The organism is Micromonospora lupini str. Lupac 08 (genome assembly GCF_000297395.2).
GTDB classification, from domain to species: domain Bacteria; phylum Actinomycetota; class Actinomycetes; order Mycobacteriales; family Micromonosporaceae; genus Micromonospora; species Micromonospora lupini.
Map to the genome: position 1 here is coordinate 4,424,481 of NZ_HF570108.1, position 230,686 is coordinate 4,655,166.

Annotated in this window: 184 protein-coding genes and 1 pseudogene (1 of these 185 running past the window's edge); 86 read left to right on the top strand and 99 right to left on the bottom strand. The window is 70.9% G+C overall.

Annotated features, from left to right (window positions below; all coding sequences use genetic code 11):
• Positions 1-264 precede the first annotated feature (264 nt).
• The 3 genes from MILUP08_RS21430 to MILUP08_RS21440 are packed head-to-tail and all read right to left on the bottom strand — an operon-like array spanning position 265 to position 10,189.
• Positions 265-1,530: a serine/threonine-protein kinase gene (locus MILUP08_RS21430; RefSeq protein WP_007461476.1), complete on the bottom strand. Its 1,266-nt coding sequence runs from the start codon at positions 1,528-1,530 to the stop codon at positions 265-267.
• Positions 1,531-1,580: 50 nt separating this feature from the next.
• Entirely contained in the window at positions 1,581-3,764 is a 2,184-nt protein-coding gene (locus tag MILUP08_RS21435) for a UvrD-helicase domain-containing protein (protein WP_007461478.1), read from the bottom strand.
• Positions 3,761-10,189 carry a DEAD/DEAH box helicase gene (locus MILUP08_RS21440; RefSeq protein ID WP_007461480.1) on the bottom strand — a complete coding sequence of 2,143 codons (6,429 nt, stop codon included), beginning with the start codon at positions 10,187-10,189 and terminating at the stop codon, positions 3,761-3,763. The genes MILUP08_RS21435 and MILUP08_RS21440 overlap by 4 nt, the downstream gene beginning before the upstream one ends.
• A gap of 250 nt (positions 10,190-10,439) precedes the next feature.
• On the opposite strand from MILUP08_RS21440, the gene MILUP08_RS21445 reads away from it, so the two are divergent.
• Entirely contained in the window at positions 10,440-10,859 is a 420-nt protein-coding gene (locus tag MILUP08_RS21445) for a hypothetical protein (RefSeq protein WP_007461482.1), read from the top strand.
• Positions 10,860-11,037: 178 nt separating this feature from the next.
• Complete coding sequence (locus MILUP08_RS21450) at positions 11,038-12,720, top strand: DUF262 domain-containing protein (protein ID WP_007461485.1); 1,683 nt, start codon at positions 11,038-11,040, stop codon at positions 12,718-12,720.
• Between the two features lie 286 nt (positions 12,721-13,006).
• On the opposite strand, the gene MILUP08_RS35450 is transcribed toward MILUP08_RS21450, so the two are convergent.
• Positions 13,007-13,648 carry a hypothetical protein gene (locus MILUP08_RS35450; RefSeq protein WP_144056982.1) on the bottom strand — a complete coding sequence of 214 codons (642 nt, stop codon included), beginning with the start codon at positions 13,646-13,648 and terminating at the stop codon, positions 13,007-13,009.
• A 590-nt stretch (positions 13,649-14,238) separates the two neighbouring features.
• Here MILUP08_RS35450 and MILUP08_RS21455 point away from each other — a divergent pair.
• From MILUP08_RS21455 to MILUP08_RS21465, 3 genes are all read left to right on the top strand, one after another.
• Entirely contained in the window at positions 14,239-14,508 is a 270-nt protein-coding gene (locus MILUP08_RS21455; RefSeq protein WP_039906398.1) for a hypothetical protein, read from the top strand.
• A gap of 217 nt (positions 14,509-14,725) precedes the next feature.
• Positions 14,726-15,607, top strand: coding sequence for a helix-turn-helix domain-containing protein (locus MILUP08_RS21460; protein WP_007461496.1), 882 nt, complete (start codon positions 14,726-14,728; stop codon positions 15,605-15,607).
• Complete coding sequence (locus tag MILUP08_RS21465) at positions 15,600-15,794, top strand: DUF397 domain-containing protein (RefSeq protein ID WP_007461497.1); 195 nt, start codon at positions 15,600-15,602, stop codon at positions 15,792-15,794. Before MILUP08_RS21460 ends, MILUP08_RS21465 begins: the two co-directional genes overlap by 8 nt.
• 63 nt (positions 15,795-15,857) lie before the next feature.
• On the opposite strand, the gene MILUP08_RS21470 is transcribed toward MILUP08_RS21465, so the two are convergent.
• From MILUP08_RS21470 to MILUP08_RS21490, 5 genes are all read right to left on the bottom strand, one after another.
• Complete coding sequence (locus MILUP08_RS21470) at positions 15,858-16,250, bottom strand: hypothetical protein (RefSeq protein WP_039906400.1); 393 nt, start codon at positions 16,248-16,250, stop codon at positions 15,858-15,860.
• Positions 16,251-16,315: 65 nt separating this feature from the next.
• Positions 16,316-21,235: a hypothetical protein gene (locus MILUP08_RS21475; RefSeq protein WP_007461502.1), complete on the bottom strand. Its 4,920-nt coding sequence runs from the start codon at positions 21,233-21,235 to the stop codon at positions 16,316-16,318.
• Positions 21,232-24,033, bottom strand: coding sequence for a helicase-related protein (locus tag MILUP08_RS21480; RefSeq protein ID WP_007461503.1), 2,802 nt, complete (start codon positions 24,031-24,033; stop codon positions 21,232-21,234). The genes MILUP08_RS21475 and MILUP08_RS21480 overlap by 4 nt, the downstream gene beginning before the upstream one ends.
• A gap of 13 nt (positions 24,034-24,046) precedes the next feature.
• Entirely contained in the window at positions 24,047-25,111 is a 1,065-nt protein-coding gene (locus MILUP08_RS21485; protein WP_007461505.1) for a serine/threonine-protein kinase, read from the bottom strand.
• Between the two features lie 183 nt (positions 25,112-25,294).
• Positions 25,295-27,199: an N-6 DNA methylase gene (locus MILUP08_RS21490; protein WP_007461507.1), complete on the bottom strand. Its 1,905-nt coding sequence runs from the start codon at positions 27,197-27,199 to the stop codon at positions 25,295-25,297.
• A 102-nt stretch (positions 27,200-27,301) separates the two neighbouring features.
• Between MILUP08_RS21490 and MILUP08_RS21495 the strand changes: the two genes are divergently transcribed.
• The 6 genes from MILUP08_RS21495 to MILUP08_RS21520 all read left to right on the top strand — a co-directional run bounded on the left by MILUP08_RS21495 (position 27,302) and on the right by MILUP08_RS21520 (position 33,782).
• The gene (locus MILUP08_RS21495; RefSeq protein ID WP_007461509.1) at positions 27,302-27,862 is read left to right on the top strand and encodes a DUF4352 domain-containing protein; all 561 of its coding nucleotides are present in this window, start codon (positions 27,302-27,304) and stop codon (positions 27,860-27,862) included.
• 82 nt (positions 27,863-27,944) lie between these two features.
• Positions 27,945-28,442 carry a hypothetical protein gene (locus tag MILUP08_RS36370; RefSeq protein WP_202805228.1) on the top strand — a complete coding sequence of 166 codons (498 nt, stop codon included), beginning with the start codon at positions 27,945-27,947 and terminating at the stop codon, positions 28,440-28,442.
• A 67-nt stretch (positions 28,443-28,509) separates the two neighbouring features.
• Complete coding sequence (locus MILUP08_RS33905) at positions 28,510-29,412, top strand: hypothetical protein (protein ID WP_007461513.1); 903 nt, start codon at positions 28,510-28,512, stop codon at positions 29,410-29,412.
• An 82-nt stretch (positions 29,413-29,494) separates the two neighbouring features.
• Entirely contained in the window at positions 29,495-31,948 is a 2,454-nt protein-coding gene (locus tag MILUP08_RS21510) for an AAA family ATPase (protein ID WP_007461515.1), read from the top strand.
• Positions 31,945-32,358, top strand: a complete 414-nt coding sequence (locus MILUP08_RS21515) for a hypothetical protein (RefSeq protein WP_007461517.1) — start codon at positions 31,945-31,947, stop codon at positions 32,356-32,358. Before MILUP08_RS21510 ends, MILUP08_RS21515 begins: the two co-directional genes overlap by 4 nt.
• A gap of 188 nt (positions 32,359-32,546) precedes the next feature.
• A complete protein-coding gene (locus MILUP08_RS21520) occupies positions 32,547-33,782 on the top strand; it encodes a chymotrypsin family serine protease (protein ID WP_007461522.1) in 1,236 nt (411 codons plus the stop codon).
• A gap of 63 nt (positions 33,783-33,845) precedes the next feature.
• Here the strand turns inward: MILUP08_RS21520 and MILUP08_RS21525 are convergent, their stop codons facing one another.
• On the bottom strand, positions 33,846-34,616 hold the full coding sequence (locus MILUP08_RS21525; protein WP_007461525.1) for a hypothetical protein: 771 nt from the start codon (positions 34,614-34,616) through the stop codon (positions 33,846-33,848).
• Entirely contained in the window at positions 34,603-35,115 is a 513-nt protein-coding gene (locus MILUP08_RS21530; RefSeq protein ID WP_007461527.1) for a sigma-70 family RNA polymerase sigma factor, read from the bottom strand. Before MILUP08_RS21530 ends, MILUP08_RS21525 begins: the two co-directional genes overlap by 14 nt.
• Before the next feature lie 158 nt (positions 35,116-35,273).
• Between MILUP08_RS21530 and MILUP08_RS21535 the strand changes: the two genes are divergently transcribed.
• A complete protein-coding gene (locus MILUP08_RS21535) occupies positions 35,274-35,768 on the top strand; it encodes a hypothetical protein (protein WP_007461529.1) in 495 nt (164 codons plus the stop codon).
• A 46-nt stretch (positions 35,769-35,814) separates the two neighbouring features.
• Positions 35,815-36,651, top strand: a complete 837-nt coding sequence (locus MILUP08_RS21540; RefSeq protein WP_007461531.1) for an aldo/keto reductase — start codon at positions 35,815-35,817, stop codon at positions 36,649-36,651.
• A gap of 198 nt (positions 36,652-36,849) precedes the next feature.
• Here the strand turns inward: MILUP08_RS21540 and MILUP08_RS21545 are convergent, their stop codons facing one another.
• Positions 36,850-38,919: a phosphocholine-specific phospholipase C gene (locus MILUP08_RS21545; RefSeq protein ID WP_007461534.1), complete on the bottom strand. Its 2,070-nt coding sequence runs from the start codon at positions 38,917-38,919 to the stop codon at positions 36,850-36,852.
• A gap of 117 nt (positions 38,920-39,036) precedes the next feature.
• Between MILUP08_RS21545 and MILUP08_RS21550 the strand changes: the two genes are divergently transcribed.
• Together MILUP08_RS21550 and MILUP08_RS21555 are read left to right on the top strand one after the other, a co-directional pair.
• Entirely contained in the window at positions 39,037-40,065 is a 1,029-nt protein-coding gene (locus tag MILUP08_RS21550) for an SEC-C domain-containing protein (protein WP_039906405.1), read from the top strand.
• An 85-nt stretch (positions 40,066-40,150) separates the two neighbouring features.
• The gene (locus MILUP08_RS21555; RefSeq protein ID WP_007461537.1) at positions 40,151-40,636 is read left to right on the top strand and encodes a DUF2231 domain-containing protein; all 486 of its coding nucleotides are present in this window, start codon (positions 40,151-40,153) and stop codon (positions 40,634-40,636) included.
• Positions 40,637-40,688: 52 nt separating this feature from the next.
• On the opposite strand, the gene MILUP08_RS21560 is transcribed toward MILUP08_RS21555, so the two are convergent.
• Positions 40,689-44,039, bottom strand: a complete 3,351-nt coding sequence (locus MILUP08_RS21560) for a S8 family peptidase (protein ID WP_007461539.1) — start codon at positions 44,037-44,039, stop codon at positions 40,689-40,691.
• A gap of 315 nt (positions 44,040-44,354) precedes the next feature.
• Between MILUP08_RS21560 and MILUP08_RS21565 the strand changes: the two genes are divergently transcribed.
• From MILUP08_RS21565 to MILUP08_RS21580, 4 genes are all read left to right on the top strand, one after another.
• Positions 44,355-46,238 carry a Xaa-Pro dipeptidyl-peptidase gene (locus MILUP08_RS21565; RefSeq protein ID WP_007461541.1) on the top strand — a complete coding sequence of 628 codons (1,884 nt, stop codon included), beginning with the start codon at positions 44,355-44,357 and terminating at the stop codon, positions 46,236-46,238.
• Positions 46,239-46,883: 645 nt separating this feature from the next.
• Complete coding sequence (locus tag MILUP08_RS21570; RefSeq protein ID WP_007461545.1) at positions 46,884-47,546, top strand: C39 family peptidase; 663 nt, start codon at positions 46,884-46,886, stop codon at positions 47,544-47,546.
• A gap of 246 nt (positions 47,547-47,792) precedes the next feature.
• Positions 47,793-48,686 carry a DUF1996 domain-containing protein gene (locus MILUP08_RS21575; protein ID WP_007461547.1) on the top strand — a complete coding sequence of 298 codons (894 nt, stop codon included), beginning with the start codon at positions 47,793-47,795 and terminating at the stop codon, positions 48,684-48,686.
• 72 nt (positions 48,687-48,758) lie between these two features.
• Complete coding sequence (locus MILUP08_RS21580) at positions 48,759-49,337, top strand: DUF305 domain-containing protein (RefSeq protein ID WP_007461548.1); 579 nt, start codon at positions 48,759-48,761, stop codon at positions 49,335-49,337.
• 75 nt (positions 49,338-49,412) lie between these two features.
• On the opposite strand, the gene MILUP08_RS21585 is transcribed toward MILUP08_RS21580, so the two are convergent.
• Positions 49,413-51,038, bottom strand: coding sequence for an ABC-F family ATP-binding cassette domain-containing protein (locus MILUP08_RS21585; protein WP_007461550.1), 1,626 nt, complete (start codon positions 51,036-51,038; stop codon positions 49,413-49,415).
• A 276-nt stretch (positions 51,039-51,314) separates the two neighbouring features.
• On the bottom strand, positions 51,315-51,920 hold the full coding sequence (locus MILUP08_RS21590; RefSeq protein ID WP_007461552.1) for a TetR/AcrR family transcriptional regulator: 606 nt from the start codon (positions 51,918-51,920) through the stop codon (positions 51,315-51,317).
• A gap of 108 nt (positions 51,921-52,028) precedes the next feature.
• On the opposite strand from MILUP08_RS21590, the gene MILUP08_RS21595 reads away from it, so the two are divergent.
• Positions 52,029-53,123 (top strand): aldo/keto reductase, encoded by a 1,095-nt coding sequence (locus MILUP08_RS21595; protein WP_007461554.1) that lies wholly within the window; start codon positions 52,029-52,031, stop codon positions 53,121-53,123.
• A 124-nt stretch (positions 53,124-53,247) separates the two neighbouring features.
• Here MILUP08_RS21595 and MILUP08_RS33910 read toward each other — a convergent pair whose 3' ends face one another.
• From MILUP08_RS33910 to MILUP08_RS21620, 5 genes are all read right to left on the bottom strand, one after another.
• Positions 53,248-54,234, bottom strand: coding sequence for an alpha/beta hydrolase (locus tag MILUP08_RS33910; protein ID WP_007461555.1), 987 nt, complete (start codon positions 54,232-54,234; stop codon positions 53,248-53,250).
• A gap of 80 nt (positions 54,235-54,314) precedes the next feature.
• Entirely contained in the window at positions 54,315-55,211 is an 897-nt protein-coding gene (locus tag MILUP08_RS21605; RefSeq protein ID WP_007461556.1) for a hypothetical protein, read from the bottom strand.
• Positions 55,212-55,376: 165 nt separating this feature from the next.
• The gene (locus tag MILUP08_RS21610; protein ID WP_007461558.1) at positions 55,377-56,576 is read right to left on the bottom strand and encodes a low temperature requirement protein A; all 1,200 of its coding nucleotides are present in this window, start codon (positions 56,574-56,576) and stop codon (positions 55,377-55,379) included.
• 79 nt (positions 56,577-56,655) lie between these two features.
• Entirely contained in the window at positions 56,656-58,059 is a 1,404-nt protein-coding gene (locus tag MILUP08_RS21615) for a hypothetical protein (protein WP_144056983.1), read from the bottom strand.
• A gap of 48 nt (positions 58,060-58,107) precedes the next feature.
• Positions 58,108-59,001 (bottom strand): NAD-dependent epimerase/dehydratase family protein, encoded by an 894-nt coding sequence (locus tag MILUP08_RS21620; protein WP_007461562.1) that lies wholly within the window; start codon positions 58,999-59,001, stop codon positions 58,108-58,110.
• Positions 59,002-59,121: 120 nt separating this feature from the next.
• On the opposite strand from MILUP08_RS21620, the gene MILUP08_RS21625 reads away from it, so the two are divergent.
• From MILUP08_RS21625 to MILUP08_RS21640, 4 genes are all read left to right on the top strand, one after another.
• The gene (locus MILUP08_RS21625; protein WP_039908518.1) at positions 59,122-59,532 is read left to right on the top strand and encodes a VOC family protein; all 411 of its coding nucleotides are present in this window, start codon (positions 59,122-59,124) and stop codon (positions 59,530-59,532) included.
• A 217-nt stretch (positions 59,533-59,749) separates the two neighbouring features.
• A complete protein-coding gene (locus MILUP08_RS21630; protein WP_237747155.1) occupies positions 59,750-60,136 on the top strand; it encodes a pyridoxamine 5'-phosphate oxidase family protein in 387 nt (128 codons plus the stop codon).
• A gap of 101 nt (positions 60,137-60,237) precedes the next feature.
• Positions 60,238-60,657: a PPOX class F420-dependent oxidoreductase gene (locus tag MILUP08_RS21635; protein WP_007461570.1), complete on the top strand. Its 420-nt coding sequence runs from the start codon at positions 60,238-60,240 to the stop codon at positions 60,655-60,657.
• A gap of 120 nt (positions 60,658-60,777) precedes the next feature.
• A complete protein-coding gene (locus MILUP08_RS21640; protein WP_007461573.1) occupies positions 60,778-62,103 on the top strand; it encodes a glycoside hydrolase family 18 protein in 1,326 nt (441 codons plus the stop codon).
• 32 nt (positions 62,104-62,135) lie between these two features.
• Here the strand turns inward: MILUP08_RS21640 and MILUP08_RS21645 are convergent, their stop codons facing one another.
• Positions 62,136-62,501 carry an effector-associated constant component EACC1 gene (locus tag MILUP08_RS21645; protein WP_237747279.1) on the bottom strand — a complete coding sequence of 122 codons (366 nt, stop codon included), beginning with the start codon at positions 62,499-62,501 and terminating at the stop codon, positions 62,136-62,138.
• A 202-nt stretch (positions 62,502-62,703) separates the two neighbouring features.
• Between MILUP08_RS21645 and MILUP08_RS21650 the strand changes: the two genes are divergently transcribed.
• The gene (locus MILUP08_RS21650) at positions 62,704-65,478 is read left to right on the top strand and encodes a M14 family zinc carboxypeptidase (RefSeq protein WP_039906413.1); all 2,775 of its coding nucleotides are present in this window, start codon (positions 62,704-62,706) and stop codon (positions 65,476-65,478) included.
• A gap of 72 nt (positions 65,479-65,550) precedes the next feature.
• Here the strand turns inward: MILUP08_RS21650 and MILUP08_RS21655 are convergent, their stop codons facing one another.
• Positions 65,551-65,742: a DUF397 domain-containing protein gene (locus tag MILUP08_RS21655; protein ID WP_007461580.1), complete on the bottom strand. Its 192-nt coding sequence runs from the start codon at positions 65,740-65,742 to the stop codon at positions 65,551-65,553.
• Positions 65,733-66,533: a helix-turn-helix domain-containing protein gene (locus tag MILUP08_RS21660; protein ID WP_007461582.1), complete on the bottom strand. Its 801-nt coding sequence runs from the start codon at positions 66,531-66,533 to the stop codon at positions 65,733-65,735. The genes MILUP08_RS21655 and MILUP08_RS21660 overlap by 10 nt, the downstream gene beginning before the upstream one ends.
• Before the next feature lie 240 nt (positions 66,534-66,773).
• Between MILUP08_RS21660 and MILUP08_RS21665 the strand changes: the two genes are divergently transcribed.
• On the top strand, positions 66,774-67,064 hold the full coding sequence (locus tag MILUP08_RS21665; protein WP_007461584.1) for a hypothetical protein: 291 nt from the start codon (positions 66,774-66,776) through the stop codon (positions 67,062-67,064).
• Positions 67,065-67,141: 77 nt separating this feature from the next.
• Here MILUP08_RS21665 and MILUP08_RS36020 read toward each other — a convergent pair whose 3' ends face one another.
• Positions 67,142-67,420: a hypothetical protein gene (locus MILUP08_RS36020; protein WP_007461586.1), complete on the bottom strand. Its 279-nt coding sequence runs from the start codon at positions 67,418-67,420 to the stop codon at positions 67,142-67,144.
• A gap of 355 nt (positions 67,421-67,775) precedes the next feature.
• On the bottom strand, positions 67,776-69,842 hold the full coding sequence (locus MILUP08_RS21675; protein ID WP_007461588.1) for a cellulose binding domain-containing protein: 2,067 nt from the start codon (positions 69,840-69,842) through the stop codon (positions 67,776-67,778).
• Positions 69,843-70,341: 499 nt separating this feature from the next.
• Here MILUP08_RS21675 and MILUP08_RS21680 point away from each other — a divergent pair, with 499 nt between their 5' ends.
• Together MILUP08_RS21680 and MILUP08_RS21685 are read left to right on the top strand one after the other, a co-directional pair.
• Positions 70,342-71,709 (top strand): extracellular catalytic domain type 1 short-chain-length polyhydroxyalkanoate depolymerase, encoded by a 1,368-nt coding sequence (locus tag MILUP08_RS21680; RefSeq protein WP_007461589.1) that lies wholly within the window; start codon positions 70,342-70,344, stop codon positions 71,707-71,709.
• Between the two features lie 170 nt (positions 71,710-71,879).
• Positions 71,880-72,587, top strand: a complete 708-nt coding sequence (locus tag MILUP08_RS21685; protein WP_007461590.1) for a SanA/YdcF family protein — start codon at positions 71,880-71,882, stop codon at positions 72,585-72,587.
• Between the two features lie 36 nt (positions 72,588-72,623).
• On the opposite strand, the gene MILUP08_RS21690 is transcribed toward MILUP08_RS21685, so the two are convergent.
• The 4 genes from MILUP08_RS21690 to MILUP08_RS21705 all read right to left on the bottom strand — a co-directional run bounded on the left by MILUP08_RS21690 (position 72,624) and on the right by MILUP08_RS21705 (position 76,877).
• Positions 72,624-73,604 (bottom strand): LacI family DNA-binding transcriptional regulator, encoded by a 981-nt coding sequence (locus MILUP08_RS21690; RefSeq protein WP_193376639.1) that lies wholly within the window; start codon positions 73,602-73,604, stop codon positions 72,624-72,626.
• Positions 73,605-73,694: 90 nt separating this feature from the next.
• Positions 73,695-74,534, bottom strand: coding sequence for a carbohydrate ABC transporter permease (locus MILUP08_RS21695; protein WP_007461592.1), 840 nt, complete (start codon positions 74,532-74,534; stop codon positions 73,695-73,697).
• Complete coding sequence (locus MILUP08_RS21700) at positions 74,531-75,529, bottom strand: carbohydrate ABC transporter permease (RefSeq protein WP_007461593.1); 999 nt, start codon at positions 75,527-75,529, stop codon at positions 74,531-74,533. Before MILUP08_RS21700 ends, MILUP08_RS21695 begins: the two co-directional genes overlap by 4 nt.
• A 52-nt stretch (positions 75,530-75,581) precedes the next feature.
• Positions 75,582-76,877: an extracellular solute-binding protein gene (locus MILUP08_RS21705; protein ID WP_007461594.1), complete on the bottom strand. Its 1,296-nt coding sequence runs from the start codon at positions 76,875-76,877 to the stop codon at positions 75,582-75,584.
• Between the two features lie 248 nt (positions 76,878-77,125).
• On the opposite strand from MILUP08_RS21705, the gene MILUP08_RS21710 reads away from it, so the two are divergent.
• Complete coding sequence (locus tag MILUP08_RS21710; protein WP_007461595.1) at positions 77,126-78,751, top strand: glycoside hydrolase family 43 protein; 1,626 nt, start codon at positions 77,126-77,128, stop codon at positions 78,749-78,751.
• A gap of 33 nt (positions 78,752-78,784) precedes the next feature.
• Here MILUP08_RS21710 and MILUP08_RS21715 read toward each other — a convergent pair whose 3' ends face one another.
• Entirely contained in the window at positions 78,785-79,663 is an 879-nt protein-coding gene (locus MILUP08_RS21715) for a dihydrodipicolinate synthase family protein (protein WP_007461596.1), read from the bottom strand.
• A 70-nt stretch (positions 79,664-79,733) separates the two neighbouring features.
• Between MILUP08_RS21715 and MILUP08_RS21720 the strand changes: the two genes are divergently transcribed.
• From MILUP08_RS21720 to MILUP08_RS21745, 6 genes are all read left to right on the top strand, one after another.
• A complete protein-coding gene (locus MILUP08_RS21720; RefSeq protein ID WP_007461597.1) occupies positions 79,734-80,648 on the top strand; it encodes a LysR family transcriptional regulator in 915 nt (304 codons plus the stop codon).
• Positions 80,649-80,792: 144 nt separating this feature from the next.
• Positions 80,793-81,254, top strand: coding sequence for an RICIN domain-containing protein (locus MILUP08_RS21725; protein ID WP_007461598.1), 462 nt, complete (start codon positions 80,793-80,795; stop codon positions 81,252-81,254).
• Positions 81,251-82,003, top strand: coding sequence for a chitosanase (locus tag MILUP08_RS21730; RefSeq protein ID WP_007461599.1), 753 nt, complete (start codon positions 81,251-81,253; stop codon positions 82,001-82,003). The genes MILUP08_RS21725 and MILUP08_RS21730 overlap by 4 nt, the downstream gene beginning before the upstream one ends.
• A gap of 130 nt (positions 82,004-82,133) precedes the next feature.
• Positions 82,134-82,526 carry a MerR family transcriptional regulator gene (locus tag MILUP08_RS21735; RefSeq protein ID WP_007461600.1) on the top strand — a complete coding sequence of 131 codons (393 nt, stop codon included), beginning with the start codon at positions 82,134-82,136 and terminating at the stop codon, positions 82,524-82,526.
• A complete protein-coding gene (gene trxA, locus MILUP08_RS21740) occupies positions 82,496-82,843 on the top strand; it encodes a thioredoxin (RefSeq protein WP_007461601.1) in 348 nt (115 codons plus the stop codon). The genes MILUP08_RS21735 and trxA overlap by 31 nt, the downstream gene beginning before the upstream one ends.
• A 632-nt stretch (positions 82,844-83,475) precedes the next feature.
• Positions 83,476-84,726 (top strand): HNH endonuclease signature motif containing protein, encoded by a 1,251-nt coding sequence (locus tag MILUP08_RS21745; protein ID WP_007461603.1) that lies wholly within the window; start codon positions 83,476-83,478, stop codon positions 84,724-84,726.
• A gap of 159 nt (positions 84,727-84,885) precedes the next feature.
• On the opposite strand, the gene MILUP08_RS21750 is transcribed toward MILUP08_RS21745, so the two are convergent.
• Entirely contained in the window at positions 84,886-86,034 is a 1,149-nt protein-coding gene (locus tag MILUP08_RS21750) for an MFS transporter (RefSeq protein WP_007461604.1), read from the bottom strand.
• A gap of 181 nt (positions 86,035-86,215) precedes the next feature.
• Entirely contained in the window at positions 86,216-87,082 is an 867-nt protein-coding gene (locus tag MILUP08_RS21755; protein ID WP_007461605.1) for an aldo/keto reductase, read from the bottom strand.
• Between the two features lie 341 nt (positions 87,083-87,423).
• Here MILUP08_RS21755 and MILUP08_RS33915 point away from each other — a divergent pair, with 341 nt between their 5' ends.
• Positions 87,424-88,053, top strand: a complete 630-nt coding sequence (locus MILUP08_RS33915; RefSeq protein WP_144056985.1) for a hypothetical protein — start codon at positions 87,424-87,426, stop codon at positions 88,051-88,053.
• A 51-nt stretch (positions 88,054-88,104) separates the two neighbouring features.
• On the top strand, positions 88,105-89,997 hold the full coding sequence (locus MILUP08_RS21765) for an ABC transporter ATP-binding protein (protein WP_007461607.1): 1,893 nt from the start codon (positions 88,105-88,107) through the stop codon (positions 89,995-89,997).
• A gap of 84 nt (positions 89,998-90,081) precedes the next feature.
• Here MILUP08_RS21765 and MILUP08_RS21770 read toward each other — a convergent pair whose 3' ends face one another.
• Both MILUP08_RS21770 and MILUP08_RS21775 read right to left on the bottom strand, forming a co-directional pair.
• A complete protein-coding gene (locus MILUP08_RS21770) occupies positions 90,082-90,600 on the bottom strand; it encodes a PepSY domain-containing protein (RefSeq protein ID WP_007461608.1) in 519 nt (172 codons plus the stop codon).
• Between the two features lie 130 nt (positions 90,601-90,730).
• Positions 90,731-91,180 carry a GNAT family N-acetyltransferase gene (locus MILUP08_RS21775; protein WP_202805229.1) on the bottom strand — a complete coding sequence of 150 codons (450 nt, stop codon included), beginning with the start codon at positions 91,178-91,180 and terminating at the stop codon, positions 90,731-90,733.
• Positions 91,181-91,280: 100 nt separating this feature from the next.
• Between MILUP08_RS21775 and MILUP08_RS21780 the strand changes: the two genes are divergently transcribed.
• A complete protein-coding gene (locus MILUP08_RS21780; RefSeq protein ID WP_007461610.1) occupies positions 91,281-92,162 on the top strand; it encodes a LysR substrate-binding domain-containing protein in 882 nt (293 codons plus the stop codon).
• 34 nt (positions 92,163-92,196) lie between these two features.
• Here MILUP08_RS21780 and MILUP08_RS21785 read toward each other — a convergent pair whose 3' ends face one another.
• The 3 genes from MILUP08_RS21785 to MILUP08_RS21795 are packed head-to-tail and all read right to left on the bottom strand — an operon-like array spanning position 92,197 to position 94,749.
• The gene (locus tag MILUP08_RS21785; protein ID WP_007461611.1) at positions 92,197-92,751 is read right to left on the bottom strand and encodes a DUF5872 domain-containing protein; all 555 of its coding nucleotides are present in this window, start codon (positions 92,749-92,751) and stop codon (positions 92,197-92,199) included.
• A 28-nt stretch (positions 92,752-92,779) separates the two neighbouring features.
• The gene (locus MILUP08_RS21790) at positions 92,780-94,069 is read right to left on the bottom strand and encodes a sensor histidine kinase (protein WP_007461612.1); all 1,290 of its coding nucleotides are present in this window, start codon (positions 94,067-94,069) and stop codon (positions 92,780-92,782) included.
• The gene (locus tag MILUP08_RS21795; protein ID WP_007461613.1) at positions 94,066-94,749 is read right to left on the bottom strand and encodes a response regulator transcription factor; all 684 of its coding nucleotides are present in this window, start codon (positions 94,747-94,749) and stop codon (positions 94,066-94,068) included. Before MILUP08_RS21795 ends, MILUP08_RS21790 begins: the two co-directional genes overlap by 4 nt.
• 102 nt (positions 94,750-94,851) lie before the next feature.
• Between MILUP08_RS21795 and MILUP08_RS21800 the strand changes: the two genes are divergently transcribed.
• Together MILUP08_RS21800 and MILUP08_RS35455 are read left to right on the top strand one after the other, a co-directional pair.
• The gene (locus tag MILUP08_RS21800) at positions 94,852-95,310 is read left to right on the top strand and encodes a hypothetical protein (RefSeq protein ID WP_039906425.1); all 459 of its coding nucleotides are present in this window, start codon (positions 94,852-94,854) and stop codon (positions 95,308-95,310) included.
• A gap of 112 nt (positions 95,311-95,422) precedes the next feature.
• Positions 95,423-95,836, top strand: a complete 414-nt coding sequence (locus MILUP08_RS35455; protein WP_007461614.1) for a hypothetical protein — start codon at positions 95,423-95,425, stop codon at positions 95,834-95,836.
• 54 nt (positions 95,837-95,890) lie between these two features.
• On the opposite strand, the gene MILUP08_RS21810 is transcribed toward MILUP08_RS35455, so the two are convergent.
• From MILUP08_RS21810 to MILUP08_RS21820, 3 genes are all read right to left on the bottom strand, one after another.
• The gene (locus tag MILUP08_RS21810; protein ID WP_007461616.1) at positions 95,891-99,820 is read right to left on the bottom strand and encodes a ThuA domain-containing protein; all 3,930 of its coding nucleotides are present in this window, start codon (positions 99,818-99,820) and stop codon (positions 95,891-95,893) included.
• Positions 99,821-99,978: 158 nt separating this feature from the next.
• Positions 99,979-100,572 (bottom strand): hypothetical protein, encoded by a 594-nt coding sequence (locus MILUP08_RS21815; RefSeq protein WP_051065776.1) that lies wholly within the window; start codon positions 100,570-100,572, stop codon positions 99,979-99,981.
• Positions 100,573-100,886: 314 nt separating this feature from the next.
• Positions 100,887-101,861 (bottom strand): LysR family transcriptional regulator, encoded by a 975-nt coding sequence (locus tag MILUP08_RS21820; RefSeq protein WP_272944011.1) that lies wholly within the window; start codon positions 101,859-101,861, stop codon positions 100,887-100,889.
• Between the two features lie 113 nt (positions 101,862-101,974).
• Here MILUP08_RS21820 and MILUP08_RS21825 point away from each other — a divergent pair, with 113 nt between their 5' ends.
• Entirely contained in the window at positions 101,975-102,268 is a 294-nt protein-coding gene (locus MILUP08_RS21825; RefSeq protein WP_007461621.1) for a DUF1330 domain-containing protein, read from the top strand.
• 13 nt (positions 102,269-102,281) lie between these two features.
• On the opposite strand, the gene MILUP08_RS21830 is transcribed toward MILUP08_RS21825, so the two are convergent.
• A complete protein-coding gene (locus MILUP08_RS21830; protein ID WP_007461623.1) occupies positions 102,282-103,541 on the bottom strand; it encodes a low temperature requirement protein A in 1,260 nt (419 codons plus the stop codon).
• Positions 103,542-103,626: 85 nt separating this feature from the next.
• Between MILUP08_RS21830 and MILUP08_RS21835 the strand changes: the two genes are divergently transcribed.
• Positions 103,627-104,235: a class I SAM-dependent DNA methyltransferase gene (locus tag MILUP08_RS21835; RefSeq protein ID WP_144056986.1), complete on the top strand. Its 609-nt coding sequence runs from the start codon at positions 103,627-103,629 to the stop codon at positions 104,233-104,235.
• 28 nt (positions 104,236-104,263) lie between these two features.
• On the opposite strand, the gene MILUP08_RS21840 is transcribed toward MILUP08_RS21835, so the two are convergent.
• Positions 104,264-104,875, bottom strand: a complete 612-nt coding sequence (locus MILUP08_RS21840; RefSeq protein ID WP_202805287.1) for a TetR/AcrR family transcriptional regulator — start codon at positions 104,873-104,875, stop codon at positions 104,264-104,266.
• Between the two features lie 65 nt (positions 104,876-104,940).
• Here MILUP08_RS21840 and MILUP08_RS21845 point away from each other — a divergent pair, with 65 nt between their 5' ends.
• From MILUP08_RS21845 to MILUP08_RS36030, 12 genes are all read left to right on the top strand, one after another.
• On the top strand, positions 104,941-105,882 hold the full coding sequence (locus MILUP08_RS21845) for an NmrA family NAD(P)-binding protein (RefSeq protein ID WP_007461628.1): 942 nt from the start codon (positions 104,941-104,943) through the stop codon (positions 105,880-105,882).
• A gap of 113 nt (positions 105,883-105,995) precedes the next feature.
• Complete coding sequence (locus tag MILUP08_RS21850) at positions 105,996-106,811, top strand: thioesterase II family protein (protein WP_007461630.1); 816 nt, start codon at positions 105,996-105,998, stop codon at positions 106,809-106,811.
• Positions 106,808-113,449, top strand: a complete 6,642-nt coding sequence (locus tag MILUP08_RS21855) for a condensation domain-containing protein (protein WP_007461632.1) — start codon at positions 106,808-106,810, stop codon at positions 113,447-113,449. The genes MILUP08_RS21850 and MILUP08_RS21855 overlap by 4 nt, the downstream gene beginning before the upstream one ends.
• A 12-nt stretch (positions 113,450-113,461) precedes the next feature.
• A complete protein-coding gene (locus MILUP08_RS21860; protein ID WP_007461634.1) occupies positions 113,462-114,850 on the top strand; it encodes an MFS transporter in 1,389 nt (462 codons plus the stop codon).
• Positions 114,847-115,077 carry an acyl carrier protein gene (locus MILUP08_RS21865; RefSeq protein ID WP_007461636.1) on the top strand — a complete coding sequence of 77 codons (231 nt, stop codon included), beginning with the start codon at positions 114,847-114,849 and terminating at the stop codon, positions 115,075-115,077. Before MILUP08_RS21860 ends, MILUP08_RS21865 begins: the two co-directional genes overlap by 4 nt.
• Positions 115,074-116,744: a hypothetical protein gene (locus MILUP08_RS21870; protein ID WP_007461638.1), complete on the top strand. Its 1,671-nt coding sequence runs from the start codon at positions 115,074-115,076 to the stop codon at positions 116,742-116,744. The genes MILUP08_RS21865 and MILUP08_RS21870 overlap by 4 nt, the downstream gene beginning before the upstream one ends.
• Positions 116,741-117,769 carry a 3-oxoacyl-ACP synthase III family protein gene (locus MILUP08_RS21875; RefSeq protein ID WP_007461640.1) on the top strand — a complete coding sequence of 343 codons (1,029 nt, stop codon included), beginning with the start codon at positions 116,741-116,743 and terminating at the stop codon, positions 117,767-117,769. Before MILUP08_RS21870 ends, MILUP08_RS21875 begins: the two co-directional genes overlap by 4 nt.
• Positions 117,770-117,849: 80 nt before the next feature.
• Positions 117,850-119,733, top strand: a complete 1,884-nt coding sequence (locus MILUP08_RS21880) for an HAD-IIIC family phosphatase (RefSeq protein WP_007461641.1) — start codon at positions 117,850-117,852, stop codon at positions 119,731-119,733.
• Positions 119,726-119,974 carry an acyl carrier protein gene (locus MILUP08_RS21885; protein WP_007461643.1) on the top strand — a complete coding sequence of 83 codons (249 nt, stop codon included), beginning with the start codon at positions 119,726-119,728 and terminating at the stop codon, positions 119,972-119,974. The genes MILUP08_RS21880 and MILUP08_RS21885 overlap by 8 nt, the downstream gene beginning before the upstream one ends.
• Entirely contained in the window at positions 119,971-120,909 is a 939-nt protein-coding gene (locus MILUP08_RS21890) for a thiamine pyrophosphate-dependent dehydrogenase E1 component subunit alpha (protein ID WP_007461644.1), read from the top strand. Before MILUP08_RS21885 ends, MILUP08_RS21890 begins: the two co-directional genes overlap by 4 nt.
• A complete protein-coding gene (locus MILUP08_RS36025; RefSeq protein ID WP_007461646.1) occupies positions 120,902-121,915 on the top strand; it encodes an alpha-ketoacid dehydrogenase subunit beta in 1,014 nt (337 codons plus the stop codon). Before MILUP08_RS21890 ends, MILUP08_RS36025 begins: the two co-directional genes overlap by 8 nt.
• Complete coding sequence (locus tag MILUP08_RS36030; RefSeq protein WP_039906431.1) at positions 121,908-123,113, top strand: 2-oxo acid dehydrogenase subunit E2; 1,206 nt, start codon at positions 121,908-121,910, stop codon at positions 123,111-123,113. The genes MILUP08_RS36025 and MILUP08_RS36030 overlap by 8 nt, the downstream gene beginning before the upstream one ends.
• Before the next feature lie 8 nt (positions 123,114-123,121).
• On the opposite strand, the gene MILUP08_RS21905 is transcribed toward MILUP08_RS36030, so the two are convergent.
• Positions 123,122-123,556 (bottom strand): hypothetical protein, encoded by a 435-nt coding sequence (locus tag MILUP08_RS21905; protein ID WP_144056987.1) that lies wholly within the window; start codon positions 123,554-123,556, stop codon positions 123,122-123,124.
• Between the two features lie 125 nt (positions 123,557-123,681).
• On the opposite strand from MILUP08_RS21905, the gene MILUP08_RS21910 reads away from it, so the two are divergent.
• On the top strand, positions 123,682-124,296 hold the full coding sequence (locus MILUP08_RS21910) for an HD domain-containing protein (protein WP_007461652.1): 615 nt from the start codon (positions 123,682-123,684) through the stop codon (positions 124,294-124,296).
• A 66-nt stretch (positions 124,297-124,362) separates the two neighbouring features.
• On the opposite strand, the gene MILUP08_RS21915 is transcribed toward MILUP08_RS21910, so the two are convergent.
• The 3 genes from MILUP08_RS21915 to MILUP08_RS21925 all read right to left on the bottom strand — a co-directional run bounded on the left by MILUP08_RS21915 (position 124,363) and on the right by MILUP08_RS21925 (position 126,896).
• Positions 124,363-125,553, bottom strand: coding sequence for an MFS transporter (locus MILUP08_RS21915; RefSeq protein WP_007461653.1), 1,191 nt, complete (start codon positions 125,551-125,553; stop codon positions 124,363-124,365).
• A gap of 75 nt (positions 125,554-125,628) precedes the next feature.
• Positions 125,629-126,108 (bottom strand): hypothetical protein, encoded by a 480-nt coding sequence (locus MILUP08_RS21920; protein ID WP_007461655.1) that lies wholly within the window; start codon positions 126,106-126,108, stop codon positions 125,629-125,631.
• 185 nt (positions 126,109-126,293) lie between these two features.
• Positions 126,294-126,896: a TetR/AcrR family transcriptional regulator gene (locus MILUP08_RS21925; protein ID WP_007461657.1), complete on the bottom strand. Its 603-nt coding sequence runs from the start codon at positions 126,894-126,896 to the stop codon at positions 126,294-126,296.
• 142 nt (positions 126,897-127,038) lie between these two features.
• Between MILUP08_RS21925 and MILUP08_RS21930 the strand changes: the two genes are divergently transcribed.
• A complete protein-coding gene (locus MILUP08_RS21930; RefSeq protein ID WP_007461659.1) occupies positions 127,039-128,058 on the top strand; it encodes an aldo/keto reductase in 1,020 nt (339 codons plus the stop codon).
• 123 nt (positions 128,059-128,181) lie between these two features.
• Here MILUP08_RS21930 and MILUP08_RS21935 read toward each other — a convergent pair whose 3' ends face one another.
• The 4 genes from MILUP08_RS21935 to MILUP08_RS33925 are packed head-to-tail and all read right to left on the bottom strand — an operon-like array spanning position 128,182 to position 137,300.
• Complete coding sequence (locus tag MILUP08_RS21935; RefSeq protein ID WP_007461660.1) at positions 128,182-128,373, bottom strand: MbtH family protein; 192 nt, start codon at positions 128,371-128,373, stop codon at positions 128,182-128,184.
• On the bottom strand, positions 128,366-131,485 hold the full coding sequence (locus tag MILUP08_RS21940) for a type I polyketide synthase (protein ID WP_007461662.1): 3,120 nt from the start codon (positions 131,483-131,485) through the stop codon (positions 128,366-128,368). Before MILUP08_RS21940 ends, MILUP08_RS21935 begins: the two co-directional genes overlap by 8 nt.
• Positions 131,482-134,769 carry a non-ribosomal peptide synthetase gene (locus MILUP08_RS33920; RefSeq protein WP_007461664.1) on the bottom strand — a complete coding sequence of 1,096 codons (3,288 nt, stop codon included), beginning with the start codon at positions 134,767-134,769 and terminating at the stop codon, positions 131,482-131,484. Before MILUP08_RS33920 ends, MILUP08_RS21940 begins: the two co-directional genes overlap by 4 nt.
• Positions 134,766-137,300, bottom strand: coding sequence for a non-ribosomal peptide synthetase (locus MILUP08_RS33925; protein ID WP_007461666.1), 2,535 nt, complete (start codon positions 137,298-137,300; stop codon positions 134,766-134,768). The genes MILUP08_RS33920 and MILUP08_RS33925 overlap by 4 nt, the downstream gene beginning before the upstream one ends.
• 301 nt (positions 137,301-137,601) lie before the next feature.
• On the opposite strand from MILUP08_RS33925, the gene MILUP08_RS33930 reads away from it, so the two are divergent.
• The gene (locus MILUP08_RS33930) at positions 137,602-139,914 is read left to right on the top strand and encodes an AfsR/SARP family transcriptional regulator (RefSeq protein WP_007461668.1); all 2,313 of its coding nucleotides are present in this window, start codon (positions 137,602-137,604) and stop codon (positions 139,912-139,914) included.
• Positions 139,915-140,021: 107 nt separating this feature from the next.
• On the opposite strand, the gene MILUP08_RS21955 is transcribed toward MILUP08_RS33930, so the two are convergent.
• Together MILUP08_RS21955 and MILUP08_RS21960 are read right to left on the bottom strand one after the other, a co-directional pair.
• On the bottom strand, positions 140,022-141,095 hold the full coding sequence (locus MILUP08_RS21955) for a glycerophosphodiester phosphodiesterase family protein (protein WP_007461671.1): 1,074 nt from the start codon (positions 141,093-141,095) through the stop codon (positions 140,022-140,024).
• A 197-nt stretch (positions 141,096-141,292) separates the two neighbouring features.
• Positions 141,293-143,359: a PQQ-dependent sugar dehydrogenase gene (locus MILUP08_RS21960; RefSeq protein ID WP_007461673.1), complete on the bottom strand. Its 2,067-nt coding sequence runs from the start codon at positions 143,357-143,359 to the stop codon at positions 141,293-141,295.
• An 882-nt stretch (positions 143,360-144,241) separates the two neighbouring features.
• On the opposite strand from MILUP08_RS21960, the gene MILUP08_RS21965 reads away from it, so the two are divergent.
• On the top strand, positions 144,242-145,288 hold the full coding sequence (locus MILUP08_RS21965) for a polysaccharide deacetylase family protein (RefSeq protein WP_007461678.1): 1,047 nt from the start codon (positions 144,242-144,244) through the stop codon (positions 145,286-145,288).
• 113 nt (positions 145,289-145,401) lie between these two features.
• On the opposite strand, the pseudogene MILUP08_RS21970 reads toward MILUP08_RS21965, so the two are convergent.
• The 3 genes and pseudogenes from MILUP08_RS21970 to MILUP08_RS21980 all read right to left on the bottom strand — a co-directional run bounded on the left by MILUP08_RS21970 (position 145,402) and on the right by MILUP08_RS21980 (position 147,563).
• Positions 145,402-146,186: pseudogene (locus MILUP08_RS21970) on the bottom strand (SigB/SigF/SigG family RNA polymerase sigma factor).
• Between the two features lie 9 nt (positions 146,187-146,195).
• On the bottom strand, positions 146,196-146,702 hold the full coding sequence (locus MILUP08_RS21975; protein WP_007461683.1) for an STAS domain-containing protein: 507 nt from the start codon (positions 146,700-146,702) through the stop codon (positions 146,196-146,198).
• 114 nt (positions 146,703-146,816) lie between these two features.
• Positions 146,817-147,563, bottom strand: a complete 747-nt coding sequence (locus MILUP08_RS21980) for a GAF and ANTAR domain-containing protein (protein WP_007461685.1) — start codon at positions 147,561-147,563, stop codon at positions 146,817-146,819.
• A 403-nt stretch (positions 147,564-147,966) separates the two neighbouring features.
• Between MILUP08_RS21980 and MILUP08_RS21985 the strand changes: the two genes are divergently transcribed.
• A complete protein-coding gene (locus MILUP08_RS21985; RefSeq protein ID WP_007461687.1) occupies positions 147,967-149,166 on the top strand; it encodes a zinc-dependent alcohol dehydrogenase in 1,200 nt (399 codons plus the stop codon).
• Between the two features lie 58 nt (positions 149,167-149,224).
• On the opposite strand, the gene MILUP08_RS21990 is transcribed toward MILUP08_RS21985, so the two are convergent.
• The 5 genes from MILUP08_RS21990 to MILUP08_RS22010 form a co-directional block, all read right to left on the bottom strand.
• Positions 149,225-149,632: a four-helix bundle copper-binding protein gene (locus MILUP08_RS21990; protein ID WP_007461689.1), complete on the bottom strand. Its 408-nt coding sequence runs from the start codon at positions 149,630-149,632 to the stop codon at positions 149,225-149,227.
• 93 nt (positions 149,633-149,725) lie between these two features.
• Positions 149,726-150,430 carry a GAF and ANTAR domain-containing protein gene (locus MILUP08_RS21995; protein ID WP_039906435.1) on the bottom strand — a complete coding sequence of 235 codons (705 nt, stop codon included), beginning with the start codon at positions 150,428-150,430 and terminating at the stop codon, positions 149,726-149,728.
• A 241-nt stretch (positions 150,431-150,671) separates the two neighbouring features.
• Positions 150,672-151,130 carry a hypothetical protein gene (locus tag MILUP08_RS22000; RefSeq protein WP_007461694.1) on the bottom strand — a complete coding sequence of 153 codons (459 nt, stop codon included), beginning with the start codon at positions 151,128-151,130 and terminating at the stop codon, positions 150,672-150,674.
• 3 nt (positions 151,131-151,133) lie between these two features.
• Entirely contained in the window at positions 151,134-153,569 is a 2,436-nt protein-coding gene (locus MILUP08_RS22005; RefSeq protein WP_007461696.1) for a molybdopterin oxidoreductase family protein, read from the bottom strand.
• Positions 153,570-153,675: 106 nt separating this feature from the next.
• Complete coding sequence (locus MILUP08_RS22010) at positions 153,676-155,469, bottom strand: thiamine pyrophosphate-requiring protein (RefSeq protein WP_007461698.1); 1,794 nt, start codon at positions 155,467-155,469, stop codon at positions 153,676-153,678.
• 170 nt (positions 155,470-155,639) lie between these two features.
• On the opposite strand from MILUP08_RS22010, the gene MILUP08_RS22015 reads away from it, so the two are divergent.
• Positions 155,640-156,044, top strand: coding sequence for a hypothetical protein (locus MILUP08_RS22015; protein WP_007461700.1), 405 nt, complete (start codon positions 155,640-155,642; stop codon positions 156,042-156,044).
• 83 nt (positions 156,045-156,127) lie between these two features.
• Positions 156,128-156,802, top strand: a complete 675-nt coding sequence (locus MILUP08_RS22020; protein WP_007461702.1) for a DUF6766 family protein — start codon at positions 156,128-156,130, stop codon at positions 156,800-156,802.
• Positions 156,803-156,812: 10 nt separating this feature from the next.
• Here MILUP08_RS22020 and MILUP08_RS22025 read toward each other — a convergent pair whose 3' ends face one another.
• Positions 156,813-157,370, bottom strand: coding sequence for a hypothetical protein (locus MILUP08_RS22025; protein ID WP_007461704.1), 558 nt, complete (start codon positions 157,368-157,370; stop codon positions 156,813-156,815).
• A gap of 217 nt (positions 157,371-157,587) precedes the next feature.
• Here MILUP08_RS22025 and MILUP08_RS22030 point away from each other — a divergent pair, with 217 nt between their 5' ends.
• The 3 genes from MILUP08_RS22030 (at position 157,588) to MILUP08_RS22040 (ending at position 161,811) form a co-directional block, all read left to right on the top strand.
• Positions 157,588-159,090, top strand: coding sequence for an FAD-binding oxidoreductase (locus MILUP08_RS22030; RefSeq protein ID WP_007461706.1), 1,503 nt, complete (start codon positions 157,588-157,590; stop codon positions 159,088-159,090).
• 165 nt (positions 159,091-159,255) lie between these two features.
• Entirely contained in the window at positions 159,256-161,313 is a 2,058-nt protein-coding gene (locus tag MILUP08_RS22035) for a copper resistance CopC family protein (protein WP_007461707.1), read from the top strand.
• Between the two features lie 126 nt (positions 161,314-161,439).
• Positions 161,440-161,811: an ArsR/SmtB family transcription factor gene (locus tag MILUP08_RS22040; RefSeq protein ID WP_007461709.1), complete on the top strand. Its 372-nt coding sequence runs from the start codon at positions 161,440-161,442 to the stop codon at positions 161,809-161,811.
• A 34-nt stretch (positions 161,812-161,845) separates the two neighbouring features.
• Here the strand turns inward: MILUP08_RS22040 and MILUP08_RS22045 are convergent, their stop codons facing one another.
• Both MILUP08_RS22045 and MILUP08_RS22050 read right to left on the bottom strand, forming a co-directional pair.
• Positions 161,846-162,664, bottom strand: a complete 819-nt coding sequence (locus MILUP08_RS22045; RefSeq protein WP_007461711.1) for an SAM-dependent methyltransferase — start codon at positions 162,662-162,664, stop codon at positions 161,846-161,848.
• Between the two features lie 76 nt (positions 162,665-162,740).
• The gene (locus tag MILUP08_RS22050; protein ID WP_007461713.1) at positions 162,741-163,754 is read right to left on the bottom strand and encodes a PaaX family transcriptional regulator; all 1,014 of its coding nucleotides are present in this window, start codon (positions 163,752-163,754) and stop codon (positions 162,741-162,743) included.
• A gap of 278 nt (positions 163,755-164,032) precedes the next feature.
• Here MILUP08_RS22050 and MILUP08_RS22055 point away from each other — a divergent pair, with 278 nt between their 5' ends.
• Positions 164,033-165,409, top strand: coding sequence for an extracellular catalytic domain type 1 short-chain-length polyhydroxyalkanoate depolymerase (locus tag MILUP08_RS22055; protein ID WP_007461719.1), 1,377 nt, complete (start codon positions 164,033-164,035; stop codon positions 165,407-165,409).
• A gap of 150 nt (positions 165,410-165,559) precedes the next feature.
• Here the strand turns inward: MILUP08_RS22055 and MILUP08_RS22060 are convergent, their stop codons facing one another.
• Entirely contained in the window at positions 165,560-166,174 is a 615-nt protein-coding gene (locus MILUP08_RS22060) for a dihydrofolate reductase family protein (protein WP_039908542.1), read from the bottom strand.
• Between the two features lie 157 nt (positions 166,175-166,331).
• Between MILUP08_RS22060 and MILUP08_RS22065 the strand changes: the two genes are divergently transcribed.
• Positions 166,332-167,042: a DNA alkylation repair protein gene (locus MILUP08_RS22065; protein ID WP_007461723.1), complete on the top strand. Its 711-nt coding sequence runs from the start codon at positions 166,332-166,334 to the stop codon at positions 167,040-167,042.
• A gap of 90 nt (positions 167,043-167,132) precedes the next feature.
• Here MILUP08_RS22065 and katG read toward each other — a convergent pair whose 3' ends face one another.
• The 5 genes from katG to MILUP08_RS36855 form a co-directional block, all read right to left on the bottom strand.
• The gene (katG, locus tag MILUP08_RS22070) at positions 167,133-169,409 is read right to left on the bottom strand and encodes a catalase/peroxidase HPI (protein WP_007461725.1); all 2,277 of its coding nucleotides are present in this window, start codon (positions 169,407-169,409) and stop codon (positions 167,133-167,135) included.
• 23 nt (positions 169,410-169,432) lie between these two features.
• Positions 169,433-169,861 (bottom strand): Fur family transcriptional regulator, encoded by a 429-nt coding sequence (locus MILUP08_RS22075; protein ID WP_007461728.1) that lies wholly within the window; start codon positions 169,859-169,861, stop codon positions 169,433-169,435.
• 194 nt (positions 169,862-170,055) lie between these two features.
• On the bottom strand, positions 170,056-172,539 hold the full coding sequence (locus MILUP08_RS22080) for an ABC transporter permease (RefSeq protein ID WP_007461730.1): 2,484 nt from the start codon (positions 172,537-172,539) through the stop codon (positions 170,056-170,058).
• Entirely contained in the window at positions 172,536-173,297 is a 762-nt protein-coding gene (locus MILUP08_RS22085; protein ID WP_007461732.1) for an ABC transporter ATP-binding protein, read from the bottom strand. The genes MILUP08_RS22080 and MILUP08_RS22085 overlap by 4 nt, the downstream gene beginning before the upstream one ends.
• Before the next feature lie 23 nt (positions 173,298-173,320).
• Positions 173,321-173,650 (bottom strand): sensor domain-containing protein, encoded by a 330-nt coding sequence (locus MILUP08_RS36855; protein WP_007461734.1) that lies wholly within the window; start codon positions 173,648-173,650, stop codon positions 173,321-173,323.
• 165 nt (positions 173,651-173,815) lie between these two features.
• On the opposite strand from MILUP08_RS36855, the gene MILUP08_RS22095 reads away from it, so the two are divergent.
• Both MILUP08_RS22095 and MILUP08_RS22100 read left to right on the top strand, forming a co-directional pair.
• Positions 173,816-174,034, top strand: coding sequence for a hypothetical protein (locus MILUP08_RS22095; protein WP_007461735.1), 219 nt, complete (start codon positions 173,816-173,818; stop codon positions 174,032-174,034).
• A gap of 334 nt (positions 174,035-174,368) precedes the next feature.
• Positions 174,369-175,412: a glycoside hydrolase family 11 protein gene (locus MILUP08_RS22100; RefSeq protein WP_007461738.1), complete on the top strand. Its 1,044-nt coding sequence runs from the start codon at positions 174,369-174,371 to the stop codon at positions 175,410-175,412.
• Between the two features lie 100 nt (positions 175,413-175,512).
• Here MILUP08_RS22100 and MILUP08_RS22105 read toward each other — a convergent pair whose 3' ends face one another.
• The 4 genes from MILUP08_RS22105 to MILUP08_RS22120 form a co-directional block, all read right to left on the bottom strand.
• The gene (locus tag MILUP08_RS22105; RefSeq protein WP_007461741.1) at positions 175,513-175,932 is read right to left on the bottom strand and encodes a VOC family protein; all 420 of its coding nucleotides are present in this window, start codon (positions 175,930-175,932) and stop codon (positions 175,513-175,515) included.
• 86 nt (positions 175,933-176,018) lie between these two features.
• Positions 176,019-177,758, bottom strand: coding sequence for a multicopper oxidase family protein (locus MILUP08_RS22110; protein ID WP_007461743.1), 1,740 nt, complete (start codon positions 177,756-177,758; stop codon positions 176,019-176,021).
• On the bottom strand, positions 177,755-178,207 hold the full coding sequence (locus tag MILUP08_RS37180) for a DUF6220 domain-containing protein (RefSeq protein ID WP_007461745.1): 453 nt from the start codon (positions 178,205-178,207) through the stop codon (positions 177,755-177,757). Before MILUP08_RS37180 ends, MILUP08_RS22110 begins: the two co-directional genes overlap by 4 nt.
• On the bottom strand, positions 178,200-179,207 hold the full coding sequence (locus MILUP08_RS22120; protein WP_007461747.1) for a carboxymuconolactone decarboxylase family protein: 1,008 nt from the start codon (positions 179,205-179,207) through the stop codon (positions 178,200-178,202). Before MILUP08_RS22120 ends, MILUP08_RS37180 begins: the two co-directional genes overlap by 8 nt.
• A gap of 143 nt (positions 179,208-179,350) precedes the next feature.
• Here MILUP08_RS22120 and MILUP08_RS22125 point away from each other — a divergent pair, with 143 nt between their 5' ends.
• Positions 179,351-180,478, top strand: coding sequence for a sensor histidine kinase (locus MILUP08_RS22125; protein ID WP_039908547.1), 1,128 nt, complete (start codon positions 179,351-179,353; stop codon positions 180,476-180,478).
• Positions 180,475-181,137, top strand: coding sequence for a response regulator (locus MILUP08_RS22130; RefSeq protein WP_007461751.1), 663 nt, complete (start codon positions 180,475-180,477; stop codon positions 181,135-181,137). The genes MILUP08_RS22125 and MILUP08_RS22130 overlap by 4 nt, the downstream gene beginning before the upstream one ends.
• 168 nt (positions 181,138-181,305) lie before the next feature.
• Here the strand turns inward: MILUP08_RS22130 and MILUP08_RS33935 are convergent, their stop codons facing one another.
• Positions 181,306-181,974 carry a class I SAM-dependent methyltransferase gene (locus MILUP08_RS33935; protein WP_007461753.1) on the bottom strand — a complete coding sequence of 223 codons (669 nt, stop codon included), beginning with the start codon at positions 181,972-181,974 and terminating at the stop codon, positions 181,306-181,308.
• Positions 181,975-182,035: 61 nt separating this feature from the next.
• Here MILUP08_RS33935 and MILUP08_RS22140 point away from each other — a divergent pair, with 61 nt between their 5' ends.
• Both MILUP08_RS22140 and MILUP08_RS22145 read left to right on the top strand, forming a co-directional pair.
• On the top strand, positions 182,036-182,674 hold the full coding sequence (locus tag MILUP08_RS22140; protein WP_007461757.1) for a TetR/AcrR family transcriptional regulator: 639 nt from the start codon (positions 182,036-182,038) through the stop codon (positions 182,672-182,674).
• Positions 182,675-182,845: 171 nt separating this feature from the next.
• Entirely contained in the window at positions 182,846-184,429 is a 1,584-nt protein-coding gene (locus tag MILUP08_RS22145) for a pentulose/hexulose kinase (RefSeq protein WP_007461759.1), read from the top strand.
• A gap of 19 nt (positions 184,430-184,448) precedes the next feature.
• Here MILUP08_RS22145 and MILUP08_RS22150 read toward each other — a convergent pair whose 3' ends face one another.
• From MILUP08_RS22150 to MILUP08_RS22165, 4 genes are read right to left on the bottom strand one after another with little or no spacing between them, the layout of a single operon-like run.
• The gene (locus tag MILUP08_RS22150) at positions 184,449-185,336 is read right to left on the bottom strand and encodes an ABC transporter permease (protein WP_007461762.1); all 888 of its coding nucleotides are present in this window, start codon (positions 185,334-185,336) and stop codon (positions 184,449-184,451) included.
• Positions 185,336-186,235 carry an ABC transporter permease gene (locus MILUP08_RS22155; RefSeq protein ID WP_007461764.1) on the bottom strand — a complete coding sequence of 300 codons (900 nt, stop codon included), beginning with the start codon at positions 186,233-186,235 and terminating at the stop codon, positions 185,336-185,338. The genes MILUP08_RS22150 and MILUP08_RS22155 overlap by 1 nt, the downstream gene beginning before the upstream one ends.
• Positions 186,232-187,344 carry an ABC transporter ATP-binding protein gene (locus MILUP08_RS22160; protein ID WP_007461766.1) on the bottom strand — a complete coding sequence of 371 codons (1,113 nt, stop codon included), beginning with the start codon at positions 187,342-187,344 and terminating at the stop codon, positions 186,232-186,234. The genes MILUP08_RS22155 and MILUP08_RS22160 overlap by 4 nt, the downstream gene beginning before the upstream one ends.
• Positions 187,341-188,561, bottom strand: coding sequence for an extracellular solute-binding protein (locus MILUP08_RS22165; RefSeq protein ID WP_007461768.1), 1,221 nt, complete (start codon positions 188,559-188,561; stop codon positions 187,341-187,343). Before MILUP08_RS22165 ends, MILUP08_RS22160 begins: the two co-directional genes overlap by 4 nt.
• A gap of 185 nt (positions 188,562-188,746) precedes the next feature.
• On the opposite strand from MILUP08_RS22165, the gene MILUP08_RS22170 reads away from it, so the two are divergent.
• Together MILUP08_RS22170 and MILUP08_RS22175 are read left to right on the top strand one after the other, a co-directional pair.
• Entirely contained in the window at positions 188,747-189,829 is a 1,083-nt protein-coding gene (locus MILUP08_RS22170) for a LacI family DNA-binding transcriptional regulator (RefSeq protein WP_007461770.1), read from the top strand.
• Positions 189,830-189,971: 142 nt separating this feature from the next.
• Entirely contained in the window at positions 189,972-193,430 is a 3,459-nt protein-coding gene (locus MILUP08_RS22175) for an alpha-glucuronidase family glycosyl hydrolase (protein ID WP_007461772.1), read from the top strand.
• Between the two features lie 33 nt (positions 193,431-193,463).
• Here the strand turns inward: MILUP08_RS22175 and MILUP08_RS22180 are convergent, their stop codons facing one another.
• Positions 193,464-194,453 (bottom strand): ArsR/SmtB family transcription factor, encoded by a 990-nt coding sequence (locus tag MILUP08_RS22180; protein WP_007461775.1) that lies wholly within the window; start codon positions 194,451-194,453, stop codon positions 193,464-193,466.
• A gap of 20 nt (positions 194,454-194,473) precedes the next feature.
• Between MILUP08_RS22180 and MILUP08_RS22185 the strand changes: the two genes are divergently transcribed.
• The 3 genes from MILUP08_RS22185 to MILUP08_RS22195 are packed head-to-tail and all read left to right on the top strand — an operon-like array spanning position 194,474 to position 197,098.
• Entirely contained in the window at positions 194,474-194,911 is a 438-nt protein-coding gene (locus tag MILUP08_RS22185; protein WP_272944012.1) for an SDR family oxidoreductase, read from the top strand.
• Positions 194,912-194,944: 33 nt separating this feature from the next.
• A complete protein-coding gene (locus tag MILUP08_RS22190) occupies positions 194,945-196,144 on the top strand; it encodes an MFS transporter (RefSeq protein ID WP_007461779.1) in 1,200 nt (399 codons plus the stop codon).
• Positions 196,145-196,204: 60 nt separating this feature from the next.
• On the top strand, positions 196,205-197,098 hold the full coding sequence (locus MILUP08_RS22195) for an aminoglycoside phosphotransferase family protein (protein ID WP_007461781.1): 894 nt from the start codon (positions 196,205-196,207) through the stop codon (positions 197,096-197,098).
• Between the two features lie 98 nt (positions 197,099-197,196).
• Here the strand turns inward: MILUP08_RS22195 and MILUP08_RS22200 are convergent, their stop codons facing one another.
• From MILUP08_RS22200 to MILUP08_RS22215, 4 genes are all read right to left on the bottom strand, one after another.
• On the bottom strand, positions 197,197-200,199 hold the full coding sequence (locus tag MILUP08_RS22200; protein ID WP_007461782.1) for a glycoside hydrolase family 95 protein: 3,003 nt from the start codon (positions 200,197-200,199) through the stop codon (positions 197,197-197,199).
• Between the two features lie 387 nt (positions 200,200-200,586).
• A complete protein-coding gene (locus MILUP08_RS22205; RefSeq protein ID WP_007461784.1) occupies positions 200,587-201,216 on the bottom strand; it encodes a VOC family protein in 630 nt (209 codons plus the stop codon).
• Between the two features lie 87 nt (positions 201,217-201,303).
• On the bottom strand, positions 201,304-202,494 hold the full coding sequence (locus tag MILUP08_RS22210; protein ID WP_007461787.1) for an MFS transporter: 1,191 nt from the start codon (positions 202,492-202,494) through the stop codon (positions 201,304-201,306).
• Positions 202,495-202,577: 83 nt separating this feature from the next.
• Positions 202,578-203,069 (bottom strand): MarR family winged helix-turn-helix transcriptional regulator, encoded by a 492-nt coding sequence (locus MILUP08_RS22215; RefSeq protein WP_007461789.1) that lies wholly within the window; start codon positions 203,067-203,069, stop codon positions 202,578-202,580.
• Positions 203,070-203,179: 110 nt separating this feature from the next.
• Between MILUP08_RS22215 and MILUP08_RS22220 the strand changes: the two genes are divergently transcribed.
• The 4 genes from MILUP08_RS22220 (at position 203,180) to MILUP08_RS22235 (ending at position 206,584) form a co-directional block, all read left to right on the top strand.
• The gene (locus tag MILUP08_RS22220; protein WP_007461792.1) at positions 203,180-204,229 is read left to right on the top strand and encodes an LLM class flavin-dependent oxidoreductase; all 1,050 of its coding nucleotides are present in this window, start codon (positions 203,180-203,182) and stop codon (positions 204,227-204,229) included.
• On the top strand, positions 204,222-205,253 hold the full coding sequence (locus MILUP08_RS22225) for an LLM class flavin-dependent oxidoreductase (RefSeq protein ID WP_007461794.1): 1,032 nt from the start codon (positions 204,222-204,224) through the stop codon (positions 205,251-205,253). Before MILUP08_RS22220 ends, MILUP08_RS22225 begins: the two co-directional genes overlap by 8 nt.
• 31 nt (positions 205,254-205,284) lie before the next feature.
• Positions 205,285-206,007 (top strand): NADPH-dependent F420 reductase, encoded by a 723-nt coding sequence (locus tag MILUP08_RS22230; protein ID WP_007461796.1) that lies wholly within the window; start codon positions 205,285-205,287, stop codon positions 206,005-206,007.
• A 175-nt stretch (positions 206,008-206,182) separates the two neighbouring features.
• A complete protein-coding gene (locus MILUP08_RS22235; protein WP_007461798.1) occupies positions 206,183-206,584 on the top strand; it encodes a nuclear transport factor 2 family protein in 402 nt (133 codons plus the stop codon).
• Between the two features lie 45 nt (positions 206,585-206,629).
• Here MILUP08_RS22235 and MILUP08_RS22240 read toward each other — a convergent pair whose 3' ends face one another.
• The 6 genes from MILUP08_RS22240 to MILUP08_RS22265 all read right to left on the bottom strand — a co-directional run bounded on the left by MILUP08_RS22240 (position 206,630) and on the right by MILUP08_RS22265 (position 213,384).
• Positions 206,630-207,349, bottom strand: a complete 720-nt coding sequence (locus tag MILUP08_RS22240) for a tetratricopeptide repeat protein (protein WP_007461800.1) — start codon at positions 207,347-207,349, stop codon at positions 206,630-206,632.
• An 83-nt stretch (positions 207,350-207,432) separates the two neighbouring features.
• Positions 207,433-208,191, bottom strand: a complete 759-nt coding sequence (locus MILUP08_RS33940) for a GNAT family N-acetyltransferase (RefSeq protein WP_007461802.1) — start codon at positions 208,189-208,191, stop codon at positions 207,433-207,435.
• 91 nt (positions 208,192-208,282) lie between these two features.
• Positions 208,283-208,972: a TMEM175 family protein gene (locus tag MILUP08_RS22250; protein WP_063827227.1), complete on the bottom strand. Its 690-nt coding sequence runs from the start codon at positions 208,970-208,972 to the stop codon at positions 208,283-208,285.
• 130 nt (positions 208,973-209,102) lie between these two features.
• A complete protein-coding gene (locus MILUP08_RS22255; RefSeq protein WP_007461806.1) occupies positions 209,103-210,656 on the bottom strand; it encodes a pectate lyase family protein in 1,554 nt (517 codons plus the stop codon).
• 511 nt (positions 210,657-211,167) lie between these two features.
• Positions 211,168-212,826 (bottom strand): peptidoglycan recognition protein family protein, encoded by a 1,659-nt coding sequence (locus MILUP08_RS36865; RefSeq protein ID WP_007461809.1) that lies wholly within the window; start codon positions 212,824-212,826, stop codon positions 211,168-211,170.
• 81 nt (positions 212,827-212,907) lie between these two features.
• The gene (locus MILUP08_RS22265; protein ID WP_007461813.1) at positions 212,908-213,384 is read right to left on the bottom strand and encodes a hypothetical protein; all 477 of its coding nucleotides are present in this window, start codon (positions 213,382-213,384) and stop codon (positions 212,908-212,910) included.
• A 904-nt stretch (positions 213,385-214,288) separates the two neighbouring features.
• Here MILUP08_RS22265 and MILUP08_RS22270 point away from each other — a divergent pair.
• Positions 214,289-216,037: a cellulose binding domain-containing protein gene (locus MILUP08_RS22270; RefSeq protein ID WP_007461816.1), complete on the top strand. Its 1,749-nt coding sequence runs from the start codon at positions 214,289-214,291 to the stop codon at positions 216,035-216,037.
• A 65-nt stretch (positions 216,038-216,102) separates the two neighbouring features.
• On the opposite strand, the gene MILUP08_RS22275 is transcribed toward MILUP08_RS22270, so the two are convergent.
• Entirely contained in the window at positions 216,103-217,059 is a 957-nt protein-coding gene (locus MILUP08_RS22275; RefSeq protein WP_007461818.1) for a DUF1731 domain-containing protein, read from the bottom strand.
• Positions 217,060-217,227: 168 nt separating this feature from the next.
• Between MILUP08_RS22275 and MILUP08_RS22280 the strand changes: the two genes are divergently transcribed.
• Positions 217,228-218,163 (top strand): hypothetical protein, encoded by a 936-nt coding sequence (locus MILUP08_RS22280; RefSeq protein ID WP_007461819.1) that lies wholly within the window; start codon positions 217,228-217,230, stop codon positions 218,161-218,163.
• Between the two features lie 48 nt (positions 218,164-218,211).
• On the opposite strand, the gene MILUP08_RS22285 is transcribed toward MILUP08_RS22280, so the two are convergent.
• The 3 genes from MILUP08_RS22285 to MILUP08_RS22295 all read right to left on the bottom strand — a co-directional run bounded on the left by MILUP08_RS22285 (position 218,212) and on the right by MILUP08_RS22295 (position 222,777).
• Positions 218,212-219,294, bottom strand: coding sequence for a glycosyltransferase family 2 protein (locus tag MILUP08_RS22285; protein ID WP_007461821.1), 1,083 nt, complete (start codon positions 219,292-219,294; stop codon positions 218,212-218,214).
• 60 nt (positions 219,295-219,354) lie between these two features.
• Positions 219,355-221,139 carry a hypothetical protein gene (locus tag MILUP08_RS22290; protein ID WP_007461823.1) on the bottom strand — a complete coding sequence of 595 codons (1,785 nt, stop codon included), beginning with the start codon at positions 221,137-221,139 and terminating at the stop codon, positions 219,355-219,357.
• A gap of 171 nt (positions 221,140-221,310) precedes the next feature.
• Positions 221,311-222,777, bottom strand: a complete 1,467-nt coding sequence (locus MILUP08_RS22295; protein WP_007461825.1) for an endo-1,4-beta-xylanase — start codon at positions 222,775-222,777, stop codon at positions 221,311-221,313.
• 605 nt (positions 222,778-223,382) lie between these two features.
• Between MILUP08_RS22295 and MILUP08_RS22300 the strand changes: the two genes are divergently transcribed.
• Both MILUP08_RS22300 and MILUP08_RS33945 read left to right on the top strand, forming a co-directional pair.
• Entirely contained in the window at positions 223,383-224,171 is a 789-nt protein-coding gene (locus MILUP08_RS22300; protein ID WP_007461828.1) for a hypothetical protein, read from the top strand.
• A gap of 12 nt (positions 224,172-224,183) precedes the next feature.
• Positions 224,184-224,465 (top strand): hypothetical protein, encoded by a 282-nt coding sequence (locus MILUP08_RS33945; RefSeq protein ID WP_007461831.1) that lies wholly within the window; start codon positions 224,184-224,186, stop codon positions 224,463-224,465.
• A 57-nt stretch (positions 224,466-224,522) separates the two neighbouring features.
• Here MILUP08_RS33945 and MILUP08_RS22305 read toward each other — a convergent pair whose 3' ends face one another.
• Together MILUP08_RS22305 and MILUP08_RS22310 are read right to left on the bottom strand one after the other, a co-directional pair.
• Complete coding sequence (locus MILUP08_RS22305; protein WP_007461833.1) at positions 224,523-225,125, bottom strand: histidine phosphatase family protein; 603 nt, start codon at positions 225,123-225,125, stop codon at positions 224,523-224,525.
• A 9-nt stretch (positions 225,126-225,134) separates the two neighbouring features.
• A complete protein-coding gene (locus tag MILUP08_RS22310) occupies positions 225,135-225,779 on the bottom strand; it encodes a helix-turn-helix domain-containing protein (RefSeq protein ID WP_039908563.1) in 645 nt (214 codons plus the stop codon).
• A gap of 94 nt (positions 225,780-225,873) precedes the next feature.
• Between MILUP08_RS22310 and MILUP08_RS22315 the strand changes: the two genes are divergently transcribed.
• Complete coding sequence (locus tag MILUP08_RS22315; protein WP_007461837.1) at positions 225,874-227,004, top strand: PEP/pyruvate-binding domain-containing protein; 1,131 nt, start codon at positions 225,874-225,876, stop codon at positions 227,002-227,004.
• Between the two features lie 64 nt (positions 227,005-227,068).
• Here MILUP08_RS22315 and MILUP08_RS34775 read toward each other — a convergent pair whose 3' ends face one another.
• The 4 genes from MILUP08_RS34775 to MILUP08_RS35465 form a co-directional block, all read right to left on the bottom strand.
• Entirely contained in the window at positions 227,069-227,992 is a 924-nt protein-coding gene (locus tag MILUP08_RS34775) for a peptidase inhibitor family I36 protein (RefSeq protein WP_007461839.1), read from the bottom strand.
• A gap of 6 nt (positions 227,993-227,998) precedes the next feature.
• A complete protein-coding gene (locus tag MILUP08_RS22325) occupies positions 227,999-228,883 on the bottom strand; it encodes a peptidase inhibitor family I36 protein (protein ID WP_007461843.1) in 885 nt (294 codons plus the stop codon).
• Between the two features lie 34 nt (positions 228,884-228,917).
• Positions 228,918-229,772 (bottom strand): peptidoglycan-binding domain-containing protein, encoded by an 855-nt coding sequence (locus tag MILUP08_RS22330; protein ID WP_007461845.1) that lies wholly within the window; start codon positions 229,770-229,772, stop codon positions 228,918-228,920.
• Positions 229,773-229,989: 217 nt separating this feature from the next.
• Positions 229,990-230,686, bottom strand: partial view of an NBR1-Ig-like domain-containing protein gene (locus MILUP08_RS35465; RefSeq protein ID WP_007461847.1) — the 3' portion only. The gene runs 347 nt beyond the window's last position; only the last 697 of its 1,044 coding nucleotides appear in the window; the start codon falls outside the window, past its right edge; its stop codon occupies positions 229,990-229,992.

Here is a 230,686-nt window from a genome sequence, read left to right on the forward strand (position 1 = left end):
GGGGGGACCGGCCGGCCGCCGTGCTGGGATCAGCCTGCGATGAGCAGCAGTGGAGACGCAATGTTTCGGGCGGCGATTTCGCCGATGCGCATTGACTTTCTTTGCTGCAATCTGGGTGAGTTGCAGGAGCGGCTGATGCAGTGTTGCGGGGTGGAACGAGGGAGCGCTCGGATACCCGAAGGCTTGGATCGATCGTGAGCTGTAGCGGTTTGGCGGACGGCCGCCAGGACGGGGGCGGAGACTGTTCCGGGTGAGTTAGCGGAATCAGAGCGGACCGGTGGCGTCGGCGGATTCGCCCATTTCAAGCTGGCAAACCATTGCCTGGTGCCGGCACTCCTCGACAAGATCCTGCTCCTCGTCCGACTGATCAAGGTCTCGGGCGAGCGCTGCGAACGCGTGATGGGCCTGCCGGAAGTCACCTGCGAGCATCAGGAGGTTCGCGAGATCCACTCGTAGCGCCACGATCTCGGTGCCGAGCCGCTCGCCACCTTGGGGCACCATGCGGAGGGCCCGCTCCACCATCTCGGCTGCCTGCACGAAACGCTCGTTCTCAGCGAGTTCCCTTGCCTGCGCCCGTAATTCCACCAGGTTCTGCGGGGATCTCTGCGGCGGAACCGGGGCGGGGGCGGCGTGCGGGGCAGTGCTGGAGAACGTGTTGTCCGCTCGGGCGGCTACCAGGCCCGGAGAGTCGCCGTCGTCGAGGAAAGGCTTCAGGAGCTGACGAACCTCGCCAGCCGATGCTGGCCTTTCCGCTGGGTCCTTGGCCAGCAGGCAGTAGACGAGGTGCGCCAGGTCATCGGGAACGTCCGATCGATACTCAGTAATGATGGGAATGGGCGCATCGATATGACGGCGCATCATGTCCGGGGCGTTTGCCGCCTCATACGGAGGGTTCCCACCAAGCATCTCGAAAAGGATGCAGCCCAAGGCGTACAGATCGGCAGCAGGCCCGACAGGGCCACCCTGGGCCTGCTCGGGTGCGATGTAGGCGGGGGTCCCGAGCGTCCGCCCGGTTGCGGTGAGGCGGGATGCTTCGGCCGGGCCGAGCAGCGCAGCCACACCGAAATCGAGCACCTTGACCACCCTCGACGGGGTGATCATGAGGTTCTGCGGCTTCAGGTCGCGGTGTACGAGGGAGGCGGCGTGGGCGGCCGCGAGCACCGAACAGACCTGCGCGGCAATGGAAGCCGCCTCGCCGACGGGCAGACGTTCCTGCTCGGCGATGTGGTCGGCGAGGACGATCCCCGGCACGAGCTGCATGACGAGGAAGAGGTCTTCACCGTGCACGCCCAGGTCGTGCACGGCCGGCACGCCGGGATGGTCGAGCCGGGCGGTTGCTCTCGCCTCCCGCCGGAAGCGCTTGCCCGCCGTCTCACGCTCGTCCTCCGGCACCTCCAACTGCCGGAGAAACTTGATCGCCACCGGCCGGTCGAGTCGCTCGTCGAAGCCGGCCCAGACCTGGCCCATTCCTCCGCGACCGACCGGATACGTCAACTCGTACCGATCACCGACACGATCCCCCGCCTGCACCTACAGCCTCCCCCGCATCCCACGCCGACCCCGCTGAGCAGGAGCGGCAATCAGGCTAGCTGTCGCTGCACGAGCCGCCCGGTCAGGAACGGACTGGGCGTGCCGTGCCAGAACACCGCAAGCTCGTCGCGCGCACGGGTGGCGGCGACGAAAAGCAACGACCGGTCACGCTGGCGTTCGCGCTGGTAGCGCTTCGGGTCGGTGTCCCGGTACCTGCTGATCATCTGCCGAGGCACCAGGCCGTCACTGACCCCAGCGATGATCATGCGCTGGTACTCGAGGCCCTTGAACCGGTGCATCGTGCCGATGTGCACGCCGTCAGGGCGCTTCGGGCCGTCCGGGCCGATCTCCACCACTTCCAGACCATCAGCCTCCAGCCGGGTGATGACGTCCGCCGCCAGGTCCTTGGTCGGTACGCAGATGGCAACCGAGCCGTCCGTCGGACTGCCCCAACTGCGCAACTGCTCGACGATCAGGTCTCGCTCCTGGGCCCACGTCCCGGCACCACGGAATACGGGTCGGCCACCACGCAGCAGCGACCGGTAACCGGCCAGATCCTCCTCACCGCCGTCAAGGTCGTCGTACACCTCCCCGGTCATGATCTGCAGGGCGTCGGCGAGGATCTGCCGGGTCGTGCGGTAGCTCAGGGTGAGCCGGGACGACCGACCACGGATGTTGACGCCGAGGCTGCTCAACGTGACGTGGTTGTCGTAGATGCGCTGGTGGGTGTCGCCGGTGAGGAACATGTCATCCGGGCCAGGAGCGACCATGGCGCGCAGCATCTTCCAGTGGGCCGCGCTGAGATCCTGCGCCTCGTCGACCACCACGTGGCGGTAGCGCGGCCGGTAGAACCCGCCGGACGATTCGCCGGCGACACCGGTGTTCTGGGCGGTGCGGTCCATCTCGAGGCGGGCAGCCCGTTGTGCCACCTGGCGCCACGTCCAGACGCCGCGGTTCTCCAGCCAGGTGGTGAAGCGCTCGGTCAGTTGCCAGATCTGGTCCCGCTCGATCCGCGAGAGACTGCGGCCGCGGTTGGGACGGCGCGCCTTGAAGTAGTCCGTCCGCGAGTTGAGCACCTGACCGAGGATCACCTGGGTCCACTCAGCGGCAAGGAACTCAGCCTCCCAGGCAGTCTCGCCGGTCTCGATAAGGAACTCGTCCCACAGCTCAAGGACTCGATTGTCGTCCACCACGCGGCGGCTGCCACCTGCCTTGGCTTCTGCCACCACCCTGCTGGCCAACCGGTCGATGTTGACGATGTCGACACGCGACACCAGCTCCTGCCCGCCCAACGCCATGAGCCGGGTCCGCAGGTCGGCCGCCAGATTCCGGTTGAAGGTGGTGAGCAGGATCGGCTTGTCCGCTCCGTCTGGCAACTGCCGGGCGAGGTGCGCCACGCGGTGCAGGGCGACGATCGTCTTGCCGGTGCCCGGGCCACCACCGACCCGTGCCGGGCCGTTGTAGCGGCGCTCGACCAGCTTGCGCTGAGTGGGGTGCAGGAAGATCTGCCACCGCTCGAAGGCCTCGCCGAGCATCGCCTGCAATGCCTCGTCGTCGGTGGTCACCTGCGTGGCGGGCCGTTCCACTGCCGCCTCGAAGTCCTCGGGGTCGACCGGCTCGTCGGCGCGGACCGGGTCCGTGACCTGTTGCAGCACGTCGTCGTAAGGGGTGCCGTCGAAGAGCGCGAAGAGCACGTCGGTGGTGAGCTGCGGCGCCCTGTCCAGCAGTTCCAGCAGCTCGGCCTCGATGGTCAGTTCCCGGATCTGTGGTAGCAGCGGCTCGGATACGCCGAGATCCAGCAGCTGGGAGTCGGTGTACGTGTCGAAGAGCGGTTTCTGCGCGGGCTCCGGTTCCACATCCGGCGGCACTACGCGACCGATGATGCTGTCACCAACGGGCGCCATGTCGATGACCTCGATGCCGCCGGTGATCCGGTTGATGCGGTACGCATACCGGGAGAGGTCGTCGTACACCTCACCGCGGTGCTTGACCGCGACGAGCAGGTAGTCGCGCTCGGAGATGTGCAGCAGGAGCGCGCGATAGTCCTTGTTGACCCGGGCAGACATCAGCCGGGAGTCGCTGTTCAGCGCCTTCAGGTTGAGCCCCGGGTTCTCCGGGTTGTGCCGGAACTTGTGCATGAACTCGTAGACCGCTCCGATGTCGGCGCGGGTGAGCTTCATGACCTCCTTGTCTGCGCGATCCAGCATCCGCAGGGTTGTTGCTCCGGTGCTCATCGACGTTCTCCCCCGCTCGTCGCCTTGATCTCTGCGGCCAACTCGTCGACCGACCACTCCCGAGCGGTACGGGCATGCCAGCCCGCTTCCGCATACGCCCGGTCGCGATCTTCCGTCTCCGGATCGTCGGACGGACCGGTGAGCACGATCGCGATCCGTCGGTCGGGCCAGGCCAACTCAGCCTGCCAGCCCTGGTCGCCCAGCTCGTAGCCGACGACCGGTGCGGGCAGATCCTGCCGTGCGAGCTGCTGAACCAGCTGATCCAAGGTGTTCTCGGCCGGGTCCAGGTAACGCAGGACTTCCCGCCACGGCGACTCCGTGTCGAGCGTTTCGGGCTCGGCGACCGCCGGCTGCGCCGCGACGCCAAGCCACGTTGCCGTCTCCTCGTCAAGCGGCAACGCGCGTTGAGCCAGCACGAACCCCGTGCCCTCAGTGACCGCCATTGAGGCCGGCTCGAAGGCTTCAAGTGTGGACACGGCGAGCTGACCCGCATCGCCGCCACCATTGCCGAGGAACTGGATGACGTTGCCCCAGGCAAGCCACGCGGCCCAGCGGTCCTTGTGGCCCTCATCTGTGACCGCGGCGGGCAGATCATCGATGACGGCGAGAGCTGACATCGTCGGTATCGGTTTGCTGCGCGCGTCGAGGACGATCGTCACCGGGCAGCCCGCATTGTCCTGAGATCGCGCGACCATGATGTGGCGCGCGGTCGACGGGGGCAGAGATTCTCCACGCAGAGCGGCGGTCAACCTCTCCGCGACGCCTACGGAGTCGGTGGTGCTGTTGTCCCGGGCCTGCTTGAGCATGCCCCACAGAGCGGCTTCCGCCCGTCGCTGCCAACGGGTGAGCTCAGGATCGGCAAGGAAGCGCATGAGCTGATCGATCGGATTGACCCAGATCGTCTCCTCAAGCTCTGCGGGATCCACGCCAGGAAGCATGCCGCGGAACTTGTCCCTGGCGGTCTGCTTGCTCAGTCCGCCATACGGCATCCACCGCCCCTGCCCCTCCGCGCTCCCCCAGGTCTTGACGTCGTCCCAGGTCGCGGCGAAAACCAGATAGCCGTGGGCGCGCAGCCGTCCACGTTTCTCCGCGTCGTCCGCGAGCCGGTTGTACTGCGACGACGCGTGATACTTGAAGCCGTCGAGGTAGACAGCCACCTCTGGCGACGGGGCGTCCAGGCGCTTGAAGTGGACGTCGGGCCGGGTGCCTCGAACGGTGTTCTGCAGTTTCATCTGCCAGTGGGTGACGCTCTGGCCGTTGTCCCGAACGAACCGAAGGTCGGCGATGCGGGCACCGTCATGATCGGTGCGCCGGTCGATCCGCAGGCCCGAATTGGGTGCCTCACCGAGCGCCAGCAACTTGGTGAGGAAACGTGCCTCCAACTCGCTCTCCACCTGGTGGATCAGCGAAATCTCGTCAGTGCGGGTGCCCTCCTGGACGTCCCAGTTGTCGAGGAGCTTGTCCAGCATGCCCAACGCCTCGTCACGGCTCATCAGGGCGAAGTGCTCGTTGCGCGCGTGACGGAGGAGACAGCGGTGACACACCGCCCTGCCTTCGTTTCGGCAGACGCAGTCGGCAATGCGCTGCCGCGCGAGCTCCAGGACCGCCCAGAACTCCTCCGGTTTGGCGAGACGGTGCAGATAGCCGGTGCCTTGCGGCTGGGTGTCGTAGACGACCACGAAGTTCCGCGTTCCGTCGCTCTGCCCGTCCGGCATCGTGGCCGACACAGCCTGAAGGTGTGCGGGATCCCCGCCGTACTGTGCGGCGATTCCGAGGCGGATAGCGGCGGCGAACGACGCGATGCGCTCCTGCACGACGGCGGTCGCAGCGGGGATCAGGATGCGCAGCGCCTCGGTCTCCAGCTCGTGGGCGAGGATCAGATCGACGTGGGCGTCCGCAGCGGCGGGCGAGCGGCGGTACGGGCACCAGGGCCGGTGGTGCTCGGCGCCCTTCACGACGGTCGACCCGGAGGCCTCTGCGGCGAGTTGTTGGCTCACCGCGGGGACACCGTCGACCGTGGTCCCGCCGCAGGAGGTGCAGGTGTGGAACCGGTTGATTCGCACCTCCTCGCCCGCGAAGAGTTCAGCCGCCCGGTCGTAGCGCTGCACCCCAAGGTTGAAGTGCCGGATCATCGCGTGCCGGCTGTAGTCGACGCCGAACGTGTCATGAGCGTGCCGCCAGGACGAATCGACCTTGGCGGGGTCCACGTCAACGGCGACAGTGGTGGCGTAGAACCGTCGGTCCCGGTCGTCGCTGTCGTCACGGATGCGGGCGTCGTCGCGCTTGTCGCGGCTCAGCACCCGGGTCGGTTGGAGAACCTGGAACAGCCGGCCGTGATCGGCGATGCCCGGGTCCGCGCATCGCGGGCAGGCGCTGGTGTCCTCCTTGGCGAGGTGGGTGCGGACGTAGCCGCACTGGGCACAGACCCGCCACTGCTCGTACGCCGGCCGGTCCGCTGGGCCGACGTCGAGCCCGGAGATCTCGTGTTTGTAGCCCCGGACGTAGTAGCTGTTGCCAGGGGCGATCTCAACCAGCGCCTGCCGGGCTGGGCGCGCGTACTCGCGAAGTTCGCTGTGGAACCGACGGTCGCCGTCGGTCTTGTCCTCCCAGGTGAGGGTGGCTTCCAGGTCGGTCCGGCTGTCGATGAGCGCATAGTTGGGCAGCAGACCGAACTCGACCAGGGTGCCGTGGGCGGCAGCCGCGCTGACCTCTCGCAGGCGGCGGCGGACCGCACCCTCCTCGGCCTTCAACATCTTGATCTCGCGGGCGTGGTCCGGGTCGCTGGGCACCAGCGTGCCCCGGGCGGTGGCAAGCTCCTGCATCCGTCGACGCAGGTCGGCCAACCGGAACTCCCAGACCTCGTCGGCTTCCTTGACCCGGTGGACGATGCCGTCCACCGCGAACTCACGCAGCTGGTCGGCGGCGGCCCGCAGGACCTTGTCGCCGAAGAGGGCCAGGAATTCCTCCACCAGCCGGCCGCCGTCGCGACGACCAGCCTCGGCGAGGCCCGTCAGCCATCCGGTCGGGCCGAACAGCACGTGCGCCCGCCGTGGCATTGGCAGCACTCCGGCCAGCCGCCCACGGGCGGCCAGGTCGATCAGGTGGGCGAGGTACTGGCGGCGCAGGATCTCCACGGCGGAGAGAAAGCAGCCGGGCGGGACGATCTGGCCGGCGATCATGTCGCGGGGATCGGTGAGGTAGTAGCGATCCCGCTCAGTTCGCCCGACCAGGGTCAGCACGAGCGCATTGCCGCTCTTGCGGCCGGCGCGTCCTGCCCGCTGGACGTAGTTGGCCGGGCCGTGCGGGAGCGACGCCAGCACCACCGCGGAGAGGGCGCCGATGTCGATGCCCATTTCCAGTGTGGGCGTGCAGGAGAGCACGTTGGGGTCGGTGTAGCGCTCGCCTTCGCGGAACTGCTTCTCCACCGTCTCCCGCTGGGCGCGGGTGAGCATGCCGGTGTGTTCGCCGGTGACCACCCGGAACACCGGGCTGTCCAGGTAGAGCCGCCGGTAGTAGTCGTCGGCAGCGGTGTCGTCGTGGGCGGCCTGGAGTTGGCCGCGGCAGCGATACTGTCGGCACGGCTGGCCGATCCAGTCGGCCACCCGGTCGGGGTGCTCGGTCTGCTGCCAGTGGCAGGTGTCGCAGCCGACCCCGGCATTCACGGCGGACGCGTCGTCGAGTCGGGTCACCCGCAGGTGGCCGGGCATCAGCCCGTACACCTTGTTGCCGTCCTCGGTATCGCCAACGGCGACCACGCCTTCTGCGGCGAGGGCCGGCAGCAGTTGGCTGAGGAAGCCGGCGGCGTCCCCGGAGTCGAGGCCAAGGCAGCGCGACGTCCAGTCCTGATACCAGTTGCCGCGCGCGGTGATCACGTCGAATTCCGAGCGAGACTTCGGCGTCGCGAGTAGGAACGCGGGCGCGGACAGGCCCTTCGGGAACGCTGGCATCCCGGCGGGCCGGCCGCCCCAGATCTGCCACCGGGTGCCGCCGCGCCTCAGGTACGGCACCAGCCACTCGTGGAACACCGCACCCCGGGTCCGTAGCCGTTCCAGCAGACCGCGGAGGAAGGCGAGGTAGCGGGCGTCGTCCGGCGCCATTCCGGCCAGGTGACCGGGGCCGGTGAGGTGGACATCGCGGCAGATCGCGGCGGCTCGCGCCGGATCGTCGAGGGCAACCTCAACGGCGACGCTGCGGGTCAACTCCAGGGTGCGGCCCTGCCGGGAACGCAGCCCGGTCTCCATAGCGGTGGCGAAGACAAGCCGCTCGCTGATCAGCTCCCAGGTTTCCCGGCTACCGCTGTGCTCACCGGCGAGCAGGCTGTCGACGCCGGGCTGATCGTGCAGATCCGGCGGCACGACCGTGGAGAGGATCTCCGGTTGCGCCGCCGCCTCTATCATCTTGGCGAACAGGTCGTCCAGCCCGACCGACTGTCCCGACTCCAGCCGGCTGGCGAGAAGGGAACGCAGCGAGAACGAGTAGGACCGGTTCGCGACGAAACCAGCCCGGTGCGCGGCATCCTGCACCGAGTCGTTGAAAAGCAGCGTCTTCTTCTCGGCCTCGTCAAGTTCCCCACCGGTGAAGAGTTGTGTGATCGCCACCGAGGCGAGGGTGGCCAGGCCAGCACCGAGGAAGCGGATGCCGTGGTCCAACTCGCAGGACGGGCAACGGTCCTTCTCGGCGCCGTCGATGTCGAGAACGTCGCCGAGCACGACGACGGCGTCGTCGGTGGGCTCCCGGTCCCGCTGTTCATCGAAGGGCCGCACCCGACGGCCGTACTCCAAGACCAGCAGGCCACGGGAGCGCTGGCGTACCTCGTCCTCGGACGCGGCGATCAGCGCACGGACCCGTCGCTTGTCCCGACCGACGCTGGCGCGGTAGATCTTGTCCGGGTCGGTCTCCAGCTCCTGCGGGTCCTTCTCCGGCGACAACGCCATCCAGCCCGAGCGACCGCAGTGCCGGCAGTAGATGGCCGGCAACCGTGGGTAGCGGTTGTCGGCGACAACCACGTCCGCGTCTGTGGCGTACGGGTCCAGCTCACGTGGCGCTTCGCCGTACCAGCCGAAGGCGGCCTGGTGGGAGGTGCCGCGCAGCAGGCGGGAGACGGCGCGTACCCACAGGTGGGTTTCGATGTTCAGCAGAGGGCGGCCGGGAGCCTCCGGGTTCTGCGCGACGGAGAGCAGGCCGACGAACCGCGCGAGAGCCTTCGCCGTAATCTCGGGCGGGGTCTTCATCACGCTGCCCCAGCCAGTGGCGTTCTTCCGGGGCAGCACGTCGATGATCTCGTCGAGGGTGCACGGCCGCGCTTGGAGCGAGTCGAGCACCGCCTTCGTCAACGGATGCTGACGGAGCAGGTCACCGAGGCGTGCCGGGTCATTGAGGCAGGGCTCGCCGAGGACCAGCTCGGTGACCTTGGCCATCATCTCCTCGGGGTCGCGGTCGTCGACGGCCGCGAGCTGCTCCGGGGTGGGCAGTGGCAGGCTGAAGTCCTGCCGGGCGATGAACTCGCCGGCCTCGTAGCGGTCCTCCCCCACCAGCGATCCCGCGTCGAAGGCGACGCCGAAGACCTGCTCGGCGACCTCACGGATCGCGGTACGACCGTCCCGCCCACCGCCCTCACCGAGCGTGGCGGAGGTGGCCACGGGACAGATCGGCCCGAGCGGCCGCTCCGGCTCGTCGAGGTTGAGCGCGGCGGCGAGCCGGCGCAGCAGCATCGCCACGTCCGTGCCCTGCGCGCCGTCGTAGGTGTGGAACTCGTCCAGCACCACGTACGCCGGCTCGGCGCCCTCCCAGAGCGGCAGGTCGTCGGCGCGCTGGAGCAGCAGGTCCAACATCTTGTAGTTGGTGATCAGGATGTCCGGCGGGGTGCGCCGCATCTCCGACCGCTTGGTGAACACATGCGGGTACTCGATGGCTGCGACATCGCCGATGTAGAGACCGGCCGTGACCTGGCTGAGCGCCGGGTCGGAGAGCAGCTCGTTGATGCGCTGCGTCTGGTCCGTCGCGAGGGCGTTCATCGGGTAGAGCAGGATCGCCTTGACGCCAGCTTTGCCCTGCTGCTTCTGCCGCCGGCAGTGGTCGAGCACCGGGATCAGGAACGACTCCGTCTTACCCGAGCCGGTGCCGGTGGTGATCAAGGTCGGCTGGGCCGCCCTGCCCTTCGTCGACAACCGGGCGAATGCGTTCGCCTGGTGCAGGTAAGGGGTGAAGCCGGCCGGCGCCCAGTCCAGGTCCGCCCGCCAGTCCCCCTCCGCCGGGCGGAAGGGGGTGCGGATCCGCAGGTAAGGGCCGCGGAAGATGCCCTGCTCCGGGTGGGAGAGGAAGCCCTCCAAGCCCTGGCGTACGCCGTCCTCGGTCAGGCCGAAGGTGGTGGTCAGGTACTGGGTGAGGGTCCGACGCAGGGTGTCGGCAGCGATGGTCGGCCTCATGAGCGGATCACTGCCGCATGCTACTTCACCCCTTACCGGGGTTGACCTGCCGAACCGGCCGAGTTCGCAGAGCGAGTCGGATTCGCGACACCGGACAAGGCCGCAGCCGGCGAGGCCCGCGGCGCGACCGGATCCAGGCGGCGGGTCGGCACGATGCGCGCATGAGCTCAGAGGCGGTTGGCAGGCACATGCCCAGGGTCGTGACGCTCGATGATCTCACCGCGATGATGGCCGCGGACGGACACCATCGGTGCGAGATCAGCCGCTAGGGAGTCCTCTCGATCATGCCGTCGCCGGATACGCCCATGCCAACATCCCGATCCGGCTCATGGTGTGGCTCGCTCAGGGCGGTGTCCCCGCGGACCGGCTCGCACAGACGGCCGGGCTCCGCATTCCGAGCGAGCAAGGCTCAATCCGACGCCTTGCGGCTCCCAGTCACCGACGTGCACTCGCCATCAAGATCATCCCGCCCGGCTCCGAGGGCGTGCACACCGCTACTAAGCGCAGCGAGGACGTCGCCGCCGGGATCCTGCAGTACTGGGTGGTCGATCAGGACCCAGCGCAGACCGTCACGACGCACCGCCTGGACGGCGAGCAACACCTGGTCCGCGCGACCATGCCGCTCGCCTGGATGCTCAACCCCGACCCGGCAGAGCACGACCTTGGCTGACTGGGGACCGGGAGCCCTACAGTGTCGGCCGACGCAGCGGCGTGAAGGCTGACTCAAGCCGATCCAGGTAGTCCGGATTTCGACACCGTTAGGCATGTCCGAAGAGGATTTGGTCTGGCAAACTCTCATGGCTCGGGACGGTAGGTTCTAGACGTAGTCGACGATAGGTGCGGACACGATGGCCAGAACGCGGATCCAGGCGGCGGAGCGACCAGTAGGTGAAATCTTCAGCGACGCTTACCGCTTCAGCGTCCCCCGTTACCAACGTCCCTACGCCTGGACGGTCGAACAGGCCGGCGAGATGTTGGACGACCTGCTCACCGCCGCCCGGTGCGCACACAAGCTTGAGGACTCGGACCCCTACTTCCTGGGCAGCGTCGTGCTGGTCAAGGAGGAAGGTGTAGCCGATGCCGAGGTAGTTGACGGTCAGCAGCGGCTGACCACGCTGATCATGCTGTTAAGCGTAGTCCGCCAGTTTCTGCCCGCATCGTTCGCCGCGTCACTTAACCGACGCATCTTTCAGGAAGGTGACCCCATCAAGGGCACCATGGACCAGCCTCGTCTCACCCTGAAGGACAGGGACCAGTCGTTCTTCGAGAAGCAGATTCTCGACGGTGAGGGCGTTAGCGCGCTGGAGAAGGTTGCGACTGCTGGACTCACCGACAGTCAGCGCAATCTAGTCCTCAACGCGCGGCTCTTCCGGGGCCGCTTCGCTCAGTTGTCTGCCGATGAATGCCGTCGGTTGGTGTCCTTCGTCGATGGCTACACATACCTGGTGGTGGTTGCCACGCAGGACTTCGACTCGGCCTATCGAATCTTCACCGTGCTCAACGAACGAGGACTCAACCTCACTCACAGCGACATCCTCAAGTCAGAAATCATCGGCCAGGTACCCAGCGACGCCCAGGACGCATACACCGCAACCTGGGAGGGTGAGGAGGAGGCTCTCGGCCGACGCGAGTTCGCCGAACTGTTCGCGCACATCCGGATGGTTTACGCCAAGACCAAGGCCAGGGAGACGATCCTCAAAGAGTTCCGCGCTGCCGTGCTGTCACGAGTACCCGATCCGCGGGAATTCGTCAGCAACGTCCTAGTCCCATACTCGGATGCCTTCAAGGCTGTCAGCCGGGCCTCGTATCAGGCGGAGGAGGACGCAGAGGCGGTGAATGATCTACTCCGGTCGCTGAATCTGCTCGACAATACCGACTGGATCCCGCCAGCGATCAGTTTCCTTAGCCGCCACGGCGGTGATCAGGCGACGACCCTCGCCTTTATCCGCAACCTTGACCGGCTTGCGTCCAGCATGCACATTCGCCGCGTCGATGTGACGCAACGGGTAGAACGGTACGGGCGGGTGCTGCGAGCCGTCGAGCGCGGGGAAGATCTCACGCACCCGGACAGCCCGTTGCAGCTTGACGACGATGAGCGGAGTCAGACCCTCAAGCTGCTCGACGGCGAGATCTACACCGTCGTCCGGCTGCGCCTCTACGTTCTGCTGCGGTTGGACAGCACCCTCTCCTCCGGAGGAGCCAACTACGAGCACCCGTTCATCACAGTGGAACACGTGCTCCCGCAGAACCCCAAGGCGGACAGCGACTGGCGAGCGCTCTTCACAGACGAGGAACGCGCCTACTGGGTGCACCGCCTTGCAAACCTGCTGCTGCTAACCCGCCGGAAGAACTCTGAAGCGAGCAACCGAAGCTTTGACGAGAAAAAGTCGGGCTATTTCACCGGCCGATCCGGCGCCTCGCCCTTCCCGCTTACCTCCCAGGTGCTGCATCAGCCTAAGTGGACGCCCGAAGTACTGCAGCAGCGGCAAGGGGAGCTGCTGTCTCACCTGAAGGACCTCTGGCGGCTCTGATCCGGGGCGGAGCTTGCAGGCTCGCCGAGCTCATTCCGGCCCCGCCGCTACGAGAGTCGACGACTGCATTGAATGCGCCGGCACGGCCGCCTCCCCGGTAGTCGGCATGTACGTCGTGATGGCGCGAAAAGTCGACCGCAGCCACTGCAGCCCTGTGGGCAGAGATTAGACCAAGATCACTGAGCGTTGGGCCCCTCACCCTCAATGTCCTTCGATATACGAGGTCCCCTTCCGTGCTCGCCGGTCTGATTGTTGAGGACGTGTATCGCTTCTTGCCGTCCTGATGCTACGGGCGCACCTTCCAAGAACCGTCGGGTTCACCATGGGAGTAGGCGCCTTCTGCAAAGTATTTTATTGACCCGACCTTGCTGGCGGCGTTAAAGGACAGTGCTCCGGAGCGCTTGGCGTGGATACCGAGGTTGTAGCCGGCGGGTGGCTCGCCGCAGCCGCTGTATGCACCTCCGTTCGTGTTGCCATCTTTGTCCTCCCACATGAACTGGGTTGAATGGACATTCCCCTTGCCTTCCGTCACCTCGACCGACACTTCGGCAACTATGAAATAGCCGCTGTCAGGGTTATCGACGTACTCGTTGCATGCCATCGTCCTCACCTGGACAGACTTGATCGTGATCTTCATTTTCCCCTGTCCGGTGCTTACGAGCAGGGTCTGCCCCACCTTCAGGGTGGTCGGCGCAGCGGACGACACCGACGGGCCCGATGAAGGGGTCGAAACGTCGGTGGCTGCTGTCGGCGCAGGCAGCGCAGTGGACCAAGGAGACGCAGGCGTCGATGAACTCGGCGGCATCTCGAACCAGCTCGGCTCGTCTTTGAAGCCGTGTAGGGCCCAGTTGATAAATCCGATTACGAGGCCGACTGGGATGGAGAGTATGAGAAGGCCGGTGAAGAAGCCCCCTTGGCGATTCGGCATTCAGGCCACCTGTGGTGGCGGAGGGGCCACGTAAGTCTTCACTGCGGAATTGTCCTTGCCAGCCGCCGCGCTTGCCCAACTACTGTCTGCAACCGGACAGCTAACGAGCAAGGCTGTAGGTGAACCTGTCCCTGCGAGCGAAGGAAAGGCCTTAACAGTTCACGGGCAGTTCGTCCGAGCCGCCGTACAGGTGGAGGCGCTGTCGGTGGGCGGCGACCACCCGCCGTCGCTGATGGTCGCCTCGCACCTCACCCAGGCCGGGATAACCGCGTACGTGCTCGACCCAACCCGGGGATGACGAGTTGTGGTCCGGTGACGACGAGAAGCTGGATGGCCTGTTGAGCACCAGTCCCGAGGACCAGTTCTGGCGACCGCCTCTACCGCGAGCTGGCCGACGGCCGGGTCGGCGCCTACCTGAGGGATGCGCCGATCTTCTTCGGTCGGCGAGCGGCGCTGCCGGGCGACGGCAGCGTGTACTCGTTCGGCCGGGACGGCACCGTCCTGGTCGTCCGGGTCCTCGACGGCGGCGGATGAGACGATATTCCTGCGCTCAACTGCTACCGCTTCAGGCACCACGGAATCCATCCTGGTTGGGGTGGAAACTCGCTACGCCGCTGATCGGGCTGAGCCTGCTGATGGCCGTCCCGGCGGTGTTCGGCACCGTGACCTGGTGGTCCTTCTACAGCGTCGGATACCGGGTGCTGAGTGTCGTCATCTGCCTCATCCTCACCGCCCAACTGGCGGTGGCGGTCTCCATCGGCGTCCGGCCGAACAGAGACGTGCCCTGGACGAGGGTCGTACTGGTCATTCTCGGCATCCTGCTCACCTGCGGCCTGGCCCGGATCCGCCACGAACTCTAAACCTCGCTCTACAACATTCCACCCCCGACAGTACGCCGATCAGACGCGCGTGGGAATTGCGCGTTCATGGCCACGGTCGGGGGTGTCTTGTATGGTCAGAGGCGTAATCGAATTGCGTAGCAGCACCCAATCACATTGATTCTCGGCGGCAACGACCGCGCGTTTCACCGATGGCGTCCGGATGTAACAAAATCCAACATGGAGAGGGCGGGAGCCGATGGCCGACGACATGGGATCGACAGTGCCGCGACGGCAGCTCGGGCGGGCGCTGCGCGAGCTGCGCACCGAGGCCCGGATGACGCTGGACGGCGCGGCCGAGGCGATGCAGTGCAGCCGGCAAAAGATGTGGCGCATCGAGACCGGCCTCGGCCCAGTCCGCGCCCTCGACGTCAAGGTCATGTGCGAGCTGTACGGGGCGACGCCCGACCTGGCCGGCGCCCTCACCGCCCTAGCCAACGAAACCAAGGCCAAGGGCTGGTGGCACTCGTACGGCGACGTCGTCCCCGACTGGTTCGAGCTCTACGTCGGCCTGGAATCCGCCGCGTCTTTTATCCGCCGCTTCGACGAAGCGCTGATCCCCGGACTGCTTCAATCACGCGCCTACGCCTTGGCGATCTATCAGCACCGCCACGAGGTGACGAAAGAAGAACGCGAGCGTTTGGTCGAAGCAAGACTGCAACGGCAGGCTCTTCTCCATCGGCGGCTACCTCGGGCACCCAAACTCGAGGTGATCCTGGCCGAGGCAGCGCTGCTCCGCAGGGTTGGCGACGTAGCGACCATGGCCGACCAGCTTCGTCACCTACTGGAGGTCGGGGAGACACCCAACGTCTCAGTCCGAGTGCTCCCGCTGACCGCCGGGATCCACCGAGGCGCGGAGGCGGGCACCTTCGTCATCCTCGATTTCCCGCCCGCGAAACGGACCACCCCCGAGCCGCCGGTGGTCTACTGCGAGTCGTGGACCGGAGCGCTCTACCTGGATCGGCCAGAGGAGTACGCAGCCTACGAGCAGGTGTGGGCGAGCCTCGATGACTTGACGCTCGATGAGGCACAATCGAGGCAGCTCATCAATAAGATCATCGGAGAGGTCCACCATGGCTGATTTGACTGACGCCCAGTGGCGCAAGAGCACTCGTAGTGGCAGCAACGGCGGCGATTGCGTGGAGGTCGCCGACAACCTGCCGGGCCTCGTCGCCGTACGCGACAGCAAGGAGCCGGCCGGACCCGCCCTCACCTTCTCCCCCACCGCCTGGGCCAGCTTTGTCCAGGCCACCAAGCCTGGGCACTGAGCCGCAAATAAGACGGGAGCGCAGCCGACGGTAACGCCGGAGGCGCTTCCGTCGCTCACCCGGTCAGGAGGCCGCGTCTCCACTCACGGGCTGGGCCACGTCCTCGAACAACGACCATCGGTTCCGCCATGCCTCCACGCTTCCCGGGTAGATCGCCGCATGCCGGCTGTCCGGGTTGCGCGGGCGAACGCCGCCGACGCTCGCCATGAAGTCGTCGTGCCGCTCGCACACCCCGGCACGCAGGTCCTCTCCAGGTACAACATAAAAGTCCTGGCGTCCGTCGGTCACGTCCACGAGGACGTAGAGGTCGGTCGACATCGCCGTCATCCTGTCGATGTCCGCGACCATCCACCCACCCTGCGCGACGACCTGAACGGCCGTCCTACTGTTGATCTTCACGAAGGTCTGCGGCCCGTGCAGGCTCGCCGAATAGCCCTGCAACAGGGCCTCGGCCACCGCGAGGTGCCGGCCAGCCTGGTGTTTCTGGTGGTTGCTCGGAGCGGTGGAAGAGGGGTGGCGGACTACGACGGCTGCCAGCCCGCGCCAATCGCATCCTGAAGCCGCTTACTGAAAACGGCATGCGCCTGCCGGTACTCGTTCTCCCGATCCGCCTTGTAGAACGGAACCTCGTATCCGACAGGCACCGGGTGCTGCTCCGGATCATCGAGGTACCCGATCAACTGCTCAAAAGCTTCGTTTGGCTGGTCGACGCCGCGCGAATAATAGTCCCTGGTGATTCTGCGCCCGCCCCTGTCAAACCACATCGCTGACTCATACTCGTTCAGCACTGGGAAACGGGCCCTATACATCGACAAGAGCTCCTCATCCCCTATTCCAAGCCATACCGCCACGAGCGCGTCCAATTCAACCAATGCAGACCGACGCGCACGCTCTGTCCGAAGAGGAACTTTGCCAGTCCAGGGGCGGTCGACATTGTTAAGTTTCTGCGCCTCTGGCAGTGCGAGCCATGGCACTGCCCAATCCTCCGCGTCTCGCCACCGGTCGTCGTAAACTTCCTGCCAGAGCGGGGCATACGCGCTGGTTAGGCAGTTCAGCCGCAGCACGCGCAGCAGGGCCGCAGCCGCAAGCGGATGGCTAGGGTCAGGCGCGGGCATCGCGCCCGCATTGTTCACATCTAAATGTCCACGGCCAGCGATCCGCAGCATGTAGTCCAGCGGCAACGATGTCCAGAACGCTGCGTGCAAGGCCGTCTCTCGCTCGCCACCCACCACCATCGATCGAACCGCATGGATATGCGCTGGCCCTGGCGGAATGATGGCCGCAAAGAGGCTTCTCTCCGTCGTGAGCGGCACCATCTCGCGCCACGCAAGACGGTAGTAAGCGGTGCATGGCCGTCCGTTCCACATGTCCTGCGCCCGCTGGTAGTCCGCGCGGTCGACTGCTCTGCAGTAGTTTGTCCGCGGAACCGCGTCCTCGGCGAGGGTCGTCAGATTCCACGCCTCGTAGTCTTTGTTGCTCCGGCACGGGATATTGGGCTGTTTGGCCAGTGGGTTCGCTACACCAAAGTGGGGCCCCTGCAAGATCACCTCAGACCAGTCCTCCGGCGCCGCACCCCGCCATACGATGATGCCCTCATCCTTGGCGCCTTTTTCGTTCAGTCCTGTCGAAATCATTGGTTGGAGATCGGCAAGCCGTCGACCCATCGACGCTAGCGCCGATATGGCCCTCTGCTCACCGACGGTTATAGGCTGCAAGAGGGCAGTCTGGCTCACTGGAACGTCAAGGTTGCCCGTTACCAGTCGCCATTCGGCCAGCACCGAATCATCTACGGTAATCAGCCGACCGCGGTGCGGCCGCAGATCCCACGTGCCGACGGCTTTCATGCCAGGCAGAGAACCTGCTCCATCGTGCACCAGGGAGCCGATCAGCGTCTCCGTAGCGTAAAGCCAGTTGACATGCGTGAAAGAGATGCGACCGCGCGGCGCCCCGTATACGTGTATCCCGAACTCCTGCCGCCAGTTGATCTCCCGAAAAAGTAGCCGCATGTTCTGGAAATGCCCGTGAAGCCTTAGGTGTTCGTAGGCCATGGAACGCAACCGGCCTTCTCGGGCCCCAGTGAAGTGGCTGTCGGGGTGCACCAGACCGGCAACTCCCAGCCGGGACACGTTCTGCCACACCCGACACATAAATGCTCGATACAAGTCCGGGCGCGTTCCCGAGAGCAAAGGATAGGTTGTGGCAGACGTATAGAATGCAACGTTGCCGGAGTTCGTAGTCAGCTCACGAAGGTAGAATCTGTCCCCAGCTGCGGTGATCCTCTTCCGGTCTCGCCAAGCCTGGCCGGCCGCATTTTCAGTCATCACGAACCACGGATCGCACTCGGCCAGCACGATGTCTTCGCGCCAGTCTGGCCGTACCCATGGCGGGTTGCCAACTTGGATGTCGAATCCACCCCTGGAGAAGGCTTGGGCGAAGGTGAGTTCCCAGTGGAAGAAGCCCTGCTGTTCGGCGATCTGGTCGGCGACAAGCAGCCAGGGGAACCGGTCGGAGAGGGTCCACGGCGAGTCGACCCCAATTACCCCGTCGAGCTTCCGCTCGAACTCGCTCATCTCGCTCAGGCTCGTGAGCGTCCGGCCGTAGAACCGCTCGGTGCTCTCGTCCGCGTCGCTCCGGCCTACGAGCGCTTCGGCGAACGTCAGCCAATCATCCAGGTTGGACAGCGACACCTGCTGGCGGAGCTGTTCGGCCACTGTCATCCGTCGCGTGCCCCCGGTCGGCTTCGTCGGGAGCTTCATCTGCTGCGGCTGCACGTTGCCGAAGATGTCCGGGGTCTCGTAGACGACCGACTCCTCGTACGCCGGCTCGTCTTTGATGTGTGAGACCTGGACGGGCGCGGCAGGATAGGCCGGGTCGGAGCCGTCGAGTAGCCCGACCTTGTCGAGCGGCCAGAACCACAGCGCACACCAGACGTCCATCAACGTCTTGAGCCGCCAGTACGGCGTGCCCGGCGCGGTCAGGTCGGCGAGGATTTCCTCCCGCGGCACAGCCTCCGTGACCTGCGGCAGGTCCTCGGCACCCCAGACAGCAATGTCGCGACGAATCTCCCGCTCGGAGATGTCGAGCCGCTGCTGCACCAGCCCCCACAGGAATTCAACCCGCCGAGCGAGGGCCTGCAACCGCTGGACCTGCGAGTTCTTCCCCTTGGCCGACGGCGTCCGTTTCATCGCCGTACGCCACGCCTTTAGTCTCGCGGTCTCGGCCGGCGCCAGCTCGCGGGCCTCCTTCTCGCCCGCTACCGCGCCCCAGCCGTCGGCGGGGAGCAGGAAGTGGTGGATGGTGCCCTCGTCGATCGGCCCGTCCCGGAAGGGCTGCTCCTTCGGGGCGGTGGTGAGCCACGACTTGTCGGCGAGCTGCTTCGGGCCGTAGGTCTTGCGGCCGGCGCCGATGAGGGAGTTGCCGCGTTGCAGGTGCAGGCCGAACCAGGGGGCCTGGAGGCCGGCGTGCATGACGTTGAGCCAGAGCGACACCTCGGCCAACTCGACGGCGGTGCGGTTGAGGTCGACGCCGTAGCTGTTGTGCAGGGCGATGTACGCCTTCACCCGTTGGAGTTCGAGGTGGTAGTCCTCCGGGTCGAGAGTGACGTCCAGTTCCTTCTGCCGGCGGCGTAGGTATTCGGCGGCGACCTGGTTGATGGCCTCGTTGAGGAAAGCGCCGGAGCCGAGCGCCGGCTCGCAGATGGTCCAGTCCAGCAGTTCGCGGGCCGGGGTGATCGTGTCGTCCTGGTCGAGCCGGTACTTGAGGGCGAGTTGGACGGTGACCTCGGTGAGCGACTGCGGCGTGTAGTACGAGGCGCTGGTCTGCCGGTCCCGGCCCGCGAGCCGGTAGACGAACTGGCCGGGCTGATAGCTGACCCGGCTGCGGACGCCGGTGTACGCGTCCTCCTTGTAGACGAAGACACCATCGTCGTACTCGTCGACCTTGGAGGCCGGGATCATCCACGAGCCGTCCTTCGGGTCGCCGTTCTTGGCGACCTCGTAGAGCTGCTCGGTCGCGACGAAACCGGTGTACGACATCAGGCCCTCGTAGACCGCGCCGAGCTGGTTGATGCCGAGCTGGGCGTACGAGATGAAGCCGCCGCGGCGCTTCTTGCCGCCCTTGGTGAGCATCAGCCGACGCAACACCTCGTAGAGGACCTTGTTGCGCAGCCGCGTATCGATCTTCGGGGCTTCGTCATCGTCGGGGTCGCTGCCCGGCTCGGCGATCAACCGACCAATGAGCTTGGTCTTCTCGGGCAGGAACAGGTCAGAGCGCATCGGCTCGAAGCGCAGCCCCTCCCCCTCGCTGGCCTTGTCGTCGACGTCCGCGCCGCCGCGCGGCCGGTGCCCCTCGTTGACCATGCGGAACAGCAGGTCGAGTGACTCGTACAGGTGGGTGCCGTCCTCGCCGGAGGGGGCGAGGCGGCGGGAGACGAGGTCACCGAGGCGGGCAAGGCTGTAGCCCTCGACGTACTGGGGGTCGTTGACCGGCAGCACGCCCAGTTCGGGGCGGGCCTCGGCGTAGAGCAGGAACAGGATTCGGTAGAGGTAGCGCAGCGACTCCCGGCCCAACTCCTTGGCCAGTTCGTCGAGGTCCATCACCTGCTGCGGCTGGTAGCCGGCCCGCCGGATCTGGTCCAGGACCTCGTTGGCGATGAGTTCGACGGAGACCTTCAGGCCCTCGCGGAGTTCGCTGGACACACCGACGGCGTGCTGGCGGGAGCCGGCGACCAGGTCGGCGAGGGGTTCGGTGCCGCCCTCGGCGGGTGGGCGCAGCGAGTCGGCACCGAAGAGCGCCGCGACGACGTCGAGTTCCTTGTCGTCGTTGCGGGCGTACGCGGTGTCGAGGCTGACAGCCAGGTAACGGCCCTCACCCCAGACGGTGCGGTCGGCGAGGGTGATCACGCCACCGCTGAGGATCAGCACGTAGCGGGGCTTCGGGCTGTCGGCGGCGAAGAGCAGGGAGGCGAGCTTGGCGCCCGTCTCGATGGTCTCGGTGCTCGACAGGGTGAGCGGATCGAGCAGCCGGCCGGCCCCGTCCGGGTCCTGCGCTGCCTCGGTGTCGACCGCCCAACCGCAGTCCAGCGCGACGATGCCGTGTGCGGTGGTCAGCTCGGCGTGGGCGACGCTTACCTCGTACTCCTGGCCGTTGCGTTCGACGGTGATGGTCTGCGGCTGCGGGTCGAAGCCCAGCGCCCGCAACACGTCCTGGTGCTGCTTACGCAGCCGCTCCGGGTCGAAGAAGTCGGCGTCGGTCAGCTCGGTCTTGGCGTCGAAGTACTGCCGGCGCATGCCACGAAGCCCGGCGCGTGGCGTGACCCGGCCGGACTTCTCGTCCTCGACCCACTGCTTGAGCAGGCCGCCCTTGAGGGTGGTGGGCAGGATCTCGGCGAGGTAGTGCGCGGAGAGATACTCGCCGCGGTTAGTCAGCGACTCGAAGCTCATGCGGCACTCTCCTGCGACGGTACGAGGACGGCGAGCACCCGCAGCAGCGGGTCGCCGGCGGTCTCCAGGCGGTCGAGCAGGTCGTGCTGCTCCTGGACGGTGGCGTCGACGCGTTGGCGTCGCTTCTCCCGATGCGCGCCGGGCAGCTCATCGAGGATGCTGGCCTGCTGGAAGGTCCTCAGCTGCTCGCGGTGCCGTTGCAACGGCTCGGCGTTGGCCTCGGCCCACTCGGCGCGCTTGCCCTCCAGATACTGCCGGGCAACCTGGACGGCGTCCGGCAGCAGGTTCTTGAGCGGGCCCATCGCGATGGCCTCGGCGCGGTTGACCATCGTGGGGCCGACATTGGCCTCGCGCAGGACCTCGTCCATCGGCCGGATGGTCGGCGACGTGGGCAGGTCGGAGACGGCCATCCACTGGACGACCGTGGGTTGGCCGAGGCGGTTGGCGTAGACGCCCTGGATCAGGAAGGTCAGCGCGGTCACGTCGGCGGTGAGCACCGGGGCCTGTTGGCGGCCGAGCCGGATCAGGACCTTGTCGACCAGCCAGTCGACCATCGGGTGCACGTCGCTGAGGAAGGCGATGTCCGGCCACATCGGGGTCTTGCTCTGCCGGGCCTGGTCGAGCTTGCGCTGGGCGAGCGCGCGGTCGAAGGTGACCTTGAGGCGCAGATCCTCGCCCTCCCGGTGTGCCCGCAGGTAGGTGCGGGGCAGGTCGGTGAGCCGGTGCACCAGGTCGTCGGGGGCGAGGAAGGTCAGCAGTTCGTCCTCCCGACGCAGGTCGATGTGGTCCTCGGGCCGGTCCTCGTAGATCTCATACAGGGCGGCGTCGACGAAGTCCTGCGTGGAGTCGAAGAGCTTCGGCACCTTCGCCTGGGGCACGTCCTCCGCTACGGGCGCGGTGCCGACCTCCCCGAAGAGGTCGGCCATCACGTCGACCTCGGCATGGGCAGCCTCGTAGGACTCGTCCACCGACTTGCCGGCGAGCAGGTCCCGGACCAGCCGGTCCTCCTCGGCCTTGGCGTCGTACTGGCCCGTCACGGCCTCGACACTGCCAAGGCTGCGGTGGGCGGTCTCCTCCCGGTTGAGGAGCTTCTCGGCGACCGTGCGGTCGTCCTTGGCGTCCTCGCGGTCGGAGGTGAGGATGAGCGCACGGAACTGCGGCTGGTACTTCTGCCCGTAGCGATCGATACGGCCATTGCGCTGCTCGATCCGGATCAGGCTCCACGGGATGTCGTAGTGGATCAGGTGGTGGCACTGCTGGTGCAGGTTGACACCCTCGGAGGCGACGTCGCCGGTGAAGAGCAACCGGACGTCACTGCCGGCCAGCTCGAACTCCTGAAGGATCGTCTGCTCATCCTTGTCGGCCACACCGCCATGCAGCACCCGGATCGCGTTCGGCTTGAGGCCGAGCATTCCGGGGACGACCTCGGCAAGCCACTTGATGGTCGGCACCCGCTCGGAGAAGACCACGGCCCGGGTGCTGCTGTTCTTGCCGACGCCGATCTTTCTCAGCTCGTCGACCAGTCCCTTGAGCTTGCTGGAGTCGGTGTCGGTCATAGCGGAGGTCAGCTCCGCGAGCCGGTCCAGGGCCGCCCGTTCGGTGCCGGTGGCCTTCTTGCGCCGGTTGGTCACCGTCTCGTGCAACGCCCGGTGCGAGGACAGAAACGACTTCAACAAGGTGTACGGGAACAGTCGGTGCTGCCCCGTGATTGGCTCGTCGGTCCACTTGCCGGCCAACCACACATCGGTCAGCTCGTCGAAGATCTGCTCCTCGATCGTGGTCGCCGTGCAGTGCAGGGCCTCAGACGGGCCGCGGTCGGCCCAGCGGTCGCCGATCTGGTCGCGCACCTCCGGGCTGATCTTCGTCCGGCGCAGGTAGAGGTGCGCGATGTCGCTGGCCTGGTAGTCCTTCTCGTTGGCGATCGCCGCCGGGTCGAGCAGCGAGATCAGCTGCGCGAAGGACTCCTTGTCGCCGTTGTGCGGCGTCGCGCTCGCCAAGAGCAACGCGTCGGTCTTCGCGGCCAGGCGGCGGGCCAGCTCGTTGCGCTGGGTGCCCTTGTTGATGAGGTTGTGCGACTCGTCGATGACGACCGCGTCCCAGGTGGTGGCGTCGAGGTGGTGGCCGAACTGGCCGGCGTCCTTGAGGGTGTCGACCGAGATGATGGCCCGTTTGAAGTAGGTGAACGGGTTACGCCCGGCGGGGATCTCCTGCTGAATGCGCTGGATACCGGTCGAATCGAGCCGGACCAGCGGGATCGCGAACCGGGTCCACAGCTCCCGCTGGAACTGTTCGAGCACCTGCTGCGGAGACACCACCAGGATGCGCTCCCCTCGGCCCCGGCGGATCAGCTCGGCGAGGATCAGCCCGATCTCCAGGGTCTTGCCCAGACCGACGACATCGGCGAGCAGGATCCGCGGCCGCAACCCGGACAGGGCCAGCTCGACCGGCCGCTGCTGGTAGGTCAGCGGGTCCAGCAGGAACCGGTCGGCGAGGGCCAGCCCGCGCTCGGTGCGCGGCAGCGGAGTACGCCGCAGCACGGCTTCCAGGAAGAGGCGGCTCTGCCGGAACCGCGACGAGGTGTCCTGAATGAGGTCGGTCTCCTCGGGCATCAGTGGCGTGATGTCCTCAAGGTCGGTGAAGAAGGTCGCCTCGACGTCCTGCACGAACTCGGAGACGCCGACCGCCTTCACCATCGTGCCGTCCGCGGTGCCGGTCTTGACGCTGCGGATCAGCCACTCCTCGTCGCGGACGACGATGCGGGAGCCCGGGGCGAAGGTCGCGGCCTGGGTGGTGGTCATCGGTGGTGCCTTCCTACAGGGTCGAGCGGCGGGCGTACTGGCGGCGCATCTTGTCGACGAGCCATGTCACATCGGCTGGCACCTTGGCGGGCCGCTCGGGGTCGCGCTTGTCGGGCTTTGGTGTCGGATCCGGAGGGGTCTCGTCCTCGGCGACCGTGGTGCCCTCCGGGTCCTGTCGCGGATCATCCAGGTCCTGAGGGACCAGCAGCTCCGTGCCACCGTCGTAGGTGAGTTCGGCGACTTCCTGGCGCAGGGCGTGGACGCTCTTGCCGCTGGCAGCGGTGGCGACCGCCAGCAGCCGGGCGCGAACGTCGGTCAGGCCGGGTCGGGCGGTGGGGTCGAAGGCGAGCATCGTGCCGAGTAACTGCACCAGCTCGGCCGGCACCTCGGAGAGGTCGGGAAGGTCGCTGGGCTCGCTGATGCGCAGCAGCAGGTTCCAGGAGTTGGTCGGTGGGTAGAGCCCATGCCCGGTCAGGGCGAAGACCAGCGTCGCGGCGAGGGCGTAGACATCGACCGCCGGCGTGAGGTCCCGCTCACCCTTGACCTGCTCGGGCGACATGTAGGCGGGCGTGCCGACCAGGGCGCCTGGCTCGGTCAGGTAGTCGTCCCGCTCGATCAGCACCGCCAGGCCGAAATCGATCAGCTTGGGGCCGTCGGGGCCGAGGATGATGTTCTGCGGCTTCAGGTCGCGGTGCAGCAGCTTGACCTGGTGCACCTTGGCCAGGCCCTCGGCGAGCATCGCTCCGGCCATGGCGGCCAACGGCAACGGAAGCGGCCCTCGTGCGTCGACATGCTGACGCAGCGTGGTGCCGGGAACATACTCCACGGCGAGCCAGGCCGGGTTCGCGTACGGGTCGGCGCCCTCAAGGCGGGCCACCCGGGAGCCGAAGACCAGCTTGAGGCTGTCGACCTCGGTGGCGAACCGCTCGCGCACGGTCGGCGCCTCAATCAGGTGTTGCTTGATCACCTTCACGGCGACCCGCTCGGCGGTCGGCGACACCGCGAAGAACACGTCGCCCATACCACCTGAGCCGAGCGGCCGGACCAACTCGTAGCCGCCGATTCTGCCCAGCGTCATTCGTCCCCCTCACGATGACACCCGCCAAAACTGCTCGTCTGCCCTGTCGGCTCGACGCATGGCGGACGCATGACCGTACAACGTTGAACTTTCGACGAGGAAGTGTCCGAATGGCGGTTTGCGCTGCGCCGACGTCGGATACCCGACGCCATCTATGCCGTCTTGCAGACGCCTTCCGTGACCTCACTGCGGGTTGTTCGGTCGGATTGACCCACGCGCCAGTCCGTCAGCGGTGAGTTGCGCGAGCTCCGCCCCCAGCGAGGCGGCCTGCCGGATCGCTGATTCGAAGGCGTCCAAACGCCGAAACGCGTCTCCATGCGCCCGCTGCTCGTCCAGCGACACCCGCCGCACCTGCGCCCGCCGAATGTCGAACCGCATCGTCCCCGAGAGACTGGACGACTGCTTCTCGTTCGCCGACGTGCGCAGCTGACCGGCCAGAAACCACGGATCCAACGCCGCCGGATTGGGTCGCAGCAGGTAGAGGTTGCGCCCCAACAACGCTCCCTCTTCGGTGATGACCCGTGGGATGAGCTGCCGCGCAATCATCGGCACCACCACGTCCCCCACCGCGAGGGGGATCTCCTGCCCGAACCGGTCGTCGACCCGTCCGGATGCCTCCACCCCGGCGAGCACGTCCTGGACGATAAGCACCGGTGGCCCATCCGGTGCGGGTGTGGACGTGCCGGCGCGGACCGGGCCGAGCAGTTGCAGAGCGCCGGTCTTCGCCAGCTCCCCGACCGTGAGGAAGAGGCCGTCCGCCCCGTCGGGCGCCGGCGTGACCTGCGGTAGCAGCGCCGGCAACTCGCCGACGATGGCGGCCAGCCGTTCTCTGGTGCGTACCAGATGCTCTCCCGATGCCTCGCCAACGACGGCGGGTTGCCGGCGCGCGGGGGTGAGGTCGACCTCCTCGTCGAGCAGTTCGATGACCGGGACCGCGCGGGCGAACCCGGCCTCCTCGACGTCGGCGTCCGGGACGGCGGCGAAGGCCCTCCATGCGGCCAGCACGCGCGGCGCGGTGTCGGCCAAGTCGCCGCCGGCGGCGTCGATCAGCAGCGCCCGCGCCGGTGGCGGCGCGTCGGTGGCGGCGCGTCGCAGCACCCACAGATGCAGGGGTACGCCGTGTGGCGCCGCCACGCCCGGTGGGAGGGCGATGACGGCGCGCAGGTGGCCTCGGCGCAGCAACTCGCTGCGGATTCGTTTGCCGGCGCGGCGGCTGGCGACCGTGGGTGGCATCAGCAGGACGGCGTGCCCGCCGACCCGCAGGTGGGCGAGGGCGTGTTGGGCCCAGGCCAGCTCCGGTTCGGTACGGGGTGTGGTGCCGACGATCCAGCGGGGGTCGTGGCCGAGTTCCTCGTCGCCCCAGTTGGTGGCGCCGAACGGTGGGTGACAGACGACGGCATCGACGGCGCGGCCGGCGAAGGCGTCGGCGCGCAGTGAGTCCCCCGCGTTCACCTCGCCGGACGCGTCGTGCAGGGCCAGCCACAGGCTCGCGAGTTTGGCCAGGTCAGGGTCGAGTTCCTGCCCGTACACCGAGGTGCTGCCGGCGCGGACGGCGGCTCGCAGAATGGCGCCGGACCCGGCGGCCGGGTCGAGCGTTGAGCCGCCGCCGACGCTGGCGAGCCCGATCATCAGGTCGGCGAGGTCGTCGGGAGTGGCGAAGGGGCGACCGGGGCCTGGTGCGGAGAACCGCTGCCACAGCTCGTCGAACGCGCCCTGCGCGCCCAGCTCGTCGGCGAGGGCGTCGACGTCGGGCAGGAGTGGCGCGAGTTGGGCGTCGACGCTGCCGCTGCGGGAGCCGCGTTGACGGGCCAGCAGCAGGGCGCCGACGGCGGCGAGGCCGGCGGCCGGGGAGTCGCTGGCTGCGGCGAGACGTCGCCAGAGCCGGTCGGCGGCGGCGAGCTCCGGGAGCTTGCCCTGGGTGCGTAACCACTGCTCGACCTGGATCAGGTCGAACTCGGGGCTCGCCGTCGACCCGCCCACCGGGGCCGGGAAGTCGGGGTGCCGTTTACGCCAGTTGCTGACCGCAGCGCGACCGACGCCGGCGAGCCGGGCGATCTCCGCTGCCGTGATGGTCGGGTTCTCCTGCACGCCGAAAGTTTCGCACGGCTGTCAAGCACGAGATTGTCCGTTGACAGTGTTGTCGGACGATGCTCTTATTGACCCCGCAACGCTCACTTCAGGAGGACAACGATGCGCAAGACCACGACTCTCGCTCTGCTCGCCACCGGCCTCATCGCCCTGGGCTGCGGCTCTGGCGCCGCCGACAAGGCGAGCGACTCCAGCAGCGACAACAAGTCGAGCAGCTCCAGCGGGGACGAAGGCGGCGCCAAGGCCGAGGGGAAGCCGGCGAAGACCGCCAAGATCGGGCAGCCGGCCCGGGACGGGAAGTTCGAGTTCACGGTGAAGTCGTCCAAGTGCGGCGTCGCCAAGATCGGCACCGACGTGATCGGCGCGAAGGCGCAGGGCCAGTTCTGCCTGGTCACGGTCAACGTGAAGAACATCGGCAAGGAAGCGCAGATGTTCGACGGCAGCAGCCAGAAGGCGTACGCGGCCGACGGCACCGAGTACTCCGCCGACACCGGCGCGGCGATCTACGCGAACAAGAACGCCGAGACGTTCCTCAACGACATCAACCCTGGCAATCAGGTCAGCGGCGTCGTCGTCTTCGACATCCCGAAGAACGTCAAGCTCACCAAGCTCGAGCTGCACGACTCGCCGTTCTCCGGCGGCGTCGACGTCACCCTCGGCTGACCTCTCCCCACCGCCCGGGGCGGGTCTGCACGATCCGCCCCGGCTGTTCACACCCTCCCTGTTCACAGAAGGAACCCCGGTGATGACCGACCTGACCACTCCAGATCCGAACGAGAGTCCCGAGGGTCCAGAGTCGACCGCTGGCGCCTCGGCCAACCCGGAGGTTGGCGCCTCCAGCGCGAGCACAGCGCCGATCGGCAGGCGTCGCTACCTGATCGTGGCGTCGGCAGTGGTGATTCTGGTGGCTGCGGCCATGAGCACCCTCTTCCTGATGCAGCGCGATTCGCCGTTGGAGGCGGCCCGACAAACCTGCGGCGCCGGCAGGGAGGACTGGGCGATGCTGGGCGACGACGGTAGGTCCCTCACGCTGCAGAGCGTCGGCGAGGAGCGAACCGGCCTCAAGCTGGAGCAGTTGCAGTGCTACTGGACCGAGCTGAAAGTGCCCGATGCCGTCATTGCGCAAATCGAAGGCACGCGTGCGCTGGACGGGCGACAGTCCGGCGAGTGGGAGGACATGCGCGCCTCCTGGATCTACCACCCGGACAGCGGCCTTCAAATGATCATCACCCTCTCGGACTGACTCCTTGCCCTTCACTGCGGTCCGGCACTCGGCCGTACCGCCGGCCTTCCGCGCCCTGGAGACGACCATGGCCCTCCCTGACCCGTACGCCACCCTCCGCTGCTCGGCGCGGGCCGTCCACCTGCGTCGAGCCGTCCGCACCACCGGCGCCCTGCTCACCACCGCCCTGCTAACGACGACGCTCACCGGCTGCGGTGACGAGCAGCGCCCGACCGCCACGCCGGCGTCCGCATCCCCGAGCGCGTCCGCCTCACCCAGCACGTCGCCGACACCGCCACCGCCCGACCCGGACGGCGACGGTATCGCCGACCCCAGTGACGCCTACCCCGACGACCCCAAGAACACCCCTCAGCAGCCCCAGGTCAACCTTGAGTGCGACACGGGAAACGACTGGGATGCACTGCTCACGGTGCGGCCCGGCAAGGACGGCCGGCCAGATTTCAGCGAGGTATGGGCGGCGAAGCCGACGGCCTGCGACGCCCAGGCGGAGATCTATCCCGTGACCGATACCGAGAAGGCCGCGCTGAAGACGTCGAAGTACGACGGTGGGAACATCACCACGCTGTACGAGATGTGCGCCGCCGTCGACCCTGAGCACCCGTACCTGGAGGCGGACTTTGCCGCCAGCAGCGAGCAGATCCCGGAGATCAACGCAGCCCTCCTCCTCTGTCCCACCTACCCGTACGCGAAGAAGTGGCGCGAGACGGTAAAGCGCGGGCAGGTCGACGCCGACCTGGCCGCCCAGGGTCGGATCTTCGGTGAGGGCACGTTCCGCGTCGGTAAGGAGATCAAGCCCGGCACGTACGTCACCACGGACGTCGACGGCTGCTACTGGGAGCGGCAGAACAGCGCTGGCGACACCATCGACAACTACTTCACCAACAGCGCCCGGCGCGTGCAGGTGACCATCCGCTCCTCCGACTACGCCTTCAGCTCCCAGAACTGCGGCGAGTGGCGCCCCGCGCGCTGAGCCGAAGCACCGACATCCACCGCTCACCCCGGGCGGGCCGACGAACCGTCGGTCCGCGGACCCCACACGCCTGGAGACGACAATGACCCAGCCTCCGCAGTCCACCGCGCCCCTGATCGAGCTGATCTTCGACCGGCTCGCCGCCGCCGCCGACGTACCGACCGAGACCGCCGAACTGGTCCTCGCCGCGCTCACCGGCGAGGCCGACCTGACCGCCGCCCTCGCCGGCACCCCGACCCGGCTCGACCCCCGCTCCCCCACCGGCGACGATCCAGCGGAACGGATCTGGTTGAAGTCGGTGACCGTGGCCGGGTTCCGCGGCGTCGGCCCGGAACGCACCCTGCAGATCGACCCCGGCCCGGGCCTCACCCTGCTCGTCGGCCGCAACGGCTCCGGCAAGTCCAGCTTCGCCGAGGCCGTCGAACTCGCCCTCACCGGCGACAGCGCCCGGTGGGCGGACAAGACAAGCGTCTGGCGTACGGGGTGGCGCAACCTGCACAACCCGGACCCGTGCTGGGTCGGCGTGGAGCTGCGCGTCGATGGCGTGGCCATGCCGACCCGGGTACACCGTGCCTGGCCGGTCGAGGCCGAGCTGGCCGACGCCGAGGTAACGGTAACCAGCGCTCGGGGGCGGCACGCCTGCCTCTCCGAACTGGGCCTGGCCCGGCCGCTGGAGCTGCACCGGCCGTTCCTCACCGCCGCCGAGTTGGGCAAGCTCGCCGCCGGCTCGCAGAGTCAGCTCTTCGACGCCCTCTTCGCGATCCTCGGGCTGGACGCGCTCACCGACGCCGATCAGCGTCTGCTGCGCGCCGCACGGCCACACGACACAGCCATCAAGGAGGTACGCGCACGGCGCGCGGCCCTGGTCGACATGCTCGACGGGATCGCCGACGAGCGGGCCCAGCGCACCGCGGCGCTGCTGCGCGGCCGGGGCACGGTCGATCTCGCGGCGGTGACGGCGATCCTCGATGAGCCGGACGAGGCGACCACCGACCAGGCGGTGCTGCTCTGCCGGGAACTCGCCGCCCTCGCTCCCCCACCGGCCGAGGAGGTGACTCGGTTGGCCGGTCAGCTACGGGCGGCGGCTGTCGAGGCCGAGCGATACGACGGCGGCCGGTCCCGGGCCGCGTTGCGTAGCGCCGAACTGCTCCGTCTCGCCCTCGAACACCACGAGGACGAGGGTGACGGCTCGTGCCCGGTTTGCGCCACCGGCACTCTCGACGGTGGGTGGCGTGCCGCCGCCGCGCAGACGCTCACCGATCTTCGGCAGCGCAGCGTTGCCGCCCAGACGGCGGGGACCCGGCTGACGGCCCTGCTCCGGCAGACGCACCACCTGATCGACGACCTCGCGGTGCCCGAGGGCTCCGGGGCGGAGCCACCTGTCGGTGCGCTGCGCGACGCCGTGGCCGCGCTGCGGCGCGTACCCGGAGAGCCGGCCGAGCTGGCCGACCACCTGGCAGCGTGGTACCCGGCCGTGGTGGCGGCGGCCGACGCGGCCCGCGCGTACGCCGAGGGTTTTCTGCGGCAGCGTGACACCGGCTGGCGCGCGGCGGCGGCGGACGTGCGGCGGTGGGTGGTCGCCGCCAACGGGCTGCGGGCGCGGGAGGCGACCCTGGCCCGGTTGAAGGCCGCGCGCGCCTGGCTGAAGAACGCTGGTACGGACATTCGCAACGAGCGGGTCGCGCCGTTCGCCGGGCACTCGCAGCGGATCTGGGCGCAACTACGCCAAGAGAGCAACATCGAGTTGGGGGCGATGACGCTGGAGGGCGCGAACACCAGGCGGCGGGTCTCCTTTCCGGTCAGCGTCGACGGCGCCGACAACGGCACTGCCCTCGGGGTGATGAGCCAGGGTGAGATGCAGGCACTCGGGTTGGCCACTTTCCTGCCGCGCAGTTGCGCGCCGGAGAGCCCGTTCCGCTTCATCGTGGTCGACGACCCGGTGCAGAGCATGGATCCGTCGAAGGTGGACGGTCTCGCGCGGGTGCTCGCCGCGCTGGCCGAGCAGCGGCAGGTGATCGTGTTCACCCACGACACGCGACTGCCCGACGCGGTCACTCGGCTCGGTGTCGGCGACGCCCGCGTCATCGAGGTGCACCGCGCGGAGAAGTCCGTGGTGACCCTGCGGCCCGGCTCCGATCCGGTGACCCGCTACCTGGACGACGCGCACGCGTTGTCGCGCAACGAGGAGATCCCGGGCGAGGTACGCGGTCCGGTGGTGGCGGAGCTGTGCCGCTCGGCCGTGGAGGCGGCCTGCCATCGGGTGGTCTGGCGAGTACGGGTGGCCCGGGGCGTCCCGCACGACGACATCGAGGCGGCCATCGAGGCGGCGTCGCGACGGCTGGCCACCATCGTCGCGTTGGCACTGTTCGACGACCCCGACCGGGGTGGTGCCGTGCGTAACGAGCTGCTGCGCCGACACGGGCGGCGAGCCGTGGACGCGTACCAGGCGTGCCGGAAAGGCGTGCACGGCGCGTACCTGGCGGACCTGCCCGGACTGGTCGCGGACGCCCGCCTCCTCGCAACGGCGCTGTGGTGACCGCGCCGACGCCGCAACGCTGCCTGGCGGCGGCCGACCAGCTACTGCGCGGGTCCGGCCTGCTGGGCAGCGCGGCAGTGACCGCGGGCTGGTGGCCTCGCGCGTGCGCCTGCCTGATCCGGCTCGCCCTCGAAGGTGGCATCGACGCGTACTGGAGGCGGGTGAAACCGGCCGTGGCGGCGTGCCGGCAGGGCCGCGCGAAGCAGTTGATGCTGCGTGGCCGGCTCGGACCGGGCACCGAAACCGCCCGGCGGGTGGCGTTCGCCTGGGCGACGCTCTCCACCGCCACGCACCACCACTGCTACGAGTTGGGACCCACGGCAGCGGAGCTGCGTCGCCTGCACAGCGAGGTCAGCGCCCTGCTCGAACGACTTCAGCCGACCGCCAGCACCACGACCCGGATGGGATGAGCCGCCTACCGCACGAGTGCGTGCTTGTCGCGCACGCAAGAACAGGAAGGAAGTCTCCGTTCATGGTCATGTGATACCCGCATTATTTGGTGCAGATCATCCTTTGTGCGGGTTGGCCCGACGGGGCATCAGTATCGATCACGGTCAAATAATGTCTGCCTCCTCAATTCAATACGAGGAGGACGTGGATGTCCACAATGCGGGGGGCTGCCGTCATCGCGGCGACCTTGATGGCAACGACTGGAATGCTGAGCAGCCCGGCCGCGGCCGATCCGCCTCGGTTGACGAACCAGCAGATTGCGGCCATGTCGCCAAGCGAGCAAGGCGTTCTGCTACAGCCACTGCGGGATATCGCGGATGCGGCCGCTTCGGTCGGTGCCGGGTCTCACAACGGCGTCTTCTCCGGGCTTGAGCTGGATGGGACGACCGGAACGGTCAAGATTTATCTGACGGATCCCGGCGCCGCGAAGAGCTTCCTTGCTGCGGTGAGGAAGACCGATCCGACGATCGAAGCCGACCGGATCGAGCTGAAGCAGGGGCGTCACACTCTGCGCGAGTTGAAGTCGGCGGGTGAACGACTCATCAACGAGCAGCAGCGTACGGACCTGTCGATCGAGAGCGTGGCGGTCCCCGCCGACGGCAGTGGTCTGACGGTTCGTGCCCGGGATGTCGTACGCGTTGCGGAGGCGTTGACACCGTCCGCCGTCGCTCGGCGGCCCGTCGCCGAACTCGTCGGCGTTCCTACCGTCGTCGAGCCGGCTCCCGCGACAGCCGACGTGTCGCGACGGCGGGACACCCCTCAGTGGATCTCCGGCGCAGCCCTGACCAGGCCCGGAACAACGCAGAGCCAGGGATACGACTGCTCGTCCGGGCTGCCTGCCCGCCGGAACTCCGACGGGCGGTCCTTCCTCATCACGGCTGCGCATTGCTTCGCCAACAGCGTGACGGTCTACACCGGGTGGGAGGGCGGTGGACGCAACAAGATCGGAGTTACCACCGCCCGATCCGACTACTACGACGCGGTGGCAATCGACACCTCCTCCACGGGCACGACAGCGAGCCGGACGTGGGACGGAAAGCCGGGCAACTACACGGTCAACGACGTGACCAGTTCTGCTCTCTCCTACGCTGGGGACTGGGTCTGCCACACGGGCTATGTCTCCGGTGTCGTGTGCGGCGTCCAGGTGACCAAGAGCTGGCTCACCTGGGTGGGGTCCAATGGCATCACTCACGGCGGCGTCGAGGGCCAGCAACGCGACGGCCTCCAGGCGGTTCGAGGCGGTGACAGTGGAGGACTTGTGTTCAACGTCAGTGCCAACGTTCGTCAGGCTCGCGGGATCGCGAGCGCGGGTAACGGCACGATGATGAGGTGGACGGAGGCGCCGGCCATCTTCAACGTCTTCGGAATGTCACTCGCGCCCTGACTCTGACATCGACGCACTCCCTGCGGGGCCCTGCAGTCGGGGCTGCGCGGGGAGAGCGTCGTTTCAGCCCGGCAGTGCCGCTTTCACCACCAGCGAGGCGGCAGGCGGCGGGAGCGGAACATTGATAACGAGGTCCTCCCCGCGGTCTTCGAGCGGGCCGAGCACCACGGCGACCTCGTAGCGATTGGGCTCGGCCCAGATCTCGGACCAGGTCAGGGATGGGCACAGCAGCTCTCGCGGACCGAGCTGCTGTTGGTGAGGTTTGCCGGGAGTGAGAACGAACCCATATCCGATCGCGTCGACGCTCTGGGCCCTGGTGTCGCCCGGATTGTTGACCATCGGCCCTCCGCCGACAATGACGCCGTCCTTCAGGTAGAGCACCTGAAGGAGTGACGGCGGACTGGAGATCACCTGGACCGCCCGCGTGGCGACGAATGTCACGGTTACCGCGGGACCCGAGTGGCTGTTCACCTTGGCTACCGAGGACACCTCTGCCGTGAGGATGCCTTCCGAAGGTGAACCGGGGTGGTCGTAGCGGTCGCCGCAGAGGTACACCCCAGGCTCCTCTTCGGTGGCGGCGGTAGACCCGGTGGGAGTCGACGGCCTCGGTGTGGCGCCCGTGTCGGTGATCGGGCCACCGCCACCGAAGATCCCGGCCGCGGCGACCGTCACCAGCGAGACCACCATGATCGAAGCCGCGCCGGCGCCGGCCGCCAGGACATTGCGCCGTCGTCGGACACGTGCACGCAGGCGATCGGTGGCGAACGACGGCGGAGCGGCGCGGTCTGCCAAGTTCGCAAGCCGCTCCCGGAAAAGACGATCATCGGACGGCACAGTCGTCCTCCCTGGTGTCGTCATCCAGCAGCCCGGCCAGGCGGCGTCTGCCGTCGTGCAGGTAGCGCTTCACCGAGCCGGCGGCGCAGCCGAGGTGCGCGGCGATTTCCGGAATGGGTAGATCAACGTGGTAGTAGAGGACGACACACGCCCGTTGTCGTGGGGTGAGGGCCAGGAGCGCCGCCCGTAGGTCATGTCGCGCATCGACGGAAGGCGAGTCGTCCTCGGTCCGGTCCGGTGCCACCGCGAACGGCATCACCCGCCGCCACACGTCGCGCCGGCGGACCCGGTCGAGGTAGAGGTTGAGGACGGCCTTGCGGACGTACTGCTCGGGGTTGTCGATCTCGTCGCGTCGGGGCCGGGTGAATGCCCGCACCAACGCGTCCTGCACCAGGTCTTCGGCGTCGCTGTCGTTGCCGCACAGCAGGTAGGCGTAGCGCTTCAGCGCCGCGCCTCTGGTGTTGACGAGATCCGTCAGCACCTGCTCCCAACCGGCCACAACAGGGTCCCCTCGGCGTTGTCCTCAGTATCTTGGACGAACCAGAGGCCGCTCCGGTTGGGGCACGACCGATACCATCGGCGAGTCACCGGGTGTCAGCGGCGGCGAAGGACCGCAGCGGCAGGCTCCCGGCCCGGACCGGAGGGGTGGACGTTCCGATGGTTGACCTACGCGCCGGGCTCCTGGCGACGACGCTCGTCATCGCCCTCGCGGGATGCTCCGACAGTGCCCCGGATGGGGGGCCGCCAGACCGGACCGCCAGCGCGAGCCCGGCACCGGTACGGACCGACAGGGACCCGATCGCCGAACGGTTTCCGCGCCTCGGCACCTTCATCGACGTCCACTGGCAGACGGCACCGGCCGGGGCTGACAGCCGCGTCACCGTGCCGGGCCCGACCGACACGCGCATCGAGGCACTTGTCGTGCTGCGACCCGACACCATTGCCACAACCATCAAGGGGTACGAGTGGCAGCCCGCTCCGCCCGGTTGGGAGGCGTCGGTGAGCACCGAGTTGCGTCCGTTCCTGCCCACCGGTGGGACCTGGCAGGTCAGCGAGAAGTACGCCGAGGACGTGCGGACGGCACAGTACGGCGGCACCGTCTATCTCGACGCCGGCAGCGGCACGGTCTTCCTGCGGGTCATCGACAGTTGACCCAGCCGACGGGTGACGCGCCACTCGTACGGGTAGGGTCCCGATCATGGCGATTCCCCACCTGACGGCCGCCGACGGCACCTCGCTGCCGGCGATCGGGCTCGGCACGTACCAACTGAACGGCGCGGCGGGCGTCGACGCGATCGGTCAGGCGATCCGGGCGGGTTACCGGCTGATCGACTCGGCGGTGAACTACGAGAACGAGGGCGCGGTCGGCCGGGCCGCCCGTGCGGCGGACGGCGTACGCGGCGAGCTGGTCGTCACCTCGAAGCTGCCGGGGCGGCACCACAGCTTCGACGAGGCACTGACCACCATCGAGGAGAGTGTCTACCGCACCGGTCTGAACCGGATCGACCTCTACCTGATCCACTGGCCGAACCCGAAGGTCGACAGGTACGTGCAGGCGTGGCGAGCGCTGATCGAGGCTCGGGAGCGCGGGCTGGTCCGACACATCGGCCTGTCCAACTTCCTGCCTGAGCACATCGACCGGCTGGTGGCCGAGACCGGGGTCGCCCCGGTGGTCAACCAGATCGAGGTGCACCCGTACTTCCCGCAGCAGGAGGCGATCGACTACCACCGGGAGCACGGGATCCTCGTGCAGGGCTGGAGCCCGCTGGGGCACGGCAACGACCTGCAACAGCACCCGACGCTCGTGGAGATCGCGGCTGCCCACGGCATCAGCCCGGCGCAGGCCATCCTCGCCTGGCACGTGGCCCGCCAGGTGATCCCGCTGCCCAAGGCCGCCTCCCCGCAGCGCCAGATCGAGAACCTGGACGTCTTCGGGGTCCAGCTCACCGACGCGGAGATCGAGGCCATCACCGCGCTGGGCCGCGCGGACGGGCGGCTCGCGGACCAGGATCCGGCGGTGTACGAGGAGTTCTGACGTACCCGCTGACGGCGGGTGGGGTGGGCGTCAGCGCCCGACGACGACCGCATGCCGTAGCCCGGTGTCGCGTTGCCGGCGGTGGCGGGCTGAGGGCCGCGCACCAACGGCCTGGGCGTCGCCGCCACGAAGCGTGACCTCCGGACGGGCGGACGTGCGTCACCCGGGCCGGACCGGCCCGGGTGACCGCGACGTCGTTCAGACGAGCCCGCCGAGCGACGGGTCGCTGATGCTGTCCTTGCCGTTCTCGACGTGGCCGGCGTACCGGCACGCGAAGCCGGCGTCACCCGCGACGGTGAGAGTCAGGTCGTACCAGCCGTGGGTGCGGGTGAGCGCCCACGTCGCCCGCTCGGTCTCGCCGGGCCGCAGCGACAGCGTGACCGGCCGGGAGTGGTACCCGTCCCGGACGGTCACCTCGACCCGCTTCGCGCCCCGGTTGCCCAGCGTGAGGACGATCTGGTGGTGGTGCTCGTCGTACGAGGCGGTGACGTCGACGTGCGACCGGCCGCCCGCGAAGCGGCGGTGGAAGCCGTTCGGCCCGTGCACCGACAGGTCGTAGGACGAGTCGACAGTCCAGGTGTCGGTGAGGCGCTTGCCCGGCTCGACCGTGTAGCTGCGCGGGGCCGCCGTGCTGCCGGCCTGACGGACCTGGAAGACCGCGGCAGCGCCGCCGGTGTTGCGGAAGTCGATCCGGTACGCGCCGTCGGCGACGTGGCCGTCGGCGTGCAGGGTGTACGGGATGGCCCGCGCCGGACGTACGCCGCGCTCCTGGCGAGGCAACCGCCCCTCGACCGGAGGCACCGGCACCTCGTCGGGGTGCCGAACAAGGTCGTCGGGCTTGAAGTCGTCGGTGTCCGGGAGCGTGACCTCACGCGACCGGTTCGGGTGCCGGAAGTCGAAGGCCGTGGTGAGGTCGCCGACGACGGCCCGTCGCCACGGGGTGATGTTCTTCTCGATCAGGTCCGGTCGGCCCTGCCCGAACCGCGTCTCCAGGAACTTGATCAGCGACGTGTGGTCGAAGACTTGGGAGTTCACGTAACCGCCGCGCGTCCACGGCGAAACGATGACCATCGGTACGCGGACGCCGAGGCCGTACGGGCCGGCCGGGTGGTCCGCGTCGCCGGGGAAGATCTCGTTGGTGGTCGGCACTGTCGACTGCCCGTGCTCGCGGGTCTGCGGAGGCGTCGGCGGGACCACGTGGTCGAAGAAGCCACCCTCCTCGTCGTACGTGATGAAGAGCGCCATCTTGCTCCACACCTCGGGGTGCGCGGCGAGGATGTCGATGACCTGCGAGATGTACCAGGCGCCGAACGCCGGTCCCCAGTTCGGGTGCTCGGTGAACGCCTCGGGCGCGGTGATCCAGGAGACCTCCGGCAGGCGTCCGGCCTCGACGTCGGCCCGGAAGTCGGCGAGCAGCGCCTCCGGGTCGCGACCCTGGGTGCGGATCTCCGTGCCGGTCTTGGCGCGATCCGCGAGGGGCGTCCCGGGCTGCGCGTTCTGGTACTTGTGGAAGTAGAGCAGCGAGTTGTCGCCGTAGTTGCCGATGTAGGGGTCGTTCGTCCAGCCCCAGGAGCCGGCGGCGTTCAGGCCGGTGCCGACGTCCTGGTAGATCTTCCAGGAGATGCCGTTGCGCTCCAGCCGCTCCGGGTACGTCGACCAGTCGTAGCCGGCCTCCGCGTTGGTGATGACCGGGCCGCCGCCCCTGCCGTCGTTGCCGACCCAGCCGCTCCACATGTGGTAGCGGTTCGGGTCGGTCGGGCCCATCAGCGAGCAGTGGTAGCTGTCGCAGACGGTGAACGCGTCGGCGAGCGCGTAGTGGTAGGGCAGGTCCTGGCGGGTGTGGTACGTCATCGCGGTGACGCCCTTGTTGGGCACCCACCCGTCGAACCGACCGTCGTTCCAGGCGGCGTGCCCGTCGTTCCAGCCGTGCGGCGGGTCCGGCAGGAAGGTCTGCCCGAGGTCCTTCACCTCGGGGCGGAACGGCAGCAACTCGTCCGTGCCGTTGGGCTGGTGCCACACGTCCTTGCCGGACGGCAGTGTCGCCGGATGCGGGTCACCGAAGCCGCGTACGCCCCGCATGCTGCCGAAGTAGTGGTCGAATGATCGATTCTCCTGCATAAGGATGATCACGTGCTCGACGTCGTCGATCGAGCCGGTCCGGTTGTTCGCCGGAATGGCGAGAGCCTTGCTGAGATCCAACGGAAGCGCCGCGCCGATCGCGGGAACTCCCATTGCCTTGAGGAACGTACGGCGATCCACCGTGCCCATAGCTCACCCTTTGTGCGGTCCGGTCGAGAAGCTGGCGATCTGACGCTAGCGAGGACTGGTTGACGGCAGATGGCCATAATTCGGCCGGGTGGAAGCACCCCGACGTACCGTGAGGTCGTGCCGACGAGAGACGTACTCACTAAGGCTGACCTCGCCGAACTCCGCCGCTCGGCGCTCGGGACGGCCGATCCGCTCGGTGTCGCCGCCGACATCGCCGAGGCGGTCGCGCAGGGCCGGCTGGAGGATCCGGACGACGCCGGTGACGCGCTGACCCTGGCCGCCGAGATCGCCCAGATCCGGGCCCGGCCCGACGCCGCGCTGCGGTACGCCGACCAGGCGCTGGCGGCGTACCCGTCCGCCGACGATCCCCGGGCCGGCGTCGCCCGCGCGCTGCGCGCCCGGGTGATGTTCCTAGCCGGCGACCGGGACGACGAGGCGATGGCGGAGCTGACCGCGTTGCGCCCGTTGCTGCTCACGCAGCCCGACGCGCCCGCGTACGTCAGCGCGGCGCTGGACGCCGCCGGCCGCTCGGCGATCGCCGAGCGCTGGCTCAGCGAGGCGGTCGACACCCTGCTCGGCGAGCGCGCCACCGCCGCCGGGCAGCCGCCGGCCGACCCGGAGGTCGGCCCGCCGGACGCGCCCGGTGTGCTCTTCCTCCTGCTGCAACAGCGCCATCGCGTACGCCGGGATCTCAACCTGCCGCACGACCGGCAGGACGATCTGGCCGACCGCCTGGAGAACCAGCTCGTCCGCCGGGCCGCGGAGCGGCAGGGCGGCGAGACGGATCTGCTGCTCTGGCCCCGACCCGAGTTCGACCGTCTGCTCGCCGAGCACCCCGAGCTGACCGACGTGTACGGGCCGGACTGGGACGCGCACCGGGCCCGGCTGGAGAAGGAGCTGGTCCGGCTGACGGGCGCCGGCCGGAGCGGGCTGGGTGTGTTCCGCGCGAGCGTGGCCGGTCTGGACGCGTTCGCCGGTCGACGCGACGGTGATCCGACCGACGCGGCGGTCCGGGCCGGCTACGCGGCCGAGGTGTCGGCGCGACCCGGCGCGCGGGTCCCGTGGCCACCCGAGCGCAACGACACGTGCTGGTGCGGCTCCGGCCTGAAGTACAAGAAGGACTGCCTGCCGCGCTCGCGCAGTTGAGCGTTGGCGCTGGGCACGCTCAGTCGGTACCGATAGCCTCCATGCCTGGATCATCGAGATCCGCCATGGCCGGAGGAGTCGCCGAATGTTCGAGGAGTTCATGGGCATCCCCGCCCACCCGCTCGTGCTGCACGCCGCGGTCGTGTTCGTGCCGCTGCTGGCTCTCCTGACGATCGCCTACGCGCTCGTCCCGCTGGTCCGACCGCACACCCGCTGGGTGTTGGGCCTGCTCGCCGTGGGCGCGCCGATCTGCGCGCTGCTGGCGAAGTTCTCCGGTGACGCCTTCTTCGAGCGCATGCGCTCGGCCAACCGGGTCACGCCGGAGTTTCTCCCGAAGCTGGAGGCGCACCAGCACTTCGGTGACCTCACCCTGTACGCGGCGATCGGGCTGGCGGTCGTGGCGCTGGCCCTGGTCTGGTTCGTCCCGCCGCGAACCGCCGAGGGCGTACGCCCCGGTCGGGCGCTGACCCTGGCGTTGCAGGTGTTGTCGCTGGTGGCCGCCGGCATCGCCGTCTACTACGTGGTCCGCACCGGCGACTCCGGGGCGAAGGCGGTCTGGGAGGGCCAGTGACGCACGCGGGTGCGGCCCGGCCGGAGCCTGACCGCACCCGCGCTTCGACACCTCAGCCGGCGTGGTACGCCCGGATGATGGTCTGGTCGATGCCGCTGCCGCCGTTGCCGGCGGCCCGCACGCGCAGCGAGACTGCCTGCCCGGACGCGGCCTTCGGCAGGTCGACCCGGTAGGCGTCGCCGCTGCCGGTGACCCGGGCGGCCTTCCAGGTGGCGCCGTCGTCGGTCGAGGTCCAGACCTGCATCGACGTCACCTTCTGCGCCTTGACACCGTGCGCCTGCCGGACGGCCAGCTCGGCCGTTCCGCCGACCGGGTGGTTGGTGGTGTCCATCGGCAGGGCGTAGTCGAGCGCGAGCAGCGGCAACGGCACGCTGCCGGTGCCGTCCGGCCCGGCGGACCGGAACGTCCACGAGGTGGTGACCCTGGTCGAGATCGGCAGGATCAGGCTCGTGTCGACGTCGAGGCTCACCCGGTAGTCGGCCATCGCCTGCCCGACGGTGAAGTCACCGAACGGGCCGCTGCGCTCGTCGAGCAGCGTGCCGTTGCGGTACAGCGACAGGGTGCGCTTCACGCCGATCGTCTCGCCGTACAGGCAGTCGGCACGCTGGTGCTGGTCGGTAAGCGTCACCAGGTCGATGTGCAGGTTGCCCCGGGTCCGCGAGGGCGGGGTGGCGCAGCTCCAGCCGTCGCCGGCCGGGTCGTCGTACCACCCGGAGTGCAGGGGCTGACGCGCCCAGACCTTGCTCTGCCGGCTACCCGGCCGGTAGCTGCGGGGCGCCTCGTCGGCGCCCAGGCCGCCGTAGACGCCCTGGTCGGCCCAGAGGATGTCGGGCGAGAGGTAGTCGGTCCGGTACGGCGGCAGGTTCCCCTCGTGGGTCTGGGTCACCGGCACACCGTCGCGGGTGAGGCCGGTGCGGACCAGCCCGGTGAACATCTCCGGCGAGTCCGTCTGGTGGAACCGCTCGTCGATCCGGGCCAGTGTGGCCTGCTCGGACCGACTCACCCGGTACGCCGGGTCGGCCGGCACGCCGCCGACGTACTCGTGCACGAGGTTGTAGCGGTACGGCGCGGCGGTGCCGGCCGGCGAGTCCAGGTTGGCCGCCGCCCAGGTGCGCAGCGATCCGATCCCGGGCTTCGGCAGCGCGGTGCTGCGGACCGTGGTGGCCCTCCCGTACCCGCTGATCTGGTGCCACCAGGACAGGCCGTTCACCGAGGTCTGCACGTTTGTGAAGTCGACCCGGGTGGGCGTGGTGGGCGCCCCGTCGACCGTGACCGTCACCGGCCTGGCCCCCGCCGGGTCGAGCGTCACGCTCCGGGCGCCGCGCACGTCCAGGTCGGTCTCGCCGGCGAGCGTCGTCTCCAGCACGTCGCTGTCGACGTAGTACGCGACGGAGGCGCCGAAGACCGCGTACCGGCCGGCCGGAACCCGCAGGGTGAAGGTGTCACCGGGCGTACCGCCGCCCCCCTCGCGGTAGACGAGGGGATCGGTGAGGTTGGTGACCGTGAGGTTGATCCAGCTCTCCGCGCCGTCGCGCAGGCCGGGCAGCGGCTTCGTGTGGATCGTCAGGTCGTAGCTGGGCTGCTCGACGTAGAAGCTCACCGGCGTGGTCGCGACCACCCTGTGCCCGGTGCGGGCGGTGACGGTGGCCAGGTAGAAGCCCGGGCGGCTGGCCAGCGCCGCGCGGTTGATCCGCAGCGTCGCGTCCGCCGTGGCGCCGCGCTTGAGCGTCAGCCGGCCCGTCGAGAGCGACGCCGCGCCGTGGGGCACCGGCTGACCGTCGTGGTTGACGAGCGACACGTCGAGGTCGAGGACCGTCGTGGCCGGGGTGGACCCGCCGGTCCAGCTCAGCGTCGTGTCGCTGTGCCCGGACTGCGGGTACGCGAAGGTGCCGAGGTTGACCACCGGCTGGTTGCTGGTCGGGCCGCCGAGGGCCCGGGCCGCGTTGAGCCGGCCGGCCCCGACGGCGTACGCGTCGACGCCGATCAGCGGGTCGGCGGCGCCGACGAGGGCGGCCTTGAGCCGGTCGCCGGTCCAGTCCGGATGCCGCTGGGCGAGCAGCGCCGCGGCGCCCGCCACGTGCGGGCTGGCCATCGAGGTGCCACTGAGGCCCTCGTAGTACCTGTCGATCGGGTCCTGGAGGTTGGTGCCGGCGGCACGGGCGGCGACGATGTCGACGCCGGGCGCGACCAGTTCCGGCTTGGCCACGTGGCTGGTGACCAGTGGGCCTCGGCTGGAGAAGTCAGCGAGTTTGTCGTCGCGGTCGACGGCGCCGACGGTGAGCGCGCTGCTGGCCGAGCCGGGCGAGGAGATCTCGGCGCCGCTGTTGCCGGCGGCGATGACGAAGAGCGCACCGGTGGACTTGCTCAGGCCGTCCACGGCGAGCGAGAGCGGGTCGCTGCCGTCGTCCGGGGCGCTCCCGCCGAGGCTCATGTTGATGACGTCGGCGCGGGCGGCGGCCCACTCCATGCCGGCGATGATGCCGGAGTCGGCGCCGGAGCCGTGGTCGTCGAGGACCTTGCCGATCACCAGCTTGGCGTCGGGCGCCACGCCACGACGCTGGCCGTGGGCGGCCGCCCCGGTTCCGGCGATGGTCGACGCGACGTGCGTACCGTGGCCGTTGTGGTCGACGGCGTCACCGCCCTCGGCGGTGAAGTCGGCCCGCTCGACGACCCGGCCGGCCAGGTCGGGGTGGGTGAAATCGGCGCCGGTGTCGAGCACCGCGACCCGCACGCCCGTGCCCGTGTAGCCGGCCTTCCACGCCTCCGGCGCGGCGATCTGGTCCAGGTTGGGGTCCAGTTTTCCGTGCTTGTCGGCCTCGGTCAGGGCGGTGGCGCGGACCTTGCGGTCGAGCCAGACCTTTTTGGCGCCGGCGAGCAGCGAGGTGGTCGCGAGCTTCGCGCCGGCCGGGCTCTTCTTGGGTACGTGGCCGGCCACCGCGCCGATGCTGGGCAGGGACCGCACGTCGCCGAGCGCGGCCACCCGGGCCGACGCGGTGGCGGGCTGCACGATGACCGGCAGGTCGGCGGTGGTCTCGTCGTCGTACCCGTCGGCTATCAGCGCGGTGACGTCGAAGAGGTCGGGGTCGAGGATCGAGCCGATCTGGGACTCGACGCGAGCGGGCAGGACGTGCAGGTGGCCGTCCGGGCCGCAGGTCTGGCGGATCACCGCGTTCGCGTCGACCGGCCGCACCGTGGCCTGCGGGCATCCCGAGCCGGTGCTCCGGACGGTCACCACGTCCCCGGTGAGCAGGGTGACGGTGTGGGTCTCGGGGCTGGCGGAGGCGCCGGGTGCGCCCGTCGGGGCTCCTCCGCTGGGACCGGCTGTGGCGGTGCCGCCGGGCACGGCGGTCAGCGCCGTGGCCGTGACGGCGACGGCCAGCAGCCAGCGCGTTTTCCTGAGCATCTGGTTTCCTGTCTCATGTGGACAAATGCGCCTCTTGGGCGACTTTTGCAAGATCATAAGGCCGTGTACGTGATCTTCAAGGGTTCGCGAGGGAGCAATTTCTCGCCGACCTGAACGGGATTTCCGCCGCGTGTCGACGCCGGTTCCCATTCGATGTCGGTTCGATTGCCGCAGCCTTCCTATGTGAACGAAAGCCGCATCCCCGTGCGAAGGGATCGACGCGACGCCCACTCACACCTAGCATGGCGACGAATGGATCTTCGTGATTGGCCCGTGCCGAGACCCGGCAACCAGCCCGACCGAAGGGAGACGCGCATGCGTCGACCCCGCCATCTGGCACTTCTCAGCGTCGGCGTGTCCGGCGCCCTGGTGCTGAGCGCCGCCCCGACCGCGGCGGCCGCCCCGCCCGCGCCCCCCACGCCCACCGGCATCGTGGTGGCCGACGGCATGACCCAGCCGGTGTTCTCGCTCGCGGACGCGATCGAGGAGCGGGTGTTCGTCCAGACCCCGGTGGACACCGACCACGACGGTCGGCTTGACCGGGTGGCGATCGACATCTCCCGCCCCCGGGAGACCGCCACGCAGGGCTTCAAGGTGCCTGTCATCTTCGAGCACAGCCCGTACCGCAAGGGCACCTGGGGCGACGTGCCGTACCCGAGCGTGCTCGTCGACGACCTGCCGCAGAACGGCCGGACCGACGGCGCCGGGCGTCGCGCACTCGACGTCGGCACGCAGCGGGCGCAGGCGAAGGCCAACCTGCCCGGCTCGTTGGACGACTACTACGTGCCGCGCGGGTACGCGGTGGTGCTCGGTCAGAGCGTCGGCACCGGCGACTCGGACGGCTGCCCGACAAGCGGCGACCAGGCCGAGACGCTCGGCACCAAGGCCGTCATCGACTGGCTCAACGGCCGGGCCAAGGGGTACGACGCCGGCGGCGCCCCGGTCACCGCCGGTTGGACCACCGGCGCGGTCGGCATGACCGGCGTCTCCTACAACGGGACGCTGCCCAACCAGGTGGCCACCACCGGGGTCAAGGGCCTGAAGACCATCGTGCCGGTCTCGGCGATCAGCAGCTGGTACGACTACTACCGGGCCAACGGCCTGGTGGTCGCGCCCGGGACGTTCCAGGGCGAGGACCTCGACATCCTGGCTCAGTACACGGCCGGTCAGGAGCGGGCCGAGGGGCCCTGCGCCGACGAGCTCGCACAGATCACCGCGAAGCAGGACCGGGTCACCGGCGACTACTCGACGTTCTGGCAGGACCGCGACTACCTGGACGCTCGCAACGTCAAGGCGAGCGTCTTCGTCGTGCACGGCCTCAACGACTGGAACGTGAAGACCGAGCACTTCGCCGGCTGGTGGGACGAGCTGGCGAAGCGCGACGTGCCGCGCAAGATCTGGCTGCACCAGGGCGGGCACGGCGGCCCGGGCAGCAGCGCCTCGGTGACCCTGCCGAGCGGCCAGACGTGGACGTACAAGCAGACCGAGAACCGCTGGTTCGACTTCTGGCTGTGGAACGTGCGCAACGGCATCATGGACGAGCCGACCGCGGTGCTCCAGCGCGAGGACCGGGCCTACACCACGTACGCCAACTGGCCCGACCCGGCCGCGCGCGAGGTCGGACTGCGCTTCGCCGCCACCGACGCCACCACCCCGGGCGCGCTCACCACGGGTAAGCCGCCGAAGGCCCGCGTCGAGCAGAGCTTCGTCGACGAGGGGCGGACCATCCATCCGGACACCCTGGTGGCCGACCCGGACACGGCAAGCGCCAACCGCCTCGCCTACCGCTCCCCCGCGCTGACCCGGAGCGTGCGCATCTCCGGTCGCCCGGAGATGCGGCTACGGATGGCTATCGACAACAAGCCGGACGCGAACCTCACCGCGTACCTGGTGGACTACGGCCCGGCCGGGTCGACCGCCGCGCCCACAGTCGTGACGCGCGGCTGGATGGACCCGCAGAACCGTAAGAGCGCCGCGCGCACCGCGCCGGTCAAGCAGGGCAAGCTGTACGACTACCGGTGGACCATGGAGCCGAAGGACTACATCTTCCCGGCGGGGCACCGGATCGGCGTGGTCGTCTTCTCCAGCGACCAGGAGTACACCCTGCTGCCGTTGGGCGGCACCGAGCTGCGGGTCGCCCCGAACGACAGTGAGCTGCGACTGCCCGTGGTCGGCGGGCGGGCCGTCCTCGGTTTCTGACCTCAGCGCGGCACAGGTGGGGCGGTCCGGCTCGTCGGGCCGCCCCACCCGCGTCATGTGCACCAACTGCACCGGGCACGCCGCCCCGGCCGGGATGATCGACTCGGGTTGCATGAAGTCGCGGTGTCCGACCCGCCCGGACACCCCGATATCACCGAACCCGAGTCGATCATCCCGGTCGGAGGTGGATGCCCGTTTCCGGCTGGGCGGTTTGGGTGGTTTCGGGGGTCGCCGTCCCGTGGCCGGCGGCACTCGGGTGGCGGAATCGTGGGTCCGGCGGGGTCGTTATACCTGACATGCCGCAGCGACCCCCGGGCCGCGGCGCACGGCAGCCGCCGGGAACACCCGACCGGCCGCCACGGTTACATCCCCCGCACGACCGGGCATCACGAGCGGCCGGCCCTGTGCGGCAGCCGCCGGGAACACCGGCCGGCACGGTTTATATCCCCCGCACGGCCGAGTACCACCGGCCGGCGTCCGGAAGCCCTCGGCGGAATGACTCGCCACCCGGACCGGTTACACCCCCGGACACCCGAGCAGGCCCCCCTGGGCCGCCGGGTAGATCCCCCGAAGACTTCCCGCCCGGCACACACCCCCGGTTTCGTGTGCCGGCGCGTATCCCCCGATGCAGAGGAGCACGCCATCATGCGTACCGATCTGATCCGTAAGACCGCTCTGACCGCTGCGGGCCTGGCCTTCACCGGCGGCGCCATCGCCGGCCCGGTGACGACCGCGTTCGCCGCGCCGAGCACCGACAAGCCCGCCGCCGCGAGCCAGGGTGACCGTAAGCCCTCGGGTGAGCGTCAGCTCGGGGTGCGCTACGAGGCGCAGCCGAACTTCTACTACTGCGGCCCGGCCGCCGCCCGCAACGCCCTGTCCGTGCAGGGCAAGGACATCAGCGTGGACGCCATGGCCAAGGAGATGGGCACCACCGAGGCCGGCACCAACAGCATCAACGACATCACCCCGGTGCTGAACAAGGAGACCGGCAAGGCCGACGCCTACCACTCCGTCGAGATCAGCAAGCCCGACGCCGACGCCAAGCAGACCGACCAGCTGCGCGCCGATGTCGTCAAGACCGTCGACAACGGCCGCGCCGTCGTCGCCAACATCGCCGGCACCACCACCGACACCGACGGCGGTATCCACTCGTTCGAGGGTGGGCACTACATCAGCGTCGTCGGCTACCGCGACAACGGTGCGGTCGTGCGGATCGCCGACTCGGCCGACCCGAACACCGCCTCCTACGAGGTCACCGTCGAGCACCTCGCCGACTGGATCGCCACCCGTGGCTACGCCACCAGCTGACCCCACATCACACCGAAAGGGCCGGACCCCACCACGGGGTCCGGCCCTTTTTCGTCATTTCCACCAACTGCGACATGCATTGACAAGCGTCGACATCGGGGTGAAGCTGGACCAGTGAGAGCGCTCTCTCGCGGCCGGGATCAGCAGTTGGGATCAACCGGCCACCCCTTCTGGCCAGGACACTCTCCGACGTCTTCGGCGGCGGCGTCGGAGCTGTCCCTGGCCCGTCCCGACAGGAGTCACGCGATGGACAGGGCCGCACCCCTCTCCCACCTCCCCCGCCGGCTACGCCTCGTCACGGCGATCGGCGCCCTGCTGGCGCTCCTCGGCACCTACCTGGTCTCCACCACCGACCGGGCCGACGCCGCCCCGGTCGCCAACGTCATCCGGGTCGCCGAGTTCCCCGCCGACTGCACGTACAGCCACCGGCTGCCCGACGACCCGATCGTCTTTCCCGGACTGCCCGGGGCCTCACACATGCACAGCTTCTTCGGCAGCACGGTGACGAACGGCAACACCACGCTCCCCGACCTGGTGAAATCCACAAGCACCTGCAACCCGGCGGTGGACGTCTCGTCGTACTGGGTGCCGACCCTCTACCGGGACAACGTCCCCGTGGAGCCGGCCATCGCGACGTTCTACTACCTCGGTGAGGGTGTCCGCTCCGACGTCGTCGCCAACACCCAACCGCTCCCGCAGGGCCTGCGCCTCGTCGCGGGCAACGCGAAGGCCACCGGGCCGAACGACAGCATCGCCCGCTGGTCCTGCCTGCACGCCGGGCAGGTGCCACCGTCGAAGGACTTCGTCAACTGTCCGGCCGGCACGATGCTGGAGTCGTACCTGGACTTCCCGCAGTGCTGGAACGGTCGGGACCTGGACTCCCCGGACCACAAGAGCCACCTCGCGTACCCGGTGAACCAGGCGTGCCCGAGCACCCACCCGGTGCACGTGCCGAAGCTCCGGCAGGTGCTGCGCTACCCGGTCAGCGGCGACCCGTCGCACTTCCGGCTGGCCTCCGGGCCGGGCTACACGATGCACGGTGACTTCTTCAACGCCTGGCCGACGGCCGAGATGGCCCGCCGCGTCCAGGACTGCATCCGTCCGGTCATCAAGTGCGGGCACGACGGCCGACCCATCTGAGTCGACACCGACGCACCCGAGGCGGCGGGCCCGGTCAATCGGGTCCGCCGCCGCGGGGCGGAAGGAGGCCGCATGCGCGCCCACGTCGCGCTGCTCACTGCGGTGGTGCTCGTCGCCGGCTGCGGCACCGGGTCACCGGGCGCCGCGCCACCCACCGCCGTGCCACCCACGGCCGCGCCGGTCGCGGCCACACCGTCGAACGCCTCATCGGCAGGCGCCTTCAGCCCCACCGACATCGCCTGGCTGCAACTGACGGCGGCGATGACGCAGCGGCTGCTACCGGTGCTGGACCTGGTGCCGACCCGGACCACCGACCCCACCTGGCGACGGCTGGCCGTCGAGGTGCGGGCCAGCAACCGTGCCGACCTGACCCGGTCCCGCCAGCTGCTGGGCGAGGCGGGAGCGCCGACGACAAACCCGCACGAGGGCCACGACATGCCGGGCATGGTCACCGCCGACGAGCTGGCCGCGCTGCGGTCGGCCAGCGGGAAGACGTTCCACCGCCTGCTCGCCGCGCACCTGCGCGCGTACCTCACGCAGACGACCCGGGTCGCCACCGCCGAACAGAAGAGCGGTGCGAACCCGGCCACCACCGCCCTGGCCACCACCGTGATCACAACAAACCAGACCCACCTGAACAACCTCCCCTGACCCCCACCCGCCCCGCCTCGGTGATCAAGAGGTTGGCGTCACGACACGCCGGTGGGGATGACGCAAACCTCTTGATCATCGGGGGCGGGGTCGGAGGGCGAGCTCGCGGCCCTTCCAGTTGGCGCGGAGCCGGCGGTCGTGGCTGGCGACCACTATCGCGCCCGGTCCCGTTCCGAGGGCCTCCTCCAACTCGTCGCAGAGGCGTGGGGAGAGATGGTTGGTCGGCTCGTCCAGCAGGAGCAGGTCCGGCGGATTCGCGACGAGCACCGCGAGACCGAGCCGACGGCGCTGGCCGACCGACAGCTCACCGGCCGGGCGGTCGAGGTCCGCCGGTGCCAGCAGTCCGAGCGACGACAGCGGCACGTTCTCGGCCCGCCGCGCTCCGACGGCTTCGGCGTACGTCTGACGGGCCGTCCGCCGTGGATCGTCGAGGACGGTGTCCTGAGTGAGCAGGCCGACGCGCAGGTCCGGTCGACGCCACATGGTTCCGGTGCCGGTGAGCCGGCCGGCGAGGACGGCGAGCAGAGTCGACTTGCCCGCACCGTTCGGGCCACTGACCACCAGCCGGTCGCCGGCCGTCAGCACGAGATGCTCCACCCACAGCCGGCCGGGGACCTCCACCTGGCACAGCGTGACGACGGGCTCGTCGCCGACACCGGCGGCGAGGGCGGGCGCGTGGAGACGCAACGGCTGCGGCGGCGCGGGCACCTGGTCGCGTTCGAGCTGCTCCAGCCGTCGGGCGGCATCGCGCACCCGACGGGAGATCTGGTTCTGCACGCGGCCCGCGGTGTGGCCGTACCCCATCTTCTCGCTGTCGCGCGGAGCACGGCCGTGCGCGACCCGATGCCCGGTCACGGCGGCGGCCTCGCGCAGGTCCGCGAGTTGCGCCTGCTCCTCGTCATAGCGCCGGCGCCATCGCTGCGCCTCGGCGCGCTTCGCGGCCAGGTACGCGGAGTAGCCGCCGCCGTGGCGGACCGGGCCCTCGACCGCCGGGTCCAGGTCGACGATGTCGGTGCACACCTCGTCCAGGAACGCCCGGTCGTGGCTGGCCGCTACGACCACCCCGGGCATGGTGCGCAGCTGGTCGGCGCAGAACGTCGCCGCCGCGTCGTCGAGGTGGTTGGTGGGCTCGTCGAGCAGCAGCGCTTCCGGTCGGCGGATCAACAGGGCGGCGAGGGCGAGGCGGCCGCGCTGTCCGCCGGACAGCTCGGCCAGCCTCCGGTCGTGCGGGATGCCGCCGAGCCCGAGGCCGTCGAGGACCGTTCGGGCGCGTCGGTCGGCATCCCAGGCGTCGCCGTCCTGCGCCCGCTCCAGAACCTCGGCGTACGCGACGAGCAGACCGGTGTGCCGCTCGGACTCCTCAGGCGTCTCGGCCAGGGTGGTGCCGAGCCGGTCCAGCTCGGCGAGATCGGCGCGGGCCTCGCGCAGCGCGTCGTCGAGGACCGCGGCGACTGTGGCCGACGGCGCGTGGGGCATCTCCTGGTGCAGGAGGCCGAGGCGGGGCGGGCGCGCGACGGTGCCGGCGTCGGGTTCGTCGACACCGGCGAGGACCCGCAACAGGGTCGTCTTGCCGGTGCCGTTCTCGCCGATCAGGCCGATCCGGTGGCCGGGCGCGGCGGTAAGCGAGACGCCGTCGAGCACCCGGCGGTCGCCTCGGACACGGACGAGGTCGTGGGCGATGAGAGCGGGTCGAACAGACATGGGAACCTCGGAGCAGGGAGGATCGGGCGCACGCGAGTGGCCCGGCGGGGGCAGGGCATGACGACGGTGGCCGCGACGACGGCGGCGCGATCACGCGCCCGTCGGCGGCCGGTCCGGGTGCTCACCCGGAGATGTCGTCGTCACCTGCCACGCCTGCTCCGATCTCCCGCTGATCGGGCGCAAGAATAGCCCGGGCTCGGCGGTTGTCCGACGAGGTGCCTGGTCGCCAGTCTCCGACCGCGACCGGTGCGGGAGGACGAGCAGGTGCGGACACCGTCAGGCCGTCCGCGCACCCGCGCGTAGGCGTTCGATGGTGAGGTCGAGGGCCGCTTCGAGGTGGTCGATCCTGCCGGTGGAGAGCAGCAGCAGTACGCCGCCCTGGATGCCGGCCAGCAGCGCCGCCGCGGCCCGGTCGGCGTCCACGTCGGCGGCGATGTCACCTGTCGACTGCATGTGCCGGATGCCCACGGCGATCTTCTCCTGCCACCGCCACATGAGCCCGGTCACGATGGCCTGCGCGCCGGGAGCGCGTCGGCCGGTCTGGCCGAGCAGACCGTTGAGCGGGCACTTCACGCCCTGCGCGAGGTAGCGCTCGACGAGCCGGTCACGCCACGCCTGCCAGGCCGGCCAGGACGTCAGGTTGCTGAGCATCGGCTCCTGGTCGACGAGCACCTGGTCGGCCTCGTGCTGGGCCACCGCGAGCAGCAACTCCTCCTTGCCGTCGGGGAAGTAGTGGAAGAGCTGGCCCTTGCTGGTGCGGGTGTGGGCCAGCACGTCCTCGAGGCGTACCTCGTCGACGCCGCGCTCGCGGATCTCGGCCGCGGCGCCGGCGACGATCCGCGCCCGGGTGGCCTCGCCCTTGCGGGTCAGCGCGCGTGTCATGGCCCCACCCTAGCCCGGGTTTTGGACTTGCGGGTCCAGATCTGCCGAGCAAGGGTCGGTGACGCGCGGTCCGCTCCGCGCCCCCACCACGATCGAGAGGGCACCACCATGAACCACTACTACCTGCTCGGACGTTCGGGTCTGCGGGTGAGCCGGCTGGCGCTGGGCACCATGAACTTCGGCGTCGACGGGTTCCACGCCGCGTACGGCAGGACCGAGGAGGAGGCCGAGCCGATCTTCCGGCAGTACCTGGAGGCGGGCGGGAACCTCATCGACACGGCGGACTTCTACACCGCCGGGGAGAGCGAGAGGATCCTCGGCCGCCTCATCGACCGGGCCGGCGCCCGCGAACGACTCGTGCTCACCAGCAAGGCCACCAACACCGTCGACCCGGCCGACCCGAACGCCAGCGGCAACGGCCGCAAGCACGTCATGCGGGCCGTGGAGGCGTCGCTGGGCCGGCTCGGCACCGACTACCTCGACCTGTACCTGCTGCACACCTGGGACCGGATCACCCCGGTCGAGGAGGTCGTGCACACCCTCGACGACCTGGTGCGCTCCGGCAAGATCCGCTACGCCGGCCTCTCCGACGTGCCGGCCTGGTACGCGGCCCGCGCGCAGAGCTACGCCGAGGCGCACGGACTGGCCCCGATGATCAACGTGCAGCTCCCGTACTCCCTGGTCACGCGGGACATCGAGGCGGAGTACGTGGCGATGGCCCAGACCCTGGGCATGGGCGTCACCGCGTTCAGCCCGATCGGCGGCGGCCTGCTCAGCGGCAAGTACCGACGGACCAGCGAGGGCCTGAGCGGAACCGGGAGGTTGACCACCCCCAACGCCGCCGGTCGGGAGATCAGCCCCAACGACTGGAAGGTCATCGACGCGCTGGAGAGCGTGGCCGCCGACCTGGGGCGCAGCATGGCGCAGGTCGCGATCAACTGGGTCGTCACCCAGCCCGCGGTCGGCTCGGTGATCATCGGGGCGAGCAGCCCGGAGCAGGTCGACAGCAACTTCGGCGCGCTCGACTTCGAGATCCCCGCCGACGCCCGCCGCCGGCTCGACGAGGCCAGCGCCCCGAACCTCGGATCGCCGTACGGCATGTTCACCCCGCAGTACCAGTCCTGGGTGGTGAGCCCCGGCCTCGGCATCGGCGACAAGCCGGCCGGTTACGCCCCGCCGGTGTTCAACGCGGCGGTGCGGTAGTCGCCACGTGGCGGCGGTGCGGTAGTCGCCACGTGGCGGCGGTGCGGTAGTCGCCACGTGGCGGCGGTGCGCCGCGGAGGCCCGTCGACGACTCCGCGGCGCGCCGCCGGGTCGGCGGTCGCGCTCAGCCGCCCACGGTGACGGTCTCGACGAGCCCGGACGTCGGGGCCGGGCCACCCTCGTAGAGGTCGACGTAGAGCCGGAGCAGCTCGTCGGCGTCGGTGCCGAGCGCGGTGAGGTCGAGGGTGTTGTGGCGGACGCCCCACGACTCCGGCAGCGCGCAGACCCGCAGTGCGATCCCGTTCGCCCGCGCGATCCGGCGCGGCACGGTCACCGCGGCGCCGGGGTGCACCACCGCGTCGAGCGGGCTGATCGCCACGGCCGCGCTCAGCAGGCCGGTCCGTCGGGGCGGACGCGGCAGCGTCCGTGCGATCGTCAGGTACTGCGTGACTGCGGAGAACGAGTATCCCCGCGAGTTGACACGGTCGCGCAGGAGGCGACGCCCGTACAGCGTGATGAGTGGTCGGACCGCGAAGGCCGGCGCCTGCCGGGGATCCGGGCCGAAGAACGGCGACAGCACCAGCAGCCGCCGCACGACGTCGCCACGGACCTGGGCCAGCCAGGCGGCCAGCACCGCGCCGCCGGAGATGCCCACGACACCCACCTCGTCCCCCAGGCCCGCCGCGACCGTCACGGCCTGGGCGGCGTACGTCGTCAGCTCGGCGGCCCCGACCCGGTGGTGGGCCCGCCTGTCGACGGTGCCGTGGTGCGGCGCCCGCGGTATCCACACGTTGTAGCCCCGGGCGAAGAACACCTCGGCCAACTCGTCGTACTGCTCCGGCGCGAGGGTGTACCCGTGCAGCAGCAGCACCGCCCTGCCGGTACGCGAGCCGTGGCTCAGCAGGCGGCTGCGCGACTCCGGTCGGACCTCCGGATCCGCTGCCTCCGCCGCCCGGATGGTCTCGGCGACACCGGTGGCGGCGTCGAAGTCCAGCGGGTCGGCCGGTGCGAGCCGCAGCGCACGGCGGCCCAGCGGCCAGAGGTAGAGCCCGGCGACCGCCGCCACGACGAGCGCCGATCCGCCGACGACGAGGGCGATGATCTCCGGCATGGGCACAGATCCTGACAGGACGCGGCGGTGCCGCCGGTGTGGGGTGCGCCCCGGGTGACGCGGGGCGCACCCCCGAACGGCTACGCCGTCTCGGCCGGCGGTTCGAACAGCACGCGCGAGCGGAGTTGCCGGAACCCGGTGCGTTCCAGCTCGGCGAGCACCGCGACGCGGTGGGCGTCCACGTCGGCGATCACCTCCCGGGCGCCTCCGGCGGCGAGCACCCGGACCGCCTCGGCGAGCAGCTCACCGCGGGCCGCGTCGTCGAGCAGGCCGAGGTACGCCAGGAGTGGGTAGCAGGCGTCGCCGGCCGTGCCGACCAGGCCCACCGGCTGCCCGTCCTGCACCCCGACGCGCCACTTGTCGGTCGACTCCCCCAGCCAGGCCAGCGGATCGGTGGCCAGGTCGACGCCGGCGACGGTACGCGCGATCTCCGCGCCGGTCAGCACGTCCGGCTGCGCGATGCGGGCGACCAGGGCGTTGATCTCCGCCGTGTCCACTGGTGGACGGAAGCTGTACCGCCCGGAGGTCGTCGGCAGTGGCGTGCCCGTCCACGAGCACCTCAGCCGCTCGCCCTGTTCGACGAGCCCGGCGAGCCGCGCCGCCTCCATCGGCGCGGCGACCACGGCCAGCACCTCGGGTCGGCGTCGCCAGTGCGCGGGCAGGGCGGCGTAGTAGGCAACGGGACCACCCAGCGCCTCGTGGGCGGCGTGCAGCAGCGCGGCGCCCACCTCCGGCTCGGCGGCCAGGTCGAAGCGTTCCAGCCAGGGGGCGCCCACCGCCCCGGGCGGGAGCAGCCAGGCGGCCCGGCCGACGACCTGGCCGGCGCGGAGGGCGATCCAGGTGTGCTCGGGTCGGTAGCCGCCGCCGGTGATGCCGTCGGCGTACGCGACCTGCCGCAGCTGGGGCAGCGGATCGATCATGGAGTCGAACAGGTTTTCCTCGCCCGCGACGAGCGGGCGGATGACGAGACTGGTCATTGGCGGACCTCCGGAAAGCGAGCGCCCCGGGTCAGATCCGCGTGGACGCCGGTGCGCGGAGGGGGCGCAGAACATCGGACATTGTTCTGACCTCCTCTCGGCTCGACGGCGTGCCCGCCACCTTACGCGACGCGCCGGCGGCGCTCAACGCCCAGCGGGCTCGGCTCACAACGTCGGGTTGGTCTCCGAGCCGCGTTGGTGGACCTGCCCGTCGGCGACGGCGATCCCGGCGAGGATCAACGCGGCCACGGCGGTCACGGCGACCGGTGGGAGGAAGACGCTGGGCAGCGCGGCCACCGCCAGCACCAGCGCGCCGACGAACAACATCCGGCAGCGCGGCGCGGACGGGTACTTGCGCTCCAGGTAGCTCCGGCCGAGCAGGAACAGCACCGGGCCGCCGAAGATGATGGCCACCAGAGCCCAGTCGATGGGCGGATCGGGATCCTCGATGACCTGCCCGAAGCCGACGGCGGTGCAGATGATCCCGCCGACGATCAACAGCAGGCTGTAGCTTGCCCACCGGGACAGCTCCAGGCCCTCCCCGCTGGCGCTGCCGGTGGCCTGTCGACCCGGCCCGACGTGGTAGAAGTAGATCCGCCAGAAGGCCACCACCGACACGAACGCCGCGACGAGGGTGACGGTCCGCCCGGTCGAGAAGCCCGGGAAGCTGACGGCGGCGCCGGCTTCGAGCACCACCTCGGCCAGCGCGATCATGAAGAACTGGTTGTACCGCTCGGCGAGGTGCACCTGGGAGACCTCGGCCATGCTGGTGAGCGGTCGTCGGCCGCGCCGGGGCACGGGCCAGTTGGTGGCGAGGCCGATCAGCTCGACGGCCAGCGCGAGGGTCCAGAAGACGCCCCGACCGAGGCCTCCGTCGATGCCGCCGCTGATCCAGAGAACGCCGGACACCGTGTGCCAGGTGAGCACCCGGATAGCGAACGCCTGGCTCGGATGGCCCCGCAGCGCGAACGTCAGGTAGAGCGGTCTGCCGATCTGGATGAGGACGTACGTGCAGGCGAAGATCACGCCGCGCTGGCCGAACGCCTGCGGCAGGGATACCGCCAGCACCAGCGTGCCGAACATCGTGGCGAGAAGGACGACCTGGAGGTCCACGCGGCGTGGGTCGTAGGTGCTCGCCAACTGGGCGTTGAGCGACCAGATCACCCACACCGCCGTGAAGAACAGCAGCGTCTGGCCCGCCTCGGACAGCAGCGTGTGCCGGACGATGGTCAGGTCGTCGGCCACCCGCCCGGCGAGGCGGGCGAGCGCGAAGACGTACACGATGTCGAAGAGCAGCTCCAGGACGGTCGCCGAGCGCGGGCTCCTGCTGTCGGCCAGCCCGCGCATCCAGGTGCGCGTCAGCATGGCCGCACCCCCTCGCCGACCGGTCCCGCCTCGTACCCGTTGAGGGGACTTTATCCCGGTCTGTCGGTACGCCCGGTGGTTATGCCGGATCGCCCGGTGGACGGTCGCCGACGCCGGCTCGCGCCCGGCGGACGCCGCGCCCCCACCGCCTCCCCCGCCTCGTCCGGGCCCGCCGCCCCGGTCGGACCCGCCGGTCCGTGCGCAGGCCCGCGCGGCCGAGCAGCCGGATCAGCAGCCAGCAGAACAGCGCCAACGCGCCGAACAGGGCGATGGTCACGACCCGCCAGCGCATGCTGTCGACCTGCAACATCTCCGGCAGCAGCGCCGCGACGCCGGCGACCGCGGTGACCGCGAACAGCCACTGGAGGCGCTGCTGGAACAGCGCCGTCTGCAACCCGAAGAGCTGGCTCAGATTGCTGCGCAGCAGTTCGAGGCGCTGCCGGGCCGCCTGGAGGTGCCGGGGCACCCGCAGTCCGTCGATGAGGAACGTGGCCACCGCGATGCGCATCGGATCGCGGTACATGAGGTCCACGTTGCCCACCTCGGCGAGCCCTCGGCTCAGTTGCAGTTGGACCCGCGCCAGTTGGGTGATGCGCGCGCCGAGCGAGTGACCCGGTCCGACGAGTTCGTCGCGGTCGTTCGGGTCGACCCCCACCCACAGCTGGCAGAAGAACCACTGGGCGTGGATCTGGCCGTACATGTCCTGCACCATCCGCACGGCCGGCGTCGCGCCCTCCACCCCGTCGTGCAGGACGGCTACGGTGGACCAGCCGGTGGTGCGGACCAGCAGGCCGGGCAGGCGCAGCGGCCCGTCGTCGGCCGCCGAGCCCGAGGTCACCGGCAGCGCGGAGAGCCGCAGCAGCGACTCCACCAGCGGGTCGTTCTCGTCCCGCTCCGGACCGCGCAGCACGAAGAACTGGCGCATGTTCTGGAACGGGTACCGGCGTTCCCGAGGCTCGAAGCCGGCCGACACGCGCAGGATGGCGCGGACCGCCTGCACGTGGGCGGCCACGGTCAGCCCGCCGTGCTCCCGCGGCTCTGCCTCGATCACGCTGAGGTGCCCGGCCAGGTTCGGCGGGAAGGTGTCCAGGTCGCGCAGGTGCCGGAAGTAGTCGAGGGTGTTCTCGCGGACGAGGTCGTCGTAGAACCGGCAGATGTCCTCGGTGCTGACCGCCGGCTCCGGCGCGGCGAACCGCAGATCCACCGAGATCACGCCGAGCGCCGGGTAGATCACGATCCGGGTGCTCGTCGCCCAGGTCGTACGGCCGATCCGCACCGGCGACGTGCCGAGGGAGATCTGCAGCACCGGTGGGTGGGTGGCCAGGTAGGAGATGTTGTACGCCCGGGTCTCCTCGTGCTGCACGACGTCGACCGAGGTGGCGCCCAGCCCGGCGAGCAGCGGGAGCGCGGGCTCCACGTCCTGCACCGTGCCGCCGAGGTCGAACTTGACCGGCACGTACACGTGATCGATATCGAGGGCCACGTATTCATTCTGGGCGTACGGCACAACCGGGTTACGCGCCGAGGTGGCCTACCGGAGGTCGACGTGGTCGCGCCACGAGTGCCGGGGCTCGTAGCCCAGCACCCGCCGCGCCTTGTCGATGCTGAGCAGGGTCTCGTGCTCGCCGAGGTCCTTGCGGATCTCGACACCCGGGTAGACCTCGGCCATCAGGGTGGCGCTCGACGTGGTCATGACGGTGTCGGCGTTGGCGATGATGAACACGTCCGCGCCGGGCCGGTCGTACGCGAGCGCCCGCTCGACCGCCTGGGCGCCGTCGCGGGCGTCGATGTAGCCCCACAGGTTCCACCGCCGGGAGCGCGGATCGGCGTCGAAGGAGGGGAACGGCGCGTAGTCCTCGACGTCCATCACGTTGGAGAACCGCAGACCCACCATGACCAGCTCCGGGTCCCACCGGCAGAAGTGCCGCGCCATCTCCTCCTCCAGCACCTTGTTCAGCGAGTACGTCGACTCCGGTCGCGGCGCGTACTCCTCGTCGACGGGCGCGTATGGCGGCGGGGTGTCGAACGGCAAGCCGAGCACTGTCTCGCTGGACGCCCACACCACCCGCCGGATGCCGGCAGCCCGGGCGGCGGCGAAGACGTTGTACGTCGCGGCGGAGTTGTTCGCGAACGTGGCCGCGTTGGACATCAGCCCGGGCGCCGGGACCGCGGCCAGGTGCACGACCGCCTCGATGCTGCCGGCGTGCTCGTCGGCGCCCCCGGTGAACGCCTCCACCACCTGCCCGTAGTCGGTCAGGTCGACGAGCAGGAACTCGCCGTCGACGTCGCGGGGGTCGCGCCCGCCGACACGGTCCACGGCCAACACGTCGACGCCCACGCCGCGCAGGTGGGCGACAACGGCGCGGCCGAGCTTGCCGGTGGCGCCGGTGACGACGACGCGTCCGGGGAGTACGGAGTCGCTCATGGCCCCATCCTCTCCGGCCGGCCGGGACACCCCGCACGCGGGTGCGTCCGCGCCCGCCACCGGCCGCATCGATCAGGAATCGAGAAGTACGAGCCGGGGGGTCTACCTAGCATGGCCAGCATGGACATCACCATTCACACGACAGTTCTTCCGCACGTCGACCCGGACGCCTCGGTGGCCTTCTACCGCGACGTGCTCGGCTTCGAGGTCCGCACGGACGTCGGTCAGGGCACGATGCGGTGGATCACCGTCGGCCCCGTCGACCAGCCCGGCACGTCCATCCTCCTGGCCCCGCCGGCCGCGGACCCGGGCATCACCGAGGACGAGCGGCGCACCATCGCCGAGATGATGGCCAAGGGCACCTACGGGTGGATCCTGCTGGCCACCCACGACCTGGACGGCACCTTCGAGAAGGTGCAGGCCGGCGACGCCGAGGTCGTCCAGGAGCCGACCGAGCAGCCGTACGGCATCCGCGACTGCGCCTTCCGCGATCCGGCCGGCAACATGGTCCGCATCCAGGAACTGCGCTGAGCCATGTGTCTCGCCGCCTGGGGACGCGCACGCGCCGAGCAGCAGCGCCTCGACGACCTCGCACGACTGCCGCACGTGCCGGACCTGTCGTTGGTCGCGGCGGGGGCGACCGGACCGATGAGGGATCACGAGGTGGACGGGGGAAGACATGGCGAGCACGCCACCGCGGGGGCGTGAGGAGCGGTTGAGAGACACGCGCAAGAGACTGGAGAACGACGTGGACCTCTGGGTCGCCACGTCGGGCTCCCCGGACGGCGTGCACCTCATACCTCTCTCCTACCTGTGGGACGGGACCGTGTTCCTCGTCTCGACGCCGCGCGCCTCGGTCACCGGCCGCAACCTGCTGGAAGACGGTCGGGTCCGGCTCAGCCTGGGGACGACGCGCGACGTCGTGATCGTCGACGGCGCCGCCGAGCCGTTGGACGACGCCGACCTCGGTCACGACAGGCGTGCGGCGTTCGCCGCCAGAACCGGCTTCGACCCGAGTGGAAGCGCCGAGCCCTACCAGTACTTCGTGATCCGACCACGGCGCATCCTGGCCTGGCGGGAGGCCAACGAGTTGGAGGGACGCGTCCTCATGCGCAACGGCCGCTGGCTCGACTGAGCCCTTCGACCTCCCGCGCGCCGCGATCCGCGTCCTGGCGTGCGCGGGCCGGACGGGTGCGTACCGTGCAGGGGTAAACGCTCATGCGAGGAGGAGCCCTCATGTCCAAGCCACCGCTTCCCGAGGCCGCGGTCGAGATGCTGCGGAAGCCGAACCCGGCAGTCATGACCACGCTTCGCAATGGTGGTCAGCCGGTGTCCGCCGCGACCTGGTATCTGTGGGAGGACGGTCGGATCCTGGTGAACCTGGACGAGAGCCGTCGCCGGTTGGAGCACATCCGCAACGACCCCCGGGTGTCGCTCACGGTGCTGGACGAGGCCGGCTGGTACACCCACGTCAGCATCGTCGGGCACGTCGCCGAGCTGCGTGCCGACGAGGATCTGGCGGACATCGACAGGCTGTCGCGGCACTACACGGGCAATGACTATCCCCGGCGGGAACGCGCCCGGGTCAGCGCCCTGATCGAGATCGACCGCTGGCACGGCTGGGGTTCGCTCAAGGACAACAGCCAGGTCGGCTGACCGTCCGCTGCGGGGACGGCGGCGGAGGGACGGCTCTTGACCGCAGAGCGTGATCGGCTTAACTTCATCAATCAGATAAGTGTCTTTACTAATTCTGCTTGATCCCTCGTGGGAGTGCCGATGCGACAACTGCGTCACCGCCGCCTCACCGCCGTCGTCGCCCTGGCGACAGTGCTGCTCACCGCCGCCCCGCCCACCGTGGCGAGCGCCGGGGGCCGACCCGACCGCCAGCCCGGCTACCACCGGGTCGGCTACTTCACCCAGTGGGGCATCTACGGCCGGGCCTTCTCGGTCAAGAAGCTCGACGCCTCCGGGGCGGCCAGCCGCCTCACCCACCTCAACTACGCGTTCGGCAACGTCAGCGAGGACGGCCGCTGCTATGTGGACGGCGGGCCGGGCGAGGGCGACGCCTGGGCCGACTACCAGCGGCCGGTCCCCGCCGAGGAGAGCGTCGACGGCGTCGCCGACGCGCCCGGCCAGGCGCTCAACGGCAACTTCGGGCAGCTCGCCAAGCTGAAGGCCAAGCACCCCGACCTGAAGGTGCTGATCTCGCTGGGCGGGTGGAGCTGGTCGACGTACTTCTCCAACGCCGCCCGGACCGACGCCTCCCGCAAGGCGTTCGTCGCGTCCTGCATCGACCTGTACCTCAAGGGCAACCTGCCGGGCAGCCCCGGTGCCGCGGCGGGCGTCTTCGACGGCGTCGACCTCGACTGGGAGTGGCCGAACTGGGACGGTGAGCCCGGCAACGTCATCCGCCCCGAGGACCGGGAGAACTTCACCAAGCTGCTCGCCGAGTTCCGCCGGCAGCTCGACGCGTACGGCCGCACGACAGGCGCGCACCACCCGCTGACCGCCTTCCTGCCGGCCAACCCGGCCACCATGGACGCCGGCTACGAGGGCCGCAAGATCTTCAAGTACCTGGACTTCGGCACCGTGCAGGGCTACGACTTCCACGGCGGCTGGGAGGCCGTGGCCAACCAGCAGTCCGCGCTGCGCGTGCCGGCGGGCTCGCCGGACAACCCGGACTTCTCCGTCGAGGTGGCGATCGACGGCTGGCTCACCCGTGGAGCGCCGCGCGACAAGCTGGTCCTGGGCATCCCCTTCTACGGTCGCGGCTGGACCGGCGTCACCGGCGGCGGCAATGGGCTGTTCCAGCCGGCCGCCGGGCCCGCGCCGGCGACCTACGAGGCCGGCTACGAGGACTACAAGCAGCTCAAGACCCTCGCCGGCAACGGCTACACCGTGCACCGCGACCTGCGCGCCGGGCACGCCTGGCTCTTCGACGGTACGACCTTCTGGACGTACGACGATCCGGCTGTCGTGTTGCAGAAGATGCTCTACATCAGGCGTACCGGCCTGGGTGGCGCGATGATCTGGTCGCTCGACGGCGACGACGACAACGCCACGCTGACCAAGACGATAGGCGTGGGCCTGACGACCTGGTAGCCGCACCCGGCGCGGCTCCCTTGATCACCTGATCAGGGGAGCCGCCCCTTTTCCGGGGTCACCGCGCGCACCGCGGCCTCGATGAGGGCGGTCACCTGGTCCATGTCCCGAGCCTGGTGCACGTCCAGCTCGGCCGACCACCCGTCCGGGCCGGCGAGCCGCACCGTCAGGTTCTCGCGACGGTGGGTGAGCCAGCCGGCGACCGCCTGGACCAGCACCATGGCCGACCCCGCGTCGCCGACCGCCACCCGCAGCACGTCCGTGTCGTCGGCCGACGCCTCATCGGGCGGCGTGGTGGTCACCCCGTCGCGCAGCCGGTCCTCGGCACGCAGCCAGGACGCCAGCGACCGCCGAGCATCGGCGGACGGAGAATCCGGATGGACCGAGAGCGTGATCATCTCCGACACGGCCTGCTCCTTCCAGAGGACGACGAGCCCACCCGTCATCCTGCCAGTCCGCATCGGTACCGGCACGCCCTGTAGCGAAGAATGTCGATCAACCCTTGACCGCCGTGTCGGCCGGTTCATAGGCTCCGGCCACTGCGAGGCTTTTCCCGAGAAGGGAACCCGAGACATGGCCCCATCGTCACGTCCGTTCTGGATGGTCCCCCCGAAGCGGCTGGCGGGCGCCGCCACGATCGCGCTCCTGCTCGGCATGACTCCCCTGCTCGGCGGCACGTCGGCCGCCGGCGCCGCCCGACCCGCACCGTGCAGCGACGACCCGACCGCACGGATCAGCACCGTGCCCAGCCCGGAGGCCGCGCTCGGCTTCCCCCTCGGCGCGGGACAGGAACGGGTCGTCACCAACGACGAGGTCCGCGCCTACCTCAAGGCCGTCGACAGCGCCTCCGACCGGGTCGTCACGGGCGTGACGGCCACCAGCGTGCTCGGCCAGCCCCTGCCGTACGCGGTGGTGTCCAACGAACGCCACGTGCGGCCGTCCGCCCTGCGAAAGATCGCCGACGACGTACGCGACCTGCGCGATCCCCGCCGCACGAGCGCGCGGACGGCCGCCCGCACGGCGAAGGACGGCCCCGCCATCGTCTGGGTCACCGCGAACGTGCACGGCGGTGAGAAGAGCGGCACCGACGCGGCGCTCAAGACGCTGTACGAGTTGGCCGCCGGCCTGTCCTGCGAGGTCGCGCGGCGCAACGACAACCTGGTCACCGTCATCGTCCCCACGCAGAACCCGGACGGTCGCGACGCCACCCGTCGGCAGAACGAGTTCGGCTTCGACCTGAACCGGGACTGGTTCGCCCGCACCCAGCAGGAGACCGACGGCAAGCTCGAACTGCTGCGCCGCTACCCGCCGCAGGTGTTCGTCGACGCCCACGAGATGGGTGGCCGGCAGTACTTCTTCCCGCCCAACGCCGACCCGATCCACCACGAGATCGCCGGCGAGGCCGTGGACTGGATCAACCGGATCGGCGAGGCCAACAAGGCCGGCTTCGGCTACAACGGCGCCTGCGACGACACCGTCACCACCGAGTGCTACTTCAACTACGACACGTACGACCTGTTCTTCATGGGCTACGGCGACACCGTGCCGACCGCAGGCTTCGGCGCGGCCGGCATGACGTACGAGAAGGGCAGCGCGTCGGCCGTGGCCGACCGGGTGCAGCAGCAGTTCCACACCCAGTGGTCGACGCTCGGTTGGGCCGCCGCGAACAAGCGTGAGGTCCTGGACGGCTACTTCGACATCTGGACCGACGCGCTCGCCGAGGGCCGGGCGGGCATGCTGGAGCCGAACGAGGTGGTACAGCCCACCAACGAGGTTCAGTTCCCGGTGCCCGCCCTCACGATCCGCTCGTACTTCCTGCTGCCCGACCGGCAGCTCGCCGACGTCCGCCGGCTCGTCGAGCGGCTGCGCCGCATGGACGTCGAGGTATACGAGGTGCAGCAGCCCACCCGGGTGCCCACCGCACGGGTCTTCGGCGGCCGGAGTGCCACAAACGTGACAGTGCCCAAGGGCGCGTACTGGATCCCGATGGACCAGCCGCAGAAACACTGGATCCAGGCGATCATGGGCGAGGACCCGTACGTCCCGTTCCCCTACTTCTACGACGTGTCGTCCTGGAGCAACCCGCTGCTGATGGGCGTGTCCACGATCTACACGGGCGACAACGTCCGGCCGAAGGCTGAGCTCGTCCGGGGCGTCACCGGCGGCCGGAGCGGGCTGGCGTGGCCGTGGGGCTCCTACACGTACCCGCTGGACTCGGCCGCCGCCGCCGAGTTCACCTTCAAACTGCTCGGTCGCGGTGTGCCGCTCGTGCGGGACCTGACCACCAGCCGGGTCGCGATCCCGGCGACCAGACTGAGCCGTACGGTCGACGACCTGGCGAAGGCGGCCGGGGTCACCCTCACCCCGGGCGGACGCCCCACCGGCACGAGCCTCGCCCTGCCCGACGTCGGGCTGTTCCAGGGCACCGGCATCTCCACCACGTCCGGGTCGCACGGCGAGGCCCGCTACGTGCTCGGCAAGCGGTGGGGCCTCGACCTGAAGCCGGTCACCACTGCCGACATCAACGACAACGCCGAGGCGTTCACCGGACGTACGGTCCTGCTGGTCCCCGACGGCAGCAGCGCGACCGGCGGACTGACCGCCACCGGGCAGGCCCACCTGCGCGACTGGATCGCCCAGGGTCACACCTACGTGGGGCTGCGCAACGAGGGCACGCGGCTGGCCCGCGCCGCCGGGCTCACCTCCACGACGGAGAAGACCACACCCGCCGACTACCTGGTGATCGGCTCGCACCTGCGGGTCGACGTCGACACCGACAACCCGGTCGCCCTGGGCCGCCCCGCCGAGGACTTCGAGTTCAACAACGACGACCCGATCCTCAACCCCAGCACCACCGGGACGAACGTGCTCACCTACCCGACCGGCGACACGTTCTGGGCCAACGGCTACACCGTCGGCGCGGACACACTGAAGGGCACGGCCGCCGTCGTCGACGAACCGACCGGCGCCGGCAGGTCGGTGCTGTTCGCGTTCAATCCGCTCTTCCGCGCGTACAACGAGAATGGTCTGCACCTGGTGGCGAACACGCTGCTCTACCCGCCCGGCGCGCCCGGCGCTCGACGCGCGCCGGGCATCGACGCGGCGCGCGCCAGCGCCGCCGCCGCGCCGGTCGCGGCGGACCTGGGCGGCGGATGGCGGCCGATCACCATCGAGGTGGCGGCGACGGACCTGGCGCGCACGCGGGCCATCGTCGAACGCTTCGCCACCGACGCGCAGACGTCCGCGAAGGGCACCTCGGCGTACGTCGTGATCCCCAACCCGCAGGGGCTCCAGGCCGACGAACACCCGTTCACCAACGATCTGGTACGCGCGCTGCGCGCCGCCGGAGTGCCGCTGCGGTCGGTGGTCGCCTGACCGTCCCCCGCACGGCGAAGCGCCCGTCCCCACGTTTCGGGGCGGGCGCTTCCGCGCTCGGTCGGGGGCGGGTTACGACCGCCGGGCGACCTCGGTGACGAACGCCCGCCACGACGCCGGCCCGAAGACCAGGGCCGGCCCGTCGGGGTCCTTGGAGTCCCGCACGCCGACGATGCCCGACAGATTGTCCGCAACCTCGACGCAGTCGCCCCCACTGGAACCGCTGCGGGTGGACTTGCGCCACGTAGCGTCGATCAGGTCCATGACGTCACCACTTCCTTCATCAGGTCGGTTGACTGCCGTCGAGGTAGGGCCTCGTTCCGTATGGTCTCCCACTTCGACAGAAGCGTAGCCACGTCATCGTCGTTGCTGATGACCAGCCCGCCGAGCTGGTTCTCCAACTGGCCGACCCACTTACCGTCCGCAGCCCGAGCCAAGATGAACGGACCGGTCAACCCGGCGTGCATGCTCACGTCGGCCGGCACGATGTGGACGCTGATGTTCGGGCGTTCGGCCATGGCCGTCAGGTGCGTGATCTGCCCCGCCATGATTCCTCGAAAGTCCTCGCCCGCACGCCGCAACACCTCCTCCCCGATGACCGCGACGAACTGCGGTGCCTTCGGCTGAGCGAGGATCGATTGCCGGTCGAGCCGAGCGGCAAGCCGCTTGTCGACCTCCTCTTCGCTGAGGGTGTCGTCGCAGCGGATGACCGCTCGGGCGTACTGCTCGGTCTGTAGCAGGCCGGGCACCAGGGACGGCTGCCAGGACCGGAGCTGAGTCGCGACGCGTTCCGCGTCCAACCACGGCAGAAACCATGATGGTGCCCCGAGCTTCGCGACCATGCGTTCGAAAAGGCCACCGTTGGTGAATGCGCGGTCGGCTCCCTTGATGAAGTCCATCGTCAGCGCTCGCGTCTCGCCCTCTACGGCACTGACGTGCGAGGCGCTGAAGCCGGCACCTCGGCCGAACGCCTCCTGCGTCATCCCGGCGGCCCCTCGGGCGCGACGGATCTCGCCGACGATGAACGCGGCGAGCGGGTGCGGTAGGTCGGCCATTCAGTGCTCTCCAAACCGGAAGATCGACTACTCACGCCACTGCCCGGCGTGGAACGCCTCGCCACCTCCACCCGAAGCAACGAAGCACCTTCCGAGCGTAGTGGCTTCCACAGCAGAGTGTCACCAGCGGCGCGGCCGGTGGAGGACCCGAGACCCGGCGGACGCGTTCGTACCGGGGCCGCCCCCTCTGGGCGAGCACTCACGGGGCGGCCCCTTCCCAACGCCTGCCAGGGGGAGACCATGACCAACCAGCAACAGCAGGTGCGGTCCGGCGATCTGTTGCACCTGACCCGCGCCGCGAGCCCACAGTTCGCCCGGCCCATCATCGTCCGCGTCATCCGCGCCCTCACCGACCGGCACACGTACGACGGTTGGTTGTGGATCGACGCCTACCAGCTCGGCCCTCATGGCGACGCGATCGCCCGCCGTGAGCTGTATCTGATGCCGTCCGGCGCACAACGCCTCACCTCTCCACCGAGCCGGCCCACCGCTCGACGTGGCGTCCGGCGAGGCCCGGTCCGGGTCGGCTGATGTCCCGCCGCTCTCCCGACCACCGGCCCGTGCGCCCGACCTGGCGCTGCGGCACCTGCGGCATCGCATGGCCATGCTCACCGGCGAAGCTTCGCCTCCTCGGCGAGTACCGCCTTGACCGCCCGGCGCTGCTCGTCCACCTGGCGACACTCCAGGCCGAGGCCGTCGCCAACCTGGCAGAGCTGAACCCGAGCGCCCCACCTGCGGACCTGACCCAACGCTTCACCGGCTGGGCGTCGGCCCGATGACTGCCCGTCCCACGGCCGGTCGGCCTCGATCACTTCCAGCGGTAGGACCCACCTCCGCTCAAGGCACGCGTCGACACCGAACTTGCTGACGGCGTTCACGACGTTCACGAGCGCGACCGTACCGAAGATCGCAACCTCTCACCGTCGCACGACCCTGGACCGGTGGCGGGGCGCGGCACTGTGGGCCGCCAGTGGGGGTGACACCCTTTGGAGCTGATGCCGTAAACGAATCACGCGGGCGGGGCGAGAGGGTGATTCGTTTGCGACATCAGCTCCAAAGGGTCTCGACCAGTGATGCCGCCCCTTCCTGAGGCGGGCCGGGTGACCGGCCAGGCCCGAGCCGGCCAGGCCCGAGCCGCCCAGGCCCGAGCCGCCCAGGCCCGAGCCGCCCAGGCCCGAGCCGCCCAGGCCTGGGCCGGCCAGGCCCGGCTGGCCCGGCGAGCGGGCCAGCCGGACCGCGGTGTCAGCCGGTCGCGCAGACGGCGCCGTTCAGGCGGAACGCGGTGGGCAGCACGTTCGGCCCGCTGTACGCGCCGACGAAGCCGGCGCTTACGCTGGCGCCGGCGGCGATCTGCCTGTTGTCGTCGGTCGGGGTGACGCGCACGGCCGCGCCGACCTGCTCCCAGGTGGCGCTCCAGCCGCTGCTCACCTGCTGCCAGCCGGTGGGCCAGGTCCAGGTGAGCGTCCAGCCGCTGATGGGCTTCGTCCCGTTGTTGGTGATCTCGACGCCGCCGATGTAGCCGTTGCCCCAGTCGTTGGCGGTGGTGAAGCGGACGGTGCACGCGCTGGTCGCCGGGCTGCCGGTGGCGAACGTCAACGGCGGCGAGGCCCAGGAGACCCGGCCGGCCGTGTCCCGGGCCAGCACGTTGACCGTGTACCTGCTGCCCGGCACCAGGTTGCCGACAGTGAACGAGGTGCTCGCCGTCTCGCCGAGCTGCTCGCTTACCGCGCCGTTCTGCCGGTACACCTCGTACTTGGCGATCGGGCTGCTGCCGGCGGTGGCCGCCGGCCAGGTGATCGTCGCGCCCCGGTCGGTGACGCCGCTGGCGGTGGGCTGGCCCGGGGCCGAGGGCCGCCCGGCGGTCGCGCCGGCCGGGCGCAGCACGAGAGTCGTCAACGAGTACGGCGGCAGCGTCCGGCTGGTCGCCGAGCCGGACTGGCCGGTGGCGATGCCCGTCGCGCCGTTGGTGAGGGTGGACACCGTCGGCGCGGCTGTCGACGGCGTGAACCCGGCGTAGTCGATGGCGACGTCGTGGGCCGCGTCCGGGTCCTTGTTGACCAGGAGCACGGCCAGGTCGCCGTTGGCGCGGCGTACGGCGTGCGCGCTGACCAGCGGCTCGTCGGTGCCGGCGCGCACGAACTGGTCGCCCGTCTTCGCGAACAGCCCCATCATGGCCAGCGCGTGGTACGGCGCGAACGGCGTGTTCAACGGCGGCTCGCACACCGAGCCGTCCGCCGTGCAGCCGCCACTGGACAGCATGCCGAAGTCGCCGTAGTCGGTCTGGCCCGCCACCTCGCTCACGGTGCCGATGCCGTTGTGCACGTTCCACCACTGGGCGGTGAAGACGCCGTTCTCCAGCAGCCCGCTGTACGCGTCGGCCAGGAACAGCGCCCCGGGCTGGGTGTTCTGGCCGGTGCCGACGTTCAACTCGGTGAAGCTGATGCCGATCCGGTCGGCGTTCGGGCCCGCGTACCTGCTGAGCTGCTGCCGGAGCAGGTAGGTCGCGTCGGGAAGCTGGTTGGTGCGGGTCAGCGACTCGGCGGCGGTGCCACCCGGGTACCAGTGCACGTCCACGAAGTCGATCTTCGGACCGGCGAGGGAGAGCACTGTCTGATTCCAGGAGCCCGGGTCGCTGCCGGCGGTGATCCCGTCCGGCCAGTTGCCCGGCATCGTCAGCACCGCACCGACCCTGATGCTCGGGTCGACGGCCTTCATCGCGTCGGCGTACTCGACGACCAGCCGCGCGTACTGGCTGGCGCTCTTGTCCGGGTGGTCGTCCGCCTCCCACGCCGACCCGTAGAGCCCGTTGCCGTAGTTCTCGTTGCCGATCGTCCAGTACCGCGCGCCGTAGCCCTTCGTCACATTGGCGTAGCGCACCCAGTCGGCGGCCTCGGCCGGCGTACCGGTGCCGTAGTTCGCGATGATCATCGGCTGGGCGCCGACCCGCTTGACCGCCGCCATGAACGTGTCGAAGTCGGTGTTCGGTGCGACGTACCCGCCGGGAGCGGTGTGGTCCTTCCAGTGGTAGATGTCGGCGTACGAGCCGCCGGGATAGCGCATCATCTGCACGCCGGCGTCGCGCAGCAGGTCCGACGTCTCGGCGGTGCCCAGGTTCTGGTCCCAGATGGCGTGGTTGACGCCCAACGCGGTGTCGGGCACCGTCGCCAGGCCGGCGCGGGCGTTCACGGTCACGGCGACGGCGGCGGGGTCGACCGCGGCCAGCGCCGTCGGGGGGTGGATGCCGGGGAGTGCGGTCGCGGCGAGCAGCACGCCCGCCAGGAGTGCCGCACGGCGAATCGGGATGTGCATGGCTGGGTTCCTTCGGTGAACGACGGTGGGTCGCCCGGCCGGCAGGGTGCGGCGCGGCGGCGGGCGGACTGGTGGACGGACAGGCCCCGGCGCCCCATCGCTCGTGCCCCGTCCCCCGGGATCCGTGGTCCGATCCCGGCTGCCCAGTGGACGGGCGTCGGCCCCGCGCAGCAGGTCATCGACGGCCAAGAATGGCACGGTCGAATCGCCGACCTCAAGGGACTCGCCTCGTTCAGGCCGCTCCCCCGAATGAGCTGACGTCATACGTTACGTCTTGACGAACAGCATGTTATCGCTCACAGTCGATGCGAGGCGATCAGCGTCCACGACTCACCGGGAGAGTCCTCGCTGGTCAGGACGCTCTCTGGCGGGCGGACGTCGGAACGGGACCGGTCAGCAGCCGCAGGTGACGCGCGGCGGCGGTCGCGTGTCCGGGCCCTCCTCCCGCGCCGCACACCACCCCACCACCACCGCTGCACACACTGCGAAGGAACCGCCGATGAGAACAAGGCTCGCTCTGCTGGCCGCCGGGTTGGCGACGGCTCTGGCCACCATGACGGCAGTGGTCACGCTCGCCACCCCGGCGTCGGCCGCGACGCTCACCCAGGTGAGCAACTTCGGCACCAACCCGACGAACCTGCAGATGCACCTGTACGTGCCCGACCGGGTCGCGGCCCGCCCGGCGCTGCTCCTCGCACTGCACTACTGCACCGGCAGCGGCCCGGCCGTACACACCGGTTTCGGCCTCAGCTCCCTGGCCGACCGCTACGGCTTCATCGTGATCTACCCGTCGGTGACCCGCAGCAGCAAGTGCTGGGACGTCTCCTCCCCGCAGGCCCTGCGCCGCGACGGCGGCAGCGACCCTGTCGGCCTGAAGTCCATGCTCGACTACGTCCGCAGCCGCTACCCCGTTGACTCGACCCGCATCGCCGTGGGTGGCTTCTCCTCCGGCGCCATGATGACAAACGTCATGCTCGGTCTCTACCCGGACGTGTTCAGCGCCGGCTTCAGCTCCTCCGGAGTTCCGTTCGGCTGCTTCGCCACCACCAACGGCGCGGAATGGAACAGCGAATGCTCCGGCGGACGCATCACCAAGACCCCGCAGCAGTGGGGTGACCTGGTCCGCAACGCCTACCCCGGCTACACCGGCGCCCGCCCCCGCGTCCAGATCTGGCACGGCACCACGGACACCACGCTGAGCTACGTCAACTTCGGCGAGCAGATCAAACAGTGGACCAACGTGCTTGGCGTCTCCCAGACCCCCAGCTACACCGACTACCCCCAGACCAGCGCCACCCGCACCCGCTACGGAGGCACCGGTCCCACCCCGCCGGTCGAGGCGATCAGCTTCCAGGGCTACGGCCACTCGATCCCGTTCGACGCCGCCCAGGCCATCCGCTTCCTCGGCCTCGACACCACCACCAACCCCACCACGCCGCCGCCCACCACCGCGCCGCCGACCACCCCGCCGCCCGGCGGCACGGCGGCGCCGCTGCGCAACGTCAACGCCGGCCGGTGCCTGGACGTCCCGTCCCGGTCGCAGACGAACGGCACCCAGGTGGCGTTGTGGGACTGCAACGGCGGCACCAACCAGCAGTGGACGCCGACCGCCGGCAGGCAACTCCAGGTGTACGGCACCAAGTGCCTGGACGCCGAGGGGGCCGGGACGTCCTCCGGCACCCGGGTGATCATCTGGGACTGCAACGGTGGCACCAACCAGCAGTGGAACATCAACACCGACGGCACTGTCACCGGAATCCAGTCCGGCCTGTGCCTCGCACCGAACGCCTCCGGCACCGCCAACGGCAGCCCGGTGGTCCTCTCGACCTGCAACGGCACGGCCAGCCAGAGGTGGACCAGAAGCTGACGCGGTAACTCGATCGGCGCTGCGGCCCGGCCCGGAATCCTTCCCGAGCCGGGCCGCAGCGTCGGCCGCGACCATGCCGCTCGCCTGGGTCCTCAACACCTCTCCGGAGGAGCACGACCTCGACTGAACCCGGGCCGGTCGGCACACCGCATTCCGCATACTCTCGCGGGATGCGGGGACGATTCGGCACTGTCAGACGCTGGTACGGGGAGCATCGGCGGTTCGTCCGTCGTACCTCATTGGCTCTGGTCGTGGGTGCGGTGTTGCTGGCCGGCGGCACGGTCGCCAGCGTGGCCTGGGTCCGCGGCGCCGCGGACGGCCACGTGTACGACGAGGCCGACGTTCCGGCGGCGCCGGTCGCGCTGGTGCTCGGCACCCAGGTGGACGCCGACGGCACGCCGTCGCCCTTTCTCGCGGCCCGCCTGGAGATCGCGCGACGGCTCTACGAGCGGGGCAGGGTGGCCGCGATCCTCGTGTCCGGCGACAACATGAACGCCGACTACAACGAGCCTGCGGCGATGCTGCGGTGGCTGGTCGACCGGGGTGTGCCGGCGCGGAAGGTGGTGCTGGACTACGCGGGCTTCGACACGTACGACTCCTGCGCGCGGGCGCAGCGGATCTTCGGGGTGACGCGCGCGACTGTCGTGACCCAGTCGTTTCATCTCCCCCGCGCCGTGGCGCTGTGCCGGCGTCTCGGCATCGACGCCAACGGTGTGGGCGACGAGACCGCGAGACGGTACGCGCCGACGTGGCGGATCAGCGCCACCCGGGAGAACGGCGCCTGCCTGAAGGCGGCACTGGACGTGCTCTCCGGCCGGGACCCGGCCCACCTGGGCCGCCGCGAGACCGGGGTCGACGACGCACTCCGCGACGCCTGACGTCAGCACCGAGCCCAGTCGCGCCCACCGCGCCGATCACCGGGGTGGTGTGGCGCTGTCGCGGACGACGAGTTCGGTGGCCAGCTCGATGCGCGGGCTCTCGGTCTTCTCGCCCCCGGCGAGCCGCAGCACGGTCCGGGCGGCCAGCATGCCCATCTCGGCCAGTGGCTGGCGGACAGTGGTCAGCGGCGGGGAGCACCAGCGGACCTCCGGCAGGTCGTCGAAGCCGACCACGCTGATGTCGTCGGGCACCCGCAGGCCGCGTTTGCGGACGGCCTCGTAGACGCCGAGCGCCATCTGGTCACTGGAGGCGAAGATGGCGGTGGGTGGGTCGGGCAGGGCCAGGAGTTGCGTACCCGAGGTGAAGCCGGCCTCGTGGTAGAAGTTGCCGGGTCGGATGAGGGCGTCGTCGACGGCGATGCCGGCGGCGCCGAGCGCCGCGCGGTAGCCGTCCATCCGGGCCCGGCTGCACATCAGGTGTGGTGGCCCGGCGATGAAGCCGATGCGGCGGTGGCCGAGGCCGAGCAGGTACTGGTTGGCGCTCAGGCTGCCTGCCCAGTTGGTCGCGCCGATGGTGGGCGACTCCTGCGGGTCGACACCGGCGGGGTCGATGATGACCACCGGCAGGTGCAGCCGCCGCAACTCCGCCTGCAGGGGTGGGTTCACCATCGAGGTCACGAAGATGACGCCCTCGGTGGATCGGGTGCGCATGTTGTCCAGCCACTGCTTGGCCGAGGAGATGCGCCAGTGGATGGCGGAGACGACGGTGCCGACGCCGTTGGCACGGGCGACGTCCTCCACCCCGCGGATGATCTCCACAGCCCAGGGGCTGTCCAGGTCGTTGAAGACCAGGTCGATGAGTGCGGCCTCGGTCCGCCGGGCCTGGGTGCGGCGGCGGTACCCGTGGTGGTTGAGCAGCCGCTCGACGCGCTCCCGGGTCTCGGGAGCGACGTCGGAGCGACCGTTGATGACCCGGGAGACCGTGGGCACTGACACACCGGCCAGTCGCGCGATCATCGCGATGGTGACGTTTCGGCCGTTGTCGGAGCCCACGGTCCGCTCCTTCGTCTGACGGGACGCAACAGGTGAGTCGGCGATCCGGTGTCGTCACCCCTTGACGCTGCCGGTCAGACCGCCGATGAGTTGGCGTTCGGCCACGGCGTAGAAGCCCAGGGCGGGAATCATGGACAGGACGACGTAGGCGAGTACCCGTGCGGTGTCGTCGGCGTACTGGCCCTGGAAGGCCTGGACCCCGACGGGCAGGGTCCACCAACTCTGGTCGCTGAAGACGACGAGCGGGAGCATGAAGTTGTTCCAGCTCGTCACGACGGCCAGCACCGAGACGGTGGCCAGGGCGGGACGGGCCATCGGCAGCAGGACCCGCCAGAAGAACCCGAAGGAGCTGCATCCGTCGAGGACGGCGGCCTCCTCCACCTCGGCGGGGATGGTCCGGAAGAACTGGCGCAGGATGATGATGGTGATCGGCAGCCCGAACGCGGCCTGGGGCAGGATGACACCGAGTGGGTTGTCCAGCAGGCCCATGCTGCGGAGCAGGACGAACAGCGGCAGGATGGCCACCGCGAACGGGAACATCAGACCGATCGCGAACAGGGTGACCAGGAACTCGCGGCCCCGGAAGGCGTAGCGGGCGAAGACGAACGCCGCCATCGCCGCCGCGCCGACCACGATGACGGTGCTGCTGACCGCGATGAGCAGACTGTTGCCGAGCTGTCGCCAGAACACCCCGGAGGCGAAGAGGTCGGTGTAGTTCTGCGGCACCCACGGGTCGGGTAGGCCCAGCGGGTTCGTCGACAGTTGGCCGTTGTCCTTGAAGCCGCCGATCACGCCGAACCAGACCGGCACGACGATGAGCGCGCCGACGCCGATGCAGATCAGGTGCAAAACGAGGCTGCGGGTCCGCTGGGCGCGACTTCTCGTGGCGGTCATCGCTGGCCTCCCTGGTTGGTGATCGCGCCCGCGGTGTCCCGACGCAGGACGATGCGCTGGTAGAACAGGGCGAAGACGAGGCTCAGCAGGAACATGACGATGCTGATCGCGCTGGCGTAGCCGACCTCGAAGCGGCGGAAGCCGTACTGGTACATCGTGACGGCCATCGTCTCCGAGGTGTGGATCGGGCCACCGCCGGTCAGCACCCAGACCATGTCGAACAGTTGGATGGTGCCGATGACCGACAGGAAGATGCTGATGCGGATCGTCGGGCCGAGCAGGGGCAGGGTGACGTGCCGGAACGCCTGCCAGGCGCTGGCGCCGTCGGTGACCGCGGCCTCGGACAGCTCCTTCGGGATGCCCTGACGGGCGGCCAGGAAGAGCATCATGTAGAGGCCGAAGTACTTCCAGGACACCACCAGGAAGACGGCGAACAGCACGGTGTCCGGGTCGGCGAAGACGGCGCCCGCGTCGGCGCCCAACCACCGGGAGACCGACTCGCCCAGGCCCCGGTTGGGCGAGAAGACCAGGGTGAACAGGACGGCCGTGGTGACCTCGGAGAGCACGTACGGGGCGAAGAAGATCAGCCGGTACGCGGCCCGGCCGCGCAGCGGCTGGTTGAGGAGCATGGCCAGGGCCAGCGCGGCGGGCAACTGCACGGCAAGCGACAGCAGCACGAGCACGAGGCCGCGCCACAGGTCACCCCGGAACGTCGGATCGCCGAAGGCGCGGGTGTAGTTGTCCAACCCGACGAAGTTCTCCGGCAGCCCGAAGCCGTTCCACTTGTAGAGGCTTGCGTAGCCGGCCACCAGGATGGGCGCGACCACCAGCAGCAGGAACAGCGCCAGGGCGGGCGCCAGGAAGACGGCGAGGACGCCACCCCGCCCCGGCCGGGGCTGGCGGCCACGCTGACGCGTGGTGCCCGGCCCCGGTGCCGGCGGATCGGTCGCCGTGTCGCCGCGCCTCGTGTCCGACACGGTCGATGGCCTGGTCATGCCTGCTCCACTCGGGTTCTATCGCCGGCTAGGGATGGATACGGGGACACGGTCAGACGGTCTTCGCCACCTGCGTGATGTCCTTGAGGATCGCCGCGGGCGCCTTCTTGCCGGCGATGATCTCAGCGACACTGTCGTTGATCTGCTGGCCGAGCGCGGGCGCGTACGCCTGGTCAAGGTAGAGCTGGAAGCCGGTGTTCTTGGCCAGGGTCTCCGCGACGACCTTGTTGTTGGGGTCGCTGATGGCGTCGGTGGCTTCCTTCACCGTGGGCAGCACCGCGCCGGTCTTCGCGGACCGGCGCTGGTTGTCGACGCTGAGCAGGAACTTCAGGAAGTCGATGGTGGCGGCCGGCGCGTCCTTGCCGACGGCGAAGCCGTTGCCACCGCCGAAGACCTCGGTGGCGGTGCCCTTGCCACCGTCCACGGCCGGGAACGGGAAGAAGCCCAGCTTGTCGCCGATGCCCTTCTTGCTGGTGGAGCTGGACCCCTGCACCGCAGGCGCCCACTGACCCATCAGCTCCATGGCCGCCTTGCCGTTGCCCATGGTGGCGGCCTGCCCGTCGGGTGAGCCGTACTCGGCGCCGAGGAAGCCCTTCTGGAAGGGCTGCAGGTCGACGAGTTCCTTGAGGCGCTCACCGGCGGCGGCGAGTTCGGGGGTGTCGAAGTTCTTGTCGTCGACTGCCTTCTGCAGAGCGCCGACGCCGCCGATGCGCATGGCCAGGTAGGACCAGTAGAAGTGGGCCGGCCACTTGTCCTTGCCGGCAATGGCGACCGGTGTGATGCCGGCGGTCTTGAGCTTGCCGACCGCTTGGAGCAGACCCGCCCAGGTGGTGGGCGGCTCGGTGATGCCGGCTTGGGTGAAGAGGTCCTTGTTGTACCAGAACCCGACCATGCCGATGTCGAACGGGATGCCGTAGATCTTGCCGTCGATCGTGTACGGCTGCATGGCGGCCGGCAGGATCCCGCCGACCAGGTCCTTCAGGTCGTCGGTGAGGTCCTTGACCAGGCCCGCGTCGACCTGCTGCTTGAGCACGCCGCCGCCCCACGACTGGAAGAGGTCCGGCGGGTCACCGGCCTGCGTGGCGGTTGTCAGCTTGGCCTTGAACGCCTCGTTCTCCAGCGGCTGGATGGTGAACGTGACGTTGCTGTGCGCCGTCTTGTACTCGTTGGCCATCGCGGCCCAGACCGGCAGCATCGGCTCGGTGTTCTGGATGTGCCACCAGTTGATGGTCTGCGGGGCGTTCGGGTCGCTGGACTTCTCGTCGCCGCTGCACGCGCTGAGCAGGTAGGCGCCGGCGCCGGCGCCGGCGAGGCCGAGCAGCGATCGGCGGGAAAGGTGCGCTGTCATGATCCATCCCTTCGGGGACTCACGGGGTGCTCGGACGCCGGCCGAGCCGGCAAGGGTTCGAACCTGGATCTCCGGAACTTTCATTGCTTCGTCGGTATTACCGATCGATGGCCGGGACGCTACGAGCAGTTCCCCCAGCGGTCAAGACCCCTGTCCTATCGCGATAAGACCGGCTACCGTACGAGGGGCTTCCAGTGATCTGGTCCCGCAAGTTTCCGGAAGTTTCATAGCCGCACAGAGGAGCCCCCGTGTCGACCGACACCGCTGACGTGGCGACCGCTGCCTGGTCGATCCGCAACCCCGTCCTCGCCGGGTTCCACCCGGATCCGTCGATCCTGCGCGTCGGCGACGACTTCTACCTGGCCACCTCGACGTTCGAGTGGTATCCGGGGGTACGCGTGCACCACTCGCGCGACCTCGTCAACTGGCGTCCCCTCGGCGGGATCATCACCGACCGCCGCCTGCTCGACCTGCGCGGCTGCGGCGACTCCAACGGTGTGTGGGCGCCCGACCTGACGTACCACGACGGGGAGTTCCACCTCGTCTACAGCGACGTGGCCAGCTTCGCCAGCGGCTACTGGGATCCGCAGAACTTCCTGATCACCGCGCCCGACATCGCCGGTCCCTGGTCGGATCCGGTGAAACTGCACGGGCGCGGCTTCGACGCCGCCCTGTTCCACGACGACGACGGCACCAGCTGGCTGCTGAGCATGAGCGCCGACTGGCGGCCCGGCCGGGACCGTTTCGGCGGCATCGAGATCCAGCAGTACGACCGTGCGGCGCGTCGGCTCGTCGGCCGGCCGCGCATCCTGTTCACCGGCACGCCGGTCGGGGTCACCGAGGGCCCGCACCTGTACCGCCACGACGGCTGGTACTGGCTCATCACCGCCGAGGGCGGCACGAGCTGGGAGCACCAGGTCACCGTGGCACGCTCGCGGGAGCTGTTCGGCCCGTACGAGGTGGACCCGGACGGGCCGCTGCTCACCTCCGTGGGTCGGCCGGACCTGCGGTTGCAGAAGGCCGGTCACGGCAGCCTGGTCCAGACCCCGGACGGCGGGTGGTACCTGGCCCACCTGGTCGGCCGCCCGTACTCACCGCTTGGCAACTGCGTGCTGGGCCGGGAGACCGCGATCCAGCGGGTCGAGTGGCCGTCGGGTGGTTGGCCCCGGATTCCCGGTGGGGTGCCCGCCGAGGAGGTCGCCGCTCCCGACCTGGCTCCGCATCCGTGGCCGGACGAGCCCGCCACCGACGACTTCGACGCCGCCGAGCTGGCCTCCTGCTGGTCGACGCTGCGTCGGCCGGCCACCGCGGACTGGGTCGACCTGCGGTCGCGCCCCTCGCACCTGCGGGTCCACGGTGGGCAGTCGCCGGTGGGTCGCCAGGCTCCGAGCCTTGTCGCGCGACGTGTCGGGGCGACGCACTGCTCGCTGGAGACCGTGGTCGAGTTCGACCCGGTCGACCACCGTCAGCTCGCCGGGATCACCGCGTACTACAACACCCTCAACTGGCATCACCTCTACCTGACCCGAGCCGACGACGGGCGTACGGTGCTGGAGCTGCTCAGCTCCGACAACGGGCGGCGCACCCCGTACCCCGATCTGACAGTCGATGCGAGCGGTGTCGACCGGGTCGGTCTGCGGGCGGTGTTCGACGGGCCCGTGGTGCGCTTCGACTACGACCTCGGCGCGGGTTGGCAGCGGCTGCCTGTCGACCTGGACGCGACCATCCTGTCCGACGAGCACGCCGCCCTGATCATCGACGGGGAGCCGGCGGCGTGGGGCTTCACCGGGGCGTTCGTCGGCCTCTGGGTGCAGGATCTCGGCGGCGACGGCGTGTACGCCGACTTCGACCGGGCCACCTACCAGGAGCACTGACCACGCGGACGCGGCCCGGCGGGCGCCGCCCGGTCACCTCGACGCGCTCGTCAGCTCGTCCAGGTGCCGGAGCGCCCGCCGCGCGGCGTCCGGACCGGCGGGCACCAGCGGCAGCCGTACGGCGGCCGTCGGGATCCGACCCCGCGCGTGGAGCACCGACTTGATCACGGTCGGGTTGGGCTCGGCGAACAGCGCCGTCGCCAGGCCCGCGAGCCGATGGCCGAGCGACCGCCCACGGACGACGTCGCCCGCGTGCCAGTGCGCGACCAGCTGGACGAAGTCCGCGGGGGCGACCTGGGCCGAGGCCGCGATGGCGCCGTGCGCGCCGAGGGCGAGCAGCGGGGAGATGAGCGGGTCCTCGCCACCGAGGACGGCGAAGCCGGGCCGGATGTCGGCGAGGAAGTCGACGGTGTCCCCGTCGATGCCCCCGCTGGCGTACTTGACGCCGATGACGCCGGGCAGGCCGGCGAGCTGCCGGAGATCGCTGGCGCAGAGCTGCTGCCCGGTGCGGTACGGGACGTGGTAGACGACGAGCGGCACCGGACTGACCTGGGCGAGGTGGGTGAAGTAGGCGAGCACTCCCGCCGCGCCGGGCCGGAGGAACGGGGGCACCAGGCAGAGCGCCGCCGTCACCTCGGGCCGGTCGGCCAGGGCGCGTAGCGCCTCGACGCTGTTCGCGCCGACGAGCAGGTGCGCGCGACGCGCGCGGCAGACCGCGGCCAGGGCGTCGAGCACCCCGCCGCGCTCCTCGTCACTGAGTGCGGCCGGCTCCCCCGTCGTGCCGAGCGCGACCAGACCGGCCGCGCCGGCATCCAGGGCATCGGTCGCGAGGGCCGTCAGCGCGTCGGTGGCGACGCGCCCCGCCAGGTCGAACGGCGTGATCAGCGGTACGTACAGGCCGGTCAGGGTCATGCCTCCACTCTCGGCCGACCAACCAGCAAGGTCCAGTTCCGATTGCTCAACCAATACGTAAGCTGAGCTGATGCTTGACGTTCGCCGTCTGATCCTGTTGCGGGATCTGGCCCACCTCGGCACCATCGCCGCGGTCGCCCAGGCGCACGCCTACACGCCGTCCGCCGTCTCGCAGCAACTGGCGGCCCTGCAACGGGAGGCGGGCACCCGGTTGCTGGAGCGCACCGGACGCCGCGTCGGCCTCACGTCGACCGCCACCGCGCTCGTGCAGCACACCGAGGTCATCCTCGCCGCGCTGGAAGCCGCCGACGCGACGGTGGCGGCCGCCCGGACCGGGCTGCGCGGCCGCGTACGCATCGGGGCCTTTCCCAGCGCCGTACGCACACTGCTGCCGGCCGCCCTGGTCGGCCTGGCCCGCGACCATCCCGCGCTGGACCTCATGATCAGTGAGCTGGACCCGGTCGGCATGCCCGCCGCCCTGCGGAGCCGCCGGCTCGACGTCGCGCTGCTGCACGACTACGACATCGCGCCGACCCCACCCGACCCGGCGTTGGACTCGACAGCGCTGCTGGAGGAGACCGTCTTCCTCGCCGTGCCGAGCGACGCCGCAATCGGAAACATCGCGGCCGGCCACGCCAGCCCCGATCCGATCAGCGGAGCGCGCGACGCGCAGTGGATCATCGGCAGCCCGGGCACGCTCTGCCACTCGGTGGCCCTGCATGCCTGCCAGCTGGCGGGCTTCACTCCGGCGGTACGGCATCACGCCGACGACTTCACCGCCATGCTCGCCCTCGTCGCCGCCGGTCAGGGCGTCGCTCTCATTCCACAGCTCGCCATCGCGCAGCCCTCCCCGCAGGTTCGGCTGCTGCCGCTGGCCATGCGCCGCCGCACGCGCGTCGCCTACCGCAGGGGCGCGGGCGGTCATCCCGCGGTGGTCGCGTGCGTCGCCGCGCTGCGCGACGCCACCACCGCCTTCCTCGATTGACGCTGATCGTCGCCGCTGGACGGTTGATCGACGTACCGCTATCTGTTAATACTGTTTCCTGATGCTCGCGGTGCCCGCCGGGGCCGATCGCCGCGCCGGGCGCCGACCGGCCGGCGGCACGCCGCCCCTTCCCCGAGGAACACCATGGTGCGCAAGAGAACAGCCGCCTACGTCGTGGGCACCCTGCTGATCGGCGTCGCGGCGGTCGGCTACGGCCTGCCGTCGGCAAGCGCCGCGACCGCCGGGCCGATCACCGGCCTCGGCGGCAAGTGCATCGACGTCGCCGGCGCCAACCCGGCCAACGGCACGGCGGTGCAGCTCTACGACTGCAACGGCAGCGCGGCCCAGACGTGGACGGTCGGCAACACCGACAACTCGATCCGCGCGCTCGGCAAGTGCCTCGACGTCACCGCCGCGTCGACAGCCAACGGCGCCAAGGTCCAGCTGTACGACTGCAACAACACCGGTGCCCAGAAGTGGACGGCCAGCAGTGGCGCCCTGGTCAACACCGCCTCGGGCAAGTGCCTCGACGTGACCGACCGGAGCACCGCCAACGGCGCGCGGTTGCAGATCTGGACCTGCGGCGGCACCACCAACCAGCGGTGACGCTTCCCGGCGGCGGCACCACCCCCACGCCGACCGCCACCGCCCCGGCCGGCGCCAACCTCGACGACCCGGCGAAGAAGGACGTCGCCATGCAGCTCGTCTCGGCGGCCGAGAACTCCTCGCTGGACTGGCGCGCGCAGTTCTCCTACATCGAGGACATCGGCGACGGTCGGGGCTACACCGCCGGCATCATCGGCTTCTGCTCCGGCACCGGCGACATGCTCGAACTGGTCGAGGCGTACACGAGCAGCAAGCCGGGCAACGTGCTGGCCGGATACCTGCCGGCGCTGCGCAACGTCAACGGCACCGCGTCGCACGCCGGCCTCGACCCCAACTTCCCCCGCGACTGGCGGACCGCCGCCAACGACTCGGTCTTCCGGGCCGCGCAGGAGGCCGAGCGGGACCGGGTGTACTTCAACCCGTCGGTCCGCGACGGCAAGAACGACGGGGTCCGGGCGCTCGGCCAGTTCGCCTACTACGACGCGGCGGTCATGCACGGGTACGAGGGCATGCGCCAGATCCGCAGCCGCGCCCTCGCCCGCGCGAAGCCGCCGGCCCAGGGCGGCGACGAGCGGACCTGGCTCAACGCGTTCCTCGACGAGCGGGTCATCGAGATGCGCAAGGAGGAGGCCCACTCGGACACGTCCCGCGTCGACACCGCCCAGCGGGTGTTCCTCAACAACGGCAACTTCAACCTGAACACGCCGCTGACGTTCGCCGTCTACGGTCAGCAGTTCCGCATCGGCTGACCCCCTCCGACACGCACCGACGCTCAGGGCGCCGCCTCGCGGCGCCCTGAGCCGTGCGGCGTTCGCGACCTTGCCTTGACGCTGACGACAAGGTTTAGCCTGGTCGCGACGGGCTGGTCGAGGAGGTCTGATGCTGATCGGCGAGTTGGCGGAACGGGCCGGCACGAGCACCCGGACGCTGCGCTACTACGAGGCCCACGGGTTGGTACGCCCGCGGCGCTCGGCCAACGGCTACCGCGTCTACGACGAGGCCGAACTGCGGGTCGTCCGGGAGATCCGGGCGCTGCTCGACGTCGGCTTCGGCCTCGACGACGTCCGTCCGTTCGTCGCCTGCCTGCGGGCGGGCAACGCGTCCGGCGATGTCTGCCCGGATTCCGTGCTCGTGCTGCGGCGCAAGCTCGCCGAGGTCGACGACTACCTCGATCGGCTCACCGCGGTCCGTCAGCAGTTGCGCACCCAGCTCACCCACGCCATCGCGCACCGGGAGGAAACATGCCCCAGGAAACGACAGTCCGCCCCCTGACCACCGTCACCGACGCCACGTTCGCCGAGCTGGTGCTGACCGGCGACCGGCCCGTCGTGGTCGACTTCTGGGCGGAGTGGTGCCCACCCTGCAAGATGATCGAGAAGAGCCTCGTCGAGCTGGCACAGGAGTTCGGCGACCGGATGGTCATCGCCAAACTCAACTCCGACGAGAACCCGCAGACCACGCGGCGCTACCAGGTCATGTCCCTGCCGACGCTGCTGGTGTTCCGTCGGGGCGAGGTCGTCGGCTCGATCGTCGGGTCCCGGCCGAAGCTGCACCTGCGGCAGAGCCTGACCCTGCACGCCGGCCTGTGACCGTCACCAGTCCTCGCCGGGCGGATGGTGGAGGCGATCGTCTCCGCTCTGTCTGACAGCGGCGTCGTGACGCGCGAATGACCCGACCCCTGCTGCTGCTCGACATCGACGTGTCCTCAACCCGTACGGCAGTCCTCAACCACCGGCCGGCTACACCGAGCACCGCCTGTTCCCCGGAGAGGAACCCGTCCGTGTCAACCCCGTACACGGCACCTGGATCACCGAAGCGAGTGCCGTCCTGGACATCGCCTGAGCCACAAGCTGGAACGATGAAGCAAACCAGCTCCTCGCTCCGCTTCTGCACATCACTCCCCTGCCGGTGGTCACCATGCCGCGCACACCGTTCCACCCCAGCGAGAAAATCCCACTCATTGCCGCCTACGCGCAGCAACGGCCCACAGCATGGATTGACGACCTCCACACGCCCGAAGCCCACATCTGGGCTGCGAGGCGCACAAGCCCCACTTTGCTGACCACCACCGACCCGGCGATCGGTCTCACCCGCGATTCCATCGACCACGTCATCGCCTGGGCCACGCCCTTCAACAACCCTCAGGAACCTCTCGGCTCCGCCTCATAGCGATCGATCATTGCCACTGAAAGTTGTCGTACACCTGTCCTAGTCTCTGGTTATGGTGGAGGAGTTGGCGCAGGCAGACGACGCGGTCGCTGCCTGCGTTGACGACGCCGTCTGGGCTCTTGGCGACGATGAGCTGATCGCGGCGCTCGATGCCGCGCATCGCCTGGAGCAGCGTCTCGCCGCTGTCACGCTCGCCCTGGTCCGTGAGATCGACGGTCGAGGCACCGCCCGGGCACAGGGCGCGTCCAGCACAGCGGTCTGGCTGCGCGAGCGACTGCGCCTCACCGTTCCCGCTGCCCGCCGGCTCGTCGACCTCGCCGCCGCGCTGGACACCGGCAACCCCGGGATACGACAAGCGTTGGCCGATGGGCATATCACCCTCGACCAGGCCCGGGTCATCGCCGACACCATCACCACCGTGCACACGTCGGCCGGCGCCCAGGCCGCCGACAAGGCCGTCGGTGTGCTGGTCGACTGGGCCGGGCAGTTCGATCCCATGCTGCTGCGCAAGCTCGGCACCCGCATCCTCGACCACGTCGCCCCCGACATCGCCGACGCCGCCGCGGCGGCGGCTCTGGAAGCCGAGGCGGCCCGGGCGACCCGCGACCGGCACCTCACCGTCTCCGAGCAGACCGATGGTCGGCTGCGGCTCACCGGCACCCTCGACGTGGAAGCTGCCGCGCTGCTGCGCGCCGCCATCGACCCCCTCAGCGCACCCGCCGGCCCCGACGACCAGCGCTGCGCCGGGCAGCGCCGCCACGACGCCCTCGCCGACGTGTGCCGCCTCGCCCTGCGCACTGGTGAGCTGCCCGACAGCGGCGGCGACCCCGCCCAGATCGTCGTCACCACCAGCTACGACACGCTGACCCGGCAACTGGGCGATGGGGCGCTCGACATCGGCCTGCACCTCACGCCGGAAACGGTGCGCCGACTCGCGTGCGACGCCGCGATCCTGCCCGCCGTACTCGGCGGCACCGGCCAACCACTCGACCTCGGCCGACAACGCCGTCTCGTCACCGGCCCACTACGCCGCGCCCTCGTGCTCCGCGACCGCGGCTGCGCCTTCCCCGGCTGCGACCGCCCACCCCGCTGGTGCGACGCCCACCACATCCACCACTGGGCCGACGGCGGCCCCACCAACCTCAACAACGCCGTCCTACTCTGCGGCCACCACCACCGACACATCCACCACAACGACTGGACCCTCCGACTCGGCGACGACAACCACCCCGAATTCATACCGCCCGCCTGGCTCGACCCCGACCAACTCCCCCGCCGCAACCACTACCACCGACGGACATAGACACGACCAGCAGAGAGCAATCACTCCTGTCCGGGTGACGAGGCATGCCCTCGGGACGACTCCACGAGTGGCCGATCGCGCCGATGCCCGACATCAGGCCCTTCTGCGCCGCCGTCGACGGGCGCCACCCGCGCTGCTGCCGTCCACGATCGCTGGTTTCTAGACGGCCTCCGCCGAGTGCGGACGCGTTCGCTCGCCCCACCGGACGACCGCCGGGGCGGCGAGCCCGACCGCGACGAAGATGCCGCCCATCAGCAGCCATCCGGGGGCACCCCAGGCGATGCAGAGCAGGCCCAGTAGGGAGGGTGCGGCGACGTTGGCCAGGCCCGTGCCGAGCCCGGAGATTCCCGTGTACTGCCCCTGCGCGTGCGCAGGTGCGAACCGGAACTGCAACTCGAGTGAGCCCGCTGCGTGCCACAGCTCCCCGACGGTGTGCGCGGCGACCCCCAGCGTCATCACCGTAACGGCGAGCCAGCCGGGCATCGCCGCCGTGGCGGCGATCAGGGCCATCCCGATCAGGAACGCCACCCCGGAGCGGCGCATGGCCCGACCGGCCGCTGGACTGGTGTCGATCCCCCGGCTCGCTCTGACCTGGAGTGACGCCACGAGGGCGGTGTTGACCAGCACGGCCACTCCGACGAACCAGCGCGGCGCGTGGGTCTGCGAGACGATCCACACCGGCAGCGCGAAGACCAGCACCTGGCCCTGAATTCCCAGGATGGCGTCCAGCGCGGTGACTGCCAGATAGGGCTTGTCCTTCAGTGCGATCCAGCGCCCGGTCATCTGGGGCACTGGAATGGGCGGCAACGAGGGCAGCCGAGTGATGATCGCGGCGCATGCCAGGAAACTGATGGCGTTGCCGACGACCAGGGCCAGGTAGGCCGCGCGGGTGTCCAGTTGCACCGCGGCGCCGGCGGCGAGGGCGCCACAACATCCGGCGAGGTTGGCGATCGAACGCAGATAGGCCCGGTACCGGGCCAGGTGCGTTCCGCCGAAGCCCCGCACCAGTGGACCGCGAGACGCCCCGCCGGCTGAGTGGGCGAGTTGGGTCAGGCAGACCAGGACGACGAACAGCCAGAATGTGTGCACGAAGGCCAATGCGGCCATGGTGGCGGCACGGATGATCAGAGTCAGCAGATAGATCTCGCGCGGCCCCCGCCGATCGGCGAGATGCCCCACCGGGATCCCGGCGAGCATCCCGACGAACGCTGCGATGCCCATGCCCAGAGCGACCTGCGCAAGGGGAAGCCCGACGGATCGGGTGAAGAAGAGCACGGCGCTGGCCATGAAGATGCCGCTTCCGAGCATGTTGACGAAGGTCGCGAAGGCCAGGACGCGCCGAGGGCCAGGATCGGGGATGAGTCCTCGGGCGACGAGCCATGAGCTGTCGGGCGGCGGAATGGGAATGGGCGTTTTCGCTGCCTGCACAGGGACGGACCTTCCGTCGGAGGGTCGTGGGCTCGCGGCAGGGCCGCATCCTGCCGGGCCGCTACTCGAGGCTGGCCAAATCGTCCGGCGACAGGACCAGCGCCCCGGCGGCCAGGTTCTCGGCCAGGTGATCGGGGTTGCCGGTACCGGGGATGGCCAGCAGGTGCGGGCCGCGGCTGAGGGTCCACGCGATACGCACCTGCGCCGGCGTCGCGCCGTGCGTACGCGCGACGGCCTGCACTGCCGCGTTGGCGGCAACGCCGCCGGCCTCACGTCCGTCGCCAGCGATCGCGAAGAACGGCACGAACGCGACACCCTGGTCGCCGCAGGTACGCACGAACTGGTCGTGCATGCGTCGGGTGTCGACACCGTACGTGTTCTGCACGCAGACCACCGGGGCGATCGCCCGCGCCTTTGCGAGGTGCTGTGGGCGAATGTTGGACAGGCCGAGATGCCGGATGAGACCGGCGTCGCGCAGCTCGGCGAGCGCGCCGAAGTGCTCCGCGACCGAGTCCAGTCCGTGCTGGCGCAGGTTCACGACATCCAGATGGTCGCGGCCGAGCTGGCGCAGGTTCTCCTCGACCTGCCCGCGCAGCTGGTCCGGCCGGGCCAACGGCAGCCATTCCCCCGCGGGGTCGCGGCCCGGCCCGACCTTGGTGGTGATGACCAGGTCATCGGCGTACGGCGACAGCGCACTATTGATCAACTCGTTGGCCGACCGCAGCGGCGAGAAGTAGAACGCCGCCGTGTCGATGTGGTTCACGCCGAGCTCGACCGCCCGGCGCAGCACGCCGACAGCCCGCGCGCGGTCGCTCGCCGCGCTGCCGTTGCCCGTCAGGCGCATCGCGCCGAATCCGACCCGGTTGACGGTCAGGTCGCCGAGGGCCCAGGTGCCAGCGGAACTCGCACTGATCATGTTCGTGGGCATTGGGCGAACTTAGCCACCGCCGCTGACCTGCGCAGTCGGTCGTCTGCCCGATACCGATAGCGCAGAATCGTTGTTAAGTTATCTATCGTGGGAAGCGCTCCGCCGGCAGTGCAGTGACAGCCCAAATTTCCCCTCGGTCCTGGTGCCCCTACCGTCCACGTCTGACGGATCCGCCTCCGAAGGCACGGTCGCCGTCGCTCAGCGCGGCCCGATCAGCACGGTCGCGGCCTCGCCCTCCTGTCCACTGTCGCTCAGCGCTCGGGGCGGGTCTTGTGGCAGCGGGGCGTTGAGATATCTTTCGCGCGAAATGGAGACGGGGACGGGACTCAATGACGCGCATGATGCCGGTTGGCCCAACCATCGTCGGCGCGCTGACGTCGGCGATCCTGTTGTTCACGACCGGGTGTTCGGGGCAGTCCGACACTCCCGCGCCGGCAGCGGCCATGCAGTCGTCGGCCCCCGCTGCGGCGATGCGCATCGAGAAGCCGGCCAAGCTCCTGGGCACCTGGACCGAGTCCGTGGATCGGGTCATCCGCGGCCAAGCTGAGCAGACCATGGGCAACTTCAAGAAGCTGCTCGCCGCTGGGCCCACCAGCGCTACGGGCACCGCCTACGTCCGGGCCGAAGAGGTGTACTCCCGTGAGCGCGGGCTGCACATTCCCAGCGATGACCAGCGTGTCATCCTGATCAGCGCCGTGTCCGGCACGATCACCGACCCGACCGCGACACTGGACAAGATCTTCGCCGGGCTGCCGAAGGTCACCGACGTGGGGTCGGTCGTGCCGGGCCCGCTGGGCGGGGTAGCCGGCTGCGGCACCGGTCAGGCCGGGACGGGCATCCCGGTCGACGTCTGCGTGTGGAGTGATCAGCACACCATCGGCATGGTGACCTTCATGAATTTCGCGAAGACCGATGACCCGCGAAGCGTGTTCGGTCAGATCCGCGCCGAGCTGGAACGCCCCGCGCGGTGACTTGACCTCAAGCTCGGGTGAGGTCCTAACCTCCGGTATCGGAGGTAAGGCATGAGCATGGAATTTACCGCGTGGACGTCTCTGCACCACGCGATGAACGCGAAGGAAGAACGACCACTGTCCCGTGTCACCCTGAAGCGCATCGTGGAGTTCGCGCGGCCGCACCGGGCCCTGATCGTCAGGTTCCTGCTGTTGAGTGTGGTGACGGCGGTCCTCACGGTGGCGGCCCCGGTCCTCGCCGGACGGGTGGTGGAGGCGATCGTCGACGGCGCCGACAGCGGCGTCGTTCTCCGGTTGGCGGTGCTGATCGCGGTGATCGCCCTGGCCGAAGCCGGCCTGGGTCTGGTGACGCGGTTCCTGTCCGCCAGCATCGGTGAGGGGCTCATCGTCCAACTGCGGACGGCCGTCTTCGACCACGTCCAGCGCATGCCGGTGGCGTTCTTCACCAGGACGCGCACCGGTGCGCTTGTCAGCCGACTCAACAACGACGTGATCGGCGCGCAGCGGGCCTTCAGCGACACCCTGTCCGGGGTGGTCGGCAACGCCGTCACCCTGGCGCTGACGCTGGCGGTGATGCTCAGCTTCTCGTGGCAGATCACGGTGCTGGTGCTCGTGCTGCTGCCTATCTTCGTCCTCCCGGCACGCCGGATGGGTTCGAAGCTCGCCCAGTTGCAGCGTGAGGCCGCCGAGCACAACGCCGCCATGAGCACACGGATGACCGAACGTTTCTCCGCGCCCGGCGCGACCCTGGTCAAGCTGTACGGGCGGCCGGCCGAGGAGTCGGCGGAGTTCGCGGCGCGGGCGCGCCGGGTACGGGACATCGGCATCCGGGCCGCCATGCTCCAGTGGGTCTTCATCACCGCGCTCACCGTCGTCGGCTCGCTGGCACTGGCCCTGGTCTACGGGCTGGGCGGCCTCTACGCCCTCCGGGGCAGCCTCGACGCCGGGACCGTGGTTGCCCTCGCGCTGCTGCTGTCGCGCCTCTACGCGCCGTTGACCTCGTTGGCCAGCGCTCGGGTGGAGGTGATGAGCGCGCTGGTGAGCTTCGAGAGGGTGTTCGAGATCCTCGACATCACGCCGCTGATCCTCGACCGGCCCGACGCGCGCCCGCTTCCCGACGGGCCGGTCGCGGTGGAGTTCGACGGAGTGCGGTTCGGCTACCCGTCAGCGGACAAGGTGTCGCTCGCGTCCCTGGAGGACGTGGTGAAGCTCGATGCCCGCGGCGGCGAGGAGGTGCTGCACGGGGTGTCATTCCGCGCCGAGGCGGGCCAGATGGTCGCCCTCGTCGGCTCCTCCGGGGCGGGCAAGTCGACTATCGCGCAGCTCGTCCCCCGCCTCTACGACGTCGAGGACGGCGCGGTGAAGCTCGCCGACGTCGACGTACGTGACCTGTCCGCCGAGTCCATCCGGACGGCGCTGGGCGTGGTCACCCAGGACGGGCACCTCTTCCACGAGAGCATCCGCGCCAACCTGGCGTTCGCCCAGCCGGACGCCACGGAGGACGAGATGTGGGAGGTGCTCCGGCGAGCCCGCCTCGACGACCTGATCCGCTCACTCCCCGACGGGCTCGACACCGTCGTCGGTGAACGCGGGTACCGGCTGTCGGGCGGGGAACGGCAACGGCTCACCATCGCCCGGTTGTTGCTGGCCCGTCCGCGCGTGGTCATCCTCGACGAGGCCACCGCGCACCTCGACTCCACCTCCGAGGCTGCGGTCCAGGAGGCCCTCGCCGAAGCCCTGACCGGCCGGACAAGTGTGGTCATCGCGCACCGGCTCTCCACCATCCGTGCGGCGGACCAGATTCTGGTCGTCGAGGACGGCCGCATTGTCGAGCGTGGGCGACACGGCGACCTGCTCGCCGCCGGTGGCCGGTATCAGGAGTTGTACCGCACCCAGTTCGACCAGGCCGAGCCGACGGTGCAGCAGCAACGGGTCGCCATCTGAGGCGACCCCACCGGGCGCCTGCTCCACGACGCGAGCCGCCGCCCGCCCCGGGGAATCCCCGTGACGGGCGGCGGCAGCGAACGGTCAGTCGTCGTCGTTGTCGTCGTCGTTGTCGTCGGCGTCGTTCTTGTCATCGGCGTCGACCGGCTCCTGCTCGGCCTTCACCACCGAACCGTTGTCCCGGTCGACGTCCACCTCGTGCTCGGTGTCGCCGGCGATGACCTCGACGCTCCATACCGGCCGGCCGTTCTCCTGCTCGGCCTCGACCTCGACGATCTGGCCGCCACCGGCCCGGGCGAGCGCGATCTCACCGGCGCGCTTCTCGTCGACGGCGCTGCCCGCCGGCGCGGTGCCCGCCGACGACGAGCCACTCGACGGCGTACCCGATGGGGTTTCGGCCGTCGGCGTGCCGGTGGCGCCCGGCGCGGCGGTGGTGGCGCTGTCGTCCGGCGCGTCCGTGCCCGTCGGGGCGACGGTCGCCGCGGCGAGCGCCGTGTCGCCGGTCCGCGTGTCGTTCGCGGCGGCGACGCCCAGCGCGACCCCGGCCACCGCCAGCACCGCCGAGCCGCCGACCGTCGCCAGAAGCAGATTGGTGCGCTTCATCGTGGTGTCCACCTTTCCTCGGTTGTCGACTCCGAGGATCGGCTGAACGGGGATAGCGCCGCGCTGTCCGAACGCTAAGGCCGGGTTAAGCCCGTGCCGAGCCCCTCAACTCCGCGTCGACCGGACGTGGTCAGAGCGCCATCTTCATGAAGACGTCGGCGCGGGCGTACGGCGGCAGCGGGATCTGTTCCGGACTGACGTGCTGGAAGCCTGCAGTTTCGTAGAGGTGCACGGCGTTGGCGAGCTTGGTGTTGCTGCCCAGGAACAGGGTGGTCGCGCCGAGTTGGCGGGCGCGCGCGATCGCCGCCTCGATGAGCTGACGGCCGAGACCCCTGCCGCGCGCCGACGGGAGCACCGTCATCTTCGACAGTTCGAAGACGTCGTCCGAGCTGCGGACCAGGGCGACACAGCCGATGATCTCCCCGCCGTCGCGGACGATCAGCACGTCGCCACCCGGGTCGACGATGGCGGCGAACGGGTCGTTGAGCGTCTTGCGATCCGACTCCTCGATGGTGAAGAAGTGCGAGATCCATTCCTCGTTCAGCGTCCGGAAGGCCTCGGCCTCCGCTGCGGTCGTCATGGACGTGATGGTCAGCGTGCTCGGCTTCATGGTGGAATTCTCCGGCCACCGCCATTCGAACGTCCAATATCTTGTTCAGGGTCATCCGTATCCTTGAGATATGGAACCCGAGTTGCGCCACCTGCGCTACTTCGTCGCGGTCGCCGAGGAGCTCCACTTCGGTCGGGCCGCGGTGCGGCTGCGGATGGCCCAGCCGCCGCTGTCGCAGCAGATCCGCCAACTCGAGGCGATGATCGGCACGCCGCTGTTCGTGCGTACCTCCCGGTCGGTGGCGCTGACACCCGCGGGCGAGGCGTACCTGGACCGGTGCCGGCGGGTGCTGGCCACCGTGGCCGACGACGTGCACGAGGCGGGCCGGATCGGGCGCGGGGAGCAGGGGCGCTTCGACATCGGTTTCGTCAGTTCGGCGATCCAGCTCGGGCTGGCGGGGCCGATCCGTCGATTCCGCGAGCGCCATCCAGCGGTCCACCTACGCCTGCACGAGGCGTACACGGCACACATCGTCGACCGGTTGCTGAACGGCGAGGTCGATCTCGGGGTGGTCCGGGACGCGGACGACCACGACGATCTGGTCGGTACGACGTTCGCCACCGAGTCCTTCGTCGCCGTCCTGCCAGCCGATCATCCGCACGCGGGAGACCTCGCGATCGACGCCGCCGTGCTGCGGGACGACCCGTTCGTCTTCTTCCCTCGCGTGGCCGGCGAGCGGGCCTACCAGCGCAATCTCCGGCCGTGCCTGGAAGCCGGCTACACACCGAAGATCGTCCAGGATGCCACCAGTTGGGCCACGGTGGCGCACCTGGTCGCGGCCGGCCTCGGGGTGACGATCGCCCCGGCGAGCATCTCCGCCGTGGTGCCCGCCTCGGTGGGAGTAGTGCCGTTGACCGGCACCGAGGCCGCCACCGAGGTGCAGATCCTGCGCCGCCGACAGGACGACCGGATCACCTCGACGGGCTTCGAGGCCGCAGGCCGGGCTTCCTGAGCTGCCCGGTGCGCCACCAGCCGTACCGGCACGGTCAACCGCGCCGGTTGAGTTCCGCTTCGAGCCGCTGGACGAGCGTCTTGCGGTCCTTGCCGGCATGCTCGTTGCGCAGGGCGGTCCTGAGCTGCCGCGTGTCGAGGCCACGGACCATCTTGGCGGCCTCGGCGACCGACATCTCCGACATCCGGCCGGCCGTGGTGGCGTCTCGACGCGCCTTCTTCGCCGGCCCGGTGTTGGCGACGAACTGCTTGCCGGTTCGGCTGGCCGCGCGCTTCTTGGTGTCGGTCGCGCGCTTCTGGCTCTCCGACATCTCGTCCCAGGCCTTCTTGGGCAGGTAACGACTCGTCGTGCCGCCCTTGCGCGCACGTGTGTCGCCCTCTTTGGTCTGCCACTGCTCGTTGCCCCAGCGCTGGAGCGACTTCTGCCGCTCGTCCTTTTCGCCCAGGAATCCCCCGCCGCGCTTCTTGTACTCCTGGGTGACCAGTTGTGACTTGCGTGCCGACCACTGTCCCGGCCGACCGCCCTTGTCGGACGCCTTGATCTCTTCCTTGATCTGCTCTCTGAGCTCGGGTTTCGTATACCGCGCCATGGGTGGCAGCTACCCGGCACCGCAGCGGTCATGCCTCCCGCAGCGACGTCGGCGGACCGAGCCGGAGCAGCACCTGCGCCCCGCCCTCCGGCCCGGAGCGCAGCTCCAGCCGACCACCGCCGGCCTGCGCGGCGCGGCGGGCGATGTCCAGGCCGAGCCCTGTCGACCCGGCCGCGCTGGCACCCCGTCGGACCGCGCCCGACGGCATGCCCGGCCCCTCGTCGGCGACGGTGAGCAGCACCTCCCCGTCGTCGCGCGCGAGCCGGACGGTGAAGGGCGTGCCGTCGGGGGTGTGCGCGAAGACGTTGCCGAGCAGGGCGTCCACGGCGGCCGCCAGGTCGTCGGCGGGCACCCCGACGGAGATCGGGCCGGGGGCCAGGTCGAGGTGGACGGCCCGACCGGTGTCCTCGGCCAGCACCGACCAGAACGCGACCCGGTCCGCGACGATCGCCGCGGCGTCCGACGCGGCAGTGCCTGGCGTCGGCCCGCGACGCCAGCGGGCCTGCTGGATCAGGCCGGTGACCGCCCGTTCGAGCCCGTCGGCGGCGGCGGCGATCCGGGCCGCGTCGTCCGGGTCGCGCAGCGACTCCGCCTCCAGCCGCAGCGCCGTCAACGGTGTCCGCAGTCGGTGTGACAGGTCGGCGACCTGCTCGCGCTCCTGCGCCAGGAGAACCTGGATCCGACCGGCCAGGTGGTTGAGCGCACCGGCCACCTCGCGCAGCTCCGCCGGGCCCGCGGGCGTGACCCGGGCATCCAGCTCGGCGTTCGCCAGGCGGTGCGACACGGCGGAGAGGTCGCCGATCGGCCGGACCAGCGTACGCGCCAGCCGGTCGGCGACCGCCAACCCGATCAGCACCAGCACCACACCCAGCAGCGCCAGCACCAGCCAGGCCCGGGTCACCCCGGCGGTCAACTCCTGCCGTGGCACCACGATCCGGATCACGCCGGTGCCGTCGGCCCGGCCCTGCACCGCGATGACCACCTCCCGGCCGGCCGCGGACTCCCCGGTGAGGCTCTGCCCGCGCACGGCCAGGGCCACCGCCGGCGTACGGGGCGCCTGGGCGCCGAGCACCGTGCCATCGGGCAGGAAGACGCTCACCTGTCGACCGGACTCCGCGGCGAGCTGCTCGACGGTGAGCCGGATGGTCGGCGCGTCGGCGGTGCCGACCACCGGCACGAGACTCTGCGCGTCGGCGGTGGCCCGCACGGTGGCCCGGTCCTGGGCGACGGTCCGGACGAGCAACGCCAGCGGCACCAGGAAGGCGATGAGTGTGAGGACGCTTACCGCCGCGACGAGCAGCGCGAGCCGTGCCCTCACGGCGCCTCCAGCCGGACGCCGACGCCGCGCACCGTGTGCAGGTAGCGGGGCTGCTGGGCACTCTCCCCCAGCTTGCGGCGCAGCCACGACAGGTGCACGTCGACCGTCTTGTCGGCGCCGCCGTACGGGATCTGCCAGACCTCGGTCAGCAGCTCGCGTTTGGTCACCACCTGGCCGGGCCGGCCGGCCAGGTGGTGCAGCAGGTCGAACTCGCGCGGCGTCAGCTCGACAGGCGTGCCGTCCAGGGTGACCTGCCGGGACCGGCTGTCGACCCGCAGCCCGCCGACGACGAGGGCCGGGTCCTGCGCGTCGGCGCCGGCGGGGCCCCGCCGCAGCACCGCTCGGGCACGGGCGTCGAGCTGCGCGGCGGTGAACGGCTTGACCACGTAGTCGTCGGCGCCCGCGTCGAGGACCCGGACGATCTCGGCCTCGTCGTCGCGGGCGGTGGCCACGATGACCGGCACCGAGCTGACCGCGCGGAGCATCCGCAGCAGCTCGCGTCCGTCCAGGTCGGGCAGGCCCAGGTCGAGCACGACGAGGTCGGGCCGATCCTCCAGGGCGTCGCGCAGCCCGCCCATCGCGGTCGAGGCCGCGGCCACCGCGTGGCCGCGTTCCCGCAGGGCACGGATCAGCGGGGTACGGATGGTCAGGTCGTCCTCGATGAGCAGCAGGCGGGCCACACCCGGCAGGCTAACGGCTCCCGCCGGCAGCGACGCGCGCGTTAACCATGCCTTAGCCTCCGGATGTGCGAGCGACAAGGACCGATCGGGGATAGTCGTGTCATGGGCCGTCGTTCGCTTCTCGTCGCCGTCGGGTGGGTGGCCACGGTCGCCGTGGCGACCCTGATCGGTTTGGGCGCGATCCGGTTGGTGGGCGAGAGCCTCACCGGCACACCGGGTGGAGTGCGCAGCGAGGCCGAGATCGAACGGGCGCTCGCCGCGCCGGAACCGACGTCCGCCGCCCCGACAGCCGCCGCGCCGGCCGGCACGGCGAGCGCCGCACCCAGCCTCGATGCCGGCGTCCGCCGCAGTTTCGCCACCGACGGCGGCACGGCCGTGGCCGAGTGCGGTCCCGCTGGCGTACGCCTCGTCTCCTGGGCGCCCGCGCAGGGCTACCGGGTGCGCGACGTGGACCGGGGCCCGGACGACGACGTCGAGGTCAAGTTCGAGGGCTCGGGCGGCAGGCACGAGTTGAAGGTCCGTTGCATCGGCGCGGAGCCGGTCGCAGTCACCGACGACTGACGTCGCAACAGCTCGCAGCGCCTCCCTCCGGTTGAGCAGCGACTTGCCGGCCAGGACGAGCAGGTCGTACTGGGTCGGCATCAGGACCTGAAGATCGTTTAAGCTCCCTGCCGTGATCCGCACCCTCGTTGTCGCCTCGCTGCTGCTGCTGACCGGCTGCTCCCCCGCCGAAGCGCCCTCCCCCGCCCCCAGCTCCACCACGCCCTCGGACAAGGCGGCCGCCGCCGCGTGCACGCGCGTGGTCCGCAGCATCGAGGCGAAGGATTCCCCCATCGGGGACGTGACCACCGCAATGGCCTCCATCGACTCGACCGATCCCGCCGTCCGGGAGGCGGGTCAGCGGCTGGGATCGGCGGCCAAGGAAGCCGGCGACCTCTGGGTGAAGAACGACCCCACTGTGGACACGGGACCCGCCAACCAACGCCTGGCCGACGCCCGACAGGGAATGCTCACGGCGTGCACCAACCTGTTCGGGGAGTATCCGTGGCCGTTCACCCGGAAGCCCGCACCGACGCCCAGCAGGTGAGTGACGGACGTGGCCGGCACGGGTGCCCGTGCCGGCCACGTCAGCGGCGGTGGTTCAGCTCGCGTAGGCCTCCACCTCCCAGAGCGAGTGGCCGTACCCGGTCCCCCGGGCCGTGCCGTAGATCCGCAGGTAGCGGCCGTTGGCGTTGAGGCCGCTGTGCTCGTCCACGCCACCGTCGGCGCCGGTCACCGTCTTCACGGTGGTCCAGGTCGTGCCGTCGGTGGAGGTCTGGATCTGGTACGCGCTGCTGTACGCCGCCTCCCAGGCGAGCTTGACCCGACCGATCGCGGTCGGGCTGCCGAGGTCGACGCGGATCCACTGCGGGTCGGAGAAGGTGCTCGACCAGCGGGTGGTGAGGCTGCCGTCGACGGCCTGGGCGCCGCTCACGTCGGCCCCCTCGGTGCTTGACGTCGACGTCGGCTTGTTCAACAGCAGGTTGCCGCCGGTCGGGGTGCCGGTGGCGCCGTACACCTCGAACTCGAACAGCGAGTAGCCCCACGCGGTGCCCCGAGCGGTGCCGAGGAGCCGGACGTACCTGCCGGAGCCGGTGAGTCCGGTCAGGTCGTCCACGCCTCCGTCGCCACCGGTCACCGTGCGGATCGTGGTGAAGGTGATCCCGTCCGTCGAGGTCTGGATCTGGTACGCGCTGCCGTACGCGGCCTCCCAGGTGAGCTTGACCCGGCTGAGCGCGTACGTGGCGCCCAGGTCCACGTCGATCCACTGTGGGTCGCCGAAGGCGCTGCCCCAACGGGTGCCGGCCACGCCGTCGAACGCGTTCGCCGCGGTGTAGGCCCCCTCGAAACTCGACGCCCGCGCCGGCTTGCCGCGCGCCAGGTTGCCGGTCGGTTCCGGGTCCGGGTCGGGCCCGGGACCGCCGGGGCTGGTGGAGAGGGTGAACTCGTCGATGTCGAACCACGGCCCGGCGCCCTTGAAGACCAGGAACAGGGTGTGGGTGCCGGTCGGGGCGGTGACCCCGCCGGTGACCGTGGCGAAATTGGCGTACCCGCCGGTGGGTGTGACTGTCGCCGAACCGACGAGCGGCCCGGTGGCCGAGTCGACGCGCAGTTCCAGCGTCCCGCCGCCGCCGGCCGGGGCACCGACCCGGGCGCTGAACGACTGGACGCCGCTCAGGTTGTACGGGCGGAACGAGATCCAGTCGTTGTTGTCCACGTATCCGACCGCGGCGCCGCCGTGCCCGGCCGCCCCGGCGACGATCTGGACGCCCGAGGAGTCGCCGAAGTGCTCGGCCTGACGTACCCGAGGTTGCAGCACCGCCTGGGTGTGGGTGGTCAGCGCGGGTTGGCCGCCCCCGCCCAGGTCCGTGTACTCGGCGTCGATGATGCCGAAGATGTTCGCCGCCGTGTCGTGCTCGCCGTCGGCCGAGGTCTGGATGACCCCGGTGCAGCCCTGCGCGCTGCCGAGCTGGTGGCCGTGCGAGTCGTGCCCGAGGACGTAGTTCACCTTGACCCGGGCGCAGTTGATCGCGCCGTCCTGGGCGTCGGTGACGGTGACGCTGAACGGCACCGCGTCCCCGAAGGCGAAGGTCTGCCCGTTCAACGGGGTGTTCACGGTGACGACCGGGGCGCTGTTGCCGACGGTGACGACCACGCTCGCGGTGGCGCTCTTGCCGGTGGTGTCCCGGACCGTCAACGTCGGGCTGCGCGTCCCGTTGGTGGTGTACGTGAAGCTCGGGTTCGGCGCGGTGGAGTCGGTGGTGCCGTTGTTGTCGAAGTCCCAGGCGTAGGTGAACGGGTCGCCGTCCGGGTCGAGGGTGCCGGCCGAGGAGAAGGCGACGGTCAGCGGCGCGGTGCCGCTGGTCGGGGTGGCGGACACCTTTGCGACTGGCGCTCTGCCCTCGCGGGCGTACTCGATGCGGTAGAGCGCCGAGTTGGCGTCGCCGTTGAACCAGCCGGTGCCGTAGTCGAGCACGTAGAGCGCGCCGTCCGGGCCGAACTCCATGTCCATGACCTGCGTGCCGGTCCACGGGAACGGGTTGATCTTCAACGGTTGGCCGGACGCGTCGAGCTTGACGTTCTTGATCCAGCGGCGGCCGAACTCACCTGCGAAGAAGGTGCCGTCGTAGTACTGCGGGAACGCCACGGCGGAGGTGTTGTTCGGGTCGTACCGGTAGACCGGTCCGGCCATCGGTGACAGCCCACCGCCGGTGAACTCCGGCGGCGAGCCGGAACCGCCGTACGGCAGCCAGGCCGGAACGGCCGGCGGCAGCTGGGTGATGCCCGTGTTGTTGGGCGAGGTGTTGACCGGCCCGCCCGCGCAGTCGAACTTCGGCCCGGACGGCCCGGACGGGAACGTGTAGTCGTTGTAGGCGTCGTTGCGGGCGGTGCAGTACGGCCAGCCGTAGAACCCCGGACGGTCGATCCGGGCGAACTCCACGTTGCCCGCCGGCCCCCGGTTCGGGTCGGCGGCGCCCGCGTCGGGGCCGTAGTCACCGAGGTAGACGATGCCGGTGGCCTTGTCCACGCTCATCCGGAACGGGTTGCGGAACCCCATCGCGTAGATCTCCGGGCGCGTGCGCGCGGTGCCGGGCGCGAACATGTTGCCCGTCGGGATGGTGTAGCCGCCCGCCGCGCTCGGCTTGATGCGCAGCACCTTGCCGCGCAGGTCGTTGCTGTTCGCCGCGGTGCGCTGGGCGTCGAAGGCCGGGTTACGGCCGGCCCGCTCGTCGATCGGGGTGAACCCGGCCGAGTCGAACGGGTTGGTGTCGTCGCCGGTGGACAGGTACAGGTTGCCGGCCGCGTCGAAGTCCATGTCGCCGCCGACGTGGCAGCACATGCCCCGGCTGGTGGGCACGTTGAGGATCAACGTCTCGCTGGCCAGGTTGATGGTGTTGTCCGCGTTCACGGTGAAGCGGGACAGCCGGTTGACGCCGTCCCAGACGGCGAAGTCGGCCGGGGTGCCCTCGGCGGGCGCACCGCCGCCGGGTGTGCTCAGCGGCGGCGCGTAGTAGGCGTACACCCAGCGGTTGGTGGCGAAGTTGGGGTCGGCCTTGATGCCCTGCAACCCCTCCTCGTCGCCGCTGTAGACGGCCAGGGTGGCGGCGATTTTGGTGTTGCCGGCCGCGTCGGTGTGCCGGATGACGCCGTTGCGCGAGGTGTGCAGCACGCCCCGGTCGGGCAGGACGGTGAGGCTCATCGGCTCGCCCGTCTCGGCCGCGCCCTTGGCCAGCTCCACCTGCTGGAAGTTGGTGGTGACCGTGGGGCCGCAGTCGGCGTCGACGGCCCCGGCGGCGGTCTGGATGCCGCCGAGCAGGTGCTGGCGGAAGGCCGTGTCGGTGTACGAGGCGTCGGTGTGGCCGAGACCCGTGTACCAGGCCCGCCCGCCGGAGTAGTTCTGGCACCAGGAGATCGGGTGGTCGTACCCCATGCTGCCGCCGGTGTAGGTGCTCTCGTCGAGGGTGGCCAGCACGTGCACGGTGCCCCGCGGGTTGGTGCGGTAGTTGTACAGCTCGTCGAACCGGCTCCACCGCTGCGGCAGCGTCCGGGTGGACGGGTGCACCTGGTCGGCGACCGTGACGGTGGCGGTCTGCTCGGCCGGGTGCGAGGCGAAGTACGCCCCGACGAGCCCGCCGTACCAGGGCCAGTCGTACTCGGTGTCGGAGGCGGAGTGCACGCCCACGTACCCGCCGCCGCCGGTGATGTAGCGCTCGAACGCCGCCTGCTGGGCGGCGTTGAGCACGTCGCCGGTGGTGGACAGCCAGATCACCGCCGCGAACCGGTCCAGGTTGGCGTCGGTGAACGCGGCCGCGTCCTCGGTGGCCTCGACGGTGAACCCGTTGGCAGCGCCGAGCTGCTGGATAGCCGTGATGCCGGGGGTGATGGAGCCGTGCCGGAAGCCGGCGGTCTTGCTGAACACCAGCACCGTGAACGGCGCTGCGCTGGCGGCGGGTGGCGTGGCGACGACGCCGCCCAGCACGAGGATCGCGCTCAGCGCGGCGCCGAACCACGCTCTCAGGGATCTGCGCACGGGTAGGTCCTTTCGCGGGTGCGGGGACGACGTGCGCCGATCACGCCGGGTGGTGGTATGCCTGCATCGTCGCGGCTCGATACCCGGCCCGTCAAGGCGTCTCGCACTATCCGTGAGAGCGTTATCTCAGCAGCTCAGGACGACTCTGGTCGGCAAGGTCAAATTACGGTTTCCACGCTGACTCGCGGGGCGGGCCGCCGCAGCGCCGGCACCGCCGGCGCGAGCGCCACCAGCATGCACAGACCGCCGAGCGGCAGCAGGTCGAGCGTCACGGCCGGCAGGACGGTGCCGACGAGCAGCAGGGCGACACTCCACCACGGCAGCCACCGTCGGGCGGCGAGCAGGCCCGCCAGGACGACCAGACCGACAAAGAACAGCTGCGGTACGACGTCGTAGACGACCACCTCGACGCCGGGGACGTCCTTGAAGTCCGCGCCGAGCGCCGACATCTCGGCCCGGTCGGCGGCCAGCAGCCCCTCGACGATGTCCGCTCCGAACTGCACCATCGTGGCGGCGAGCCCGACCAGCGTGACGGCCACCAGGCCGGTGCGCCACGGGCTGGGGCGCAGCAGGCCGGCCAGCGCCAGCACCGCCGGCACGAAGCACACCATGCCCGCCAGGGCGACCAGGTGCGCGGCCTGCCAGTCGAACCCCGGGCCGTACGTCCCGTCGGACTTCCCCCAGAGGCGTACGAGCCCGTAACCCACGATGCAGGCCGGTCCGGCGATCACGAAGAATGCGGCGCGTCTCATGCCCGACATCATCTGGCCGTCCGCGTGCGCCCGACTCCGGGCGAAGCCCCGGTGACAGCCCCGGTCTTCGCCTCAGGTTTTCCACCGAGCAACCCTGAACCGGGTCTACGAAACGGAAACAGATGACATGGATCCCGGCAGCATCGCACGATGGCCGTTCCGGCTGAACGTCGCTGATGACCCGATGTCTGGTCATGACGGATCGTCGGGTCAGGCTTTCGGTGGTCGGTCTTGCCGTTGACGTGCCGATCCGCCGAGCGCGAGGGCTTCAGCCTCGCCACCGCAGGCGTCCGTTTCGCTTGACCTCTTGCGCGTCAGTCCGGCAGCCAGTGCAGCTCGTGCGCCAGGGCTCTGGCGACGGCACGGATTCGGAGGTGCAGCGGCGACTGCTCGCGTGGGAGGACCAGGTGGATCGTCATGCTGGGCGCGCCGCGCAGTGGCCGCCAGGTGAGACCGGCCGGTTGTGCCGTGACCGCGACTTCTCCGGCCGGGGCAAGGGTGACCCCGTCGCGCAGGTCGCGCTGCGACATGTCGAAAGAGACTGCGGGCGTGTGGAATCGGGGATGTGGTCGGATGTCCCGGAACAGTCCGGACAGCTGATCGTGGATCGCGGGGTTGGCCGCACGGTCCGGGAGTCGCAGCGGATACGCGGCCGCGTCGGCGATCTCGATCTCCGGGTGTTCGGCCAGCGGATGGTGCTGCGCCAGCTGGACCCCGACGCGCGCACGCCGCAGCAGGAACCGGCGCACGCCACGGCCCGGCTGTTCACCGCGGGTGATGCCGGCATCGATGCGGCCGTCGGCGACCGCGGGGGTGATCTCCGGTGTCGCCATCGGGACCGCGCCGACCTCGAGTCCGCTGTTGCCACGAATCAGCCTGTCCACCAGTGCCGGTGCCGTCTCGGCCCCGGCACTGAGGCTGTATCCGATGCGCAGCCTGCCCAGTTCACCGGCCGCCGCGCTCCGGGCGGTGTCCCATGCCCGGTCCAGCGCGGCCAGCGCGGGAGGCGCGGACTCCGCCAACGCCGCACCGGCCGTCGTCAATACGACGCTACGCGTGCTGCGAACCAGCAGGGCCGTACCGAGTTCCGCCTCCAATCGGCGCATCCGGGCGCTGAGTGCGGGCTGTGCGATACCGATCCGTGCGGCCGCGCGGGTGAAGTTCAACTCCTGTGCCAGCACCAGGAAGTACCGCAGGCTCACCGTATCCGCCGCCACGCGCCCTCCCGGCCGATTGATAACGATCTGTTCTGAGTCTATCCCGAACCGGTCTTTCCCCCGATCGCACATCGAGCCCTAACCTGCGCATATGAGGATTCAGCTAACCGCAGTACCCGCGCGGGTCGATCGATCTGAGTGTCGACTCGACGTCGGACGTGTCCGGTCGAACACAGGAGGTTTCCATGGCTAAGGGCTACTGGGTCAGTGTCTACCCCGCCATTTCCGACCCCGAGAGGCTGACTGCCTACAACCAACTGGCCGGTCCGGCTGTCCAGGCTCGGAGCGGGCGCATCCTGTCCCGTGGCGGTCGAGTCGTGGCTCACGAAGCCGGAATCACGCAACGCGTCGTTCTGGTCGAGTTCGACAGCTTTGAACAGGCCGTCGCGGCATACGAGAGCGAGGCGTACCAGAAGGCGCTGGTGGCCCTCTCCGACGGCGTCGAACGCGACTTCCGCATCATCGAAGGCGTCGACTGACCGGCGTCGACGCCTACGTCGCCCCGGGCGGCGATGCGCTGGTCCCCCGTGCGCCCTCGCTACCCCCGGGCGGACCCGCGCCGCCACCAGGCGAATCGCGCAGGTGGCTCGCCAGCGTGTCTGCCCCACCGACGAGGCTGAGCACCACGGTGGCCATGACCAGGACCGCCAGTCCCGGCAGCAGGGCGCCGACCGGGACTGCCGCCACCAGCACCAGCGCCCCGGCCAGCCGGCGGATGGGGCGCCGCCCGACGACCTCGTGCTCCGCCCAGCCCTGCGCGAGGAGGAACAGCGCCGGACCGCCCAGCACGATGACGGCCGTCGGCAACGTGCCCTCGCCGGTGGGGTGGGCGATGACCAGTTCGAATCCGACCGCGGTGATCAGCACGCTGGCGACCGTCACGAGGTGGACGTAGGTCGCCCTCTCGCCGAGTCGCGCCGGGGTCTGCGATTCGCGGATCGCCGCGGGGAGCCGGTGTCCGGAGCGGTGGAAGTAGATCCGCCAGAACAGCACGGTGACAGCGAACGCGACGACGAAGCCGGCGACCTCCGCGGGGGTCATCGGGGCCGCGCTGGAGGCCAGGCCGATCACCAGGATCGCCTCGCCGAGCGCGATCAGGAACACCTGCTGGTAGCGCTCGACCAGGTGAACGCCGTTGATCACCCACTGGTTCACCCGGGAGGCGCCGAGCCGGGGTATCGGCCAGCCGGTGGCGAACCCGACGTACTCGACGGTCAGGGCGCCGGCCCAGACCGCGGGCCGGGCGTGCTCGCTCACGGCGGCCCCGACGAGCCAGGGCACCGCGGCGACGGCCGTCCAGATCGTGATGCGGGTCGTCACCAGCCGTCGCGGGTGGCCGCGCAGCGCCAGGGTGAGCGCGAGCGGCCGGCCGAGCTGGATGGTGACGTAGGTGCCGGCGAACAGTACGGCTCGACCGCCGAACGCGTGGGGCATCGCGATGGCAAGGACGAGCGCGCCGAACATGACCACGATCACCAACGCCTGGACGAACGCCAGCGCCGGGTCGTAGAGGCTGGTGACCCAGGCCGCCAACATCCAGATCAACCAGAGCAGCAGGAAGAAGAACAGCGCCTCGACGGCGCCCGCCAGCACGTCGCGATCGGGCTCGCGGGCGTTCAACTCGCTGATCAGCCGTTGTGCCACCCGGGTGAGGGCGAAGACGAAGGCCAGGTCGAAGAAGAGTTCGAGGAACGCCGCCCGGGGTGAGGCCACCGGATCCCGCAGAAGCCGTGCCGTCCACGCGTCCGACATCCGGTACACCCCTCGGGCATCAACGATCTTTCGGACGGGGGGTTGCGCGCGATCCGCCCAGTGCGAGGGTTCCTATAGTCGGGTGGTGGGCACGGAACAGGTACGCCAGGCGTACGCCTCGGTCGCGGATCTCTACATCGAACTGTTCGGCACGCGTGCGAAGGTGGACGCCGACGATCTCGCCCTCATCGCCCGGCACCTGGGGGGCCGACCCGGTCCGGTGCTCGACCTGGGCTGCGGCCCGGGTCACTTCACCGACTACCTTCGGTCGCTGGGCGTCGACGCCACGGGCATCGACGTGGTCCCCGAGTTCATCGCCCACGCGCGGGCGACCCACCCCGGCGGCAGCTACCGCCTCGGGTCGCTTGACGACCTCGACGTCGCCGACCACTCCGTCGCCGGCATCCTGGCCTGGTACTCGCTGATCCACCTGCCGCCGCAGCGCCTCGACGGCGTGCTCACCGCGTTCCGGCGTGCCCTGGCCCCGTCCGGAAGGTTGGTGCTGGGCCTCTTCGCCGGCGACGAGGTCGACGCCTTCGACCACAAGGTCACCACCGCCTACCGGTGGCCCGTCGACGAGATCTCCGAGCGACTGACGCGAGCCGGCTTCACGGAGGTCGAGCGCCTGGAGCGCCCCGACGGCGGCGTCCATCGGCCGCACTACGCCATCGCGGCGGTCGCCACCGAAGGGTGAGCGGGCGGCACCGTCCTCAGCTGTGGGGCTAGGAGTCGCCTGTTCCGTGGCGCAGTTGGGCGAAGGCCTGGTCCGCCTCGACTATCGCCTCGGGTTGCACATCGTGCGCGGTCCGCCCATCGGCGATCCTCTGCCAGTTGGTCCGGGCCAGGACGCGGTGAACCGCGATCACCTGGGCGGCCTGCAGTCGGGCTCCGATGCCCGGACCGAGGACGGCGGCCAGTGCGTCCTCGTCGTCGAGCAGGTACTGCGTGAGCCGTCCCGCCAGGCTCGGGGTGGTGAACACCAGCCGATGAAACGCCACCACCTCGGGATGATCATTGAGACCGGTGACCGGCTCGAAGCGATCGAGACCGGCTCGGAAATGCCTGTGCAGCGCCGTCAGGGGCGCGATGTCGGGCCCACGGTCGCGTACCACTCGCGCGGCCTCACCGTTGTGGTCCGCGAAACGGTGCAGGACCAGGTCTTCCTTGGTGGCGAAGTAGCGGAACAGGGTCGGTTTCGACACCTCGGCCGTGGCGGCGATGTCGGAGACCGACACCTGCTCGAACCCGCGCGCCAGGAACAGCGAGATCGCCGCATCGGCGATCGCGTCCCGCGTTCGCAGCTTCTTGCGGGCGCGTAGCCCGACCGGCTCCATCACCGTGCCAGACTAACATTCGTTACCGGGTTGCTTTTTTAACCCAGTAACGGTTTCATGGGGGCATGGAACAGGTAGACACCGCGCTGCACTCCGTCAACGATGGCGAGATTGCCATGACACCCGCAGGAGGACCTCCGGTACTTGTCACAGGGGCGACCGGCCGCGTCGGACGCGGCGTCGTCGACCTGCTGACCGATGCGGGCGTGCCGGTCCGTGCCCTCGTGCGCCGCTCCGAGACGGCGGCGACGCTGCCCACCACCGTCGATATCGTCACCGGCGATCTCACCGTGCCCGAGTCGCTCGACGACGCACTGCACGGCGTCAGTACGGTCTTCCTGGTCTGGACCGCTCCTGCGCAGACCGCGGCGGCCGTCGTGGAGCGGCTGGCCGCCCAGGCGCAGCGGGTCGTCTACCTGTCCGCACCACACCAGACCCCGCACCCGTTCTTCCAGCAACCGAACCCGATGGCGGCGTTGCACGCGGAGATCGAGCGGCTCATCTCGGCCGCCGGACTCGACTCGACGATCATCCGACCAGGGATGTTCGCGTCGAACGCCCTCTCCTGGTGGGCAGCCGCCATCCGCGGCGACGGCGTGGTCCGGTGGCCGTACGGCGCGGCCGAGACGGCGCCCGTCGACGACCGAGATGTGGCCGAGGTCGTCGCGCGGACCCTGTACGAGGACGGGCACGCAGGCGGTGACTACGTCCTGACCGGCCCCGAATCACTCAGTCAGGCCCAACAGGTGAGCATCATCGGTGACACGCTGGGCCGCCCGATCACGTTCGAGGAACTGTCGCCCGACGACTTCCGACGCCAGACTCCGGAAACCGCACGCTCGGCGGTGGACATGCTCCTGGCCGCCTGGGACGCCACGACGGGACACCCGGCATACGTGACATCCACGATATTCGACATCCTCGGTACACCACCGCGAACGTTCCGCCAGTGGGTAGCCGACCACGCCACCGCCTTCACCGGGGACCCCCACCCGGCGAACCCGTGACCACCCTCGGCATCACCTGACCTGCTCACTCGGGTCGCGCGCAGCGGACACCGCGAGGAACCCTCAGCCGACGCTAAGACCGCTGTCACGGCCCGTTCCTAGCGTGTGCGGGCATGGCGACACCACACGTATCCGTGCCGACGACCGCCACCCGAGCGGCCGACGCCGCAGCCTGGTTGAGCTGCGTCGCGCCCCGCCCGGCCGCTCGGCTGCGGCTGGTGTGCCTGCCGTACGCCGGCGCCGGCGCTGCCGCGTACCGGCCCTGGGCCAGTCTGCTGGGCGACGACGTGGAGCTGTGGACCGCGCAGTTGCCCGGCCGTGAGCGTCGGTTGGCCGACCCGCCGCTGAGCACGATGGACGAGCTGGCGCCCCCACTTGTCGACGCGATCGTCGAGCGGGTGCGGGCGCCGTTCGCGATCTTCGGGCACAGCATGGGCGGCCTGATCGGGTACGAGGTGGCTGCCCGCCTGGTCGCGCGGGGCGGCCCCGTACCGCGGCGTCTGGTGGTCTCGGCGGCCCGCCCGCCGCGAAACGCCGCGCCGCTCGGCGCGGCGCACCGCCTCGACGACGCGGCGCTGACGCGGTGGCTGCACGACCTTGGCGGAATCCCCGACGAGGTGCTCGCCGACCCGGGCCTGCTGGAGCTGATCCTTCCCACGGTGCGGGCCGACCTGACGGTGGTGGCGTCGTACCGGCCGGCGATCGTGCCGCCGCTGCCGCTGCCGGTGGACGCGGTGGCGGCGGCCGACGACCCGCTGGTCAGCCCGGACGAGGTCGCCGGCTGGGCGGCCTGCACCGACTCAGGTTTCTCGCTGACCGTCGTGCCCGGGGGTCACCTCTACCTGCACGACTCTCCTCCCCCGCTGTCCCGCCTGCTCGGCGGCGGGCCGGCCACCGACCGCGCGTACGTCGAAGGGGCCACCCGATGACCCAGGACCTGCACCCGGACCTCGCCGACCTCACCCCCGAGCAGCGGGAGCTGCTGGCCCTGCGCCTGCGCCAGACCCGTGCCAGCCAGGCCCGCGCCGGCCGCCCCGACACCGACGCGACGCCGGCCACGGTGGACTACCCGCTCTCGTTCACCCAGGAGCAGCTCTGGTTCCTGGACCGGCTGGAGCCGGGCACGCCTGTCTACAACGTGCCCTTCGCGGAACGGATCAGCGGGCCGCTGGACGTCGCGGCGCTGCACCGGGCGGTCAACGCGGTGGTGGCCCGACACGACGCGCTGCGCATCGTGTTCGCGTCCGTCGACGGCGTCGTCACCCAGCGGGTGTCGGACGCCCTGGAGGTGCCGCTCCCGGTCCTCGACCTGACGGCGGTGCCGGAGTCGGAGCGGCAGGCGGCGGTCGACCGGGAGGTCGCCGCGCACGCGGCGGTCACCTTCGACCTCACCAGCGGGCCGCTGCTCGCCGTACGGCTGCTCGCCCTCGCCGCCGACGAGCACCTGCTGTTGGTGACCGCCCACCACATCGTCTTCGACGCCTGGTCGGCGGGCGTGTTCGTCGAGGAGCTGGTGAGCTGGTACGGCGAGTTCGCCGCCGACGTGCCGGCCGGGCTGCCCGCGCTGCCCACCCGGTTCGTCGCGCACGTCGCCGCCCGCCGCCGGCCGGAGGCCGAACGGGAGCTGGCCGGTCACCTGGCGCACTGGCGGGAACGGCTCGCCTCGGCGCCGGCCCGCTCGACGCTGCCACCGGACCGCCCCCGGCCGCCGGTGCAGACCCACCGTGGCCGCAGCCTGCCGTTCACCGTCGACGCCGAGGTGACCGAAGCCCTCGCCGGGCTGGCCCGGGGCGCCGGGGCCACAGTCAACGCGGTGGTCCTCGCCGGACTGACCGCCCTGCTGCGGCAGGCCACCGGCCAGGACGACCTGCTGCTCGGCATGCCCGCCGCCGGCCGGGCGAGCACCGACCTGGAACCGCTGATCGGCTGCTTCGCCACCATGCTGGTGCTGCGGGTGGACACCGGCGGCGACCCGAGCGTGCGCGACCTCGTCCGGCGGGTGCACCGCACGGTCAGCGAGGCGTACGCGCACCAGGAGGCCCCGTACGCGCGGGTGGTGGAGGAGGTCCGGCCGGTCCGCGACCCCAGCGTGAACCCGCTGTTCCAGGTGCTGGCCACGATGACCGACGGCGGGGTGCGGGAGCGGCAGGCCGCCGGAGTCACCTTCCGGCCGGTGCCCGCGGAGAGCGGCCTCACCGACTTCGACCTGTTCGTCAGCCTGACCGTCCAGGGTGACCGGATCGAGGGTGCTGTCGACTTCAACGCCGACCTGTACCTCGACGAGACCATTGCCGCGACTGTGGGCCGGCTGCCGGAGCTGCTGCGCGCCATGGCGGACGCACCGGACCGACAGCTGTCGGAGGTGACCGGCCTGCGCCGGCACCGCATCGCCCTGGCGGCCACCTTCACCGTGGACCCGCTGCGCGACCCGGTGGAGTTCTGGCTGCGCTTCCTGCGCGTACCCGCGTCGGTGGAGCTGGCCGGGTACGGCCAGTTGGTGGCCCACCTGCTGGCCGGGCCGACGGCCGACGCCACGGTCTGCCTGCTGCGGTGGGAGGACTGGCTGCGCCGGCAGGACGAAACCGCCGGCGAGGCGGCCCTGGACGCGGCGATGGACGACCTGGACGCGGCGGTGGCCGCGTACCGGCGGCGGACCAATGCCCCGCTGCTGCTTGTGGTCTGCCCGGCGTCGCCGGGCGCCGCCGGTCGGCACGGCGAGCGGTCCGGCCGGCTCGACGACAGGCTTGCCGCGTTGGCGGCCCGCACCCCGGGGGTCCACGCGGCCTGGGCGACCGACCATGCCGGCGCCTACCCGGTGACGCCTGTGAACGACGAGCGCGCGGACGAGTTGGGCCACGTGCCGTACACGGGCGAGTACTTCGCTGCGCTGGGCACGATCGTGCTGCGTGAGCTGCGGCGCCTCGTGGGCCAGCCCCGCCGGCTGGTGCTCGTCGACGGCGAGCGGCTGCCGCTCGACCGGATCACCGACGCGCTGCCCGTTCACGAGGTGCGGCCGTTCTCGGCCGACGCGTTGTCCGACGCCGACCCGGCCACCACTGTGGTGCTCGACACCGACGCGGAGGCCGTCGCGGCGCTGCGCGAGGCGTACCCGGGCGTGCTGGCGCTGGCCGTGCCCGCCGGGTGGGACGAGCTGCGCCGGCTGCTCGCCCACGTCTGGCCGCTTGACCCACAGGCACCGGGGACTGCCACCGGGGCGAGCGGGCTGCGGACGACGATCGGGGCGGAGCGGGCCGCGTACGTCGTCGAGGAGTTGAGCACCGCCGCGGCGATCGCCGACCGCAGCCGCCCGGCCCCGGCGCGCGTCGACGCGGCCGACGAGGAGATCGTCGCGCCGCGCACCCCGACCGAGGAGCGACTGGCCGGTCTCTGGGCCGCCGCGCTCGGCGTCGAACAGGTAGGCGTGACAAGCGACTTCTTCCACCTCGGCGGACACTCGCTGCTCGCCACCGGCCTGCTGTCGCAGGTGCAGGCCGAGTTCGGCCGGGAGGTGTCGCTCTACACCCTGTTCACCAACCCGACAGTGGCCGGGCTCGCCGCCGTGCTGGACGCCGACCCGGACGCCACCGCGCTCGCCCCGCTCACGCCCGCCCCGGCCGGCACACCGACGGTGGCGTCCTCGGCGCAGGTGCGGCTCTGGGCCCTCGACCAGCTCGGCGACGACGTCGTCCGGCACAACACCACGGCCGCCGTCGAGCTGCGCGGCGACCTCGACACGACGTCGCTGCGCCGGGCGTTCGACGACGTGCTGGCCCGGCACGACGTGCTGCGGACCACCTTCTCCGACCGGGGCGGCGAACCGGAACCCGTCGTGCGCCCGCACGTCGACCCGTGGCTGGAGACGCTGGACCTGACCGGTCTGGCGGCGGCGAAGCAGGCCCGGGCGCTGCGCCGGGCGGCGGCCGAGCTGGCCGCGCACCGGTACGACCTGAACGCCGGCCCGCTGGTGCGGGCCCGCCTGCTGCGGCTGCCGGACCAGCGCTGGCACCTGCTGCTCGGCATGCACCACATCGTCTGCGACAACACCTCGTGGAGCATCCTGCTCGACGACCTCGCCGCCCGGTACGCCCACCACGCCACGGGCGTCGACCGGCCGCTGCCGCCGCTGCCGGTGCAGTTCGCCGACTACACCCGACACCAGCGCGACTGGTTGGCGTCGACCGCCGTCGAGCCGCACCTGACGTACTGGCGGGAGCGGCTGGCCGACGCGCCGCCGCTGCTGGACCTGCCCACCGACCACCCCCGACCCGCGGAGCGCTCGGACGTCGCCGGCTACCAGGCGCAGCGGCTGGGCGCCGGGCTCGGCGCGGCGGTGCGGGAGCTGGCCCGGGCGGAGGGGGTCACCCCGTTCGCCGTGCTGCTTGCCGGTTTCGCCGCCCTGCTGCACGCCGAGAGCGGGCAACCGGACCTGGTGCTCGGCGCGCCCACCGCCGGCCGGGAACGCGCCGAACTCGCCCCGCTGATCGGCTGCTTCGCCGACCTCCTGCCGCTGCGGATGGACGTCGGCGGCCGACCCACCTTCCGACAGTTGGTGACCCGGGCGTACCGCACGGCGCGGGAGGCGTACCGGCACCAGGGGCTGCCGTTTGCGACGATCGTGGAGGCGCTGCGGCTGCCCCGGCAGGCCGCGTACCACCCGCTGTTCCAGTGCGTGCTCAACGTCCTGGACGGCGCCGACGAGCTGCCGGAGTTCGCGGGGCTGGCCGCCACACCTGTCGACGTGCCGAGCGTCGGCGTCGACTTCGACCTCTTCCTCAGCGTCACCTGGCAGGGCGAGGACCTGCACGCCGACCTGGCGTACCGGGCCGACCTGTTCGGGCCGGAGCGGATGGTCCGGCTGCTGACCGGGCTCGCGAAGGTGCTCGACGAGGGAGTTCGCCGACCGGACGCCCCGCTCGGCGGGGGACGGCGCGCGCCGGCGCCCCGCCGCCTCGCCCCGCCGGCACCCCGGCTGGTCGTCGGCGGGACCGTCGAGGTGCCGGGGCTGGCGGCGACCGTCCGCTTCTGGACCGGGCTGCTCGGCCTGCCGCACGCCCTCGAACAGCTCGCGCCCGGCGCGCTGCTGCGGCTGCTGCGCGACCCGGCCGCCGGCCTGGCGACCGGCCGACGGGACCACAACGTGCTGGTGCTGCGCTGGGAGGACCGGCTCACACCCGGCCCGCTCGGCGCGGGCATCGTCGGGCTGCGCGACTTCTGCACCGAACTGCTGGCGGCGCTTGACGTCCACCGGGGACACAGCGCGGCGGCGCTGACGATCGTGGTGTGCCCGCCGTCGCCGCCGTACCGGACGTCGCCGTGGAGCGCGGTCCTCGCGGAGCTGACCGCGCGGTTGGCCGAGGCCCGGCCGGACGTCGACGTCGTCGCGGTCGAGGCGTGGGCGCGGCGCTACCGGGTGCCGGAGCTGTTCACCGGTGACGCCTGGTCACCGGAGCTGGCGGCGGTCACCGCGACGCTGCTGGTGCGACGGGCGGTGCGGCACCCGACCCTGGGCCGGCTCGTCGTACCGGCCGGGCCCGCGCACCGGCAGGCCGAGCTGGCCCGGCTGCTCGCGGCCCAGGCCCGGTCCGGGCGCGAGGTGCTGCTCACCACGACGCCGCGGGGCGCGGAGCTGTCCGCCCTGATCACCGCCGGGATCATCGGGTACGCCCCGACCCCTCCCACCGACGCGGCCACGCTGGTCCTGCACCCGGCCACCGAACCTGCGCCACCGGACGCCCCGGCGCTGCCCTTCGACCCGGCGGACGGGCCGGTGGACGTCCTCCGTGGCCTGTGGTCCCTCGACGCGGCCGTCTCCGGTGCCGCCGACGCGCCTGTCGACCGGATTCCCGCCGGCCTGCTCGCCGAGGTGGCCACCGAGCTGGGCGACGCGGTGGCGCTGCGCCTCGCGGTCACCGACGGGTACCGACGCTCGGCCGACCGGGCCGCCGCCGCGCCGCGCACCGACCGGGAACGTCAGCTCGTGGCGATCTGGTCGGAGCTGCTGCGCACCAACCAGCTCGGCATCAACGACGACTTCTTCGCCGCCGGCGGTGACTCGCTGCTCGCGATGCAGCTCGTCGCCCGCTGCGCGACGGCCGGCATCCAGGTCACCCCGCGGCAGCTCGTACGCCACCCCACGGTCGCCGAGCTGGCCGCCAGTCTGGGTGACTCGGCCCCGAGCGGGACGGTGACGCCTGACGCCGAGCAGGGCGCGGTGCACGGCGACGCGCCGCTGACCGGCGCGCAGCGCTGGTTCACCGACCTGGTCGCCCCCACCATGGGCCGGCCCGCCCTGTTCAACCACCCCTACTACCTTGAGTTGGCCCGCCCGCTGCCGGCCGAGCTGGTCCGCGAGGCGGTCCGCCGGCTGGTGGCCCAGCACGACGCGCTGCGGCTGCGCCTGACCCGCCAGCCGGACGGGAGCTGGCGTCAGCACCACGCCGACCCCGCCGACGCCGTCCCGTTCGTCAGCCACGACCTGACCGGCCTTCCGGTCGACGAGCGGGAGGCCGCCGTCGAGGCCCGCTGCGCCGAGGCGCAGACCGGCCTGGACCTCACCGCCGGACCGCTGGCCCGGGTGGCGCACTTCCGGCTCGGCCCGGAGCTGCCCGACCGGCTGCTGCTCGTCAACCACCACCTGGTCGTCGACGCGGTCTCCCGGGGCGTGCTCCTCGCCGACCTGGAAACGCTCTGCGACCAGCTCGAACGCGGGGTCGAGCCGGCGTTGCAGGCGAAGACCACGTCGTACCGCGCCTGGGCGCGGTGGCTAGCCGAGTACGCGGGCTCCGCGGCGCTGCGCGAGCAGGTGCCGTTCTGGCTGGCGCAGGCCGACGACGGAGTGCTCCCCCGGCTGGCCGACGAGCCGACTGCCGCGCCGTTCCGCCTCGGTGACCTGGGCCTGGCCAGCGTGACCCTGGACGAGGCGGCGACCCGCGGGCTGCACGCCGCCGCCCGCCGACTGCGGGCCAGCGTGCGGGACCTGCTCGTGTGGGCAGTGGTGGCGACACTGGCGGGGCGTACCGGCGGCGCGGTCACCGTCGCCACGACCGGCCACGGCCGCGAACCGCTCTTCGACGACGTGGACGTCAGCCGCACCACGGGCTGGTTCCAGGTGCTCTACCCCCTGCGACTGGAACTGCCCGCCACCGCCGACGCGGCCCGCTCGGTCCGCTCGGTGATCCGCCAGCTCGGCCGGGTCCCGGACAACGGCATCGGATACGGCCTGCTGCGGTACCTGTGCCCGGACGAGGACGTCCGTGCCCGGTTGGCCGCGACGCCGCCGCCGCTGGTCGCGGTCAACTACATGGGCGGCTTCGGCTTCGACGACGTCGCCCCGGCCAACCAGCTCCTCGACGTCTGCGCGGCGCCGTTCGGGCCGACCGAGGACCCCGACGGGCACTGGCCCTTCCCCTTCGACGTGACGGGGTCGCTCACCGGCCCCGAGCTCCGCGTCGACCTGAGCTACGCCACTCCGGCCTTCCGGCCGGAGACCGCTGAGAACCTGCTCGACGGCATCCGGACCAGCCTGTTGCGCCTGGCCGGACACCACGGGCAACCGCCACGGCAGTAGGAGGAGACCCCCATGGCGTTCCGACGCCCGTCCCGGTTCGCCGGGTTCACCACGATCTGGTTCGGCCAGCTGCTGTCGGCGCTCGGCACCCGGATGACGAACTTCGCCCTGAGCATCTGGGTGTGGGACGCCACCGGCCGGGCCTTCGACCTGACCATGCTCATGGCGTTCGCGTTCGGCGCGACAGTGATCTTCAGCCCGATCGCCGGCGCGCTCGTCGACAGGTGGGGACGACGACTGACAATCGTGCTCAGCGACGTCGGGTCGGCGGTCACCACTGCCGTCGTGCTGCTGCTGTTCCTCACCGGCTCGGTCGAGGTGTGGCACCTGTACCTGGTCAACCTGGTCACCGGCGCGTTCCTCGCGTTCCAGCTACCGGCGTACCAGGCGACCATCACGGTGATGATGGAGAAGGGCCAGTACCCGAGGGCCAACGCGATGATGTTCGCGGTCCGGACCATCCCGGTGATCTTCGCCCCCGGCTTCGCCGCCGCGCTGCTCGGCCTCATGGACATCAAGGTCATCCTGTTCGTTGACGCGCTGTCCTACCTGGTGGCGATCGGCGCGGTGCTCCTGGTGAAACTGCCGCCCATCCCCCGCTCGACGCAGCAGGACGAGGGCGGCTTCTGGTACGACACGATCTACGGCTTCCGCTACATCCTGGCCAGTCGGGCGTTCACCGGGCTGGAGGCGATCATGTTCGCCATCAACGTGCTCGCCGCTGTCGGCTTCGCCCTGCTGGTGCCACAGATCCTGGCCCGCACCGACAGCAGCACCAACGCGGTCGGCCTGGTGCAGACCATCGGTGCGGTGGGCGGTGTGGTCGGCGCGCTGCTGCTCGGCCTGCTGCCCAACACCCGCCACAAGATCCGCCGGATGCTCATCGCCATCCTGGTCTTCAGCGTCCTCGGGCGGATCATCTACGGCGTCGGGGACAGCGTCATCGTCTGGTCCGTCGCCCTGCTCTTCCTGCACCTGTCCATCCCCTTCATCGACGGGTACGCCCAGTCGGTGTGGCAGGAGAAGGTCGAGCCGTCACACCAGGGCCGGGTCTTCGCCGCCCGCCAGTTCATCGAGGACCTGGCGTACCCCGGCGGCACGGCGCTGGCCGGCATCGCCGCGGACCGCTGGTTCGAGCCGATGATGCGCGACGGCGGGCCCGGGGTGCCGTACTTCGGCTGGCTCGTCGGCAGCGGGCCCGGCGCCGGAATGGGCCTGATCTTCGTGATCGTGGGCCTGTTCGGCATCGGCGTGGCCGCCGCCGGGTTCGCCTCGCCGAGCATCCGCCGGATGGAGGTCGACCTGCCCGACTACGACGAGCCGACCGACCCGCCGGCCCCGCTCCCGTCGCCGAGCGGCACCGAGGAGCTGACCGACGACCGCGCGGTGGTGGCGAAGTGACGCTCACCGAGGTGGTGGCCGGGGTCCTGGAGGTCGACCCGGCCGAGGTGACCGACGAGTCCGGGCCGGAGACCATCGGCACCTGGACCAGCCTGCGGCACCTGCAACTGGTGGTGACCCTGGAGGAGGTCTACGGGCTCTCCTTCGTCTTCGAGGAGATCCGCGACGTGCGCAGCGTCGGTGAACTGCGGACCGTGCTGCGCGCCAAGGGCACGGAGACCCGATGAGCGCCGTTCTGTTCGCCCGCCGCACCCGCTGGCAGGCGCTCACCCGCCAGCCGCCGGCGCCGGCCCTGCGCGTGGCGCTGCTGGCGAGCTACACGGCGGACCCGCTGGTGCCGTACCTGGGCCTGGGCCTGCACGACACCGGCCTGCCCGCCATGCTCGCCGTCGGCCCGTTCCAGCAGGTCGTCCAGCAGTGCCTCGCCACCGACGGCTTCCTCGCCGAGGCGCGACCCGACGTGCTCGTGGTGGCGCAGCGCCTGGAGGAGGCCGGCGATCCCGGCCCGTCCGGCGACGCGTGGGCGGCGGAGCTGCTGGCCGGGGCGGAAGCGGCCGTCACCGCCGCGCGCCGCCACGGCGCCCTGCTGGTGTACGTCCTACCGCCCGTCCCCGCCTCCCGCTACGGGCCGGCCGACGCGATGCACGCCGACGGGGTGACCGCCAGCGCCACCGCCGTCCGGCAACGGCTGCGCGACCGGCTGGCCGGCGACCCGTGGGTGCTGCTGGTCGACGCCGACGAGGCGGTACGGGCCGTCGGAGACGAGCGGGCGTACCACCCGGCGTTGTTCCGGTTCGCGAAGGTGCCGTACACCGAGGAGGTCTTCGCGCGGCTCGGCACCACCACCGCCGCCCTGGTGGGCTGCTGGTTCGGCGCGGGCTGCCGGGCGCTGGTCCTCGACGGCGACGGGCTGACCGGTGGCGCCGTCCACCTGCTGCCGGCGCTGCGTGACCTGCGCGCCGCAGGCGTACGGGTGGCGCTGCGGGCCACCGGCGTCGACTGGTGGTCGAGCGCCGACGCCACGGACCTGCTGAGCGTGCTCGACGGCTGGGTCACCGACGACCGGCCCCGGGCCGACCAGCTCGCCGAGATCGCCGACGAGCTGGACGTCGCACCGGCCCAGCTCGTGCTGGCCGGCACCGGCCCGGCGCAGTCACCGCCGCGGCACGTCGCGCTCGGGCCCGACCCGGCCGGCTGGTCGGACGAGCTGCGGGCGGCGGGACTGACCGACCGGCTCCCGGCCCGACGGTGGAGCGGCGGCACCTCCCGACCCGCCGTCACGCCCACCGAGCTGTCCCTGGACGACTTCGTGGCCGGCCTGGACGTGCACGTCGACTACCGGCCGGTGACCGCCGACGGCGTCGCCGAGGTCGCCGAGGTGGTCGCCCGCGCGCACGACTTCGCGCTGGCGCCCGCCCCACCGGCCGCCGCGCTGGCCGAGCGGGCCGCCGACCTGCTGGCGATCCGGGTACGCGACCGGCTCGGCGACTACGGCACCTCGGGCCTCGTGGCGCTGGACCGGGCCGGCGATCGTTGGACCGTCGACGTCTTCTCCCTCTCCTGCCCGGTGCTCGGCAAGGGCGTCGAGGCGGAAGTGCTGCGGGAGCTGACCCGGCGTGCCGGCGCGGCCGGCGTCGGCGAGGTGCGCGTGCGCTGGGCCGACACGGGCCGCAACGGCACCGCCCGGCGCTTCCTGTCCGAGCTGGACGGTGTGGCACCCGCCGACCCCCGGGTCCGGCTGCGCGCCGCCCACACCGACGCCGACAACGACGCGACGGCGGTGCGGGCCGGGACGACGACCACGACGCACCGGGCCACAACGGACCGCGCCACGGCGGACCGGACGACGACGGACCGGACGGCGACGGACCGGACGACGGCGGTGCGGCGATGAGCGGCCCGCCGGTCGGCCTCGGGGTGGCCGCCCTCGCCCACGTGCTCGGCGAGCCTGTCGACGTGGCGGCGGCCGCCGCCGCGTACACCCAGGATCTGGACCGTCTGCGGTCCTGGGAGTACCGCGCCTTCCACCGGGCCGGCCCCGGCGTCGGGGTGACCGACCTGGCGGTGGTGGCCGGCGGCACGGCCCTGGACCGCGCCGGGCTGTCCGCCGCCGACGTGGACCTGGTGGTGCTGGCCATCCCCGACCTGGCCGAGTACCTCTACTGGGACCCGGCCGCGCACACCCAGGCCCGCCTCGGCGCGCACCGGGCGGAAGCGGTGCTGCTCAACCAGGCGTGCGGCGGTGGGGTGGCCGCGTTCGACACGGTGGCCGGGCGGTTCGCCACCCACCCCGAGTACCGGACGGCGCTGCTGATCGGCGCGAACCGGGTGTGCGAGCCGTACTGGAACCGGATGGAGGTCAACACAAGCGTCTTCTCCGACGGAGCGGCGGCGGCCGTGCTGGTGCGCGATCACGACAGGTGCCGCTGGTTGGCCACCGAGACGATCACCGACGGCCGGTACGCGGGCTTCATGCGCATGCCCGTCGGCGGTGCGGCGCAGCCGTTCACCCCGGACGGCGGCACCCCCCGCGTCGGCGACCCGGCCGACCGGCTCAACGAGTTCTTCGCCGGGGACGTACGCCGGATGTTCCGGTTCGTCGCCACCATCCGGGAGCGCAACCGGCAGGTCGTGGAGGCGGCGTGCGCCCGGGCCGGCGTGACGCTTGCCGACGTCAGCCGGTTCGTGCACTTCCACGACAACGCCCGGCAGTTCGCCGAGTTGGCCAAGGACCTCGGCGTGGAGCTGGAGCGGACGAACGTCGAGCTGGCCCTCGCCCACGGCCACATCGGCTGCGCCGACCAGCTCATCGGCCTGGAACGCCACCTCGACAGCGGCGAGCTGACCGACGGCGACCTGGTCGCCCTGACCAGCACCGGCAGCGGCATGCACTGGGTCTGCACCCTGCTGCGGGTCTGACCTGCCGCACCCACCGACGGGAGCACCGTGCCGGCCCGTCGACGACCACCCCGCCCGGCGGGAGAGGAAGGACACCGACCATGCGAGACGAGGAGGTCCTGCACCGGATCCGCCGGCTGCGCCGACCCGACGCGGCCGCCGACCCGGAGCTGGCGCCCGGCCTGGTCCACCTGGACGACGCGGCGGTCACCGTCGTCGCGTCCGCCGGTCGGCTGCTCGCCGACGTGCCCGTCGAGAAGCTGGCCAGCCCCGACTTCCCGCTGCGCCCACTGCGGGTGGCGGTCACCGGCACGTTCACGCCCGGCACGCTGGAACCGCTGCTGCGGGTGGCGCTGCTGCGCATCGGCATCGCCGCCGAGATCCACGTCTCCGGCTTCGACCAGCTCGTGCTCGACCTCAGCGATCCACGCTCGGCGCTCGCCGAGTTCCGACCCGACGTCACGCTCTGCCTGCTGCACGACGGCTGGTTCCTGCCCGCCGAGTGGGACCCCGGCGACCTGGCCGGCCTCGCCGACGTGCTCGGCGAACGGGCCGGCGTGCTCGCCGCCGCGCTGCGCGGATACGCCACGCGCACCGAGGGCGCGGTGCTGCTGCACACCGTGCCGCTGTCCCCACTGGAGCACCGCAGCCTGGTCAGCTTCCGCGGTCGGGCCGAGCTGGGGCGGATCTGGCGGGAGCTGAACTCCCAGCTGCTGGAGCTGGGCGAGCGGGACACGACGTACACACTGGATCTGGAGACGCTGCTGGTGGACCACGACGGCCCGGTACGCGACGAGCGCCTGTACCGGTTCGCCAGCATGGCGTGGACGCCCACTGTGGAACGCCGGTACGCGCACGAGGCCGCCACCTTCTGCCGCGCGGTCCTCGGGCGGACGGCGAAGGTGCTCGCGCTGGACCTGGACAACACCCTCTGGGCGGGCGTGCTCGGCGACGACGGGCTCACCGGCATCCGGCTGGGCACCGACTATCCCGGCAACTGCCACCGTGACGTGCAGCGCCGCGCCCTGGCGCTGCGCCGGCAGGGCGTACTGCTCGCGGTGTGCAGCAAGAACGACCCCGACCTGGTGACCGAGGCGTTCGCGCAGCACCCGGACCTGCTGCTGCGCTCCGACGACTTCGTCGCCCAGGCGGTGAACTGGGGGCGCAAGGACGAGAACCTGCGCCAGCTCGCCGCCACCCTCAACCTGGGCCTGGACGCCGTCGTGTTCGCCGACGACAGCCCGTTCGAGTGCGAGCTGGTACGCCGCGAGCTGCCGACCGTGCGGGTGGTGGAGCTGGCCGGCGACCCGGCGGGCTTTCCCACCAGGCTGCTCACCGAGGGGCACTTCACCGTGCTGGCCACCGGCGCCACCGACCGTGAACGCACCGAGCTGTACCGGGCCCGCGCCGGGCGGGAACGCTTCGCCGCCACGTTCGACTCGGCGGCCGACTACCTGCACGAGCTGAAGCTGCGCGTCACCGTCCGCGAGGTCGACGAGCACAGCCTGCCCCGGGTCGCGCAGCTCGGGCTGCGCACCAACCAGTTCACCATGACCGAACGCGCGCACACCGAGGCGCAGACCCGGACGCGCGCCGGCTCCCCCGACCACCTGGTGCTCACCGTCGAGGTGACCGACCGGTTCGGCGCCGAAGGGCTGGTGGGCGGCCTGTGGCTGAGCCGGGACGACCCGGACGCCTGGGTGATCGAGAACTTCGTGCTCAGCTGCCGGGTCTTCTCCCGGGGCGTCGAGCAGGCGGCGCTGCACCGGGTGGCCGAGCTGGCCCGAGCCGCCGGCGCGACCCGGCTGGAGGCCCTGTTCCGGCCCACCGCCCGCAACAAGCCCGGCGGGGCCGTCTGGCCCGCCGCCGGCTTCACAGTGGCATCCGTCGACGACGGCACCACCCGGCACGTGTTGCCGCTGCACCCCCCGCCCCGGCTGCTGCCGGCGTGGATCGCCCTGGAGGAGGGAGACATCCGTGCCTGACCTGTTCACCACCGTCGCGGACCTCATCGAGCAGGTCGCGGACGTACCGGCCGAGGAGATCTCGCCCGACGTCCGGTTCGCGTCGCTTGCCAACTGGACCAGCCTGGAGGCGCTGCGTCTGCTCTCCGCGCTGGAGGACGACCTCGGCGTACGCCTGGACCTGCGGGCGTACCTGGCGGTGACCGCGGTCGGTGAGCTTGTCGACCTGGTCGCCGGCGAGCTGGACGGGGCGACCCGGTGACCGCCACCCGCACCGAGGCGCCGACGATCGCGCCGACCCGGCTCGCCGACGCCGACCTGGACCTGTTGCTGCTGATCCGGCACTTCGAGCTGGCGCTGCTGGACATGTTCGGCCGGGGTGAGCTGCACGGCACCACCCACACCTGCCTCGGGCAGGAGTACGTGCCGGTGGCGCTGCGCCCGCTGCTCACCGACGACGACTTCGTGTTCAGCAACCACCGGGGGCACGGCCACTACCTGGCCCGGTTCGCCGACCCGCACGGCCTGCTGGCCGAGGTGATGGGCCGCGAGGGCGCGGTGTGCCAGGGTGTCGGCGGCAGCCAGCACATCCTGCGCGACAGGTACCTGTCGACAGGGGTGCAGGGCGAGAGCGTGCCGGTGGCCGCCGGGGTGGCGCTGCACCTCAAGCGCACCGAGCCGGGCCGGCTGGCGCTGGTCTACCTGGGCGACGGCACCTGGGGTGAGGGCGCCGTCTACGAGGCGCTGAACATGGCCGCGCTGTGGGGCCTGCCGCTGCTGCTGGTCGTGGAGAACAACGGCATCGCCCAGTCCACACCTACCGTCGCGCAGCTCGCCGGCAGCATCGGCGGCCGGGCGCGCGCGTTCGGGGTGGACCACCTGCGGGTCACCTCCACCGACACCGAGGTGGTCCGGGCCGCGCTGACGCCGGTGCTGCGCCGGGTCCGCGAGCGGTCCACGCCGTACGTGGTGGAGCTGCTCACGCACCGGGTGGGGCCGCACAGCAAGGGCGACGACAGCCGCCGCCCGGAGGAGATCGCGCACGCGCGGGCGCACGACTGGTACGCCCGCTACGCGCAGGCGTACCCGGAGCAGTTCGGGGTGCACGACGAGCGGCAACGGGCGTACGTGGCGCAGGTGGTCGCGGACGTCGCCGGCCGGCCGGCGAGCCGCTGGGCGGAGGCCGACCGTGGCTGAGCGGGTGGTGGAGAACCTCAACCAGGCGTTGCACGCGTTGCTTGCCGACGACCCCGCGCTGACCGTGCTCGGGGAGGACCTCGTCGACCCGTACGGCGGGGCGTTCAAGGTGACCCGGGGGCTGTCGGCGCGCTGGCCGGACCGGGTGCTGTCCACCCCGTTGAGCGAGGGCGGCATCGTCGGCGTGGCCGGCGGGCTGGCCCTGGCCGGGCAGAGCGCCATCGTCGAGATCATGTTCAGCGATTTCGTGGCCCTGGCGTTCGACCAGATCCTCAACTTCGCCAGCAAGTCGACAGCCATGTACGGCCGGCGGGTGCCGATGCGGCTGGTGGTGCGCTGCCCCAGCGGCGGCAACCGGGGGTACGGCCCGACGCACAGCCAGAGCCCGCTGAAGCACTTCGTGGGCATCCCCGGGCTGAGCCTGCACGAGGTGTCGCCGTTCCACGACAACCGGGCGGTGCTCGCGGGCATGCTCGCCACCGGCCGGCCGGGGCTGCTCTTCGAGGACAAGGTCCTCTACACCAGCCGGATGTACGCCGACGGCGTGGTGGACGAGCTGTTCCGCTACGACCTGATCGGCCCGGACGGCGACGTGGCCCGGGTCCGGGTGGACGAGGAGGAGCAGGCCGACTGCGTGCTCGTCGTACCCGGTGGGTTGGCCGCCCGGGCCGTGGCGGTGGCCCGGGAGCTGCTGCTGCGCGACGACATCGTCTGCCAGGTGCTGGTGCCGTCGCGGCTGTGGCCCCTGGACACCGACACCCTGCTGCCGCCCATCGCGCGGGCCGGCCGGGTGGTGGTGGCCGAGGAGAGCACCGCAGGCGGCACCTGGGGCGCGGAGCTGGCGCAGGTCGTGCACCGGCGGCTCTGGGGGGCGCTGCGCGCGCCGGTGCGCCTGGTGCACTCCGCGGACAGCGTCATCCCGACCGCCGCGCATCTCGAACGCACCGTGCTGGTGCAGGACACCGACATCCGCCAGGCCGTGAAGGAGGTCGTCAGTGGTGACTGACCTGGTCGTCCCGAAGCTCAACAACAACGACACGTCGTACGTGCTGCTCGACTGGCTGGCCGAGGACGGCGAGCAGGTGCGCGCCGGCGAGCCGATCGCCGAGGTGGAGACCTCCAAGGCGGCCGAGGAGCTGCTCAGCGACGGCGACGGGGTCCTGCACCGGCTCGTCGAGGTCAACCGGGAGTGCGCCCCGGGCGACGTCATCGGTCACGTCTTCGACAGCGAAGAGGCCCGGCAGCGCTTCCTCGCCGCGGCGGTCGCCCCGCCTGTCGTACCCCTGCCGGACGTCTCCCCCGGCGGGCCGGTGCTGACCGACTCGGCCCGGGAACTCGCGGCGGCGCACGGTCTCGGCGACGACGAGCTGCGCGGCCTCGGCAGGTCGGTCGTGCGGCGTACCGACGTGGAGCGTCTGCTGGCCGACCGGTCGGCGGCGCCCGCGGCGACGACCGAGCCGGTGGTGGTGGCCGCGGCCGCCGCGCTGGCGGCCGGCGACGGCCCGGAGCCGGACGACCCGCGCCCGGTGCACGCGCTCTCCCGCGCCCAGCGCGCGGTGGCCGCCGTGGTCACCGAGTCCCACCGGGAGGTACCGGCGGCGCTCGCGGTGATCAAGGTCCGCGCCGACGCCGCCCTCACGGTGGCCCGCGACCTGACCCGCGCCACCCGCACCCTGGTCGGCCTGCCGGAACTGCTGGTCAAGGCCATCGGCGGGTTGCGCGAGGACCACCCGTTGCTCTTCGCCTCCCCCGGCGACGGCAGCAGCGTACGACTGGCCGAGGCGGCCCACGTCGGCGTCACCATCGACGTCGGCACGGGGCTGTTCATCCCGGTGGTCCGTGACGTGGAGGAGCTGACCTGCGCGGAGATCGCCGAGACGCTGATGCACTTCCGCTCCCGGGCCGGCGGCGAGGGCTTCCGGGCCGGCGAGCTGGCCGGCGGGACGATCGTCGTCTCTCTGCACACCGACCCCGACGTGGTGCTCGCCGGGCCGATCGTCTTCCCCGGCCAGACGTGCGTGGTGGCGATCGGCGGCACGCAGGACGAGTTGGCGCTGGACACCGACGGCCGGGTCGTGACGCGGCGGTTCGTCAACCTCAGCGCCGTCTACGACCACCGCGTGGTCAACGGCCGGGAGGCGGTCGCCTTCCTGCAGGCCGTGAAGGCGGCCCTGGAGTCCCCCGACCGGCTCGCCGAGGAGTGACGCGACGGTCAGCCGAAGGTTTTGCCGCACACCTGCCAGCCGACCTCCGATTCCAGGTACAGCTCCAGCGTCGTGATCTGGCCCGTCCGGCCGGTCACCTCGACGGTCACGCCGGCGCTGGTCCCGGGCTCGTCCAGGAAGGCGGCCCGACCCATGGTGTGCGACACGGGCCGGCCGATGCGCTCCACCGCAGCGGTGAACGCCACCAGGTCGACCCGCTCCTTGACCCTCCGGCACTGGGACTCGTACGCGGTCGCGTCGTCGTTGCTCTCCAGTCGCCGGACGAACTGGTCGGCCGTCGCGCGCGCCTCGTCCAGGTCCGGCCCGCCGTACATCCACAACAGGAAGCCGCCGACCGGTAGGGCCAGCGCGCCCAGGCATCCGACAATGACGGCGCCCGCGACGATCCACGCGGTGCGCTGGGCCTTCGGGGGTGGGTCCACCGACGGAGGGTGGGGCGACAGGGCTGGGTGCATGGCGAAACGCTAACGACGACCGATACCTGCCCAGCGGCTGTACGGCCACGAATCGATCTCGATGCCCGCGCGTCCGTCGTACCCTTGGCGCGGTGATCTCCGCTGCTCTGCACCGTGCCCTGACCGCATCCGGTGACCCGACGTTGCGGCCCCTCCCCGACCAGGTCGTGGCCCTGCTGGAGACGCTGCACGCGCCGCCGCGCCTCGCCGCGCACCTGCGGGCCGTCCACGACGTCGCAGCACAGCTCACGGATGCCCTGGTGGACCGGTTTCCACAGGTGAGCGTCGACCGTGCGGCGGTGCTGTTCGGCGCCGCCACCCACGACATCGGCAAGGTCCGCCACCCGGAGGAGTTGTCCGGCCCCGGCTCGGCGCACGAAGCGGCCGGCTACGACCTGCTGCGGGAGCACGGTGTCGCCGCGCCGCTGGCCCGATTCGCGCGCACCCACGCGTCCTGGCACCAGGACGGCGTCGGGGTCGACGACCTGCTGGTGAGCGTGGCCGACAAGGTGTGGAAGGGCAAGCGCGTCACCGACCTGGAAGGGCTGCTCGTCGACCACCTGGCCGACGTCACCGGCCGTGAGCGGTGGTCGGTGTTCCTGGACCTGGACGACCTCCTCGACCGGATCGCCGCCGACGCGGACCGCCGGCTCGCCTTTCAGGCCATCCATCCGGTACGCGATCCGCACGGCGCCGCCGACAGGTAGCAGCGGGCATCCGTCTGTCGTGATCGTTGGCAGCTGAGCAGTGGTGGGGCCGGCGTGTCGCACTGCTCAGCTGCCAACGATCACGAGCGGGGCGCTCTCCTCGGGTTGTCGTGGCCTTGGCGGGCGCAGGCAGGCTGCGGCGGTCAGGCAGAGCGCGGCGGCGGCGACAAGCGGTGGACGGCCGCCGAGGTGGACGGCGGCGGCGCCGAGCGGGATCGCCAGGACGAGCGGCCCGAACATCACGGTGTTCGCCGTCGCGGCCACCCGGCCGAGCAAGGCCGGCGGGGTGTGCGTCTGCACGGCGGTCACCGCCGCGACCAGGGTCCACGGCAGCCCGGTGCCGGCGACCGCGGCACCCGCGACAGTGGCCGGCCACCAGGGCAGGCAGCGCGCCAGGCAACCCACGGCGAAGAGCACGGTCCCGGCGACGCCGACGGCGGCCGGCCCCCGTCGGGTGAGGAGCCGCCCGACGATCAGTCCACCGAGGATGGAGCCCGCACCCTGCGCGCCGGCCAGGACTCCCAGGAACGTGCTCGGCATGCGCAGATCGATGACGACGATCGTGTAGACGGCCGCTGTCGTGAAGCCGGACATGGCGATGGACACGGCCGCGAGCACGAGCGGCACGCGTGTCGTCAGCTGTCCGGACAGGACCGCCAGCCCGACGCGCGGGCCCGGGTGCCGCTGGGCCGACTGCTCGGGTGGGTTCCGTTTCAGGCGTACCGCCAGGTACAACACGGCGACCAGGAGCGGCATGGCCGCGCTGAGGACGGCGACCGCGTGGCCGCCGTGCCAGGCGTAGAGGCCCGCGCCGGCCACCGGGGCGACGAGCTTCATGCCTTCCTGTGCGCTGGAGCGCCACCCGTTCACGTCGCCGAGGTCCGTTGGCGAGAGCGCGGACGGCAGCAGCGCCGTCTCGCCCGCGTCGATCAACACGTAGCTGACCCCGTACGCGCACGAGACGGCGAAGATCAGCCAGGTCTGACCCGGGCCGCGTACCGCGAGGAGCGTCAGCAGCACGGCCGCCAGCAGGAGGTTGACGGCGATCACCAACGGTCGTCGGGGCGCGGAGTCGAGCAGGCCGCCCAGCCATGGCCCGACGAGCACCGGGGCGTACACGCAGAGCCCGGCCAGGGCGGCCAGACCGGTGGAGCCGGTGAGGTCGAGGATCCAGATGCCGGACACGAGGGCCATGGCGCTGCTGCCCAGGCCGGACAGTACCGAGATCGCCACGAGCAGACTCGCGTTGCGCCGCATGAGCCCTCCAGGTTGAGTCGGGGTGACTCACATCCTGTTTCTTGAGCCCAGTTGGAGCAATACCGTCAGGCGATGTCAATGATACGTTGACAGCACGCTGCCCAGCGTCGTCGCCACCGTCCGCACCGGCGGCGGCAACCGGTCGCCGGCGTCGGCGAGGTCGGCACGGAGGTGCACGGCCAGCGCGTAGAGCGAACCCGGGGCGGCGTCCAGAGCCGCGTCGACAGTGCTCCGCACGAGTGCCGCCCGGTGGAACCGCGAGTCCCACCGCCGGTCCGCAGTGATCCAGCGGCCCATCTCGGCCACCGCACCCCGCACCGCCACGATCTGCGCCGAGTAGTCACGGTCCAGGTCATGCCGCCGCGCACGCCGAGCCGCCGTGAGGCGCTGCCGGCGCTGCTCGGCGGCCTGCCGACTGCCCAGCCCCAGCGCCGTCGCGACCTGCGCCCAGGTCGCGCCGGCGTGACGCGCCCGGTCGATCAGCTCGGCCTCCCGCTCGTCCAGTTGCGCACGAGCGGCGCGGACCTCGGCCAAGCCGGCCAACGGCGTCGTCATTCGTCAACATTACATTGACAGCTCGGCTGCGCTGACGCCCGACTGCGGGGCTCACCGGACCTCCCGGCGACGCTGTAGAGCTGCCCCAGACGTGGGGCAGCTCTACAGGCAGCAGTGGAGGCAAGCCACGCCTCCCCCGAGGTCGGCCTCTCGGGGCCGGTGGCGCCGGCACGGCGCGACGGTGGCTAGCGGAGGCTCAGGCCGGCGATGAGGATCTCGACCATGCGGCGGGCGTCGTAGCGGGGGTCGGCCGCGCCGATGCAGAGGTTGCCGACGCCGCGCATCAACTCGACGGCGCTCAGGTCGGTACGGATCTCGCCCGCGACGGCGGCTGCCTCGAGCAGTTGGGCGCACACCGGCACCAGGCGGTCGAGGAAGTAGGTGTGCAGGGTCTGGAAGGCGGCGTTGTCGGACTGCAACGCCTCGGCGAGACCGTGCTTGGTGACCAGGAAGTCGACGAAGAGATCGATCCACTGCGCGAGGGCGGCGTGCGGCGTGCCAACGGTGGCCAACAGCGTCGGACCGGCCTCGGCGCAGGCCTCCACCTGGTGCCGGTAGACGGCCACGATCAAATCCGCGCGCGTCGGGAAGTGCCGGTAGATCGTGCCGACCCCGACGCCCGCCCTGGCGGCGATCTCGCGAACGGGAACGTCGACGCTGGACGCCACGAAGGCCGCCGCGGCGGCGTCCAGGAGCGTCGCCTCGTTGCGCCGCGCGTCGGCCCGCTTCCGGGGCGCCGGCTCCCGCCGCGACGCCGCTGCCGTCGATCCGCCGTCGATGTCGGCCACCGCGCCCCGACCTCCCATGATCAGTGTTGGCAAACGGAACCATGTTCCGTATATTGGTTAGCGGAACATGGTTCCACTTGTTCAGGATGCCAGAACGGGTGGGCCGCGACCAGCCATACCCCTTGAGCACGGAGGATCAGCAATGCAGTACCGCACGTTGGGTCGTACCGGTGTCCAGGTCAGCACACTCGTGCTGGGCGCCATGAACTTCGGCAAGCTGGGACGCACCAACCAGGACGAGGTCACCGCGATCGTCGACGCCGCCCTGGAGGGCGGGATCAACCTGATCGACACCGCCGACATGTACAGCCAGGGCGAGTCGGAGGAGATGGTCGGCCGGGCGATCGCCGGCCGGCGCGACGACATCGTCCTGGCCACGAAGGCCGGCATGCCGATGGGCGACAAGCGCGACCACCGGGGCAGCTCGCGCCGCTGGCTCGTCACCGAGCTGGACAACAGCCTGCGCCGCCTCGGCGTCGACCACGTCGACCTCTACCAGATCCACAGGTGGGACCCGACCACCAGCGACGAGGAGACGCTGTCGGCGTTGACCGACCTGCAGCGGGCCGGCAAGATCCGCTACTTCGGCTCGTCGACCTTCCCCGCGTACCGCATCGTGCAGGCCGAGTGGGCCGCGCGGGAGCACCACCTGAGCCGATACGTCACCGAACAGCCCAGCTACTCGATCCTGCAACGCGGGATCGAGAGCCACGTCCTGCCGGTGACCCAGCAGTACGGCCTCGGCGTGCTGGCGTGGAGCCCGCTCGCCTCGGGCTGGCTCTCCGGCGCGGTCCGGGCGGGCCGGGAGATCACCACCAGCCGGTCGACGATCCTGCCGGACCGCTTCGACACCACGCTGCCGGCCAACCGGGCCAGGATGGACGCGGTCGAGCAGGTGGCCACGCTCGCCGACGAGGCCGGCCTGACCATGATCCAGCTCGCGCTCGGATTCGTCACCGCGCACCCGGCCGTGACCAGTGCGATCATCGGCCCCCGCACGGTCGACCACCTGCACTCGCAGCTCGCCGCCGCGGACACCGTGCTCTCCGCCGACGTGCTGGACGCGATCGACGCGATCGTCGCGCCGGGCGTCGACCTCGCCGCACACGAGAAGTTCGACACCCCGCCCGCCCTGCTCGACCCGGCGCTGCGCCGCCGCTGACGCCGGCGCCACGTCGCTGCGCCGCCGCTGACCCCGGCGTGGGCACCACGTCACAGCGCCGCCGCTGACCCCGGCACCCGCTGGTGCCCGCCGACGTCACTCGGCGGGTCGGTGACCGGCAGGTCAGCCGGCGGCGAGGTGTTCGCGGACGCTGCGGGGACGCATGTCGGTCCAGGTGCGCGTCACGAAGTCCAGGCACTCCTGGCGACTGCCGGCGCAGCCGGCGTCCCGCCAGCCGTCCGGCACCTCCTTGTGCCGGGGCCACAGGGCGTACTGCTCCTCGTCGTTGACCACCACGCGGTGTTCGTCAGCCATCGGGGTTGCCTTCCTCGTGTCGGGCCAGGTGCAGCTCGCGGGCGAGACTCTCCGGGGACAACGCCCGGATCTCCGCGAGCAGGTCGGTGAGGTCGCCGTCCGTGGGCGGGGAAACCGCAGGAGGTACGGCGGGAGCCGGCCGCGCCAACGCGGCGACGGTACGGGCCAGCGCGGCGGGGGTGGGTGACTCGAAGATCGCGGCGGGCGGCAGGTCGACGCCGAGTGCGTCGCGCAGTCGCGCCACCACCCGGGTGCCGAGCAGCGAGTGCCCGCCCAGCTCGAAGAAGTCGTCGTCGGGGCCGATCTCGTCGACGCCGAGCAGATCCACCCAGATGCGGCGCACCACCTCGTACGGCTCGTCGTTCGGCGCGGTGGTCGCCGAGGCTGCCACCGGTTCCGCCGGTGGCGGTGGCGCGGCGGCCGGCGTGACCTCGGCAGGGGCGGCGGGTCCCGGCCGGTACGCGTCGACCCAGTGCCGCTCGCGGGCGAACGGGTACGTGGGCAGGGGCACCCGCCGTCGTCCGTCGGCACGGCCGTCGGGCCGGCGCACCGGCGCTCCGGCGAGCCAGAGCCGGCCGACGGCCAGGGCGACTGCGTCGTCCTCGCCGGTCGGGGTGCGATCGGCGGGCAGGCTGGTCAGCACCGGCACACCGCGGGCGGCGTCGTGCTGTCGGACGAGGGTGGCCAGCGTGCGTCCCGGGCCGACCTCCAGCAGCGCGTACCGCTCGTCGAGAAGCAGCTTCGCGGCGGCGGTGAAGTTGACCGGGCGGCGCAGTTGCCGCACCCAGTAGTCGGGGTCGGTGGCCTCGTCGTCGGTGAGCCAACCGCCTGTCACGTTCGACACGACAGGCACTGTGGGCGGGCGCAGCGGCACCTCCCGCAGGTGCGCGGCGAAGCCGGCCAGAGCCGGGTCCATCAGGGCCGAGTGGAACGCGTGGGAGGTGCGTACCTCCCGGCAGGCCACCCCGCGCCCGCGCAGGTCGGCGGCGAGCGCGGCGACGGCTGCGGTCGCGCCGGAGACGGTGGTGAGGTGCGGCGCGTTGGCGGCGGCCACCTCCACGCCGGCGGGCAGCAGCGCCGTCACCTCGTCGACGCCGAGGGCCACCGAGAGCATCGACCCGGGGGCCTGTGCCTGCATGAGCCGGCCGCGGACGGCGACTGTGGCGAGCGCGTCGGGCAGGGTGAAGACGCCGGCCAGGCAGGCGGCCACGTACTCGCCGAGGCTGTGTCCCGCCATCGCGGCCGGGCGTACGCCGTGGTGGCGCAGCAGTTCGGCGAGGGCGTACTCGACGGCGAACAGGGCCGGCTGGGTGAGCCGGGTCTCGTCCAGCTCGGGTGCGGCGGGGACCGCGTCGCCGGGTGGGCAGAGCAGTGCGCGCAGGTCCACGTCGAGATGCGGGCGCAGCAGGTCGGCGCAGCGGTCGAAGGCCGCCCGGTAGACCGGTTCGGTGCGGTAGAGGGTGCGCCCCATCCCGGCGTACTGCGCGCCCTGTCCGGGGAAGAGCAGCGCCACCCCGGCCGGCGTACCGCTGGCGACGCCGGTGCGGACGAGCGCCGAGTCACGGTCGGCGAGCTGAGCGGCGGCGGTCGTGGCGTCGCGGGCGACGGTGATCAGCCGGTGGCCGAACTCCCGTCGGGTGTGGGCCAGGGTGTACGCGACGTCGGCCAGCGGCACGTCGGGGTGCTCGCCCAGGTGGGTGGCGAGCTGGTCGCGGGCCCGGTCGAGCGCGTCGGCGTCCCGGGCGGAGAGCACCACCAGCCGCGCGGACCCGTCGTCGGCGGGGACGTGCTCCGCCGGTTCGGCGGCTTGGAGCACGACGTGGGCGTTGGTGCCGCCGATGCCGAAGGAGCTGACCGCCGCACGGGGTGGCGTGCCCAGGTCGGGCCAGGGCTGCGTCGTGGTCGGCACCCGGAACGGCCCGCTGCCGGCCAGCTCGGGGTGCGGCTGGGTGCAGTACGGGCTGGGCGGAACGACCCGGTGGTGCAACGCCAGCGCGGCCTTGATCAGCCCGGTCACTCCGGCGGCGACGTCGAGGTGACCGACTATCGACTTGACCGAGCCGAGCGCGCACCGGCCTCCCTCGGCGCCCCGGCCTCCGTCGGCGCCGCGGAACGCCTCGGCCAGGGCGCGCAGCTCGATCTGGTCGCCCAGCTCGGTGCCGGTGCCGTGCGCCTCGACGTAGCCGATCGTGGCGGGGTCGACCTCGGCCACCTCCTGGGCGGCCCGGATCGCGGCGACCTGACCGTCCACGCCGGGCGCGGTGAAGCCGACCTTCACCCGGCCGTCGTTGTTGATCGCGGAGCCACGGATCACCGCGTACACCGTGTCGCCGTCGTCGCGGGCGTCGGCCAGCCGGCGCAGGACGACCGCGGCGGCGCCGTCGCCTCCCACGGTTCCGGTGGCGCGCACGTCGAAGGGGCGGCAGTGCCCGTCGCGGGACATGATGCCGCCGGCCTCGTGGCGGTAGCCGGTGCCGGTGGGCAGCAGGACGTGCGCGGCGCCGGCGAGGGCGACGTCGCACTCGCGGGCGAGCAGCGCCTGCGCGGCGAGGTGCACGGCGACAAGCGACGACGAGCAGGCCGTCTGCACCGCCACGGCGGGTCCGCGCAGGTCCAGGTGGTACGCCACCCGGGTGGGCAGCGAGTCCTTGTCGTTGGCGAGCATCAGTTCGTACTCGGAGACCGAGCCGAGCCGCGGGTTGCGGAACAGGTGGTGCAGGAGATACCCGCTGGCCGCGGCGGCCGCGTACACGCCGACGAGGCGGTCGGGGTTCCCGGCTAGGTGGCCGGCGCGTTCCAGGGCGGCCCAGGCGGTCTCCAGGAAGAGGCGTTGTTGCGGGTCGAGCAGCCGGGCGTCGCGGGGCGAGTAGCCGAAGAAGCCGGCGTCGAACCGGTCGAGGTCCGGCAGCGCGCCGTGCGCCGGCACGAGGTCGGGGTGCCGCCGCTCCTCCTCGGTGAGACCGGCGGCCGCCAGGTCCGCGTCGGTGAACCGGGTGATGGTCTCCTGTCCGGCGAGGATCCGCTGCCACAGCTCGTCGACGTCGGCGGCGCCGGGAAAGCGGCCGGCCATCCCGACGATGGCGATCTCCAGTCCGGTCTCCTGATCGGTCACGCTCGTCCCTCCCCCGCCGGCACCGGGCGGGCCCGGCGGGCCCGGTCGGCAAGCGCCTGCTTGCGTTCGTCTCGTCGCCGGCCGGCGGCCGGTGCGGTCGTCGGTGCGGCCGAGCCGTCGAGGAACCGGGCCAGCAGCGCGATGGTCGGGTAGCGGAACAGCTCGACGGCGGGCACCGCTCGGCCCAGCCGTTCGCTGAGCCGGGTCTGCACCCGCGCCAGCAGCAGTGACGTGCCACCCAGATCGAAGAAGTTGTCGTCCGCGCCGACGTCGTCGATCCCGAGCACCTGCCGCCAGGTGTCGGCGATGGCCCGTTCGACGGCGCCGTTCGGTGCCACGTACGCGGCGCCGAGGTCGGCACGGGCCACGGTGGGGGCGGGCAGCCGGGACGGGTCGAGCTTGCCGCTCGCCGTCACCGGGAGATCGGGGACCACCACGAAGGCGCTCGGCACGAGATAGCGGGGCAACCGCCGCAGCAGGCTCTGGCGCAGCTCGTCGATCGCCAACCCGTCGCCGACGAGGTAGCCGACCAGTCGTCGACCGCCGGGCGTGTCGGTCCGCACCACTGCGGCGGCCCGGCGCACCCCCGGGCACTGCCGCAGTTGGGCCTCCACCTCACCCAGCTCGATCCGATAGCCGTTGATCTTGACCTGGTTGTCCGCCCGGCCGAGGAAGACCATCTGCCCGTCGGCACGCCAGCGGACCAGGTCGCCGGTGGCGTACATCCGCTCCCCCGGCGTCGGCGCGTACGGGTCGGGCAGGAAACGCCCGGCGGTGAGCGCGGGGTCGCCGTGGTAGCCGCGGGCCACTCCGGCGCCGCCGAGGTGCAGCTCGCCGGGCACCCCGGGCGGCACCGGCCGCAGCTCGCTGTCGAGCACGTAGGCACGGACCCCGGTCAGCGGCCGACCGATCGGAAGCTCGACGTCGGCGGGCGCGCAGCGGGCGGCGGTGGCGGTGACGGTGGCCTCCGTCGGCCCGTACCCGTTGATCAGGAGCCGGTGGCGCGACCAGGCGGCGGCGACGTCCGGCGCGCAGGGTTCGCCGCCGACGGTGAGGATCCGCAGGTCGGGCACGGCGGCGGGGTCCAGCGCGTCGAGGACCACCGGCGGCAGGTCGGCAACCGTGACGCGGTGCCGGGTGAGCGCGGCGGCCAGGTCGGGGCCGGGGGTGCGCTCGTCCGGGCCGAGCAGGCGCAGCGTGGCGCCCGCCGTGAGCGCGGTGACCACATCGGACAGCGCCACGTCGAAGCTGATCGAGTGGAACTGGAGGACCCGGTCGTCGGCCCGGACGCCGACCAGCCGGGCCTGCGCCGCGGCGAGGTTGGCCAGTCCCCGGTGGGTGCCTATGACGCCCTTGGGCAGCCCGGTCGAGCCGGACGTGTAGATGAGGTAGGCGGCGGCGTCGGGATGGATCGTGGCCGGGAGCGGGGTCTCGACGGGCGGTGGCTGCTCGTCGAGGCGCAGCAGCGGCACGCCTGTGGTGGGCAACGCCAGCTCCGCGTCGGCGGTGGTGACCACAAGCGCGGCGGCGGAGTCGTCGAGCAGGTGCGCCAGCCGGGCCGCCGGCAACTGCGGGTCCAGGGGCAGGTAGACCCCACCGGCCCGGAGTACGGCGAGGAACGTGACCACCCAGTCCGGGCCGGCGGGCAGGCAGACCCCGACTGTCGTCTCGGCCCGCACACCCCGCGCGGCGAGGGTCCGGGCCAGGCGGTCGGCCCGCGCGTCCAGCTCCCGGTAGGTCAGGGTCTGATCGCGGTACGCCAGGGCGACCGTCTCCGGTGCCGCCGCGGCCTGGCGGGCGACCAGCTCGGTCAGGCTCGGCTGGCCCAGCGGCGCGGGCGCGGTGGCGGCCCAGCGGTCGACAAGCTCCCGGCCGGCGGCGGCGTCGAGCAGCGGCAGCCGGTCCACGGGGGTGTCCGGTGCGGCGAGCGCGGCGGTGAGCAGCGTGTCGAGCTGGTCGGCGAGCGCACGGGCGGTGGACTCGTCGAAGAGCCGCGTCCGGTACTCGATCCGCCCGTCGATGCGGCGGTCGTGCGGGACGACGGTGAGCGTCAGGTCGAACATGGACGTGCCGGTGTGCGTCTCGCCGCTGGCCAGCACGCTCACCCCGGGCAGGGTCAGTCGCTGCTCCCAGCCGTCCTCGACGGCGAACATCACCTGGGCGAGGGGGTGACGGCCGGGGTCGCGAACCGGGCGCAGCTCCTGCACCAGGGCGTCGAACGGCACCGGGTCGGTGAGCGCGGTGAGCGCCGAGTCCCGCAGCCGGTCCAGCAGCGCGGCGAAGGTCAGTCCACCGTCGACCCGGCTGCGCAGCACGAGCGTGTTCACGAAGAAGCCGACAGCTGTCTCACTGTCGAGCGTCTGCCGGTTCGCCACCGGCGTGGCGATCAGCAGGTCCGGCTGCTGGCTGCGGCGGTGCAGCAACGCCGCCCAGGCCGCCGCGAAGATCATGTACGGCGTCGCGCCGGTGCGGCGGCCCGCCTCGGCGACCCGGTCGGCCAGCTCCGGTGGCCAGGAGAACTCGATCTCGTGGCCGGCGTCCTCCAGCTCGGCCGGGCGGGGCCGGTCGGTGGGTAGGTCGAGCCCGGGCGGCGCGCCGGTCAGCGCGTCGCGCCACCAGTTCAGGCGCCGGGCCAGCTCTGCCGGGCCGAGCAGTCGGTCCTGGGCCAGCGCGGCGGGTACGTCCCGGGGCGCCGGCGGCAGCGTCGGCGATCGCCCCTCCCGCAGGGCCTCGTACGCCGTCGACAGCTCCTCGAACAGCAGACCCATGCTCCAGCCGTCGCAGACCACGTGGTGCAGGGAGAGCAACAGCGAGAAGTCGCTGGGGCCGGTGCGGCACAGGGTGGCCCGCACCAACGGCCCCCGGGCCAGGTCGAACGGGCGTACCGCCTCGGCGGCGGCGTACTCGTCGATCCGCTCCGGCGCGACGTCCTCGACCGCCAGCGGCAGGCCGGTCGGCGGGAGGACCAGCTGGTACGACTGTCCGTCGAGCGGCACGAACACCGTGCGCAGCGCCTCGTGCCGCGCCACGACCTCGTCGAGCGCACCGCGCAACGCGGCCACGTCCAGGTCGCCGCGCAGGTCCACCCGGTACGGCACGTGGTAGGCGGGGCTGTCCGGGCGGAGCTGCGCCAGCAGCAGCATCCACTCCTGGGCGGCGGTGAGCGGGTGGATGCCGTACCGGTCGCCGTCGGTGCGGATCGCGGCGAGGAACGCCCGCCGCCGCTCGGGCGGCAGGGCGTCGACGCGCTGGCGCAACCGCTCGGGCGTGAGCGCGTCGATCATCGGGCGATCCCCTGTTCGAGCTGGTCGAGCAGGCCGGCGAGGTCGGCGGGTGGCGGCCCGTCCAGCGCGACCGGCGTGGCCGCTCCGGTGGGCTCGACCGGCGTACCGCTGATCTCGTCGGCCGCGGCGGCCAGCCCGGCCACTGTCGGGTGGTCGAAGATCAGCCGCAGCGGCACCTCCGCGCCGATCGCGGCGGCGAGCCGGGAGCGGACCCGGGTCGCCTTCAGGGACCGTCCGCCGAGGTCGAAGAAGTCGTCGTCGCGGCGGCGCACCGGCACGCCCAGGACGTCCTGCCAGATCTCGGCCACCGCCCGCTCGGTAGGTGTCTGCGGCGCGGCGTCGTCGTAGCCCGCGGCGGCGGCGTCGGGCGCGGCGGCGATGTCGAGCGCCCTGGCGGCGTCGGGTGCGGGCAGCGCCGCGACGTCCACCTTGCCGTTGCGGTTGAGCGGCAGCCGTGGCAGCACCACGAAAACGGCCGGCACCAGGTGGTCGGGCAGTTGCTCGCGGGCCCGTTCCCGGACCGCCTCGACGCGCACCCCGTCCTCGGGCACGACGTACGCGACCAGCCGGGCGTCGCCGGCGGCGTCGCGGTCGGCGCGCACGATCGCGTCGCGCAGCAGCCCGCCACCGCGCAGCGCCTCGGTCACCTCGCCCGGCTCGACCCGGTACCCGCGGATCTTGACCTGGTGGTCGGAGCGGCCGACGAACTCGATCAACCCGTCCGGGCGTTGCCGGACCACGTCGCCGGTGCGGTAGAGCCGCCCCCCGGTGCGCGGCCCGAACGGGTCGGGCACGAACCTCTCGGCTGTCGCGTCGGGGCGGCCGAGGTAGCCGCGGGCCACCCCGTCCCCGCCGATGAACAGCTCACCGAGCACGCCGGGCGGGACCGGTTGCAGGAGCCGGTCCAGCACGTACACCCGGGTGTTGGCGACCGGGCCCCCGATCGGCACGATCGGGTCCGCGGCGGTGAGCCGGGCGCAGTCGTACGTCGTGGTGTAGGTGGTGGCCTCGGTCGGGCCGTACCCGTTGACGAGCGTCGTGTCCGGGCAGGCCGCCCGGAGCCGCTCCACGGCCGTCCGGTCGGCCTGCTCGCCGCCGAACGTCAGGTAGCGCAGCGCGGCGAGGGCGTCCGGCGCCTCGGTCGCCACCTGCCGGGCCACGGAGGTGGCCAGGAACATCATCGTCACGCCGGTGTCGCGCAGCCGGGCGCGCAGCCGGTCCGGCACGATCACGTCGTTGATGTCCAGGTCCACCAGGCAGGCGCCGTTGAGCAGGGCGCCCCAGACCTCCAGGGTCGCCGCGTCGAACGACATCGTCGCGGCCTGGCCCATCACGTCGCCGGGGCGTACGTCGACGAAGGTGGTGTCGCGGACCAGCCGGACGATGTTGCGGTGGCTGACGCCGGTGCCCTTGGGGCGGCCGGTGGAGCCCGACGTGTACATGACGTACGCGAGCTGGTCGGGGTGGATGGTCACCGCCGGCGGGTCCGCCGGGCCGTCGTCGGCCGGGAGCCGGTCCACGACGATCCGGGGCGTGTCGTCGTCCGGGAGCCGGTCGGTGAGCGCGGCGGTGTGCAGGATCGCTCCCGGTGTGGCGTCGCGGCACATCAGCGCCAGCCGCTCCGGCGGGTATCCGGGGTCCAGCGGCAGGTACGCGGCACCTGCCTTGAGCGTCGCCAGCGCGGCGATCACCCAGGCGGTGGTGTCGGCGAGGCAGATGCCGACGAGCGTCTCGGCGCCGATGCCCAGCCGGCGCAGGCGTCCCGCCAGGTGGTTGGCGCGCCGGTCCACCTCCCGGTAGGCGAGGACCTGGTCGCCGTCGCGCAGCGCGGGCGCGTCCGGGGTCTGCCGGGCCCACTGGGCGAACAGGTCCGGCACCGACCTCTCGCGCGGATAGTCGGTGTCGGTGGCGTTCCAGTCGACCACCACCCGACGCTCGATCGCCGGGTCGAGCAGCGACAAGTCGGACAGGCGCGCCTGCGGGCTCTCCTGCGCCCGGGCGAGGAGTACGGTCAGCGCCGCCCCGATCGACGTGGCGTGGGGGTGGTGGCTCACCGTGGCCCCGGGCCGTTCGTCGGTGTCGTCGATCAGCAGGCGCACCGCACCCCGATAACCGGGAAGTGCCGGATCGGGACTGATCGATACCACCGGCCGATAGTCGGGAACCGTTTCGGGCAATTCCGCGTCGTGCTCCCGGGTGTCGCGCAGAGCCGTTCGGACCAGGTCCCGCAGCTCCGTCCACGTAGGATCCTCGGGCAACCGGACCCGCACGGGCAGCCAGCGTCCCGAGCCGGTCGGCGTGGCCGGCGCCTCGGCGAGCAGGTCCCGGCCGCCGGTCCAGCGGCGGAGCAGCGCGAACAGGCCGGCCAACGCGCTGACCTGCGGCTCCACCGAGTCACCCGGCAGCTCCACACGGGCGTCGGCGGCGCGTTCGGTCGTCGGCGCGAAGGGCAGGTCCGGCGGCTCCGGAGGGGCCGCGAGCTGTCGTTCCCAGAAGGCGGAAAGGCCAGGGAAAACTGTCTGTTCGGTCATCGGATCTCAGCTCCGATCGGCGGGTGACACGCAATGCCGGGAAGTCTGGACCGCGCCCGTGCCAGTTGCTTGTAGGGGCCGTTCGGGTGCCGTTGCGGCGGTCTGAGGGAAACCTGAGTGCGCCTTTATGCCGATAGCGCATTGCAGTCAGTAAGTACACCGACTCTTTTGGTTATGGCGATGCCGCTCGATGAAGACAATGATCGTGCCCGGGGGGAAGCCACGCCGGGGGCGACGACTCGTAGTGCCCGGTTGTCTCTTCGCTCGCCTGAGCCTCCACGAGAGAACACAGGAGCGGTGCATGTCCGGAGACAATGTCAACCATGCCTGGCGCCCGTCGACGCCGGCTCGCAGCGAAGGTGGGGGCGAGGCATCGTTCGCAGCACAACGCCGTACGGGTGGTGACCCGGGGCGGGCGCTACGTCGCCTCGCCGCCGCCGGTGACCGCGCGGCCGCGCACCTGTGGCTCGCCACCCAGCCCGACCTGCTCACCGCGACACCCGACCCGGCCGACGCACCGGTCGCGGAGATCTGGCGCGCGGCGCTTCGGCACCACCTCGCCGGGGAACCGCACCTGGCGGCGGCCCGCCTGGCGACCGCGCCGATCGGCGCGACCGGCCCGCACGCGGTGCAGATGTACTGCCACGCGGCGGTGCACCACCTGCTCGACGACGACATCGAGCGGGCCAGCGCCGACGTCGAGGAGGCAGCGCGGGCCGCTCACGCGTGCGGCGTCCCGACCGCCCACCAGGCGTACGCCCGGGTGGTCGTGCTGCTCGCCGCCGCCACCGGCGACGCGGCGGCGACCCGCGGGCGTGCGGAGGCGACCGACGGGCTGCGCCGCGCGGACGCCGACCTGTTGCGGTTGATGGTCCACCTGGACCTGGCCGGCCACCTGCTGTGGGCCGGCGACGCCGCCGACGCGCTGCGGCACGCCGAGGCGGCCGTCCGGCTGACCGAGGTGGCCGGCGACACCGGTTACGAGCCGTACGCGCTGACCCTCGCCGCCGTGGCGAAGTGTCAGCTCGGCCGGTTGGAGGAGGCGCTCGCCGACGGCGCCGCCGGTCAACGCCTGCGGGAGCTGGCGGGAGTCGCCGTCGACGAGGCGATCTCGCTTGCCGCCCTCGGGATGGTGCACCGCCGCCGGCGGGAGCCGCGGCAGGCCCGGCAGGCGTTGGAGAGCGCCCTGGCCGTGGTGGGCAGCGGTCAGCCCCGCATCGTCTCGTCGGCCTGGGTCCTGGCCGAGCTGGCGCGGATCCGCGCCGCCGACGACCTGTGCGCCGCGCAGGATCTCGCCGAACGGGCGGTCAGCATGGCCCGGGAGCCCGAACGGCCGTACGCCCTGCTGGCCCGCGGCTGGGTGTCGCTGCTGCGGGGTGACACCGCCGCCGCCCACTTCGACGCCGCCGAGGCCCGCACCGGCGCCACCGTCGGGCGGCGACGCGCCACCCTCGTCGAGGCGCTCCAGCTCACCGTGCTCGCGGCGGACGACCCGCGCGCGTCCGCCGGGCTGCTCGACGACGCCGCCGCGCTCTGCCGGGAGCTGGGTGACCCGGCCGAGGAGGCCACCGTCGCGCTGATCGCCGCGCGGTTGCAGGGGCGGCAGGCCCGCCGCGGCGCCGAGGGCGCCGAGCAGAAGCTGCGCCGCTGCGGGGTACGCCTGGACCCGGGTGTCGCCGACGGGCTCACCGCGATCACGCTGCGGGTGCCTGCGGTGGTCATCCACACGCTCGGCGACTTCCGGGTGTTCCGGGCCGGCGCCGTCGTCCCGTACGGCGAGTGGCAGTCCAAGAAGGCACGGGACCTGCTGAAGATCCTCGTCGCGCACCGGGGCCGCGCCGTGCCCCGGGCCCGGCTGATGGAGCTGCTCTGGCCGGACGAGTCGCCGTCGCGCACCGCGAACCGGCTGTCGGTGCTGCTGTCCACGTTGCGCCGGGTGCTGGGCACCGGCCGCCGTACCAGCGGCCGGGGTGCGGTGCTTGCCGACCGGGGTTCGGTGGCGATCGACCTCGACGTGATCGACGTGGACGTCGAGACGTTCCTGACCGCCGCCGAGGAGGCGCAGGTCGCCCTGCGGGGCGGCCACCCGGACACGGCCCGTGCGCTGGTCCGCGCCGACGAGCTGTACGGCGGGGACTTCCTCGCCGACGACCCGTACGAGGACTGGGCGCAGCCGCTGCGGGAGGAGGCGCAGGTCGCCCACACCAGCGTGCTGCGGGCTCTGGCCCAGCACGCCTCGGACACGGACCAGAAGCTGGTCTACCTGATGCGGCTGGTGCACCGGGACCCGTACGACGAGGACGCTCACCTGGAGTTGGTGCAGGTGCTGCGCGCGGCCGGACGGCACGGCGAGGCGCAGCGGCGCTACCGCACGTACGTGGAGCGGATGCGGGAGTTGGGCATCGCGCCGGCCGGCGGCGAGACGACCGAGGCGCAGCCCACCGGGCCCGGCGCCGGGAAGCCCGGCGAGCCGGGGGCACGGGTGGCCCGATGGCGGGCACCGGCCGCGCAGACCCGACCGTGGACGACGGAGTTGGGCGCCGCCCACCGCCCGGGCGGCGTCCCGGCGCAGCGAACCGGGATTCCGAGGAGGCTCATTGAGCATCCGGCCTGACCGGCGCGGCGCGCTCGTCGAAGCCGTGGCCTCCTGCCCGGTCACGGAGCGGCCCCGCGAGCACGCCCAGGCAGCTCACGGGGCCGATCTCGGATCGGGCGTTCGGGTCAGTGGCGCGGCTGGTAGCTCTTGGGCAGGCGCATGCCACGCTCGGCCATGATCGCCCGGACCCGGTTGGGGTAGTTGGTGATGATCCCGTCGACGCCCAGGTCCATGAGCGCGGCCACGGTGGCCGGGTCGTCGCAGGTCCACGGGATGACCTTCAGGCCCCGGGCGTGCGCCTCGGCCACCATCGTCGCGTCCGGGTAGAAGCGGAAGTTCGGGTCGCTGATGGTGCCGTTCTGCGGGAACCCGTAGTTCGGCGACAGGGCGGTGACGCCGGGGATGGCGGCGGCGGCCTTCACGAAGTCACCGTCGTAGTCGTCGGCGTCGATCCCGCCCAGCCAGGGGGACGCGCCCGGCTTGCCGACCTGGAGGAAGTCGTAGTTCGTCAGGGCCACCAGCGGCCACTTCGGCGCGAGCCGGTGCATCTGGCGCAGCGCACCCCAGTCGAACGACTGGATGGTGACCTGCTTCTCGATGCCGGAGGCGTGGATCTCCTCGAAGACCCGCCGGACGAACAGCTCACGGGGGGCGGTCTGCTCGGGCGCGCCCGCCTCGACCTTGGTCTCGATGTTCAGGGTGAGCTGCTTGGCCCTGTAGCTCTTGACGAGGCCGAGGACGTCCTTCAACTCGACCATGCGGAAGCCCTTGACCTGCTCCTGCTCGGGGAAGCCCGGAAGCTGCTGGTAGCCGCAGTCCATCGTCTTGAGCTGGGCGAGGGTGAGGTCCTTGATGTACTTGCCGACGTACGGGTACATCGGGTCACCGGCCGTCACCGGTGCGGTGTCGGCGCACTTCTGGGCGCTTACCTGGCGGTCGTGGTTGACGACCACCTTCCGGTCCTTGGTGATCTGGGTGTCCAGCTCGAGCGTGGTGACACCGAGGCGCATCGCCTTGCCGAAGCCCTCCAGCGACTCCTCGGTCGTCATGCCGATGCCACCGCGGTGGGCCTGGAGGTCGAAGTGGGTCTTCTGGGGGTGCAGCGCGCTGGCGCTCTCGACTGTCGACGCGTGCGCGGCGACCGGAGCGGCGAGCGCGGGCAGAACGGCAAGGCCCGCCAGAACGTGACGCAGGGACATGGTGCAAACCTCAGCTCTTCAGGTGCAGATGCCCTGGTGAGGCTAGGTGGGAGGCCGTCCGGCGCGATGACCTCGCCGCAAGCGGAGGGTAAACGCTCGCCGAACCTCAGAGGTGCGCACACCGCGGCGGCGCGTCGCCGCCGCGCCGGAGTCCGCCGACGGCCACCGGATCGTCCCGGTGGCCGTCGGCGAAGGCCCTAGTTGCCGAGGGTGACGTGCAGGACGCGTTCGTTGCTGTTGTTCGGGGTGCTGTCCTTGTCGCCGGTGGTGGTCGTGGTGAGCCACAGTCCCCCGTCGGGCGCCGGCTCGACCGTCCGCAGCCGGCCGTACGTGCCACTGAAGTACGTCTGCACGTTCGTCAGGCTGCTGCCGCTGATCACGGCGCGGTACATCCGCGTACCGCGGGCGCAGGCGACGTAGAGCGCGTCGCGCACGATCGCGATGCCGGAGCAGGAGCCCTCGGCGGTCGGGTAGGTGCGCGCCGGTGCGATGTAGCCGGCGGTGCCGCAGGTGCCGCTGGTGCCCTCGCAGGCCGGCCAACCGTAGTTGCCGCCGCGCGTGATCAGGTTGGTCTCGTCCATGATCGAGTTGCCGAACTCCTGCTCCCACAGGCGGCCCTGCGAGTCGAACGCGAGCCCCTGCGGGTTGCGGTGACCGTAGCTCCACACGTAGTTGCCGAACGGGTTGTCCGACGGGACGCTGCCGTCCGGGTTGAGGCGCAGGACCTTGCCCTCCAGGGTGGAGCGGTCCTGGGCGTAGGCGCCGTTCTGCGCGTCGCCGGTGCTGGCGTACAGCTTGCCGTCCGGGCCGAATCGCAGGCGACCGCCGTCGTGGAACTTGTTGCGCCGGATCCCGCTGAGCAGGACCTGCTCGCTGGACGTGGTGAGCCGGTCGTTCTCCATCTTGATCCGCACGATCCGGTTGTCGCTGGGCGACGTGTGCATGATGTAGAGCCACCGGTCGCTGGCGAAGCTCGACGAGATCGCGAGCCCCAGCAGGCCACCCTCACCGTCGGTGCTCTGCACGTTCGGCACGGTGCCCACGGTGGTCTTCGCCCCCGTGGTGGGGTTGAGGTGGATGATGTCGTGCGCGTCGCGGCGGTTGTACAGGACGGTGCCGTCCGGCAGCGTCACCAGGCCCCACGGGATGTCGGTGTCGGTGGTGACCTGTCGCACCGTGCACACCGGGTTGGCGCAGCCGGCGCCGGTGCTCACCGCGACGGCGCTGCTGCGCGCCGAGGTGTTGTCCTGCCCGTCACGGGCGACGACCTGGTACTGGTACGTGGTGTTCGCCGCCAGGCCGCTGTCGGTGAAGGTGGTGGCCGGCGGGGCGCCCGTGACGGCGCCGATCTTCACGCCACCGCGGTAGACGTCGTACGCCCGGACTCCGACGTTGTCGCTGGACGCGGCCCAGCGCAGGGTCACAGTCGTCCCCGACGCGGTGCCCGTGAGCTGCGTCGGCGTGCTCGGCGCCACGGTGTCGGCCTGACACTGCGGCGGCGTGATCGTCACGGTGGAGCTGGCCTGCGACACGTTCCCGGCGGCGTCACGCGCGTTGACGTACAGGCCCCAACTCGCTCCCGGGACGACGGTGAGGCCGGTGGACAGGGTGCTGCCGCTCACCGAGGTCATGAGCTGGCCGTCGTGGTAGATGTCGTAGTACGCCACCGCGACGTTGTCGGTCGAGGCGTTCCACGCGAACGTCACCGAGTTGCAGGTCAACCCGCTCACCCGAGGGCTGCCGGGCGGCGTGGGCGGCTGACTGTCGGTGCTGCCGAACGACGACGTCCAGCGCTGGTTGGCCTGCCCGTTGCACGTCCAGAGGCCGACAGTCGTGCCGTTGGCGGTGCCTCCGCCGCTGACGTCCAGGCAGAGGCCGGACTGGACACCGACGATGCTCCCGTCGGCGTTGATCCGCCAGCGCTGGTTGGCGCCGCCGGTGCAGCCGTAGACCTCTAGCGCGGCCGGCGCGGTGGTGTCCTGACCGACCACGTCGAGGCACATCGTCGCGTCGTACACCCGCAGTTCGCCGGCCGTGGTGAACGTCCATGCCTGGTTGGCCTGGCCGACGCAGTCGTAGATGTTGATGCCGGCGCCGGGTGTCCGCGAGTTGCCCACCACGTCCAGGCACCGGCCGGACGCCGCACCGACGACTGTCGACGGGCCCGCCGCCGACGCCGGCACGCCGACAGTCACCGCCAGCAGCACCGCCACGGCGAGCGCCGACAACAGCCGTCGTGGTCTGACTCGGGCGAGGTTTCGCATCAGTCCTCCAGGGGTCGGGGCATCGGACGGCCCGACCCCACGCCGGACGACGCAGCGTCCGACCGGACCGACGAGGAAGCAACATCGACCATCAAAGATTGAGTCGCGGCACATGTCAACGATCTCACTCCATCAAGGACAAAACCGATCAACGGGGCCGGCGTAGGCATACCGTCCGAGTGCAGAGCAGGACGCGCCGTGGCCATGGTGATCCGCCCCGCCGGCCGGACCGCCGTGCGGGGCGGTCCGGTCGGCGGTCGGCTCGCCCTGCGGGAGACCGTCGGCCAGGAGTCCGGCCGCCTGCCGTCGCCGCCCGGCAGGCCAGGTCGCCGCGAGCGACCCACATCGACACCCGTCCCGGTCTGTCGATGGCGAAAGTATTGGGATGACTGCGGCAAACTGTCAACGTTTACCGGAAGGGTTGCGAAGGCACTTCCGGCTGTCGATCCCCTGCAGATCCTGTTGGCCCTGGTCACGGCCGTGCCCGGTCGTTCGGCGACCGGGTCTTCGACGACACCGTTCGCCGGCCGGGCGAATCCACACCGATAATTTCGGAAGATTTCCGGATCATGGCGTAACGGCGCGCCCGGATCGGAGGGCGGCCGCTCCTGTCGCGGGGCCACCGGAGCGTCATCGCGGGAGCATCCTGGCTGCTCCGGGTCCGGTCGGGTCGCGAGGGCGACGACCGATGACCAGCGGCGGGTGTTCCGGAAATTGTTGACGCGTCGGAATTCTCGCTGTAATACTCCGATCCATTCCGATCGATGCGATCTCCGCTTCCAGCGGGTTCGGTCGATCTCCCCACCCACCACCCACACGTCCGGACCGGACCGGCTGCCCTCGCACACCGGGACGCGTCCGGGCGAGTAAGAAGGAGCACAGATGAGCACTGTCTCCGCTGGCACGCCCGTACGGTCGAGGCGACTCCGTGCGGTGCTGTCCATCCTCGCCACCGCCGTCGCGACGTGCGGCGTCGTCGTCGTGGCCACCGCGACACCGTCGAGTGCCGCGACCTGCAACGGCTACGTCGGCCTCACCTTCGACGACGGTCCGACCGGCAGCACCAGCGCGCTGCTGAACGTGCTGCGTGCCAACGGCGTACGGGCCACGATGTTCAACATTGGGCAGAACGCGCAGAACAACAGGTCGGCCGCGCAGGCACAGGTGGCCGCCGGCATGTGGGTCGGCAACCACAGCTGGAGCCACGCCCACATGACGTCGATGAGTCAGTCGCAGATGCAGTCCGACCTGTCCCAGACGAGTTCGGCGATCCAGTCGGCGACCGGCAGCCGGCCGCAGCTGTTCCGGCCCCCGTACGGCGAGACGAACTCGACCCTCCAGTCGGTCGCCTCGTCGCTCGGGATGCGGCAGGTGATCTGGGATGTCGACTCGCAGGACTGGAACGGCGCGAGCGTCAGCCAGATCGTGTCGAACGCCAGTCGTCTCCAGGCCGGCCAGGTCATCCTCATGCACGACGGGATCCAGAACACCCGGGACGCCATCGGCCAGATCGTGGCCAATCTGACCAGCCGCAACCTCTGCCCCGGCATGATCTCGCCGTCCACCGGTCGCGCGGTCGCACCCGACGGCGCGACCCCGCCACCCACCGGCACGACTCCACCGCCCACCGGCACGACCCCGCCACCGTCCGGCGGCAGCTGCACCGCGACGGCGACGACGCCGAACGTCTGGGGTGACCGGTACAACACCTCGGTCACCGTCAGCGGCGCCAGCACCTGGGCCGTGGTCATCGCCCTCACCGCGCCGCAGAAGGTCTCCACCATCTGGAACGGCACCGCCACCTGGGACAGCAGCGGCAACGTCATGACGGTACGTCCCAACGGCAACGGCAACACGTTCGGCTTCACCACGATGTTCAACGGCAACAGCAGCGCTCGACCGCAGATCCGCTCCTGTACGGCCGGCTGACACCGCGGCCGGTCCTGCGTGGCGTCGGCCCGGGCGTCACGCAGGACCGGAGCAGGTCTCCGACACCCCCGCGACGGGGAGCGGACGGGCCGGCACGGGAGGCCGGCGACCGCCTACGCCGTCAGGTGGGGGCGCAGCTTCGCGAGCGCCTTGGACAGGGTGCGGCTGACGTGCATCTGGGAGATGCCGGTGCGCGCGGCGATCTGTGTCTGGGTGAGGTTGCCGTAGAAGCGAGACTGACGACCTTCTGTTCGCGTTCGGTGAGGGCGGCGAGCGCCGGGCCGAGCGCGAGGTGCAGTTCCACCCGCTCGTACTCGTCGTCGAGCTGGCCGAGGGTGTCGCCCAGTTCGGTGTCCTGGTTGACGGCGGTCGGGGTGGACAGTGAGACCGCGTGGTAGGCACGGGCACCTTCCAGGGCCTCCAGCACCTCCTCCTCGCTGATGTCCAACTCGACGGCGAGTTCGGCCACCGTCGGCGACCGTTCGAGCCGGTGGGTGAGGAACTGCGTGGCGCGGGTCAGCGCGCTGCGGCGTTCCTGCACCCTGCGTGGGACCCGAAGCGCCCAGGTGCGATCACGGAAGTGTCGTTTGATCTCGCCGGTGATGGTGGGGACCGCGTAGCCGACGAAGTCGATCCCAAAGCCGGGGTCGAACCGGTCCACCGCGTTGATGAGCCCGATGGTCGCCGTCTGGACCAGATCGTCGAGCGGCTCACCCCTGCCGTGGTAGCGCAGGGCGAGGTTGCGGGCCAGCGGCAGGAAGGCCCGGATCACCTCCGTGCGGAGTTCCTGACGCCGTGCCGTGTCGACCTCGGTGCGGACGTACTCGGCCAGCAGTGCGGCGGCGTCCTCGTCGGCGGCCTGCCTGACCTGTTCGCCACGTGTCGGCGCAACATCCATGATCACGATTCACTCGATCCTTCGAAAGATGTCGGACAGCCCTGCCTGCGCGGCCGGCCGGTCCGGCGCCTCCGCGGGTCCGTCGAGAGTGGCAAACAGGTGCTCCACCTGGGTGATCCGCAGTACACGCCTGGTGATGCCGGCGGCACCTCGGATCGAGAAGCGGGAGCCGCCCCGCTTCGCCCGGTCGCCGGCCAGGAGAAGGACGTGCACCCCCGCGGCGCTGAAGAAGTCGACAGCGGCGAGATCGCAACAGACGTCGGGGTGGCTGTCCAGGGCGTTGTTGAGCGCCGCCCCCAGCAGCGGGGCGGTATCCATGTCGACATAGCCCGCCGGGGCGACGACCAACCGGTCGGCGGAGAAGGCGGCCGACGAGTTGGTGGGTTCGGCGTAGCGAGCCACGGAGAAGGGCCGTTCCGGGACCGCCGGGCCCCAGAAACCACCTCGGTGGCGACGAGCGGACCGGGTCGGTGTCACCTGCGGAGGCTGGGTCGCCGTCTCTACGCGGTCGGTCATGGGCACACGCCTCCTGTTGGAGATCCTTAACAGGGCGGGCGCGTGACTTGACCCAATGACACCGTAATAAGGATTTCCGCTGGCCGCCAGTCGACTCGTCCGCATGACGCACATTCACGGCAGGTGGCCGGAAACACCACGGTCGCGTTTCGGGTTCGCGGGACGGGCGGCCCGTTCCACAAGCGCGGCGGCCACGTCGCGCAGCTTCCGGTTGGAGTCCTGGGAGACCTTGGCGAGGATGGCGAAGGCCTCGTCGGCGGTGCATCGGCGCTCGCCCATGATGATGCCCTTCGCCTGTTCGATGACGGCCCGGCTCTGCATCGCCGACTGCATCTGCGCGGCCAGGGTGACGGTGCTGTCGTACAGGTGCGCGTTGGCCAGGGCGATGGAGGCGTACCCGGCGAAGGTCTGAGCGAGGGTGAGCGCGTCGTCGTCGAAGGCGGCGGGCTTGTCACCGTAGATGTTCAGCGCGCCGAGGACCGACTCCCGGATCGGCAGGCCGATCGACAGTGAGCTGCCGACCCCGGCCAGGACGGCTCGGGGCGCCCAGCTCGGCCATCGTTCCTCCGAGGCCATGTCCGGCACGGACACGACGACGGACTCCCTCGCCGCGTCCAGGCACGGGCCCTGGTCGTACTCGTACTGCAGCTCGTCGAGTCGTAGCGCCATCTCGCCACTGAACGCGGCGGTATGCGCCCCCTCCCGCCGCATCAGCGTCACCGACACCTCCTCGGCGCCGGGAATCGTCCGCTGCGCGAGCTCGGACACCCGGGTCAGCACTCCGGACAGGTCGGTCTCGCCGAGCTTGATCCGGCCAAGCTCGAAGAACGCCTCGGCGGGATCAACCGGTCGCTGTGCCATGACGTCAAGATCCCTCGGAGCCCGGGGCGCATACCGGTTGCGAGGTGGCGTCGGCAGCGCGCGTGGTGATGGCGCACCGTGGACACGGGGCGCCACGCCGAACTCGTCGGTCGAGCCCGGCCGCGCCGCTGCTGGACGCTTACTCGCCGACGCACCGGGCGTCGGCTGCCTGATCACTATACGACGCCGCCCGGCGCGGCCCGGAACGCGCAGGTGGATCGGCTTGCGGGGCGGGGGCGCGCCGGCGCCGGCCGAGCGCCCGACGGCCTTGGTCCGAACGTGGACGTCCATCGTGGAGTGGTGACGGCACGGTCGACACCGGCACCGGCGGTCGGGCACACGCGGTTTCGTCGAGCGCAGGTGGGTACGTGATCGGTGCAGCAAGCCGACGAAGGGACATCCGATGAGGGCCGTCACGTGGCACGGCGTCGGGGACATCCGGTTCTCCGACGTGCCCGATCCGAAGATCCAGGATCCGACCGACGCGATCGTGAAGATCACCACCAGCGCGATCTGCGGCACCGACCTGCACATGATCCGGGGCACCATGCCCGGCCTGCGCCCCGGCGTCGTCCTCGGCCACGAGGCCGTCGGCGAGGTCGTCGAGGTGGGGCCCGGCGTCCGCAACCTCTCCCCCGGCGACCGGGTCATCGTGCCGTCGACCATCGCCTGCGGCTACTGCTCGTACTGCCGTGCCGGGTACTTCGCCCAGTGCGACAACGCCAACCCCGGTGGCAAGCGCGCCGGCACCGCGTTCTTCGGCGGACCCGAGGCCGCCGGTGGGTTCGACGGCCTGCAGGCCGAGTACGCCCGGGTGCCCTACGCCAACGTCGGCCTGGTGCCGATCCCCGACGAGGTCCCCGACGAGCAGGCGATCATGCTGTCGGACATCTGGCCCACCGCCTGGTTCGGCGCCCGCCTCGCCGACGTCCGCCCCGGCGAGACCGTCGCCGTGTTCGGCGCGGGACCGGTCGGCCAGCTCGCCGTCCTGTCGGCGTACCTGCAGGGCGCCGGACGGGTCATCGCCGTGGACGGGCTGGAGGACCGGCTCGCCATGGCCCGCGCCCAGCACGCCGAGGTGGTGAACGTCAACGCCGAGGACCCGGTGCAGACCATCGTCGAGATGACCGGCGGCATCGGCGTCGACAAGGTCATCGACGCCGTGGGCGTGGACGCCGAACGTCCCGCCGAGGGCCCCGCCACCGAGCAGACCGACGACCAGGCGCAGCAGCTCGACAGCGAGGTCAAGCAGGTCGCCCCGGAGACCGACCCGGCGTGGGCACCGGGTGACGCGCCGAGCCTCGCCGCGCGGTGGGCCGTGCAGGCGGTGGCGAAGGCGGGCACGCTCGGCGTGATCGGCGTCTACCCGCAGACCGTCACGACCTGGCCGTTCGGCGAGGCCATGATGAAGAACCTGACGGTCCGCAGCGGCAACTGCCACCACCGCCGGTACATCCCGGAGCTGCTGCAACTGGTCACCAACGGCACCGTCGACCCGGCGCGGCTGTTGACGAAGCACGAACCCATCGGTGACGTGCTGGAGGCGTACCGCCAGTTCCAGGACCGCGACCCGGGCTGGCTGAAGGTCGCCCTCACGGTCTGAGCCACCGACCACGCCGCGCGGCGCCGGACCTCTCGGGGTCCGGCGCCGCGGGCCGTTCTCAGCTCATGGTGGCCAGCAGGTCCCGGCAGGCTCGCTCGCAGGCGCGGCACGCGTCGGCGCAGACCCGGCAGTGCTCGTGCATGTCGGCGTGCCGGGCGCACTCGTCCCCGCACGACAGGCACGCGGTGGCGCACGCCTCCAGCAGGCTCCGGGTCAGGTTCGCGTCGTAGCCGGTGTGCCGGGACAGCACCCGTGCCGTGGTCGTGCAGATGTCGGCGCAGTCCAGGTCCGTGCGTATGCACTTGGTCAGGTCGGCGACCATGTCCTCACTGAGGCAGGCGTCGGCGCACGCGGTGCAGGCCTGGGCGCAGTCGTTGAGGGCGTCGATCGTCGCCGCCAGCTTCGCGCGGTCCAGGTTGATCGATTGTGGGTACGTCTCCAGCATCGGCATCGTGGTGCTCGGCATCCGGAAGGTCCCTTCTCTCGGTTGCCTGGGCCCTACCCGAGAAGTCCCGATAAACACCTGTTATCGGTCGCTGACGCCCTTCACCACACCCCCTCAGGAACGAACCTGCGCCTCGGCCGCCCGGTCGACCAGGGCCTGGGCCACGTCGCGCACCGTACGGTTGGAGTCCTGCGACGCCCTCGCGAGGACAGTGAACGCCTCGGCGGGTGTGCACCGTCGCTCTGCCATCACGATGCCCTTGGCCTGCTCGATGACCGCGCGACTGGTCATCGCGTCCCGCATCTGCCGGGCGAGGGTCGCGGTGCTGTCGTAGAGCTGCGCGTTGGCCAGGGCGACCGCCGCGTACGCCGCGAACGTCTCCAGGATCACCACCGTGTCGTCGTCGAAGGCGTGCGGGGTGCGGGCGTAGACGTTGAGCGCGCCGACGACGGCTTCCTGGATCGGCAGGCCGATCGACACCGAGCTGCCGACTCCTGCCCGCACTCCCGCTGCGGCCCAGTCCGGCCACCGATCCTCGGCATGGAGGTCGGGTACGGGCAGGATGTGGCCGCTCGCGGCGGCGTCCAGGCACGGGCCGCGTCCCTGGGCGTACTGCCGCTCGTCCAGGTCCCGGGCCAGTTCGTCGGTGAACGCCGCGGTATGCCCGACGCCGTTGCGGGCCAGCGTGACCGACACCTCAACCGGAATGGGCAGGACGCGCTTGGCGAGTTCGGCGACGCGTTGCAGGACATCGTCGAGACCGACCTCGCCGAGATTGATGCGGCCGAGTTCAGTGAAGGCGTCGGTAGGGTCCGACATCGGATGGGTCACTACGGCAGGTCCTCACGGCGGGTGCGCGCCCCTGCGACACAGCAACAGACCGGCAGACGCGCGAATGGCAGCTCGCCTGGGCGGGCCGCTGCACGACGCCCGCCGTGGCGGAGCCGGGACCCACGCCGCTTCTTGACGCCGGTTCGCCACGCCGAGACCTCGAACGTGGGCTACAGGTCTCCGACCATACTCGCCCGGCCCGCCGAGCGCCCCTGGGGCGGCGAGCCGATCAGTCCGCCACGACCAGCGCCTGCGGCGCGGCGGCCTTCATTCGCGTCCGCAGCCACGTGAGCTGCATGGCGGTCTCGCCCTCGCAGTCGCGCACCACCGCGAGCAGGTCCTCGTCACGGACGCCGTAGGCGGCCTGGCCCACGACGGTCCAGGTGATGTCGCACTCGGCCGCCATCAGGTAGAGATCCTGCAGATCACGGAGCAGCCCGATGCCGCCGGTGCGGGTGCCGGTGAACAACTGCGAGTGCAGCCGGTCGGGTTCGGCGGGCGCGTCCTCGGAGTAGCGGGCGGCGAACGGGCGCAGGCGTTCGGCGTACGCGGCACAGCGCTTCGCCTGCTGATGGCAGAGGTGGTGGACGTCGGGTTCCTCGGCGTGCGCGTCGCCGACCTGCCGGAACGCCTCGGCGAGGTTGACCTGGGCGCGGTGCAGCAGGCCGAGATAGTGGGCGAGGTGCACGGCTCACTCCTTCCCGCTGGTGGCCTCGGCGGCCGGTCCGCCGACGGTCGCGGGCACACCGGCGTCCGCCGGCGGCGCGCTGCCGCCGATCGTCGGCGCCGGCGAGGGTACGCCCCGCCCGTCGGCCAGTTTCGTCACCGCGACGGCGGCCACCTTGAAGAGGGGCTGCTTGGAGACCGGGTCCCAGGCGGTGATGGTCAGCTCGTTCGCCGCCCGCGGGGTCCGGTCGGCGGGGTCCTGGTCGAAGTAGCCGTAGTGGAACGGTAGGAACACCACGCCGGGGCGGATGCCGCAGAGCCGGGCGCGGGCCTGGATGCCGCCGCGCGCCGAGGAGACGCCGACCAGGTCGCCCTCGGCGATGCCGAGCCGCTCCGCGTCGGCCGGGTTGAGTTCCACCCACACGTCCGGCGCCGCCCGGTCGAGCTGCGGGGCGCGGCCGGTCTTCGTGCGGGTGTGGAACTGGTAGACGGTACGACCCGTGGTGAGCAGCATCGGGTGGTCCTCGTCGGGCACCTCGGGCGAGGGCTGGTAGTCGACGCTGTGCAGGAAGGCCCGCCCGTTCGGTTCCTTGGCCCGGTACTCGGGCTCGGTGAACTCCGCGCCGGTGGCGAGGTCCTGGCCGTACGTCTCGCAGTAGTCCGGGTCGGTGTGGAACACCCCGTCGGTGTAGAGCCGTTCGGTGCCGTCCGGGTGCTCCTCGGTGCAGGGCCACTGGATGCCGGATCCGCCGCGCAGCCTGGCGTAGGTGATGCCTGTGTAGTCGCACGGCCGGCCGCGCGAGCACTCCTTCCACGCCTCGAACACCTCCTCCGGGCCGGTCCACCGGATCAGCGGCTGCCCGTCGCGGTCGCGGAAGTCCATCCGGCGCGCGTAGTCGAGGAAGATGTCCAGGTCGGGTTTCGCCTCGCCGGGCGGGTCGACGGCCTTGTCGGAGATGTGCACCGTCCGGTCGACGCTTGTGAACGTGCCGGTCTTCTCGCCCCAGGTGGCGCCCGGCAGCACCACGTCGGCCAGTTCGGCGGTCTCGGTCAGGAACAGGTCCTGCACCACCACGAACAGGTCCGGCTTGGCGAGGATCCGGCGGATCCGGGCCAGGTCCGGCAACGACACCGCCGGGTTGGTGGCGCTGATCCACAGCAGTTTGATCGAACCCTGCTCGGCGTACCGGAAGATCTGCATGGCGTGCGTCGGCGGCGCCCAGTGCGGGATGGTGTCGACCTCGACGTTCCACAGCCGGGCCAGCTCCTCGATGTGGCTGGTGTTCGCCCAGTTGCGCAGGCCGGGCAGGTCGCCGTCGGCGCCGGTCTCGCGGGTGTTCTGCGCGGTCGGCTGGCCGTTCATCTGGTAGATCCCGGCGCCGGGGCGGCCGATCATGCCCCGGACCAGGTGCAGGTTGTTGACGGCGCAGGCGGCGGCGGTGGCCTGGTTCGACTGGTAGAAGCCCTGCAACACGGTCGACAACAGCCGCTGTGACGTGCCGAGCAACTCGGCGGCGCGTTCCACGTCGGCGGCCGGCACGTCGCAGATGTCGGCGACCCGCTGCGGTGGGTAGCCGTCGACGATCCGGCACAACTCCTCGAAACCCATGGTGTGCGCGTCGACGTAGTCGCGGTCGTACCAGCCACGCCGGATGATCTCCCGGAGCAGGCCGTTCACCAGCGCGATGTTGGTGCCGTTGCGCACGGCCAGATGCAGGTCGGCCTCCCGGGCGACCGGGGTGGCCCGAGGGTCCACGGCCAGCATCGCCGGCGGGTTCGGTCCGCGCCGCCGGTCCAGCATCCGCATCCACAGCACCGTCTGCGTCTCGGCGACGTTGTGGCCCCACAGCGCGATCGCGTCGCAGTGGTCCACGTCGGTGTACGACCCGGGCTGCCCGTCCGTGCCGAAGCTCGCCTTCATCGCCGCCGCCGCCGTCGCCGTGCACAGCCGGGTGTTGCCGTCCATGTGCGGCGTGCCCAGGCCGGCCTTGCCGATCACGCCAAGCGCGTAGTACTCCTCCAGGAACAGCTGGCCCGAGGTGTAGAAGCCGAAGCGTCCCCACCCGCCCGGCCCGTCGAGGAGGTCCCGCGAGCGGGCCACGATCCGGCCCATGGCGGTGTCCCAGTCCGACTCGACGAGACGGTCACCGTCGCGGACCAACGGTCGGGTCAGCCGGTCCGGGCTGTTGTTGGCCTGCCAGCCGTACAGGTCCTTGGGGTCGAGCCGGCCCCGGTTGATCCGGTCCACCGCCCGACCCCGTACGCCGACGATCCGCCCGTCGGCGACCCCGATGTCCATGGCGTCGCCGTTGGAGTGCAGCACCGACGCCGACTGCACCCACCGGTCCACGTCGACGTCGGTACGCCCGTCGGCCAGATAGCGGTCCACCCGCACCGGCCACTCGTCCCCCGGCCCGTACGGCGTCCGTTCACCCCACGGCTCGGCGATCCGATCAACCACGACGCGCTCCCTCCGACGACTCCCCCGGTGCCACCCACCGCAGCGGACCCGGGGCCGAACTCAGGAGATATGTCCCCCCGATTCCGATCCGCACACCTGCCGACCGTCACCTCGGGTCGTCGAAACCCTCGGTGGCTCGTTCGCGGCGCAGGTGCGCCAGCGCCCGGCGACCGAGGTCGGTGTCCTCCCGGCCGAGCGCCTCGTACATGCTGGCGACCTTCTCGTACGGCTGCGCGGGCGGCAGCAACGGGATCGCCGGGTCCACCACCGCCTCGACAAGCGTCGGCCGGTCCGCCGACAGCGCGCGGTCCCAGGCCTCGTCCACCTCCCCCGGGGTGGTGACCCGGACGCCGTGCAGACCCAGCAGCTCCGCCCAGCGGGCGTACGGGGCGTCGGGCAGGCGCTGCGAGTCGACGAAACGCGGATCGCCCTCCATCTCCCGCTGCTCCCAGCTCACCTCGGCCAGGTCGCGGTTGTGCAGCACCAGCACCACGAACCGCGGGTCCGCCCAGTCCCGCCACCGGTGCGCGACGGTGAGCAGCTCGGCCAGCCCGTTCATCTGCATCGCGCCGTCCCCGGCGAGGGCCACCACCGGGCGCTGCGGCGCGGCGAGTTTCGCGGCCAGCCCGTACGGCAGCGCCGAACCCATCGACGCCAGCGTGCTGGACAGGTGCGCGTCGACGCCGACGGGCAGGCGCAGGTGCCGGGCGTACCAGTAGACGACCGACCCGACGTCCACCGACACCTGGGCGTCGCCGGGCAGCCGGTCGGTGAGGGCGTGCAGGACGTACTGCGGATTGAGCGGCTCGACCTCGGCGGTGGCCCGGCGGCGGGCGATGTCCCGCCAGCGCGTCACCTCGCCCTCGATCGTTTGCCGCCAGCTCCGGTCGGTACGCGGCGTGAGCAGCGGCAGCAGCGCCCGGATGGTCTCGGCGGCGTCGCCGAGCAGCGGCACCTCCACCGGGTAGCGCATGCCCAGCCGCCGGCCGTCGATGTCGATCTGCACCGCTCGGGCCTGCCCCGGCGCCGGGTAGAACTCCGACCAGGGGTCGTTGCTGCCGACGATGAGCAGGGTGTCGCACCCGCTCATCAGTGCGCTGCTGGCGGTGCTGCCCAGATGGCCCATCACTCCGGTGTGGAACGGCAACGACTCGTCCAGCACCGGCTTGCCCAGCAGCGAGGCGGTCACTCCCGCGCCGAGCGCCTCGGCCAGCTCGACCACCTCGCCGGCGGCGGCGCGGGCGCCCTGCCCCACCAGGATCGCCACCCGCTGCCCGGCGTCGAGCAGATCGGCGGCGGCCCGCAGGTCGTCCGGGCGGGGCCGCAGCTCCGGCACCGGCAGCCCGGGGTTGGTCACCATGATTCCGTGCTGGTGCGCGTCGAGATCCGGGGCCGGCGCGGTCTGCACGTCGTGCGGCAGGATGACGCAGGTCGGGCTGCGGGTCGCCAGGGCGGTACGGATCGCCCGGTCCAGCAGCATCGGCAACTGCTCCGGGGTGTACGCGGTCTGCACGAACTGCGCGCACACGTCGCCGTACAGCCGGACCAGGTCGATCTCCTGCTGGTAGCCGCTGCCCAGCACCGAGGTCACCTGCTGGCCGACCAGGGCGAGCACCGGCTGGGAATCCAGCCGCGCGTCGTAGAGGCCGTTGAGCAGATGCACCGCCCCCGGCCCCTGCGTCGACAGGCACACCCCCAGGCCGCCGGTGTACTTCGCGTGGCCGCAGGCCATGAAAGCGGCCGTCTCCTCGTGACGGGCCTGCACGAACTCGGGCCGGCCGGCCCGACGCAACGCCCCCATCACCCCGTCGATGCCATCACCTGAGTAGCCGAAGACACGGTCCACACCCCAGTCGGCCAACCGGGCCACCACCAGGTCCGACACCGTCGCATCCGCCATCGCCGTCTCCTCGCCTCGCCGCTGTCCACCTGGGGCGGTACCCCGATCCGCAGCGTCAAACCAGGCAGACGGCGCCGATCCGGGTCCATCGGGTCGCTCACCGCCTCCGGCGTACGCGCCGGTGATCCAATCCGGATTGAAGAACATCGGGCCGGGGGATACTGCCGTACATGAGAGTCGCGGTTGCTCCAGTGGGCACGGTCCTGGCCGTGCTGGCCCTGACCGGGTGCGGCGCGGTGACCGACCGCGCCGACGCGGCAGGCGACGTCGCCGTACGGATGCTGAGCGCCGTGGCGGAGAAGGACGGTGCCGGCGCCTGTGCCCTGCTGGCGCCCGACAGCGCCGCGGAGATCGAGCAGTCCGCCGACCAGCCGTGCGCCGAGGCGATCCTGGAGGAGGACCTCCCCGCGCCCGGCACGGTGTCGGCAAGCGACGTGTACGGCCAGTGGGCGCAGGTCCGGGTCGGCGGAGACACCGTCTTCCTCGCCGTGTTCCCCGGCGGCTGGCGCGTGGTCGCCGCCGGTTGCCACTCGCGCGGGGAGCGACCCTACGACTGTGCCATCCAGGGAGGCTGAGCGATGCGACTCCAGTTCGTCCTGCTGCTGCTCGTGGTCGCCGCCGGAATCGTCTACTTCTCCGCGCTGGGGGTGCTGCACCGGTGAGGAGGTTCCTCCGCGACAACTCGCTCGGGCTGGTCTTCGGCCTGCTGTTCCTCGCCGCGCTCGTCGGACAGGCGTTCGCCGGGCACGCCGACTTCAATCAGCAGCAGCTCACCGAGGGCCTGCAACCGGTGTCGTTCGGCCGGTACGTCACGTCGGCGAGCTTCGCCGTCGACGTCACCGAGAACTGGCAGTCGGAGTACCTGCAGTTCTTCCTCTACATCTTCCTGACCGTGTGGCTCCTGCAGAGAGGCTCACCGGAGTCCAAGGAGCTCGACAAGGCAGGCCGCGAATCCGACCAGGACCAACTGGTCGGCGCGCACGCCACCGACACGTCACCGGCGTGGGCACGCGTCGGTGGCCTGCGGCAGGCGCTGTTCTCCCACTCGTTGGGCCTGGTCATGGGGGCGATCTTCCTGCTGTCCTGGCTCTCCCAGTCCATCACCGGGGTTGCCGCGTACAACGAACAGCAGCTCGGCAACCTCCAGGATCCGGTGTCGTGGGGTCAATACCTGCGCCAACCCGACTTCTGGAACCGCACCCTGCAGAACTGGCAGTCGGAACTGCTGGCCGTCACGTCGATGGTGGTGCTGTCGATCTACCTGCGGCAGCGCGGATCCTCGCAGTCGAAGCCGGTCGGCGCCGCGCACACCGCCACCGGCGTGGAAGGCTGAACCGCCGGCCCTAACCGTTCCGACCGTGCCGTGCCGGCACGGCGTGGGAGGCTCGGCGCGGCAGTGGCCCGACGTCGGATCGACGGCCGGGGCGCATCGCCGCGTGCCGCTGGCCCGGCCCGGCGCCGTCACGGGCGGCGAGGGCGTCCGCGACCGCCCCGGTGACGAATCCGTAGATCGACTTGTGCAGGACGTCGACCGCGAGTTCGCCGCGCGGCCAGGTCTGCGGCGGCGCCCCCACACCTGTGGCGTTCTCCAGAATCTGGTCGTTCGTCAACCGCACCACCGTGAACATCCCCGACGCCAGTGGGCCCCGCAGACCCGCCTGCGCCATGACGCTGCGCAGCACACCGAGGACCGCACCCTGGCCGTAGTGCATCGTCAGGTTCCGCCATCGTGGCTGACGCGTCGGTGCCTCCGGCATGCCGCTGAGCCGCGCCAGCACGCGCGCGGGCACGTGGGAGTCGGGCCGCCCGGTCAGCCGCTGCTCCACCTTCTCCGCCGCGGTCATCACGGCCGCCCCGGCCAGTCCGGCCACCAGTCCCTGCCACATCGCTCGCTTCAGCATGACGACCCCCCTACCCCCCGACGGGACGTCCACACGTGGGCGGCAGTGACCCAGGCCCCGGTCGATGGCCGGCCGGCCGCCCTGATCACTCGACCGGGTTTTCGGACAAAAAGGCTCATCTCCGAATAACTCTCCCGTAATACCGTGAGTTGCGTGCCACCGCACCAGAGTCACTCTGGTCGATCGCTGGCGTAACCCACATCGAGAGGATCGGACCATGCGCGACCTATCTCGTCGCGAAGTACTCAAGGCGACGGCGGCCGTCGGCGCGGGGGCCGCGGTTTTCCCCGGCATCGTGGCCGCCGGCACCCCCGGGCTCGCGGCCGACGGCGGCCCGGGTCCCTCCTCCACCGCGGAGTCCCCGCCGGCGGAGCTGACCGGGCGCATCGTCCGCCCCCAGGATCCCGGGTACGCGAACGCGAGCCTCGGCTGGGACGAGCTGTTCGTCCGCTACCCGCTGGTCATCGTCTTCGCGCAGAACACCCAGGACGTGGTCAACGCCCTGACCTGGGCGCGGCAGAACGACGTCGCGCTGCGGGTGCGCAGCGGCCGGCACAGCCTCGAGGGCTGGTCGAACGTCGACAACGGCATCGTGATCGACGTGAGCGAGCTGAAGTCGACACACATCGACTACGCGAGCCGTACCGCACGGGTGGGCGCCGGGCTCAACCAACTGGAGGCGGTCACCGCGCTCGGCGAGCACGACCTCGCGGTGACGACCGGAACGGAGGGAAGCGTGGGCCTGTCCGGCGCGACCCTCGGCGGTGGTCTCGGGTTCCTCACCCGCTACCTCGGCATGGCCTGCGACAGCCTGATCGGGGCGGAGATCGTCGTCGCGTGGGGCAGCAACGGCGCGAAGGCCATCGAGGTGGACCTGCACAACCACGAGGACCTGCTCTGGGCCCTGCGCGGCGCGGGCAACGGCAACTTCGGGATCGTCACCTCGCTCACCTACCGGGCGACGCCGCTGCGCAGCGTCGCCTACGTCCAGGCGACCTGGGACAACCTCGGCGACCTGGAGGAGATCTTCGACACCTGGCAGCGCATCGCTCCGTTCACCGACTACCGCCTGGGGACCCAGGTCGAGATCCACAAGTCCGCGATCCTGCTGTTCGCGGTGCTCGCCGACGGTCCGGAGGCGGAGGCGAGGGAGCTGCTGGAGCCGATCCTCTCGATCGGCAACCCCGAGGTCACCGTCCAGACCGGAGGTTGGGGCGAGATCTACAACGGCTTCCAGATCCCGACCGAGGACGAGCCGGCGAACTGGAAATTCTTCTCGCAGTTCTCCAACCAGCCGTTCCCGAAGAAGGCGATAGGCGTGGTCCGCGCCTTCATGGAGGACGCGCCCACGGACGACAGCAACTTCTTCCTCCAGGCGTTCGGCCGGGGGAAGCAGGCGCACGAACCCCGCGGCGGCTCCGCGTTCCCGCACCGCGACGCGCTCTTCTACTCCGAGCCCGGCGTCGGCTGGGGCACGCGCGGGGAGCCGGACAGCGGCGACGCCCTCACCCCGGTCGCCCAGACCTGGATCGCCGAGTTCAGCCAGGCCCTGCGTCCGTACGTCGACGGCGCCTACGTCAACGTGCCGAACATCGGGATGGCGGAGTGGGAGTCTGCCTACTGGGGGTCGAACTTCTACCGACTGCGCAAGATCAAGGCGAAGTACGACCCGCACAACGTCTTCCAGTACGAGCAGAGCATTCCACCCGCGACCTGCTGAGTGACGGCCCCGGGCCACGCGTGGGCGTGGTCCGGGGCCGAGGTCGCGCGGCGACGATCGTGGCCTCTCGCCGCGTCGGACGGTCGGCGCGGCACCACCTTTCGCCGTCCGTGAAAAAAGATCAGCTCCTTGTGAAGAAAGCCTCACCCCGGTGAGGATATTCAGATGCGTCGCCTCCCTCAGAGTTTCGGCCGGCCGGTCGCGGGCCTGCTCGCGCTCGCCCTCGCCACGGCGGTCAGCCTCCTCGCGTCCGCTCAGCCCGCCGCAGCTCACGGGACGCTCGCGATGTCCACCCCCGAGAGCGGCGCCACCGTGCGGGGCCCGCTGACGTCGGTGGCGCTGTACTTCACCGAGAAGGTCGGCGCCAACGCGTACTTCACTGTCACCGCGCCGAACGGCGTCCGGGTCGACAACGGCTGGACGTACGGGGAGCCGAAGGCGCTGACCAAGCCGGTGCGGGAGTACTTCCTGGTCGACGGCCAGTTCCAGCCACGCGAGTACACGACGGGGTTTCCGGCGGTGGTGTCGGTCGCGCACCTGCCGGCGGCCGGCCAGTACTCGGTGAGCTACCTGTCGGTGGCCTCCGACGGGGACGCGGTGCGCGGCACGATGACGTTCCGCTACACGGGCCGGGCGACGAAGGCGCCGCAGGGTTGGCAACCGCCGACCCAGCAGCCCGACCCCGCGCTTCTCGCCGCCATCGACCAGCACGCGTCCTCGGGGCAGGAGCCGGTGGCCTCGGCGGCGCCCGCCGGAGCGCCGAGCACTTCGCAGGCGGCCCCCGCCACGCGCGCGGATGAGGAGAGCGGCCCGGGGGCGGTGGTCTGGATCGGCGGGGCGGTCGCCGTCCTGGCGGCGGTGGCGGGGTTCGTCGTCTGGCGTCGTCGCACGTCCCCCGCCGGTGGACCGCCGGGTCGGGCCCGCGCGTCGAAGCCTCCGACCGGCCGGGGTGGTCGCGTCGCACCCTCGGCACGCAAGCCCGCCGGCAGGAACGCGGCGACCACCGGCAGGAACGCGGCGACCTCCGGCAGGAGCGCGGCGGCCACCAGCAGCCGCGCGGCCGGTGGCACCGGTTCCGGCGGCCGGCAGCGAGGCGCCACCGTACCCGCGGCGCGCGGCAGCGGCGCGCTCGCCGACGCCCGGAGTTCCGTCGCGGTCGAGGCCGCGCCACGGTCGACGCCGGCCGCGCAGGCCCTGGCCACACCGGAGAACGCGGCGCCCGCCGAGCTGTCGCGGCCCGACACGCAGGACACCACAGTGGTACGCGGGCCCCGGCTGACCAACACCCACCTGGCCCTGCTCGTCGGCGGGTTGGTGGTGGCTCTGCTGGCCGGCTTCGGGCTCGCCCGCATCGGCACCGGCGACGCGACGCCGACCGGTGACGCCCGCCGGCCCGCGGCCCCGGGCGGGGTACCGGCCGGCTCCGGGGAGGCACTGTCGGCCGGGAACGGGCACGACCACGCGCCCGGGACCGGGCCGCACTCGCATCCGGGGGACGTCGGCGCGGGTGAAACGCTGGCGGCCGGGACGACTGTCAGCGCGGGCGGCTACACGTTGCAGCCCCTGGAGCGGACCCAGCCGCCCGGCGTACGCGCGGACTACCGGTTCCGGATCGTCGGGACCGACCGGCAGCCGGCGACGCGTTTCGCCGTCGTGCACGAGAAGCCGTTGCACCTGATCGTGGTGGGTCGCGACCTGGCCGGCTACCAGCACCTGCACCCGACGATGGCGCCCGACGGCACCTGGAGCGTCCCCCTGTCCCTGGCCCGCCCCGGCGGTTACCGCGTCTTCGCCGACTTCTCCGTCGCCGCTCCCGACGGTCGGCAGGTGCCCCTCGTGCTGGGCGTCGACCACCACGTGCCGGGCGCGTACGCCCCGGCCGCGCTGCCACCGGCCCAGGCGCAGGCGACGGCCGGGCCGTTCACGGTGACGATGACCGGGACGCCCACGGCCGGCGTGACGGCGCCGGTGCGATTCCAGCTCACGCGCACCGACGCCGCCGGGCCGGCCCAGCCGCAGCGGTACCTCGGCGCGTACGGGCACCTGGTCGTCGTGCGGGAGGGTGACCTCGGGTACGTGCACGTCCACCCGGAGCAGGAGCTCGTCGACGGCGCGGTCGCGTTCTGGCTGACCGTCCCCAGCTCCGGTCGGTACCGGGCGTTCTTCGACTTCCAGGTCGACGGGAAGGTCCACACCGCCGAGTACACGATCAACCTGCCCTGAGACCGCTCTCCCGGGAACAGTTCGGCCGCACGTGAGCCGCCCCGAGCCGCTGGTGTTGCGGAGAGCACATCATCGGCTCGGGGATTTGTCCGGTTCCGCTGCTCTATTCCCCAGGTAGGTGGAACGATGGCTGTCGTGGGAACTGCCGAGACTGCCATGCCTGCCATCTCACCGCTCGCCGGTGAGCCGATCAAACGCGCGGATGCCGAGCGGCTCGCGGGGGTGCTGAAGGCGTTCGCCGATCCGGCCCGACTGCGACTGCTCAGCCTGATCCAGGCCGCCCCGGAGGGCGAGGCCTCGGTCACCGACCTCACCGCGCCGCTCAACCTCTCTCAGCCGACCGTGAGTCATCACCTGCGGATTCTCACCGAGGCCGGTCTGATCGAGCGCGAGAAGCGCGGCGTCTGGGCGTATTACCGCATCGTGCCGTCGGCGATCGCGGCGATCGCCGACCTGCTGACGCCGCCGCGCAAACGGCCGACGAAGAAGACCCGCTGAGCGACAGTCGCACCGGCTTCGGTGGCGGTCGTCGTCACCGGACCCGGGCGACGGCGGCGTTGAACGACACGTCCTGCACGGACGGCCGCGGCTGCGGCGCGTCGTCGGCATGCCACCGTGCCACCGACACGATGCCGGGCTCGACGAGCTCCAACCCGTCGAGGAGCGCCGCGAACTGCTCGGTGCTCCGGGCCTGGAACCGGCCGTCGCGGTTGTTGGCCTCAAGCTGGGCGGTGACGGCGGGCGGCAGGTATTCCCAGGTCACGTGCGAGGCGACCACGTAGCTGCCGGACGGCAGCGCCGCGATGAGCCGATCGAGGATTCCCCTGGGGTCCTCGTCGTCGCGGATGAAGTGCAGGATTGCCACCAGCATCAGCGCGACGGGCTGGGTCAGGTCCAGTGTCGTACGCAGATCGGGGTGGGCGAGGATCTTTTCGGGCTCCCGCAGGTCGGCGTCGAGGTAGGCCGTCCGCCCCTGCGGGGTGCTGGACAACAGCGCGCGGGCGTGGGCCAGGACGATCGGGTCGTTGTCGACGTAGACCACCCGTGCCGACGGGTCGATGGCCTGGGCGACCTCGTGGGTGTTGTCGGCGGTCGGGATGCCGGTCCCGATGTCCAGGAACTGCCGGACGCCGTGCTGCGCCAGGAAGCGCACCGCGCGTTGCAGGAACATCCGGTTCTCCACCGCGGAGAGCCGGATGGTGGGCATCGCGGCCGCGAGCGCGTCACCGGACTCCCGATCGGCGGCGAAGTTGTCCTTGCCACCCAGGAGGTAGTTGTACCTGCGGGCCGGGTGCGCGACGGAGGTGTCGATCCGGTCGGCCGCCGAGAAGTTGGCACCATGTAACGTCATTCGACCTCCCAGCGCTGCACGTTCTCCACAAGGTACACACCTCGCCGCCGGTGGGCAGACCCCCGCCGGCCCCCGTTCAGGTCGCGCAGCTCTCGACCGTCGCCGACGCGCCGTCCCGCTCCGGAGCCGGTTCCGCATCGCGTACGCCGGCCAGGAGATCGGCTGTGGTGTGCGCCTGGATGTCGGGCTGCGCGCCGTCGGCGAACCGCGCGACGACCGACCGGACGTGTCGCGCTGCGGGTTCGGCGAGGCCGTCGTAGACGGCCTCGAACAGCTCCCGGGCCGGCTGTCGGAGCCACCCGGCCGGCAGCAGGTCCAGCGGCAACCGGGGGTCGAGGGTGGGGAACCGCCGGAAGGTGTCCATCACCTCGGTACGCGCCCGTACCGCCGCCGCGCCGTCGACGCCCCCGGATCGCAGGCTCGGCACCAGGGGCGTCCACCGCCGCAGGAACTCCTCGTAGTGCCGACCGATCGCCTCGATGTCCCAGGCGTCGATGGGAGCGCGCTGGCCGATCACGTCGAGCGCGGCCTGCGGCCCGCGAAACACCGTGACGGCGCCGAGGGTGAACCGGGCGAGCTGTGCCCTGCCCTGCGCGCTCAGTTCGTACGGCGAGATCCACAGCCCGTCGTACAACGGCGCGTACCCGAGCCAGCGGAGCTGGCCACGCAGGGCCCGCCGCTGGGTGCTGCGATCCTGCGGCAGGGAGAAGGCGACGATCGTCCAGCATCCGTCCCACGCCGCGACGTCGGTGGTGGCGGCCAGGATCCAGCGGCCTCCGCCGGACAGGTTCGCGGCGGCGGCGCGGCTGATCCGGTAGGAGCTGCGCCGCCCCTCCCGGCTGCCCTCCAGCACACCGCGACGGGCCAGGCGGCTGATCGCGGCACGCGCGCCGGCCGTGCTCACCCCGGACTCGGCGAGCAGCGCGACGAGGGCGGCGGACGGGATCCGCGCGCGGTGCCGCAGGGTGTAGTCGGCCAGCAGGGTCACCGCGAGATCCTGCGGCGAGCTGCCGGCCTGTCGCCGGGGCAGCCGGGGCGCGTCGTCCCCGTCGTCGGGATAGATCTCCTCGATGGTGAAGGGGCTTGCCACGGGCGCTCCCGGCTCGGCTCAGGGACGGTCCACCGACTGTAGACGGACAGCCGGGCCGCCGGACCCGTCGCGGCGGCCACCACCACCCAGGCAATTGAGGTACGTCGATTGACACTTCGGCGACCGCGAGTAACACTATCTGCTGAACGACGCCGTACGGAGCCGGACAAGGGCGAGCACACGTAGTGGGCGAGGCGCGATCACCACGGGAGTCGGGCGCACCCGTGACCGCCGCGCGACCACACGAACCCGCACAGGTGATCGAAGGAGTCGTCCCCGTGAAGATCCGAAGGAAACTGCTGCTGCTCGGCCTGGCCACGTCGCTGGCGGCGGCCGCCCTGGTGGCACCCACGCTCCAGCCCGCGTACGCCGCGTCGCTCACCGAGGTGACCGCCTTCGGCGACAACCCGGGCCGGATGCGCATGCACGTCTACGTGCCCGACACCCGCCCGACCCGGCCCGCGGTGGTGGTGGCCATGCACGGCTGCGGAGGGTCGGGCCCCGGCTTCTACTCCGGCAGCGAGTTCGCCGCCCAGGCCGACCGGTACGGATTCATCGTGATCTACCCGAGCGCGACCCAGCAGGCCGGATTCGGCAACTGCTTCGACACCTGGTCGGATGCCGCCAAGCGCCGCGGCGGCGGCAGCGACCCCGTGTCGATCATCTCGATGGTCCGCTACGCGCAGCAGCAGTACGGCGCCGACCCCGACCGGGTGTACGCCACCGGCAGCTCGTCCGGCGGCATGATGACCAACCACATGCTGGCCCTCTACCCCGACGTGTTCAAGGCCGGCGCGGCGTTCATGGGAGTCCCCTACAACTGCTTCGCCAACGCGGCGGACTACCCACCCACGAGCAGCCAGTGCACCGGCGGGAACATGAACCGGACCCCGCAGCAGTGGGGTGACGCGGTCCGTCAGGCCTATCCCGGCTACTCCGGCCCCCGCCCGCGCGTGCAGTTGTGGCACGGCACCAGCGACACCCTCGTGCCGTACTCGCTGCTGCAGGAGACGATCGAGCAGTGGACAAACGTGTTCGGGCTCAGCCAGACACCCACCTCCACCGACACGCCGCAGACCAACTGGAACCGGCGGCGGTACGCCGACGCCAACGGGACCGTCCAGGTCGAGGCGTACAGCATCCAGGGCGCCGGGCACAGCCTGCCCGCCGGCGGCATGGCCGCCGCCGCCGTCGCCTTCTTCGGCCTGACCGCGCCGCCCGCGACCTCCAGCCCGACCACGACACCCAGCCCGACCACGACACCCACGCCGACCACGACACCCAGCCCGACCGTGACACCCAGCCCGACCGTGACGCCCACGCCGCCGCCGGGGTCCGGCGCGTGCCGGGTGAGCGCCGCCGCCAACGCCTGGAACACCGGCCTGACCGAGAACCTCACCATCACCAACACCGGTACCGGCGCCGTCAACGGCTGGTCGCTCGTCTTCACCCTGCCGGGTGGGCAGAGCATCACCTCGGGCTGGAACGCCTCCTACTCCCCCACGTCCGGGCAGGTGACGGCAAGGAACGTCGCCTACAACGCCGGCATTGGACCGAACGGATCGGTCACCATCGGCTTCCAGGCCACGCACACCGGCGACACCGCCCGGCCGAGTTCGTTCACCCTCAACGGGGCGGCCTGCACGATCGCCTGACCGCGACCGGCCCCGGACAGCAACCCGCCCGAGGGCCGGACGAGATCGAGCCGGCCTCGTCGCGCGGCGACGACGAGGCCGGCTCCGGCCGGGCGGCCGGCGAGGCGTGCGTCCCTGGAACGCACGCCGTCGCCGGGCGGCGATAGTCGCCTAGTTACCCGCGGGCACCTGCTCCTTGACGTCGTCGTAGCCGGCCGCGCCGGGCGCGTCGGTAGGCGCGTAGATGACGCGGAGCACGCCCGTCGGGAACACCTCGGTCGCCGTCACCCGCAGGTGGTACGGGGTGTCGCCGTCGTCGAACAGCCTGCGGCCCTTGCGCGCCGCCACCGGGTGCACCAGCAGACGCAGCTCGTCGACAAGCCCGGCGGCGAGGAGCTGCTGCACCACGGAGATCGACCCGGGGATGAGGATGCCCTTGATCCCGGTGTCGGCCTTGAGCGCGGCGACGGCCGCCGGGAGATCGCCGTCGACGACCTCCGAGTTGCGCCAGGAGAACTCAAGCGGCTGGCGGGAGACGACCACCTTGCGCACGTCCCCGAGCTGCTTGGCGAACCCGGCGTCCTCGCCACCCGCCGTCTCCCGGTCGGGCCACGCGCCGGCGAAGCTGTCGTAGGTCACCCGGCCGATGAGCAGCACGTCGGACGTGTCGTAGTCCTCGGTGACGGCGCGGCCCATGTTGTCGTCGAAGTACGGGAAGTGCCAGTCGGGATCGATCTCGGCCACGCCGTCGGCCGAGATGAACAGCGTGGAGATGACCTTCGCCATCGCGGTGTGCTCCTTCACGTCAGGTGCTGTCGGCAGACAGACGGCCACAGCATCCCAAACTCGTCGGACACTCTCCGGCCTCTCGCACCGCACGCCGCCGACGGAACGCCACCGAACACGGCGGAACGGTCGGACGCGCCGGGTAGGTTGCACAGACATGGCCACGCCCGCCGACGTCCGACACGCCCTCGGGCGTCTCGCCGACCCGGTCCGGGCAGCCGGATCGAGCCGGTTCCTCCAGCTGGTCCCGGGTGGTTACGGCGAGGGCGACCGGGCGATCGGCGTCAGCGTGCCGGACCAGCGCCGGGTGGCCGCCCGCTACTGGCGCGATCTCTCCCTGGCCGGTGCGGCGGAGCTGTTGACCGGCGGCGTCCACGAGGAGAGGTTGACGTCGCTGTTCATTCTGGTGCGCAGGTTCGCGCGCGGCGACGAGGAGGAACGGGGCCGCGTCGTCCGCCTCCTGCTGGACAACACCGACCACGTCGACAACTGGGACCTGGTCGACTCGTCCGCCCCGTACATCCTCGGGCCGTGGCTGATCGACAGGGACCGCAGCGTCCTGGATCGCCTGGCCGCGTCGGACCTGGTGTGGGACCGGCGCATCGCCGTCATGGCAACCTTCGCCTTCATCAGGGTCGGTGACTTCGACTGGACGTTCCGCCTCGCCGAACGGCTCCTGCACGACCCGCATGACCTGGTCCGCAAGGCGGTCGGCTGGATGCTGCGCGAGGTGGGCAACCGCGACCGCGCGGCCGAGGAGGAATTCCTGGCCCGGCATCACCGGGTCATGCCGCGCGTCATGCTGCGGTACGCGATCGAGAAGTTCGAGCCGCAGCGACGCAAGGAGTACCTGTCCGGGCTGGACTGAAGGGCTTCGGCGTGGCCGGCGGCGGCAGAACGCGGACGAGCCCCGGTCGATCGCTGACGGATCGGCCGGGGCTCGTCGGTGTGCGCAGGATCAGGCGATGTCGAACCGGTCGAGCTCCATGACCTTCGTCCAGGCCGCGACGAAGTCGTGCACGAACTTGTCGCGCGCGTCCTGGCTGGCGTAGACCTCGGCGAGGGCGCGCAGCTGGGAGTTGGAGCCGAAGATGAGGTCGACCGCCGTGGCGGTCCACTTCACCTCGTCGGTGGCCAGGTCCCGGATCTCGTACACGTGCTCGTCGGACTTCGACGCGCTCCACCGGGTGCCCGGGGAGAGCAGGTTGGCGAAGAAGTCGTTGGTGAGCACACCCGGCCGGTCGGTGAGGACGCCGTGCCGGCTGCCGCCGGTGTTGGCGCCGAGCGACCGCAGACCGCCGACGAGCACGGTCATCTCGGGCGCGGTCAGGTTCAGCATGTACGCACGGTCGACGAGCAGCACCTCCGGCTGGGTCTTCTCGCCGGCGCGCAGGTAGTTGCGGAAACCGTCCGCGCGCGGCTCGAGGACCCGGAACGACTCGACGTCGGTCTGCTCCTGGGTGGCGTCGGTGCGGCCCGGCCGGAACGGCACGGTCACCTCGACACCCGCGTCGCGCGCCGCCTTCTCGACAGCGGCCGAGCCGGCCAGCACGATCAGGTCGGCGAGCGAGATCTTCGCCCCACCGGCGGCGTTGAACTCCTGCTGGATGCCCTCCAGGGTGCTCAGCACCGACGCGAGCTGCTCGGGCTGGTTGACCTCCCAGTTGCGCTGCGGCTCCAGGCGGATCCGGGCGCCGTTGGCGCCACCGCGCTTGTCGGTGTGCCGGAAGCTCGCGGCGGACGCCCAGGCGGTGGAGACCAGCTGGTCGGTCGGGACGCCGGAGTTCAGGATCGTCGCCTTGAGCGCGGCGATGTCGGCGTCACCCACCAGCTCGTGGTCGACGGCCGGCACCGGGTCCTGCCAGAGCTGCGGCTCGGCCACCCACGGCCCGAGGAAGCGCTCGATCGGGCCCATGTCGCGGTGCAGCAGCTTGTACCACGCCTTGGCGAAGGCCAACGCGAACTGGTCGGGGTTCTCCAGGAAGCGGCGGGAGATCTTCTCGTACGCCGGGTCGACGCGCAGCGACAGGTCGGTCGTGAGCATCGTCGGCCGGTGCTTCTTCGCCGGGTCGAACGGGTCCGGGATGATCGCGTCGGCGTCCTTGGCGACCCACTGCTTCGCGCCACCCGGGCTGGTGGTCAGCTCCCACTCGTAGCCGAAGAGGATCTCGAAGAAGCGGTTGCTCCACTGCGTCGGCACGTCGGTCCAGGTCACCTCGAGACCACTGGTGATCGTGTCGGCGCCCTTGCCGCTGCCGTGGGTGCTCAGCCAGCCGAGGCCCTGCGCCTCCACCGGGGCACCCTCGGGCTCCGGGCCGACGTGGCTGTCGGCCACGGCGGCGCCGTGGGTCTTGCCGAAGGTGTGACCACCGGCGATGAGGGCGACGGTCTCCTCGTCGTTCATCGCCATCCGGCCGAAGGTCTCCCGGATGAAGTGCGCCGCCGCCGCCGGGTCCGCGTTACCGCGCGGGCCCTCCGGGTTGACGTAGATGAGCCCCATCTCGGTCGAGCCGACGCCGGCCGCCATCTCCTTCTCGGAGGCGTACCGCTCGTCGCCCAGCCAGGTGTCCTCCGGGCCCCAGAAGATCTCCTCGGGCTCCCAGACGTCCTCGCGACCGAAGCCGAAGCCGAAGGTCTTGAAGCCCATCGACTCCAGGGCCACGTTGCCGGCGAGCACGAGCAGGTCGGCCCAGGAGATCTGCTGGCCGTACTTCTGCTTGACCGGCCACAGCAGCCGGCGGGCCTTGTCCAGGTTGGCGTTGTCCGGCCAGCTGTTGAGCGGGGCGAACCGCTGACCGCCGTCGCCGGCGCCGCCCCGGCCGTCCTCGATGCGGTACGTGCCGGCGGCGTGCCAGCTCATCCGGATCATCAGACCGCCGTAGTGGCCGAAGTCGGCCGGCCACCAGTCCTGCGAGGTGGTGAGGACCTCGGTGATGTCCCGCTTGAGAGCCTCGACGTCGAGCTTGGCGAACTCCCGGGCGTAGCTGAAGTCCGCACCCAGCGGGTTGCCCTTCGACGAGTGGGCGTGCAACACCGAGAGGTCGAGCTGGTTCGGCCACCAGTCCCGGTTGGTGCGCGGACGACCGCCGGTCTTCGGGGTCGGCGAGTCGATCGCCGGGTTCTCGCTCTCGCTGCCGTGCGCGGTCACCGAGTCGTGCGCGACCGGGCAGCCGGCCGCGGCCTTCTGGTCCACGCCCTGCGCGCTGGTGGGACCGTTGTCCTGGGTGTCGCTCATGTACTTCCTTCCGAACTGGCGGATCACTGGGAGGTGCTGGCGGCCGCGCAACCGGGGCAGGTGCCCCAGTAGACGACCTCCGCCTCGTCGACCACGAACCCGTGGTCGTTCGAGGCGGTGAGACAGGGGGCGTGGCCGACGGCGCACTCGACGTCGGCGATGGCGCCGCAGGAGCGGCACACGACATGGTGGTGGTTGTCCGCGACGCGGGACTCGTAGCGGGCGGTGGCGCCGGCCGGCTGGATGCGGCGGACCAGACCGGCGTCGGTGAGCACCCGCAGCACGTCGTACACCGCCTGGTGGGACACCGTGGGATGCTCCGCCCGCACCAACGCGATCACCGCGTCGGTGCCGACGTGGGGGTGGTCGCGCAGGGCCGCGAGCACGGCCAACCGGGGCCGGGTCACGCGCAGCGAGACCGCTCGCAGTTGCGCCTCGAGGTCGGACGTCACGGGACGACAGTAGTCCGCTCTTTTGGAATATATCAAGTTTACGGTTGGCGTCGTCCACGGCCGGAGGCCACCGACCACCCAGGCTATGACACGGGCCACACGGCCGGGCACGAACAGCGGAAACTGTGACGTCAGCCGCGCCTGGTGCGGCCCATGCCTGAACCGGGATGGGCCGCACCAACGGAACGCAGGCCCTACTCCTTCATCCCGATGTTGTCGATCGGCGGGATTCGGAGCAGCCGCCGGACGGGCCACACAGTGGTCGCCAGCGCGAGCAGCGTCGCGCCGCCGAGCACCACCACCCAGCCGAGCGGCGGGACGTACGGGATCGGGCTGCCGGTCAGCGCGTTGACGACCGCGCCCAGGGTGAGCGCCGCGATCGTCGCGCCGATCAGCACCGAGGTGCCCAGCAGCCCAGCCTGTTCGACGTGGACCATCCTCCGGATCTGCCGGCGGGTGAGCCCGACCAGTCGCAGCAGCGCCAGTTCACGACGACGGGCCAGCGCCGCCAGCACCATCGTGGTCGCGGCTGCCAGCGCCGCGTACCCCACCAGTACGCCGATCAGCAGCCGGTTCAGCCAGGCGCCGATCGCCAGGTCGATGCCGATCAGCCGGGTACGGGTGGCCGCGTCGAGCACGGCGCTGCCCGGATGCGCTGCCGACCAGGCCGCCAGCGCGGCGTCGGCGTCCGGTCCGGCGCGGACGAGGATCTCGTCGTCGGTGGCGCCTGCGGTGTGCCCGGCGACCGTCTCCGCGGCCAGTGTGACGTCGGCGAAGCCGAGGCCGCGACCGTAGACCGCGATGACCCTCAGCGTGCTCGGCGTTCCGTCACCCAGCCAGAGTTCGGCCTGGTCGTCGACGTGCCAGCCAGACGCGGACGCCTGCGTCGCGGACAGCGCGACAGTGCCCGCACCCAGGTCGGCGAGGTTACCCTCGCGCACGTCGAGGTCCATCGTGGCGGTGATCCCCAGCGGGTCGACGGCCTGCGCGGCGACCGGTTCGATGCCGTCGAACGACCGCACCACCACCTGCGTACGCCGCACACCGGTGGCCGCCCGCACCCCGGCCAGTTCGCGGACCTCCCCCGCCGCGTTGGCTGGCAGCCCGCCCGGCGCGGTAAGCACACGCTCGGCGAGCGTTCCCGTGCTGCTCTGCCCGATGGTCTGCCGCTCCAGGTTGTTCTGCAGGAACCAAACCGAGCCGCCGAACCCGACCGACAGGACGAGCGCGGTCAACACGGTCGCCATGCCCTGCGCGTTGGCCCGCAGGTTGGCCGCGGCCAGGTAGCCGCTGACCCCCCAGATCCGGGGCAGCACCCGGGTGAGCAGTCGCGCCGCCTGCGCGTTGATCCTCGGCGCGAGCAGCGCCACCGCGATGACGAACAGGTAGAGCATGCCGACCGCGCCGGCCAGCGCCGCTGTCGAACCGGTGCCGCCGAGCGTGAACACCCCCGAGGTCCCGGCCGCCACGAGCGTCAGCACCCCGGCGACGAGCCGCACCCGCCCGCTGCGCCGAGGCTCCACGGCGATCTCACCGAGCGCCTCGACCGGCTTGATCCCGGCCACCCGGCGCCCGGCGAGCAGCGCGGCGAGCACCGCCACGAGCAGGGCCGTACCCACCGCGGCCGGCACCGCGAACAGGCCACCGGTCATCGGGAAGTCCGCCGGGACGAACCCGCGCCCGACCAGCTCACCGTGCACCCAGCGGGCGGCCAGCAGGCCGGCCGGCGCGCCGACCACGGCGGCGACCAGGCCGAGCAGCGCGGCCTCGCCGACCAGCAGGCGGCGGATCTGGCCCGGGGTGGCCGCGATGGCGCGCAGCAGCGCCAGATCGCGGCGACGGTGCCGGACGGACAGTCCGATCGTGCCGGCCACCACGAAGACGATCAACAGGATGACGTACCCGCCGAACGCCGACCCGACCTCGATCAGCAGCGAGCGGGCCGCCAGGTTGGCGGACTGCTCGGCCTCGCCGCGATCCGCTCCGGCGTACGTCGTGACGTCGGCCGCCGAGGCGAGCCGGCCGACCGCGTCGCGGACCGCCCCGCGGTCGGCGCCGGGGGCCACCCGTACTCCGATCGCGTCCACCCGGCCGGGGTGCGCGGACAGTCGCGCGGCCTGGGCGTCGGTGAAGAACACGGCGGCCGTGCCGGTCGCGGCGGTCCCGCTCACGCGGTACGACCGGCTGGTTCCGCCGACGACCAGGTCGATGCTGTCACCCGGGGCCGTGCCGAGTCGGACGTCGACCACCACCTCGTCGTCGGCTCGCGGCGGGACCCCGGCGGTGATCGGACGACCGGCGAAGGTGTACGTGCCCCAGCCGTGCCCCACGGCGGCCGGCGAGCCGATCAGCACCCGGTCGTCGCCGCTCACGGCGGCGACCCCGGGCAGCCGCCGGATCTCCTCCACCACTGCCGCGTCCACAGTGCCGCCCTCGGGCAGCGCGACGGCGCTGGTCGTGGTGCCGCCGTCGAACTCCTTGATCGTGTGGCTGACCGTGCGGTGGGCGACGACCAGATCCGCCGTCACCCAGAGCCGGGGCTCCGGGCGGAAGCGCAGCCCGGACTCGACGAGCGTGCCCATGGCGACCAGGATCAGCACCCCGGCGATCAGGGCGAGCAGCGTGGCGGCGGCCGGGCCGGTGCGGTGCCGCAGCAGCCGAGCGGCGAGCCCCATCATCGGACGACCCGCCGGTCCAGCGACGCCAGGTGCTCGGCGATGCCTGCCGGACCGATCTGCGGCAGGTCTGCCACGATCCGGCCGTCGGCCAACACGAGGACCCGGTCCGCGTACGACGCGGCGACCGGATCGTGGGTCACCATCACCACGGTCAGTCCGTGTTCGTCGACGACCGCCCGCAGCAGTGTCAGCACCTCCCCCGCGGTCTGCGTGTCGAGCGCCCCGGTGGGCTCGTCGCAGAAGATCACCTCGGGGCGGGTGGCCAGCGCCCGAGCGATCGCCACCCGTTGCTGCTGGCCGCCGGAGAGCGCGGCAGGCCTGTGGTGCAGCCGGTCGGCGAGGCCGACCCGGTCGACCACCCGGTTCAGCCAGGCGCGGTCCGGACGGACGGCGGCCAGGCGCAGCGGCAGCACGATGTTCTCCTCGACGGTGAGCGCGCCGATCAGGTTGAACGCCTGGAAGACGAACCCGATCCGGGTGCGTCGCAGCTCGGTGAGGCGGGTCTCGGACAGCCGCGACAGTTCGGTGCCGCCGAGAACGACCCGGCCGGAGGTGGGCCGGTCGAGACCGGCGGCGGTCTGCAGCAGGGTGCTCTTGCCGGAGCCGGACGGACCCATCACCGCGGTGAAGGTCCCCCGGCCGAATTCGGCGTCGATCCCGGCCAGCGCGGTGACCCGCGTCTGGCCGGTCTCGTAGACCCGGGTGAGGTGTTCGACGCGTACTGCGGCGTCGGTGGTCGGTCCCGGATACTCGGGCATTCTGGTGGCCTCTCTCCGTGTCCTCAACAGGAACTGCGCGCACCAGAAACGCTATTGAGCGGGGAGAACGGCGACCATCCAGCGGACTGCCCGGTCCGGGTACAGCAGGCGCTACCGCTGGTCGCCGTCGAGGTAGCGCAGCACCGCGGTCGAGCACGTTCACGGTCCGCCACCGAGCGCACGGCGCGCAGCGCACCGGGCGCCGCCAGCAGCCCCACGCCGGTCAGGCAGGTCGCCGCCACGATCAGCGCCCGGAGCAGCGCGGCAAGCGCCAGCACCGCCGTGCCCAGGCCGCCGACGAGATGCTCGACGGCACCGACCGAGGCGTGGATCAGGCCCCGCACGTACGCCATCGTCCACCTCCCGCGCCAACACAGGTCACCGTGGGACTGGCCGCCAGGGTCCGCCATGGAAAGTACAGCCTGCTGTACGGCGATCGTCGAGCTGGTGGGATCGTCTCCGCCGTACCGGCGGCCTAGCGTCGATGGTGTCGTGAAGCGTCGCCGAGGGAGGCAGTCATGTCAGATCCGTACCGCATCGCCGAGACCCCGGTCGCCGCCCCGGAGAAGCCGGGCGGCGCGCTCCGTCCGCTGCTCTGGCTGGTGCTGTTCGTCAGCGCGGCGGCCAACGCGGTGTTGTCGACAGCCGTGGACAACCCGTGGGTCGGCTCGGCGTTCGGCCTGGTCGCGGTGCTCTGCGCGGCGGCGCTTATCGTTCACCACCGCCGCAACCGCTGACCGCTGCCGGATCGCGTCACCCGGACGAATCATCGGTCCGGAAAGTCTCCGGAAATTTCGGTGTCGACAAAGCGGCCTGCGATCAGTCCGGCACGCCGTCGATGCGCGATGCCTGGGCGTTGATCGATCACTGACCAGGCGGTAATGCCTTCGCGGGGGTGAGTGGCGACAGGCGCAAGGCTGCCGCATTGTTTCCGGAAAGTGTTGACAGGACGACAACCGGGTCAATACGGTGCCCATCGACGGCGCTCTATTACCGTCAATGGCATTCACCGCGACCCACTCCTCCGATCGTCGTGCGGGACGACCGGCCACCACCAGGAGGGACACGTCCATGACCGACACCGACCACACCCCCACCAGACCGGGGAGACGCGGCCGCCTGCGGCTGCTCCTCGGCACCGCGTGCGCGGCCGTACTCGCCGTCACGGGCACGATGACCGCCACCAACGCGTACGCCGAGGCCGACCGGACGCTCACCTCGAGCCTGACCGGCACCCACAACGGCTACTACTTCTCCTTCTGGAAGGACGGCGGCAACGCCAGCATGACGCTGCGCGCCGACGGCCGGTATTCCAGCAGCTGGGACCGCAGCACCAACAACTGGGTCGGCGGCAAGGGCTGGGCCACCGGCTCGCGGCGGACGGTCAGCTACTCGGCCACCTACAACCCGGGCAACAACAACACCTACCTCGCCCTGTACGGATGGACGCGCAACCCGCTCATCGAGTACTACGTGGTGGAGAACTTCGGCAGCTACAACCCGAGCAGCGGCGCCCAGCGGATGGGCACGGTGACCACTGACGGCGGCACCTACGACATCCTCCGCAGCCAGCGGGTCAACGCCCCGTCGATCGACGGCAACCAGACGTTCTACCAGTACTGGAGCGTCCGCCAGCAGAAGCGTTCGAGTGGCACCATCACCACCGCCAACCACTTCGACGCCTGGGCCCGCGCCGGCCTGAACCTCGGCACCAACCACGCCTACCAGATCATGGCCACCGAGGGCTACCAGAGCAGCGGCAGCTCCGACGTCACCGTCCGCGAGGGCGGCGGCGGCAACCCGACCTCCGGGCCCACCACCGCGCCGCCCACCACCGGTAACCCCGGGAACGGCAACTGCAACGCGACAATCTCCGCCGGTCAGCAGTGGGGTGACCGCTTCAATCTCAACGTCGCGGTCAGCGGCACCAACAACTGGGTCGTCAGCCTCGGCCTCGGCGGCGGCCAGAGCATTCAGAACAGCTGGAACGCCTCCGTCAGCGGCACCAGCGGCACCGTCACCGCCAGGCCGAACGGCAACGGCAACAACTTCGGGATAACGGTCATGGCCAACGGCAACTGGAACTGGCCGACGGTCACCTGCACCACCGGCTGATCCCGACCGACTCCGCGCGCCAGCACCCGGCCCCGCCGCCACGCGACGGGGCCGGGTGCCGCGCCGGCCCGATCCGGCCCACGGTGCGGCTCCGCCGGCACTACAGGCCCTGTCCGATCTCCACCAGATAGCCGTCGGGGTCGCGCAGGTAACAACGGATCTCCGTGCCGTGGTCCTTCGGCTCGGTGAGGAAGTCCGCGCCACGGGCCTTCCACTCGGTGTAGAGCGCGCGGATGTCCCGGACCCGCACGTTCATCGCGCAGCTCAGGGTGTTGGAGTCGGCCGGGGCCTTGGCCTGGACCGTCGGCTTGTCGTCCGTCGGGCCGCCCTCGACGTTGATGATGATGTAGCTGTTGAAGAACCTCATGATCAGCGGGTTCGCGTCGTGGACGCACGTCGCCCCGAACACGCGCTCGTAGTACTCCCGCGACCGGTCGATGTCGCGGACGATGAGCAGCGTCGCCAGGAACATGCCGTCCTCGGGCCGGAAATAGTCGGGAGCCGGGTTGGCCAGGGTCATAGCCACCTCTTCGTCGCCTGCCTCTGCTGCACGGGCGCGACGGGTTCCCGCCAGGGTCGGGCCGAAACCGGGAACGGCGCGGGACATCACGAGTACATCAGGTGCAGCGTCATCCCGGCGTCGGCGTGCCCCAGGTTGTGACAGTGGTTGGCCCACATCCCCGGGTTGTCGGCCCGGAACGCCACCTCCCACACCTCCCCCGGCCGGACGTCGAACGAGTCAAGCCACAACGGACTGCCGACCGCCGCCGTCCGGGTGCGGGACAGCACGAGGACGTGGTGGCCGTGCAGATGCCACGGGTGCACGGTCTGCGACCGGTTGACGATCGTGAACCGGACGACGTCGCCGCGGCGGACGACCTGCGGCGGGATGTCCGGATCGGCCGCGCCGTTCACCGTGTGGGCGTAGCGCGGAAGCAGTCCGTGCAGGTCGAGGCCACGGTCGAGGACGAGGGTGAACTCCCTGTCGAACCGGGTCCACGGCGCCGGCGCCGGCGCGCCGTAGGTGAGCGGGTCCAGGACCGGCCACCCGCCGGTCGCCGTCGACACCTCCCCGGTGGAGTAGACCGCCCGTCCGTCGACGAACAGGGCCACCGGGGTGGCCGGCGCGGTGAACACCAGGTCGTAGCGGCCCCCGGCCGGGATCAGCACGGTGGTGCCCGCGAGCGGCGTCGGACCCCGCAGATCGAAGCCGTCGATCGCGGCGACCTGGAAGGCGGTCCCGGCCAGGGCGTAGCGGTGCGTCGTGTTGTCGGTGTTGATCAGGCGCAGCCGTACCGGCACGCCGGCCTCGACGCGCTCCACTCTCGCCGCCGGCAGCGGACGGCCCGACAGGGTGTGCACCGGCACGGTGACGTCGAGGCCGGTCGGCGGCCCCGGGCGCACCACCAGGACGCCGTAGAGGCCCATCCGCACACCGACGTCGGACACCGCGTGGGTGTGGTACCAGTACGTCCCGGCCTGATCGGCACGGAACCGGTAGACGAACTCCTGGCCGGGCAGCACGGCCGCCTGCGTCACCCCGGGCACGCCGTCCTGGCTGTTCGGCACGTCGTACCCGTGCCAGTGCAGGGTGACGCCCCGCCCGATGTTCCGGTTGCGCAACGTCACCTCCACGACGTCGCCGACGGTGGCGGTCAGCTCCGGCCCGGGTACCTGCGCGTTGAACGCCCACGCCGCGACGTCGCGGCCGCCCACGCGCACCGTGGCGGTCCCGGCCGTCAGGATGAACCGGCGGGTGGGTTCGTCGGAGGTCCGGACCTGCGGATAGCCATGACCATGCGGTACGGCGGGTGCGGCACCCGGAGCCACGGCCAGCCCGGTTCCGGCCAGCAGCGCCGCAACTGTCACCACTACCGCCGCCCGGGACGCCGTGCGGGACGGGCGCGCGTCGAGGAAGCGCCACGAGACCGCCGTCGCCGTGCCGACCCCGGCGACCGCGAGCAGCCCCACCGACGTCGACGCCGGGTAGCCGTGCAGAATCGTCACGAGCAGGGCGGCGCTCACGGCGTACCCGGCGAAGAGGAGCGGGACCGCGACGGACCGGATGTCGCCCGCGGTCCGCAGCAGCCGCGGCCCGGCGACGACCACAGCCGCGAGCGACAGGGGCGCGGCGACGAGGACCTTCTCCGCGGCGAACCACCAGCCGGCGCGGGCGAGCGCGACCACCGTGACCGCGCGGCCGAACGTGGCGAGCAGCGCGACGGCGGCCAGCCCGAGTGCGAGTGGGCGGCGCCGGGCGGCCGCCGCCGCGCCGCCGCCCAGCCATCCGGCGGCGGCGAGGACCGCGAGCACGAGGTCCGCCACGAGCAGCGAGCCGGTGGTCATGCCGGCTCCCCCTCCCGGACGGCCGCGCGGGTGTCCCCCAGCGGCACCGGACCGCCCAGCCTCCGCGCCGCCCGCAGGACGCCGACCACGACGTGCACCGCGATGATGCCGTTGAGCGCGTGCAACCCGCCGAGGGTCAGGCCGATCGCGGTGCTGACGCCGGCGGCGTCGGTGGAGGCGTTGGCGAGCATGGCGAGCAGCGCCTGCACGACGACGAGGCCGAGCGGCAGGACCGCCAGTCCGACGAGTCGGCCCGGCGCCTTCGCCAGCGCGGCGAACAGGGCGGTGAGCAGGCTGAGGACGGGGATGACGGCCATGCCGTTGACACTGTGCAGGGCGTATGCGTCGTCGCCTGACGGTTTCGTGAACGCGCCGACGGCGGCGAGGATGAACTGGAGGGCGAACGCGACGAGCAGCAGGGCGGCGCTGACGACGAATGCCTTACGCATGGTGACCCTCCTGGAGGTGCGCCGAGGCCAGGGCCTGGGCGACATGGTCGGTGGCGGTGATCGCCCCGTACGCGACCAGCCGGACGAGGTCGGCGTCGGCGGGGTGCGACAGCCGCCAGAGGGCGACGTCCCCCACGCTGATCGCGCTGGGCGCGAACGCCGCCAGCAACGCGATCCGGGTTCCGATGCGGTCCCTTCCGGGCACGTCCCGGACCAGGTCGACGGCCCAGTCCGCGGGCCGGGCCGGGACCCGCCCGTCCTCCCAGCGCACGGTGGCCGTCACGGTCTGGCGGGCCACGTCGCCCAGCAGGTCCCCGCCCCGGGTGGCGGCGGCTCGCAACGACGCGTAGGCGACACCGACCGGGCTGTCCCCCGCCCAGGCCGGCGGCGGCGTCGCACCGGCGTCGAGGAGCGGGAGACTGCGACCGGGTTCCTTCCGCTCCCGGGCGGCCCTGGCGTACAGCCGGCCCCCGACCGAACGCACCAGCGGGGAGCGTTGCAGGCCGCCGGGGAGCAGATCCTCGTCGAGCAGCGCCGAGACGATCCGGTTGATGAAGTGGAAGGCGAGCAGGGTGCCGGTGACCTCCGGGCGGTACGCGCTGCTCCAGTCGGCGGCGCCGGGGCTGCGGCTGGCCTGGGCCCAGCGCGCGAGCTCGGCGTGGCGCGGATCGGGTGGTGTCCCGCCCCGGGCGACGACCTCGGCCAGCCCGTGCTCGCCCAGGGCGTGCAGCAGCATGACGTGCGCGTCGACGCAGAACTGGCAGCGGTTGGCCCGGGACACGGACGCCGCGACAAGTTCGCGCTCGACCCGGGACGCGTCCCCGGCGAGCAGGGCCTCGCGCAGCAACGACCAGGTCGCGGCCAGCACCTCCGGCACGGCCGAGAGCACCTGAAAGGTGGGCAGCGGCCCGAGGAAGTCGTCGCGCGACTGCTGGTAGACCTCCGCGGTGCGACCGGTGGCCGCCTTCGTGGGGACGGGGGTGAAGAATCGGTATGTCATGGGCTCGATGCTTGCCGTGGCGGGCTGGGAAAACGTCGTGCCGCCGCAGACACTTGACCCGGCGCCGTACCGCACCCGTGGTACGCCCGATCTACCGCGCGCGCGGGATGCTCCACGAACGACTGCCGTTCTACAGTGCGACCATGCGCCGCGACCTGCCGTACGCCCTCAGTGGCCTCGCCCTCGGCGGCCTCCTGCTCGGCAACGCCGCGCTCGCCCCGGACGCCGCGCCCGTCGGGGCCGTCGACGTCGCCCTCGTCCTCGCCATGGCCGCTGCTCTGGCGGTGTGCCGGCGGTATCCGGTGGTCGCGCTGGCCGTGGTGACCGCCGCCATGCTGGCCCTGCACATCCGGGTGCACTCCGGAGTGTCCGCCGCGTTTCCCGTCCTCGGCGTGGTCTACGTCGCCGCCTGGCGGGGTCGCCGGGCCGCCGCCGCCGCGGCCAGCCTCGCCTTCCTCGGTGGCTTCCTGGCCCGTGACGTCTCGGTGGCGCCTGTCGACCGCCCCAACCAGCTGATCGCCGAGCGGACGGCCCTGTTGCTGGGATGGTTCGTGGCGGCCAACGTCGCCGGGCTGGTCGGCCGGCAACGCCGGGCGTACCTGGAGCAGGTCGAACAGCGGGCCATCGAGGCCGAACGCACCCGCGAGGAGATGGCCTTGCGCCGCGCCGGGGAGGAGCGTCTGCGCATCGCCCGCGACCTGCACGACTCCCTGACCCACAGCATCTCGGTGATCAAGGTGCAGGCCGGGATCGCCGTGCACCTGGCCCGCAAGCACGGCGACGAGCCGTCCGCCACGCTGCTGGCGATCCAGGAGGCCAGCAGCGCCGCGATGCGGGAACTACGCACCACCCTCGACGTCCTGCGCGCGCCCGACGACGACCGCGTCGGGCTGGCCCGGGTGGACGAGCTCGCCGAGCGGACCCGGGCCGTCGGCGTACCGGTCCAGGTCACCGTCACCGGCCGGCCCCGGCACCTGCCCGACGACGTCGACCAGGCCGGCTACCGCGTCATCCAGGAGGCCCTGACAAACGTGGCCCGCCATGCCGGCCCCGCCACCGCGCACGTCCACGTCGAGTACGCCCCGGCCGGGCTGACCGTCGCGGTCACCGACGACGGGCAGGCGTCGCAGGCGCGGCCCCCGACACCGGGGGTGGGGTTGCGCGGTATGCGGGAACGGGTCACCGGGCTGGGCGGCACACTGCACGCCGCGGCCCGCGACGGCCACGGGTTCGGGGTGCGGGCCACGTTCCCCCTGGACGAGCCGGCATGATCCGGGTCCTGCTCGCCGACGACCAGGCGCTGATGCGAGCCGGGTTCCGGGCGCTGCTGGAGGCCGAGGACGACCTGGAGGTCGTCGGCGAGGCCACCGACGGCGCGTCGGCCGTGCAGCTCGCGCGACGCCTGCGCCCCGACGTCGTGCTGATGGACGTGCAGATGCCGGGCCTCGACGGCATCGAGGCGACGCGGCGCATCGCCGCGGACCCCGACCTCGCCGCGATCCGGATCCTCATCCTCACGAACTACGGGCTCGACTCCTACGTCTTCGCCGCCCTCCGAGCGGGCGCCAGCGGTTTCCTCCTCAAGGACGCCGACCCCACCGACCTGTTGCAGGCAGTCGCCGTCGTGGCACGCGGCGACGCGCTGCTCGCGCCGGCCGTCACCCGTACGCTGATCAGCGAGTTCGTGGCCGGCCCACCGCCGGCCGTGCCGACGGCGGGCCGTGACGTGCTGACCGCCCGCGAACAGGAGATCGTCGAGCTGGTCGCCCGAGGGCTGACCAACGACGAGATCGCCCTGCGCATGGTGATCAGTCCGTTGACCGCCAAGACACACGTGAACCGGGCGATGACGAAGCTGCACTGCCGTGACCGGGCCCAGCTCGTCGTGTGGGCGTACGAGTCCGGACTTGTCGCGCCGCGCCGTCGATGATCGTCAACCCGGTCCGGGGCATCCGTCGTCGCACGGGGTGGGGCCGACGCATTGACATTGCCGCCGTCCCACGAGGGCTTTGCTGAAACAGGGGCCATGGACGACCCGCCGCGACTGCCGCCCGCCGTCCGCGAGCTGAGGGGTCGTCATTCGCCGATACGGCTCAGGCTAGGCGTCGCGGCGCAGCGTGAACCAGAAGGTGGGCACGGAATTGGTGCCCGGTGTGACGTCGAGCAGTTCCCAGCCGGGGAATCTGGCGCGGAGCTCGTCGGCGGTGACGCCTGCCGCCCACGACGTGATCTCGGTGGTCGGATTGCCGAGCGGCTCGGGGCCGTACCCGAACATCAGCAACAGTGCTCCGGGAGCGGCGCGGTGGGTGAGCCCGGCGGCGTAGGCGTCGCGGCGGTGTAGCGGAACCCCGCAGTAGCAGCTCAGGTCGAAGAACAGGTCGAAGGGGCCCGGCACGTTCAGCTCGTCGAGGCGGGTGGCGTCTCCGTGCAGCACCCGTACCGCCACTCCCGCCGCCGCGGCCTTCTCCCTGGCCTGGTCGACGGCGCGGTCGATCAGGTCGACGGCCGCCACCTCCCAGCCGTGCCGTGCGAGGTAGGTGGCGTTGGTCCCTGTGCCGCAGCCGAGCTCGAGGGCGCGGCCGGGCGGCAGCGCCCCGTGGCCCTCCACCAGGTCGACCAGCTCGGGTGGCGTCACGCCGGTGTCCCACGGCGGCTTGCCGGCGCGGTAGTAGCCCTCCAGCGCGCGGTGGACGGCCTCCTCCTCCGGGTCTCGCTGGACTGAGGCCAGGTCCGGTCCTGGCTTCTGGGTGGCGTTGGGTCGGCCCATGACGTCCTCCAAGAATTTAGAGTTGGACTCTAGTGTTCAGCTCTAAAGATAGGCTCGCAATATGGACAAGGTCAAGCGGCCGGACAAGCGAGCCGAGCGCTCACGCCGCACCCGTGAAAAGGTCGTCGAGGCGGCTCGCGAGCTGTTCGTCGCGCAGGGTTACGGGGCGACGAGCCTGCAGGAGGTCGCGGACCGGGCGGGCGTGGCCGTCCAGACGGTCTACTTCGTCTTCCGCAACAAGCGCACGCTGTTCAAGGACGTCGTCGATACGTCCATCGCCGGGGACACTGAGCCGATCGCCACAATGGATCGTGAATGGTTCCGCGCCGCGTGCGCCGAACCCACCGCAGCCGGGCAGTTGCGCGCGCACGTCCACGGCACCCGCGAAATCCTGGGCCGGGTCGCCCCGATCATGCCGCTGATCGCGGCTGCCGCGGCCACCGACCCTGAGATCGCCGTGCAGTGGCCCGACGGCCCCGACCCGCGTTACACAGTGCAGTACGCAGCGGCCGAAGCTCTGGTCGGCAAGCCCGACACCCGTCCCGGCCTCTCCGTCGAGATGGCGGCGGACCTGCTGTTCGGCCTACTCAGTCCGCAGCTCTACCTGATCTTCGTCCGCGACCGCGACTGGTCACCGGACGCCTGGGAAGAATGGGCCCGAACCGCCTTGACCTCCCAACTCTGCGCCGACCCCGGCTGAACGGACGGACGTCACGATCCTCCTCCAGCCGGCGCGATGATCTGCCTGACCGGCGTGGCGTGGCGCCGGCGACGCCAACACCAGATTCGAACCCGCCACCACCGACGACGCGAGACGACAACTGCGCGCAACCGCTTGCCGGCCCGCCGAACACCGCCCGACCATGTGCTCATGGGGCCGGAGCGTCGTGTCATCCTCGGGGTCGACGTCGGCACCACCGCCGTGCGGGCGGGCGCGTTCGCGCTGGACGGCTCCGCCCGACACGTCCGGACACACGCGTACCCGCTGCTCCAACCGCTGCCCGGCTGGCAGGTACAGGACCCCGACGTGCTGGTGGCGGCCACCCTGGCGGCGGTGTCCGCGTGTGTCTCCGACGCCGCCGGGGCGGAGGTCGTCGCCCTCGCGGTCAGCTCCCCCAGGTACGGCGTGATCGGGCTGGACGCGACACTCAGCCCGGTGACGCCGCTGCTGACCGGGCGTGACACGCGGTCCGCGGAGGTGGCCCACGACCTGCGGGTCTCTGGTCAGAGCCGGGAGCTGCACAGGGTCACCGGCACGCCCGTGCACCCGGGAAGCCCGCTCTGCAAGCTCATCTGGTTCGCCCGCCACGAACCGTACCTCTGCAGCGCGACGCGGTGGTGGATCGGCCTGAAGGACTACCTGGTGCATCGGTTGACCGGGACGTTGGTGACCGAGCTGTCGACGGCGTCCGGCACCGGCATGTTCGACGTCCATCGGCGGGTGTGGAGCGCGGGCGTACTCGACCTCGTCGGGGTGTCCGGCAACCAACTGCCCCCGGTCCTGCCCACGACGGGCGTGCTGCGGCTCTCCTCGGCGGCCGGGCAGGCGGTCGGCCTGCCGTCCGGCACACCTGTCGTCGTCGGCGCGGCTGACGGTCCGTCGAGCAGCCTGGGCGCGGCGGCGATCGACAGCACCGTCGCCGGTCTGACGCTCGCGGCCACCGGGGCCCTGCGGACGGTCGTCGCGGCTCCGCTCGTCGACCCGGCGGAGACCTTCTCCTGTGCGGCGCTGACCGAGGACGAGTGGGTGGTCGGCGCGACGGTCGACAACGGCGGCAACGTCGTGCGGTGGGCCGGCAGCGCCCTCGAACCCGACAGGCGCCCGGCGTCCGATGACCAGCTCGCCGCGCCCGAGCTCCTGGCTCTCGCCGAACGGGTTCCCCCCGGCAGCGACGGCCTGGTGATGCTGCCCTACCTGCTGGCCGGCCCGACGCCGGCTGCCGGTTCTGGCCCGCCGGGCGCGTATCTGGGCTTGCGGAGCGAGCACTCCCGAGGTCACCTGGTGCGCGCCGCGCTGGAGGGTGTGTGCCTGCACCTCGGCGGCGTCCGTGACCGCCTGGCCGAGCTCACGCCGGTCAGCAGCGTTCGGCTGACCGGCCGCGCCTTTCGCCATCCACTGTGGCGTGCGGTGATGGCCGCGGTCCTGGACTGTCCGACCCAGGTGGCGGGCGAGGACGACGACGCCGCCCTCGGCGCGGCCGCGCTCGGGCTCTTCGCCATCGGCCTCGCCGCCGACCTCAAGGGGGCCGTCACCCTGCTCGATCCCGAGGGCGCCCGCACCAGGCCGGTCGCGGTCGACCCGGTCCTCGCCACGACCTATCGCGGCCTACGCGCGAAACTGCCCGCACTCCACGCGGTCGTGGACCGCGTGGGAGAGATCCTCGACGAGGTGGCGGCCGGGCCGGGGGTCGGTTGGCGGGCCACCACGGCGTCCCGCGACGTGGTGGGCGGTTGACCGGGCCGGTCGCCGGGCGTCAGTGCTCGGGGTCCTCCTTGACCTGGGCCACGAGCTGGGTCGGATTCACGTAGCGCAGTGCGACGACCAGCAGGACCAGCATCATCGAGGTGTAGATGACCGCCATGGCGTCCACCGACTGCTGGGCCCTGATCCCGGACGCGGACATCGAGTAGTAGAGCGCCACCACGAGGGTCTGCGAGTCGGGGCCCGCAGTCAGGAAGGTCAGCTCGAACATGCCGACGGTCCGGACGAGGACGAGGATCGCGGAGGCGAGGATGCCCGGCACGAGCAACGGCGTGAGGACCCGGACGAACACCGTGCGCAGACCCGCGCCGCACATGCGCGCGGCGCTCTCGATGCGCGGGTCGATCTGCTCGATGAACGGGGTCATGGTCAGAATGACGAAGGGCACCGACGGTACGAGGTTGGCGAGCACGACCCCGGACATGTTCCCGGCCAACCCGAACTTGTAGAGGACCGTCGCCAGCGGGATGCCGTACGTGATCGGGGGCATGAGGATGGGCAGCAGGAACACCAGGAAGATCAGCCGCTTGCCGGGGAAGGACCGCCGTGCGAGGACGTAGGCCGCCGGCACACCGATCAGCAGCGAGAGGCCCACGACGAGTACGGAGACCTCAAGCGTCACGACGATGACCTGCAGGAGCGCGAACTCGTCCCAGGCCCGGCCGTACCAGCTCGTGGTGTAGCCGTCCGGGAGCCAGGTGTCGAACCAGCGCCTGCCGAACGAGCTGACCAGCACGGATGCCACGACGCCCAGCAGGTTGAGGAAGAAGAAGATGACGACGCCCCACACGATCCAGGCGGCCGGCCGCGCGGTGACGCGCCGACGCCTGTCGTCGGTGGCGGGGGGTCGGGCGGGTGGCGCCTGGGTGATCGAAGCCATCAGCCCTTGCCTCCGGTGGCGCCGGTGTAGAACCGGCTGCGCGCGGCCAGCACGACCGCGATGACGACCAACTCGACGAATCCCATGATCATTGCGATAGCCGACGCGTACGGGTAGTCGTACTGCTCGTACGCCGCCTGGTAGGCCGCGAGGGAGATGACCCGCGTCTCACCTGCCGGGTTGCCGACCAGGACGGCCGACGGGAACACGCTGAACGCCAGCACGAACGTCAGGCAGAAGGTGGTGGCCAGACCCGGCATCAGCAGCGGGAGGGTGATCCGCGTGAACCGGCGACGCCAGTCGGCCCCCAACGTCGCGGCCGCTCGTTCCAGGGTGGGGTCGATCCCGGAGAGGTAGGAGAGCACCAGCAGGAACGCGAACGGAAAGCCGGTGATCACCAGCGAGAAGAACACGCCCCAGTAGTTGTGGGTCAGCCGCACCGGCTCGTCGACGAGGTGCGTGGCGAGCAGGATCCGGTTGAACCAACCGGTCGGGCCGAGGAAGTTCAGCAGCCCCTGGGCGGTGAGGACGGTGCCGAGGGTGATCGGCACGACCAGCAGCGTGGTGACCAACCGCTTGCCCCGGAACCGGCCGCGCATCCGGTACGCGATCGGCACGGCGGCGAGGACGTTCAGGAGCGCGGCGGGCAGCGCGATCCGCAGCGTGATCCAGATCGTGCCCCGCTCGTAGGCGTCGGAGAAGAACCTGGCGTAGTCGCTGAACGGTCCGCCGTCGGTCGGCTGGAACGAGAGCGACAGCCCGTAGAAGAACGGGTAGAGAAACAGGGCGATGACGAAGACCAGCGCCGGGACCAACAGGATGAGCTGGCGATCGATGCCCCGTTCGGCGAGTCGGTGTCGCCAGTGCGCCGACGGTCGGCCGGGCCCGGCGGCGCTCACCGTGTCGCCGCCGGGGTGTCCGCGAGGCGGTCGGTCTCCGCTGTCGCGCCGGCGGGATAGACCAGCAGCCGCTGCGGGTCGATGGCGAGCTTGACCTGGTCACCCGGCGCGATCCGCTGCTCGGTACGCAGGTGCAGCGACTGGCCCGTGTCGGTACGCGCCTCGGCCGCCAACTCGCGGCCCTGATATTCCACCACCTCGATGGTCGCCGACAGCGCGTTGGAGGTCTCCCCGGCGCCGTCGACACGGATGTCCTCCGGGCGTACCGCGACCACCACGTCCGCGTGGTCGGCAAAATCGCCGACGGCCTCGCCGAGCAGACGTTGACCGGACGACTCCACAGTGGCCCGGCTGCCGTCGCGCCGCGCCACCCGGCCCCGCCACAGGTTCCGGTAGCCCATGAAGTCGGCGACGTGCCAGTTCGCCGGGCGGGTGTGCAGCTCGCGCGGTGACCCGATCTGCTGCACCCGCCCCTCCCGCAGCACCACCAGCCGGTCGGCCAGGGAGAGCGCCTCCTCCTGGTCGTGGGTGACGTAGACGGTGGTGAGCCCCAGCGACTGGTGCAGCCGGCGAATCTCGGTCCGCATCTCCAGCCGCAGTTTGGCGTCGAGGTTGCTCAACGGCTCGTCCATCAGGACCAGCGACGGCTCGAACACGACGGCGCGGGCGATGGCGACGCGTTGCTGCTGACCACCGGACAGCTGACCGGGCAGCTTGTCGACGTGGTCCTCGAGCCGCACCAGCCGCACCGCCTCCGCCGTACGCCGACGCGTCTCCTCCTTCGGCAGTCGCCGCATGCGCAGTCCGAAGGCGATGTTCGCCCGCACCGTCAGGTGCGGGAAGAGGGCGTAGCTCTGGAACACCATGCCGAACCCCCGGCGCTCCGGTGGCAGCGTGTCGATCCGCCGCTCGTCCTGCCAGATGCTCCCCCGGGTCAACGGCAGGAGCCCGGCCAGGCAGTTCAGGGCCGTCGACTTGCCGCAGCCGGACGGGCCGAGCAGGGCGATGAACTCACCCGTCTCGATGGTGAGGTCCAGGTCGGTGAGCGCGTCCTGGCCGCCGAACCGACGGGACACCCCGTCCAACCGCAGCTGGGAGAAGGCGCTCATCCCTGCTTGACCTTCCCGCCGCCGATCTCGCGGTCCCAGCGGTTGAACGCGGCAACGAGGCTCTTCGCGTCGAGTGGCACCTCGGTGGGATTCCCGGCGATCAGCGCGTCGTACTCGGGGCGGCCGAACTCCCGGATCGCGTCCTGGCTCTTCTGCGGCGCCGAGGCGAGCCCGACGTCCTTCACCGCCGGGCCCGGGTAGAAGTAGCCCTCGTCGTACGCCTTGGCCTGCTGCTCGGGAGTGAGCATGAACGCCAGCAGGGCCAGCACCGCCGCCTGGGTGTCGGTCGAGACGCCCTTGGGCAGCACCGCGTAGTGCGCGTCGGTGACCCAGTGGAAGCCGTCGATCGGGGTGATCCTGGCTTCCTTCGGCACCGTGCCCAACACTCGGGGGTTGATGTCCCAACCGGTCGTGCTGACGATCAGGTGCGCCGTGCCGTTGGCGAGGTTCTTCATCGTCTCGGTGGTGCCGGACGGATAGTAGTCCACATACTGGCCCAGCTCCTTGAGGAAGGCCCAGGTCTTGTCCCACCCCGCGCTGGGGTCCTTGGGATTGGCGTCGCCGAGGATGTACGGCAGCCCCATCAGGAACGTTCGACCGGGGCCGGAGTTGGCCGGTCGGGCGTACTGGAACTTTCTGGGGTTGGCCCTGGCCCAGTCGAGCAGGGCCTGCGCGTCGGTCGGCGGCGTGGCCAGGCGGGCCGGCAGATATTCCAGCAGCGGGCCGGACGGGTAGTAGGTGACCGTGACGCCGGAGTTGCCGGCGAGCTTCTGCATGGCGGCGGCCGGTTCGAGGTAGTCGCGCATGCCGCCGAGGCGGTCCTGGAACGTCGGCAACAGGTCGAGCCAGAGCCCCTGTTCGATCCCCGCCGCCAGCCCGTCGACGCCGGTCAGCACGAGGCCGATGTCCACCCGGTTCGCGCCCTGCTGAGCCTTGATCTTGCCGGCCAGCTCCGGCGCCGGCGCCTTCGAATAGGTAACCCGGGAGATCATGTCGGGGTTCTTGGCGACGAAGTCGTCGATCATCCCCTGGGTCAGCTGGAGGTTGCCGGCAACGTCGAGGACGTTGAGCGTCACGGCCCGGCCGGGCCGCTGCGGCACCTCGCCCGTGGTGTCGCCGGTGGACTTGCCGGGACCGTCCGGTGCCCCGCACCCGACCGCGCCCACGATGACCGACGATGCCGTGACCAGGAGAGCGCCGCGCCGCGTCATACCCATGAGCTGTTCCCTCCGCCAGGTGTCGTCTCCGCTGATTGAGGCAGCCGGCGTGACGCGACGGCAATGGGTTGCCATGTATTGCCTCGCGCGAATGCGTTCGTGGCACTGGTTTGTTGCGAGGCGATTGCCGAACACTCACCGCCGTCATACCATGATCACGGCGCGTAGCCGGGAGGAGCATGCAGATGCCCGACCACACCAGGCCGCCCGACAAGAGGGTCACGATCTACGACGTCGCGAACGAAGCCGACGTCTCACCGTCCACGGTGTCCCGCGCCTTCTCCAGGCCGAGCCGCGTCAACTCCGAGACCGCGGAGCGGGTCCGGCAGGTCGCGGAGCGGCTGGGCTATCGGACCAGCCCGCTGGCACGCACCCTCAGCACGTCCCGCACGCACATGATCGCGCTCGTCATCGCCGACATCACCAACCCGGTGTACGCCGAGATCGTGCGCGGTGCGCAGGAGGCCGCGACCGACGGCGAATACACCACGGTGCTGATCGACGCCCAGGAGTCCGACCGACTGGAACGGGTGGCGATCGAACGGACCATGTCGACTGTCGACGGCATCGTGCTGGCCAGCAGCCGGATGTCCGACTCGGCCATCCGGATGTTCGCCAAGCAGCGGCCGGTGGTCGTCCTCAACCGCGCCATCGCCGACGTGCCCTGCGTCGTTACGGACAACCCCCGGGGTGTGCGGCGGGCCGTCGAACACCTTGGTGAGCTGGGGCACGACCACATCACGTACGTCGCCGGGCCGGAGGCCTCCTGGCCGAACGGCATCCGGTGGCGGTCGCTGCTCGAGGCCGGCATGGAGCTGGAGATCAAGGTACGCCAGATCGGCCCCTTCAGCCCGACCATCGCGGGCGGCGAGCGGGCCGCCGAGGAGTTGTGCGCTCGGCCGGCGACCGCCGTCCTCGCCTTCAACGACCAGATGGCGATCGGCCTCATCCGCGGTCTCGGTCAGCGGGGCGTCGACATCCCGGGCGACGTCAGCATCGTGGGTTTCGACAACATCGTCGCGGCCGACATCGTCACACCCGGGTTGACCACCGTCGCGGCACCCCTCTACGCGGAGGGTTCGGCCGCGACCCGACACCTGCTCACGATGATCGAGGGGGCGCCCGGGCACACCGGTCGACCGATGGTCCTTCCGGTACGCCTCGTCGTCCGCCACTCGACGGCCGCCCGCAACCCGAGCCCGGGTCGGGCTCGATCGCCCTGGGTGCGACAGCGGCCCGCGCCCAGCCCGGCGCCGCACCTGTGGTGAGGGCGCGCGCGACAAGAAACGACAACTCCTTGCCCAGCCTGCGACACCCCGGACACGATCGGCGCACCTTCCATTCAGCCATGTCACTGCGTCCGTGCGACGTCCCGATCGACGTCCCCGTCGGACAACAGAGGAGAAGGCAATGAACCGAGGTCCGGTGCCCAGGCTGCGGCGAGTCCTCATCGTGCTCGGCACGGCGCTCGCCACGGTCGCGGCCACCCTCGCCGTCGCCACCACGCCCGCCACCGCCGCCGAGTCGCCGGACGACTACGGCGGCTCCGACCTGTGGTTGCGATACGTGCCGGTCAGCGACGCGAAGCTGCTGCGCGACTACCGCCGTACGGTCACGACGATCGTGGTCGAGAACGCCGACGCCAATCCGGTCCACCGGCACACGACCGACCTCGCCATGGCGCCCGGCTCCGCCGAGAAGCTGGCCGAGTCCACGCTCGGCGCGGCCCGGGACGAACTGGTGCGCGGCCTGGGCGGGCTCCTCGACCGGGCGACCCCCGTGACGGCTGTCAGCGGCGACCGGATCCCGGATGGTGCGGTCGTGGTCGGCACGCCGGCAAGCTCGCCCCTGGTGCGTCACCTCGTCTCGACACGTGACCTGGCCCGGGTCGGCGACGAGGGCTACCTCGTCCGCTCACTGTCGCGCGGCAAGGACCGGTTCACCGTCGTCGCCGGCAACACCGACCTCGGCGCGCTCTACGGGACCTACGCCTTCCTGCGACTGATGCAGACGCAGAAACCAGTCGACCATCTCCGTGTCGCGGAGTCCCCGAAGATCAAGCATCGACTGCTGAACAACTGGGAGACCGAGCGCCTCTACGCCGGCAACAACGCCTCCGGCCTGGGCGGGTTGAACGGCGAGAGCGGGGCGATCTTCAACTTCGCGGCGACCGGGGCGAGCGCCAGCGCCAACCTGCCCGTCATTCTCGACCGCTACGTCGTCATGGCACGCGCGTTGGCGTCGCTGGGCATCAACGGCATCACCATCAACAACGTCAACGCCGACAACGCGTACCTGACGAGCGCCCGGATCGCGCAGGAGGCGGCCCTCGCCGACGCGCTGCGCCCGTACGGCATCAAGCTGGGGCTGTCGATCCGCTACACCGCCCCCACCGACACCCGGTTCGCACCGGACACGTTGACCAACAGCCAACTCGACCCGTACGGCACCGAATTCCGGGGTTGGTGGCACCGCCGGGCGCAGCAGATCCAGGCCGCCATCCCGGACTTCATGGGCTTCACCGTGAAGGCCAACTCGGAGGGCCAGCCCGGGCCGCAGGACTTCGGGTACGACCACGGCGACGGCGCCAACGCCATCGGCGCGGCGGTCGCGCCACTCGGGATGACGGTCCACTGGCGGACGTTCGTCTACAACGCCGAGGTGGACAACGACCGGCTCAAGCGGGCCTACCTGGAGTTCGGGCCGATCGACGACGAGGTCCAACCGGACGGCAGCAGGGGGCGCTTCGCCGACAACGTGTTCCTGCAGACCAAGAACGGGCCACTGGACTTCCAGGCCCGGGAGCCCATCCACCCGATGTTCGGCCGGATGGAGAACACCAACCAGGCCCTGGAACTCCAGATCACCCAGGAGTACACGGGCCAGAACTGGATGCTCACCTACCTCGGCCCGATGTACGAGGAGATCCTCAAGACCGACACGTACGCGACCGACGCGAACGGGAAGCTGCTGAAGGAGCGCCTGGTCGGCAACATCGTCGACGGGACGGCTCAGCACCATCCGGACACCGCCATCGTGGGTGTCGCCAACCTCGGCAACGCCGACAACCTGACCGGGCACCACTTCGCCCAGGCCAACCTCTTCGCCTTCGGCCGCCAGGCGTGGGACTGGACGCTCGACTCGGCGGACGTCGCGACGGACTGGGTCCGGATGACCTGGGGCAACGACAGGCGTGTCGTCGACACCATCCGCAAGATGATGATGGGGTCGTGGGAGGCGCTGGTGAGCTACCAGACGCCGCTGGGCATCGGCCACCAGTTCGCCGAGGGCGCCCACTACCGGCCCGACCCGGCCGACTGGGCAGGCCGCGACGATTGGAGCCCGGTCTACTACAACCAGGCCGACAGCGTCGGACTCGGCTACGACCGCTCCCCCACCGGCAGCAATCTCGCCGCCCAGTACTTCCCCCGGCTCCAGCGGCGGTACGGGGACATCGGTTCGGTGCCGGAGAACCTGCTGATGTGGTTCCACCACGTGCCGTGGGGCCATCGGATGGACAGCGGCCGACCGTTCTGGGACGAGCTGGTCTACCGCTACCAGATGGGCGTGCAGTACGTGACCTGGATGCGCGAGACCTGGGAGACGCTCCAGGCCGACATCGACGCACGACGGTTCGCGGAGGTCCGCGCCAAGCTGGCCGTCCACGAGAGGGACGCCGCCGACTGGCGGGACACGTCGGTGAACTACTGGAAGGAGTTCAGCGGGCGGGCCATTCCGGTCGACGACGCGCCCCTCTCGGCGAAGATCGTGGTGAACGGCAGGGAGTTCGGCGGCTTCAACCTGTCCGACACGTCGTACACCATCCCGGTTCGCGCCGGGGGCTCTCCCACCATCACGAAGGTGCGGACGGCCGACCGGAAGGCGCGCCATCAGATCGTCTCCCAGGCGGCGAGCGTCCCCGGGCAGGCGGTCGTCAAGGTCACGACGGAGAGCTTCTTCGGCCCGCTCGTGAAGAACTACGTCTTCAACCTGGTGCCCGACACGACGCTGACGGCTCTGCGCGTCGACGGCAAGCGCCTGGCGTCCTTCGCGCCGACGGTGCTGCGGTACAACGCCCTCACGGCGGCCGGCACCACGACCGTCCCGACGGTCACCGCCAGCGCCGCTGACACCGCCGCCACGGTCGCAGTCGAGCAGGCGACCAGCCCCACCGGGCAGGCGCGGGTCACCGTCACCAACGGCGGAGCCTCGTCGGTCTACACGGTGGATCTGAACACCACCAGCACCGGCAGCGACGAGTTCGACTCGGCTCCGCTCGGCCCGCAGTGGCAGTGGGTCCGGCCGGACGAAGACAGCCGCCGTCTGACCGACGGGTCGCTCGTCATCACCGCGCAGCAGGGTGACCTCCAGGGCAGCACCAACACCGCGAAGAACCTGGCCCTCCAGGACGTCGACGGTGACTGGACGGCCGACTCCAAGGTCGTCTTCTCCCGCCCGCTGACCACCAACAACGAACAGGGCGGTGTCATCGGGTACGCCGACGACAACAACTACGTGAAGCTCGCCTGGGAGATGGGTAGCGCGACCGCGGCCGTCAACAAGGTCCGGCTCGTCTTCCTCCGCGAGCAGAACGGCACGACGTCGACCGTGGAGATCACCGGCGCGGACGCCCAGCGGATCGTCGGGGCCGACGGCGCCGTCTGGCTGCGACTGACCAAGATCGGGGACAGCTACCGCGCCTACTACTCCCGCGACGGGAGCGTCTACCGCTACATCGGCTCCACGACGCTGAACGTCGAAACGACGAAGGCCGGGTTGCTGGCCTTCAACCGGGCCGGCACCTCCACCGACCTCGACGTCGCCTTCGACCACTTCCGGATCGAGAGCCGCGGGGAGCGCATCCGCTAGACGAGTAGGTCCTCACTCAAGACGGGCCTGGGATCACTGCTCCGCCGACTGGCCGACCACCTGGTCACCAAGAGGGCTGCGCCGGTACAGCACGTGCCGTCCGTCGCGGGCGCGAGTGATCAGGCCTGTCGCGTGGAGGACCTTCAGGTGTTGGGACACGGCGCTGGGTGTGACTGTGAGCCGGCGGGCGATCTCCACGGTCGGTAGCGGTTCGGCAAGGAGGTGGAGCAGTCGCGCTCTGGGCGCGCCGAGGAGCAATGTGACGGCGGTCGCGTCGGCGGTCGGTGTCGGCGCCCAGAGCGTTGCTACTCCACGGCAGGGGTATGCCAGCACTGGCGGTTCCTGCGGGCTGACTGGCGGGGCGGGCTTGTAGGAGAACACGGACGGCACCAGCAGAAGTCCTCGGCCGGCTGCCGCGACATGGTGCCTGCCGATCATCTTGTCGATGTGCAGGACGCCGTCCTGCCAGCGCAGGTTCGGGTGCATGTCGGCGAAGAGCAGGCGCGCGCCTCCAACGGCCAGTTGTCGGGCGCGGTAGGTCATGTCTGCTTCCAGGACGAGTCGCATCTGCGGCCAGGTCGGCCTGATCGCGATCTCCCAGTAACGCTGCAGGTGGTCACAGATGGCATCGCGGAGTACGAGGACAGGAGCGTCGTCGTCCGCGGTGATCCCCTGCAAGATGTCCGGAAGCCGGCCACGTGGGTACACGGCCAACACGTCGCGGCGAACGACATCCGGAGGCGTCCGGCGTACGGCGGTCAACTCTTCTTCGAAGGTCACGGCGAACTCCGTCGGCCGGGGCGTCAGGAAATCCGCAACGGCGCGGTCTGGCCCGACCAGGGACATCAGCAGGTCGGCACCGGGCGCATCGAGTCTGCCGAGAACCGACCTGCGCCACGGCAGGTGCAACGCGTACAAGCCGGGCTCGCGCAGTACCCGCAGGCTGAGCACGGTCTGGTAGATCGGCGAGATCGCGAAGCGGGTGTCCGCGAGGTCCTCGACGCTGAGCACGAAGCTGATCATTAAGCTGCACGCTACATCGGTTGGCGATCGCCGCCACGTGCCGTGGACTATCCGGCATGACGCAGATCAACATCACAGACCAGGCCATTCGGCGCACGGCGATCGTCACGGGTGCGGCACGGGGCATCGGCGCCGGGGTGGCCAGCCGCGTCGACTACGCCGCCGCGAAGGCCGGTCTGATCGGCTTCACCAAGTCGCTCGCGCTGCGGCTCGGACAGCACGGCGTGACGGCGAACGCCATCGGACCGGGCTTCGTGGTCAGTGACATGACCAGGGTCGGGGCCCAGCGGCGGGGCCGCGGCTTCGAGGAGCACCAGCGGATCGTGGCGCAGACCATCCCGGTGCGCCGGGTCGGCCAGCCCGAGGACATCGCGCACACCGCGTCGTACCTGGTCAGCCCCGAAGCCGGGTTCGTCTCCGGCCAGGTCGTCTACGTCGCCGGCGGGCCGGTGGACTGACGTGATCGACGCTTTGGCACAGGCGGTTCGCCAATGAGCCGCAGGCTGCTGGTGCTCCTCGCCCTCACCTGCGGGGTCGCCGTCGGAAACATCTACTTCCCCCAGACGACCAGCCCGCTGGTCGCCGCCAGCCTGCACATCAGCGCCGACTCGGCCGCCCTGGTGGTGACCGCGGTGCAGTTCGGCTACGCCGCCGGGATCTTCCTGTTGGTGCCGCTCGGCGACCGGCTCCCGCACCGCCCGCTGATCGTCACCCTGCTCGGCCTCACCGGGCTGGGCCTGCTCGCCGCGAGCGCCGCACCCGCGCTGCCGCCGCTCGTCGGCGCGAGCGCCCTCGTCGGGGTCACGACGGTTGTCGCGCCGATCATCGGCCCCATGGCGGCCGGCCTCGTCGCCGACGACAAGCGCGGCGTGGTCAGCGGCACCCTGCTGAGCGGCTCCATCGCTGGCATGCTGTTGTCCCGCACCGTCGCGGGCACCATCGGCGACTGGTTCGGATGGCGGGCCCCCTACCTGACGGCGGCGGCGTCCGTGCTGTTCATCGCCGTGGTCATGGTCCGCGTACTGCCGACGACACGTCCGCCGTCCGGGCACCGGTACCCGGCGCTGCTGGCCGAGTCGCTGCGCCTGCTGCGCACCGAGGCCGACCTGCGCCGCTCCTGCTTCTACCAGGCGACGGTCTTCGCCGGTTTCTCCGCGGTCTGGACCGCCGTCGCGCTGCTGCTCACCGGCCCCACATACGACTTGGGCGCACCGGCGGTCGGAACGCTCGCACTTGTCAACGCGGCGACAATGCTGTGCACCCCGGTCGCCGGACGGCAGGTGGACCGTAGGGGCAGCGACGCGGTGAATCTGGCCTGCCTGCTCGGGGTCATCGCCTCGGCCGTCGTCCTCGCGTTCGCCGGTCTCGGCGGGGCGGGAGGCCTCGCGGCACTGGCGCTCGGCACGTTGCTGCTCGACGTCGGAATGCAGTCCGGCATGGTCGCCAACCAGGTACGCATCTACGCCCTACGGCCGGAAGCCCGGAGCAGACTCAACACCGCCTACATGACCTGTGCCTACCTCGGCGGCAGCCTCGGCTCCTGGCTCGGAGCCCGCGCCTACGCCCACTTCGGGTGGCTGGGCGTATGCGCGGTCCTGGCGCTCCTCGCCGCGATCGCTCTTGCCCGCCACCTGGCATCGAGCCCTGCCACCGGCCACCCTCGAACCACAGTCGCCGTCCAGAACACCTGACCAAGGATGATTGTCGTGTCAGCCTCTTCCCACCGCCCATCTGTGTCGCCGGATGTGCCGATGCACGATGGCCAGCTCACCGTCTCACTCGACGCGGTGCGTGAGCTGGTGGCCGCGCAGTTCCCCGAGTGGCGGAGCCTGCCTCTCCGGCGCGTCGCTTCGCAGGGAACGGTCAACGCCATCTTCCGTATCGGGGAACGGTTCACGGCCCGGTTCCCCCTTCAGCCCGGTGAGGTCGACGCGGTTCAGGGCTGGCTGGAACGCGAAGCGGAAGCGGCCCGAGAACTGATGGGTCGTACACGATTTCCCACCCCCGAGCCGGTCGCCATCGGTGAACCCGGCGCCGGCTATCCGCTTCCGTGGTCGGTACAGACGTGGGTACCCGGTGTCGTAGCCACCGATAACGACCCGGGCGACTCCGTCGCGTTCGCGCACGATCTGGCCGAGTTCGTCAGCGGCGTGCGAGCCATCGACACACGGGGACGCACGTTCACCGGCCAGGGTCGCGGTGGCGAGCTACCGGCGCACGACGGGTGGATGGAAACCTGCTTCGGGCGCAGCGAGACGCTGCTGGACGTCCCGCTGCTCCGCCGCATCTGGGAGGTCATGAGGGAACTGCCGCGGGGCGAAGCCCCGGACAGGATGAACCATGGTGATCTCATTCCGGGAAACGTCCTCGTCTCCGGCGGGCGGCTGGCCGGGGTACTCGACGTGGGCGGACTGGGGCCTGCCGACCCCGCCCTTGACCTCGTCGGTGCCTGGCACCTGCTGGAACGCGAGCCACGTCAGGCATTTCGGCAGCAACTCGGCTGCGACGATCTGGAATGGGAGCGCGGCAGAGCGTGGGCCTTCCAGCAGGCAATGGGGGTGGTGTGGTATTACCACCGGACCAACGCCGCCATGAGTCTGATGGGCCGACGCACTCTCGCGCGCATCATTGCCGACCCGCCCTGAGCCGGCCCGGGTCGAGCAGCTCGACCGGAAGGCGCGACCGGGCCCGTCCCTGGTGGGGACGGGCCCGGTCGTGCTCCCCCGAGCAGGATTCGTTGCCGTCAGCCCCCGATGGCGATGGCGAAGATGTGCATGGTCACCACGTTCGCCGCCGGCCGGGCGCTGATGTTGGGCAGCACCACCGAGGCGACCGCCTTGTTCTGCAACGCGACACCCACGTAGTAGATGCAGGCGGCGGTGTTCTGCCGCTGGTTGTTGGGCCGGTTCTGGTACGCGGACACGATGGCGGCGGTCCCCGCGGAACTGGGCCCGCCGTACCAGTCGGGCGTGCTCAGCGTGAACGTCTGGCGGGTGCCGTCGGCGTAGACCACCGTGCCGGTGCCCGACGGGGCGCCATAGGTGCCCGTCAGCAGGAAGCCGAGCGTGCTGCCGGTGCCGGTCACGCTTATCGTCTGGCCCGAGGCGATGGCGTTGTCGGCGGCCCCGGAGCTGACGTTGGGCCAGCGGAAGGTGATGCCGTTGCGGCTCACCGTGCCGCCCGGACTGGCACCGGCGGCCGCCAGGGCCTGCGCCGAGAGCGACGCCCCGCCGCCGTCGAAGTTGCCGACGTTTGTGTTGCTGTCGCTGGTGATGCCGACGTTGCTGAAGCTCTGCTCAAGCGTCGGGCTGGTGGTGCCCCCCGAACTGGTGGCCCGGTAGGTGCGCCCGGCCTGCACGGTGGCCTCGATGAGGTCGGTCTCGATCCGGGCGGTCCGCGCGGCCGTACCGTCGGCGGTGTCGACGATCGTGACGGTGCCGGTGAAGAGCCGACCGCGCAGGCGGACGGTGCCGGCGCGATCCGGACGGAGCAGCACCTCGCTGGCCAGCCCATTGCTCCACGTGATGCTGACCGTGTGCCCGCCGCGACCCCGCAGGCCGGCCACCCGCCCGCTCGGCCAAGCCGGCGGCAGCGCGGGCAGGATGTGCAACTCGCCGGCGTGGCTCTGCAGCAGCATCTCGGCGATGCCGGCGGTGGCGCCGAAGTTGCCGTCGATCTGGAAGGGCGGGTGCAGGTCGAACATGTTCGGCGCGAGTCGGGCGGTGGTGGCCAGGTAGCGGATCAGGTCGTGGGCCCGCTTGCCCTCCTCCATCCGCGCCCAGAAGTTGATTTTCCAGGCCAGCGACCAGCCGGTGCCGTCGTCGCCGCGCAGCGCCAGCGTCCGGCGGGCGGCCTCGAACAACTGCGGGGTGCCGCGCTTGGTGATCTGGTTGCTCGGCGCGAGCCCGTACAGGTGCGAGATGTGCCTGTGGTTGGGCTCGGTCTCCACCCAGTCGTAGAGCCACTCCATGATGTTGCCGCGCGAGCCGACCTTCATGGGAGGGAGCCGGTCCCGGGTGGCGCGAACCTGGGCCCGGAAGGTGCTGTCCACGTCGAGGATCTCGCTCGCGCGGGCGCAGGCGTCGAACAGGTCCCGCAGGATCTGGTTGTCCATCGTGGGGCCGGCGCACACGCTGGCGTTCGCGTGGTGGCTGAGCTCCGGCGAGTTCGACGGGTTGGTGACCAGGTAGCCGAGGGTCGGCTCGGTCACCAGGGTGTTCAGGAAGAACTGCGCGGCGCCCTTCATGGCCGGGTAGTTCGTCCGCAGGAACTCGATGTCGCCGTTGAACAGGTAGTGGTCCCAGATCAGCGTGGACAGCCAGGCGCCGCCGGTCTGCCACATGCCCCAGAACGCGCCGTCCACGACCGCGGTGGCCCGCCAGGCGTCGGTGTTGTGGTGGGTGACCCAGCCACTGGCGGCGCCGTACTGCACCTGGGCCGTCCGCGTTCCGGTGACGGCGAGGTCTCTGACCAGGTCGAACACCGGGTTGTGACACTCGGCCAGGTTCGTCGTGTTGGCCGGCCAGTAGTTCATCGGCAGGTTGGCGTTGATCGTGTACTTCGAGTCCCAGGAGGGGGCCAGCGAGTCGTTCCAGATGCCCTGGAGGTTCGCCGGCTGAGTGCCCGGCCGCGACGAGGAGATCAGCAGGTACCGGCCGAACTGGAACAGCAGCGCGGAGAACTGCGGGTCGTTGACGCTGTTGTGCTGCGCGATCCGGACGTCCGTCGTCTGGTCGGCCGCCGAGGTGCGGCCCAGGTCGAGGGTGACCCGGCCGAACAGCGCCTGGTAGTCGGCCACGTGCCGGCTGCGCAGCTGGTCGTAGCTGCTGGCCCGGGCGGCGCTGAGGCGCTGTCGCGCGATGCCCCCGTAGTCGCCGCCGACGTTGCGGTAGTTGACGTAGCTGGAGCCGATCGAGACGAGCACCGTCACGCTCGTCGCGTTGGTGACCCGCAGGGTGCCACCGGAGCTGGACACGGTGCCCCCGCTGACGGTGGCATTGGCCAGGGCCAGGAAACGGACCTGCCCGGTGACGCCCTCCATGTTCCCGGAGACACCGTCGAGGCCGATCGTGGCGCCGTCCGGGCTGGACACCGTCGTGCGCTGCGGACTGTCGAAGGTGGCGGTGAAGCTGATCGAGTTGCTGCGGTCGGCGGTCAGTCGCATCGCGATGACCTGGTCCGGCGCGCTGGCGAAGACCTCGCGCTGGTAACGGATGCCATTGAGGACGTACGACGTCGTGGTCGTGGCGGTGGTGAGGTCGAGCGTCCGGTTGTGCTGGGACGCGCCGCTTGCGGATCCGAAGGCGAGCCGGAGGTTGCCGACGGTCTGGTAGGCCAACTGCCCGCCGGGGTTGCCCATCATGGTCTGGTTGATGAGGTCCTGGGCCTGCGTCCACTGGTTCGCGTTCACCAGCCGCCGGATCTCCGCCAGCGCCGCCGCGCCCCGGGTGTTGCTGGGGTCGTGCGGGCCGCCGGCCCACACCGTGTCCTCGTTGAGCTGAAGTCGTTCCGTGTCGACGTTGCCGAACACCATCGCGCCGAGGCGGCCGTTGCCGATCGGCAGCGCCCGGAGCCAGTCGGTGCCGGCGCCCTCGTCGTACCAGAGGGCGAGGTCACCGGCGGCCAGCACCTGCGGCGGCGCGACGGAGTCGGCTCGCGCGGTCGCCGTCCAGGGCAGCGGCAGCATGGCGCCACCCGCGCCGGCTGCGCCGATCTTGAGGGCCTGCCGCCGGGTCAGGTCTGACATCGATCCTCCAAACGGTGACCGATCCGGCCACCCGAACGCGACAACGACGACCCCCGATTGCGGATCCGCGCGGTGGCACCGACCTCGCTGCGCAGGTCGTTGGCAGACCCCTCAGACGACCAAACGTCTGATGTGTTTCGGGAAGATTACTCCGGTGTCACGCAATAGGCAACGGTCGATCGCCGGGAGGATCACCGGCTACATGCGACGCTCGCCGACAGACACAGATGAGCAATGCCGACGGTTCCGGACACCCCCGACCGGCCACACAGCGGCAGCGCCGCCGACAGGTCCGCCAATACATCAGACGAATTGTCGGCGGCGCTCATGGAGGCGGCAGCGCCACCACGTCGGCCTCGACGGGCGGTCAGGCGACCCTCGACGGGTTCACTCGGGCGGCGTCGCCCCCGACTGCTCGCTCACCAGGTAGGCCGCGTACCAGTCGGGCCAGTTGTCGTCCCGTTCACCGGTGCGCTCCTCGTGCTTACCGTGGGCGGCGGCCGCGCGCCGCAGCGCGCTCGCCAGGTCGCTCGCGGACCCGTACGACGTCAGGCCGCCCTCGACACGCCCCGGCAGCCGGGTCGTGATCTCCTGGAGGAGCCAGGTGTTGCCGTCCGGATCGCGGAACGTGGCGCGCGAGACGTAGCTGCGCCGCTCGGGGTCCGGACCGTCGGCCGGCCCGTCCGGCGTGACGTGGAAGACGCCGCCCACGTCGACGCCGGCGGAGACCAGCGCGTCGCGGACCGCCGCGATGTCGGACACGACCAGGTACGCCACTGCCGAACCGGGCGTCGCCGACGTGAGCTGCGCGCCGAACTGCACCGAGCACGCGGAGCCGTGCGGCGTGAACTGGACGATGCCGGGCGGCGTCTGGTCGAGTCGCCACCCGAGGCCCTGGTAGAACCGCTTCGCGCGGTCGACGTCCGACACCGGGATGACGATGACCTCGACCTTCACGTCGAGGCTGCCGACACTCGGCGTGGCGCTCGTGTCGTCCTGACCGGCCTTCGGGCTCATCGCGACCTCCTGGATTGGGTGCGGACACCGCCGTCGGTGATCACCACGCTACGTCCTGCGTCGGCGGCGGGTGCGGCGTTCGCGGCATCAGCCGGATGCCGCCCTCGTCGCCCTGCGCACCCCGAACAGGGCGACGAGGGCGAGGAGGATGACGGCGACGGAGTACTCGTCTGCGGTCTGCGGCAGGCCGCCGGCGTAGACCACGAGGAAGCCGGCGATCACCGTGGGAAGGCCGAAGCCGACGTAGCAGACGACGTAGAGCAGCGACAGCACGCTCGCGCGTTCGTGCGCCTCGACCAGCGGCATGATCGTCTTGAGACTGCCCTGGAACCCGCCACCGAAGCCGACGCCGCCGAGCGCGAGGCCGACGAAGAACCCGGGCACGGACTGGGCCATGACCGACACCACCGTGACGACCATGCCCAGGATGAGGGCGACGATCCCGGTCAGGATCACGGTCCGCGCCGCGGTGTTGCGCAGCACCAGGACGGCGACCGATCCGAAGAGGGCGAAGACGAAGAGAACCAGACCGGCGACAACGATCGACGTGTCCATGAGACTGCGGACGAGTGCCGGGCCGAGCGCTCCGAAGAAGCCGGCCAGCGCCCAGACCGCGAACAGCACCGGAACGACCACCAGCACCGGCCCGCGTACGGAGCGGGGCAGCCTGACCTCCGGCCGCAGGCTCTGTCGGGCGCCCGCCATCGGCGTGACCGTCTCCGGCATCAGGGCGACCCCGACGGCCTGGATCAGCAGGACCACGATGAGGACGACGTACACGAGCCTCGTCGGCGCGGGCAGGTAGCGGATGAGCAGCGCCGAGAGCAGCGCGCCGCTGCCGGTGCCGAGGCCGGGGGCGATCGAGTTCGCAAGCGTGCCGCGGGCACGGTCGATGTCGAGCATGGCGGCGCCGACGGCACCCGTGGCGGCCCCGGCCGCGAGCCCCTGCACGAGGCGGGCGGTCAGCAACGCGGGTACGCCGTTGGCGAGGACGAAGACCACAAGCGAGAGGATCTGTACGGCGATCGCGACGGCAAGCACCGGACGCCGCCCGACATGATCGGACAGCCTGCCGAAGGTGAGCAGCGACGCCAGCACCGCGAGCGCGTAGACGGCGAACACCAGGGTCGTGGTGACCGGCGAGAAGTGCCAGCGCTCCTGGTAGATCCCGTAGAGCGGGGTCGGCGCCGCCGACGCGGCCAGGAACGACACCAGGATCGACGCGAGCAGCACCAGGGAGACGGTCGGTGGCAGTCGTACCCGCCCCGCGATCGACATGTCGGTGCTCCTCCTGGCTACGCGGCCGGCGTGTGGGGCCGCAGCGGCGTACCCGGTTGGTGGCGTCGCATGCGGGCCGGCGCCTACTCCTCGTGCCGCGGCCCGAGGTGCTCGCGCAACGCCCCCGCGAGGTCGCCGGCCGCGCGGAGCTGGTCCGGTGTGAGAGCGTCGACGAACAGCTCACGGATGGTGCGCAGGTGCGGGAAGGTGGCCTGCGCGAATGCCTCCGCCCCGCTCGGGGTGAGGTGCACCTCCGCCCCACGGGGCACTGTCGCGCACTCCTCGCGACGAATGAGCCCGCGCCGTTCCATCCGCCCCAGGTGGTGCGAGAGTCGGCTCCGTTCCCACCCGATGTGTGCGGCCAGGGCGGACGAGCGCATCCGCTGGTCCGGCGCCTCGGTGAGGGCGAGCAGGACGGCGTAGTCCCCCGACGAGAGGGAAGAGTCGAGTTGGAGGCGTGCCGCGACCCGGGAGGTGAGCGCCTCCGTCGTCTCGACGAAGTCCCGCCAGATCCGCAGCTCCTCCGCGGTCGGCAGCTGGCGGCCCCTCCGCCGCTCGGGTGTGGCGCTCGTCATGTGGTTCTCCCGGGGAATTGACGCGTCAATCAGCAGGTTAGCATCATTGACACGTCAACCGGGAAGATCACTTCCCACGGGTCGACGGCGAGGATCGCCGAGGAGGAGACATGACGGCGGAAGGCTTCGAACTGGGGCTCAACTCGTTCGGCGAGGTGGCCACCGACGGCGACCGGGTCCTGAACGACGCCGAAACCGTACGACTGCTCGTGGACGAGGCCCGGCTCGCGGAGTCGGTCGGGCTCGACGTGTTCAGCGTGGGTGAGCACTACCGGGAGGGCCACAACGACTCGGCCACACCCGTCCTCCTCGCGGCGATCGCGACGGCGACCGAGCGGATCCGCCTCGGTACCTCGGTCACGGTGCTCAGCACGAACGATCCGGTACGGCTCTACCACGAGTTCGCCACCCTCGACGCGGTGAGCAACGGCCGCGCCCAACTGGTCCTCGGTCGGGCATCGGCCACCGAGTCGTTCCCGCTGTTCGGCTACGACCTGGCGGACTACGAGCGGTTGTTCGAGGAGAAGCTGGACCTTTTCCTACGGCTCCAGCGCGAGGAGACGGTCACCTGGTCCGGAACGGTACGCAGCCCCCTGGTCGCCCAGCGACTGCATCCACGGATGGGGCCGGGCGGAATTCCGACCTGGATCGGCGTCGGCGGGAGCCCCAACTCGGTGGTCCGCGCCGCCCGTTACGGGCTACCCCTCATGCTCGCGATCATCGGGGGGCGTCCCCAGCGGTTCGCCGGCCACGTCGACCTCTACCACCAGGCGCTCGAACAGTTCGGGCAGCCGACGCAACCGGTCGGTCAGCACTCGCTCGGCCTCGTCGCGGACACCGACGAGGAGGCGGTGGAGACCTGGTGGCGGTACTGGCAGCCGACCGTGGCGCGGCTCGCCGAGGAGCGCGGCTTCTACAAACCGGACCGCGCGCGCTACGAGGCCGAGATCGACCACGGGGCGCTGTTCGTCGGCTCACCGGAGACGGTCGCCCGCAAGATCGCCACGATGGCCCGCGACCTGCGGCTGAGTCGGTTCGACCTGAAGTACGACATCATGCACCTGCCTCGCGAGGCACGGGCGCGCACCATCGAGCTGCTGGGCAGCGAGGTCGCGCCGCGGGTCCGGGAGCTGTTGGCGAAGGAGCCCACCAATGTCTGATCTCGTGTTCGGCCTGGACACCTTCGGTGACGTACCGGAGGACGACTCCGGCAAGCCCGTGTCGCACGCCGCCGCGATCCGGCAGGTCGTCGACGAGGCGGTGCTGGCCGACGACCTCGGCGTCGACGTCATCGCCCTCGGCGAGCACCACCGTCCGGAGTACTCGGTGTCGACGCCGGAGACGGTGCTGGCGGGCATCGCCACCCGCACCTCGCGGATCCGACTGTCCTCCGGCGTGACGGTGCTGAGCTCGGACGACCCGGTCCGGGTGTTCCAGCGTTTCGCCACGGTCGACGCCCTGTCACACGGCCGGGCCGAGGTCATCCTCGGCCGGGGCTCGTTCACCGAGTCCTTCCCCCTGTTCGGCTACGACCTGGCCGACTACGACGTGCTGTTCGAGGAGCGGATCGAGCTGTTCGCGAAGCTGCTCGACGAGCAGCCGGTCACCTGGAGCGGCACCACCCGGGCGCCGCTCAAGGACGCCGACGTCTTCCCCAAGACGGAGTCGGGGCACCTCACCACCTGGGTGGGCGTGGGCGGCTCACCGCAGTCGGTGGTGCGCACCGCCCGGTACGGCCTGCCGCTCATGCTCGCCATCATCGGCGGCGCTCCCCAGCGTTTCGCGCCCTACATCGACCTCTACCGTCGGGCGGCCGACCAACTCGGCACCACCGCGCACCCGGTCGGGATGCACTCTCCCGGCTTCGTCGCCGACACCGACGAGGAGGCCAAGGAGCTGTACTGGCCGCACTACCGGGTCATGCGGGACCGGATCGGCGCGCTGCGGGGCTGGCCACCGATCCGCCGTACGGAGTTCGACTCCGAGGTCGAACACGGCTCGCTCTACATCGGCTCGCCCGAGACGGTGGCCCGCCGGATCGCGGACGCCGTCCGCAGCGTGGACGTCGGCCGGTTCGACCTCATCTACACCGCCGGCGCGCAGCCCGTGAGCGCCCGGATGCGTGCCGTGGAGCTGTACGGCTCCCGGGTGATCCCCATGGTCCGCGACATCCTGGCCGGCTGACCCGCCGGCCGACACCCTCTGGAAGGACGACATGTTCGACAGCGGCCCCGACCGACCCCTGACCCTCGCCATCCTCGGCGCCGGCAAGGTGGGCACCGTACTCGCCCGGCTCGCGCTCGCCGCCGGCTACCGGGTGCTCGTCGCCGGCTCCGGTGACCCGGCGAAGATCGCGCTGACCGTCGAGGTCCTCACGCCTGGGGCGGTGGCGACCACCGCGGCCGACGCCGTGGCCGACGCCGACATCGTCATCCTCGCCCTCCCGCTGGGCAAGTACCGGGCGCTCCCCGCCGAGGCGTTGCGCGGCAAGCTCGTGGTCGACGCCATGAACTACTGGTGGGAGGTGGACGGCATCCGCGACGACCTGACCGACCCGCGCACCTCGTCCAGCGAGATCGTCCAGGCGTTCCTCTCCGGCTCGCGGGTCGTCAAGGCGTTCAACCACATGGGTTACCACGACCTTGAGGACGAGGCGCGGCCGTCCGGCGCGGCCGGCCGCAAGGCCATCGCGATCGCCGGTGACGACGAGACCGACCTCGCTCCGGTCGCGTCCCTGGTGGACGCCCTCGGCTTCGACCCGGTCGTCGCCGGACCTCTCGCCGAGGGGGTACGACTCGAGCCGGGCAGCGAGTTGTTCGGCGCCGACGTGAGCGCCGACGAGGTGCGCGCGATGCTCGACCGCTTCCCCGCGTCCGAGCGGGGCCGAGCCGTAGCCGCCGCGCGAGCCGGCACGAGCGACGGGACGAGCGAGTCCTGAATCGATGACTCCACGTGGCGGTGAGGCCGACCCCCAGCCAGCCCAGCCAGAAGGCGGTTCCCGGAGCGGTGTGGGTGTGGCCGTGGCCGCCCATCGACCTGATGAGACGATCGACGTCGGCGGGTTCGCGACGTGCCCCCGATACTGTCCGTCTTCCGGGTTGAGGTAGCCGCTTGTGGCGCTGTCGGTTGAGGACAGGCTCGCCGTGCACGAGCTGGTCTCGTTGCATGGTCATCTGATGGACAGCGGCGAGTTCGACCGGATGGACGAGCTGTTCTGCGCCGACGTCGTCTACGACGTCTCCGCGTTCGGGCTCGGCGAGCTGCGCGGGTACGAGGCGATCAGCGAAGCCGGTCTGGCGCTGGGAGACGCCAACCCTGTCGGTCATCACGTCACGAACATCTGCGTGACCGAGGATCTGGACGGCACGGTCCGGGTGCGTTCGAAGGGAATCGGGGTCTCCGCCACCGGCAGCGTGGGCAGCGTCGTCTACGAGGACGTCGTACGCCGGGAACCGGCTGGATGGCGCATCGCGTATCGCAAGGTGGTTCCCCGCCGCACGGCGCTGCGTCCCTGACCGGCGAGGGGCAACTGGGGCCTGACCGGTCCGGGCCCGGATGTCTCAGTCGTCGAAAGCGGTACGGGGATCGAGACGCTGGCCCCGCTCGTGCTCGGCGGCGAAACCGGCCGGACCGAGCGCCTCGATCGCGGCGTCCCGCACGGCCGCGAGGTCGGCCGCGTCGTCCGGGTCCGGCACCTGACCGAGCGCCGCGAACGCAGCGTCGGCGAGGCCGACCATGCGCGCCGCCCGCGGATGGTCGCCCTCGGCCGAGGCGAGCGCCGCGCCCCCCACACCGACGTACGGCACGAAGTCGTCCCAGCCCTGGAGGAACACCCGGGCACGGCTGACCCCGAACAACCTTCTCGCCTCGGCGAGGTTGCCGAGACCCAGCTCGCAGAAGGCCAGGTTGTGCGTCTCCGAGTTGACGATCTCCGGCTGGCCCAGAGCCTCGTTCAACGCGATGCTCTCCCGATACAGGTCCCGTGCCCGCGCCAGGTCACCGGCCATCCGCGCCACCGCGGCCAACACGTGCCTCGGCCGCTCCTCCAACGCACGATCACCGGAACGCAGCGCCACGTCGAGCGCCTCCCGGGCCCGCGCCTCGCCGAGCGGCAGGTCACCGCCCCGAATCGCCACCCGGGCCAGGCTGTACCGGGCCTCCACCTCGCTTGCGGCGTCGCCAACCGCCCGGGCCCGCTCGATCTCGGCCGTGCTCATCCGCACCACCGCGTCGGTCTCACCACGCCGGAAGGCCGAACGGACGTCGTCACTGAAGCTCACGGATGGCGCCCTCTCGTGTGTCGTGCACGGTCGCGGCGCCGCGGTGCTCCCGCCGCGGCCCGGGCCGTCGTCTCCGCCCGCCCTCAGGCATGGAAGGCGGTCCAGTTCTCCAGGAGGCGGAAGCCCATCGACTCGTACAGCGGCCGGCCGAGCGCGCTGGACTGCAGGTACGCCGCGTCCGCGCCGGCCGCGATGCCGTCGCGCAGCACCTCCTCGGTGAGTACGCGACCCAGACCGCGACCCCGCGCGCTCGGGACGACAGCGATGTTGAACACGCCGACCACCCCTCGGGTCCGCATGCCGAGCCCGGTGCCGACCGGTTGACCGGCCTCCTCGCACAGGTAGCCGGTGATGCGCTCGGCGGCGAGCACGTCGCCGCCCATCAGCGACCCGAACAGGCCCTCCGGGACCTCGAATCCCCTGGTGAGGACGTCCGTGTACCGATCGCTCTCGGCCGCGCCGACCCGCCGCACCAGCTCGCGCAGCGCCGGATCGGCCCGGAAGACCAGCTCACCGGCCGTGCAGCCCAGCAGCGGCAGCTCACTGCGGTTCCGGAGCCCGTGACGGCCGGCGAGATCCGCCGCCGCGCCGTCGGCCGCGCCCCGGACCATGATCGACCACACCGGCACCTGCCGGCCCACCTCGGTCGCCAGGTCGTCCAGCGACTCCAGATCCGGCTCCGGCGACAGGTCGTAGGCGACGTTCAACGTCGCCGCACCCGCGTGGGTCACCGCCCCACGGGCAGTGCAGCGCTTCGCGTACCAACCCTGCGGAGCCGCCCCGCACAGATCCTCGATGGCGTCGTCGTACGCCGCCGCCATCCGATCGGCGATGGTGTTCATGGTCCTCCCCCGGACGATCTCCACCGAATGCAGAAAGATAGCCGCAGCGGCGTGACCTGCGCGAATCGAGGTCCGGTGGGGCGCGGGTGGATCAGCTCCGGTGGGCGTTGCGCCTCCGCCACCACAGCCCGTGGCGGAGGCCCTGGCTGGTGGCACCGTGGAAGATGATCATCACGACCACACCGATCAGGCCGAGCAGTGGGGTCACCAACCAGCCGAGCACCCCGGTCAGGCCGTAGAGGATCAGGCCGACGATCGGGCGGGCCTCCTGCACCCGGACCTGCTCCTGGTCGACGGTGTCGGCACGGAGCGCCGGATGGCGGCGCACGTAGGCGAAGAGCACCCACCAGGGCGCGGACATCAGCGATGCGGCGAACGCGTACAGGACGACCGCCACGCGCAGGTCGTCGGTGTTGCCGTCGGCGAGCGCCGACGCCAGGACGGCTGTCGGAAACGGGATGATCACCACTCCGAAGAGGATGGCGAGATTGATCGAGCTGAAGGCGGGGGTGGTGCCCCGCACCCGTTGAAGCACCGCGTGATGGTTCAGCCAGAGGACGCCGACGTAGATGAACGACACCGCGAAGGCCAGATAGGACGGGCCCTCCCCGAGGAGCCCCTCGGCCAGCTCACCCTCGTGGAACTCCGGGACCCGCAGATCCAACACCAGCAGGGTGATGACGATGGCGAACACGCCGTCGCTGAATGCCGCCAGGCGACCCGCGTCGGTCACCGCGGGACCGCCATCGCCCGCCTGGACACCCTCTTGAGCTGCGGACATTGCCGTACGCTAACAGCCGGCGAACCGCCACCGAGCACGTTTGCCGCGACCGGTGCGTCCTTCGTAGACCGACGCGGCGGAGGGCTCGGTGGGCGGAAGCGGCCCTCGCCGCCCCCGCCCATCCCGGTCGTCAGGAGGCGTACGTCTCGAACTCCCCGACCCGGGGCGTACCGCTCGAGCTGTTGATCTTGAAGGTGATCTTGCTCAGTGCCGTCGCGGAGAAGGTGATCGCGCCCGCGCCGCTGCCGGAGGCCAGGACGGCGCCCGTGTCGTGGTTGACGAGCTGCCAGGAGCCGATGGAGCCCTGGGTCCCGGAGGGCTCTCGGATGACCACCCGGGACACCCGGGTGGCGGACCCCCACTTGATCGAGATGGACCCGGTCGACCCGGCCGGCGACCACCAGGTGCTGTTGTCGCCGTCGCGCACGTTGCCGTAACTGGTCCCGCCGGCCTTGCTGGAACCGTCGGCGCCGGCGCCCAGACTGAGGTTGGTCCCGCTGGTCGGCGGCGGCGTGGTGGGCGGCGCGGTGGTCGGTGGCGCGGTGCTCGGTGGCGGCGTGGTGGGCGGCGGCGTCTGCGGCGAGCAACTGCCGTCGGAGACCCGCAGGCCCGTGTTGGCGCCGGCCGTCTGACGGACGACGTCCGGCACGCAACTCGCGGCGTCGAGGCGGTACGCGTAGGGGATGCTGACCGTGGTGTTGGAGGTCGGGTTGGGGCCGGCGGGGTAGTTTTCGCTGCCGGCGCTGGACCAGGTGACGTTGTCGAAGGTGTTGCCGCTGACCTGCCAGTAGCCGCGCTCGCTGGTGTAGAAGGTGCCCAGGACGTCCTTCGAGTTCCGGAAGTAGTTGTTCTCCACCTTGGCCCGTGCGCCGGCCCGGGAGTTGATACCGGACTCGTGCAGGCTCACGTAGTGGTTGTTGTAGATGTGCGCGATGCCGCCGCGCAGCAACGGCGTACGGGAGTCGATGTTCTCGTACAGGTTGTGATGGAACGTGACGAAGCCGTTGGAGAGGTCGCTCTCGCTGGACCCGATGAGGCCGCCGCGACCGGAGTTGCGCAGGACGCTGTACGACAGGGTCACGTACTGGGTGTTGTCCTTCATGTCGAAGAGGCCGTCGTAGCCCTCCGACTCACCGCCGGACGCCTCCAGGGTGACGTGGTCGACCCAGACGTTGCGGACCGTGCTCTCCATGCCGATGGCGTCTCCACCGTTGGAGGTCGGCGAACCCGACTTCTTGACGTTCCGGACCGTCACGTTCTGGATGATGATGTTGCTGGAGTCGCGGAGGTGGATGCCCAACTGGTCGAAGACCGCCCCGCTGCCGACTCCGATGATGGTGACGTTGCTGATCTGCTTGAGCTCGATCACGCCGTCCGCGGTGTTACAGCTCGATCCCGACACCTTGCTGGTGTTGCCGTGATTGATCGTCCCCGTGACCTCGATGGTGATCGGGGTGCTGCTGCTGGCACGCCCGCACAGCGCCGCGTGGATCGCGGTGCCCGTGCTGGCCCGTACCGTCTGCCCGCCCGCGCCGCCGGTGGTCCCGCCGTTCTGGGTGGCGTAGCCGGTGGCGGCCCCCACTGCGGCTGCGGGCCGGGGACTCTGCAGGGCCACGCCTGCCGCGACCCCGACGGTCACTGTCGCGAGCGCTGCCGGAAGCCGCCGCGCGTCTGCTCGTCTCATCTCGCCTCACCTTCACAATTCGAGGGATGTGCCGATGCCGGACGGCGGTCGTGGTGGCCGACCCTCGACGGGGATGCGACTTCCGATGACGACCCGCGCTGAAGACAATCAATGTGACATTGACAGCCGAAAATCTCCTTGGCCCGGTTGACGCGGCGAAGCCGCTGGCCAGGCGGCCTGTAGTCGCCGCCGTCGAGATGCGCGCCCGTCCAGTTCGGGATTGGAACATCGACGTGACGCAATCGTAGGAAAGCGATTTCCCTCACGGCAAGAGTTATTGTTTGCAGGTTTTTTGCAGTCCGGCGGCCACCGTCGCTGCCGCTCGCGGGGTACGGCGGCAGCGACGGCGACCGCGAGAGCCGGACGTGGAGCAGACCCTAGAACCGGGCCCGGTTCAGGGCTCGCTGCAAGGCTGCGATGGTCGCGTAGCCCCAGATCCCGTCCAGCGCGAGCCCAGCGTTGACCATGGTGTTGAGGTGCCGCTGCAGGGCCTTGACCGCGACCGGTCCCATCAGGCCGTCGACCGCCAGGCCAGCATCGCTCCAGGTGTTGAGATGGCGCTGCAGGGCTCGGATCGAGGCCGGACCCCACTGCCCGTCCACGGTGGTGCCGGTGGCGCGCTGGGTCGCCCGGATCGTCGCCGGTCCGAAGTCTCCGTCGACGGCCAGCAACGCACCCTCGTCGTAGTACGCCTGGTAGGCGGCCTCGGTGCCGGGACCCCACAGTCCGTCGGCGGTGACGCCCAAGCGCCCTGCAACCAGCGGACGCCGGCATCGGTCTTCGGACCCCAGAACCCGTCCACCACGAGGGCCGGCGAATAGCCCGCCTCGTTGACGGCCTTCTGCTGGGCGGAGATCGAGCGGACCGACGTCATGCCGCCACCCAGACCACCGCTGCTCGGAGGCGGATCGGTGACCGCTGGAACGTTGTCCGAGTTCATACCGGCCTGCACCCACGCACGCAACTGCGAGCCGGGGCACTCGGTCGAGTTGCCGGACAGTCCCCCGTGCCACGTCTTTGCCAGGGTCTTTCCGGTCAGGGCGTTGGCGCGGTTGTAGAGCGCCCTGAACGAGCGGAGCACGGCCGGCGTCACGTCGCCGTCGTTGCCGATGAAGCACGCTCCGATGTGGGTGTCGTTGTGACCGCTCGCGTGGGCGCCCATGACCTCCCACCCACGTCCCTCATAGATGCGTCCGGCCGTATCGACCAGGAAGTTGTACCCGATGTCGGACCAACCGTTTCCGTCCATGTGGTAGTTCTGGATCTGCCGCGGGGTGGTCGCGGCAGCTCCCGCCGAATAGTGCACCGTGAATCCCGTACGTGCCGCGAGGGCAACTCGTGTGACCTCGACCGGCGGCCGTGCTCCCCACTGTTTCCGCGGAATGATGCTCAGCGGCTGGGAGGTGTCCGGTGGGCTCGCCGGAGGCTGCAACGATCCGTTCGTCACGTAGGGATAGAGCGTGCCGGGGCAGTCGGTGGCGTAAAGATCCCGGTGCCCCTTGATCTGCGGTCCGGCCGAACCGTACTGCCGCAGATAGCCGATGAGGTCTCGAATGGCAACCAGCATGCTGCTGCTCGGCTTGTCGTCGGCACCCCACGGCAACCTCGTCGTGCCGATGAGACCCATGATCGCGTAGTACTTCTCGTTCGCTCCCGTCGTCGTGGTGCCGTTGGCGCCCGACCGGACCGATTTCCCGCGCCCCTCGAAAATCACGCCGTGCTGGCAGACGACATAGTTGTACGCGATGTCGCTGCCCTCCCCCTCCATGCCCTCGTCCTGAATCTCGCGAATCTGCTGCGGACAGTCCTGGTGGTTTTCGGCAGGGCTCCACAGGTCCGTATCGCCCTTGTGGTGGATGGCGACGCCCCCCTCGAACGGCTTCCAGCTGTAGCGGCTGAGATCTTCCTCGGGCGCCTTCGCTCCCCAGGCGGAACGGGGAACGATCTGCACGTCGGCTGCCGCGGCGGCGGCCGACGTACGGGCCGAACCACGCGCTCGCGCATCCGCGGGCGATGCGGGCAGCAGAGCAGCCACCACCGCGGCGGTGCCACCCAGCAGCGCGGTCCGACGGCGAATCGGCACGCTCGGCCCGGTGGGGGCCGGCACTGGCTCGAAGGGATCGGCAGCGGAGAACGCTGCGTTTCGGTCGGCAGAACGATCATTGTCCACCGTTGGCCTCCTGGATCGACAATGTGACAGGTACGGCTGGTGGCTCACACGGGGATTCCGTGTGAGCCACCATGGACGTGCTCAGGTGCCAACCGTTCTCCAGGCCGAGCAGGTGCCTTCGAAGACCGTGTTGGAGGGGTAGTTCCCCGAGCAGGCTCGGAACGAGATCTGCTTGAGGGTGATTCCCGGCTGGTTCTCCGGGAACGACTTGTTCATGTAACGCGCGCCGGCCACATAACCGGCGGTGTGCCAGATCCGGCCCTGGCGTACGATCGCGCCGGTCGGGCTCACCTCGTCGTCGAAGAACCGCCAGTCGACGACCACGGGGTAGGTGTCCTCCCACGTGTCCTCGATGCCGAACCACTCGCCGAGCGGCGCGAAACAGGCCAGGGCGTTGGCACTGCCATTCGTGCAGTACCACTTGGGTTCGTCCAGGGGGCCGACCGAATCCGTCGCGAGCTGCTTCCCATCCGCAGCCAGGGCCGGTGCCGCAGTACCAATGACCGTGGCAGCTGTGGCGAAGAGCGCCACCATGGCGATTCGCAGCTTTCGTCTCATCCTCTGCTCCTTCTGCTCGGCCGATCGCCCGGGTCGGGGCTTGGCGCCACGAATCCAATCACCGCAGAGACGTAATTCGATGCGGAGGTGGTGATCGGACTTGTTCGGACCCGCACGCGAATGGACGGCCGTACACGTTCGCACGGACCGCCCGGACCGAACATCCGAAATCCGCCACCGCGCTCCTTGACGATTCGCCCTGGTCGCGGCGCCCGTGCGACACCGGTGCCAGGCTCGACCCGTGGGACCGGGCGCTCGACAACGCGGACAGCCGACCGGAGCAACCACGACCGCACAGATGGCGACCGCGACGCCGGAGCCCGATCGGCGGCGGCTTCCCCGCCGGAACAGCGAACCCGGCCGGCCCACCCCGGTGGGCCGGCCGGGCGGTACCGACACCGTCGGCTTCGTGCTCATGCACGCGGGACGGCATTGACATCCACCACTTGAAGAAATAACTTCCTGACAACAAGAAACTGTTTCGTACGCTCGCCGTGCGGCACTCACCCGCGAGCCTGCGAATGAGCGACGAGGCCGACCCGCTCCACAGGCCGGCCGGCAGAGGAGGGTGCCGCAGTCCCGCCGGACCCGCTCGCCGCACCATCGCCGTCGTGCCGCCGCTCGCGCATCCGCGACCGGTGGGCCGACTGTCGATCCAGTGCCGACGTCCCGGTCACCACACCGGCGTTCCCCGGTGCTTTCCACGCGCCTGGCTGTGCAGCGCGAGGGTTGGCGACCGACAGGGCGGTGTCGAGGGCGCTCGGGCGGGGCTGAACTGGACCGGTGAGATGCCGACAACACCCCCGCCACAGCCTTGGGAGCGCTCCCAAGAAGCGTGCGGCGCTCCACGTGCGACCGACCCACCCGACACGTCGGTCGCCACCACCACGTCAGGAGAAGTCTCGTGAGAAAACGAAGAGTGACAAACGCCGCCCTGGTATCGGCCGGCGCCGTCCTGCTGGCATCGACGGCGGTCGCCCTGGCGGCCCCGGCCGGAGCCGCCGCCGCCGGCTGCTCGGTGAACTACGCCGTCTCGTCGCAGTGGCAGGGCGGCTTCGGCGCGAACGTCACCATCACCAATCTCGGCGACGCGGTCGGCAGTTGGACGCTTACCTGGTCCTACAGCGCCGGCCAGACGGTCACGCAGGCGTGGAACACGACTCTGACCCAGAGCGGCGCCGCGGTCACCGCCAAGAACGTCAGCTACAACGGGGCCATCCCCACCAACGGCACGGCGTCGTTCGGGTTCAACGGCTCGTGGACGAGCAGCAACCCCGATCCGTCAAGCTTCGCGCTGAACGGGGTGACCTGCACCGGCGACACGACGCCGACCACACCGCCCCCCACCACGCCACCACCGACGACACCGCCCCCGACCACGCCACCGCCGACCACTCCGCCACCCACCACCCCGCCGCCCACCGGGCCGGCGGACATCACTGTGAACAGCGCCACCAAGTACCAGACGGTCGACGGGTTCGGGGCCGCGCAGTCCATCTGGGGCAGCGCCTGGTCGACGACCGACACCCAGACGCTTGTCGGGTTGGGCCCCAACCAGTTGGGGCTGTCCATCGTGCGCACCGGCCTTTCGCCGGTGTCCAGCGAGTGGTCGACCCACGTGAGCTCGTTGCAGACGGCGAAGGCGTACGGGTCGAACGTCAAGATTCTCGCCTCGCCCTGGACCGCTCCGGCCGCGTGGAAGACCAACAACAGCCGAACCGGCGGCGGCAAGCTGAAGACCGACTACTACGACGACTACGCGAACCATCTGAACAGCTACGTCCAGTACATGCGCGGTCAGGGCGTCACCATCGACGTCACGTCGGTGCAGAACGAGCCGGACTGGCACCCGGACTACGACTCGATGGACTGGAGTGGCACCGAGCTGCGCACCTTCGTCCGCGATCAGGGCACGAAGGTGCAGAACAGCAAGCTGATGGTCGCCGAGGCGGTCAACCTGAACTACGGCTACACCGATCCGACCCTGAACGACGCGACCGCCCGGAACAACATCGGCTACATCGGCGGCCACCTGTACGGCACCGAGGACGCGGGCCGGCTGAAGCCGTACCCCCTGGCCCAGCAGTACAACAAGCCCGTGTGGATGACGGAGTGGAACTACCACGAGGCCGACGGCAGCGGCTCCAACATCTGGGGCAACCCCGCCAACCAGGCAGTCTGGAACGAGACGCTCGACGACATCATGCGTACGGTGCACAAGTCGATGGAGGCCAACTGGAGCGCCTACATCTGGTGGTACGGCAAGCGCTACTACTCCTTCATCGGCGACGGCGAGGCGGCCTACGGCACCACGGCTGGCGCTCCGCTCAAGCGCGGGTACGCGTTCTCGCAGTACGCGAAGTACGTGCGGCCCGGCTACCAGCGCGTCGCGCTGACCAAGAGCTCCAAGGCCTCGCCGCTGGAGGTCACGGCCTACCAGGGTGACGGGAAGATCACCCTGGTGATCCTCAACAGGTCGAACAGCGCGGTCAACAACGCCGTGATCCAGGCGCCGCAGAACGTCAGCAGGGCCGAGTACTACCTCACCTCCCAGAACGCCAACGCGGCCAGCCAGCCGACAAGCGTGAACGGAGGACAGGCCACCATCAACGTCGGCGCACGCAGCATCTCCACCCTCGTGTTCACGCTCTGACCGTGTCGGCGGGGCGTGGGGGTGCGCTTGGTCGTGCCCACCCCCACGCCCACCGAACTCCCGCGTCAACGCGCGGGACGACCACCGCGTCGACGTCGCAGGGCGAGGTCCCCGACCGCGTCGCGCCACTGCGGAAGGTCGAAGGTGAAGCCGGCAGCGCAGAGCCGGCCGGGGGCTACCCGCCGGCTCTTCAGCAGCAGCTCGGTGTCCGAGCGGAGCACGAACGCGCCGACCTCCGCCATCGACCTGGTGGCCGGCAGGCCGACAGGCATCCGCCAGGCCGAGCGCAGCGCCCGCATGAACTCCCGCTGGGGCAACGCTCCGGGTGCGGCCAGGTTCACCGCCCCGGCGAGGTCGTCACGGTCGATCAGAAAGCACACCGCGCGCACGAAGTCCCGGTCGTGGATCCACGAGACGTACTGCCGACCGCCCGCGACCGGACCGCCGAGCCCGAGCCGCGCGAGCCAGCTCAACACATCGAACACACCACCGCGGTCGGGGCTCAGCACCAGGGCCGAGCGCAGCGCGACCTTGCGGGTGTGCGGGGTGACCGCCCGCTCCTGCGCCGCCTCCCAGTTCCGGGCGATCCGGACGCTGTACGACCAGTACCCGGGCACACCGTCCTCGCCGCCGCCGAGCACACCGCCGTCCTCGTCGTTTGCCGCGTCGAAGCGGTGCGCGTAGATGGTCGCGGTGCTCATCTGCATCCACACCCTGGGCGGCCGGACCGCCTTGGCGATGGCCTCGCCGACGACCCGCGCCGAGTCCACCCGTGAGCGCATCATGACGTCGAGGTTCTCCGGGGTGTACCGACAGCTGACGCTGCGCCCGGCCAGATTGATGACCACGTCGCTGCCGTCGATCTGCCTGGCCCAGTCGCCGAGCGTGGCGCCGTCCCAGTGGACCTGACGCGCACCCCTCGGCGAGCGGGTCAGCACCACCACCTCGTGACCCTGCGCCGTCAACGCCCGATCCAGGATCGCGCCCACCTGCCCCGTGCCGCCCGGAATGACGATCTTCACGGTCGATCCTCGGCCGGTGCACGCTTTTGAACATGTTCAACCATGCGCCGAGCCTACGGTGGGACGTCCGGCGAATCAAGATCGGGAACTCCGGCTCCCCCTCGTCGGGGAGGGCCCTCCCCGACCGGAGGGGACCACTCCTGCCGTCGCCCCGGGAGCATCGGACACATGACGACACCGGCAGCGACAGCGCGCGGCAACGGCAACGGCCTGACCTACGCCGTCCTCGCCTGGGCCGTGGCCTACGGCGGCCTACGTCTGGCGTGGACGGCCGGAGAGGCGCCGGAGTTCCCGCCCTTCGGTTCCGACCTCCTCGGTTTCACCGGCTGGCGGTCGGTGGCGTTGTGCCTGGCCGCGGGCGTGGCGGCGGTGGCGCTGGACCGGGCGTCGACCTGGCGGCCGATGCTCGCGGGATTCGCCTGGGCCCTCACCGGGGCGCTGGTCGCGGCCGCCGCGATCCTGCTGCCGGAGTTGGTGAGCCTCCTGCTGTTCGCCCCCGGCCCGTCCTTCGACCCGGTGGCGTTCGCGAGCCGGCTCGGGTGCGTCACCGGAGCGGCCCTGCTCGGCCTGGCCACCGCCCGCTACCAGCGGCGCACCCGGGGCGACTGCCCGGACTGCTGCCGGACGGTCCGACCCGGCCTGCGGCGCTCGGCACCCGCGCCGTGGGCCCGCTGGGCCGCGTACGTCGCGGTGGCCGGCCTGGTGACCCGATTCGCGGCCCAGGCCGTCGTGGACCTCGACGGTCTCACGCGGGACGCCTCGATGATCGGGTTGGAGATCGGTCTGGTGCTGGCCGGGGCGCTGTTACCGCTGGCACTGGTGCAGCACTGGGGTGAGGTCTGGCCGCGTTGGGTGCCGCTGCTCGCCGGCCGCACGATCCCCCGACGGTTGTTGCTGGTGCCCGGCTTCGGGCTCGGGGCGGGGATCGTCGCCTACTTCGGGATGGGGCTGGCGCAGTTGGCGACGGGATCGGCCAGCGAGTTCTCCGACACGTTCCTCTGGGTGGCCATGTCGGCGTACTGCCTCCTGGGGCTCGGCCTGCTCGCCGCGTCCAGCGATTACCACCTGCGCACCCGCGACGCGTGCCGGTCCTGCGGTCGCTGACCGGCTCCATTCCGGCGCGGACGCCGAGCACCCGCCGACCGGTCGGCCTCAGCTCGTGCCGCGGTCGTCGACGCCCCGCGGGTCGGGTGCCGAGAGCCGGCGGCGGGCGGCCTCCCGGGCCGACACCGTCCGCTGACCGCCGACGGTCGAGCGTGGCGCGGGTGGGACCGGCAGCCGTGGCGGCTCGGCGGTCTCCGCGAGCAGGTGCTCGGTCTCCTGCACCAGGTAGTGCGGCCGGCGCTTGGTCTCGTAGTAGATCCGGCCGATGTACTCCCCGATCACACCCAGGATCGTCATCTGGATGCCGCCGAGCCCGATCACGCTGACGATGATGGTGGTGTAGCCGGGGACGTCGATGCCCTTCTCGACGGCGTCCGCGACCACCCAGGCCATGTAGACCAGCGCGATGAGGGTGAGGAACAGGCCGCCGTAGATCGCCAGGCGCAGTGGCCGGTTGTTGAACGACAGCAGGCCGTCGAACGCGTAGTTGAAGAGCTTGCCGAACGTCCACCTGCTCTGCCCCGACTGCCGGGTCTCGTTGGGGTGGGCCACCACCGCCGTCCGGAAGCCGATCCAGGAGAACAGGCCCTTGGAGAAGCGGTTGTATTCCGGCATCGCCAGGATCGCGTCCACCGCGAGTCGGGACAGCAGACGGAAGTCCCCCGCACCGTCCTGGAGGCGCACGTCGATCCACCAGTTGATCACGCGGTAGAAGGAGCGCGATGCCACCATTCGTACGAACCGGTCACCGCGCCGGTCTCGACGGGCGATCACCTGGTCGAAGCCCTGCTGGTAGAGCGTCACCATCTCGGGCAGCAACCGCGGCGGATGCTGCAGGTCGGCGTCCATGATGACGACCGCGTCACCGGTGGCCCGCTGCAACCCGGCGAGCATCGCCGCCTCCTTGCCGAAGTTACGGCTCAGCGACGTGTAGCAGACGGCGGGGTCGGCGGCGGCCAGCCGGCGCAACGCCTCCAGAGTGCCGTCCTCGCTGCCGTCGTCGACGTACACCACCTCGACGTCCACGTCGGGCAGCTCGGCGAGGGCGGCGCACACGGTCTCGTGCAACCGCTCCACCGACGCTTCCTCGTTGAAGCAGGGAACCACGACGGACAACCGCACTGTCGTCACCCCGCCCCGCCCGTACGCGGGCAGCCGCCACCGCCGCCGGCCGGCCCGGCGCCCGCGCGGTCAGAGGTGGTAGACCAGCGTGCCATCGAGATCCTCCCGAGTGATGCCCAGCCCGTCGATGGGTCGGGCCGCGATGCCGTCCCACGGCGTCCCCGCGGCACGGCTCGGCACGACCACCACCGACCGCACGCCTATCCCCCGCAGGTACGTCACGCTGCCCGAATCGGGGAACGACGCCACCGCGGTCCGGGTCTGCGCCTGACTGACCGGCTCGAACCCGGCCAGACCGTTCGTCACGCGGGGGAACCCGTCGGTCGTCCACAACATGTACGTCAGATCGCCCACACCGCCGGCCGGCAGCACCAGAATCGGGTCCTGCGCCGTCCGCATCGCGGCCGGCGGCTGTGGCACGGTCGGGTGGGGTGTCCGGTTGACGCCCTCCAGAGTGACCATTGTCAACGGCACCAGCAGGACCAGCGGCGTGAGGACCCGCGTCCACTCGCGGGGTGAGGACTCGCGCAGCGATTCGGCAAACGCCGTCACCGCTCCGGCGGCCAGCACCGCCAGCAGCAGGCTCGTCCAGTGCATCATCCGCCCGGGGGTGCGCAGCGCGTCCCAGCCCGGCAGGAGCGTGGACAGGGTCAGGTAGCCCGGGTCGCCGTCGCCGCCGAGGGTGGCGCCCAGGCCCAGCAGCACCGTGACCAGCACGCCGAGCCCCAGCGCGACCCGGTGCCGGACCGGATACACCGAGAGGAACAGCCCCGCCGCGGCCAGCCCGATCAGCATCATCCCCGGCAGCAGCGCCATCTCCGGCGGCCAGGACAGCTGCTCACGTGCCCCGGCGTGCCGCTCGCCCCACAACCACGAGTCCGCCGGCGCGGTGACGAACCCGATCAGCGGAGGCGAGAACATCTTCGTCCAGTCCAACGTCCGCTCGGCCTGCGGGTTGAGGTCGACGACGCGCAGGTAGACCATGCCCAGCAGCAGCGTCACCGCGCCGAACGCGCCCCCACCGAGCAGATCCGCGAGCAGCAGCCGCCGGCCGAACGGCGGACGCTCCCGCCGCCGCCACCAGGACCAGCCGTAGCAACCCGCCGCCACCAGCACCGCGGCCAGCAGGAAATACACAAGTGGCAGGCCGATGCCGAAGCCGAGGCTGACCTGCCAGGCGGCGACCAGCCACCCGGCCAACGCCCAGCCGGGCCGTCGTAGCTCCGGCCGGTACCCGTGGCGCAGGGACCAGCCGTGACCACGGGCCAGCATCGCCAGGGACAGCGCGATGCCCGCGCTGGACAGGATGTTCAGGTGCCCGGAGTGCGCCAACCGCCAGGGCGCGTAGGCCCACGCGACGGCGGCGACCGCCCCGCCCCACCGGTTCGCGCCGAGCTGCCGCGCCAGGGCGTACGCCCCGAGGGACGCCAACGCGTGCAGCAGCACGTAGAGCACGTTGTACCGGATCACGGCGGCCTCGAAGCCGGAGCCGAGCATCCCGAACGGCGCGTAGCCGAGCAGGGTGTCGCTGTAGGCGTACGTGTACTTCTCGGGGTAGAACGTGTTGGAGTTCCAGAGGTCGGCCGGGCTGCTGAGCAGGGCGTGCCCCGACCAGGCGACCTGCCACGCCTGCAACAGCGGGTCACCCAGGTCACCGGGGATGGTGCTCGCCGGATGCCGCAGCGTCGGCCAGGTCAGCACCGCCGCCAACAGCAGGCTCGCCAGTACCGCCACGGTCCATTCGGAACGGGCCCAGCGCCATCGACCCCAGTCGGCCGGCGGCCGGTCGTCGGAGGTCGGCTCGGGCGGCACGTTCTCCGTGGTCGGTGGTGGGGTGGCGGACCGGATAATCATGAAATAGATGCTCTCCAATAGTGTCGGCCTTGTCCATCCGCTGTCCGAAACGTGGATGCGCAGGCACCGGGTTCAACGGCCGCGTACCAACGGGCGTCACGGTCAGCGGCGACGGTGGCGCGGACGAGGTGCGTCCGCGCCACCGCGCTGCCGGTTCAGTGGGTCAGGAGGCTACCCGACACGGACCAGCTGCCACTGCTGGTTGGTGCCGCCCCAGTCGGCGTACTGCACGACGTTGCCGCCGTCGGCCGTGGACGAGCCCTGCACCTCGACGGCCTTGCCGCTGTTGCGGTTGATCAGGCGCAGGTAGCCACCGGAGGAGTCGGCCAGCCGGAACTGCTGGTTGGTGCCGTTGCCGTCGCTCCACTGCACGACCGGCGCGGAGTCGGCGGTGGAGCGGTTGGCGACGTCAAGCACCTTGCCGGAGTTGCGGGACTTCAGCCGGTAGTAGCCGCTGCCGGAGTCCACGAACTGCCACTGCTGCCATGCTCCGTCGTTACGGGCCCACTGGTCGATCCGCGCGCCGTCGGTGGTCGACCGCTCGTACACGTCGAGCGCCTTACCGCTGTTGCGGTTCACCAACACGTACCAGGCGGTGGTGTCCACCCCGGTGCCCGGCGGGGGCGTGGTGGGGTTGGTGCTGCCTCCGTTGAGGGCGTTGAGGACGGAGGTGTACGCCGCCTTCTTGTTGCCCGATCCGTCGAACAGCAGCGCGTTGTCGCTACCGCGCCACGAGTCGCTGTCCCGGACGCCCCACGTGGTGATGCCGGTGCAGCGCGACACCGCCATGCAGGCGCGGGTCACCGAGCCGTAGATGTTGGCCTGGTTGGAGCCGGTCATCACGTCCAGCTCGGTGATCTGCACGTCGACGCCGAGGTCGGCGAAGCGCTGGAGGTTGGCCTGGTAGTCACCGGCCAACGTGGTGCCCAGGTGGGACTGGAAGCCGACGCAGTCGATCGGGACGCCGCGGGACTTGAAGTCGCGCACCATGTTGTAGATGCCGGTGGACTTCGCGTTGATCCCGTCGGTGTTGTAGTCGTTGTAGCAGAGCTTCGCGCCCGGGTCGGCGGCGCGGGCGGCGCGGAACGCCGCCTCGATCCAGTCGTTGCCGGTGCGCTGCAGGTTCGAGTCCCGCCGGCCGCCGCTGCCACCGTCGGCGAACGCCTCGTTCACCACGTCCCAGGCGTAGATCTTGCCCCGGAAGTGGGTGGCGACCTGGGTGACGTGGTTGATCGCGGCGTTGCGCAGCGCCGTGCCGGACATGCCCTGCGCCCACGGCGGCTGCTGGGCGTGCCACAACAGCGCGTGCCCCCGCACGCTCATGCCGTTGGCCTGGGCGTGACTGACGAGGCGGTCACCACCGGTGTAGCTGAACTGACCCTGGGACCGCTCGGTGGCGTCCCACTTCATCTCGTTCTCGGGGGTGACGCTGTTGAACTCGCTGTTGAGGATGCCGACGTACTGGCTGTTGGAGAGCTTGCCCGTCGCGACGGCGGCACCGAAGTAGCGGCCCTTCTCGGCCGCCGACGCCTTCAACGTCGTTCCGGCGCTGGCCATGGGCGCCAGCGCCACAGTCATACCCGCAGTCAGTGCGACCGCGAGGGTCGCCGTCGCCAGCAGAGCTTTCTTGGGTCTCATGTCGTTCCTTCTCAGTGGTTGCATCGGTGGTGGTGATGTGCCACGTCACTCAGGACGAACGGGTCCCGACGGCGGTCGCCGGCTTGAGCCAAGGAATCCGGGACGGTCATCCTGGGCACCTCGCAGCGGCGCACGCAGCCTGGCCGGCGCACGCCGGCAACCCGCGACTCCTGAGACGACGTCCGCTGCCCGGGGACGCCGTGCGTCGAGGCGCGACCGCGGGACTCGCCCGGTGAGCCACCGACGCCGCCACCTCTCCATCGAGAGTGAGCGATAACATGCTGTTCGTCAAGACGTAACGAGCCGGCCACATGGCCGCTCGACCGAATCGGTTCGCGAAGCGTGCCTCATCGCCACCTGTCGACGTCCGGGCGCGATCGGGTCGACGATCCGTGCCGCACCGACGTTCCGGGTGCACCGCGCGACGGCCTTGTTATCGCTCACAGTCCAGGTCACCTGCCCCGCGTACCGCCGGGGAACCGAGCGGGAATGCGCGTGCCGCTCGCGCCGGGCGGCGCGGGACCGCCGCGGTGGCCGCGGATCGGCCCGCGACAGGTGTAGCCCGAGTTGCCGGGGGGCAACAGTCCGCGCATGGGTGGGACGGCGTGAGGCGGCCGAAGCGGTGTCTGCCGCAGTCGGCGCTCTGCGCAGCGGCGTTCGGGGCGGCAGCACTGGGGGCGGCGGCCCTCGGCGTGGCCCTGGGCGCCGAGCCCGCGTACGCCGATCCGTCGCCGTCGCCGACCAACGGCCCGCCGGCGGAGGACGGCCCCGCAGCCGGCATCGTCGGGGCGCTGCTGCGCGACGCGGTCGACACGCGGCTGGACATCGACCTGCCCCTGCCGACCGCCCTCCCCGTGCCGACCGCCCTCCCCGTGCCGACAGCCGTTCCCCTGCCCCTGCCGACCGCCACCGATGCGCCGTCGGTCGAACCGTCGACCGCCGCGCCGACCCGACGACCCCGTGCGCGACGGTCGGCCCCGCCGCCGGCCGCGCCCGTCGCCTCGGCCCCGCCGGCCGCACGCACCACCGCGCGGCCGCCGTCGACCCACGTGACGGCGGCGGGTGCCGGCCTTCCCGGCACCGCCAACGGTCGCGTGCCGGCTCGAACGCCTGCGACGACGGCCGCCCAACCGCTGCCGGCGCCACCTCCTCCCGCCGGACCGCTCCCGGTGCCACGGGCGCTGGTGCCGGCATTCGCGTCCGCACCCGCCGGAAACGGTGCCGGTGGGCTCGACCAGGCGGCGTCGGCGACCGACGGACCACCGCCCGTCGCGACGCTGCACCGGGGGCGCGCCGTCGTCCCCTTCGACAGCCACGCCGCAGGTCGACCCGTGGAGCGGGGTCCCCCGCCGCCACGGCAGCTCCTGATCTTCCACCCGCGTCCGCGACGTTGATCAGGAGAGATCATGGAACTAGCCGTTATCTGGGTACCCGCCGACATCGAGCCGTCGGAACACGCCATCACGAGGTGTCTCGACCACCTGCGCCGACATGACTACCGGTTGAACGGGATCATGCGGGCATCGTGGGAGAGGGTCGAACAGAAGATGATCGACGGGGAGGTGGACGTCGTCGTGATCGCCGACCTCGGCCATCTTCCGCCGGACCGGTCGCCCCGGATCGAGGTGGCCGCCCCGGTGTCGAGCGCCGACGAGGTCCGCCCGGTGTCCGGCACACAGCTCGGCTGACACGACGAAGCGCCCCGTCCAGATCTGGACGGGGCGCTTCGTCGACTGCTGCTCGGCTCACGGTCGGGTGGCCACGCCGAATCCGGTCCAGCGCAGGTCACCCGAGAGGTGGCTCTGGTCGTTGAACATGACCAGGGTGGGCGACAGGCCGGCCCGGTACTCGATCACGGTGAGCCCGGTGTTCGCGGACTCCAGGCCGAGCCACCGGGTGGACGGGGCATCCAGCGCGTGCCGCACCAGCCACGCTATCGGGTACGCGTGCGTGACCAGCACCTCGTGGGAGTCGGGCTCGGTGCGCTCGGGCGCTGTGGCGAACCGCGTCACGAGGCTCTGCGCCGTTCGTCTGCCGGCCGAGGCCTCGGCCTCGTCGAAGCCGTCGAAGAAGCCGGCCCAGGCGCCGGGCATCTCGTGCGCGTCCGGCACGTACGGCACGTGATCGACGAGTTCGGCCGCCTCGGCCACCGGCACATCCGGCAGGTGCCGGGCGATCTCCCGCGCGCTCGCGGCGGCCCGCGGCAGCATCGAGTGCCACACCGCGTCGATCGGTAGCCGGGCGAGCCGCCGCCCGAGAAGGTCGGCCTGTTGGTGTCCCGCGTCGGTGAGTTCGCCGAAGGCGTCCGCCGATCCGTGTCGCGCCAGGTAGAGATATCGGGTGGACACCCACGGAACCTACCCGTTCTCCGGCTCGCCGCCGCGGGCGATTCCGAGCGTCGACAGCAGATCCTCGTGCAGCTCCATCCACACGGCGTGACACGACGCGACGCCGACCCCGGCCACCCACTGCCCCTCCCCCGCGCGGGCTCGCCGAAGGGCGGCGTCGAACCGGTCGGCGTGGTCGCCGAACCGAGCCAGTACGGCGGTGAGCCCGCCGACCAACGGGGTCAGCTCCGCGCCGATCGCCGTGAGCTCGGTCAGCACCCGGGCGTCCCACTGTGGGTCGCCGTGGTCGTTGGCCGCCAACCGGTCGCCCCCGGTGGGCCGCAACTGCCAGTCGGTGCAGGCCCGCACCAACCGTCCGTTGAGTGCCTCGAACTCCTTGTGCGCCCGCTCGACGGCCTCCCGCGCGCCGGCCTGGTCGAGTTCCTCGCCGAGTCTGCGGGAGTCCTCGTCGCGGCCGCGCTCGGTGAGCGTCCACCCGCTGGTGGCCCCGAATTCCACGTGCGTCACCCACCCGTAGGCTTCGAAGTCCCGCAGAAGCTCGGAGGCAGTGTCGAGGTCGATGCCGAGGCGGCGGGCGACTGCCTCGTCGCTGGCCATCCCGATCACCCGCACCGCGTGCAGAACGCGCAGATCCGGTGCTGAGTCATGCGTCATGCCGATGAGCATTCAACCCCGCGCACGAGGCGTCAAAGCGGCACGCATGATCGTGACGCGCCGCTAGGATGCACGGGTCCGAGGGGGGAAGCGGGTGCTGATCGACCTGGCCGACGCCGACGTCGCGACGTCCGGCGGCAAGGCGGCGCTGCTGGCCCAGCTCCTCCGGGCGGGGCTACCGGTCCCGCCCGGCTTCGTGGTGCCGACCGCCGCCTACGAGCAGGCGGCCGGCGACCTTCCCGCCACACTGGCCGCCGAGATCGCCCGGGCGCTGCCCCGGATCGGCGACGGTCACCTCGCCGTGCGCTCCTCGGCGACCGGTGAGGACACCGCCCGCGCCACCGCCGCCGGGCAGCACGACACCTACCTGGGCGTACGCGGCCCCGATCAGGTGACCGATGCCGTACGCCGATGCTGGGCGTCGTTGTGGTCCGACCGTGCCGTCGCGTACCGGCGCCGGCAGCGCGACACCGCGCCGCCGTCCATCGCCGTGCTGGTGCAGCGCCTGGTGGACGCGGACGTGGCCGGGGTGCTGTTCACCGGCGACGAGATCCGGCTGGAGGCGTCCTGGGGGCTGGGCGAGAGCGTCGTGAGCGGCCGTGTCACCCCGGACTCCTGGGTGGTGTCGGGCGGCGCCGTCACCCACCGGTCACTCGGCACGAAGAAGACCCGCGTCGACCGTACGACCACCCGCGACGTCGAGCAGGCCGACCAGGATCGCTTCTGCCTCAGCGACGACGAGGTCACCCGACTCGCGCAGATCGGCCGGCAGGTCGCCGACCTGCTGGGCGGCCCGCAGGACATCGAGTGGGCGATCGCCGGCTCCCGGATCTGGATCCTCCAGTCGCGCCCGGTCACCGCCGCCCTCCCCACGGTGCCGACGCTCGCCCCCGCGGAGCGCAGAACCCTCACGGGTACGCCCGGAAGTGACGCTGTCGCCACCGGACCGGCGCGCGTGGTGCGCGGCACCGCCGACTTCGCCCGCGTCCGGCCCGGTGACGTCCTCGTGTGTCGCACCACCGACCCGTCCTGGACTCCGCTGTTCGGCGTCGTCGCCGCTGTCGTCACCGAGATCGGCGGCCTGCTCTCGCACGCCGCGATCGTCGCCCGCGAGCAGGGCATCCCGGCCGTCCTGGCGATCCCGGGCGCGACGACGGCCCTCGGCGACGGCACGCTGCTGAGGGTGGACGGAAGCGCCGGCACCGTCGACCGCCTCGATTCCTGAGCCGAGGGATGCCGAGCGTGCCGCCCGCCGCGGGTGCGGCGGGCGGCACGGTTGACGCGGAACGTCAGGAGACGACCACGTCGCGGTAGTAGTAGCGCAGGATCGTCTGGTAGCTCTTGCCCGCGTTCGCCTGGTCACGCGAGCCGTACTGCGACAGCCAGTCCCCGTCCACCCAGCCACCGCACGCCGTCGTGGTCGCGCAGTAGTGGGCCTGCAGGATGTTCCCGCTCCGGGTCATCCGGGTCGACCAGGTGTTGTCCACCGCGGCGGACGTCGACGCCTGCGCCGACGACGGCCGGTAGACCTGGTCACCGGTGTCGTCCCGGACGTCGTAGCACTGGCCGCCGGAGGTCTTCCGGGTCGAGTGCAACGCCCAGTACCAGCCGTAGCTCTTGACGGCCACGGCACCGGCCTCCAGCGAGGCTCGCGGCCAGCTCGTGATCCACTCGTTCGGGAGGACGTTCTTGACGTACGTCTTGAAGTCGACCCGGTCGACGCGCCCGAGACCCACCCGGTAGACGAGGATGGTGCTCGGCAGCTTCGTGTTGGTGCCGTCGGTGCTGCAGCCCGTCGCCCCGCTCACCAGCTCGTGCGAGGCGTTGTTGTTCTTCAGCGTGGCGTTGAGGTTGCCCTTCGCCCCGGCCGCGAAGTCCTGGGTCGCACCGGCGAAGTTGCTGTTGAAGTAGACCCGCACGGTCTTGCCGGTCCGGTTCCACACCGACGCCGCGTTGTTCTTCACGCACAGGCCCTTGCCGGCGCCCGTGCCCTTGAAGTCGTAGCAGGTCGGTTGGGTCGTGCCGTAGTCGTCCAGGGAGTCGGTGAAGTCGGAGACCGAGCCGGCCTGGTTGCTGTTGTAGTAGTAGCAGAACTCGCCGCTGTCGCAGGTTCCGTCCCGTCCGGCCGCCGCTGCCGGCGAGGCGACACTCAGGATGGAGGTGGACATGGCAAGGACGGCGCCGACGATGGCGAGGCTCTTGCGGATATTCACGACGTCCTACTTCTCGTTGTAGCCCTGGGAGTTCCAGAACGCGGTCGGGTCGGCGTTGTCCAGGGTGGGGTCGCCGACGCTGACGGCCGCGTGGGTCTGCCGGCCGGCACGGACCTCGACGTGGGTGTGCGCGCCCGAGCTGGAGGACACCCCGTGCCACGACTCGTCGGCGATGATCTCGCCCTTGCTGATGGCGTCGCCCACGCTCACCCCGGACCTCGGCGCGGTGTGCAGGTAGATCACCGTCTTGTTGGACGAGGAGTTGTAGACGGAGATCGTGGACAGGCCGCCGCTGCCGGTGCTGCCCCGCGCGACGTAGGTGACAGTTCCGGAGACCACCGCGTGCACGTCCGAGCCCACGCTGCGGGCGATGTCGATGCCCTCGTGCCGGCCGGGGGTGGTGGTGTAGCCGTCGAAGCCGCACGTTACCGAACCGCCGCTGGCCTGGTACAGGGCGTACGACAGGTTCGTGCGCGTCGACGGCGAGAACTGGTGCGAGGCGTTGTTGTTCTTCAGCGTGGCGTTGAGGTTGCCCTTCGCGCCGGCCGCGAAGTCCTGGTAAGAACCGGCGTAGCCGCTGTTGTAGTAGACGCGTACGGTCTTGGTGCTGCGGTTCCAGACCGAGGCGGCCTCGTTCTTGATGCACAGGCCCTTGCCGGCGCCGGCGCCCTTGAAGTCGTAGCACGAGGGCTGCTCGGTGCCGTAGTCGTCGAGCGAACCGGTGAAGTCCGAGATCGACCCCGCGTTGTCGCTGTTGTAGTAGTAGCAGAACTCGCCACTGTCGCAGACCCCGTCTCGGGCCGCCGCCGATGCGGGCGATGCGACGCCGAGGATCGAGGTGGTCGCGGCCAGCGCGATGCCGGCGGCCGCGAGGCTCTTACGGATGTTCATGGTGTCCTTTCCGAAGACGGTGAGGGGGTGCGGGTCACTGCCCGCGCTGATACTGCTCCCAGGTCTGGATCGGGATCCGGGGGCCGTCGTCCGGGCCACGGTTGGCCAGGCCGTTCATGCCGAGGTAGTAGTCGCCGACCTGGTGCTGCGCCTGACTGGACAGATCCGTGTCGTTGATCGCCGTGGCGTGGATGTGCCACGGCCAGTCACCCTGACTCGGGTCACGGACCCAGGCCGCGAAGCCGACCTGGCGCAGAGCCCTGGCGACGGCGGTGCGCTTCGCCGCGGTCATGCCGGCGACCGAGATGTCCACGACACCCCCGCCGTCGTGCGTACCGGCCGAGGTCGGGTCACCTCCGGGGTTGTACGAGCCCTGCTCGAGCACCAGGGTGCGACCGAGCAGACGCTGGGCCTCGGCCAGCATCGCCTGGGTGCGGGCATTGACGACGTACCCGTCACGCTGAACCTTCGCGCCCGGGCCGATCGTGTTGCCGACGGTGTAGCGGTTCAGCCCGAGCTTCGTCAGCGACGTCGTGCCGGGCAGCCCGTTCGCGGCCAGGCCGGTGTAGCCGAGCGAGCGCTGGTAGGCCGCGTACGCCGCGACGGTCACGGTGCCGAAGTAGCCGTCGACCCACTGCGCGTCCAGCAGATTCCTGGCCTGGAGCGCCTGCTCCACGGCGAGTACGGAGCTCTTCGCACCCGGCGTCAGGGTGTTGTCGGCACGCCGGGGGTCGATCTGGGCGGCCAGGACGGTGGCCTCCATGTCCACGACGGGCCGCGCTGCTGTCGCGACGGTCCGCTGCGCGGTGGCGCCGGATGCCGGGTGGGCCGGGACGCCGACGGCCACGCAGAGCGCGGCGAGCCCGACGGTTAACCAGGGACGGCGCAAGACGGGTCCTCCTCGTAGCTGGTGAGTCGTTCTCGGTTCGACATCACCCTGCGAGAAGTGCCCTGCTGTTCGGTACCCCGGTGCCGTGTCAGATTCGTCAGATAGCCATTGACCTCGGCGAACGTGGCGTTGTCAGGTTGGGCCAGGCCCGCACCTGACACCGTGCGTTCGCGTCCGGACGCCGCTTGACGGCGACCCGGAGCCCGGGAACCGACCCTCAGGCGGTCACGGTGACCATGAAGTACACCGGCCGGCGGGTGGGGAAGTACTCCCGCCCGGTCTCGTCGACCATCTTCCAACTGACCCAGCACTTGCCGGGGCGGCTCGGCGCGGTGACCCGAACGCGGATCATCACCTGCTCGCCGGGCGGCGTGTCACCGATCGGCACCCGATCGGGTGTCCGGCAACCGGCGCCGTCGGCAGCGGGGTCCATTCGCGCCAGGAACCGGTTGTGCCAGTCGACCTTCCCCACGTTCGCGAGGGCCCACACCTTGTCGAACTGGGCGTTCACCTTCACCTGGGTACCGTCGGGGATGGTGACGTCGGCGACGAACTTGCTCGCGTCCCCGGGAATCAACGAGTCCGAGAACGCCGACGCCGACGCCGACGCCGACGACGGTGACGGTGACGCCGACGGGGTGTCGGAGTCGGCCGGGGACGACCGACCGCGGCCGTTCACGGCCAGGACAGCGGCCATCGCCACCACCAGCACCACCGCTGCGGCGTTGAGCCACGGCAGCCGGCCCCGCCGCGTACTCTCGACATCATCCTCGGCCTGCGGGTACTCCACGGTCGTCAGCGCGCCCTGACCCTTTGACGCGGACGCGTCGACTCCCGACACGGCGGGCCCGTGGGCCGCCGAAGTGCCCAGGCCGCCGGACGTCTCGACTCCGGTCTGTGTTCCGTCGACGGTG

Bases quoted from the DNA above. Each gene is read 5' to 3' on its own strand.
- MILUP08_RS21685 (WP_007461590.1), top strand. From the start codon at position 71,880: ATGCGGGGACGATTCGGCACTGTCAGACGCTGGTACGGGGAGCATCGG.
- MILUP08_RS21915 (WP_007461653.1), bottom strand. From the start codon at position 125,553: ATGCGGCGCAACGCGAGTCTGCTCGTGGCGATCTCGGTACTGTCCGGC.
- MILUP08_RS21855 (WP_007461632.1), top strand. From the start codon at position 106,808: ATGACCCAGGACCTGCACCCGGACCTCGCCGACCTCACCCCCGAGCAG.
- MILUP08_RS21590 (WP_007461552.1), bottom strand. From the start codon at position 51,920: ATGACACGCGCGCTGACCCGCAAGGGCGAGGCCACCCGGGCGCGGATC.
- MILUP08_RS22140 (WP_007461757.1), top strand. From the start codon at position 182,036: ATGGACAAGGTCAAGCGGCCGGACAAGCGAGCCGAGCGCTCACGCCGC.
- MILUP08_RS33915 (WP_144056985.1), top strand. From the start codon at position 87,424: ATGCCGGTTGGCCCAACCATCGTCGGCGCGCTGACGTCGGCGATCCTG.
- MILUP08_RS21580 (WP_007461548.1), top strand. From the start codon at position 48,759: ATGCGCGCCCACGTCGCGCTGCTCACTGCGGTGGTGCTCGTCGCCGGC.
- MILUP08_RS22110 (WP_007461743.1), bottom strand. From the start codon at position 177,758: ATGACCACCGGCTCGCTGCTCGTGGCGGACCTCGTGCTCGCGGTCCTC.
- MILUP08_RS21495 (WP_007461509.1), top strand. From the start codon at position 27,302: ATGCGCAAGACCACGACTCTCGCTCTGCTCGCCACCGGCCTCATCGCC.
- MILUP08_RS21840 (WP_202805287.1), bottom strand. From the start codon at position 104,875: ATGGAGCCGGTCGGGCTACGCGCCCGCAAGAAGCTGCGAACGCGGGAC.
- MILUP08_RS22145 (WP_007461759.1), top strand. From the start codon at position 182,846: ATGGGGCCGGAGCGTCGTGTCATCCTCGGGGTCGACGTCGGCACCACC.
- MILUP08_RS21460 (WP_007461496.1), top strand. From the start codon at position 14,726: ATGGCCGACGACATGGGATCGACAGTGCCGCGACGGCAGCTCGGGCGG.
- MILUP08_RS21815 (WP_051065776.1), bottom strand. From the start codon at position 100,572: ATGAGACGCGCCGCATTCTTCGTGATCGCCGGACCGGCCTGCATCGTG.
- MILUP08_RS21800 (WP_039906425.1), top strand. From the start codon at position 94,852: ATGGGCCGTCGTTCGCTTCTCGTCGCCGTCGGGTGGGTGGCCACGGTC.
- MILUP08_RS21995 (WP_039906435.1), bottom strand. From the start codon at position 150,430: ATGTCGGACCCTACCGACGCCTTCACTGAACTCGGCCGCATCAATCTC.
- MILUP08_RS21610 (WP_007461558.1), bottom strand. From the start codon at position 56,576: ATGCTGACGCGCACCTGGATGCGCGGGCTGGCCGACAGCAGGAGCCCG.
- MILUP08_RS33935 (WP_007461753.1), bottom strand. From the start codon at position 181,974: ATGGGCCGACCCAACGCCACCCAGAAGCCAGGACCGGACCTGGCCTCA.
- MILUP08_RS21560 (WP_007461539.1), bottom strand. From the start codon at position 44,039: ATGCTCAGGAAAACGCGCTGGCTGCTGGCCGTCGCCGTCACGGCCACG.
- MILUP08_RS21585 (WP_007461550.1), bottom strand. From the start codon at position 51,038: ATGTCTGTTCGACCCGCTCTCATCGCCCACGACCTCGTCCGTGTCCGA.
- MILUP08_RS22200 (WP_007461782.1), bottom strand. From the start codon at position 200,199: ATGTCAGACCTGACCCGGCGGCAGGCCCTCAAGATCGGCGCAGCCGGC.
- MILUP08_RS21735 (WP_007461600.1), top strand. From the start codon at position 82,134: ATGCTGATCGGCGAGTTGGCGGAACGGGCCGGCACGAGCACCCGGACG.
- MILUP08_RS21920 (WP_007461655.1), bottom strand. From the start codon at position 126,108: ATGACGACGCCGTTGGCCGGCTTGGCCGAGGTCCGCGCCGCTCGTGCG.
- katG (WP_007461725.1), bottom strand. From the start codon at position 169,409: ATGAGCGACACCCAGGACAACGGTCCCACCAGCGCGCAGGGCGTGGAC.
- MILUP08_RS21440 (WP_007461480.1), bottom strand. From the start codon at position 10,189: ATGAGGCCGACCATCGCTGCCGACACCCTGCGTCGGACCCTCACCCAG.
- MILUP08_RS22025 (WP_007461704.1), bottom strand. From the start codon at position 157,370: ATGCTGAAGCGAGCGATGTGGCAGGGACTGGTGGCCGGACTGGCCGGG.
- MILUP08_RS21645 (WP_237747279.1), bottom strand. From the start codon at position 62,501: ATGATCACGCTCTCGGTCCATCCGGATTCTCCGTCCGCCGATGCTCGG.
- MILUP08_RS22230 (WP_007461796.1), top strand. From the start codon at position 205,285: ATGTTCGACAGCGGCCCCGACCGACCCCTGACCCTCGCCATCCTCGGC.
- MILUP08_RS33925 (WP_007461666.1), bottom strand. From the start codon at position 137,300: ATGACCGAACAGACAGTTTTCCCTGGCCTTTCCGCCTTCTGGGAACGA.
- MILUP08_RS21660 (WP_007461582.1), bottom strand. From the start codon at position 66,533: ATGGCCGACCTACCGCACCCGCTCGCCGCGTTCATCGTCGGCGAGATC.
- MILUP08_RS21990 (WP_007461689.1), bottom strand. From the start codon at position 149,632: ATGCCGAGCACCACGATGCCGATGCTGGAGACGTACCCACAATCGATC.
- MILUP08_RS21935 (WP_007461660.1), bottom strand. From the start codon at position 128,373: ATGGCTGACGAACACCGCGTGGTGGTCAACGACGAGGAGCAGTACGCC.
- MILUP08_RS21965 (WP_007461678.1), top strand. From the start codon at position 144,242: ATGAGCACTGTCTCCGCTGGCACGCCCGTACGGTCGAGGCGACTCCGT.
- MILUP08_RS21725 (WP_007461598.1), top strand. From the start codon at position 80,793: ATGGTGCGCAAGAGAACAGCCGCCTACGTCGTGGGCACCCTGCTGATC.
- MILUP08_RS22280 (WP_007461819.1), top strand. From the start codon at position 217,228: ATGACGACACCGGCAGCGACAGCGCGCGGCAACGGCAACGGCCTGACC.
- MILUP08_RS21845 (WP_007461628.1), top strand. From the start codon at position 104,941: ATGGAACAGGTAGACACCGCGCTGCACTCCGTCAACGATGGCGAGATT.
- MILUP08_RS21545 (WP_007461534.1), bottom strand. From the start codon at position 38,919: ATGGGCACGGTGGATCGCCGTACGTTCCTCAAGGCAATGGGAGTTCCC.
- MILUP08_RS21700 (WP_007461593.1), bottom strand. From the start codon at position 75,529: ATGACCAGGCCATCGACCGTGTCGGACACGAGGCGCGGCGACACGGCG.
- MILUP08_RS21680 (WP_007461589.1), top strand. From the start codon at position 70,342: ATGAGAACAAGGCTCGCTCTGCTGGCCGCCGGGTTGGCGACGGCTCTG.
- MILUP08_RS21640 (WP_007461573.1), top strand. From the start codon at position 60,778: ATGCGACAACTGCGTCACCGCCGCCTCACCGCCGTCGTCGCCCTGGCG.
- MILUP08_RS22310 (WP_039908563.1), bottom strand. From the start codon at position 225,779: ATGACGCATGACTCAGCACCGGATCTGCGCGTTCTGCACGCGGTGCGG.
- MILUP08_RS22225 (WP_007461794.1), top strand. From the start codon at position 204,222: ATGTCTGATCTCGTGTTCGGCCTGGACACCTTCGGTGACGTACCGGAG.
- MILUP08_RS22130 (WP_007461751.1), top strand. From the start codon at position 180,475: ATGATCCGGGTCCTGCTCGCCGACGACCAGGCGCTGATGCGAGCCGGG.
- MILUP08_RS22220 (WP_007461792.1), top strand. From the start codon at position 203,180: ATGACGGCGGAAGGCTTCGAACTGGGGCTCAACTCGTTCGGCGAGGTG.
- MILUP08_RS21825 (WP_007461621.1), top strand. From the start codon at position 101,975: ATGGCTAAGGGCTACTGGGTCAGTGTCTACCCCGCCATTTCCGACCCC.
- MILUP08_RS22325 (WP_007461843.1), bottom strand. From the start codon at position 228,883: ATGAACATCCGTAAGAGCCTCGCGGCCGCCGGCATCGCGCTGGCCGCG.
- MILUP08_RS21820 (WP_272944011.1), bottom strand. From the start codon at position 101,861: ATGTGCGATCGGGGGAAAGACCGGTTCGGGATAGACTCAGAACAGATC.
- MILUP08_RS22015 (WP_007461700.1), top strand. From the start codon at position 155,640: ATGAGAGTCGCGGTTGCTCCAGTGGGCACGGTCCTGGCCGTGCTGGCC.
- MILUP08_RS22035 (WP_007461707.1), top strand. From the start codon at position 159,256: ATGCGTCGCCTCCCTCAGAGTTTCGGCCGGCCGGTCGCGGGCCTGCTC.
- MILUP08_RS22250 (WP_063827227.1), bottom strand. From the start codon at position 208,972: ATGTCCGCAGCTCAAGAGGGTGTCCAGGCGGGCGATGGCGGTCCCGCG.
- MILUP08_RS21450 (WP_007461485.1), top strand. From the start codon at position 11,038: ATGGCCAGAACGCGGATCCAGGCGGCGGAGCGACCAGTAGGTGAAATC.
- MILUP08_RS21485 (WP_007461505.1), bottom strand. From the start codon at position 25,111: ATGACGCTGGGCAGAATCGGCGGCTACGAGTTGGTCCGGCCGCTCGGC.
- MILUP08_RS22265 (WP_007461813.1), bottom strand. From the start codon at position 213,384: ATGAGACGAAAGCTGCGAATCGCCATGGTGGCGCTCTTCGCCACAGCT.
- MILUP08_RS21555 (WP_007461537.1), top strand. From the start codon at position 40,151: ATGTTCGAGGAGTTCATGGGCATCCCCGCCCACCCGCTCGTGCTGCAC.
- MILUP08_RS33930 (WP_007461668.1), top strand. From the start codon at position 137,602: ATGTCCGGAGACAATGTCAACCATGCCTGGCGCCCGTCGACGCCGGCT.
- MILUP08_RS21690 (WP_193376639.1), bottom strand. From the start codon at position 73,604: ATGATCGCGCGACTGGCCGGTGTGTCAGTGCCCACGGTCTCCCGGGTC.
- MILUP08_RS21960 (WP_007461673.1), bottom strand. From the start codon at position 143,359: ATGCGAAACCTCGCCCGAGTCAGACCACGACGGCTGTTGTCGGCGCTC.
- MILUP08_RS21930 (WP_007461659.1), top strand. From the start codon at position 127,039: ATGCAGTACCGCACGTTGGGTCGTACCGGTGTCCAGGTCAGCACACTC.
- MILUP08_RS22095 (WP_007461735.1), top strand. From the start codon at position 173,816: ATGTCAGATCCGTACCGCATCGCCGAGACCCCGGTCGCCGCCCCGGAG.
- MILUP08_RS21715 (WP_007461596.1), bottom strand. From the start codon at position 79,663: ATGACCCTGACCGGCCTGTACGTACCGCTGATCACGCCGTTCGACCTG.
- trxA (WP_007461601.1), top strand. From the start codon at position 82,496: ATGCCCCAGGAAACGACAGTCCGCCCCCTGACCACCGTCACCGACGCC.
- MILUP08_RS21780 (WP_007461610.1), top strand. From the start codon at position 91,281: ATGGAACCCGAGTTGCGCCACCTGCGCTACTTCGTCGCGGTCGCCGAG.
- MILUP08_RS22040 (WP_007461709.1), top strand. From the start codon at position 161,440: ATGGCTGTCGTGGGAACTGCCGAGACTGCCATGCCTGCCATCTCACCG.
- MILUP08_RS22150 (WP_007461762.1), bottom strand. From the start codon at position 185,336: ATGGCTTCGATCACCCAGGCGCCACCCGCCCGACCCCCCGCCACCGAC.
- MILUP08_RS21570 (WP_007461545.1), top strand. From the start codon at position 46,884: ATGCGTACCGATCTGATCCGTAAGACCGCTCTGACCGCTGCGGGCCTG.
- MILUP08_RS22255 (WP_007461806.1), bottom strand. From the start codon at position 210,656: ATGAGACGAGCAGACGCGCGGCGGCTTCCGGCAGCGCTCGCGACAGTG.
- MILUP08_RS22080 (WP_007461730.1), bottom strand. From the start codon at position 172,539: ATGATGGGGCTCGCCGCTCGGCTGCTGCGGCACCGCACCGGCCCGGCC.
- MILUP08_RS21655 (WP_007461580.1), bottom strand. From the start codon at position 65,742: ATGGACCTGATCGACGCTACGTGGCGCAAGTCCACCCGCAGCGGTTCC.
- MILUP08_RS21770 (WP_007461608.1), bottom strand. From the start codon at position 90,600: ATGAAGCGCACCAATCTGCTTCTGGCGACGGTCGGCGGCTCGGCGGTG.
- MILUP08_RS22125 (WP_039908547.1), top strand. From the start codon at position 179,351: ATGCGCCGCGACCTGCCGTACGCCCTCAGTGGCCTCGCCCTCGGCGGC.
- MILUP08_RS37180 (WP_007461745.1), bottom strand. From the start codon at position 178,207: ATGCGTAAGGCATTCGTCGTCAGCGCCGCCCTGCTGCTCGTCGCGTTC.
- MILUP08_RS22290 (WP_007461823.1), bottom strand. From the start codon at position 221,139: ATGATTATCCGGTCCGCCACCCCACCACCGACCACGGAGAACGTGCCG.
- MILUP08_RS22085 (WP_007461732.1), bottom strand. From the start codon at position 173,297: ATGCCCGAGTATCCGGGACCGACCACCGACGCCGCAGTACGCGTCGAA.
- MILUP08_RS21745 (WP_007461603.1), top strand. From the start codon at position 83,476: ATGGTGGAGGAGTTGGCGCAGGCAGACGACGCGGTCGCTGCCTGCGTT.
- MILUP08_RS22210 (WP_007461787.1), bottom strand. From the start codon at position 202,494: ATGTCGATCGCGGGGCGGGTACGACTGCCACCGACCGTCTCCCTGGTG.
- MILUP08_RS21435 (WP_007461478.1), bottom strand. From the start codon at position 3,764: ATGAGCACCGGAGCAACAACCCTGCGGATGCTGGATCGCGCAGACAAG.
- MILUP08_RS22205 (WP_007461784.1), bottom strand. From the start codon at position 201,216: ATGAGCCCGAAGGCCGGTCAGGACGACACGAGCGCCACGCCGAGTGTC.
- MILUP08_RS21675 (WP_007461588.1), bottom strand. From the start codon at position 69,842: ATGCACATCCCGATTCGCCGTGCGGCACTCCTGGCGGGCGTGCTGCTC.
- MILUP08_RS21475 (WP_007461502.1), bottom strand. From the start codon at position 21,235: ATGAGCTTCGAGTCGCTGACTAACCGCGGCGAGTATCTCTCCGCGCAC.
- MILUP08_RS33945 (WP_007461831.1), top strand. From the start codon at position 224,184: ATGGAACTAGCCGTTATCTGGGTACCCGCCGACATCGAGCCGTCGGAA.
- MILUP08_RS21605 (WP_007461556.1), bottom strand. From the start codon at position 55,211: ATGACCAGTCTCGTCATCCGCCCGCTCGTCGCGGGCGAGGAAAACCTG.
- MILUP08_RS21705 (WP_007461594.1), bottom strand. From the start codon at position 76,877: ATGACAGCGCACCTTTCCCGCCGATCGCTGCTCGGCCTCGCCGGCGCC.
- MILUP08_RS21875 (WP_007461640.1), top strand. From the start codon at position 116,741: ATGAGCGGCCCGCCGGTCGGCCTCGGGGTGGCCGCCCTCGCCCACGTG.
- MILUP08_RS21830 (WP_007461623.1), bottom strand. From the start codon at position 103,541: ATGTCGGACGCGTGGACGGCACGGCTTCTGCGGGATCCGGTGGCCTCA.
- MILUP08_RS21620 (WP_007461562.1), bottom strand. From the start codon at position 59,001: ATGAGCGACTCCGTACTCCCCGGACGCGTCGTCGTCACCGGCGCCACC.
- MILUP08_RS21575 (WP_007461547.1), top strand. From the start codon at position 47,793: ATGGACAGGGCCGCACCCCTCTCCCACCTCCCCCGCCGGCTACGCCTC.
- MILUP08_RS21785 (WP_007461611.1), bottom strand. From the start codon at position 92,751: ATGGCGCGGTATACGAAACCCGAGCTCAGAGAGCAGATCAAGGAAGAG.
- MILUP08_RS21850 (WP_007461630.1), top strand. From the start codon at position 105,996: ATGGCGACACCACACGTATCCGTGCCGACGACCGCCACCCGAGCGGCC.
- MILUP08_RS22120 (WP_007461747.1), bottom strand. From the start codon at position 179,207: ATGACATACCGATTCTTCACCCCCGTCCCCACGAAGGCGGCCACCGGT.
- MILUP08_RS21755 (WP_007461605.1), bottom strand. From the start codon at position 87,082: ATGCCCACGAACATGATCAGTGCGAGTTCCGCTGGCACCTGGGCCCTC.
- MILUP08_RS21750 (WP_007461604.1), bottom strand. From the start codon at position 86,034: ATGCTCGGAAGCGGCATCTTCATGGCCAGCGCCGTGCTCTTCTTCACC.
- MILUP08_RS33910 (WP_007461555.1), bottom strand. From the start codon at position 54,234: ATGCCGGAGATCATCGCCCTCGTCGTCGGCGGATCGGCGCTCGTCGTG.
- MILUP08_RS21635 (WP_007461570.1), top strand. From the start codon at position 60,238: ATGTCCAAGCCACCGCTTCCCGAGGCCGCGGTCGAGATGCTGCGGAAG.
- MILUP08_RS22215 (WP_007461789.1), bottom strand. From the start codon at position 203,069: ATGACGAGCGCCACACCCGAGCGGCGGAGGGGCCGCCAGCTGCCGACC.
- MILUP08_RS21595 (WP_007461554.1), top strand. From the start codon at position 52,029: ATGAACCACTACTACCTGCTCGGACGTTCGGGTCTGCGGGTGAGCCGG.
- MILUP08_RS22065 (WP_007461723.1), top strand. From the start codon at position 166,332: ATGGCCACGCCCGCCGACGTCCGACACGCCCTCGGGCGTCTCGCCGAC.
- MILUP08_RS21465 (WP_007461497.1), top strand. From the start codon at position 15,600: ATGGCTGATTTGACTGACGCCCAGTGGCGCAAGAGCACTCGTAGTGGC.
- MILUP08_RS36370 (WP_202805228.1), top strand. From the start codon at position 27,945: ATGACCGACCTGACCACTCCAGATCCGAACGAGAGTCCCGAGGGTCCA.
- MILUP08_RS21565 (WP_007461541.1), top strand. From the start codon at position 44,355: ATGCGTCGACCCCGCCATCTGGCACTTCTCAGCGTCGGCGTGTCCGGC.
- MILUP08_RS21985 (WP_007461687.1), top strand. From the start codon at position 147,967: ATGAGGGCCGTCACGTGGCACGGCGTCGGGGACATCCGGTTCTCCGAC.
- MILUP08_RS21625 (WP_039908518.1), top strand. From the start codon at position 59,122: ATGGACATCACCATTCACACGACAGTTCTTCCGCACGTCGACCCGGAC.
- MILUP08_RS21955 (WP_007461671.1), bottom strand. From the start codon at position 141,095: ATGTCCCTGCGTCACGTTCTGGCGGGCCTTGCCGTTCTGCCCGCGCTC.
- MILUP08_RS22030 (WP_007461706.1), top strand. From the start codon at position 157,588: ATGCGCGACCTATCTCGTCGCGAAGTACTCAAGGCGACGGCGGCCGTC.
- MILUP08_RS22010 (WP_007461698.1), bottom strand. From the start codon at position 155,469: ATGGCGGATGCGACGGTGTCGGACCTGGTGGTGGCCCGGTTGGCCGAC.
- MILUP08_RS21860 (WP_007461634.1), top strand. From the start codon at position 113,462: ATGGCGTTCCGACGCCCGTCCCGGTTCGCCGGGTTCACCACGATCTGG.
- MILUP08_RS33920 (WP_007461664.1), bottom strand. From the start codon at position 134,769: ATGATCGACGCGCTCACGCCCGAGCGGTTGCGCCAGCGCGTCGACGCC.
- MILUP08_RS22045 (WP_007461711.1), bottom strand. From the start codon at position 162,664: ATGACGTTACATGGTGCCAACTTCTCGGCGGCCGACCGGATCGACACC.
- MILUP08_RS21480 (WP_007461503.1), bottom strand. From the start codon at position 24,033: ATGACCACCACCCAGGCCGCGACCTTCGCCCCGGGCTCCCGCATCGTC.
- MILUP08_RS21720 (WP_007461597.1), top strand. From the start codon at position 79,734: ATGCTTGACGTTCGCCGTCTGATCCTGTTGCGGGATCTGGCCCACCTC.
- MILUP08_RS22190 (WP_007461779.1), top strand. From the start codon at position 194,945: ATGAGCCGCAGGCTGCTGGTGCTCCTCGCCCTCACCTGCGGGGTCGCC.
- MILUP08_RS21975 (WP_007461683.1), bottom strand. From the start codon at position 146,702: ATGACCGACCGCGTAGAGACGGCGACCCAGCCTCCGCAGGTGACACCG.
- MILUP08_RS21880 (WP_007461641.1), top strand. From the start codon at position 117,850: ATGCGAGACGAGGAGGTCCTGCACCGGATCCGCCGGCTGCGCCGACCC.
- MILUP08_RS21665 (WP_007461584.1), top strand. From the start codon at position 66,774: ATGACCAACCAGCAACAGCAGGTGCGGTCCGGCGATCTGTTGCACCTG.
- MILUP08_RS21775 (WP_202805229.1), bottom strand. From the start codon at position 91,180: ATGACGACCGCAGCGGAGGCCGAGGCCTTCCGGACGCTGAACGAGGAA.
- MILUP08_RS36855 (WP_007461734.1), bottom strand. From the start codon at position 173,650: ATGGCGTACGTGCGGGGCCTGATCCACGCCTCGGTCGGTGCCGTCGAG.
- MILUP08_RS22165 (WP_007461768.1), bottom strand. From the start codon at position 188,561: ATGGGTATGACGCGGCGCGGCGCTCTCCTGGTCACGGCATCGTCGGTC.
- MILUP08_RS22195 (WP_007461781.1), top strand. From the start codon at position 196,205: ATGCACGATGGCCAGCTCACCGTCTCACTCGACGCGGTGCGTGAGCTG.
- MILUP08_RS21980 (WP_007461685.1), bottom strand. From the start codon at position 147,563: ATGGCACAGCGACCGGTTGATCCCGCCGAGGCGTTCTTCGAGCTTGGC.
- MILUP08_RS22100 (WP_007461738.1), top strand. From the start codon at position 174,369: ATGACCGACACCGACCACACCCCCACCAGACCGGGGAGACGCGGCCGC.
- MILUP08_RS21510 (WP_007461515.1), top strand. From the start codon at position 29,495: ATGACCCAGCCTCCGCAGTCCACCGCGCCCCTGATCGAGCTGATCTTC.
- MILUP08_RS35450 (WP_144056982.1), bottom strand. From the start codon at position 13,648: ATGCCGAATCGCCAAGGGGGCTTCTTCACCGGCCTTCTCATACTCTCC.
- MILUP08_RS22175 (WP_007461772.1), top strand. From the start codon at position 189,972: ATGAACCGAGGTCCGGTGCCCAGGCTGCGGCGAGTCCTCATCGTGCTC.
- MILUP08_RS21520 (WP_007461522.1), top strand. From the start codon at position 32,547: ATGTCCACAATGCGGGGGGCTGCCGTCATCGCGGCGACCTTGATGGCA.
- MILUP08_RS21765 (WP_007461607.1), top strand. From the start codon at position 88,105: ATGAGCATGGAATTTACCGCGTGGACGTCTCTGCACCACGCGATGAAC.
- MILUP08_RS21540 (WP_007461531.1), top strand. From the start codon at position 35,815: ATGGCGATTCCCCACCTGACGGCCGCCGACGGCACCTCGCTGCCGGCG.
- MILUP08_RS33940 (WP_007461802.1), bottom strand. From the start codon at position 208,191: ATGAACACCATCGCCGATCGGATGGCGGCGGCGTACGACGACGCCATC.
- MILUP08_RS21870 (WP_007461638.1), top strand. From the start codon at position 115,074: ATGAGCGCCGTTCTGTTCGCCCGCCGCACCCGCTGGCAGGCGCTCACC.
- MILUP08_RS22180 (WP_007461775.1), bottom strand. From the start codon at position 194,453: ATGATCAGCTTCGTGCTCAGCGTCGAGGACCTCGCGGACACCCGCTTC.
- MILUP08_RS21695 (WP_007461592.1), bottom strand. From the start codon at position 74,534: ATGACCGCCACGAGAAGTCGCGCCCAGCGGACCCGCAGCCTCGTTTTG.
- MILUP08_RS21535 (WP_007461529.1), top strand. From the start codon at position 35,274: ATGGTTGACCTACGCGCCGGGCTCCTGGCGACGACGCTCGTCATCGCC.
- MILUP08_RS22170 (WP_007461770.1), top strand. From the start codon at position 188,747: ATGCCCGACCACACCAGGCCGCCCGACAAGAGGGTCACGATCTACGAC.
- MILUP08_RS22295 (WP_007461825.1), bottom strand. From the start codon at position 222,777: ATGAGACCCAAGAAAGCTCTGCTGGCGACGGCGACCCTCGCGGTCGCA.
- MILUP08_RS33905 (WP_007461513.1), top strand. From the start codon at position 28,510: ATGGCCCTCCCTGACCCGTACGCCACCCTCCGCTGCTCGGCGCGGGCC.
- MILUP08_RS22105 (WP_007461741.1), bottom strand. From the start codon at position 175,932: ATGACCCTGGCCAACCCGGCTCCCGACTATTTCCGGCCCGAGGACGGC.
- MILUP08_RS21650 (WP_039906413.1), top strand. From the start codon at position 62,704: ATGGTCCCCCCGAAGCGGCTGGCGGGCGCCGCCACGATCGCGCTCCTG.
- MILUP08_RS22160 (WP_007461766.1), bottom strand. From the start codon at position 187,344: ATGAGCGCCTTCTCCCAGCTGCGGTTGGACGGGGTGTCCCGTCGGTTC.
- MILUP08_RS22060 (WP_039908542.1), bottom strand. From the start codon at position 166,174: ATGGCGAAGGTCATCTCCACGCTGTTCATCTCGGCCGACGGCGTGGCC.